At 38.5% G+C, this 230,686-nt stretch carries 192 protein-coding genes, 6 tRNA genes, 9 rRNA genes and 2 pseudogenes (1 of these 209 running past the window's edge); 104 read left to right on the top strand and 105 right to left on the bottom strand.

Going from position 1 to position 230,686, the window contains the following annotated elements; genetic code table 11:
• Positions 1–413 precede the first annotated feature (413 nt).
• The 6 genes from BV60_RS23930 to BV60_RS23925 all read right to left on the bottom strand — a co-directional run bounded on the left by BV60_RS23930 (position 414) and on the right by BV60_RS23925 (position 3,871).
• The gene (locus BV60_RS23930) at positions 414–551 is read right to left on the bottom strand and encodes a hypothetical protein (RefSeq protein ID WP_242841040.1); all 138 of its coding nucleotides are present in this window, start codon (positions 549–551) and stop codon (positions 414–416) included.
• 74 nt (positions 552–625) lie between these two features.
• The gene (locus tag BV60_RS0120250) at positions 626–1,144 is read right to left on the bottom strand and encodes a hypothetical protein (RefSeq protein ID WP_029324673.1); all 519 of its coding nucleotides are present in this window, start codon (positions 1,142–1,144) and stop codon (positions 626–628) included.
• Positions 1,134–1,340: a winged helix-turn-helix domain-containing protein gene (locus BV60_RS21435; protein ID WP_035778013.1), complete on the bottom strand. Its 207-nt coding sequence runs from the start codon at positions 1,338–1,340 to the stop codon at positions 1,134–1,136. Before BV60_RS21435 ends, BV60_RS0120250 begins: the two co-directional genes overlap by 11 nt.
• The gene (locus tag BV60_RS21430; RefSeq protein WP_051656939.1) at positions 1,333–1,830 is read right to left on the bottom strand and encodes a response regulator transcription factor; all 498 of its coding nucleotides are present in this window, start codon (positions 1,828–1,830) and stop codon (positions 1,333–1,335) included. Before BV60_RS21430 ends, BV60_RS21435 begins: the two co-directional genes overlap by 8 nt.
• A 442-nt stretch (positions 1,831–2,272) precedes the next feature.
• Complete coding sequence (locus BV60_RS21425) at positions 2,273–2,542, bottom strand: hypothetical protein (RefSeq protein WP_035778011.1); 270 nt, start codon at positions 2,540–2,542, stop codon at positions 2,273–2,275.
• Between the two features lie 102 nt (positions 2,543–2,644).
• The gene (locus tag BV60_RS23925) at positions 2,645–3,871 is read right to left on the bottom strand and encodes a transposase (RefSeq protein WP_051656938.1); all 1,227 of its coding nucleotides are present in this window, start codon (positions 3,869–3,871) and stop codon (positions 2,645–2,647) included.
• 191 nt (positions 3,872–4,062) lie between these two features.
• On the opposite strand from BV60_RS23925, the gene bglS reads away from it, so the two are divergent.
• Positions 4,063–5,322: a beta-glucanase gene (gene bglS / locus BV60_RS24290; protein ID WP_029324672.1), complete on the top strand. Its 1,260-nt coding sequence runs from the start codon at positions 4,063–4,065 to the stop codon at positions 5,320–5,322.
• 254 nt (positions 5,323–5,576) lie between these two features.
• Here bglS and BV60_RS0120230 read toward each other — a convergent pair whose 3' ends face one another.
• The 4 genes from BV60_RS0120230 to BV60_RS0120215 all read right to left on the bottom strand — a co-directional run bounded on the left by BV60_RS0120230 (position 5,577) and on the right by BV60_RS0120215 (position 8,229).
• The gene (locus tag BV60_RS0120230) at positions 5,577–6,236 is read right to left on the bottom strand and encodes an NUDIX hydrolase (protein WP_029324671.1); all 660 of its coding nucleotides are present in this window, start codon (positions 6,234–6,236) and stop codon (positions 5,577–5,579) included.
• Between the two features lie 116 nt (positions 6,237–6,352).
• On the bottom strand, positions 6,353–7,075 hold the full coding sequence (locus tag BV60_RS0120225; protein WP_029324670.1) for a class I SAM-dependent methyltransferase: 723 nt from the start codon (positions 7,073–7,075) through the stop codon (positions 6,353–6,355).
• Positions 7,076–7,316: 241 nt separating this feature from the next.
• Positions 7,317–7,670 (bottom strand): arsenate reductase family protein, encoded by a 354-nt coding sequence (locus BV60_RS0120220; protein ID WP_330376364.1) that lies wholly within the window; start codon positions 7,668–7,670, stop codon positions 7,317–7,319.
• Positions 7,671–7,743: 73 nt separating this feature from the next.
• Positions 7,744–8,229, bottom strand: a complete 486-nt coding sequence (locus BV60_RS0120215; protein ID WP_330376363.1) for an RpiB/LacA/LacB family sugar-phosphate isomerase — start codon at positions 8,227–8,229, stop codon at positions 7,744–7,746.
• 208 nt (positions 8,230–8,437) lie between these two features.
• Between BV60_RS0120215 and BV60_RS0120210 the strand changes: the two genes are divergently transcribed.
• From BV60_RS0120210 to BV60_RS0120195, 4 genes are all read left to right on the top strand, one after another.
• The gene (locus tag BV60_RS0120210; protein ID WP_051656937.1) at positions 8,438–9,292 is read left to right on the top strand and encodes a Cof-type HAD-IIB family hydrolase; all 855 of its coding nucleotides are present in this window, start codon (positions 8,438–8,440) and stop codon (positions 9,290–9,292) included.
• A gap of 327 nt (positions 9,293–9,619) precedes the next feature.
• A complete protein-coding gene (locus BV60_RS0120205) occupies positions 9,620–11,248 on the top strand; it encodes an IS1182 family transposase (protein ID WP_029324666.1) in 1,629 nt (542 codons plus the stop codon).
• A gap of 228 nt (positions 11,249–11,476) precedes the next feature.
• Positions 11,477–12,154: a helix-turn-helix domain-containing protein gene (locus BV60_RS0120200; protein WP_029324665.1), complete on the top strand. Its 678-nt coding sequence runs from the start codon at positions 11,477–11,479 to the stop codon at positions 12,152–12,154.
• Positions 12,145–13,053 (top strand): IS3 family transposase, encoded by a 909-nt coding sequence (locus BV60_RS0120195; protein ID WP_156036006.1) that lies wholly within the window; start codon positions 12,145–12,147, stop codon positions 13,051–13,053. Before BV60_RS0120200 ends, BV60_RS0120195 begins: the two co-directional genes overlap by 10 nt.
• A 160-nt stretch (positions 13,054–13,213) precedes the next feature.
• Here the strand turns inward: BV60_RS0120195 and BV60_RS0120190 are convergent.
• From BV60_RS0120190 to BV60_RS0120180, 3 genes are all read right to left on the bottom strand, one after another.
• Positions 13,214–16,071: ribosomal RNA gene (locus tag BV60_RS0120190) — 23S ribosomal RNA — on the bottom strand.
• 285 nt (positions 16,072–16,356) lie between these two features.
• Positions 16,357–16,474: ribosomal RNA gene (gene rrf / locus BV60_RS0120185) — 5S ribosomal RNA — on the bottom strand.
• A 63-nt stretch (positions 16,475–16,537) separates the two neighbouring features.
• Positions 16,538–18,082 (bottom strand): 16S ribosomal RNA (locus BV60_RS0120180).
• A gap of 665 nt (positions 18,083–18,747) precedes the next feature.
• On the opposite strand from BV60_RS0120180, the gene BV60_RS23325 reads away from it, so the two are divergent.
• Positions 18,748–18,915, top strand: coding sequence for a hypothetical protein (locus tag BV60_RS23325; RefSeq protein ID WP_156036261.1), 168 nt, complete (start codon positions 18,748–18,750; stop codon positions 18,913–18,915).
• A 38-nt stretch (positions 18,916–18,953) separates the two neighbouring features.
• Here the strand turns inward: BV60_RS23325 and BV60_RS0120175 are convergent, their stop codons facing one another.
• From BV60_RS0120175 to BV60_RS0120145, 7 genes are all read right to left on the bottom strand, one after another.
• Positions 18,954–19,928: a DMT family transporter gene (locus BV60_RS0120175; RefSeq protein WP_051656936.1), complete on the bottom strand. Its 975-nt coding sequence runs from the start codon at positions 19,926–19,928 to the stop codon at positions 18,954–18,956.
• A 79-nt stretch (positions 19,929–20,007) separates the two neighbouring features.
• Positions 20,008–21,687, bottom strand: coding sequence for a vWA domain-containing protein (locus BV60_RS0120170; protein ID WP_029324661.1), 1,680 nt, complete (start codon positions 21,685–21,687; stop codon positions 20,008–20,010).
• Complete coding sequence (locus BV60_RS0120165) at positions 21,684–22,457, bottom strand: hypothetical protein (RefSeq protein ID WP_029324659.1); 774 nt, start codon at positions 22,455–22,457, stop codon at positions 21,684–21,686. The genes BV60_RS0120170 and BV60_RS0120165 overlap by 4 nt, the downstream gene beginning before the upstream one ends.
• Positions 22,454–22,870 (bottom strand): hypothetical protein, encoded by a 417-nt coding sequence (locus BV60_RS0120160; protein ID WP_029324658.1) that lies wholly within the window; start codon positions 22,868–22,870, stop codon positions 22,454–22,456. The genes BV60_RS0120165 and BV60_RS0120160 overlap by 4 nt, the downstream gene beginning before the upstream one ends.
• Before the next feature lie 190 nt (positions 22,871–23,060).
• Positions 23,061–23,675: a hypothetical protein gene (locus tag BV60_RS0120155; RefSeq protein WP_051656935.1), complete on the bottom strand. Its 615-nt coding sequence runs from the start codon at positions 23,673–23,675 to the stop codon at positions 23,061–23,063.
• Between the two features lie 17 nt (positions 23,676–23,692).
• Positions 23,693–24,358, bottom strand: coding sequence for a leucyl/phenylalanyl-tRNA--protein transferase (aat, locus tag BV60_RS0120150; protein WP_029324656.1), 666 nt, complete (start codon positions 24,356–24,358; stop codon positions 23,693–23,695).
• 81 nt (positions 24,359–24,439) lie between these two features.
• A complete protein-coding gene (locus BV60_RS0120145; RefSeq protein WP_029324655.1) occupies positions 24,440–25,828 on the bottom strand; it encodes a TrpB-like pyridoxal phosphate-dependent enzyme in 1,389 nt (462 codons plus the stop codon).
• A 317-nt stretch (positions 25,829–26,145) separates the two neighbouring features.
• Here BV60_RS0120145 and nagA point away from each other — a divergent pair, with 317 nt between their 5' ends.
• Complete coding sequence (nagA, locus tag BV60_RS0120140; protein WP_029324654.1) at positions 26,146–27,276, top strand: N-acetylglucosamine-6-phosphate deacetylase; 1,131 nt, start codon at positions 26,146–26,148, stop codon at positions 27,274–27,276.
• A gap of 73 nt (positions 27,277–27,349) precedes the next feature.
• On the opposite strand, the gene BV60_RS0120135 is transcribed toward nagA, so the two are convergent.
• Positions 27,350–28,243 (bottom strand): hypothetical protein, encoded by an 894-nt coding sequence (locus tag BV60_RS0120135; protein WP_029324653.1) that lies wholly within the window; start codon positions 28,241–28,243, stop codon positions 27,350–27,352.
• Between the two features lie 440 nt (positions 28,244–28,683).
• Between BV60_RS0120135 and BV60_RS0120130 the strand changes: the two genes are divergently transcribed.
• Positions 28,684–29,523 (top strand): bifunctional hydroxymethylpyrimidine kinase/phosphomethylpyrimidine kinase, encoded by an 840-nt coding sequence (locus BV60_RS0120130; RefSeq protein ID WP_029324652.1) that lies wholly within the window; start codon positions 28,684–28,686, stop codon positions 29,521–29,523.
• Between the two features lie 91 nt (positions 29,524–29,614).
• Here BV60_RS0120130 and BV60_RS0120125 read toward each other — a convergent pair whose 3' ends face one another.
• Positions 29,615–30,874 carry an IS110 family transposase gene (locus BV60_RS0120125; RefSeq protein WP_029319159.1) on the bottom strand — a complete coding sequence of 420 codons (1,260 nt, stop codon included), beginning with the start codon at positions 30,872–30,874 and terminating at the stop codon, positions 29,615–29,617.
• A gap of 315 nt (positions 30,875–31,189) precedes the next feature.
• Between BV60_RS0120125 and BV60_RS0120120 the strand changes: the two genes are divergently transcribed.
• Both BV60_RS0120120 and BV60_RS0120115 read left to right on the top strand, forming a co-directional pair.
• Complete coding sequence (locus tag BV60_RS0120120; protein WP_029324651.1) at positions 31,190–31,717, top strand: TIGR04002 family protein; 528 nt, start codon at positions 31,190–31,192, stop codon at positions 31,715–31,717.
• Positions 31,718–31,733: 16 nt separating this feature from the next.
• The gene (locus BV60_RS0120115) at positions 31,734–32,330 is read left to right on the top strand and encodes a TIGR04100 family radical SAM protein (RefSeq protein ID WP_029324649.1); all 597 of its coding nucleotides are present in this window, start codon (positions 31,734–31,736) and stop codon (positions 32,328–32,330) included.
• A gap of 42 nt (positions 32,331–32,372) precedes the next feature.
• Here BV60_RS0120115 and BV60_RS0120110 read toward each other — a convergent pair whose 3' ends face one another.
• From BV60_RS0120110 to BV60_RS0119935, 35 genes are all read right to left on the bottom strand, one after another.
• On the bottom strand, positions 32,373–34,514 hold the full coding sequence (locus tag BV60_RS0120110) for an ATP-dependent helicase (protein ID WP_029324647.1): 2,142 nt from the start codon (positions 34,512–34,514) through the stop codon (positions 32,373–32,375).
• A gap of 162 nt (positions 34,515–34,676) precedes the next feature.
• Entirely contained in the window at positions 34,677–35,225 is a 549-nt protein-coding gene (locus tag BV60_RS0120105; RefSeq protein WP_029324645.1) for a DUF4340 domain-containing protein, read from the bottom strand.
• Positions 35,226–37,364 (bottom strand): Gldg family protein, encoded by a 2,139-nt coding sequence (locus BV60_RS0120100; protein ID WP_029324643.1) that lies wholly within the window; start codon positions 37,362–37,364, stop codon positions 35,226–35,228.
• Entirely contained in the window at positions 37,364–38,533 is a 1,170-nt protein-coding gene (locus BV60_RS0120095) for an ABC transporter ATP-binding protein (protein ID WP_051656934.1), read from the bottom strand. The genes BV60_RS0120100 and BV60_RS0120095 overlap by 1 nt, the downstream gene beginning before the upstream one ends.
• 345 nt (positions 38,534–38,878) lie before the next feature.
• Positions 38,879–41,736, bottom strand: a 23S ribosomal RNA gene (locus tag BV60_RS0120090).
• A gap of 285 nt (positions 41,737–42,021) precedes the next feature.
• Positions 42,022–42,139: ribosomal RNA gene (rrf, locus tag BV60_RS0120085) — 5S ribosomal RNA — on the bottom strand.
• 63 nt (positions 42,140–42,202) lie between these two features.
• A 16S ribosomal RNA gene (locus BV60_RS0120080) occupies positions 42,203–43,747 on the bottom strand.
• Between the two features lie 299 nt (positions 43,748–44,046).
• Positions 44,047–45,138 carry a metallophosphoesterase gene (locus BV60_RS0120075; protein ID WP_029324640.1) on the bottom strand — a complete coding sequence of 364 codons (1,092 nt, stop codon included), beginning with the start codon at positions 45,136–45,138 and terminating at the stop codon, positions 44,047–44,049.
• Between the two features lie 14 nt (positions 45,139–45,152).
• Positions 45,153–46,355: a bifunctional phosphopantothenoylcysteine decarboxylase/phosphopantothenate--cysteine ligase CoaBC gene (coaBC, locus tag BV60_RS0120070; protein WP_029324639.1), complete on the bottom strand. Its 1,203-nt coding sequence runs from the start codon at positions 46,353–46,355 to the stop codon at positions 45,153–45,155.
• The gene (locus BV60_RS0120065) at positions 46,291–47,187 is read right to left on the bottom strand and encodes a type III pantothenate kinase (RefSeq protein ID WP_029324637.1); all 897 of its coding nucleotides are present in this window, start codon (positions 47,185–47,187) and stop codon (positions 46,291–46,293) included. The genes coaBC and BV60_RS0120065 overlap by 65 nt, the downstream gene beginning before the upstream one ends.
• Before the next feature lie 112 nt (positions 47,188–47,299).
• On the bottom strand, positions 47,300–47,950 hold the full coding sequence (locus tag BV60_RS0120060) for an ECF transporter S component (RefSeq protein ID WP_051656932.1): 651 nt from the start codon (positions 47,948–47,950) through the stop codon (positions 47,300–47,302).
• Between the two features lie 97 nt (positions 47,951–48,047).
• Entirely contained in the window at positions 48,048–48,920 is an 873-nt protein-coding gene (locus BV60_RS0120055; RefSeq protein ID WP_029324634.1) for a helix-turn-helix transcriptional regulator, read from the bottom strand.
• A 446-nt stretch (positions 48,921–49,366) separates the two neighbouring features.
• Positions 49,367–50,784 (bottom strand): IS3 family transposase gene (locus tag BV60_RS22880; RefSeq protein WP_242841039.1). Its coding sequence is split into 2 segments (ribosomal slippage): positions 49,367–50,301 and positions 50,301–50,784, totalling 1,419 coding nucleotides; the frame shifts between segments, so codons are not numbered across the junction.
• A 153-nt stretch (positions 50,785–50,937) separates the two neighbouring features.
• Entirely contained in the window at positions 50,938–51,966 is a 1,029-nt protein-coding gene (locus BV60_RS0120040; RefSeq protein ID WP_029324628.1) for an SDR family oxidoreductase, read from the bottom strand.
• 66 nt (positions 51,967–52,032) lie between these two features.
• Complete coding sequence (locus BV60_RS0120035; RefSeq protein ID WP_029324627.1) at positions 52,033–53,586, bottom strand: sodium/proline symporter; 1,554 nt, start codon at positions 53,584–53,586, stop codon at positions 52,033–52,035.
• A 102-nt stretch (positions 53,587–53,688) separates the two neighbouring features.
• Positions 53,689–55,500 carry a carboxylesterase/lipase family protein gene (locus BV60_RS0120030; RefSeq protein WP_029324625.1) on the bottom strand — a complete coding sequence of 604 codons (1,812 nt, stop codon included), beginning with the start codon at positions 55,498–55,500 and terminating at the stop codon, positions 53,689–53,691.
• A 21-nt stretch (positions 55,501–55,521) separates the two neighbouring features.
• Entirely contained in the window at positions 55,522–56,403 is an 882-nt protein-coding gene (locus tag BV60_RS0120025) for a cation transporter (RefSeq protein WP_029324623.1), read from the bottom strand.
• A 158-nt stretch (positions 56,404–56,561) separates the two neighbouring features.
• Entirely contained in the window at positions 56,562–58,400 is a 1,839-nt protein-coding gene (locus tag BV60_RS0120020; RefSeq protein WP_029324621.1) for an alpha-amylase family protein, read from the bottom strand.
• A 56-nt stretch (positions 58,401–58,456) separates the two neighbouring features.
• Positions 58,457–60,415 (bottom strand): glycoside hydrolase family 31 protein, encoded by a 1,959-nt coding sequence (locus tag BV60_RS0120015; RefSeq protein WP_029324620.1) that lies wholly within the window; start codon positions 60,413–60,415, stop codon positions 58,457–58,459.
• A gap of 228 nt (positions 60,416–60,643) precedes the next feature.
• Positions 60,644–61,336 (bottom strand): L,D-transpeptidase, encoded by a 693-nt coding sequence (locus tag BV60_RS0120010; protein ID WP_029324618.1) that lies wholly within the window; start codon positions 61,334–61,336, stop codon positions 60,644–60,646.
• A 155-nt stretch (positions 61,337–61,491) separates the two neighbouring features.
• A complete protein-coding gene (locus tag BV60_RS0120005; protein WP_051656931.1) occupies positions 61,492–62,850 on the bottom strand; it encodes a glycoside hydrolase family 5 protein in 1,359 nt (452 codons plus the stop codon).
• A 161-nt stretch (positions 62,851–63,011) separates the two neighbouring features.
• Positions 63,012–65,195, bottom strand: a complete 2,184-nt coding sequence (locus tag BV60_RS0120000) for a glycoside hydrolase family 3 C-terminal domain-containing protein (protein ID WP_035778060.1) — start codon at positions 65,193–65,195, stop codon at positions 63,012–63,014.
• 20 nt (positions 65,196–65,215) lie between these two features.
• Entirely contained in the window at positions 65,216–67,222 is a 2,007-nt protein-coding gene (locus BV60_RS0119995) for an alpha-glucuronidase family glycosyl hydrolase (protein ID WP_029324613.1), read from the bottom strand.
• 66 nt (positions 67,223–67,288) lie between these two features.
• Positions 67,289–68,998 carry an SGNH/GDSL hydrolase family protein gene (locus BV60_RS0119990; RefSeq protein WP_029324611.1) on the bottom strand — a complete coding sequence of 570 codons (1,710 nt, stop codon included), beginning with the start codon at positions 68,996–68,998 and terminating at the stop codon, positions 67,289–67,291.
• A 12-nt stretch (positions 68,999–69,010) separates the two neighbouring features.
• On the bottom strand, positions 69,011–69,910 hold the full coding sequence (locus tag BV60_RS0119985) for a hypothetical protein (RefSeq protein ID WP_242841038.1): 900 nt from the start codon (positions 69,908–69,910) through the stop codon (positions 69,011–69,013).
• Between the two features lie 169 nt (positions 69,911–70,079).
• A complete protein-coding gene (locus BV60_RS0119980) occupies positions 70,080–71,618 on the bottom strand; it encodes an ABC transporter substrate-binding protein (RefSeq protein ID WP_029324608.1) in 1,539 nt (512 codons plus the stop codon).
• Between the two features lie 157 nt (positions 71,619–71,775).
• On the bottom strand, positions 71,776–72,822 hold the full coding sequence (locus tag BV60_RS0119975) for a carbohydrate ABC transporter permease (RefSeq protein ID WP_242841037.1): 1,047 nt from the start codon (positions 72,820–72,822) through the stop codon (positions 71,776–71,778).
• Complete coding sequence (locus BV60_RS0119970) at positions 72,815–73,747, bottom strand: carbohydrate ABC transporter permease (protein ID WP_242841036.1); 933 nt, start codon at positions 73,745–73,747, stop codon at positions 72,815–72,817. Before BV60_RS0119970 ends, BV60_RS0119975 begins: the two co-directional genes overlap by 8 nt.
• Entirely contained in the window at positions 73,744–76,320 is a 2,577-nt protein-coding gene (locus BV60_RS0119965; protein ID WP_156036257.1) for a DUF5696 domain-containing protein, read from the bottom strand. The genes BV60_RS0119970 and BV60_RS0119965 overlap by 4 nt, the downstream gene beginning before the upstream one ends.
• Before the next feature lie 21 nt (positions 76,321–76,341).
• Entirely contained in the window at positions 76,342–76,992 is a 651-nt protein-coding gene (locus BV60_RS0119960) for a YIP1 family protein (protein WP_029324601.1), read from the bottom strand.
• On the bottom strand, positions 76,992–78,506 hold the full coding sequence (locus BV60_RS0119955) for a hypothetical protein (protein WP_197029624.1): 1,515 nt from the start codon (positions 78,504–78,506) through the stop codon (positions 76,992–76,994). Before BV60_RS0119955 ends, BV60_RS0119960 begins: the two co-directional genes overlap by 1 nt.
• A gap of 47 nt (positions 78,507–78,553) precedes the next feature.
• Positions 78,554–79,471, bottom strand: a complete 918-nt coding sequence (locus BV60_RS0119950; RefSeq protein WP_081846825.1) for a carbohydrate ABC transporter permease — start codon at positions 79,469–79,471, stop codon at positions 78,554–78,556.
• 1 nt (position 79,472) lies between these two features.
• Positions 79,473–80,411 carry a carbohydrate ABC transporter permease gene (locus BV60_RS0119945; protein WP_029324595.1) on the bottom strand — a complete coding sequence of 313 codons (939 nt, stop codon included), beginning with the start codon at positions 80,409–80,411 and terminating at the stop codon, positions 79,473–79,475.
• Positions 80,412–80,456: 45 nt separating this feature from the next.
• A complete protein-coding gene (locus BV60_RS0119940; RefSeq protein WP_029324594.1) occupies positions 80,457–83,402 on the bottom strand; it encodes an extracellular solute-binding protein in 2,946 nt (981 codons plus the stop codon).
• Positions 83,403–83,420: 18 nt separating this feature from the next.
• Positions 83,421–84,929 carry an endo-1,4-beta-xylanase gene (locus BV60_RS0119935; protein ID WP_197029623.1) on the bottom strand — a complete coding sequence of 503 codons (1,509 nt, stop codon included), beginning with the start codon at positions 84,927–84,929 and terminating at the stop codon, positions 83,421–83,423.
• A 477-nt stretch (positions 84,930–85,406) separates the two neighbouring features.
• Between BV60_RS0119935 and BV60_RS0119930 the strand changes: the two genes are divergently transcribed.
• A complete protein-coding gene (locus BV60_RS0119930) occupies positions 85,407–86,387 on the top strand; it encodes a helix-turn-helix domain-containing protein (RefSeq protein WP_051656930.1) in 981 nt (326 codons plus the stop codon).
• Positions 86,388–86,543: 156 nt separating this feature from the next.
• On the opposite strand, the gene BV60_RS0119925 is transcribed toward BV60_RS0119930, so the two are convergent.
• Together BV60_RS0119925 and BV60_RS0119920 are read right to left on the bottom strand one after the other, a co-directional pair.
• Positions 86,544–88,115 carry a glycoside hydrolase family 43 protein gene (locus BV60_RS0119925; protein ID WP_242841035.1) on the bottom strand — a complete coding sequence of 524 codons (1,572 nt, stop codon included), beginning with the start codon at positions 88,113–88,115 and terminating at the stop codon, positions 86,544–86,546.
• Positions 88,112–89,584: a glycoside hydrolase family 43 protein gene (locus BV60_RS0119920; protein ID WP_081846824.1), complete on the bottom strand. Its 1,473-nt coding sequence runs from the start codon at positions 89,582–89,584 to the stop codon at positions 88,112–88,114. The genes BV60_RS0119925 and BV60_RS0119920 overlap by 4 nt, the downstream gene beginning before the upstream one ends.
• A 247-nt stretch (positions 89,585–89,831) precedes the next feature.
• On the opposite strand from BV60_RS0119920, the gene BV60_RS24285 reads away from it, so the two are divergent.
• Positions 89,832–92,600, top strand: a complete 2,769-nt coding sequence (locus BV60_RS24285; protein WP_330376362.1) for a carboxylesterase family protein — start codon at positions 89,832–89,834, stop codon at positions 92,598–92,600.
• 113 nt (positions 92,601–92,713) lie between these two features.
• Here the strand turns inward: BV60_RS24285 and BV60_RS0119910 are convergent, their stop codons facing one another.
• From BV60_RS0119910 to BV60_RS0119895, 4 genes are all read right to left on the bottom strand, one after another.
• Positions 92,714–93,589, bottom strand: a complete 876-nt coding sequence (locus BV60_RS0119910) for a carbohydrate ABC transporter permease (protein ID WP_029324583.1) — start codon at positions 93,587–93,589, stop codon at positions 92,714–92,716.
• 55 nt (positions 93,590–93,644) lie between these two features.
• The gene (locus tag BV60_RS0119905; RefSeq protein WP_029324582.1) at positions 93,645–94,553 is read right to left on the bottom strand and encodes a carbohydrate ABC transporter permease; all 909 of its coding nucleotides are present in this window, start codon (positions 94,551–94,553) and stop codon (positions 93,645–93,647) included.
• Positions 94,554–94,717: 164 nt separating this feature from the next.
• The gene (locus BV60_RS0119900; protein WP_029324580.1) at positions 94,718–96,172 is read right to left on the bottom strand and encodes an ABC transporter substrate-binding protein; all 1,455 of its coding nucleotides are present in this window, start codon (positions 96,170–96,172) and stop codon (positions 94,718–94,720) included.
• An 84-nt stretch (positions 96,173–96,256) separates the two neighbouring features.
• The gene (locus BV60_RS0119895) at positions 96,257–97,285 is read right to left on the bottom strand and encodes a LacI family DNA-binding transcriptional regulator (protein WP_029324578.1); all 1,029 of its coding nucleotides are present in this window, start codon (positions 97,283–97,285) and stop codon (positions 96,257–96,259) included.
• 316 nt (positions 97,286–97,601) lie between these two features.
• Between BV60_RS0119895 and BV60_RS0119885 the strand changes: the two genes are divergently transcribed.
• Positions 97,602–100,034, top strand: a complete 2,433-nt coding sequence (locus BV60_RS0119885) for a GH36-type glycosyl hydrolase domain-containing protein (RefSeq protein WP_029324575.1) — start codon at positions 97,602–97,604, stop codon at positions 100,032–100,034.
• A gap of 65 nt (positions 100,035–100,099) precedes the next feature.
• On the opposite strand, the gene BV60_RS0119880 is transcribed toward BV60_RS0119885, so the two are convergent.
• The 4 genes from BV60_RS0119880 to BV60_RS0119865 form a co-directional block, all read right to left on the bottom strand.
• The gene (locus BV60_RS0119880) at positions 100,100–100,768 is read right to left on the bottom strand and encodes a hypothetical protein (RefSeq protein WP_029324573.1); all 669 of its coding nucleotides are present in this window, start codon (positions 100,766–100,768) and stop codon (positions 100,100–100,102) included.
• A gap of 94 nt (positions 100,769–100,862) precedes the next feature.
• The gene (locus tag BV60_RS0119875) at positions 100,863–102,299 is read right to left on the bottom strand and encodes an MATE family efflux transporter (protein WP_029324571.1); all 1,437 of its coding nucleotides are present in this window, start codon (positions 102,297–102,299) and stop codon (positions 100,863–100,865) included.
• On the bottom strand, positions 102,299–102,808 hold the full coding sequence (locus BV60_RS0119870; RefSeq protein ID WP_029324569.1) for a hypothetical protein: 510 nt from the start codon (positions 102,806–102,808) through the stop codon (positions 102,299–102,301). The genes BV60_RS0119875 and BV60_RS0119870 overlap by 1 nt, the downstream gene beginning before the upstream one ends.
• 194 nt (positions 102,809–103,002) lie before the next feature.
• On the bottom strand, positions 103,003–103,281 hold the full coding sequence (locus tag BV60_RS0119865; RefSeq protein ID WP_029324568.1) for an HU family DNA-binding protein: 279 nt from the start codon (positions 103,279–103,281) through the stop codon (positions 103,003–103,005).
• Positions 103,282–103,683: 402 nt separating this feature from the next.
• Between BV60_RS0119865 and BV60_RS23320 the strand changes: the two genes are divergently transcribed.
• Entirely contained in the window at positions 103,684–103,836 is a 153-nt protein-coding gene (locus BV60_RS23320; RefSeq protein WP_156036255.1) for a hypothetical protein, read from the top strand.
• A 52-nt stretch (positions 103,837–103,888) separates the two neighbouring features.
• On the opposite strand, the gene BV60_RS0119855 is transcribed toward BV60_RS23320, so the two are convergent.
• The 3 genes from BV60_RS0119855 to BV60_RS0119845 form a co-directional block, all read right to left on the bottom strand.
• Entirely contained in the window at positions 103,889–104,863 is a 975-nt protein-coding gene (locus BV60_RS0119855) for a tRNA dihydrouridine synthase (RefSeq protein WP_029324567.1), read from the bottom strand.
• A gap of 2 nt (positions 104,864–104,865) precedes the next feature.
• A complete protein-coding gene (locus tag BV60_RS0119850; protein ID WP_029324565.1) occupies positions 104,866–105,423 on the bottom strand; it encodes a GNAT family N-acetyltransferase in 558 nt (185 codons plus the stop codon).
• Between the two features lie 187 nt (positions 105,424–105,610).
• Positions 105,611–106,264: a GDSL-type esterase/lipase family protein gene (locus tag BV60_RS0119845; protein ID WP_029324564.1), complete on the bottom strand. Its 654-nt coding sequence runs from the start codon at positions 106,262–106,264 to the stop codon at positions 105,611–105,613.
• Positions 106,265–106,564: 300 nt separating this feature from the next.
• Between BV60_RS0119845 and BV60_RS0119840 the strand changes: the two genes are divergently transcribed.
• Positions 106,565–106,810, top strand: a complete 246-nt coding sequence (locus BV60_RS0119840) for a hypothetical protein (RefSeq protein WP_029324561.1) — start codon at positions 106,565–106,567, stop codon at positions 106,808–106,810.
• 47 nt (positions 106,811–106,857) lie between these two features.
• Here the strand turns inward: BV60_RS0119840 and BV60_RS0119835 are convergent, their stop codons facing one another.
• From BV60_RS0119835 to BV60_RS0119825, 3 genes are all read right to left on the bottom strand, one after another.
• Positions 106,858–108,087 (bottom strand): replication initiation protein, encoded by a 1,230-nt coding sequence (locus BV60_RS0119835; protein WP_029324559.1) that lies wholly within the window; start codon positions 108,085–108,087, stop codon positions 106,858–106,860.
• Positions 108,088–109,005: 918 nt separating this feature from the next.
• Positions 109,006–109,785: a hypothetical protein gene (locus tag BV60_RS0119830; protein ID WP_029324557.1), complete on the bottom strand. Its 780-nt coding sequence runs from the start codon at positions 109,783–109,785 to the stop codon at positions 109,006–109,008.
• A complete protein-coding gene (locus BV60_RS0119825; protein ID WP_029324554.1) occupies positions 109,782–110,570 on the bottom strand; it encodes a ParA family protein in 789 nt (262 codons plus the stop codon). The genes BV60_RS0119830 and BV60_RS0119825 overlap by 4 nt, the downstream gene beginning before the upstream one ends.
• A gap of 1,934 nt (positions 110,571–112,504) precedes the next feature.
• Between BV60_RS0119825 and BV60_RS0119820 the strand changes: the two genes are divergently transcribed.
• From BV60_RS0119820 to BV60_RS0119810, 3 genes are all read left to right on the top strand, one after another.
• Positions 112,505–112,852 (top strand): hydrogenase maturation nickel metallochaperone HypA/HybF, encoded by a 348-nt coding sequence (locus BV60_RS0119820; RefSeq protein ID WP_029324553.1) that lies wholly within the window; start codon positions 112,505–112,507, stop codon positions 112,850–112,852.
• Between the two features lie 266 nt (positions 112,853–113,118).
• The gene (locus BV60_RS0119815; RefSeq protein ID WP_022761203.1) at positions 113,119–113,481 is read left to right on the top strand and encodes a response regulator; all 363 of its coding nucleotides are present in this window, start codon (positions 113,119–113,121) and stop codon (positions 113,479–113,481) included.
• A gap of 251 nt (positions 113,482–113,732) precedes the next feature.
• Positions 113,733–114,602 carry a methylenetetrahydrofolate reductase gene (locus tag BV60_RS0119810; protein WP_029324550.1) on the top strand — a complete coding sequence of 290 codons (870 nt, stop codon included), beginning with the start codon at positions 113,733–113,735 and terminating at the stop codon, positions 114,600–114,602.
• Positions 114,603–114,748: 146 nt separating this feature from the next.
• Here the strand turns inward: BV60_RS0119810 and BV60_RS0119805 are convergent, their stop codons facing one another.
• Both BV60_RS0119805 and BV60_RS0119800 read right to left on the bottom strand, forming a co-directional pair.
• The gene (locus BV60_RS0119805; protein WP_029324549.1) at positions 114,749–116,536 is read right to left on the bottom strand and encodes a methyl-accepting chemotaxis protein; all 1,788 of its coding nucleotides are present in this window, start codon (positions 116,534–116,536) and stop codon (positions 114,749–114,751) included.
• 13 nt (positions 116,537–116,549) lie between these two features.
• Entirely contained in the window at positions 116,550–117,848 is a 1,299-nt protein-coding gene (locus BV60_RS0119800) for an ABC transporter substrate-binding protein (protein WP_029324548.1), read from the bottom strand.
• 352 nt (positions 117,849–118,200) lie between these two features.
• Here BV60_RS0119800 and BV60_RS0119795 point away from each other — a divergent pair, with 352 nt between their 5' ends.
• Complete coding sequence (locus BV60_RS0119795; RefSeq protein WP_029324547.1) at positions 118,201–119,880, top strand: M3 family oligoendopeptidase; 1,680 nt, start codon at positions 118,201–118,203, stop codon at positions 119,878–119,880.
• 124 nt (positions 119,881–120,004) lie between these two features.
• Here the strand turns inward: BV60_RS0119795 and BV60_RS0119790 are convergent, their stop codons facing one another.
• The 3 genes from BV60_RS0119790 to BV60_RS0119780 form a co-directional block, all read right to left on the bottom strand.
• On the bottom strand, positions 120,005–120,520 hold the full coding sequence (locus tag BV60_RS0119790; RefSeq protein WP_035778008.1) for a helix-turn-helix domain-containing protein: 516 nt from the start codon (positions 120,518–120,520) through the stop codon (positions 120,005–120,007).
• A gap of 64 nt (positions 120,521–120,584) precedes the next feature.
• The gene (locus tag BV60_RS0119785) at positions 120,585–122,291 is read right to left on the bottom strand and encodes a substrate-binding and GGDEF domain-containing protein (RefSeq protein ID WP_197029622.1); all 1,707 of its coding nucleotides are present in this window, start codon (positions 122,289–122,291) and stop codon (positions 120,585–120,587) included.
• Positions 122,292–122,605: 314 nt separating this feature from the next.
• Positions 122,606–125,044, bottom strand: coding sequence for a ribonucleoside triphosphate reductase (locus BV60_RS0119780; RefSeq protein WP_029324543.1), 2,439 nt, complete (start codon positions 125,042–125,044; stop codon positions 122,606–122,608).
• A gap of 215 nt (positions 125,045–125,259) precedes the next feature.
• On the opposite strand from BV60_RS0119780, the gene BV60_RS0119775 reads away from it, so the two are divergent.
• From BV60_RS0119775 to BV60_RS0119765, 3 genes are read left to right on the top strand one after another with little or no spacing between them, the layout of a single operon-like run.
• Positions 125,260–128,163, top strand: coding sequence for a glycosyl hydrolase 115 family protein (locus BV60_RS0119775; RefSeq protein ID WP_029324542.1), 2,904 nt, complete (start codon positions 125,260–125,262; stop codon positions 128,161–128,163).
• Between the two features lie 43 nt (positions 128,164–128,206).
• Positions 128,207–129,976: a sensor domain-containing diguanylate cyclase gene (locus BV60_RS0119770; RefSeq protein ID WP_029324540.1), complete on the top strand. Its 1,770-nt coding sequence runs from the start codon at positions 128,207–128,209 to the stop codon at positions 129,974–129,976.
• Positions 129,977–130,002: 26 nt separating this feature from the next.
• The gene (locus BV60_RS0119765) at positions 130,003–130,647 is read left to right on the top strand and encodes a phosphatase PAP2 family protein (protein WP_029324538.1); all 645 of its coding nucleotides are present in this window, start codon (positions 130,003–130,005) and stop codon (positions 130,645–130,647) included.
• Positions 130,648–130,658: 11 nt separating this feature from the next.
• Here the strand turns inward: BV60_RS0119765 and BV60_RS0119760 are convergent, their stop codons facing one another.
• Positions 130,659–131,450 carry an alpha/beta hydrolase gene (locus tag BV60_RS0119760; protein WP_029324537.1) on the bottom strand — a complete coding sequence of 264 codons (792 nt, stop codon included), beginning with the start codon at positions 131,448–131,450 and terminating at the stop codon, positions 130,659–130,661.
• Positions 131,451–131,604: 154 nt separating this feature from the next.
• Between BV60_RS0119760 and BV60_RS0119755 the strand changes: the two genes are divergently transcribed.
• The gene (locus BV60_RS0119755) at positions 131,605–132,546 is read left to right on the top strand and encodes a type I phosphomannose isomerase catalytic subunit (protein ID WP_029324536.1); all 942 of its coding nucleotides are present in this window, start codon (positions 131,605–131,607) and stop codon (positions 132,544–132,546) included.
• 194 nt (positions 132,547–132,740) lie between these two features.
• On the opposite strand, the gene BV60_RS23575 is transcribed toward BV60_RS0119755, so the two are convergent.
• From BV60_RS23575 to BV60_RS0119740, 3 genes are all read right to left on the bottom strand, one after another.
• Positions 132,741–132,905 carry a hypothetical protein gene (locus BV60_RS23575; protein ID WP_170832732.1) on the bottom strand — a complete coding sequence of 55 codons (165 nt, stop codon included), beginning with the start codon at positions 132,903–132,905 and terminating at the stop codon, positions 132,741–132,743.
• A gap of 27 nt (positions 132,906–132,932) precedes the next feature.
• On the bottom strand, positions 132,933–134,150 hold the full coding sequence (locus tag BV60_RS21415) for an IS91 family transposase (protein ID WP_051656875.1): 1,218 nt from the start codon (positions 134,148–134,150) through the stop codon (positions 132,933–132,935).
• A gap of 91 nt (positions 134,151–134,241) precedes the next feature.
• A complete protein-coding gene (locus tag BV60_RS0119740) occupies positions 134,242–134,484 on the bottom strand; it encodes a hypothetical protein (protein WP_051656928.1) in 243 nt (80 codons plus the stop codon).
• Positions 134,485–134,596: 112 nt separating this feature from the next.
• Here BV60_RS0119740 and BV60_RS0119735 point away from each other — a divergent pair, with 112 nt between their 5' ends.
• Positions 134,597–135,931 (top strand): CapA family protein, encoded by a 1,335-nt coding sequence (locus tag BV60_RS0119735; protein ID WP_081846819.1) that lies wholly within the window; start codon positions 134,597–134,599, stop codon positions 135,929–135,931.
• A 67-nt stretch (positions 135,932–135,998) separates the two neighbouring features.
• Positions 135,999–136,244: a TIGR03905 family TSCPD domain-containing protein gene (locus BV60_RS0119725; RefSeq protein WP_029324533.1), complete on the top strand. Its 246-nt coding sequence runs from the start codon at positions 135,999–136,001 to the stop codon at positions 136,242–136,244.
• A gap of 48 nt (positions 136,245–136,292) precedes the next feature.
• On the opposite strand, the gene BV60_RS0119720 is transcribed toward BV60_RS0119725, so the two are convergent.
• Both BV60_RS0119720 and BV60_RS0119715 read right to left on the bottom strand, forming a co-directional pair.
• A complete protein-coding gene (locus tag BV60_RS0119720) occupies positions 136,293–138,038 on the bottom strand; it encodes a carbon starvation CstA family protein (protein ID WP_029324532.1) in 1,746 nt (581 codons plus the stop codon).
• A gap of 38 nt (positions 138,039–138,076) precedes the next feature.
• Complete coding sequence (locus BV60_RS0119715; RefSeq protein ID WP_051656926.1) at positions 138,077–138,667, bottom strand: hypothetical protein; 591 nt, start codon at positions 138,665–138,667, stop codon at positions 138,077–138,079.
• A gap of 283 nt (positions 138,668–138,950) precedes the next feature.
• Between BV60_RS0119715 and BV60_RS0119710 the strand changes: the two genes are divergently transcribed.
• Complete coding sequence (locus tag BV60_RS0119710; RefSeq protein WP_029324530.1) at positions 138,951–139,310, top strand: hypothetical protein; 360 nt, start codon at positions 138,951–138,953, stop codon at positions 139,308–139,310.
• A gap of 201 nt (positions 139,311–139,511) precedes the next feature.
• Here BV60_RS0119710 and pulA read toward each other — a convergent pair whose 3' ends face one another.
• The 3 genes from pulA to BV60_RS0119695 form a co-directional block, all read right to left on the bottom strand.
• On the bottom strand, positions 139,512–141,503 hold the full coding sequence (gene pulA / locus BV60_RS0119705; protein ID WP_242841034.1) for a type I pullulanase: 1,992 nt from the start codon (positions 141,501–141,503) through the stop codon (positions 139,512–139,514).
• A gap of 112 nt (positions 141,504–141,615) precedes the next feature.
• Positions 141,616–142,266 carry a 4'-phosphopantetheinyl transferase family protein gene (locus BV60_RS22445; RefSeq protein ID WP_197029621.1) on the bottom strand — a complete coding sequence of 217 codons (651 nt, stop codon included), beginning with the start codon at positions 142,264–142,266 and terminating at the stop codon, positions 141,616–141,618.
• Positions 142,267–142,292: 26 nt separating this feature from the next.
• Positions 142,293–143,783: an alanine/glycine:cation symporter family protein gene (locus tag BV60_RS0119695; protein ID WP_029324527.1), complete on the bottom strand. Its 1,491-nt coding sequence runs from the start codon at positions 143,781–143,783 to the stop codon at positions 142,293–142,295.
• Positions 143,784–144,147: 364 nt separating this feature from the next.
• On the opposite strand from BV60_RS0119695, the gene BV60_RS0119690 reads away from it, so the two are divergent.
• The 16 genes from BV60_RS0119690 to rsgA all read left to right on the top strand — a co-directional run bounded on the left by BV60_RS0119690 (position 144,148) and on the right by rsgA (position 158,079).
• Positions 144,148–145,227 (top strand): GGDEF domain-containing protein, encoded by a 1,080-nt coding sequence (locus BV60_RS0119690; protein ID WP_029324526.1) that lies wholly within the window; start codon positions 144,148–144,150, stop codon positions 145,225–145,227.
• A 12-nt stretch (positions 145,228–145,239) separates the two neighbouring features.
• Complete coding sequence (locus BV60_RS0119685; protein WP_029324525.1) at positions 145,240–145,512, top strand: hypothetical protein; 273 nt, start codon at positions 145,240–145,242, stop codon at positions 145,510–145,512.
• Positions 145,513–145,549: 37 nt separating this feature from the next.
• On the top strand, positions 145,550–146,596 hold the full coding sequence (rsmH, locus tag BV60_RS0119680) for a 16S rRNA (cytosine(1402)-N(4))-methyltransferase RsmH (protein WP_029324524.1): 1,047 nt from the start codon (positions 145,550–145,552) through the stop codon (positions 146,594–146,596).
• A gap of 83 nt (positions 146,597–146,679) precedes the next feature.
• Positions 146,680–147,765, top strand: coding sequence for an NAD(P)H-dependent flavin oxidoreductase (locus BV60_RS0119675; protein WP_029324523.1), 1,086 nt, complete (start codon positions 146,680–146,682; stop codon positions 147,763–147,765).
• 253 nt (positions 147,766–148,018) lie between these two features.
• Positions 148,019–149,563, top strand: a 16S ribosomal RNA gene (locus BV60_RS0119670).
• Positions 149,564–149,626: 63 nt separating this feature from the next.
• A 5S ribosomal RNA gene (gene rrf, locus BV60_RS0119665) occupies positions 149,627–149,744 on the top strand.
• Between the two features lie 285 nt (positions 149,745–150,029).
• Positions 150,030–152,887 (top strand): 23S ribosomal RNA (locus BV60_RS0119660).
• A 93-nt stretch (positions 152,888–152,980) separates the two neighbouring features.
• A tRNA-Asp gene (locus BV60_RS0119655) sits at positions 152,981–153,054 on the top strand.
• Positions 153,055–153,080: 26 nt separating this feature from the next.
• Positions 153,081–153,153, top strand: a tRNA-Val gene (locus tag BV60_RS0119650).
• Positions 153,154–153,183: 30 nt separating this feature from the next.
• Positions 153,184–153,256 (top strand) — tRNA-Thr (locus tag BV60_RS0119645).
• Between the two features lie 8 nt (positions 153,257–153,264).
• Positions 153,265–153,346: transfer RNA gene (locus BV60_RS0119640), tRNA-Tyr, on the top strand.
• A 13-nt stretch (positions 153,347–153,359) separates the two neighbouring features.
• Positions 153,360–153,433 (top strand) — tRNA-Met (locus tag BV60_RS0119635).
• Between the two features lie 9 nt (positions 153,434–153,442).
• A tRNA-Phe gene (locus tag BV60_RS0119630) sits at positions 153,443–153,515 on the top strand.
• 354 nt (positions 153,516–153,869) lie between these two features.
• Complete coding sequence (locus BV60_RS0119625; protein ID WP_029324521.1) at positions 153,870–154,340, top strand: methylglyoxal synthase; 471 nt, start codon at positions 153,870–153,872, stop codon at positions 154,338–154,340.
• A 38-nt stretch (positions 154,341–154,378) separates the two neighbouring features.
• Positions 154,379–156,172 (top strand): class B sortase, encoded by a 1,794-nt coding sequence (locus tag BV60_RS22440; RefSeq protein ID WP_051656924.1) that lies wholly within the window; start codon positions 154,379–154,381, stop codon positions 156,170–156,172.
• A gap of 332 nt (positions 156,173–156,504) precedes the next feature.
• The gene (gene rsgA / locus BV60_RS22435; RefSeq protein ID WP_197029620.1) at positions 156,505–158,079 is read left to right on the top strand and encodes a ribosome small subunit-dependent GTPase A; all 1,575 of its coding nucleotides are present in this window, start codon (positions 156,505–156,507) and stop codon (positions 158,077–158,079) included.
• 324 nt (positions 158,080–158,403) lie between these two features.
• On the opposite strand, the gene BV60_RS0119610 is transcribed toward rsgA, so the two are convergent.
• Positions 158,404–159,900, bottom strand: a complete 1,497-nt coding sequence (locus tag BV60_RS0119610) for a DHH family phosphoesterase (RefSeq protein WP_029324516.1) — start codon at positions 159,898–159,900, stop codon at positions 158,404–158,406.
• 274 nt (positions 159,901–160,174) lie between these two features.
• Here BV60_RS0119610 and BV60_RS22430 point away from each other — a divergent pair, with 274 nt between their 5' ends.
• Positions 160,175–162,688 carry an ATP-binding protein gene (locus BV60_RS22430; RefSeq protein WP_051656922.1) on the top strand — a complete coding sequence of 838 codons (2,514 nt, stop codon included), beginning with the start codon at positions 160,175–160,177 and terminating at the stop codon, positions 162,686–162,688.
• A gap of 315 nt (positions 162,689–163,003) precedes the next feature.
• Positions 163,004–164,443: a sensor domain-containing diguanylate cyclase gene (locus BV60_RS0119600; protein WP_029324512.1), complete on the top strand. Its 1,440-nt coding sequence runs from the start codon at positions 163,004–163,006 to the stop codon at positions 164,441–164,443.
• Here the strand turns inward: BV60_RS0119600 and BV60_RS0119595 are convergent, their stop codons facing one another.
• Both BV60_RS0119595 and BV60_RS23315 read right to left on the bottom strand, forming a co-directional pair.
• Positions 164,444–165,028, bottom strand: coding sequence for an SOS response-associated peptidase (locus BV60_RS0119595; protein WP_029324510.1), 585 nt, complete (start codon positions 165,026–165,028; stop codon positions 164,444–164,446).
• Between the two features lie 110 nt (positions 165,029–165,138).
• Positions 165,139–165,303, bottom strand: a complete 165-nt coding sequence (locus BV60_RS23315; RefSeq protein ID WP_156036253.1) for a hypothetical protein — start codon at positions 165,301–165,303, stop codon at positions 165,139–165,141.
• A gap of 345 nt (positions 165,304–165,648) precedes the next feature.
• Between BV60_RS23315 and sfsA the strand changes: the two genes are divergently transcribed.
• Together sfsA and BV60_RS0119580 are read left to right on the top strand one after the other, a co-directional pair.
• Entirely contained in the window at positions 165,649–166,326 is a 678-nt protein-coding gene (gene sfsA / locus BV60_RS0119585) for a DNA/RNA nuclease SfsA (protein WP_029324509.1), read from the top strand.
• 41 nt (positions 166,327–166,367) lie between these two features.
• Complete coding sequence (locus BV60_RS0119580; RefSeq protein WP_029324507.1) at positions 166,368–167,912, top strand: Y-family DNA polymerase; 1,545 nt, start codon at positions 166,368–166,370, stop codon at positions 167,910–167,912.
• A gap of 4 nt (positions 167,913–167,916) precedes the next feature.
• Here BV60_RS0119580 and BV60_RS0119575 read toward each other — a convergent pair whose 3' ends face one another.
• Positions 167,917–168,321, bottom strand: a complete 405-nt coding sequence (locus BV60_RS0119575; RefSeq protein WP_029324504.1) for a hypothetical protein — start codon at positions 168,319–168,321, stop codon at positions 167,917–167,919.
• A 175-nt stretch (positions 168,322–168,496) separates the two neighbouring features.
• On the opposite strand from BV60_RS0119575, the gene BV60_RS22425 reads away from it, so the two are divergent.
• The 5 genes from BV60_RS22425 (at position 168,497) to BV60_RS0119550 (ending at position 174,159) form a co-directional block, all read left to right on the top strand.
• Positions 168,497–169,807, top strand: a complete 1,311-nt coding sequence (locus BV60_RS22425; protein WP_051656921.1) for an HD-GYP domain-containing protein — start codon at positions 168,497–168,499, stop codon at positions 169,805–169,807.
• Positions 169,808–169,948: 141 nt separating this feature from the next.
• Positions 169,949–172,321, top strand: a complete 2,373-nt coding sequence (locus BV60_RS0119565) for an EAL domain-containing protein (RefSeq protein ID WP_029324499.1) — start codon at positions 169,949–169,951, stop codon at positions 172,319–172,321.
• A gap of 118 nt (positions 172,322–172,439) precedes the next feature.
• Positions 172,440–173,087: a PAQR family membrane homeostasis protein TrhA gene (gene trhA / locus BV60_RS0119560; RefSeq protein WP_029324497.1), complete on the top strand. Its 648-nt coding sequence runs from the start codon at positions 172,440–172,442 to the stop codon at positions 173,085–173,087.
• A gap of 72 nt (positions 173,088–173,159) precedes the next feature.
• Entirely contained in the window at positions 173,160–173,780 is a 621-nt protein-coding gene (locus BV60_RS0119555) for an SGNH/GDSL hydrolase family protein (protein WP_029324495.1), read from the top strand.
• A 1-nt stretch (position 173,781) separates the two neighbouring features.
• Positions 173,782–174,159 carry a hypothetical protein gene (locus tag BV60_RS0119550; RefSeq protein WP_029324492.1) on the top strand — a complete coding sequence of 126 codons (378 nt, stop codon included), beginning with the start codon at positions 173,782–173,784 and terminating at the stop codon, positions 174,157–174,159.
• Positions 174,160–174,223: 64 nt separating this feature from the next.
• Here the strand turns inward: BV60_RS0119550 and BV60_RS0119545 are convergent, their stop codons facing one another.
• Together BV60_RS0119545 and BV60_RS0119540 are read right to left on the bottom strand one after the other, a co-directional pair.
• Positions 174,224–175,519: an endo-1,4-beta-xylanase gene (locus BV60_RS0119545; protein ID WP_051656920.1), complete on the bottom strand. Its 1,296-nt coding sequence runs from the start codon at positions 175,517–175,519 to the stop codon at positions 174,224–174,226.
• A 103-nt stretch (positions 175,520–175,622) separates the two neighbouring features.
• A complete protein-coding gene (locus BV60_RS0119540; RefSeq protein WP_029324488.1) occupies positions 175,623–175,838 on the bottom strand; it encodes a hypothetical protein in 216 nt (71 codons plus the stop codon).
• 249 nt (positions 175,839–176,087) lie between these two features.
• On the opposite strand from BV60_RS0119540, the gene BV60_RS0119535 reads away from it, so the two are divergent.
• From BV60_RS0119535 to BV60_RS0119520, 4 genes are read left to right on the top strand one after another with little or no spacing between them, the layout of a single operon-like run.
• On the top strand, positions 176,088–176,588 hold the full coding sequence (locus BV60_RS0119535; protein ID WP_029324487.1) for a hypothetical protein: 501 nt from the start codon (positions 176,088–176,090) through the stop codon (positions 176,586–176,588).
• A 59-nt stretch (positions 176,589–176,647) separates the two neighbouring features.
• Entirely contained in the window at positions 176,648–176,824 is a 177-nt protein-coding gene (locus tag BV60_RS0119530) for a hypothetical protein (protein ID WP_029324485.1), read from the top strand.
• 4 nt (positions 176,825–176,828) lie between these two features.
• Complete coding sequence (locus tag BV60_RS0119525) at positions 176,829–177,281, top strand: PaaI family thioesterase (RefSeq protein WP_029324483.1); 453 nt, start codon at positions 176,829–176,831, stop codon at positions 177,279–177,281.
• 25 nt (positions 177,282–177,306) lie between these two features.
• Positions 177,307–177,840 carry a cysteine hydrolase family protein gene (locus BV60_RS0119520; protein ID WP_029324481.1) on the top strand — a complete coding sequence of 178 codons (534 nt, stop codon included), beginning with the start codon at positions 177,307–177,309 and terminating at the stop codon, positions 177,838–177,840.
• A gap of 111 nt (positions 177,841–177,951) precedes the next feature.
• On the opposite strand, the gene BV60_RS0119515 is transcribed toward BV60_RS0119520, so the two are convergent.
• Entirely contained in the window at positions 177,952–178,395 is a 444-nt protein-coding gene (locus BV60_RS0119515; RefSeq protein WP_029324479.1) for a hypothetical protein, read from the bottom strand.
• A gap of 260 nt (positions 178,396–178,655) precedes the next feature.
• Here BV60_RS0119515 and BV60_RS23310 point away from each other — a divergent pair, with 260 nt between their 5' ends.
• From BV60_RS23310 to BV60_RS0119440, 17 genes and pseudogenes are all read left to right on the top strand, one after another.
• The gene (locus BV60_RS23310; protein ID WP_156036249.1) at positions 178,656–178,802 is read left to right on the top strand and encodes a hypothetical protein; all 147 of its coding nucleotides are present in this window, start codon (positions 178,656–178,658) and stop codon (positions 178,800–178,802) included.
• A gap of 288 nt (positions 178,803–179,090) precedes the next feature.
• Positions 179,091–179,375, top strand: a complete 285-nt coding sequence (locus tag BV60_RS0119500; protein ID WP_029324477.1) for a GIY-YIG nuclease family protein — start codon at positions 179,091–179,093, stop codon at positions 179,373–179,375.
• 69 nt (positions 179,376–179,444) lie between these two features.
• Positions 179,445–179,909: a hypothetical protein gene (locus tag BV60_RS0119495; protein ID WP_029324475.1), complete on the top strand. Its 465-nt coding sequence runs from the start codon at positions 179,445–179,447 to the stop codon at positions 179,907–179,909.
• Between the two features lie 34 nt (positions 179,910–179,943).
• Complete coding sequence (locus BV60_RS0119490; RefSeq protein ID WP_029324469.1) at positions 179,944–180,249, top strand: hypothetical protein; 306 nt, start codon at positions 179,944–179,946, stop codon at positions 180,247–180,249.
• A gap of 74 nt (positions 180,250–180,323) precedes the next feature.
• Complete coding sequence (locus BV60_RS0119485) at positions 180,324–180,668, top strand: phenylpyruvate tautomerase MIF-related protein (RefSeq protein WP_029324466.1); 345 nt, start codon at positions 180,324–180,326, stop codon at positions 180,666–180,668.
• Between the two features lie 224 nt (positions 180,669–180,892).
• Positions 180,893–181,282 (top strand): DUF4342 domain-containing protein, encoded by a 390-nt coding sequence (locus BV60_RS0119480; RefSeq protein WP_029324464.1) that lies wholly within the window; start codon positions 180,893–180,895, stop codon positions 181,280–181,282.
• A 259-nt stretch (positions 181,283–181,541) separates the two neighbouring features.
• Positions 181,542–182,669: a hypothetical protein gene (locus BV60_RS0119475; RefSeq protein WP_029324462.1), complete on the top strand. Its 1,128-nt coding sequence runs from the start codon at positions 181,542–181,544 to the stop codon at positions 182,667–182,669.
• A gap of 259 nt (positions 182,670–182,928) precedes the next feature.
• Entirely contained in the window at positions 182,929–183,381 is a 453-nt protein-coding gene (locus BV60_RS23570; RefSeq protein ID WP_051656919.1) for a hypothetical protein, read from the top strand.
• A gap of 83 nt (positions 183,382–183,464) precedes the next feature.
• Positions 183,465–184,313 carry a serine hydrolase gene (locus BV60_RS22415; RefSeq protein WP_051656918.1) on the top strand — a complete coding sequence of 283 codons (849 nt, stop codon included), beginning with the start codon at positions 183,465–183,467 and terminating at the stop codon, positions 184,311–184,313.
• On the top strand, positions 184,276–184,926 hold the full coding sequence (locus BV60_RS22410) for a serine hydrolase (RefSeq protein WP_156036247.1): 651 nt from the start codon (positions 184,276–184,278) through the stop codon (positions 184,924–184,926). Before BV60_RS22415 ends, BV60_RS22410 begins: the two co-directional genes overlap by 38 nt.
• 55 nt (positions 184,927–184,981) lie before the next feature.
• Positions 184,982–185,596: a GNAT family N-acetyltransferase gene (locus BV60_RS22405; RefSeq protein WP_051656916.1), complete on the top strand. Its 615-nt coding sequence runs from the start codon at positions 184,982–184,984 to the stop codon at positions 185,594–185,596.
• A 19-nt stretch (positions 185,597–185,615) separates the two neighbouring features.
• A pseudogene (locus BV60_RS24405) lies at positions 185,616–185,672 on the top strand (hypothetical protein); the annotation flags it as partial.
• 348 nt (positions 185,673–186,020) lie between these two features.
• Positions 186,021–186,545, top strand: a complete 525-nt coding sequence (locus BV60_RS21400) for a MarR family winged helix-turn-helix transcriptional regulator (RefSeq protein WP_051656915.1) — start codon at positions 186,021–186,023, stop codon at positions 186,543–186,545.
• A 215-nt stretch (positions 186,546–186,760) separates the two neighbouring features.
• Positions 186,761–186,958, top strand: a complete 198-nt coding sequence (locus BV60_RS0119455; RefSeq protein WP_242841033.1) for a hypothetical protein — start codon at positions 186,761–186,763, stop codon at positions 186,956–186,958.
• A gap of 124 nt (positions 186,959–187,082) precedes the next feature.
• A complete protein-coding gene (locus BV60_RS23300; RefSeq protein WP_156036241.1) occupies positions 187,083–187,253 on the top strand; it encodes a hypothetical protein in 171 nt (56 codons plus the stop codon).
• Between the two features lie 217 nt (positions 187,254–187,470).
• A complete protein-coding gene (locus BV60_RS0119445) occupies positions 187,471–187,830 on the top strand; it encodes a CidA/LrgA family protein (RefSeq protein ID WP_029324454.1) in 360 nt (119 codons plus the stop codon).
• Positions 187,823–188,515 carry an LrgB family protein gene (locus tag BV60_RS0119440; protein WP_029324452.1) on the top strand — a complete coding sequence of 231 codons (693 nt, stop codon included), beginning with the start codon at positions 187,823–187,825 and terminating at the stop codon, positions 188,513–188,515. The genes BV60_RS0119445 and BV60_RS0119440 overlap by 8 nt, the downstream gene beginning before the upstream one ends.
• Positions 188,516–188,609: 94 nt before the next feature.
• On the opposite strand, the gene BV60_RS0119435 is transcribed toward BV60_RS0119440, so the two are convergent.
• Positions 188,610–189,056, bottom strand: coding sequence for a GNAT family N-acetyltransferase (locus BV60_RS0119435; RefSeq protein WP_156036239.1), 447 nt, complete (start codon positions 189,054–189,056; stop codon positions 188,610–188,612).
• Between the two features lie 153 nt (positions 189,057–189,209).
• On the opposite strand from BV60_RS0119435, the gene BV60_RS0119430 reads away from it, so the two are divergent.
• Entirely contained in the window at positions 189,210–189,431 is a 222-nt protein-coding gene (locus tag BV60_RS0119430) for a DUF6440 family protein (RefSeq protein ID WP_029324448.1), read from the top strand.
• A 157-nt stretch (positions 189,432–189,588) separates the two neighbouring features.
• Complete coding sequence (locus tag BV60_RS21395; protein ID WP_051656914.1) at positions 189,589–189,921, top strand: hypothetical protein; 333 nt, start codon at positions 189,589–189,591, stop codon at positions 189,919–189,921.
• On the opposite strand, the gene BV60_RS22400 is transcribed toward BV60_RS21395, so the two are convergent.
• Both BV60_RS22400 and BV60_RS0119415 read right to left on the bottom strand, forming a co-directional pair.
• Positions 189,871–190,779 carry a DMT family transporter gene (locus BV60_RS22400; RefSeq protein ID WP_029324444.1) on the bottom strand — a complete coding sequence of 303 codons (909 nt, stop codon included), beginning with the start codon at positions 190,777–190,779 and terminating at the stop codon, positions 189,871–189,873. The genes BV60_RS21395 and BV60_RS22400 overlap by 51 nt on opposite strands.
• Before the next feature lie 253 nt (positions 190,780–191,032).
• Positions 191,033–191,929 (bottom strand): LysR family transcriptional regulator, encoded by an 897-nt coding sequence (locus tag BV60_RS0119415; protein ID WP_029324442.1) that lies wholly within the window; start codon positions 191,927–191,929, stop codon positions 191,033–191,035.
• A gap of 154 nt (positions 191,930–192,083) precedes the next feature.
• Here BV60_RS0119415 and BV60_RS0119410 point away from each other — a divergent pair, with 154 nt between their 5' ends.
• Positions 192,084–193,199, top strand: a complete 1,116-nt coding sequence (locus BV60_RS0119410; RefSeq protein WP_029324440.1) for a 5-methyltetrahydropteroyltriglutamate--homocysteine S-methyltransferase — start codon at positions 192,084–192,086, stop codon at positions 193,197–193,199.
• Positions 193,200–193,659: 460 nt separating this feature from the next.
• Here BV60_RS0119410 and BV60_RS0119405 read toward each other — a convergent pair whose 3' ends face one another.
• The gene (locus tag BV60_RS0119405) at positions 193,660–194,919 is read right to left on the bottom strand and encodes an IS110 family transposase (RefSeq protein ID WP_029319159.1); all 1,260 of its coding nucleotides are present in this window, start codon (positions 194,917–194,919) and stop codon (positions 193,660–193,662) included.
• A gap of 315 nt (positions 194,920–195,234) precedes the next feature.
• Between BV60_RS0119405 and BV60_RS0119400 the strand changes: the two genes are divergently transcribed.
• The 5 genes from BV60_RS0119400 (at position 195,235) to BV60_RS0119380 (ending at position 198,201) form a co-directional block, all read left to right on the top strand.
• Positions 195,235–195,531 carry a DUF1963 domain-containing protein gene (locus BV60_RS0119400; RefSeq protein ID WP_029324438.1) on the top strand — a complete coding sequence of 99 codons (297 nt, stop codon included), beginning with the start codon at positions 195,235–195,237 and terminating at the stop codon, positions 195,529–195,531.
• Between the two features lie 26 nt (positions 195,532–195,557).
• Entirely contained in the window at positions 195,558–195,863 is a 306-nt protein-coding gene (locus BV60_RS0119395) for a diguanylate cyclase domain-containing protein (protein WP_051656913.1), read from the top strand.
• Between the two features lie 224 nt (positions 195,864–196,087).
• Entirely contained in the window at positions 196,088–196,549 is a 462-nt protein-coding gene (locus tag BV60_RS0119390; protein ID WP_029324434.1) for an HD domain-containing protein, read from the top strand.
• Positions 196,518–197,084, top strand: a complete 567-nt coding sequence (locus BV60_RS22395) for an NUDIX domain-containing protein (protein WP_081846816.1) — start codon at positions 196,518–196,520, stop codon at positions 197,082–197,084. The genes BV60_RS0119390 and BV60_RS22395 overlap by 32 nt, the downstream gene beginning before the upstream one ends.
• Before the next feature lie 154 nt (positions 197,085–197,238).
• Positions 197,239–198,201 carry a hypothetical protein gene (locus BV60_RS0119380; RefSeq protein WP_197029619.1) on the top strand — a complete coding sequence of 321 codons (963 nt, stop codon included), beginning with the start codon at positions 197,239–197,241 and terminating at the stop codon, positions 198,199–198,201.
• A 67-nt stretch (positions 198,202–198,268) separates the two neighbouring features.
• Here the strand turns inward: BV60_RS0119380 and BV60_RS0119375 are convergent, their stop codons facing one another.
• Positions 198,269–198,955, bottom strand: coding sequence for a LysR substrate-binding domain-containing protein (locus tag BV60_RS0119375; protein WP_330376356.1), 687 nt, complete (start codon positions 198,953–198,955; stop codon positions 198,269–198,271).
• Between the two features lie 27 nt (positions 198,956–198,982).
• Positions 198,983–199,156: pseudogene (locus BV60_RS24400) on the bottom strand (helix-turn-helix domain-containing protein); the annotation flags it as partial.
• Between the two features lie 127 nt (positions 199,157–199,283).
• Between BV60_RS24400 and BV60_RS0119370 the strand changes: the two are divergent.
• The 3 genes from BV60_RS0119370 (at position 199,284) to BV60_RS0119360 (ending at position 201,897) form a co-directional block, all read left to right on the top strand.
• The gene (locus BV60_RS0119370) at positions 199,284–200,321 is read left to right on the top strand and encodes a YeiH family protein (RefSeq protein ID WP_029324426.1); all 1,038 of its coding nucleotides are present in this window, start codon (positions 199,284–199,286) and stop codon (positions 200,319–200,321) included.
• A 21-nt stretch (positions 200,322–200,342) separates the two neighbouring features.
• Positions 200,343–201,002 carry a deoxyribose-phosphate aldolase gene (gene deoC, locus BV60_RS0119365; RefSeq protein ID WP_029324425.1) on the top strand — a complete coding sequence of 220 codons (660 nt, stop codon included), beginning with the start codon at positions 200,343–200,345 and terminating at the stop codon, positions 201,000–201,002.
• 112 nt (positions 201,003–201,114) lie between these two features.
• The gene (locus tag BV60_RS0119360) at positions 201,115–201,897 is read left to right on the top strand and encodes a MurR/RpiR family transcriptional regulator (protein ID WP_029324423.1); all 783 of its coding nucleotides are present in this window, start codon (positions 201,115–201,117) and stop codon (positions 201,895–201,897) included.
• Positions 201,898–201,948: 51 nt separating this feature from the next.
• Here the strand turns inward: BV60_RS0119360 and BV60_RS0119355 are convergent, their stop codons facing one another.
• Positions 201,949–205,155, bottom strand: a complete 3,207-nt coding sequence (locus BV60_RS0119355) for a glycoside hydrolase family 3 C-terminal domain-containing protein (protein ID WP_029324421.1) — start codon at positions 205,153–205,155, stop codon at positions 201,949–201,951.
• Between the two features lie 229 nt (positions 205,156–205,384).
• Here BV60_RS0119355 and BV60_RS0119350 point away from each other — a divergent pair, with 229 nt between their 5' ends.
• The 7 genes from BV60_RS0119350 (at position 205,385) to BV60_RS22390 (ending at position 215,522) form a co-directional block, all read left to right on the top strand.
• On the top strand, positions 205,385–207,811 hold the full coding sequence (locus BV60_RS0119350) for a glycoside hydrolase family 3 C-terminal domain-containing protein (protein WP_029324419.1): 2,427 nt from the start codon (positions 205,385–205,387) through the stop codon (positions 207,809–207,811).
• 3 nt (positions 207,812–207,814) lie between these two features.
• Positions 207,815–208,366 carry a GtrA family protein gene (locus BV60_RS0119345; RefSeq protein WP_029324416.1) on the top strand — a complete coding sequence of 184 codons (552 nt, stop codon included), beginning with the start codon at positions 207,815–207,817 and terminating at the stop codon, positions 208,364–208,366.
• Positions 208,367–208,389: 23 nt separating this feature from the next.
• On the top strand, positions 208,390–208,977 hold the full coding sequence (locus tag BV60_RS0119340) for a DJ-1 family glyoxalase III (protein WP_029324414.1): 588 nt from the start codon (positions 208,390–208,392) through the stop codon (positions 208,975–208,977).
• Between the two features lie 303 nt (positions 208,978–209,280).
• Positions 209,281–211,752, top strand: coding sequence for a GH39 family glycosyl hydrolase (locus tag BV60_RS0119335; protein ID WP_029324412.1), 2,472 nt, complete (start codon positions 209,281–209,283; stop codon positions 211,750–211,752).
• A gap of 181 nt (positions 211,753–211,933) precedes the next feature.
• Complete coding sequence (locus BV60_RS0119330; protein ID WP_242841032.1) at positions 211,934–213,295, top strand: MFS transporter; 1,362 nt, start codon at positions 211,934–211,936, stop codon at positions 213,293–213,295.
• 11 nt (positions 213,296–213,306) lie between these two features.
• Positions 213,307–214,128, top strand: coding sequence for an MBL fold metallo-hydrolase (locus BV60_RS0119325; protein ID WP_029324408.1), 822 nt, complete (start codon positions 213,307–213,309; stop codon positions 214,126–214,128).
• Between the two features lie 17 nt (positions 214,129–214,145).
• Positions 214,146–215,522 carry an SGNH/GDSL hydrolase family protein gene (locus tag BV60_RS22390; RefSeq protein WP_051656911.1) on the top strand — a complete coding sequence of 459 codons (1,377 nt, stop codon included), beginning with the start codon at positions 214,146–214,148 and terminating at the stop codon, positions 215,520–215,522.
• Between the two features lie 95 nt (positions 215,523–215,617).
• Here the strand turns inward: BV60_RS22390 and BV60_RS0119315 are convergent, their stop codons facing one another.
• Positions 215,618–216,625: a hypothetical protein gene (locus BV60_RS0119315; protein ID WP_029324405.1), complete on the bottom strand. Its 1,008-nt coding sequence runs from the start codon at positions 216,623–216,625 to the stop codon at positions 215,618–215,620.
• Positions 216,626–216,869: 244 nt separating this feature from the next.
• Here BV60_RS0119315 and BV60_RS0119310 point away from each other — a divergent pair, with 244 nt between their 5' ends.
• From BV60_RS0119310 to BV60_RS0119285, 6 genes are all read left to right on the top strand, one after another.
• Entirely contained in the window at positions 216,870–217,151 is a 282-nt protein-coding gene (locus BV60_RS0119310; RefSeq protein WP_029324403.1) for an alpha/beta fold hydrolase, read from the top strand.
• Between the two features lie 50 nt (positions 217,152–217,201).
• The gene (gene crcB / locus BV60_RS0119305; RefSeq protein WP_029324400.1) at positions 217,202–217,570 is read left to right on the top strand and encodes a fluoride efflux transporter CrcB; all 369 of its coding nucleotides are present in this window, start codon (positions 217,202–217,204) and stop codon (positions 217,568–217,570) included.
• A 36-nt stretch (positions 217,571–217,606) separates the two neighbouring features.
• Positions 217,607–218,131, top strand: coding sequence for a GNAT family N-acetyltransferase (locus BV60_RS0119300; RefSeq protein ID WP_029324399.1), 525 nt, complete (start codon positions 217,607–217,609; stop codon positions 218,129–218,131).
• A 96-nt stretch (positions 218,132–218,227) separates the two neighbouring features.
• Positions 218,228–219,520 (top strand): MATE family efflux transporter, encoded by a 1,293-nt coding sequence (locus BV60_RS0119295; protein ID WP_197029618.1) that lies wholly within the window; start codon positions 218,228–218,230, stop codon positions 219,518–219,520.
• Between the two features lie 272 nt (positions 219,521–219,792).
• The gene (locus BV60_RS0119290; RefSeq protein ID WP_029324395.1) at positions 219,793–220,350 is read left to right on the top strand and encodes a hypothetical protein; all 558 of its coding nucleotides are present in this window, start codon (positions 219,793–219,795) and stop codon (positions 220,348–220,350) included.
• Between the two features lie 92 nt (positions 220,351–220,442).
• Positions 220,443–220,853, top strand: coding sequence for a hypothetical protein (locus BV60_RS0119285; protein ID WP_156036235.1), 411 nt, complete (start codon positions 220,443–220,445; stop codon positions 220,851–220,853).
• Between the two features lie 114 nt (positions 220,854–220,967).
• Here the strand turns inward: BV60_RS0119285 and BV60_RS0119280 are convergent, their stop codons facing one another.
• Entirely contained in the window at positions 220,968–221,312 is a 345-nt protein-coding gene (locus BV60_RS0119280; RefSeq protein WP_029324392.1) for a winged helix-turn-helix transcriptional regulator, read from the bottom strand.
• Positions 221,313–221,457: 145 nt separating this feature from the next.
• On the opposite strand from BV60_RS0119280, the gene BV60_RS0119275 reads away from it, so the two are divergent.
• The 4 genes from BV60_RS0119275 (at position 221,458) to BV60_RS0119260 (ending at position 224,610) form a co-directional block, all read left to right on the top strand.
• Positions 221,458–222,438: a carbohydrate kinase family protein gene (locus BV60_RS0119275; protein ID WP_029324390.1), complete on the top strand. Its 981-nt coding sequence runs from the start codon at positions 221,458–221,460 to the stop codon at positions 222,436–222,438.
• Between the two features lie 3 nt (positions 222,439–222,441).
• Complete coding sequence (locus tag BV60_RS0119270; RefSeq protein ID WP_029324388.1) at positions 222,442–223,242, top strand: Cof-type HAD-IIB family hydrolase; 801 nt, start codon at positions 222,442–222,444, stop codon at positions 223,240–223,242.
• Between the two features lie 179 nt (positions 223,243–223,421).
• Complete coding sequence (locus BV60_RS0119265; RefSeq protein ID WP_029324386.1) at positions 223,422–223,910, top strand: hypothetical protein; 489 nt, start codon at positions 223,422–223,424, stop codon at positions 223,908–223,910.
• 253 nt (positions 223,911–224,163) lie between these two features.
• Positions 224,164–224,610 (top strand): Hsp20/alpha crystallin family protein, encoded by a 447-nt coding sequence (locus BV60_RS0119260; RefSeq protein WP_029324385.1) that lies wholly within the window; start codon positions 224,164–224,166, stop codon positions 224,608–224,610.
• A 385-nt stretch (positions 224,611–224,995) separates the two neighbouring features.
• On the opposite strand, the gene BV60_RS0119255 is transcribed toward BV60_RS0119260, so the two are convergent.
• The gene (locus tag BV60_RS0119255) at positions 224,996–226,477 is read right to left on the bottom strand and encodes a PucR family transcriptional regulator (protein ID WP_029324384.1); all 1,482 of its coding nucleotides are present in this window, start codon (positions 226,475–226,477) and stop codon (positions 224,996–224,998) included.
• Positions 226,478–226,672: 195 nt separating this feature from the next.
• Between BV60_RS0119255 and BV60_RS0119250 the strand changes: the two genes are divergently transcribed.
• Both BV60_RS0119250 and BV60_RS0119245 read left to right on the top strand, forming a co-directional pair.
• The gene (locus BV60_RS0119250) at positions 226,673–228,607 is read left to right on the top strand and encodes an oxidoreductase (RefSeq protein ID WP_029324382.1); all 1,935 of its coding nucleotides are present in this window, start codon (positions 226,673–226,675) and stop codon (positions 228,605–228,607) included.
• A gap of 15 nt (positions 228,608–228,622) precedes the next feature.
• Positions 228,623–229,483 (top strand): SDR family NAD(P)-dependent oxidoreductase, encoded by an 861-nt coding sequence (locus BV60_RS0119245; protein ID WP_026512190.1) that lies wholly within the window; start codon positions 228,623–228,625, stop codon positions 229,481–229,483.
• A gap of 115 nt (positions 229,484–229,598) precedes the next feature.
• Here BV60_RS0119245 and BV60_RS0119240 read toward each other — a convergent pair whose 3' ends face one another.
• On the bottom strand, positions 229,599–229,877 hold the full coding sequence (locus tag BV60_RS0119240; RefSeq protein WP_029324380.1) for an HU family DNA-binding protein: 279 nt from the start codon (positions 229,875–229,877) through the stop codon (positions 229,599–229,601).
• Positions 229,878–230,084: 207 nt separating this feature from the next.
• On the opposite strand from BV60_RS0119240, the gene BV60_RS0119235 reads away from it, so the two are divergent.
• Together BV60_RS0119235 and BV60_RS0119230 are read left to right on the top strand one after the other, a co-directional pair.
• Entirely contained in the window at positions 230,085–230,516 is a 432-nt protein-coding gene (locus tag BV60_RS0119235) for a DUF1284 domain-containing protein (RefSeq protein ID WP_029324377.1), read from the top strand.
• 31 nt (positions 230,517–230,547) lie between these two features.
• A protein-coding gene (locus tag BV60_RS0119230; protein WP_029324375.1) for a hypothetical protein crosses the window boundary here: on the top strand, positions 230,548–230,686 show its 5' end (the start). The gene runs 515 nt beyond the window's last position; only the first 139 of its 654 coding nucleotides appear in the window; its start codon is at positions 230,548–230,550; its stop codon lies beyond the right edge, outside the window.

Here is a 230,686-nt window from a genome sequence, read left to right as displayed (position 1 = left end):
ATACCCACTGCCTCTAATACTGTTTTTACCGTTGTTTTCCGTTTTTGTTTCCATAATTGTTACCTTTCCGATCATACCAATGGCAAATTCACTACAAAGCTTTTATAGCCATCGTCCGCGTTTCTATAGTATGCAAGACTTCCTTATGAAGTTCAGCAATTTTTTTGCAACTGATAATCCAAGTCCGCCTGCCACACTCTTCCCTTTCTTGGTTAGGTTCGAAGATATGATCCTTCCAGGTCCTCTTCCAGAAAAAGGGACCATGTATCTGAAAAAACTGATAGTTTACACCATTCTCTCAGCACTGATACCTATAATGTAGTATTTTCCGGGGGTTATGGCCTGATGGCATTATTGATCAAATTTGTAAAAACGCGCTCATCTGTTCAGTGTCATATTTGCATATCACTTTGTCAGGTATTGTCAGGCTCAAGAATAATTCTCCTGTCCTCAAATCTGTAAAACATATCTGCAAGAATGCCTCGAAGAAGACCTGCAATATGTACCTTCTTCGGGAAAAATCTTATAGTCTGTACTTCCGTATTTTGCATACTCCAGCATGTCCTCCAACTGGACATTGGCAGCTTTTATCTGTTGTTCGATTATAGTCAGATAGTGATTTCTCTCATCCTCTGAGATATCCTTTTCTTTGAGAAGCCTGGCATAGCCCATCACCATAGTCATATTGGAGTTTTTTAAATCGTGTTGCAATCCCGGCATATAGCTGTCTGTTTTGTTTCCTCGGTTTGCTCTCTGATACTCTGAGCTTCTTTAATTCAAAACCATGTGATGTTGAAGGCTTCTTTCCATTCTCCGCAAATTCGAAGCTATCCTTTACCTCCATCTGTACATCGAGATTTCCTGAACTTACCAGGTTCATATTATCCGCAATTTTTCTGGCAGGTTCTGATATGTTTTTTTCCAAAATATTGGACAATCCCCAAAAAAGAAGGTAAGTCACAATCATACTGGCCATTGTTATCTGAGTGCTCAGATCGTTGCTGATACCCTGACCACCATATATACCGTTTATCACTCCCATCAGGAAATCCCTGATTTTATCTATGAATAAAATGAGTAAAAAAACGTAGGCCAGAATAATTATCAGAAATGTTTGCAGTTTCCTTTTATATCTAAGTCTCATTTTCTTCCATCCGATATCCCAGTCCTCTGATGGTGTGAATATAATCATTTTCGCCATCGGAGATTTTCCCTCTAAGCTTACTTATGGCAACCATAATGCTATTATCATCAGGGAATTTATCACTTTCCCAAGCTGCCTCATATATCTGGTCTTTAGTTAATACCTGTCCGATATTCCGCATAAAAAATTCAATCATCCTGTTCCAGAGCCGTAAGCTCTACGGAAGCATCATTTTTATACATTCGCTTCAAAGAAGGGTTAAGTCTAAGCGATCCGCAAACAAGCTCCTTTCCCTCCTCCTGACGGTCATACCCATAACATCTGCGAAGTGTTGATAACACTCTTGCAGCAACCTCCATGGGGTCAAAAGGCTTTACTATATAATCATCCGCACCAAGATTAAGTCCCTTTATTCTGTCCAATACATCACCCTTGGCTGTTAGAAAGAGCACAGGCACATTGCTCTGCTTTCTGATTTTTTCAACCAGTTCATAACCATCCATTACAGGCATCATTATATCTGTAATGATCAGATCAAACTGTTCAGAGTTGAACAATTCATATGCCTTACTGCCATCATATTCTTCCTTTACCTTCATTCCGTGCATCTCGAGGCAAACCTTGAGAAGTCCTGCTATTTGAGGCTCGTCGTCAACAACCAGCACTCTGTACATTTTATCTGGCATATATACTCCCTTTTTCCCACTTTTCTCTTTTAAAAGATAATAATACCCCCCGACTATTTCTGCAAATTGAAGTGAATCTTAACATAACCTTAACTTTCTTGTCCTTGCTTTTTAAGGAACGGAGGCCTACGCTAACAACTGGTTTCTTGCGTGCATTTCCAATTTGCACACAAGAAGTCATACTTTTCCCTTTTTCCTGATTAAATATGCTCCGCTATGATACACTATGATTCTTTTGGGTATTATTGCACAAAAAAATCAACAATATTCCGTCATTCAAATATCAGCATTCTGATATTTTAAACATGAATATGATGTAGGTGCCAAAAGTCACATTTATACGTGACCTTGACATGTATTTTGAACATTGATAACTGAATAAAACTATGTTTGATGGACAGATTTTCCTTATTGAGGAGCATATTCATCCCCTTTATTACCGTCATTCCATAACCAATGCCCGGCATTTCGATTTACCTTTAATAAACCGCATCAGTTTGGCGAAATTTTGGGCACCAACTTTAAAGCCAAAGCGGTATTTTGTCTTTAGCTTTCCACGGACAGGCATTTTATCAACGCCATATTTATTTCTGAGGATTGACGGTGAAGTCTCTACACCGTTCCTGATTCTGCCGATTTTATTTCTGGTATCATCATCCAGAATCTCCAAAGATCCTAACAAACGTTTTCTGGAGTTTAAGGATATAACCATTGTGGCAGTCCGCTTCTTCAGCTTCGGATTGCATTCACATCGGTGGCGGACAGTTTTCACATGTTTCTCTTGTGAAAGATACTCGTGCGCTGTTTGTCTGTTTTATGTAAGAAGTGCTCTTTGGAACATTTCCAGCAGGACATTTTGATACCGTACCTTCAGTTGTGATCTCAAATTCAGCAAGTATAGGATTTGGTTGTTTACCAATAAGGCCTGTTGAGAAAACTGCAATGCCTTTTTAGCAGCCTGCATTTTTATCTCATGGCTGTCATAAGCTCCATCGGTTATAAGCGCTATAGCTTCAGGAGATTCTTCCTGGTTGTCGATGTATTCCTTGATGAATGATGCATCACTTCTGGTATTCACATCATACTGGTAGTCTGTGATAATGGATCCATTTTCACCAACAGTTTCTGTGAGATTGGCTACATATCCGCGGTGCTCTTTACCAGCCTTACTTCTGAAGGTTGCCTCCGGATCAGCTGGATTCTGAAGAATAGTGGCATTCATTTCACCTTTATCTTTCGGAATGATATGGCCATTGCCATCATCCTTGGTCTGTTCTGAGATTGCTCTTTCAAGCAGTTGATAGTCAGTGGTTTCTCCATGGGTATCCTTACATGTTGGAAGAAGTTTGACCGCATCATCGATTACTTTTTGAATCCGTTCTGACTGAGGGATATCCTTTTCGTAATATACGACACGATTCCTGTTGTTAGGATCCGCATAAGCTTCCAACCCTTTGATCTTGTCATTGTAACCGCCTCGTTTAAGCTTGCTACAAGATTTGACAAGCAGGTATACAACAGTTCCAGACGGTCCCATCTTCTTGATGTTAGACTCAATCATCATACTGTCCATACGTCTAATGTTAGGGTTTAAGTCCATGAACTTGCAGATATGATCAGAAAGCGAAACCATACACTCATGAACAAGGTCGATACCAGTCACAAGTTCATAAGCTGAGACTCTTTCACGGAAACGGCTGAAAGTCCTGTCACTGATTGGCTGCTTCTCAAAGCTGGTAGTATGAAGAGCATACTGATAACGGAAATCAAACTCCATGGTTTCGATCATCTCATCCTCAGAAATGCCATTGAACTCAGCAAGCATCATTGCGCCAACGATAACATTTATTGGAGCGTTTGGTCTTGAGTTGGTACTACTGCTGTATAATGGAGCAAACAGCATCTCATTGATGTTTACAAAGATCTCTTGCGAAAACTGATGAGCCCATGAACTTTCAAGCATCTTCTGTTTTCTTTCTGAGAGAAATGTAAGAGAATCAAAAAGAGACACTTGCTGATGATCATTTAAGATGAATGACATGGCTGAAACCTCGTTAAATACTGGATTTGATACTAATATTTTACCGCAGATCAGCACTAAAACATAGCTTTATTCAGTTATCAATGTGCATTTTTAGGGTGTTTCTATACTTTTGACACCCACATCATGAATATAATATCCTCCTTTTAAGATAACAGATATTATTATCCAAAAAAGGAGGTATATGTTTTATGGGAAGGAAATTTGTTTCACTTGTTTTGGGGACTGTGTTAACAATCGGAGGACTGCTGGCTTCGTCTATGCCGGTTACGGCTGCAAGTGCATGGGGAGGCACTCATGACGGAATGGCGTTTGATCGTCATGACAGCAGTCAGTTTGAGATGTCAAGCTGGAGTAATGGTGGAATGTTCGATTGCACCTGGTCTCCAAACAATGTATCTTTTGGAAACGGACAGTTAAAGCTAACTATTGACAGAAATTGGCAGGGTTACACAGGTGGAGAATACAGAACAAAGAAATATTACGGATACGGTTTGTTCCAGGTAAATATGAAGCCAATAAAGAACCCCGGTGTTGTTTCTTCTTTCTTTACATACACAGGGGAGAGCGATGGCACAAAGTGGGATGAAATTGACATTGAATTTCTTGGATATGACACCACAAAAGTTCAATTCAACTATTATACAAATGGACAGGGAAATCACGAATATCTATACAATCTTGGATTTGATGCATCACAAAGCTTCCATACCTATGGTTTCGACTGGAATTCAGGAAGCATCACATGGTATGTGGATGGTAAGGCTGTTTACACAGCAACAAGGGACATCCCTAATACTCCCGGAAAAATCATGATGAACGTATGGCCGGGTAAGGGTGTAGATGAGTGGCTACGGCACTATGATGGAAGAACCGGAATAAGTGCATATTACGACTGGGCTTCCTATGATGCACACACAGGAAACTCTAACAACAATAGCAACAATAGTAGCAGCCAGTATCAGCCTGCGCCTTCTCAGCAACCTAATAATGGTAGTAATGTAGGATCAGGAGCACTATTTGACAGCTCAAAAGCATATAAGCTTATAAATTTCGGAAGTAAACTTTCACTGGATGTTCAGGGAAACAGAAGGGATAATGGCACAAATATCCTTCAGTATCCTTTCAAAGGAAATGCCAATCAGAAGTGGTATTTTATTAAGGATGGAAATTATTACGTAATAAAATCTGCTTCTACAGGAAAAGTTCTCACAGTACAGGATTCGGCAACATGGGATGGCGGAAATATTTGCCAATGGGATTATTATGGCAGTAACAGCCAAAAATGGGAGATTTATCCTGCTGCAAATAACACATATAAAATTGTAAACCATAACAGCGGAAAATGTCTGAACATTGCATACGGTAGCAACAACGCTAATGCAAATGTTGAGCAGTATAAGGATGTATCCAGCAACTACGAGATGTGGTGGATTGATACTACAAATTGATAGCAAATAAATTGTTTCCTAAATAATTAGGGACGTTCATCAGTTTAGTTGAGAGTTTGAAATTTTTATGTAAATATGGGTATTCTAAGATAATTTAGATCTATTCGGAAGCAATCAGACTGGTTGCTTCCTTTTTCGACTATATTACTTAGATATGGCAGGCATATGGTAGAGTTAATATAAAACAGCCACAGTGATATATAATTCATTTAATACCAGGAATGAAAACTTTTAGTCATCCTATTATCATATGCTTATTTCCACATATCCGTGCAGAAGTACATTAGTGCAGCCCATGTATATACAGAATAGAAATGGCCTCTTTCATCCACGCCGTTTTTAAGAAGTTCCCCGGCTTTTTCTTTAGTCAAAAGAACAAAACCATCAAAACATTCCTGCCCTTCAGCCCCCTCCTGCGTGAGTGTGGAAAGATCCACATTTTTAAGCACAACCAATGCAAGAGCATTACTTTCATCTGTCATTCCCGGTGTACTGAAAACAAGTGGATTAATGACGGAAAGTCTATCTTTAGAATCATCGACTACTATTCCTGTTTCTTCATGAATTTCTCTCTTGGCAGTCTCCAGAATTGGATTATCTGATTTTTCATCCTCCTTATCAACCAGTCCCGCAGGGACTCCCAAAAGAAATCTCCCGGCAGGGTATCTGTACTCATAGGACAGTAGAAGTTTTTCCTGTTCGCCCTCATTATCTATGATAACTACGCAGCTTACTGCATCAGGCAACATCTTCTGAAATTCATCTTCTGTCTTAATTGCAACAATGCCATCAAGAGGTCTTCTGGTTGCATCAAAATAATGCCTTCCTTCCTGATATTGAAGGTCATAAAGCCTTATAAACTTCTTATCAGCGATTTCTTTTACCATATCTTTTGTAATACTATAACCTTGCATTAGTCTGTCTCTCCTAATTTAATCCATATCAGAAAGTTGATTTACAACATCATGTGCCCTAGATTTCTCATAATCATTCAAACTGATTTCTTCCCACGAATTGTCCGGAAAAATGCTCATTTCTTTTCAAAGATCAAATGATTATAAAAAGCAATCTTCCTGAACTCATCCATTGAATTAGCTTTTATCTCAAGTTCAAGCATTGGCCCATTCCATTTATCACTGAATTTAATATCATTATTTGAGGATAGTCCAAATAATGATCTGATTCCATAAATTCCCCTCAGTTCCATAGTGTTTGCCAATGACTTCACAAGATCATCATTATTATACAGATTTCTATTTCCAAAAATACTTCCTTCCGCATTATTATCATTCAATATATCAAGTGCCGCCTGAGGATTGTCATTTAATACTGCATAAGCAAGAACTTTTCCCAATTCATTGTGCTTTACAATCGACAGTCTTCCCCCGGGCTTTAAAACTCTGCCAAATTTATTTAATATGTCATCTACATTTTCCACGTATTCTAATACATTATGGCAAAGAACATAATCATACGTATTTTCTGATATTTCTTGTAAATACTCTATGCCTTGAGTCACCAACTTATAATCGTAGTCCTTAATCCGAAGACTATACATTTCCGAATTTGGTTCCAGGGCAGTCACATCATGATATTTTGCATAATAGTTTGATGTCAGGCAGAACCCCGCTCCGAAATCCAATATCTTAACTCTCTTATCATTTGAAATATTTAATTGCCTGAAAACCAAGTCGTAGAACATTCTTCCCCAAGGCTGCTCTACCATATTTCTGTAATCTTTAATTGTCCCCATATAATCCCCTTATCAAATGAAAATACATATTACTACTATAGCAAAAAAATCACCTCCGGGCAGTATTATTTCTACTGCTAAAAGGCAATTTTTTTGCTTTTTTTCGTATGTGTTCCCTCTTATATAGCTTTATTCACACCATTCTATGCCAGTATCTACAAAATCATGACATTCCGATCTAGAGCACGGAAAATCTTTCAGAGACTTATGCTTAGCATTCTTGGATGGTATCATTCTCAAATTATAAAAGTGCTTCTTTCCATGCGTCTTCCCTAAACCCGACAAGAACAACATTATCTGTTACAAGTAAAGGTCTCTTAACAAGCATTCCATCCGATGCCAGTAGATCCAAAATTTCATCGTCACTCATACTTGGTAACCTCTTGGATAATTCCATCTCCCTATACAGCTTTCCACTGGTATTAAAGAATTTTTTTAATGGAAGTCCACTTCTGTCATTCAAATCTCTTACCGTTTTCTTGTCCGGATGCTGCGCCTTTATATCTAAACTCTCATATTTTATTCCGTTGGAATCAAGCCATTTCAGAGCTTTATTGCAAGTAGAACATTTGGCATAACAATAAACCCTTATCATATTCATTTTCTCCTTCATAGCAACATTATTCCTATATCCGAAGTATTATGTACACTACTCTGTTCGATTTTTACTAATTAACCGGCACACAATGCTTGTCGTTAATATCACAAACTTTCTGAACACGTCTACGATATTTCTCTTCCATCAATGGCTCTGTTGTCAGCCATGTCTTTACTACTTCCATCGCCATAAGCCCACCAATAATCTTAGCTCCGAGACAGAGAATATTGGAATCTGTATGCTGCCTTGCCAAAGTAGCGCATAACGGATCCTGACATACTGCTGCATAGCAACCATTTATCTTATTTGCAATAAGCGCACTACCATAGCCAACACCGTCACAAAATATTCCTCTGTCGCATTCTCCCTTTGCCACAGCTAAAGCTGCGGGATAAACAAAATCAGATAAATCACAGGATTCCTCATCATATGTGCCAAAATCCTTAACCTCATATCCCTGTGAAATAAGATACTTTTTGATTTCTTCTTTCATCTGTGTTCCTGCGTGATCATTTGCCATTGCGATTGTCATATTTCTCACCCTCTCTTTGGTCATAAGGGGATACCTTGTGCAGTAGATCCCTTATTACGGTTCATAGTTTTAATATATACACTTTAACACTTACTCTTTTATAATCCAACACTACTAACCCATAAAAGGATGTTTATTTCATAATAGTTTATAGTAATCGTCTTGGCATTTCTAAAAAATCATGTATAATTGCAAAGATGAAAAATAAATATTTAAAAGGATAATTATAGTAATGTCTATTACAAACAACACAAAAAATATAAAAAAAGATCTGCCATATAGGCTTATAGCAATGGATATGGATGGCACCCTTCTCACTTCAGAAAAGAAGCTCCTACCTGAAACACTTAATACTCTTACAAGGGTCGCTGATAACGGCGTATGCCTTTCCTACGCAACCGGAAGAGCACTCGTGGAAATGAAGGAATATTTTGAGAGCACTCCAATGATTCGCTATGCAATCTGCTACAGTGGGGCAATAATATATGACTGCAAAGATAATAAAGTCATATACAGAAAAGAAATTTTGAATGATTATTTTGGAAAAATAATTGAAGTTGCAAATAAATTCAATGGAATGCTCACTTTCCTTACTGAAAATGAATCCATCGTGTCTTCAGATGACATTAATCACATGGATGACTTTCATATGGGTGTATATCAACCTATGTACCTCAAGGTAACCAGGCAGGTAAGCGACATGATTACTGAAAGCCAAAAGCACGAATCCATCACTAAGATAAATATATATTTCAGAAGTCAGGCAGATCGTCAGCGTGGATACCATGAATTACAAGATCTTCCCCTTACATTTGCACTGGCAGAAGAAACCAGCCTTGAAATGAATGCAAAAGGCGTCTCAAAAGGTGCCGCACTTAAAACACTGGCCTCTCTCCTTAATATCCCTATTGAAGAGACAATGGCTATCGGAGATGCCGACAATGATCGTGACATGCTTAACACAGCAGGAATTTCTATTGTCATGATGAATGCTTGCACCAATATAAAGAAATTCGCTAACTACATAACAAAAGACTGTGACAATGACGGTGTAGGCTATGCAATCAGAGAATATTTTGATTTTTAATTGAAAACAAACATGTAAAAAAGGGGCTGTCGCACTAATTTAGTGTGACAGCCTTTTTGACGCCCAGCGTCTCAGGCATCCGTACTGAAATGTTTGTTTTCGTCTGCGGTGTGATTTTCTAAAACTCATTAAGCATCAAATGCCTCATTTCGACCTTGCTCAGAGAAATCGGCATTTGATGCTTTCTTCGTTTTGAAAATCAACATCCTCGTCCGAGAACTGCACATTTCTGTACAGATACCTGAGGGGCTGGGCTGTCAATAAATACCTTCACTTAACACAAAAACCAGACTTCGAAAAGCCTGGTTTCTGCGGTAAAATATATTTATGCTACTAAATAAAATCTTACAAGGAGATTATACCGTTTCTTCCTTGTATCATCAAATCAAACTTCCGCTCGACATAGAAATTTCTATCCCATCCGATGATCCGGTGCGCCTGGTAAGTGCATTTGTGGAGGAGATGGATCTTTCTGATCTGTATAAGACTTATGACAGAATCAGAAAGAATCAGGCCTCACCGCATCAGATGCTGAAGATTGTCATCTATGCGGCAATGAACAAAATCTATTCTAGTCGTGATATTGAGTCTGTCTGTAAGAGAGATATCAACTTCATGTATCTTCTGGACGGAGCTCCTGCTCCAGATCACTCCACCATAGCAAGATTTATATCCATTCATCTCTCACAGTGTGCTAAGCGTCTTATGGCACAGGTAGGAACTATACTGCTCGAATTGGGAGAAATATCAGGCGAAAACATCTTTATTGATGGAACTAAAATAGAGTCGGTAGCTAACAAGTATACATTTGTATGGAAAAGAGCTGTATCTAAAAATATGATAAAGCTTACTGAAAAAGTATGCATGTTTTGCGCAGAGTGTGAAGAACTCTATGGCATAAAGGTAGTCTACAATGACCAGATTTCGCTGCACACCTTGAAACGGCTTAGAAAGAAGCTGTATAAACTAAAGGCTGATGAAGGAATTATATTTGTGCATGGTATAGGGAAGAGAAAAACACCTTTACAACGTTCGATTGAAACACTTGAGGAATATGTGGAAAAGCTTAAGGAATACACAAAAAAGATTTATTTGTGCGGAAAACGTAACAGCTATTCCAAGACTGATCCTGACGCCACGTTCATGAGAATGAAGGAAGATGCAATGCTAAACGGACAACTAAAACCTGCATACAATCTCCAACACGGAGTAGACTCAGAGTATGTTACATGGCTTGATGTATTCCAGAATCCGACTGATACAAACACGTTGATTCCATTCTTAAAGGATATGGAAGAACATCTTTCTTTCAAGTATAAGAATATCGTTGCGGATGCAGGCTATGAAAGCGAAGAGAATTATATCTTTATCGAATCCAATGAGCAGGCAGCATATATAAAGCCTCAGAATTATGAACTATCAAAAACAAGGAAGTTTAGAAATGACATAAGCAGACGCGAAAACATGGATTATGATCCTGAGTCAGACTGTTATATATGTAGAAATGGAAAACAGCTCCTTGCAGTATCCAAAAGGACACAAAAAACAGCAACAGGATATCAACGTGAAGTAACGATATATGAATGCAATAACTGTGATAGCTGTCCTTACAAGAAAGACTGCATTAAAGGAAATAACTGCAAGACCGCGTTTGAAGATAGAAACAAGAAGCTTTCCGTCTCAAGAAAAATGGAAGAAAAACGAGCAGAATGTCTTGAACGGATAACCAGCGATTACGGAACTCAGCTGAGAATGAACCGTAGTATTCAAGCGGAAGGATCCTTCGCAAATGTGAAAGAAGACATGAACTTCAGAAGATATCTGTATCGCGGAAAAGAAAATGTTCTTGCGCAGAGCATACTTCTGGCAATCGGCTATGACATAAATAAGCTGCATCACAAGATTGCTTCTGAGCGAACCGGAACGCATCTGTTTGAACTGAAAAAAGCCTCATAATTTTTGACACTTCAAAACGAAAAAAGCAACAATGCGCCGATTATCACATCGGCCTGTTAAAGTACTCAATTTTTAACAATAACGATAAAAACCATTTCTCATATCCACAATTTATGGTAAGAAAAAGGGGCCTCGTCCAAATGATTTAATCATCTAAAGTGATATGCTCCCTTCTAGGTAGACAAGAGAAATAATAAAATCTTGTACTGCTTGGGAGGGAGCATTTTTATGTCCAAATATAAGATAGATCCAGATGAAAAATTAATGACAGTAAAGGGGATTCTTGATGGAAAAGAAACACAGTGCCATGCAGCAGCAAGGCTTGGAGTTGCACTCACATCCGTACAACTATGGATTGCCATTTACCAAAGCGATGGCACTGAAGCATTTTATCAAAGAAAATACAAAAAATATTCCAAGGAACTGAAGGAGAAAGCAGTTCTGGAGTATATAAATGGAGAAGGCTCATTACTATCTATATGTCAGAAATATGGCATTAGAGCAAAAAGTAAGTTACAAAACTGGATAAAGAAATATAATGATCATGAGGAACTGAAAGCTTCCGAAACAGGAGGAGTAACCATCATGACCAAGGGGAGAAAAACAACATTTGATGAGCGTGTAGAAATTGTTCAGTATTGCATTTCTCATGATTGCAATTATGCAGAAACTGCTGAGAGGTTCAAGGTATCATATCAGCAAGCACGAAACTATACAGTTAAATATAAGGCCGATGGAATTGAGGCTCTTAAAGACAGGCGTGGAAGAACCAAGTCTAAAGAAGAAATGACAGAATTGGATAGGTTACGCGCTGAAAATAGGATACTTCGTGCAGAAAAGGAACGTGCTGAAATGGAGGCTGCTTTCTTAAAAAAACTCGATGCAATAGAGAGGGGGTGGGACTGAGCCTTATCCGTCATGAGCAGGTATATCTTGCTATTAAGGCAGAGAATGATGAACATGGCTATCCAATTTCTGCACTCTGCAAAGTGGGAAATGTTAGCCGAGCCGCATACTATAAATGGTTGCATAGGGGGATTCCAGCCTACGAAACTGAAAACAAACGTATAGCTGATGAAATAGAAAAAATACACACAGAGAGCCCTGATAAAGGATATCGACGTATTAGAGATGATCTAGAACGGTACCATGATATAAAGGTAAATGATAAACGTGTCCTTAGGATCTGCCGTAAAAAGGGAATTAAATCCACTATAAAATATGCCAACAATGGATGCACAAGACAGGCGGCTAATCCTCAATTCATTGCCGAGAACATCTTAAATAGAGAATTTTCGGCAGATGCCCCTAACCAAAAGTGGCTGACAGATGTAACGGAATTCAAATATTATGTGGATCAGGAAATTCATAAGATATATTTGAGTGCTATCCTCGATTTATATGATCGAAGAATCGTATCATATGTGATAAGTGATTCGAATAATAACCCATTGGTATTTGATACATTTGATGCTGCTATAGTTGCAAATCCTGGTGCAACACCATTGTGCCACAGTGATAGAGGATTCCAGTATACAAACAGACTGTTCCACGCGAAGTTAGAGGCTGCTGGAATGACTCAGAGCATGTCAAGAGTGGCAAAATGCATCGACAACGGTCCCATGGAAGGCTTTTGGGGAATAATCAAGCGAGAGCGGTATTATGGAAAAAGATTCAAGGATAAAGCTTCATTGGTTACGATGATTGAGGAATACATTGAATACTATAACAACAGACGTTTACAGAGAAATCTTGGTGTTCTTACGCCTATAGAGAAACATAATAATTATTTGCTGGTGGCATAAAAACTGCCATCAGGAGAAAAACTGATGGCAGAAAATTTATTTTTTTGACTGTCTACTTGACGGGGAGCGGTTCAAAGCGACAGCCCCTTCTGCATTTTGTACCTTCAAAACCGAACACTGAATACTTCATCTTCAATCCGTTATTGTTCTATATCCTTTTTTGGACAAGCCCTCGACCTATTAGTACACATCAGCTGAACACGTTACCGTGCTTACACCTTGTGCCTATCTACCTCATAGTCTCTAAGGGGTCTTACTGCAAAATGCAGGGATATCTCATCTTGAGGGGGGCTTCACGCTTAGATGCCTTCAGCGTTTATCCCTTCCGGACTTGGCTACCCAGCCTTATGCATCTGGCGATGCAGCTGATACACCAGCGGTCCGTCCATCCCGGTCCTCTCGTACTAAGGACAGCTCCTCTCAGATATCCTACGCCCGCGCCGGATAGGGACCGAACTGTCTCACGACGTTCTGAACCCAGCTCGCGTACCGCTTTAATGGGCGAACAGCCCAACCCTTGGGACCTGCTACAGCCCCAGGATGCGATGAGCCGACATCGAGGTGCCAAACCACTCCGTCGATGTGAACTCTTGGGAGTGATAAGCCTGTTATCCCCAGGGTAGCTTTTATCCGTTGAGCGATGGCAATCCCACTTTCATGCCACCGGATCACTAAGTCCTACTTTCGTATCTGTTCCACCCGTCGGTGTCACAGTCAGGCTCCCTTCTGCCTTTGCACTCTGCGAATGGTTTCCGTCCATTCTGAAGGAACCTTTGAGCGCCTCCGATACCCTTTCGGAGGCGACCGCCCCAGTCAAACTCCCCGGCAGACATTGTCCCCGGACCGGTTTCACGGTCCTTGGTTAGAAACCCAGTACTATAAGGGTGGTATCCCAACAGCGACTCCATGACAACTGACGTCATCACTTCACAGTCTCCCACCTATCCTGTACATACAGTACCGAATCCCAGTATCAACCTGGAGTAAAGCTCCATGGGGTCTTTCCGTCCTGGCGCGGGTAACCAGCATCTTCACTGGTACTTCAATTTCACCGGGTGCATTGCCGAGACAGTGCTCAAATCATTACGCCTTTCGTGCGGGTCGGAACTTACCCGACAAGGAATTTCGCTACCTTAGGACCGTTATAGTTACGGCCGCCGTTTACTGGGGCTTAAATTCAAAGCTTCGGTTGCCCTGACCTCTCCTCTTAACCTTCCAGCACCGGGCAGGCGTCAGCCCATATACCTCACCTTTCGGTTTCGCATAGACCTGTGTTTTTGCTAAACAGTTGCTTGAGCCTCTTCTCTGCGGCCTGCTCTCGCAGGCTCCCCTTATCCCGAAGTTACGGGGACATTTTGCCGAGTTCCTTAACAATGCTTCTCCCGCCGGCCTTAGGATCCTCTCCTCATCCACCTGTGTCGGTTTACGGTACGGGCTGATGATACGCAATAGTGGCTTTTCTTGGCAGTACGTCCATGTGCTTCACTACTCTTACTTCGTTCCCCCTTGCGGGACCGGTCTTTCCTTTCCCGGCTCACACTTTCGTCCTGCGTCCCCACAGTTCTGATATCATCAGGTGCAGGAATATCAACCTGCTGTCCATCGACTACGCCGTCTGGCCTCGCCTTAGGTCCCGACTTCCCCAGGGCAGATCAGCTTTACCCTGGAATCCTTGGATATTCGGCCTGGAGGATTCTCACCTCCATCTCGCTACTCATTCCGGCATTCTCTCTTCACAGCGCTCCATCGCTCCTTACGGTACGACTTCGACGCTGCTGTGAATGCTCCCCTACCGATCACAAGTACCCGTAGATACTTGCAATCCCCAGGCTTCGGTGTCGTGTTTCAGCCCCGGTAATTTTCGGCGCAGGACCTCTCGGCTAGTGAGCTATTACGCACTCTTTGAATGTGTGGCTGCTTCTGAGCCAACATCCTAGCTGTCTGTGAAATCCCACATCCTTTTCCACTTAACACGCACTTTGGGACCTTAGCCGTGGATCTGGGCTCTTTCCCTTTTGACTGTCCAACTTATCTCGTACAGTCTGACTCCTGCGCTCAGCCATACTGGCATTCGGAGTTTGATAATCTTTGGTAAGCGGTGAAGCCCCCGCGGATATTCAGTGCTCTACCTCCAAATGGCATGCTACAGGGCTAGCCCTAAAGCTATTTCGGGGAGAACCAGCTATCTCCGGGTTCGATTGGAATTTCTCCCCTATCCACACGTCATCTCCACCCTTTTCAACGGATGTGAGTTCGGACCTCCACAGCCTTTTACGGCCGCTTCATCCTGCACATGGATAGATCACCCGGTTTCGGGTCTATGTTATGTGACTCTCGCACTCTTCACACTCGGTTTCCCTCCGGCTCCGGACCTATGGCCCTTAACCTCGCCGCATAACATAACTCGCCGGACCGTTCTACAAAAAGTACGCGATCACTCTCATAAGGAGCTTTCGCAGTTTGCAGGCACAGGGTTTCAGGTTCTCTTTCACTCCCCTCCCGGGGTCCTTTTCACCTTTCCCTCACGGTACTATGCGCTATCGGTCACTAAGGAGTATTTAGCCTTACGGGGTGGTCCCCGCTCTTTCAGACAAGGTTCCACGTGTCTCGTCCTACTCTGGATACTGACTCGCTTCGGACAATTTCGCTTACGGGGCTCTCACCCTCTCTGGCAGGTCTTTCCAGGACCTTTCTGCTATCGTCCTCCATCGATCATTCAGTCCGAACCCCGGGTGCAAGCACCCGGTTTGGGCTCTTCCGCGTTCGCTCGCCGCTACTTACGGAATCACGGTTGTTTTCTCTTCCTCCGGCTACTTAGATGTTTCAGTTCACCGGGTTCCCTCCACATGCCTATGTATTCAGCATGCAGTGACAGGAGTTCTTCCTGCCGGGTTGCCCCATTCAGATATCTGCGGCTCTCAGTGTATTTGCCACTCCCCGCAGCTTTTCGCAGCTTATCACGTCTTTCTTCGGCTCTTAGTGCCAAGGCATCCGCCCTGCGCCCTACATAGCTTGACCAGCTATATAGAACTTTTGGTCCATTTAATAACCACGTTCCCGCATATATCTGATATAGCGTTATCGATATATGCTCGTTTATGTATTGCTACATTGTTTTTTCTGGATCTCGGATCCTGATCATATGATCGCAGATCCGTTCGATGTCTTTTAATCGGATTCTCTGATTAAAATGTTTTCTTCAGTATTCGGTTTTCAAGGTACAGACTTCTGACTGTTTTACCAGTCATCAGGAAACGGATCTTCCTCTGTTCCCTCATCACTGTTAAAACTTCTTCTTTTTATATCCGGCAGCCACCTATCCTCCCATGCCGTCTCCAGCATAGTACTTTCGGCCGATAAGGTCTTAACCGTCGTGTTCGGGATGGGTACGGGTGTTTCCCCTTTTCGCATCGCCACCGGAATTTTTCTGTTGCCACCGGCAACAAAACAGTAATGCAACTCCCTACTTCTTCCTCTTCCTTAGAAAGGAGGTGATCCAGCCGCAGGTTCTCCTACGGCTACCTTGTTACGACTTCACCCCAGTCATCCGACCTGCCTTCGACGGCTCCTTCCTTGCGGTTAGGTCACCGGCTTCGGGCATTTCCGACTCCCATGGTGTGACGGGCGGTGTGTACAAGACCCGGGAACGTATTCACCGCAGCATGCTGATCTGCGATTACTAGCGATTCCAGCTTCGTGCAGGCGGGTTGCAGCCTACAGTCCGAACTGGGTCGTTATTTTTGGGATTTGCTCCCCCTCGCGGGTTCGCTTCTCTTTGTTACGACATTGTAGCACGTGTGTCGCCCAGATCATAAGGGGCATGATGATTTGACGTCATCCCCACCTTCCTCCAGGTTATCCCTGGCAGTCTCCATAGAGTTCCCATCTTACTGCTGGCTACTATGGACAAGGGTTGCGCTCGTTGCGGGACTTAACCCAACATCTCACGACACGAGCTGACGACAACCATGCACCACCTGTCTCTACTGTCCCGAAGGCCTACAGACATTACTCTGTATTCAGCAGGATCTCAAGATCTGGTAAGGTTCTTCGCGTTGCTTCGAATTAAACCACATGCTCCACCGCTTGTGCGGGTCCCCGTCAATTCCTTTGAGTTTCATTCTTGCGAACGTACTCCCCAGGTGGAATACTTAATGCGTTTGCGTCGGCACTGAAGGACTTCGTCCCCCAACACCTAGTATTCATCGTTTACCGCGTGGACTACCAGGGTATCTAATCCTGTTTGCTCCCCACGCCTTCGAGCCTCAACGTCAGTTGCTGTCCAGTAAGCCGCCTTCGCCACCGATGTTCCTCCTAATATCTACGCATTTCACCGCTACACTAGGAATTCCGCTTACCTCTCCAGTACTCTAGTCATACAGTTTCCAAAGCAAGCCCACGGTTGAGCCGTGGGGTTTCACTTCAGACTTGCATCACCGTCTGCGCTCCCTTTACACCCAGTAAATCCGGATAACGCTTGCCCCCTACGTATTACCGCGGCTGCTGGCACGTAGTTAGCCGGGGCTTCTTAGTCAGGTACCGTCATCTCCCCGAAGGGTCTTTCTTCCCTGCTGATAGAGCTTTACATACCGAGATACTTCTTCACTCACGCGGCGTCGCTGCATCAGGCTTTCGCCCATTGTGCAATATCCCCCACTGCTGCCTCCCGTAGGAGTTTGGGCCGTGTCTCAGTCCCAATGTGGCCGTCCGACCTCTCAGTCCGGCTACAGATCGTTGCTTTGGTAGGCCGTTACCCCACCAACTGGCTAATCTGACGCGGGCCCATCTCGTACCACCGGAGTTTTTCACACTGTGTCATGCGACACCGTGCGCTTATGCGGTATTAACAGTCGTTTCCAACTGTTATCCCCCGGTACGAGGCAGGTTGCCCACGCGTTACTCACCCGTCCGCCACTAAGAATATACAATCTTTGACCGAAGTCTCGGAAGCGTATATTCTCCGTTCGACTTGCATGTGTTAGGCACGCCGCCAGCGTTCATCCTGAGCCAGGATCGAACTCTCACGTTTAAATGTTCTATCAGGATCTCTCCTGATCTCGTTCGTCTGACCAGAACTTAAGCTTGGCTTTTGTTCTGTCCGTTTTTACCTTGTTAGGTTTGTTTTGTTCTCTGAATATTCTTTTTGGAATTTTCAGGGTTGCATTACTATTTCATTGTCAATGTGCATGAGCCTACAATCCGCTCCATTACTGCGTTTGCGGCTCTGTCTGTCCGCAGCAGCAACGTATAAAAATATATCACTGGATTATTATGGTGTCAACAACTTTTTTTTCGTAAATTTTTCTTGTATTATTACATTTATAATTCATCTAAACATTACATAGTACTCTTCAAGCATTTCTTCTATTATTTTAAAAATGTCTTTCATCGTGAATTCCTCCTTAATATGCCAATTTTTTGAAATCTTTCGTCTGTTGATATATAGATAATAGCAAGAGGTATATCACACAATTTGCACACTTTTTCTCTTTCAAAAAAGGCAAAATACCAGCCTGTTATACAAAGTTTGTTTATAAAAATAATCTAAAACTCAGAAACAAGTAATAATGAGATCATTCACAAAATTTATAATGGTTTAATTATATTTCCCCATTTTGAACACAAATATGACTTATCATATGGAAAATAAGATTCATATATTATTTTGTTTTTATTTTTGTATGGGTATTTGTTGTGAATAAGAAGAATTTTTTTCATAAGAAAAATACAACAATCATAGATGCCATTGAATATAATGGTAAATATACAGATGTCTCCACACTTAGAAACAGATTTATCACTATCGGGATTGTAGTATTTACCGTAGCTCTGTTTTTATGTGTTCCAATATTTTTTTTGTGACAATTTGGCCCTGAAAAAATATCTGAGAAATGAATTTGTCAATTTTCAGAATGATTTATTTTTTTACGCGTAATACCATACTGTTTATCGTTATTAACAATAATAATTCCTATAACAACCATTATCAATGCTGCTAGTCCGGTTGCTGAAAATGCTTCCTTGTTTTCCCCAAGAAATAATGCTGAGAGAATAACCCCCATGACAGGATTCATAAATCCTAAAATCGAAACTCTGCTAACGGGATTGTGCTTAAGCAGTATTCCCCATAGCGTATAAGCTCCTGCTGAAATAAACCCCATATAGAACAGATTGAGCACACATGATACATTTGAAAAAATCAGGTGCCCTCCCCCTAAAAATCCTACAAGAAACAATACTGCACCGCCAAACATAAACTGATATCCACTTAAAGTAACGGGATTCTCATTACGGGCATATATTTTTATGCAACATGAAGATAGGGCATAAAAAACTGCGGCAAGCAGCATAGCACCTTCTCCATAAAGTGATATTCCACCTGAGTTTTCAAAAACGTCAGAACCACCAAATATAAGTATTATACCTAAAAAACCAACCACACAACCCATCAACTTGTTCAATGTAAATTTTTCAAAATGAAACAGATATGCAGCAAAAAGTATGGCAAAAAAATTCCCGGAAGCATTTATGATTGAACCTCGTACACCTGTTATATGCGCGAGTGCCATAAAAAAGAAGAAATATTGACCTACTGTCTGAAACATGGACAATATAACTATATATTTAAATGCCTCTTTTCCCGGTATAAGTAAACCTTTTCCTATAAACGACCCAAATGCAATTGTCATTATTCCGGCAAGAAAAAAACGTGCCCCCGCAAGCATCAATCTGGAAGCAGTATCGTCTGCGCCAATGCTAAAAATATCATATGCAATTTTAATAGCAGGTGAAGCACTTCCCCATAACACACAGCAGAAAAAGGCTACCATACAGGTTACAGGGAACCACTCCCAGATTGATTTTTTGTTTATCATAATTATATGTAATATAGGTCTTCCGATCTTTCCATATAGAAATATTTTGCGATATCGCTATCTACTGTTCTGATCGTCCTTATAAATTAACATTAAACAGATTTCTTAACTGGTTTACAACATCATCGCTGTTGGCTTTGATTTGTGCAGCTTCATTTATATTAGAAAGAGTTTCCAAATCTTTTACATCATTATAATTATACGCAATAGTGTAGACCGGAATCTTAAGTCCTCCTACCACATCAGTAATTCGCGATAATGAATATCCGGCGTTTTGTTCTCCATCTGTAAGTACAAATAGCATGAGCTTGGCATCCGGAATATCCTTTGCATAATCCTCAAGCATCTGCATACCTGTAAGTACAGCATCATAAGTAGCAGTTCCACCACCAGCCTGTAGTTTCTTTACCTCCCCGGAAAAATATGCTCTCTGGGTTGCATCAAACTGAGCAATCGGCAGATTTATTGTTACATCATTCTCGTAGCTAACAAGTCCAATATGATGATCCGAACTAATATATGTCGATGAACTGATAAGTGACTGCTTCAAGGAATTAAGAGGTTCTCCGTCCATGGATCCAGATACATCTGCTACAAAAACAGCAACAATCGGTCTTCCACCATTCTTGTTCTGTTTCCAAACTTTCTGCGCAGCTATATAATCTGCGCCGGTCATACCTATATCCTGAGATACATAATCGTTATGAAGATTAAAACCTTTAGTTGTCGCAAGTTTCTGCATATCAGGCAGAAGGCAAAAATCAACAAACTGCTTTGCAGCATCTTTCTTATCCGAATCCCCATCCCAATCAAAGAAATAAACAGGATGATCATGTCTTATACCAACAGGTGTATAAACATAATTCTTAAGCTCCGGTGTGTTGATATAGGCCTGTTCCTCCATAACCATGGCATTAATAATTCCCTTTGCTGCCTGATTTCTGAGAACCCCTGTAGTATATGCTACGGGTGGTGAAGTCTTTTGATATTCAAGCAACGCTTCCGTAGCTGTACTTGATAGCGGATCATTTGCATCAAATGCCGATAACATTGCAGTAAGAATATTTAATCCGGTCGCACTCGTATAAGGATTTGTATAGGCAAATTTCAGCTCATTGGCATTTGCTGCCTCAAGAACACCCTTTACGGTAACATCCCCATGAGTTTCAGTATATTTTTCATAAACATCTTTCTTCATGAGAATTCCTGCAGTATTACCTGCAAGTCTGTCAGTCAGCATTTCTGATTTATAACCTGAAGCATCCAGCATTTTTCCAAGAGCTTCGTTGCTGGGTATATAAATATCAGGCTTATAGGCATTATTTGATACATAGGTCACAGCTTCTCCTGATGAGATTTTTCTCACCGTTACGGACACATCTTTTCCTCCGGATGTAAATCCCGACTTGTTAAATTTATCAGCCACCTCATTTAGCCAATCATCAGGTGCCGATCCCGAAAATTCAGAAGGTGCTGCAACTTCAAGATTTATCGTTCCATGACCCTGTACTGTAACAGGAAAAGTATCAATATCGGCAAGTGTATCAGCTTCAGCCACATCCTCCGAATATATGTCCAATACAGGATTTTTGTTTTCTGTAACATCAACCTTTGTCATAAGGGATGTCAGCTCTTTTTTTGCCTCATCCTCAGTAAGCTTGCTGACAGTGCCTTCGGTATAGACACTGTTGCCACAGCCTGCAATCATTACAGTAGACATCGTAACTGCGACTATGCGTAAAAGTAATCTTTTCTTCATCTATAGATTCCTCCCTCTTGTATCTGGTCTGTAAGTATTTTTTTATAGCTCTCAACCTCTTCTATCGTACCGCCATCTTCTCCCTGGGAATTAAGGAACTGACTGACAGCCATCATAAAATTCCTTGTTGTATCAAGAAGCTTTTTGTTATCTTCCGTACATTTTTTGGTTGTAGCAAGCATGAGTGATTTGTCATTTTCGCTTCTACTGTCAAGAACTATCATAATATTGATAAGTTTTCTTACATTACGACATATATGCTGTTCTACTTTATCCAATACTTCCTCAGTATCTCTTAAAGCATCTGCACCATTGCTATCAAGAAGCTCCTTGAGCTTAGCCTGATATCCATCCATGTCATCCATATTTACATAAATTGCATTAAGTGCCTCTGAAATATGAGCATCACCATTCCAATCCGACGATTTTTCCTTAAGGTTTTCTCTTATTCTGACCGGATCAAGTTCTCCTTTCATCTTAAGGTCAGGCCCTTTATCATTTTGAACTTCCCTGATTATTTCTTCTTTTCTGCCTTTTGCGTAAGATGATGCAAGAATTATCAGGATTGCAGCAAATACAACTCCGCTGACCAAAAGTATAATACCGGTTATTGAATTAAGAACTCCATACATTCTTATCCCTGAATACACTATGATAGTATCCTTGAAAAGTAATACCACAGCCTTTAATAAGCAGGCTGTCACAAGTATCACTCCTGATATTTTCATCATTCCGCTGTATTTATTATTTCCCATCCCCTGTCCGCTCATTTCATTTTCCTCATTGAAATCTCCAACTCTCTACACCTTTCAAGAATTTCTCCTGCAAGCACTTCCTTTTCTGAGCTTTCTATAACTTTCGTTGATAATGATACATCATCCAAAAGCTTTTGGATAATTTGCTTTTCCTGTACAATCAATAGTTTTTGTTGTTCCAATGTAACAACCGTTAAATTAGCATCAGAATCTGTCTTAACTGCTTCCATATAGCCATCAACTTCCTCCTCAAGCTTATCAATTCTTGATAACAACTGTATAAGCCTTGGTATAAGAAGTCTCAGTTGTACATAATCCTCATCCTTTGTCCACTTGGAAATGCCGGTCAGAATATCCTGTACGGATTTCTGCAAAGTCTGAATTTCGTACGGTATATCGGCTATTTTTTTCCCTAATAAGGTATTCATAACTGTTTTATTTTTCCTTTAATACTCTATGTGATTTTAATTATACAGCAATTATTGTTTTTATTGTTTATCCAATAGAGTGTATTACTACTTTCTAAACCGCGCTTTAAAAAAAATAGAATTTAGCTTTATCCAAAATCAGCACCACACGCTCTGCGGATGGTGCCGATTGGTTATATTTATCTGTTCTTTAATAATTTGATAAAGTTACAAGAATTCCGTCATGAGAAACCGGTACCCTATTACAATTCGTGGGGATAGCGCCATTCATAACATCTGGTATTATTGCAAATGGCTCCACTGCCAACGGTGCTCCATTTTTTATTTTTCCCTTTGTTTCAATATCATCAGATAATTCAAGGCTGGTCTGAATAATATCAACAAAAGGTAATTCCCATAACTTTACTGAAAGATCTTTTAAAGGATTGATCTTCTTTTGATCATAAATTATCCGTCCGTCACTTATTGTAAGAAGGTCATCTTCAGGTATTATGATATGAATTGTAAATATTCCTTCATCGGGATGGTTCATGATAAACAGTCTAACTTCAGAAAAGCTACAAAAGTCATACATAACCTGAATATAGTCATTATCTGCATTTTCATCAAATCCAAGTTCATAATTGTCTTCCAGCTTTTTTTGATTTATTGCTATTATCTCTTCCATTGGCATATCCATAAACTGCCAATATCCACTCAGAATTTGCATTCCCGCTGATGAAAGCTTTTTATAAAAATCCTGTAGTATATCAGCGTAGATATGATCCCTGCTACATTCTGATACTATAGAAAAATATGCCGCCACTCTTCCACCTCTTATCCCTATTCCCTATTCTTTGTATATAGCCCTTCTTCAAGGAGTTTCCTATACTCATCAAAGCTTATTTTTTCTCCACCCATGCTCTTTAAATGCTCGGTTTCAAACTGACAGTCAATCATTACATATTCATTTTCTTCAAGCACCTTTGAAAATAGTATCAGAGCAATTTTTGATCCATTTTCCAAATCAGAAAACATGCTCTCTCCAAAAAAACATCTTCCAAGGCTTACTCCATATAATCCACCCGCCAAATCACCGTCTATATAAGATTCCACGCTAAGAGCTAAACCATTGTCACAAAGCCTTTTGTATGCGACTTCCATATCGTCAGTTATCCATGTTCCTTCTTCATGTTCACGCTTTACTCTGCACCGATGCATAGTTTCTGAAAAATCCCGATTTATCCTTATGGATATCTCGTGTTTCCGCATAAATTTCCTCATTGAGTGAGATACATGTATTTTGGGCGGACGAATAATAAACCGCTCTCTTGGTGCCCACCAAAGAATAGGATCCCCCTCCGAATACCATGGAAAAATCCCGTTACTGTAAGCAAGCATCAGCCTGTCCACAGACAGATCTCCACCTATTGCCAAAAGACCATCCGCTTCTGCAAGACTTGGATCGGGAAACATTATTTTTTTATTGCTAAGCCTGTAAATTGGCATAATAATCCCTTATACACTCCTTTTTGTCCGGAATCTCATTATCTTGCATTAAGTAAAAATACATAACTGTTGGCGTTTAAATTATTCCTGTGTAAAGTCCACTTTTGGTAATTTGGCAAAGCTCTCTTCCAGCTCTTTATCTGTTGGAATATAATCTGTCATTTCTCCATCATTATATTTCTGGTATGCCACCATATCAAAATATCCTGTTCCGGTAAGACCAAATAAAATAGTTTTTTCCTCGCCTGTCTCTTTACACTTAAGTGCTTCATCAATAGCTGCTCTGATTGCATGACTACTCTCGGGTGCGGGCAAAATACCCTCTACTCGAGCAAACTGCTCAGCTGCTTCAAAAACAGATGTCTGCTCAACTGATATCGCTTCCATGTAACCATCATGATACAACTGCGATAAAACAGGACTCATTCCGTGATAACGAAGGCCACCGGCATGATTTGCAGACGGTATAAAGTTACTACCAAGTGTGTACATTTTTGCGAGTGGACAAACCATTCCCGTATCGCAGAAATCATATGCAAATTTTCCTCTGGTAAAGCTTGGACAGCTTGCAGGTTCAACAGCCACAATCCTATAATCCTGCTCACCTCTAAGTTTTTCTCCCATAAACGGAGAAATAAGTCCACCAAGGTTAGAACCTCCTCCGGCGCAACCTATAACGATATCCGGCTTAATTCCATATTTATCAAGCGCAGCTTTTGCTTCAAGCCCTATAACTGACTGATGAAGCAGAACCTGATTTAAAACACTTCCAAGAACATATCTGTAGCCTTCCGTTTTTGTCGCAACTTCCACTGCCTCTGAAATAGCACATCCAAGGCTTCCGGTTGTTCCGGGATGCTCCGCATTTATCTTTCTTCCAATTTCCGTATCCATTGAAGGGGATGGAGTAACGCTTGCCCCATAAGTGCGCATAACTTCACGCCTGAAAGGCTTTTGTTCATATGATACTTTTACCATATAAACCTTACAATCAATATCAAGATAAGCCGATGCCATGGATAAAGCTGTTCCCCACTGTCCTGCACCGGTTTCTGTCGTTACACCCTTAAGTCCCTGTTTCTTAGCATAATATGCCTGAACTATAGCTGAATTTAGCTTATGGCTTCCACTAGTGTTATTTCCCTCAAATTTATAGTAAATCTTTGCAGGTGTTCCAAGCACCTTTTCAAGACAATATGCTCTTACAAGCGGTGATGGCCTGTACATCTTATAAAAATCCTGAATTTCCTGCGGTATATCAATATAAGCAGTAGTATCGTCAAGTTCCTGCTTTATTAGCTCATCACAAAAAACCGGTTGAAGATCTTCAAATCCCATAGGTTTTCCTGTAGCAGGATTAAGAAGCGGCGCAGGTTTATTTTTCATATCTGCTCTCACGTTATACCACTGCTTCGGAAGTTCATCTTCTTCCAGATAGATTTTGTAAGGTATTTTTTCTTTGCTACTCATGTCTGCATCCTTTCTATTTCATATTATCTGTCGTTTTATTTATTACATTATAGTCAATATTAAAGGACAAATCTCCCTATTTTCTAAATAATAACGTCACTTATCTTATTTTTTTATTTAATATGTGATTTCATTATTGTTTTACGACCTTTCAAACCTTGTAAAATAGGAAAAACAGAACTAAACTTTATACAAATAGAACCATAAATCCTATCCCCCGATATCGTCTAAGTACGCAATATATCACCGGTAAACAAAGCCGACATTAAAACGGGGATTATGTCATATAAAACCTTTTTGGGATGAGGCTAATTATTATGAAAATCACAGGTGCGAAAATATATACAGATAATCATGTTTTTGAGGAAGGTACTATCTATACTGATGAAGACCGTATTTCTCCATTTTCGAATGACGATATGGTATTAGATGCTGATGGATTACTGGCCATACCCGGACTTGTAGACATTCATTTTCATGGCGCTGTCGCCAATGATTTTTGTGACAGCGATATTGAAGGAATTTCTACCATAGCAAAATATGAGGCGCAACATGGTATTCTTGCTATTTGTCCCGCCACTATGACTTATGGTGAAAATAAGCTGTCAGAAATAATGAAAACAGCAAAAAAATACTATCAAACCAGAAACTCTGATCCCTCAGCAGCTACTTTCGTAGGTGTCAACATGGAAGGTCCTTTTATCAGTCCCTATAAAGTTGGCGCTCAAAATCCTGATTTTTTACAACTACCAAATGGATATTTTTATGAAAAATTGCAAAAGGACAGCGGTAATCTCATTAAACTTCTGGATATGGCTCCTGAGCTTACCGGGAGCATGGATTTTATAAAAGAATACTCCAAAGAAGTAAATATTTCCCTGGCCCATTCAAATACAGATTATGATACGGCAATACTGGCTTTTCATAACGGTGCAAGGCATATGACGCATCTATTTAATGCCATGCCCGGAATTAATCACAGAAATCCGGGTCCTATAGTAGCTGCAAAAGAATGTAATGCTGAAATTGAAATCATAGCAGATGGTATTCATATTCATCCTGCAATTGTTCGATTGGTTTTTGATATGTTTGATGAAGACAAAGTATGTCTTATTTCAGACAGTATGGAAGCTACGGGTCTTCCTGACGGGGAATACCATCTCGGAGGTCAGAGTGTAACCGTTTGTGGTAACAAAGCCACCTTAACAAATAATGAAAGCACCATTGCCGGTTCTGTGACAAATCTTTTCGATTGCATGAAAAATGCAGTTCAAAACATGGATATTCCAATTGAAGCCGCGGTAAGGGCAGCATCTGAAACCCCTGCCAAAGCTATAGGAATCGATAAAGATTTTGGCAGTCTCTCTATCGGAAAATACGCAAATGTCCTTTTAATTGACACCGACATGAATATTAAATGCATCATCAATAAAGGAATAATATTGTAATATTGTAATTTAATTATTTTATATTCTTAATAACGTATTTTATAGCTAAATAATATTGAAATTTCAGAATTTTTTAGAATAAATCCAGCGTACTATCTAAATATATTTCTTCTCTCACATTAAGTATATACTCGGTTTTTGTCATATAATACAGCAGAAATTCAAGGATTATGGCACTTCCTAAACTACGGCCTTCTATCTTGAAGTTTGAAAATCCTTGCGGCACATATAACTTTTGAATATCATCTAATGAAATAAAACCCGGATTTTTCATTGCATCTGAAAACCGATACCCTTTTCCGGAATCAGGTGAAACACAGATATGGTCTTCACAAATATCACCAAGACTTTTTCTGCTTACGTTTTCATAACATCTTTTTCTATCATAACAATCAAACCAACAACATTCATTACACAAAAATTCCACTTTCTGCTTTTGTGCATCATTCAAGGCATTGAGTTTTTCATATTTTTTATTTAGACGAAAATCCGGAACAACATATCGAAACTCATCCCTGTTTAATTCATCACAAAAATACCTAAACTCCGTTATTACCTTCGTTGTTGATGATACAAAATAAAATCCCGGATATGCATCCTTCAGATACTCAAGAAGCAGGTCCGAGTGTATTATGATTCCGTTTTCTACATCATTATGTTTTTGAAATAACTCACACAAGCTGTTGCATCTTCTATCTGAAAGATGCTCCTTTCGAAGCAGAGAATTACTAAATGTGAGCCTTGCTGATATGCCATATTCTCTCATTAAAGATATTATATTCTCCGGATCCTCATCTCCATATCCAACACGTCCGCCTCCCCAAATGCAATCACCCGGTGCCCCATAAATTGAACCTATCTCACACCAATCATAAAAATATTCTCTGTGTCTTCGAAAAAGGGAAAGAAAAATTTTGTAAAAATCATAAAACTCAAATAAACCCGGTAAATGATAATAAACCATCATGTGATGCCCTCCGGCTAAATAGAAATTTCATCAGAACATTATATCAGATTAATTGGCGAGACCAGACAACACCGGGAAGGAATCCACTGCCCAACGCCGTCTGGCCTCTATGTTTTTTCCAATGAAGGTAGAGATTGTTTCATCTCTTTTATGTTTATATTTTATAAGTTTCATTCTCAACTGCATAGTAGCTAAAACATAAAAAACAATCGTTTCTGAAAGATATATCCAATATCACTTTCAAATTGCATGACTATTCACTATATATAGTTAATATTATATTTTTTATTCGAAAGACAATAATTCAACCCGTGAATCTGGTCATATACAAAATATCATTTTTGGATATTTATATATATCCAAAAATACAATATATTTGCACGTAAATAGCAAAAAACATGGTTAATAGATGCGTTTGGGGATTGGAGAAATAATTGATTATGAGAGTTGCAGCAATAAATGATTTATCGGGATTTGGAAAATGTTCACTTTTGGCAGATATTTCTATAATGTCGGCATTGGGAATAGAAGTTTGTCCTGTTCCAACAGCTATATATTCCGGACAGACAGGTTTTTCTTCGTATTACATGCATGATACCGGTGACCTGGTTAAGCGTTTTAAAGAAGAATGGGAAAAAATGGATGCCTGCTTTGATGGCATTTTAACAGGCTATTTGCCGCATAAACAATCAGCAGACTATGTTATTGATTTTGTAAAATCATTCAAAAGAAAAGATACTCTTTTACTGGTCGATCCTGTTATGGGCGATGGCGGCAAATACTATTCAAATTTTTCAAACGGAATGCTTTCCAGAATTAAAAAGCTAACATACGATGCAGACATAATAACTCCTAATCTCACAGAATTGTGCATTCTTGCAGGCATAAATCCAAATCAGCTTATTAACGATGCAGATAAAAAAGACAAGCTCCGAAATATCCTAGATATTGTTGAAAAAATAAGGATATCCTCTCATCAATCTATTATTGTTACGGGCATTCAAACTAACAAAAACGAGCTAAGTAATCTTGTCATTTCACAAAGCAATACAGAAATCATTCCTTGTAAATATAACGGCTTAAGTTATTCCGGAACAGGCGACACTTTTGCTGCTTTGCTTTTAGGATATTTGTTTAACGGAAATACAATATACGAAGCCGTATCTAATGCTACTGAATTTATCAGTAATGCCACTAGTGTTACCAAATCTGTAGACCGAAATTACGGCATAGATTTTGAAAAAATATTAGTCAAAAACCAAGGAGGAACAAAAGTTTGAAACAGAGAGGTAGCGGATAGGAATAAAGTTTAGGGCATGACAAATAAACCACCTGGAGGTGGTCGAAAAATTAAATATTTAGGCTAAAGATCTACGATGTCACTTCTGCAAGATCATCTTTGATGATAAAACCTCTGGACTTCAATAGATTGAGAGCCTGAGTTGTTGTAAGAGTTTTCTTCTCTTCAGCAGGCTTCTGAATAAGATAACCATCATGGGTATAGGACTTAAGATCTGTGAGTATGTGCCAGATAGCGGTCAGGAGCATACGGCAGATGGCAATGATGGCTTTCTTGTGACCACGATGTGATTTAATACGGCGATAACGTTCTGTGATTTCAGGATGCTTCTTGGATTTGATCAAAGCATTTGCAACTTGCACCAATACTGGTTTAAGATAACTACCAGCACGGGAAATCCTAGTGGATTTGATTTTGAAATTGCTTTGGTCATTGCGTGGACAGCAGCCAGCCCAGGAAACAAGGTGCTTGTCTGTGGGGAAGACGGACATATCGCCACCTATTTCTGAAAGTATCTGTATTGCCGTGAATGGATTTTTATCCAAACCCGGAACTGTACGAATCAGGGCAAGAGCATCGTTGTATGGATCAGAAACACGAAAGATTTCCCGCTCTATTTCATTCTTGTGTTTCTCTAACTCATCTATGTGATCCAGACATTGGCGAAGCTTGATTGCTTGTTCTTCACAGATTGCACCATCAACGGCAGCCTGGATTTCTTCAATTGGATGCTTACATCGTCTGTCAACAAATGGAGAAACATCGAAACATTCTCCGGGATGCTTAAGAATATATTCAGTTATGGATCTGGAAGATTTTCCAAATACATCAGTGAACACTTCATCAAGTTTAAGATTTGATACTGTGAGACAATTAAGAGCGCGATTCTTCTCACCTGTGATCATACAGGAAATCTTGAATCGGTATCTCACCAGATCTCTAAGATGACGGATGTCAGCTGGTGGAATGAAGGAAGGCTTGATCATGTCGCACATGAATAAGTCACATATCCATTTTGCGTCCTTACGGTCGGTCTTATTACCTTTTTGTGGTTTTGTATATTTGGGATGAGCAAGTACGACATTGCAAGTCTTTTCAAGGATATTAAAAACAGGTATCCAGTACTTGCCGGTAGATTCCATGCAGACATCAATGCAATGATGCTTGGTAAGCCACTCAGCAAGTTCACGCAATCCTCTTGAGAAGGATGAGAACCTTTTCTCAAAATACTCAGTGCGGCCATTTGCATCGGTAATGCCAATGCATGCAAAGATCCAGGTTTTGTGGACATCAAGTCCACAGCAGTTCTTTCGAAAGATTTTAAATGCCAATAGATAACCTCCTGTCAAATTTTATCGTTGTAATGCTGACAGTGACTGGTCATCCGGCGAAATCGAGACAACTTCGGAAGAGATAAGTTTACGGGCTACGTTATGCGCCATTCGTTGATGCCTTTACAGATGACCGACAACATATAAGTATGCGAGGTAGCCGCTATACCGCCCCGCCACTCACCTCCACGTGTTCTGTAGTGTGTCAGCCTTACAAACAAAGAATAAAACAGGAAACTTTAAAATAGAAGATGGTGAAAGACGCAGGGTTTCATAACCCCGTTGGTGTCTTTCACAGAAAGACGGTTAATAAGTATGAAAAAGAAAAACACAAACTCTAAAACGCGACTACTGTCGCTCACTGCTGTACTTATCGCATTGACAACTATTTTTACAGCATATATTTTCCATATCCCCGTGGGGATTAATGGAGGCTATGTACATTTCGGAGATGCCATCATTTATCTGGCAGCGGCCATGCTTCCTACTCCCTATGCTATGGCTGTAGGTGCTTTAGGCGGTGGTCTTGCTGATCTACTTACAGCACCTATGTGGATGTTGCCCACTATTATAATAAAAATGCTCATAGTATTGCCCTTTTCCAGCCATAGTAACAAGCTTTTGTCAAAGCGCAACATGGTTGCTCCCCTCTTATCATTCTTTATTTCAGCAACAGGTTATTATATTGCCGAAATGATTTTATTTGGAACTAAAACTGCTTTGATATCAGCTTTTTCAGGCAGCTTTGTTCAGTCCGGTGGAAGCGCACTATTTTTCTATCTTGCAGCAACAGCTCTAGACAGTACCGGCATAAAAAGAACAATATTCGAATTCAACAATTAAGGAGACAATACAACGAATGGCAGACATACTATATACATACAAAAATTCAGTGTACGCTAACATTACAAATAAATGCAACTGCAGCTGTACATTCTGCATACGCTCGCTTAAAGATGGAATAGGCAGTGCAGATACCCTATGGCATCAAAAAAATCCCACTGAAAAAGATGTCATAGATGCCATAAAAAATTATGACTTTACCGGTTTTGATGAATTGGTATTTTGCGGATATGGGGAGCCTACCTGTGCACTGGACATACTTCTTTCAGCAGCAAAAATCGCCAAAGAAGAAAAAGGACTAAAAACCCGATTAAACACAAATGGTCTCGGAAATGAAGAAAATGGCAGAAATATCGTTCCGGAACTATCGAAAGTAATAGACAGCATTTCTATAAGCTTAAATGCCCCTGACAGCGAAAAATATGAAGAGGTATCAAGACCAAAATATAGTAATGCATTTGATAAAATGGTAGATTTTGCATCAAAATGCCACAAGGAAATAAAAGATGTGAAATGGTCCATTGTCGATGTTCTTCCGGCAGAAGATATCGAAAAATGCAAACAGTTATCCAAAAAAACCGGAATAGCCCTAAGAATACGGCATTTTTCCTAACATAACATGAATAATATTTCTCAAAAATATAAAAGGGAATGACTATTTTAGAGTCATTCCCATAACAAAAGCAAACGGATATGCAAAAAGTCTCTCATTTCCATCATCAAACACCACAGAAAACTTCGATGGCACATTATCTTCGTCATACATAACATCTGTTATTATTCCGTCTCCATATTTAGGTTGCCTTATTTGTTGACCAATAATCAAATCAGTAGGATATTGCTGAGAATCATTTTGTTTCTTTGCACCTGATTTCAACTGCTTTTTTATAGAAGCTTTCGCTTTCTTAACAGTTTCTTTTATATCTTTTTTTTCGCTCTCAGAAACCTTAGTAATTTCCTTAACAAAGGTAGCTTCTTCATCGTTATATGTAAATATATTAAGTTTACTTCTGGCTCTTGTCATCCCTACGTAAAATATTCTGCGTTCTTCTTCATAATCACGCTTCTCCTGAAGTGATACTCTACCCGGATTCTCTAAAACTTTATCCGGAAATACACCATCGCAGACATCCATCAAATAAACCTCGTCATATTCAAGTCCTTTACTTGAATGAATTGTTGATAGGATGAATTTTGCCTTGTAATCCGGTACCTTGTCCCTCAGTATCTCCTGTAGTTCAAATAATCTTCGCAAAAACCCGTCAATCGTTTCTTCATAACCTGCCAGCATCTTCAGAATAAATACTTTGTTAGTATCAAGGTGATTATCCTCCATGTATTCACCATAACCCATGTATTGCTCAATCCTCGTAAGAGCTTTATATGGTGCTTCATGCCTCATATTCATCAAATGAGTTCTCAACGATCTGCACTTGCCCTTAACTCTTGCATTTATCATATCAGTATCTTCTACCATATCAAGAATCTGTGCATTTTCAGCATGTGCCATTCTGCATAGTCTTTCAGCTTGCGGTTTTTTCAGATATGTTTGAAACTTAAAATATACCTTCATAAAAAGCTCACTATTATACGGATCCATAGAAAAACTCAGAATATTTACGATATCCATTACAACACGATGAGTAAAAAAGGCCATATCCACACTTTTTATTCTGTAGTGAACACCTTCTCGCTCAAAAATATCTACAAGTGGTAGAATACTTTCATTGTCTCGGTAAAGTACAGCTGTCTGAACCTCAATGTCTTTAGCCGCCTTATAAAGATAATTATACTGATTTCGTCTACTGTTAAGCCTGATATAATTAATTTCTGAAGCCTTTTCTTTTGTAGGTTGCATATGCTTATCATGGCGCATTGTATTGTGCTGTATAAATCGATCAGCAGCTGTAACAATATTAGCATTAGAACGGTAGTTTCTGTCCATCACAAGGACCTTTGCTCCCGGATGTTCTTTTTCAAAATTAAGCAACGCTTCCGGATAAGCAGCCCTGAATCCATAGATACTCTGGTCTTCATCACCTACCATGAAAAGATTACCGCTTGAACCTGCCAAAAGTGATATTATCATATGCTGTATCTTCGACGTATCCTGCGCCTCATCCACGCATATATATCTGTACTTATTTCTGTAAAAAGCTAATAGCTCAGATGATGACTTAAGCATCCTGTATGCATAGATCATCTGATCATCATAATCCATGCATTTCCGTTTTTTCAGTTCATTATTATATGCTTCATAAATTGCGTAAATATCTGTCTCTGCCTTTTCCTCAAGCTGTAAAATTTCCTCCTTTGAAAGCATCATATTTTTGCAATAAGTAATCAATGTCCGAACATTTTTTATATCACTTTCTGTAGGATATGCCTCGTATATTCTCACATAGTTTTCTGTAAGAATTTTGCCAATAATCTTTTCGTCTGTTATAAGATCAAAAGCATTTTTTCCAATAATTCTACCGTAATGTGCTATGATTTTGGCACATATCCCATTAATTGTCCTAAACTCCAAACGTCCAGAATAATCATCTCCAAACAAATTCTCAAATCTATGTGCCATATCCCTTGTAGCTGCCACTGTATAAGTAAGTGTCAACACGTTTTCAGGAGCTATTGACTTGCAGTAAAGCATGTAACCAAGCCGGTTTACAAGCACCGTTGTCTTGCCACTGCCCGGTACTGCAAGTAATAGCACAGGTCCATCCACAGTTTTAACCGCAACAAGTTGCTGATCGCTAAGATGATTTATATATCTGCTTAAAAAATCATTTTCTGTCATTAATAATGTCTACCCTTTGTAAATACTAACGTTAAAAACTACTGTTAATTAGTCCAGAATTCTTAATATCTGTTCTACAAACTGATGAAACAGCTACATTAGGATAGCACATCATTAAAAAAACTTCAGCATACAAACATATTTCCGTTAATTATTAATTATTTAATCGTTTTTATTATCTGCTTTAGTCTTTATCTCATCAAGAGTAAATTGATAGTTTGTATGTATACTGCTATCAACAGTATATACGACACTGTCATCATCAACGCTGAGATAATACTTATTTGCGGCTGAATTGTAGCTTCCAACCTTGATTTTGTGTGAACTTCCGTCCGAAAGCGAAGCGGTTATAATAATAGAAGGATTATCAAGTCCATAATCAGCTAAGTTGTCAGCCTTTTCGATTATCTGATCTGAAGTAATACCTTTAATGCAATTTATTTTTTTTGCCAGTTTATCTTCATCTATATCTTCATCGGAATCTTTAAATTTCCATTCTTCACCATCTTTCACCACTTCAAACTCACCATTGGAATTTACTACTTTAAGTGATGTAACATCTGTATTCTCTGAAATGGAAAGTGCCGTATATCTAGGTTCGCTTTCTTTAGCCTCCGCTCTTTTGTTATATGCTTTCAATCCAAAATAACCTGAAGCAAAAACTATCAGACATATCAATAAAATAAATAATTGTATTTTTTGACTCTTCATTTATCTCTTTCTCCTTGAGATCCATACTCCAAGACCGCTTGCAAAAATAAGAACAACCGTCAAAAGCATAATCAGCATAAAGAATATCGCAGTCTGCCCTGCCATAGTTATCGGTGAATCAGCCGCTTTAGAAGGAATTGTAACCAGTTCAACATCAAAACTTACAAGTGATTTCAAGGTATTTCCAAATAATATAAGGTTGTTTCCATGAACCATCTGATCAGCCTGATCTGTAAACATATCAGCAGAAGAATAAATAACTGCTGTAGAAGATCCTGAATCAAGTGTTTTTACAGCCTTTAATCCTATGTCCCATTTCCCCGCATTACTCATTTGAAGATTATCTTCAGCATTTGCTGATAAATACTGAATATAAGCAGAATCAGATGTAGTCAAAAGCTCGGTTACTGTCACCCCATCTTTCTCCGTATATGAAAGTGGCTGTGAAAGAGGAGTGAATACCGCACCTGTTGTTTCGGAATTCACACCATTTGTGATATCATCATTTCCTACAACCGGCAGAAGATAATAAGGTGTCTGTGATGCAATATATCTGTTACTGTCATTTTCCATAAGCACTCCGGGTTCCACTTTCACCCCATAGTAATCCAGAATTTTCCCGAAATTATCAAGCGATCCGTTTGTCTGGTAATAAGTTGTAATCAGTACATTGCCGCCATTATCCAGATATTTTATTACCGCATCTGCCTCCTGCTCGTTATAATCAACAGCAGGTGAATTCAGTATCAGGAGATCGCAATCTGAAGGAATTTCCGTTGTTGTCAGTAAAGATATCTCTGTGATATCCATGTTATCTTTTGAAATAACATCATTAAAAGAATCTGAAAAATTTCCTTCCTTATGTCCGGTTACAACATAAGCTTTCATTAATTTATCCTCAGGCAAGCACACATACTGAAGAGCGTATGTAATTTCACCTTCTGTGTCATAGCCTGTTACAGTCTGTTGATACGTCTGATAATTTACACTTGTTTCATACATATCATTATAGTTAACCACCCTGCTTCTGCCTGTATTTTCATTTACAACTATAACGCTGGAATAATTAATATCACTATCGGTATATTTTTTTGCAAGTTGCGGATTGATTACAGGATCTATGTACTCAAGTTTGATATGATCATTAAGAGCAGTATAATGCTTTAGAACTTTTTCAATCCCCTGATCCTTTGTGCTGTTATTATTATCATCTTCTTTTGCGAAAAAATACAAAGTCACATCATCATTTATGCCTGTAACCACGTTTTTTGTAGCGTCCGATAATGAATATATATTCTGGGCTGTAACATCTATCTCTCTAAAAGTATCCGGAATCTGCAAAGCTGCCATATTTGCAGCAATCACAACACTTATCATTACAATTATTGATACGGTACTATAGGCACTGATACTAAAGTTTTTCTTTGAGACAGAGTATCTGCGCTTTTGAATTATCTGCACAGTTAAGAAGAGAAACAGAATTGTCACAGTAATAAAATAAACAACAGATGTAATATCGCAATTACCTGTCATCATATTTGCCATTCTTGTAGAAAAATCAATGGTTGATGCAAGAATGGTTTTTAAAACTTGTGAATTTGACTTATCATAAAAATTTACACTAAGATTACAAATTACAATTGTTATTATTGAAATAACCGCGCAGATAAGTGGGTTATCGGACAAATTTGATATAAATAAACAAATAGCTATCAGCATTATTCCATAAAGAAAAAATCCAAGTAAACTTGTATAATTCCATATAAACGGAATGGTACCAAATTTCGTAAGTACAACAGGAACTATGCAGAATAATGCTGTCGGAATTGCAAAAACTGTTGATATAGCAAGAAATTTCCCAATAACGATACTGTACACCGAAACAGGTGCAGTAAGAATCATCTGATCCGTTTTGCTACGTCTCTCTTCAGAAAATGCCCTCATACACAAAATCGGTATGGTAAACATCAACCCCCAATATCCCAAATTATATAAAGCACCATTTATATTGTTTGACAGTCCAAGCAAATTGAACATTATAAAAAACAGTGAAAAAAGTGCAACAACTACACCAATAAAAAGCGGCCCGATAAACGAGTGCATATATGATTTGAAATCTCTTTTAAAAATTGCGAGCATTATTCGTTAACCTCCCCTTCTTCTAAAGATGCTCTATTTATATTTACTTCGTTTCCTTTCTCGTCTCTTATCAAATGCCTATCTTTTTCCTCATTTGCTTCTGATATTAGACTCTTTTCTTTTCGGTCTGTTCTCATTTCATCTGGTACAGTGCTCTTTTCTGTATCTGAAAGCATGGTGTTTTTTTCGGCAAAATGTTTCTTTTGCTTTTTCTCTTTTTGATCATATGCAGGTGTCTGACTTGTAACTTCAAGGAAAACATCTTCCAATGTTTTTTTCTCTACTTCCATTGAAAGAACCGGAAGACCTGCCAGTGCGAGAGCTTTGGCTACATCTGTACGAATATCTCCTGCTTCGCCATTAGTTACAGATACCTCATAGCTTCCTTGTGTATCCGGTTCCTCTGAGATTGAAATATCAGAAATACTATCAATAGCCTCCAAAGTACTTTTGATAAGTTCAGGATTGCCAAGAATAGCCATATTGATACGTTCTTTTCCCTGAAACTTGGCTTCAAGTTCCTCAGGAGTTCCTTGCTCCACAAGCTTACCGTGAGATATTATCATTACATCGTCACAGACTTCATTTATCTCTGATAGAATATGTGAACTCAAAATAACGATATGATCTTCTTTCAATGATCGTATAAGACTTCTTATCTCAATTATCTGCTGTGGATCCAGCCCTACAGTGGGCTCATCAAGAATTATGACCTCAGGGAAACCAACAAGTGCCTGCGCAAGACCTACACGCTGTTTGTATCCCTTGGAAAGATTACGTATCACTCTGTCTTCATATTCACCAAGCATTGTCATTTTTAAAATCTTTGAAATCTGATCTCTGCGTTCTTTTTTAGGTACTTTTTTTAATTCCATCGCAAAGTCAAGATATTCACGTATAGTCATATCCGTATATAATGGTGGCATCTCCGGAAGATACCCTATATGTTTTTTAGCGGATTCTGCATCCTTCAAAATATCATGTCCATTAATTGTAACTGAACCTTCATTTGGAGCTATATATCCTGTCATAATATTCATTGTCGTGGATTTACCGGCTCCGTTTGGACCTAAAAAGCCGTAGATTTTCCCTTTTTCAAGAGAAAAAGACAGGTGATCCACTGCTTTATGATCACCATACGTTTTAACAATATTTTTTACTTGTATCACAACATTTTCCTCCCAGTAAAAATTCGCACAAAAATATGTCCACTCATCAAGTAGACATGCATAACTCACACCAAGCTTGCTAATACATTGCCCAATGATCTACTTAGATTAAAATATCTTTGCACGAATTTTAGTGTACTACTGTGATAAATTTTTATTGTGATACAATTTAGAATTATGTGTGAAAAAAATGTGTCCACTCTATTAGCGCCTGCTACATCATTCTCAAAAACAAATTGGCATTAAAAAAGAGATAGTCAATTGACTATCTCTTCTGCATTTTGTACCTTCAAAACCGAACACTGAATACTTCATCTTCAATCCGTTATTGTTCTATATCCTTTTTTGGACAAGCCCTCGACCTATTAGTACACATCAGCTGAACACGTTACCGTGCTTACACCTTGTGCCTATCTACCTCATAGTCTCTAAGGGGTCTTACTGCAATAAGCAGGGATATCTCATCTTGAGGGGGGCTTCACGCTTAGATGCCTTCAGCGTTTATCCCTTCCGGACTTGGCTACCCAGCCTTATGCATCTGGCGATGCAGCTGATACACCAGCGGTCCGTCCATCCCGGTCCTCTCGTACTAAGGACAGCTCCTCTCAGATATCCTACGCCCGCGCCGGATAGGGACCGAACTGTCTCACGACGTTCTGAACCCAGCTCGCGTACCGCTTTAATGGGCGAACAGCCCAACCCTTGGGACCTGCTACAGCCCCAGGATGCGATGAGCCGACATCGAGGTGCCAAACCACTCCGTCGATGTGAACTCTTGGGAGTGATAAGCCTGTTATCCCCAGGGTAGCTTTTATCCGTTGAGCGATGGCAATCCCACTTTCATGCCACCGGATCACTAAGTCCTACTTTCGTATCTGTTCCACCCGTCGGTGTCACAGTCAGGCTCCCTTCTGCCTTTGCACTCTGCGAATGGTTTCCGTCCATTCTGAAGGAACCTTTGAGCGCCTCCGATACCCTTTCGGAGGCGACCGCCCCAGTCAAACTCCCCGGCAGACATTGTCCCCGGACCGGTTTCACGGTCCTTGGTTAGAAACCCAGTACTATAAGGGTGGTATCCCAACAGCGACTCCATGACAACTGACGTCATCACTTCACAGTCTCCCACCTATCCTGTACATACAGTACCGAATCCCAGTATCAACCTGGAGTAAAGCTCCATGGGGTCTTTCCGTCCTGGCGCGGGTAACCAGCATCTTCACTGGTACTTCAATTTCACCGGGTGCATTGCCGAGACAGTGCTCAAATCATTACGCCTTTCGTGCGGGTCGGAACTTACCCGACAAGGAATTTCGCTACCTTAGGACCGTTATAGTTACGGCCGCCGTTTACTGGGGCTTAAATTCAAAGCTTCGGTTGCCCTGACCTCTCCTCTTAACCTTCCAGCACCGGGCAGGCGTCAGCCCATATACCTCACCTTTCGGTTTCGCATAGACCTGTGTTTTTGCTAAACAGTTGCTTGAGCCTCTTCTCTGCGGCCTGCTCTCGCAGGCTCCCCTTATCCCGAAGTTACGGGGACATTTTGCCGAGTTCCTTAACAATGCTTCTCCCGCCGGCCTTAGGATCCTCTCCTCATCCACCTGTGTCGGTTTACGGTACGGGCTGATGATACGCAATAGTGGCTTTTCTTGGCAGTACGTCCATGTGCTTCACTACTCTTACTTCGTTCCCCCTTGCGGGACCGGTCTTTCCTTTCCCGGCTCACACTTTCGTCCTGCGTCCCCACAGTTCTGATATCATCAGGTGCAGGAATATCAACCTGCTGTCCATCGACTACGCCGTCTGGCCTCGCCTTAGGTCCCGACTTCCCCAGGGCAGATCAGCTTTACCCTGGAATCCTTGGATATTCGGCCTGGAGGATTCTCACCTCCATCTCGCTACTCATTCCGGCATTCTCTCTTCACAGCGCTCCATCGCTCCTTACGGTACGACTTCGACGCTGCTGTGAATGCTCCCCTACCGATTACAAGTACCCGTAGATACTTGCAATCCCCAGACTTCGGTGTCGTGTTTCAGCCCCGGTAATTTTCGGCGCAGGACCTCTCGGCTAGTGAGCTATTACGCACTCTTTGAATGTGTGGCTGCTTCTGAGCCAACATCCTAGCTGTCTGTGAAATCCCACATCCTTTTCCACTTAACACGCACTTTGGGACCTTAGCCGTGGATCTGGGCTCTTTCCCTTTTGACTGTCCAACTTATCTCGTACAGTCTGACTCCTGCGCTCAGCCATACTGGCATTCGGAGTTTGATAATCTTTGGTAAGCGGTGAAGCCCCCGCGGATATTCAGTGCTCTACCTCCAAATGGCATGCTACAGGGCTAGCCCTAAAGCTATTTCGGGGAGAACCAGCTATCTCCGGGTTCGATTGGAATTTCTCCCCTATCCACACGTCATCTCCACCCTTTTCAACGGATGTGAGTTCGGACCTCCACAGCCTTTTACGGCCGCTTCATCCTGCACATGGATAGATCACCCGGTTTCGGGTCTATGTTATGTGACTCTCGCACTCTTCACACTCGGTTTCCCTCCGGCTCCGGACCTATGGCCCTTAACCTCGCCGCATAACATAACTCGCCGGACCGTTCTACAAAAAGTACGCGATCACTCTCATAAGGAGCTTTCGCAGTTTGCAGGCACAGGGTTTCAGGTTCTCTTTCACTCCCCTCCCGGGGTCCTTTTCACCTTTCCCTCACGGTACTATGCGCTATCGGTCACTAAGGAGTATTTAGCCTTACGGGGTGGTCCCCGCTCTTTCAGACAAGGTTCCACGTGTCTCGTCCTACTCTGGATACTGACTCGCTTCGGACAATTTCGCTTACGGGGCTCTCACCCTCTCTGGCAGGTCTTTCCAGGACCTTTCTGCTATCGTCCTCCATCGATCATTCAGTCCGAACCCCGGGTGCAAGCACCCGGTTTGGGCTCTTCCGCGTTCGCTCGCCGCTACTTACGGAATCACGGTTGTTTTCTCTTCCTCCGGCTACTTAGATGTTTCAGTTCACCGGGTTCCCTCCACATGCCTATGTATTCAGCATGCAGTGACAGGAGTTCTTCCTGCCGGGTTGCCCCATTCAGATATCTGCGGCTCTCAGTGTATTTGCCACTCCCCGCAGCTTTTCGCAGCTTATCACGTCTTTCTTCGGCTCTTAGTGCCAAGGCATCCGCCCTGCGCCCTACATAGCTTGACCAGCTATATAGAACTTTTGGTCCATTTAATAACCACGTTCCCGCATATATCTGATATAGCGTTATCGATATATGCTCGTTTATGTATTGCTACATTGTTTTTTCTGGATCTCGGATCCTGATCATATGATCGCAGATCCGTTCGATGTCTTTTAATCGGATTCTCTGATTAAAATGTTTTCTTCAGTATTCGGTTTTCAAGGTACAGACTTCTGACTGTTTTACCAGTCATCAGGAAACGGATCTTCCTCTGTTCCCTCATCACTGTTAAAACTTCTTCTTTTTATATCCGGCAGCCACCTATCCTCCCATGCCGTCTCCAGCATAGTACTTTCGGCCGATAAGGTCTTAACCGTCGTGTTCGGGATGGGTACGGGTGTTTCCCCTTTTCGCATCGCCACCGGAATTTTTCTGTTGCCACCGGCAACAAAACAGTAATGCAACTCCCTACTTCTTCCTCTTCCTTAGAAAGGAGGTGATCCAGCCGCAGGTTCTCCTACGGCTACCTTGTTACGACTTCACCCCAGTCATCCGACCTGCCTTCGACGGCTCCTTCCTTGCGGTTAGGTCACCGGCTTCGGGCATTTCCGACTCCCATGGTGTGACGGGCGGTGTGTACAAGACCCGGGAACGTATTCACCGCAGCATGCTGATCTGCGATTACTAGCGATTCCAGCTTCGTGCAGGCGGGTTGCAGCCTACAGTCCGAACTGGGTCGTTATTTTTGGGATTTGCTCCCCCTCGCGGGTTCGCTTCTCTTTGTTACGACATTGTAGCACGTGTGTCGCCCAGATCATAAGGGGCATGATGATTTGACGTCATCCCCACCTTCCTCCAGGTTATCCCTGGCAGTCTCCATAGAGTTCCCATCTTACTGCTGGCTACTATGGACAAGGGTTGCGCTCGTTGCGGGACTTAACCCAACATCTCACGACACGAGCTGACGACAACCATGCACCACCTGTCTCTACTGTCCCGAAGGCCTACAGACATTACTCTGTATTCAGCAGGATCTCAAGATCTGGTAAGGTTCTTCGCGTTGCTTCGAATTAAACCACATGCTCCACCGCTTGTGCGGGTCCCCGTCAATTCCTTTGAGTTTCATTCTTGCGAACGTACTCCCCAGGTGGAATACTTAATGCGTTTGCGCCGGCACTGAAGGACTTCGTCCCCCAACACCTAGTATTCATCGTTTACCGCGTGGACTACCAGGGTATCTAATCCTGTTTGCTCCCCACGCCTTCGAGCCTCAACGTCAGTTGCTGTCCAGTAAGCCGCCTTCGCCACCGATGTTCCTCCTAATATCTACGCATTTCACCGCTACACTAGGAATTCCGCTTACCTCTCCAGTACTCTAGTCATACAGTTTCCAAAGCAAGCCCACGGTTGAGCCGTGGGGTTTCACTTCAGACTTGCATCACCGTCTGCGCTCCCTTTACACCCAGTAAATCCGGATAACGCTTGCCCCCTACGTATTACCGCGGCTGCTGGCACGTAGTTAGCCGGGGCTTCTTAGTCAGGTACCGTCATCTCCCCGAAGGGTCTTTCTTCCCTGCTGATAGAGCTTTACATACCGAGATACTTCTTCACTCACGCGGCGTCGCTGCATCAGGCTTTCGCCCATTGTGCAATATCCCCCACTGCTGCCTCCCGTAGGAGTTTGGGCCGTGTCTCAGTCCCAATGTGGCCGTCCGACCTCTCAGTCCGGCTACAGATCGTTGCTTTGGTAGGCCGTTACCCCACCAACTGGCTAATCTGACGCGGGCCCATCTCGTACCACCGGAGTTTTTCACACTGTGTCATGCGACACCGTGCGCTTATGCGGTATTAACAGTCGTTTCCAACTGTTATCCCCCGGTACGAGGCAGGTTGCCCACGCGTTACTCACCCGTCCGCCACTAAGGATATACAATCTTTGACCGAAGTCTCGGAAGCGTATATTCTCCGTTCGACTTGCATGTGTTAGGCACGCCGCCAGCGTTCATCCTGAGCCAGGATCGAACTCTCACGTTTAAATGTTCTATCAGGATCTCTCCTGATCTCGTTCGTCTGACCAGAACTTAAGCTTGGCTTTTGTTCTGTCCGTTTTTACCTTGTTAGGTTTGTTTTGTTCTCTGAATATTCTTTTTGGAATTTTCAGGGTTGCATTACTATTTCATTGTCAATGTGCTGTTTGTTTCGCTTGGCTTGTCGCTCAAAGCTCAGTTAGAATATCATGCTAAATAAGCTGTGTCAATAAAAAATTTAAAGTAAAATTCTTAATAAATTCTTAAGACGAATTTGAACCATCAAAAAAGCCTTGAAAATACTGCTTATTCCTCAACATTTATAATGACATATTCAGATTTAGTTCCGGACTTGAATCTGATTGCCCAATCAGATATGCCTGATGTAACGATAAAATTGGTTTCATTCAGTTTCTTATATCCGTATGTCATATCATTCACCCCAAACCACTCTCCCAGGTAGGTAATGGGTATGAGCTGTCCACCATGTGTATGTCCTGATACTACAAGATCTGCAGCTGTCGCTGCCTCATTTGCATAATCATTTGGCTGATGATCAATAACAATTATGTACTTATCTGTATCCAGTCCTGTAATGAGCTCATCTATGCTTTTACGAGAATCATATCCTTTATCAAGTCTTCCTACAATGTAAAATCTGTCATCTATAAGACTACACTCATCCTCAAGAACATGAACCCCATTGCTTTTAAGTATCTCTCTTAATTCCTGTCCCGTGAAATCTCTGCCATTATAATAGCCTTCATCATGGTTACCGAATGAAAACCAGACACCATATTTAATCTTCAGTTTTCCCAACGCATTGCAGGCCTTTTGTATATCTACTTTTTTTGTAGAATCATCAACCATATCACCCGCTATCAATAAAACATCCGGTGCCTGTTCCTCTATAGTTTTCATCTTCTCCGCAAAACCGTCACCATCAAAGGTCGTACCTAAATGAGAGTCCGCAAACATAGCAATTTTCAGTTTCCCGATAGCCTTATCCGTATGAATATTATAGGTTGTTTCCCACACGTTATTACACAGATAAAAAGATACTCCCAGATATATAACAGATGTAATAACAGCCAATAATCCCCATAAATTACCTTTATAGTCTTTACCGGTGTATTTTTTTACCACTTTGCCTATTATTCCAAATAGTAAGAAAAACATCAGCGTGCTTAAAAACACTACTATTCCATCAACTACTGACATGGTATAGCATATTATCAAAAATACTGAAGCAATTATAACAGAGGATAGAATTGAACCCGCGAGCTTGTTTTTTTCCACAATTCTATTAATCGCACTGAATCTGGAAATCTGTCCAATCATATATACCGCGCCTACCACAACCAGCGCAATTGCAACAATAAAGACGATAAGCCACATAGATTTCCTCTTTCTTATTTTTCTCGTATCTTTTTTAGTGCATCAAGAATGCGGTTTGCTGCATTGTCTTTGCTCATAAGCTCAAGTTCAGCTTCACTATCTCTGGAAATAATCGTAATAACATTTGTATCTACACCAAATCCAGCTCCTGCCACCTTAAGATTATTAGCACAAATCATATCAAGATTCTTCTTATGAAGTTTTTTTCTGGAATTCTCCATCATGTTCTCTGTTTCCATTGAGAACCCGCATAAAATCTGATTTTCTTTCTTATGTTCGCCAAGCCACTTCAGAATATCCTGCGTACGCTTTAGTGAAATTGAAAGATCTTTATCATCCTCAGACTTTTTTATCTTATTGTCTGAAATCGATTCGGGAGTATAGTCAGCAACTGCAGCTGCTTTAATAATAATATCCTGTTCACCTGCTCTTTTCGTAACTTCATCAAACATATCCTGAGCAGATGTCACAGGTACAGTAGTAACATACGATGGTGTCGGAACATCTGTTGGCCCGATAACCAGCGTAACATCTGCACCTCTGTTCGCAGCAGCCCTTGCGAGTGCAATTCCCATTTTCCCCGTAGAATGATTTGTTATGTATCTTACCGGATCAATGGCTTCCCTTGTCGGACCAGCCGTTACAAGAACTCGCATACCCTCCATATCTTTTGGAGCTGCAATCTCATGAATTATTGCTTCCACAATTCCAGCCGGTTCTTCCATCCGTCCTTTTCCGACAGTTCCGCAGGCAAGGTATCCTTCATCCGGCTCAATTATAATATGTCCAAAATCCTTAAGGGTTTGAAGGTTGCGCTGTGTAATCGGATTTTCATACATATGTGTATTCATCGCAGGTGCTATTATTTTTTTACATGTGCATGCCAATGCTGTTGTAGTCAGCATGTCATCTGCTATTCCTGCAGCCAGTTTAGCTATACAGTTAGCAGTAGCAGGTGCGATTACAAGGATATCTGCTTTATCGGCTAGTGCTATATGCTCCACTTCCCATGGATGTTTTCTGTCAAAAGTATCCGTAACACATTTATTATGCGTCAACGCCTCAAATGTTAGAGGCGTTATAAACTCCATAGCATTTGCAGTCATTATAACATCGACATTTGCGTGTTGCTTTATGAGCTTAGAAGCAAGATCAGCCGACTTGTAAGCTGCGATCCCTCCTGTAACTCCTAATAGTATATTTTTCCCTTGTAGCATATTTTACTCCCATTTCATCACAGTTTGAATTGAGCCAATATATAGCATTCAAGCCTTTAAGAAGTAGTTGTTTCTCATAGTATACATCCATTTCCATCCAGGGAATTACATATTCTCCCAATCCGCCTGTTATCACAAGTTCCATTTCATCAAAGTGATATTTGCTTGCTACACGTTTTGCGACCCCTTGTATCATCATTGCGGTTCCTGCAACAGCTCCACTCATCATATTTGAGACCGTATCAGTACCTAGAATTTCTGTTACTTCTCCTGCTGACAATTGAGGAAGCTGTGCTGTTCTCTGCGCCTCTGCATCAAGGCATAGCTGTATCCCCGGAGATATCATCCCACCTGCGAGTTGTCCATTTTCATCTGCCACGGTAATCGTAGTACAGGTGCCAAGATCACAGACCATAACAGGTCTATCGGGGAAAAGAGCCTTAGCAGCAGAAAGGTCTACAATTCGATCTGCCCCTATCCTTCCTTCGTCATATTTAGAAACATCTATTTGTGTATGAAGTAAGGAGCTCATCATAAGAGGCTTTTTCCCGGTAATCTCTTCCATCGCCCTAAGAGTAACTACATTAATCTCCGGAACTACAGATGAAAGGATTGAGCCTTCAAAAGGATAATCCACAAAAGTATTATGACATTTTTCGAAGCTTTTTTCATGTATGTAATTCTTTAAAAGACCGGAAAGAGCCTTGATCAGCTCTTTTTCGGTATAATCACGCATTGTCCCGATTTTTCCTGTAAATTCCAGTTCAGTGCCATTAAAAATACCAACCGCTATGCTTGAATTACCTATATCAACAGCCATTATTCTGCTCATAATGCACCTCATCTATAAACGCACGTTTTATCTGACTTATACCTGTCTATTGTCAGCAGTGTTACCGGGTCATGCTTCACATTTTTGTATTGTACCCGGCTATCATATATGGTTATGCCCTGCGAAGAACTTTTGCAAGCACAACGCCTACTGTACCGCCAAGTATGCAGCCGATTACTGCTTCGACTACTGCCTGAACACCAACCATTGCTATGACAAACGCAAACGGATTTGTTGCATTATAATTGCTGACAAGGCTCTGAACATAGTCTGTATTGTAAAAAAACAGGCAGAGTGATGTCATAAAAAATACTGTGTTAAAAAGTGGCATAAGCGCACCCGTTATATAATATGATGCTGTTTTAAGCTTTCCTCTGTGAATGAGTTTATAGATACCACCAACAAAGGCAGCATCAAGTAATCTTGCAATTACTGCTGTGAAAAAAACGCCGACAGGGCTGATTGTAAATAGAGTTGAAAGTAATCCACTTGCACCTGTAAGAGCTGAAACAAAGCTGTTAATCCCAAATACAATACCACAGATTATACCTGCAGCAGGGCCTATAAGCATTGTAGAAAGTGCAACGGGAACAGTGACAATAGAGATTTTCAAAAATGGTGTAGGGATTGTACCAAGAATAGTATTTCCCATGATAAGTGTAACTGCTATCATAAGAGCAGTTTCTACCATATAACGTGTTTCGCGGCTAAGTCCAACTGACTTCTCATTAGTCTTGCGGCCAACCATAGATGTTTTTCCCATATTAATTTCTCCTATTTTGAAAAAAAAGCTACCGTTTCAGGTTATTCCGAATACAGTGCAACTGTAATATATCAGCTTAATTAAGATAATGCAACAACTATATATTTCCATGGATTGATGCAAACTGCTCATCACTGTTTTTCTCCATTTCAAGCTTTATTGATTTTCTGTATTCTCTCGGAGACATATGGATTTTTTCAACAAAAACCCTGTTAAAAGTTCTCTGGCTCTCAAATCCTGCATTTTCATATACCTCAGTTATGGTTTGATTTGAATATCTCAGAAGACTTAATGCATAATTTAATCTTGTCTCGTTAAGATACTTATTGAAATTAGTATGAAAAGTACCGGAAAAAACTCTCGATATAGCAAACGGACTGACATACAGGTCTTTTGCCATACTTGAAAGGGAAATAGGTCCTGTAAAATTTCTGGCTATATATGACACTGTTCTATATATAAGGTCAACATTTTCTTTTTCATTTCGTTCAACAAGTTTAAGAAATGGAAGAGTTCTTATCAGAATCAGACTTATAAATGATTGATATAATATCTTGTTTGATACGTCACCCCCTACCGATTTTTCTTTGCTATCGGAAATCTCTTCATATAATGCATCCAATGCATATTTAATATCTTTATGAAGATTATTACTTTCAATCACAGGATAAACAGGAACTTTTGTCATTAGTGTATCAGCAAAGGAGCCTGCGTAAGCGGGCGATGCAATAAGGTGCATGGCTGTTCCCTTGTCAGCATCAAAAACCTGAACATGCTGTATCTGCCCAGGGAATATTACTGACAGATCTCCTTTTTCCATATGATATAACTCTTGTCCAACACCTATTTCCATGGATCCTTCAGATATGTAAATTAACTCAATAAATCCGTGAAGATGTGGTGGAGTGTGTTCAATGTTTTTCTTATATATTTCAATATCATCTTCAAAAGGCTCAAATACCGGCTTCATTATTGTTCTCCGATTATAAAACTATATTTTTTGTAGATTTTTAGATTTAGTATATCTAAAAAAATCATTTTTGCAAGATTTGGCTACTTTAATCCATGTTATGGCACGTATTTTATTATACTTCGGTTTATTATACTCGCATAACAAGTAAGATAAAGAGCAATTGGCATATGAATAATGCCCGAAAGGAAGTAAAACATTATGAAGATTTCTGCATTATGCAAAAAAGTATGGAAAGATTACGTTAACTATTTTGGCAAGTATTACATGTATATGTATCGCTTATAATAAATCTCTCGCTATAATCAATTCTTTAATAAACTCAACTAAGCTCGAAAGCACATCAATAAGTGCTCTGTACAAAATAAAAAAGGCATCCACTATTTGAGGTGACCCCAAAAAGTCAGACTTTTTAAGCGTAGCAGTTTTTGGCTGCTACGCTTTTTTTATGCAGCCAAGAGGGTGAGTCTATACTGAACTGGACTCATCCAGCCTAGTCTCTCTTTGATTCGTTGTTCGTTGTAATACTTTATATATCGTTCTATTTCAGATTTCAGTTCTTCATAACTATAATAAACTACTCCATAGTAGATTTTTTGTTTTAGCAAACCAAAGAAATTTTCCATTACTGAGTTATCAAGACAACACCCCTTTCTTGACATACTCTGAAAGATTCGTGCTTCTTTAAGACGATTTGTGTAAGCTTTCATCTGATAAGCCCATCCTTGATCTGAGTGAAATGTTCTGCGATAAGGACAATCTGATGTGATTTCTATCGCCTGTTCGAGTGCATCCATTACATTCTTGGCAGATGGATGCTTATCTATCCCAAAACTAAGTATTTCGCCATTACACATATCCATAAAGGGATCAAGATAAAGTTTATGCATTGTCATATGACCTTTTGGATCAATTTCATAATACTTAAACTCAGTAGTATCTGTTGTGATTTTTTGGTGAGGTATATGTGTTTTAAATCGCCTGCGGATTCTGTTGGGCGCTACAGTTCCAACTCTTCCTTTGTAGGAGCTATACTTTCGGCTCTTACGGGTAAATGAAGTAACCTGAAGGCCCAATTTCTGCATAATACGTTGAACCTTTTTCTTGTTTACCATATACCCCTGATTACGAAGCGCTCCAAGCATTCTGCGATATCCATAATCCTTGTTGTCTTCACGAATGGTAAGAATCATTTCCTCAAGTTTTTTGTCTGGATTCTCTCTATCAAATCTCTTTTGCCAATACATAAAGGTTGCTTTAGGCATACCGGTATACGAGAGAAGGTCTTTTAATTTGAACTGTCTTCGGAGGCTGTTGATGACTCGCGCCGTTCTCTCATTTTTGCTTCGTCCTCTAAACGCAATCTCCTCAGTTCTTTTAAAAATGCATTTTCTAATCGAAGTCTTAATAATTCATCTTCTAACTCTTTGACGTGTTCAACCGATGTATCCATATTTACCGGATCTTCGGCAGGGGTATGTGATCTGCTTTGTTTGCCCAAAGTTGTTTTACAACCTCGCTTTCGTGGTCTAAGTGCATCAGGCCCCGCTATTCGAAACTCATTAACCCATCTGCCAATCAATGCATTGTTGTTGATTCCGAGTGATAGAGCCAGTTCCTGATATGATAATTCACTTGATAAATATGACTCTACCACACTTAGCTTAAACTCAAAAGTATACTGATCAGTCTTACGAGAACGCCTTAACCCAGCATCTCCTAATTCCTTATAGTAATGCACCCAGTTTAACACTTGGCGCCTGTTCTTAACCCCATACTTTTCAGCCAGATAGGTATAACCACCTTCGCCATGCAAATATGCATCTACAACTTTTTTCTTAAACTCAAAACTGTATTTAGACATAAAAATACCGACCTCCAATCGTTAGATTATTGGTCTAACTTTTGGGGGTCGGTACAATTTGTCCAACTGTGGATGTCTTTTATGTATTTTAGGAGTTTTGTTGTCATGTATATTGTGCTCTGCAATATAAAAAACGGTCATCCGGCCCCCTGATCAAATATTGGCCTTTGCATTCTCCAGTGAAGAAATCACTTTATCGCAAAAAATGTCAAATTCCGGATCTTCTTTCTGACATTCAGAATGAGAAAGAATATAATCAACAGCAATACGCACGCCTTGATCAAATCTTACTGTCGTAGTCATCTCAGGAACCAGTCTCTTTAATTTGCTATTATCAAAAACAACAGAAACTGCTTTATCTCCCATTAGGCTTCCAATAAAGTCATAATCATATTTTTCCCCTACAGCACCTAAAAATTCTGAAGAGACATGATATGCCTTAAGTTCTACCCCAAGTGCATCCGCAGCTGTCTGATATATCTGGTCCCAGGTAAGGACCTCATCACCGGTAATCTGGAATGCCTCTCCGTAGGCATGTCTGTTTCCCATGAGTCCGGTATATCCTATGGCAAAATCCCTATTAAACGTAAGATGCCAAAGTGAAGAACCATCACCATGAATAATAACCGGTTTTCCTTCCATCATTCGCTTAAGAACCTGGTAGGAACCATTTTTACCATGCACACCTACCGGAACATTTCTCTCATCATAAGTATGACTGGGGCGCACTATTGTTACCGGAAAACCTTCTGTACGGTATTTTTCCATAAGATATTCTTCACATGCTATCTTATTTCTGGAATACTCCCAATAGGGATTTGCCAGTGATGTACCTTCTGTTATAACATAATTGGCTGCGGGTTTATTATATGCAGATGCTGAGCTTGTAAAAATATACTGCTTCGTTCTACCCTTAAAAAGACGTACATCGCGCTCAACCTGCGATACACAAAAGCCAATAAACTCGCACACGCAGTCAAAAGTGATATCTCCAAGTTTTTCAAAAACCTCTTCTTCATTATTTATATCCGCAATAATCTGTTTTACACTCTTCGGAAGTACATCAGTCCGATTACCGCGATTGAGAACAAAAACCTCCCAATCAAGCTCATTAACAAGTCTTTTTACTATTGAAGCACTTATAGTTCCTGTTCCACCTATAAATAATGCCCGTTTCTTCATTCAGAAATCCCTCCATGCTATAAGCTGACTCAACACTAGAATGTGCGCAATATTATTTTACACTTTTTATGACATTTTTGAAACATGTTCAAACTCATCAATTATTTCCTGATCCGGAGCTTTAGTTAAAAGGCTTACAATAACAATAACTATTATTGCTACAAGAAATGCAGGTGCAAGTTCATATAGATTCCATACACCACCTATCGGTCGTACCAGGTATTTCCATATAAATACCATCAATCCGCCTGAAATCATTCCAGCCATTATTCCATACTTATTTGTGCGATTCCAGTAAAGAGACATTATCATTGCCGGTCCGAATACTGCACCAAATCCTGCCCATGCAAAGGATACGATTCCGAAAACCGAGCTGTTTGGATTCCATGCAATCACAACACCAAATATCGCAACTACTATAAGTGTAATTCGGGCTGTGAGCATTGCAGCTCTCTCATTAAGGTTAATACCAAAGGTTTCCTGGATTATATTCTCAGAAACCGCTGATGAAGCTGCAATCAACTGAGAATCTGCGGTTGACATTGTTGATGCCAGAATACCGGCTATTACAACACCTGCAATAAGTGCAAAAATGAAATTGTGCTCACTAATCTGCTGTGCCAATACTACAATAAGTGTCTCTGCCTTGGATGAACTACCGATATTTTCAGGATCAAGTAAAGATTCCAGCGCAGACGCTTCTGTCATTGCTCTTCCGACTACTCCAAGAAAAACAGCTATGCAGAGGGAGAAAACAACCCATATAGATGCAATTCTTCTAGAAAGTTTAAGGTCTGAAGCTTTTCGCGCAGCCATAAATCTTAACAGAATATGTGGCATTCCGAAATATCCGAGTCCCCAGCAAAACATTGTTATCTTATTGAAAAATCCGTAAGAATCTCCTGCTCCTGTCGCATTATTGTGAGTCGCACTAAGTGCAAGAAATCCCGAAAGACTTTTAGCATTGTCAATCACAGCTGTCATTCCTCCAGCTGATACGATTCCGTAGCCTACTACAAAAAAGAGTGCAACTGTCATTACTATAGACTGGATAAAGTCCGTTTTTGAAGCCGCCAGAAATCCTCCGGTTGTTGTGTATCCGATTATAATAACCGCGGAAACAATCATCGCAAGCTGGTAGTTAACACCAAAAAGTGATGAAAACAGTTTTCCACAGGCAGAAAATCCCGATGCCGTATAAGGTATAAAGAATACTAGAATAAATATTGCTCCGAGGCAAAGAATAACATTGCTGTTATCACGGAATCTTTTTTTGAAATAATCCGGAATGGTGATAGCATTAAGTCTCTCCGTGTAATTTCTTAATCTTCTGGCAGTTAATAACCAGTTCAGGTATGTTCCCACAATCAAACCTATAGCGGTCCAGCCTGCATCTGCAATACCTGAAAAATATGCAAGTCCCGGCAATCCCATGAGCAAATATGAGCTCATATCCGATGCCTCTGCACTCATAGCTGTCACAAATGGACCAAGTTTTCTACCTCCAAGGTAAAAATCACTGACATCATTGGTGTCTTTGGAACTTACAAATCCCACCAGCAACATCATTGCCAGATAAACAAGAATTGAAATAATAATACCTATCTGCGAAGTTGTCATTTTTCCTCCCCTTTTTTCATACAAATTAGATTTTCACTTTATGATTTTACCACATTAAAGGGATAAAGGGAACAAACTTCACATAGATAGAAAAACCTAAATTTACCTAAAATCCTCCTGATATTTATCAATCAGTTTATTAAGTTCATGATATGGATTATCAATAAGCTTTATTTCTTCGTTAAGTTCAAGAAGCTTATCCTCATTGGAATTCCACATCGGCCACTCCGGAAGGTCAACTTCTATGCCATTCGGATCACCATACTTTGCAAAATTAGTCCAATATTTCTGCATTAACTCTGAAAGTGCATAATCTTTTTCATCATAGAGGCCGGGAAAATAATCCAAATTACCGTATGCATAGATCATTTCACCTGCATGATGATTGCTTAGATGGTTATTTGTTTTGGTAAAGAAATACTGATAAACAGGTTTGTCCTGAGCCTCTATGTATCTGCTCCAGACATTATGACTGTAAGAAAACCACGCATCGCTGTATACAAAAGCCATACTGCCCTTTGCATCTCCACCAGCGTCAACAATAAATGTCTGATCTCTTATAATACTTCCGGGCGCTATAAGATTAACTGCTTCTTCAGCATATGGTCCAAGAACCTCTTCAAGTTCTTCTTCATAATTGTCGCTATTAACCTTTCTGCTCATGATAAATGCATCAGCTTCTTTTAAATTAGAACCATTTAGCAGCGCCTGCTCATGATTTTCACCTTTTTCATATGTCAAAAAAGGCTGTTCCTTGATTGCGTAGCCATCTATGCACATACTGTCATTTGCTGAATTGGTCTTTATGAGCTTCTCTGCATCGATTTTACGCAAATCTTCTACTGATTTTGCAGAGAACTCATTCATGATCTCTTTACCCACATCAAGGGCCTCCTCCATTTCTCTGAAGGTATGATATGGTTTAACGGCATTTATACTGCTACTTTCAGCTATTGCTCTCACAAAAAGTCCCTCTGAAAGAGGTGACACACAAATTGCATTAACAGATGAAGAACCTGCTGATTCACCTGCAATCGTTATATTTCCGGGATCTCCGCCAAAAACTTCAATATTGTTATGAACCCATTTAAGAGCTGCTATCTGATCAAGAAGTCCATAATCTCCCGTTGTATTATTCGGTGATTCAGCCGCAAGCTCATCATTTGCCATGTAGCCAAAAATCCCCAAACGATAACCGAAATTTACAAATATGACACCTTTTCTCGCAAAGCTTTCTCCACGATATTTTGTATAAAATGAACTACCGGTTGTCAGTGATCCACCATGGATAAAAAAAACTACCGGCAGTGGTTCTCCATTGTAATCTGCAGGACGATATATATTCAGATACAAACAATCCTCGCTCATAGCTTCTTTAAATTGGTCATTCCATGAAAAACTGTAATCATGCGTACCAAGAATATCTGACAGTGAAGAATACAAAACGGAAGATGTCGGTTGCATAGCTTTGGGAGCATAAGTATCACAATTTCTGATTCCATCCCATTTATCCGGTTCGGATGGTTCTCTCCATCTCAAATCACCTACAGGGGCTTTTGCATATGGTATTCCCGCATATATCTCAACTGTATGTTCTTTATCATAAACACCGGTGATATCCCCTTGCTCTACATGAACAATTGAAGTCACTTCAGGATTTCTATGGGAAACTGCAGGTATCTGTCTGTAAGGTGGTTCAGTGAGTTTATAATTTATAGCAAGTCCTGCAAGCAGAATAACAAACATTATAAATGTTTTAATTCCACTCCATTTCTCCTGTTTTTTTAAAATATGCCTTACCAAATAAGCTCCAACGAATAAAGCAATCCCAACAGCCCAGCCTATAAGCTGATTTTTTGAAAGCTCAAGCAGAACAATATAAATTGCTGCTATCACTATAAAAAGTATTCCCATAATTCAATACCCTTCAATACATCATTTATTTATTATAATATTTACTTTGCAATTTCCAATTTCACGTTCTATTCCATTCGCTATATTGTTAGCCGATGCTCTTATTTCCTTATAACTCTTATCTTCATCAAACAACAATTCCAGATCAACATTCATAAACCTGCCATTTTGTCTGCTTCTGACTGCAATAAGCTGTTCATAATCTTCATAATACATTGAAAGTACTTTCAATAGTTTAAGCTGTGTTTCTTCATCCAGAGTCATGTCAATCAGTTCATAAATAGCATCCTTAAGATGATGAAAGCATTCCACAAAGATGGGCACTACAAAAACCAGACATAGTATTGGGGAAAAATATTTTATCCAACTACTTTCTCTGAAAACATAGCTAAAAATCAGTGCCAGCGATGCAACTACATCAAAAACAAACTCCTTTTTTGCACCAACATAGGCTGAATGAAACATTCTGCTATGGACACTTTCTACCAAATTCTTCTGCTTTGTAAGCAAGAAGCTGTCAATAATAAGGCCAATCACTTTGAATGCCAGAGCTGCAAGAATGAAATGTTCCCCATTTCCCTGCCTGATCAGTTCTCTTACAGAAAAAATCACAATACAAAAAAGTCCTGCAATATCGAAGGTTTCACAGCACAAAGCAGCTATTGCCTCAATTTTCCCGGTACCATAGTTAAATTGGTATTTCAGGTTTTTTTCCAGCTTACCGGAAAGGATGAGCAGAACTATACCGGGAATAATAATGCTGGCGCTTTCCACAAATTCCATCCAGATTATCATATAACCACTTGCAAGTGCAGCAAGAAATGAAGTAATAAAGTCCGGCATACGCCATAGCACAAACAATAAAGCCAGTTTTCGCTCCTCTGTATATCCTTTTTTATCCATGCTGATACCTTTCTCAAAATATCACTCGAAATCGTATTCCGCTCCGTTATGTTTTATCTCACATCAGCACACGTTTAAATTGGTTGCAATTTAGTAGCATCAAAAAAAATGAACCATATATCTGTCTCTGCGTCAACATATTTCGAATTACCAAAATATCAATAGCAAAGCCAGATAAAATCATGAGCAGGAACCAAAATATCCTTAGCCTCGCATTTTTTTCCTGTAATTAGGTTTTTATAATTCCCCTCTTCATTAATCCATGCCATTTCTTCATAGTCGCCAAAGTTAAACAGCGCAATAAGTTTTTCTCCATTGTAATATCTGCCAATTCCAAGTACATGGTCATTCCAGGTTTCTACAATCCAGGTATCTGCCGCACTGTCAAATACACGATGTTTAGCCCTGATAGAAGCCAGTTTCCTGATGCCATCAAATATCTGTTTCTGCCTTGTTCCCTTTTTTCTGCGTTGCTTTGCGCTATCCCAATCGAAATTGCCTCTGTGTAAGTATCTGCTATCTGACCATTTGATAGGATTCTCATGGTATGTATAGTCATTTAGCTGACCGATTTCATCACCACTGTAAAGAACCGGGATACCACTTTGCGTGAATAAAAAGGCATGCAGCATAATATCCAGCTTAATTGCCCAGGAAAGCTTCCTCTCATCCATCTCATACTCCGCAGCCTCGATTCCGCAGAGTGATGCTGTAGTCCCGCAAAGTCTCGCATCTCCAAGCTTTGGATCATCATTGTACAGTTCTCCTCTGTGGGACGATCCCGGCAGAGCACCTCTCAACGTATCATTCAGAAAACGCTTGTGAGATACCTGTTCCACACTAAATCTTCTTAAAAATTCATAATCAAGTCCCCAGCCTATATCATCATGACATCTGAGGTAATTAAGGAATATATATTGCTTGGGAAGAGAGAAAAGTATTCCCAATTGATGTTTTAAAAGTCTTACATCCTTCGTAGCAACAGTATGCCATGTACTCGCCATAGTTGTAACGTTATAAAGCATGTGACATTCCGGTTTTTCGACAGTCCCAAAATACGGAACCACCTTGGAGGGTTCCATAACTACCTCGCCTAATAAGAGAGTTCCCGGACATACTATTTGAGCTGCAATTCTCATTATTCTGACAAGTGTATGAACTTGTGGCAGATTTCTGCAACTCGTACCAAGAGTTTTCCAAATATAGGGAACTGCATCAAGACGAATGATGTCAACGCCCTGATTACACAAAAACAGCATATTTGCAGTCATATCATTGAAAACTGTTGGATTTCTGTAATTCAAATCCCACTGATATGGATAAAAAGTAGTCATAACTACTTTTCCCGCTTCGTTGCACCAAATGAAATTTCCCGGTGCGGTCTGTGGAAATACCTGAGGCACTGTCTCCTCATAATCATTTGGTTCATTCCAATCATCATAGAAGAAATATCTATCCTGAAATTCCTTCTCTCCTCTTCTGGCACGTCTGGCCCACTCGTGATCTTCACTTGTATGATTCATGACAAAGTCAAGGCAAAGACTCATATCCCTGCTATGAAGATCCTGTGCCAGTTCATAGAGGTCATCCATTGTACCTAATTCCGGTTGAACCTTTCTGAAATCCGCTACGGCATAGCCACCGTCACTCCTATCCTTCGGACTCTCCAGAAGCGGCATAAGGTGAATGTAATTTACGCCTACGGATTGCACATAATCCAGATGGCTCCTTACACCCTGAAGAGTTCCTCCGAAACAGCCTGTATACATGAGCATTCCGAGCATATTACAGCCTGTAAACCATCCCGGATTCTCTTCCTTTTTCTTATCCCATTCTTTCAGACTGTCATCTCTTGTATCATAAAAGTGCCTTAGCATTGATACAAAATATCCAAAGGCCTGTTCATCACCATGATACAACTCTCCATACAACCATTTAAGCTCGTCATAGTAATTTGAAAGTCTTTTATCAAATATTGATTCCTTTTTCTTAGCCATATTTCCCTCATCCGTCAGTTTTGCTGACTTTTTTCATTAAAAGAACGTTTCGTCTGTTACCTTGAAACACCATCGTCTTTGTATAACCTGTAAGTATCAGGTGTAGTGTCAAAGGTAATATAATTTAGATTTGTATCATCTACCTTCATAGCTCTTACCGCAGGTTCTGCCATAGGAAGTACATGTCCTTTTCTGACAAATACCAACACTTCTTCCAATGATGTTTTGATGTAATGATGTCCTACTGTCATGTTGTCTTCATCGTAATCATTATAAGCTCTGAATCTCAGCATTTTCATGTCTTCCGGAAGGTAAACATATCTTCCTCTCGCATTCTGCTTATATATCGGGGCAATCATTATGCTCTCACCTACAAGAAGCTGATCTTCCACTTCAAAGGCGTCCTTATCAGTAGGATATTCAAATGACAACGGTTTAAACAGCATGTCATTTTCCTGAGCAGCCTTCATAAATTCCGAATACAGATAAGGAATAAGCGCATATCTTAACTCGATCATTTTTTTAAAAGCCGGAATATTTTTAAATCTGTATAACTCCTGTCTTCTAGTACCCAGCGCAGAATGATTTCTGAATAACGGTGTAAATATTCCAAACTCTGTCCAGCGCATCATCAGGTCCTCTGTAGTATCTGCTCCAAAGCCACCTATATCTGCTCCGCAATATAAGAATCCGCACATATTCAGAGCCGGCATCTGCTGAATGTTTAACAACAAATGACTCCACCAGGACATATTATCTCCACACCATACACCTCCGTATCTGTGCATTCCGATATATGATGATCTTGAGAACATAAGTATTCTTCTGTCCGGGCATAATCTGTCAAAAGCCTCTCCCGCAGCACGTGTCATGTTGTAGCCAAATATGTTATGTACTTTATCATGTCGTATTTTTTTACCGTGATAGTTATGATAAAAGCGCTTGTAATCTTCAGCATTGTTACTGATGCTGCCTGTTAAATCCTTAAAGTCAAAGAAATCATGTATATCCAGATTTTTTCCTTTATAGTCATCTATCTTTTCAAATACTTCGGATAAATGATCTTCTGTATAAAAGATAGCAGGCTCATTCATATCATTCCAAAAGCCATCTATTCCTTTATCAATCAGAATCTTATACTTTTCTCCGAACCATTTTCTTGCATTTTCATCCAGAAAATCAGGAAAATGTACTCTACCCGGCCATACAGCCGCAACGAGTCTTTCACCGTCTTCTTTTTTACAAAAATAATCTTTTTCGACGCCTTCCTCGTAAACATCATATCCGTCTTCAATCTTTACGCCGGCATCGATTATAGGTACCAAATGAATATCTCTGTTTTTCATCTCAGAAACGAATTCCTCAAAGTTTGGAAATGCCTCTGCATTTATTGTAAAATCCTTGAATCTTTCCATGTAATCGATATCAAGATATATGCTATCGATAGGAATCCCTGCCTCTTCATATTTGTCAGCAACTTCTCTAACCTCGTCCGCAGTCATATAGCTCCATCTGCTTTGGCCAAATCCGAATGCCCACTTAGGAGGAATATAGCTTTTCCCGATTATTTTGCGAAATTCCTTCACTATATCCACCATCCCGGGTGCCTGAATAATATAGATATCTGCATCAAAATCCTCAAATCTTATAGCAAACCTGTCCATCTCAGTATACCCAATATCAAAACGGACTTTTCCGGGAGTATCTATATATGTTCCAAATGTTTGTTCACTTGAACTAATTATAAAAAAGTTCTGTGCTGCATATAAAGAATGTTTATCCTCTGAATGTACAGGATCATCTGTGCAGTTTGAATCATAAACCCATCCTCTTTTGTTAATTCCTCTAATCGTCTCTCCAAGCCCAAATACTCTTGCATCTTCCGCAAGTGATATGCTAAGACTCTTTTCGTCGTCTTTTCGCGTCCAAAATGGAATATCCCCTTTATCCAAAGGAATATCAGTAATTACTGATTCTGTTTCAATAGGATTTCCGATAGTATAACGAGTTATCATCTCTTTCTCCTTGTAAGTTAAAAATCTTCTAGCCGGAACATTTAATGTATACACATAATTATAGTTTATTTAAACAAACTTCACTATACTCAAAAAAACTTCGTCAAGTGAACTTGTATGGTCCGTACTAAGCTCGTAAAAAACCTCGCTAAGTACTCTACTCAAATTAAAAAGCGAACAAAATGCACATAATACATTTTGTCCGCTACTACACATTTTCAGTAATGCTCAGTGTACTACTACAGGAGTACCTATTCCAACCATATTAAAAAGAGCTACTGCTGTATCATGTGGAAGATTTACGCATCCGTGTGATCCGTTTGACTGATAAATATCTCCACCAAATGAGCTTCTCCAATTGGCATCATGCAGACCGATATGACATGGATTAGGTGTAAACTGCATCCATGTATCCACCCAGACATTCCAGGTTGGTCCTACAAGGCGTTTCCCAGGTACATGGGAATTGATAGCAAATGTACCTGTAGGTGTCCCATTTCCCCTGTTAGGATTGCCGGTAACAACAGCTGATTGAAGCTTTACCTGTCCGTTTTCATAATATGTCATGGACTGCGATGTAATATCTATATCCACATATGTGTTGTAAGGTAATCCGCTTACCGGTTGATTTGCAGCCGGAGCTGCGGTCTGCTGCGTGGGAGGAGCTGTCTGCCCATCAAGCATTGCCTGATATTTTGCTGAATCTTCCTGCTGATTCTGAGATCTTCCTTCTTTTATCCCGAAATTTACATAATGATTGTAAAGAGCTTCTGCATCGCTTCCGACAGCTGCCACTACATCAGGATATTTTTTTGCATAAAAATTTGCATCAAACCCATCTGCTTTAGCATTTACACGAGCCGTCGCAAAAATCATGATCGCCAATAACGCAACAGATAAACCATTCTTCAATCCTCGCATACTTTCTTCCCCCTCATTTAGAAAGACGATATTGTGTGAATAAATGTATTTTATCACATTGTTTTGCACAAAAACCGTTTTAATTCTTTTTTAATAGAATGCTGATATTTACTTAATATTTTTACATATTATTATATTATCAACGCTTATTTTCTTTATTTAAATTCCTGCATAGCCTTTATGAGCTCAGGATAGGGCAGTTCCAAAGTTCTTCTGTCAATGATGCCGAAGTTTTCACCATCACCGTTAAACTGTCCATTGTCCCACCAGACACAGGGAATCTCCATCTCCCTTGCTTTTTTCAAATAATATTGTACCCATTCAACACGTTCGGATTCATTATCTTTATTTAACGCTCCGTATTCACCTATAATTACAGGAACATTTTTAAAGAAGAAGAATCTTTTGATATCGCTTAACAGTCTGTCAAGGTCACCATGATCATTATCATATGTGGATCTTCCTTTTATGTTTAATGCAAATTCATATGGTGTATACGCATGTACAGAAACAGCCACGCAATCATCATCCTCGGGAAGCTGTATAGCAAGAAGACAGTTTGACTGTGAGCTTGCTGCATACCCCGGGAACATTATGAGTCTATCCTTGTTATTTCCATCAGCTGCTCTTATTGCCTCATAACCCGCCATATTTACGGCATTTACAACATCTCTTCCTTCCTTATCTCCACCGTTCCATTCAAGATCTGTTCCGACTTTTCTTGGTTCATTCTGCAATTCGAAAATAAGATGGGTATCATAATCCTTAAATCTATCGGCAACCTGAGTCCAGATTGCAGAAAGCTTTTCAGATGCTTTGTCCTGGTTATCATAATAAGGATAGTTCCAATCCTCATGATGTACGTTTATTATTACATACGCACCTCTTCCATAAGCATAATCCACAACCTCCTGAACGCGAGCCATCCAGGCTTCATCTATTTTGTTGTTTTCATCGATATGTGCTTTCCAGGTAATCGGTATTCTGATTGTGTTAAATCCCATATCCAATACTGCATCAATTATTTCCTGAGTTGTCTCAGGATTCCCCCAGCAGGTTTCCTGCTTTGATGGCGGATCTGATATTTTGATGCCATCGTCATGCGCATCCAAAGTATTTCCCAGATTCCAACCAATCGTCATCTGGCTGACTATCTGCCATGCCCTGGTGTTATGTCCCTCTTCTGCCATTTTACCCTCCTCTGATTCATCAGTGGTTTCTTCAGCCTCTGCCTCTGCATCTTCAGAACTATCTGATGATTCGATTTCGTCTGTTTCTGCTGAATTTTCCACATTATTTTCTGTTTTATCATCCTGCAAATTCTCATCAGTACTTTTGGCTTTATTCTCCTCAGCGCTTTCAGAAGCTTCTTCTATTATATCCTCTTCTGTATTCTCTGTAGCCTCCTTAACTGTCGCATCAGCGGTGTTTTGCGTTTCTGTCTGTGCATTTCCACAACCGGCAGCCACCACAAATGTAACTGCCATTATTATAGATATAAGCTTTTTCTTCATAATAGTTGTTCCTCCTACATCATAAAGTATCAATATTTCAGTATTTATGCAATAAAAAACTACTTTGTCACAGCATCACTGCTTAAATATACAAACGAAGGGACCCTGCACTTGCAGAGCCCCTGTAATTACTATCCAATTATGTTTTTATCACACAAGTTTTAAAGTGTAATTTTCTGTAATATGCATTTGTGGCCGGTAAGTTTCTCTGAACCTTTATCAGGCTGGGATGTGCCTGCATATAATTCAAATGTATCTGAGAAAATTTTTCTGTTTCCATCCTCATCTACGGACGTGAACGCTCTTGATGCAACGTGTATTGTGATTTCCTTCTGCTCTCCTGCTTCAAGATGTATACGTTTGAAACCACACAGGCATGGATTTGTAATAGCACCCTCAAATCCGGTATCTTTGATATAAAGCTGTACCACATCATCTGTAGCTGCTTTACCGTCATTTGCAACCGTCATCTTCACATCAATTCCACCAAACGCATTTCCGTTAGCCTTTTCAAATGAATCCACGATCTTTTCGGCTTCATTTCTTCCCTTATAGCCATACTCAGGGCCTGATACTTCCTGAATGCTCATATCCTTTACAAAACAGTCGCCATAAGTAAGCCCGTAACCGAAGGGGTAAAGTACTTCTCCTTCAAAATATCTGTATGTACGGTTTTTCATGGAATAATCCTTGAAATCCGGCAGGTCTTTTGAAGACTTATAGAAAGTTACCGGTAGCTTTCCAGAAGGAGATATTTCACCAAATAGAACCTTTGCCACCTCTTCTCCGCCTCTCGCACCGGGATACCATGTCTGCAGAACCGCACCTGCTTTTGAATCAGCCTCAGCAAGATCTATAGCACTTCCTGACATGTTAATTACAACCACCGGCTTGCCGGTTTCAAGAACCTGATGCATAAGCTGTCTCTGAGGAAGAGGAAGCTGAAGGTCAATTTTGTCACCTGAAGCAAACTGATTGCCTGTATCACCCTCTTCTCCTTCAAGAGTTTCATCAAGTCCGACTACTAATATAACAACATCAGAATACTCCGCAACGGTCAGCGCTTCTGACATTCTGTCCGGTTTGTTTGGATCAGCAAGCCCACTGATATTGTCCTTCCAGAGGTCACATCCCTCAGAATACATCACTCTTACATCATCTCCCAGGTAATCCTGAATAGCCTCAAGTACTGTTATATATCTTGATGATGTTCCATGGTAATTACCTACAAGTGCAGATCTTGAATCCGCATTTGGTCCTATTACACCAATGGTCTTTATAGTTTCTTTCTTTAAGGGTAACATGCCGTCATTTTTCAAAAGGACAATACTTTCAGCAGCCGCTTTGTGTGCAACAGCAAGGTGTTCCTTGCATTCAACAACCGTATACGGTATCTTGTCATATTCAGTCCTATCAAACATTCCAAGAAGGAATCGTGTTGTAAAGAGTCTAACGCATGAAGTTGTAAGTACGCTTTCATCTATCATTCCTGCACGATATGCATTCATTATCTTCTGATATGTACATCCACAGTTTACGTCGCAGCCCATTTCAAGTGCAAGTTTTACTGATTCCTCCGGTGCTCCCGTGACATGATGATTTTCATGGAAATCTTTTACTGCCCAGCAATCTGATACATAATGTCCCTTAAAGCCCCATTTTCCTCTGAGATAACCATTCATAAGCGGCTCATTTGCACAGCATGGTTCATCATTCGTTCTGTTATACGCACCCATTACAGCTTCTACGTCAGCTTCCTTTACACATGCTTCGAATGCAGGAAGATACGTCTCTTCGAGGTCTTTTTTGGATGCTTTTGCATTGAAGAAATGTCTTTCTCCCTCGGGACCGGAATGTACCGCAAAATGCTTTGCACAAGCTGCAGCTTTCATATACTCACCATTCCCCTGAATTCCTTTTATAAAAGGAACTGCCATACGACTTGTGAGATATGGATCTTCGCCATATGTTTCATGCCCCCTGCCCCATCTTGGGTCACGAAAAATATTAACATTAGGAGCCCAGAAAGTAATCCCTTTATAAATATCTCTGTCTTCTCGTTTACTTTGTTCGTTATACTTTGCCCGTCCCTCAACAGCAATTATTTCTCCGATGCACTCCATAAGCTCATCATCGAAAGCAGCCGCAAGACCTATGGCCTGTGGAAACATTGTCGCAGTACCTGCACGTGCAACACCATGCAAGGCCTCATTCCACCAGTTGTATGCGGGTATTCCGAGCCTATCAATAGCAGGGGCATCAAATTTAAGCTGTGAAGCCTTCTCCTCCACAGTCATCTTGCCAACAAGTTCTTTTGCCCTTTTTCTGGCTTCTTCTCTGTTCATGTTTATACCTTTCATCAAACTTAAAAAATTTCTCTACCCTTCTCGTCAGGGATTCCACTCTTTCTAAAGAAATATGAATTAACCTGGTCACGCCATTCTTTTGCATTAGCAATCTGCATCTCAAATCTATGGCAAACTAAAGCATATATCTCCGGTGATACCTGTGATTCAAGACTTTTCCAGATATCAAAAAGCTCCTCTGCTTCTGTTTCACCTTCAAAATGGCTATCATAAATGTACTGTATAAGTGTTCTTCCATCCTTAAGTTTCCTGTCATATGCAATATGATGGAAAAATAGTAGCAATTCCTCAGGACACGTATCAGGATCATTGTATAAATCAGCATTTTCAGGATAATACTGCTGTGCATATCCCGTTCCTTTATCAGTACGATCTACTCCAAGGCCCAAATGATCAGCTCTATGATAAGTTCCCCATCTTGAATATTCATAACCGTCTACACTCGGCCCGTAATGATCATGAGGAGTAACCATCCATCCAATGCCTAGTGGACTGGTATACTTTTCATATATTTCTCTTGATCTTAAGAGCATTGAAACAAGTTTGTCTTGGCCATCCTTATTCATATTGAAAGATATCTGTACCCATTCTCTCGCAATCTCATCAGATGTAAGCTCTGTATTATATGCAAGCCGTCCAAAACCATAGAGATTTGCTGCAGCAAGATAATTGCCTGTCCAGTTTGTATCATCACCTGTATTAATTACAGCTGCCATACCTGCATTTTTATTTCCAAAAGCCCTGCCGCTCACAATATCAGCAATTGTGTCGCTATCTTTTTTACAATGAGTATGGAAATCCAAAACTTCCTTAAACATTGGCATAAGGTAGCACAAATCTATCTGATGTCCTGTGTATTCCTGCGCTATCTGAACCTCAAGCATCTGATTTGTCTTGGTAAGTCCACCAAGAAGTGGAGAAACAGGTTCTCTTATCTGAAAATCCATGGGGCCGTTTTTAATCTGAAGAATAACATTATCAAGGAATTCTCCGTCCAGCCCTTTGAAATAATCATATCCTGCTCTTGCTCTATCAGTTTTATAGTCTCTCCAATCCTGGGTACAATTATATACAAAACATCTCCAGATAATGATTCCACCATAAGGAGCTATTGACTTTGCAAGCATATTTGCGCCGTCTGCCTGATTTCTACCATAGGTGAATGGACCGGGTCTCCCCTCCGAATCAGCTTTTACAAGAAAACCACCAAGAAGAGGAACATTCTCATATACCTCGGCAAACTTCTTATCCCACCATTTTATTACTTCATCATCGATTGGATCGCAGACTTTAAGCCCTCCAAGCTCAATCGGTGATGCAAAGTTCAGTGATAAAAACAGCTTTATTCCATAATCGGCAAACAGTTCCGATAATTCCCTGACCTTATCAAAATATCTTTCAGTAATAAGATCTGTCGCAGCATTTTTTACATTAACATTATTTATTACAATTCCATTTATTCCGATACTTGCCATCATTCTGGCATAATCATGGGTTCTGTCTCCGATATAGAAACTGTCATTTTCAAAAAAGAATGATCTGCCTGAATATCCACGCTCAATGCTTCCATCCATGTTGTCCCAATGATTCATCATTCTTAAAGGATTTGAAGGAGCTTCATCAGCTTCTATAGCATTAAACGCTATTCCTCTCATAATGCTTCTGACTATATGAAAAACACCGTATAATGCACCATTTTCATCGGAAGCTTCCAAAGTCATTTTGTTATTTTCAGCTTTTATACGATAACCTTCGAACGGTATGCCGTCTTTTTTTGTTATAATAATATTTTTTTCATCATTATTTTCTGTTGTGTCAGTATCAAATAAGCACTCACATCCGTAAAGCTTTGTAATAGCTTCAGAGAGCTCTTTTTTCAAACTCTTTATTACTCTGTTCTCTGCTAAAAAGCCATCTATTCTAATTACAAATCCTTTTTCTGCTTCTTTACAGCATTTTTTATTTTCATAATCGAGCCACAATTTGCTCCATGTTTTGTTATTCATCGTGTTCTCCAAAGTAACTCTTTTGCTAATCTCATCGATTGTTTAGGTTAAACGTTTCTTTTGTTTTTAGACAACACCAAAGCCAAGAATAGTAAACTTCTTGTTCTCATGACCTTTTGCCATACGAATTTCAACTTCATGCAGAGCAACCTCTGCACCATTTAGGATTATCAACGGATTGCAATGTGTCCAACCATTTACAAGCGGATCTGCATCAAGCACTTTTCTTCCATCCACATAAACTTCAGCAGTTCCGAAGATGTTGTCTCCTGAATCTTTCATTACAAGAAGAAGCTTTGTACAACTTATTTTCATCTTGAATGGTGCAGGGTTTTCATCACTACCATCATAATGCCAGTTATTTGGAAATTCAGGAACAGGAACAACTTCACTGTCCATTTCAACCATTTGAAGCATTTTGTCAGTATCTGTAAATGCCCCCTCTTCAATTGTTGCACTGCTTAAATCCTTACGGTCAAGCAGATATACCTTTTCAAAATCAGCACCGATAGCAGGTTCCTTACTAAGCAGATCTTCCTCATTTTCAAACTCAGTCTGTTTTTCAGCCTCTGAAGTCATCTCCATCAGGCAATCAGACATAACCTGATGTCCTAAATTGCTCGGATGATATATGTCATAAAAGAACTGCTTCTTGGAAATAACTCTTCCTTCGGCGGGTTTAAGCGCAAACTGTGGTGATACAGCATCCAATACACTTACCATGGGAATATCATATCTTTCACCTACAGGTCCTAATCTGTCCTGCAGATTCCAGTCAAACGAGAAGACTGCAAACAGCAATACCACTGCCGGCTTCCAGGGAAGCGCAAGGCATTTTCTCACAAGACTTTCGTAGCAAACTCCCTTTGTTTCGTCACCTTCATCATTCACAGCAAATTCAATTACGATCAGATCCGGCTTCTCACTACCATCACGAAGGATGTCACGTTCAAAACGTATCATTCCAAGCTCGGAAGGAGTACCACCGACACCTGCTTTAATAAGCTTTACCGCACCACCATTAGCGTATTTTTTCTCAAAAGAGTTGGCATATACTCTTGCATAGCTCTTTTCATGAATCGGAATTGCACCGGCACCCTGAGTTATTGAGCCGCCAATAAAGGAAAGAGTAACATCCTCACCTCTTTTAGCTTTCTCTGTTACTTCATGAAGTCTCTTCAGATTGCCCTTTTTCATAAGGCATTTGCTTATCATCTTCTTATAATCGTCAGACTCAAAATCTACAGCATTGTCTGTAAGCTGCTCCGGAGCTTCAAATCCATCATGCAGATAAAAGCAAACATCTGCCATTGCCTGTATTCCTGACTTTTCAAATTCAAAGCGTATTTGTCCGGGTACTCTGTCTGTATCAAACCATGTAATCTCTGTGAGATCTATAATCTGCTCTGATCCATCGGCTACAAATTCTCTGCTTACGATAGTCGCAGGGTCACCCTGATTCTGTCCGTACATCTGGAAAACAAAATTAACCTTTTCTTTTCTTGATTCCTCTGATACGGATACACCTATACTATGAACAAGCTTCTTAAAGCCTTCTGCTGTCCCAAGCATTTCAAGTATTTTTTCATCTGTTACATTTCCTGTGAGCTTAGCAGAATCAGGCAATCTACCATTATCCTCATAGATGAACTGAATACCTCTGCCATCCGATTGGGGGGCAGCAAATATTCCTTTGTCCTGCATTATGTAAAAATATGGTCTCTTTTTTGTTGGATCCTTAGGGGCTACCGGCCCTCTTCTTTCTTCGTTACTCATTGTGTCCTCTTTTCACGGCCATCTTCCTGGTCTTGGTTTATTTACACTTATTATTCCTGAACTTTCCAGATTTCTTAGGAGTAATAATCTGGCTTCTCCGATTTTTTCAGGTTTAAGCATATAAAAACTATATGTTTCTATGAGGGAAAACAGGTTACCTGTTCTACCTTCTATTTTGAAATTATTTATACCCATAGGCACATATTTTTCCCAGATCATCTCCGGAGAAACAAATGTTGAATATTCCTGTATTGTGTAGATGCAATTTTTATCTCCGTATTCACAGGTCCAGGGTTTTATGGGTTTTTGTTTATCCTTGGGAAGTTTTCTGTTCTCAAGGGTTGTTCTCTGATTTATTGCTATGTTTTTATAGTGATCGCCCCTGCGCTTACAATCAGGCACGCAGCAAGCATTTATCAGAACTTCAAGCTTTTCTTTATGTTCAACCTTTTCCAATAAATCCCACTTGTTATTTAAATTGTAATCAAGAACTACATATTTATAGTCCTTTTCCATTTCCTTATTTAATGACTCTACATCACGAATTTCTTTGCACGTTGTACTATTAAAATGATATGAAGGATATTTTTCCCTAAGATACTTCTCAAGAATCTCAGAATAGACAAGAACTTCATTCATTCCATTATCCCCTACCTCCATGCAAAAGTTACAGAAAGGATCATCCAGGTCAGCTTCGATAAGAAGTGGATTGGTGAAAGTATATCTAATAGGAATGCCTTTTGCATTTATGGTCTTTACGACATTTTTCACGAATCCTGCATCGCACTGGTCATTCCCCAGAAAACGTCCCCCATTCCATAATGCAAGCGGAAATGCTCCAAAAAAAGAAGCAATCTCAACACCTTCCCTAAAATACTCCGGGTGCTGCTCCATAAGACTTATCCAAAACATGTTTAGGGGATAATTATATCGGAGTCCCGGTAAATGAAATTTCACCTTGCCCATAATAACTAAAACCTTTCTAAATAAAACTATGTCCGGTTCTTCTTCCGGATAAATAAGGGGCGGCCAAATAACTTAGCCGCCCCTCTGATTCTCTACTTATCGAGTTAAGCAGAAATTATTTATTTGCATCCTCAATGTATGCTTTCCATGTATCAGCAATAGCTTCAACCTGCTCAGAAACTACACAATCAGGTGTAATATTCCAGATGAAGTCTGAACCAATGCTCATGTTAGGAATCATGCCGTGATAAGCAATTGTGCCGTGCTCAGGCTGTGTCATCATTGTGATTGTCTCATCAACTGCTCTTGTATCAAAGATACCGTTACGAGCTGTTGAAATGTTACCATTGAAGTCCTCATAGCCTTCAGGCTGATTTGTCCAAAGATCCCAAGCAAATGCAAGCTTCCATGCCTTGTCTTCATCATAGCAAGCAGGGATTGCAATCGGGTTGTTTGTCCATACGTTGATATAGTCCTTACCCTTAGGTCCCTTAGGGAACATTACGAAGCCGAGCTCATCTGTCATATCCTCAAGGAAGTTACCAGGGCATCCTGCATACTCATCCTCTACAAGGAATGCTGCCTGACCGTTGATGAACTGCTCTTTGTAGTAATCCCACTCAGCGCCTTCCGGATTAGCCTTTTCTGCATCATAGTTTGAGAATATCTTAACTGTCCACTCAAGAGCTTCAAGAGTTTCAGGATTCTCAAGGTCATATGTGTACTTGCCACTTGCATCTTTACCTACGATGTCACCACCGTTAGAGAAGATAGCCTGTGTTGTCATAACACCTTCGTTAAGTGTCATACCATAAATATCGATAACACCATCGTTGTCTGTATCACGCTGAACCTTGGAAAGGAGATCTTCGAAAGCATCCCATGTCCATGTTCCGTCAGCCTGCATATCATAGATTGATTCAGGATCGATACCAGCATCTGTAAGAATTCTCTTGTTAAAGTATACACCTGTTCTAGGCTCTGAGAATCCAGCATACATAGCGTAAATGTGTCCGTCTTTACCATACTGCTCGTGAAGAAGGTTTCTCTGGAACTTATCCTTTGAGAAATCAAGGCAATCAAGAGTTGAAAGGTCATACATAAGACCACTTGAAATAGCTGATGTGATAGCCGGATCATCACGAAGTGTCCAAATGTAGTTCTCATCGCCACCTGTTGTAGCATAATCTACGAAATCTGCAGGTGTTGAACCCCAGTCAGAGATAGCCTGCTGCTTGATTGTGAAGTTGTATGTTTCCTGAGCCCAATCTCTGTACTCCTGCTGAGCTTCTTCATAATCGTTAGCGGGTTCTGTCGGGTCGCCTGACCACCAGTCACGGATGATAATTTCCATACCGCCGAGATCGATAGGATTACCATCAGCATCTGTCTTAACTTCATAGAGATCTCCACTTTCAGAAGCTTCTGCTTCTTCAGCCTCGCCTGCATCCTCAGTAGTCTCTTCTGTGTCAGACCCTGCAGTATCCTCTGTCTCTGTGCTCTCAGCAGTCTCTGTTGTATCTGCTGCAGCCTCTGTTGAAGTAGCTGTATCTGTACTTGTACTATTTGTACTTGCTCCACATCCAACAGCACTCATTGTCATAGCTGCAAGTGTAATAGCAGCTGTAACTTTTTTGGTTAATGCCCTTTTCATCTTTGTCCTCCTTTTTTGAGATTTTTCCATCTCTAAGTTAATGTTATATAGAAGCCATCTGCCCCGGCGCATTCCCGGGTGCTGCCAGAGCAAATGGGCATTCCCTGATAAGAAAAATATTTAACTCCTTCGCTATTATACAGCGCAAAGAGATTTTTTACATCTTTATACCTGTATTTGCAATACTTTCAACGAAAGCACGCTGTGCGAAGAGATACAGAATTATCAAAGGCATGATAATCATCAGTGTACCTGTCGCAAGAATACAGTTTGAATAAGCAACGGAAATAGTTGTCTTAACACCGTTAATACGCTGAATATATGCACCAAGACTATCGATAATTCTTGAAAGACTGGTACTTACAAGCTTTGTGTTTCCAAGGAATAATCTTGAATAAAATCCATCTGTCCACTGCCATACAAAGGCAAACAGGAAACATGATGTAATAGGTGGCTTAGCCTGGGGAAGCATAATTCTTACAAAAGTCTTAAGCATTCCACATCCGTCAACATAAGCAGCCTCTTCAAGATCTACAGGAAGTCCTCTGAAAAACTGTCTTATGATGAAGATATAAAGACCATTCTTAAGTCCCATACAACCGGCACTCATCAGATAATACGGAAGTGCTGATCCTCTTAGGTTTAATGTTGATCCTGTTGTCAGTTTAAACAATCCCAGTATATCAAAAAATCTGAAGTGCAAATGCAAGGATGATGCAATTGTCTGTGGCGGAATGAGAATTACCAAAATAACTGCCGCAAACCAGAATTTCTTAAAAGGAAACTCAAATCTTGCAAATCCATAACCAACAAGTGTACATACGGTTATCTGTAAAACAGCAATGGTCAATGATATAAGAATTGAATTAATAAGAGCCTGACCATAACTCATAAGTTCAGCTGCAAGTCTATAGTTAGCAGTTGTGAAGTGTTCAGGAATAGCAATAACAATTGGGTTGTACAAGTCCTGCTCTGTCATGAAACTTACGGATATTTTGTTTAAAATAGGCTGTAATATCATGAAACACATTCCGAAAAGAAGTATGAATCTGAATATACTCAAACCTATATCCATAATTTTCTTTTGTAAAAGATATCCACCGGATAATCTGTTTCTTTCCCAGAAATCCTTGTCCTGATGAACCAATGTCTTTTTTTTGTTTTCTTTGGCACTCATTTTCTGTGCTAATGCCATATCAGTCATAGTAATAAACTCCCTTCGAGATAACAAGAGATGTAATTCCGACAAATGCAAGTACAACTAAGAAATATATCCAGGACATTGCTGAAGCATTACCATACTGCATCTGCTCAACCATTACCTTTTGAATTTTCTCAATAACACCGTTATCAGAACGCATACAGAAATCAACTACTGTATAAAGCCAATTAACAAGGAAAAGTGAACTGATCATCGGGAATGTTATTTTCCACAAACTCTCCCATTTTGTACATCCTTCAATATCAGCTGCTTCATACATACTTGATGATATGCTCTGAAGACCTGACAGGAAGATAATAATCTGAATACCTGAAGCAATAGCGACATCATAAATATTATCAATTACTTCAAATACCTTTTCATAAGCTCTAACACCTACACCGGCTGTACGAAGTATACTCTCGAGAGCAGCTGTAACACTTACACCCTGTGTTGTTTGTTCAATTGTCTGAGCAAGTGATGCCATGAGCTGGTTGTTTGATTCAAGTCCTACGATTACACCTGATGAAAGAATAACCGGAAGGAAGAAGATTGCTCTTACCAGTGCACGTCCCTTGAACTTCTGATTTAATATCAGTGCAACAAAGAAACTGAATACTATGATAGCCAATGAGTAAACAATCATTCTTGAAAGCTCTTCAACCAGTAATCTGTTGAATTCAGGATCTACTCTGAAAGCATATATGTAATTGGTAAGTCCTACCCAAGTCTGCTTAAAGTCTCCTGCTCCAAGTTCTACATTGCAAAAACTCATATTAAGTGACTGCCATAAGGGCTTAATCATAAATACCAGAAAACCAATTACAAAAGGAGCAATAAATGCATATCCTGCCTTGGCTTTTCTTTTTTGCAGTCCTACAACCTTTTTCTTTTGCTTCTGCTTTTCCATAAAACCATTTCCTCTCATCTGACAACCAGATAATCTCTGGCGGGAACTGTCTTTCCGTCCGGTGTCTGTGCATCACTGTAGCCATAATTTACATAGACATTAGTTCCATCCGCATACTGTGTGCGGGAAAGATCTTCACTGATGTTTTCATGATCAACCATTTCCTGATTGAAGATATGGCCGAGTTCTTCGTTGTATCTTGTGCAGATATCAAGCATCTTGTCTTTCCATGCTGAATATGTTGCACCGTAATAATCTGTATAAAGTGTTTTCTGTGTTGCAAATGATGTTTCATTCATGAAAGCGAAGTATAATCCTGCGCCATACTCTGCGCTGTAAAGTACTTCATTCTCCTGATTACCACCAATGTTTACAGGCTCTCCTGTATAGTTTACTCTGCCATGTACAGCAATCTGGTAGAAAGGAATGCATTGATCAAGTATTGTATATTCACTTCCTCTTAAATCCATTCCTGTAACCATGCTAGCATAAGGAACCGCATAGTCATTACCCATGTTTATCATTATGGGTGTGCCTTCACTCTGAATCTTCTTAAGTTCTTCTTCCTGAAGGCTCTTTACGCTCTGTCTGCTGTGCATATTCTTTCTATAGAAATCAGATGATAAGTCTTTTCCAATATCCTGGAAAGAAACACCTGCACCATAAGATGCTGCTGTATCAGCAAACTTGTCTGCAATATTCATTGCAAGATCTGTATGTAACAGATAATACAAATGATCAGAATTCTCTCTCTGCGCATATGTTATATGGCTATAATCATATAACTTAGCCTGCTCTTTGCTGATGAGCTTTGCTGCATCTCTGTATGAGAAGAAACCATCAAGCAGGTTTGAATCATTTGCATACTGTGTTATACCATCAAGGTAAACCTTTGAACCTGTTTCATCACCTGTCTTAACCAGATTCTTCAGATCATTTTTACTTCCTAGTGCTCCAATCGTCTTTGCGGATTTCAATAATCTCTGATCCACACCACCGTTGCACCATCCGGTAAGTTTAACGGACATGTTATCGATTCCGTTATCATTTAAATCCTTAACGATATTGCTTGCTTCTTTATAAGTCGTAAGCTTAAGAGGTCTCTTTACAGGAACACCGAGAATCTGTTTAACCTTATCAATTGCTCCGATCATCTCAACAGCAACCGGTGCACTTGAATCCTGATTCATAGAAAGAGAATCGCCATATTTATCCTGTAAATAAGATCCATATTCCTTTGCCATGTCTACATAGCTTCCGGAATTGATAAATGTATATCTACGAGTAAGTGTTTCATCCGGCAATGAAGGTACATATTCATATACATCACTGTTAGCGATATCACCTACATCATACTGCTCTCTCTGGCAAATGCTGTATACGGCATTTACATAATTGTAGCTGTTGTTCTTTCCGCTTATATCTGCCTGAATTGAAGCATAAGGGCTTCCATCTTCAAGTATACATAAGAAAGAGTCATTACCTTCTGAAACTCCGAATACACCATAGTATGCTCTGGTGTTATGTACTACCGCATCTCTGCTAAGGCACATATCCCAACCATATACATTTGTATAATAGCTGCTCTGTGAAACCTTGCCATTGTTGAAGTTAATAGTAGCACCGCCGCCTTCCGGAACAAACATGTAACCATCCTGCTCGCTGTCACCAGCTCCAAAATATGGAAGAGGGGTAATTGTATAAATCGGTGAATCCTTTTTATACTTAAGGTCCTTCATAGGAACCTCTACAACAAGATCGTCTCCATCAAGCTTGTAAACAACACTTACATTAAATACAGGCTTATCTGAGCTTTTTACAGAAAGATCAAGTTCCTTATCTGCTTGGAAATCATCATATGTATATCCTGCTTCTTCAAAGGATTTTTCAATCTTCTTTCTTACATTTTCTTTTGTCTTATCACGAAGTACGTATATGACATGGTCTTCAAGAGCCGGATAACTTGCAAGAAGCTCATCCTTATTGTCTTTTTTACCAAGCTTGTTAATGTCATACTTTTTGTAATACTGCTGGATAAAATTAACGTCATCCTTATCCATTTTTGAAAGCCATTCATCAAGACTTTCCTTAGTAATTACAGGAGGAATAACATACTCTTTTATAACATCACCAAGTGAGTAATCTACTCTTACGGAGTCGCCATCCTTTGTAATGTTATAAATCTGGTTGGCTGTACTGTAGGTATGAGTGTTATATGTTGTCTCAAGACCTGTAACAACTGAATATGACATAATGAGCGGTGACTGTAGGTTGGCCTTCTCTTCAGGAAGAGCTATTGCATCATTTGCTGCATTCTCCGGATTTGAACGCCATACCTTACCGGTTTCCTTAACAGTAACAGTAAACTGTGTAGTTAAAGGATCCATTTCCAGTTTCAGCTTGTCATTCTCAATAACAACCGTATCCTCTCCGCCTTCATATGAGTACGGAACTACAGCTTCATCTGTATCATTTACATTTTTATGATTTATTATGAAAAGTACGGCAGCTAATATTAGAATACATATGATCACAGGAGCCGCCAGGCTCTTAACTATCTGTCGTATTTTTCCCTTTTTATTTTCGTTCATTTCTGCTCCCATCCGTAATTTCTATAGTCGGAACAATAATTCCTTACCCAGAGATATAAAGTAAGAAACTCCCTGAGATATCATACTGAAGAAAATCATCAGAATGAAAATCATTACCAGCATTGAAAAAAGTGTTGCTATTGTGAAAAGCAGATTCTTTCCGGCTGTATATTCGTGAATCTGCCCCATGGCTGCTATAACAAGCAGTGCTGCCCAAACCAGGGATATTGCACTCACCATGGCATAAAATTCTTTTTCATCTACTGTTACGAAATTACTGAATATCATTAGTGGAAACTGTAAAAGCGGATAAGGCGTAAGTGCATAACATGTTGCCATATATACCTGGCCCAATCGACCTTTACCATCAAACAATGTGGTAAGTCCCCAGTTTCCGACTACCCATAAGGAAAGAGGGAAAAGAATACTTGCTATATATAAGAAGATATTCAAATCTTCCCAGTAAACTGTTACAAATATGAAGCTTGTGTATCTTAGCTTCAGGATTCTTATCAATACCGTAGCAATCAGTATTGTGTTGGCTGCTGCATAAGTTCCTCTTTTTTCGTGTGTCAGATCCCAAAATCCGTCAAGCGGATGGGATATACAGTAAAGAGCAAACTTCAGCGAGTCAATATAATGATCATATTTCTCTTTTGTGATAGCTGCCATTATTTTTCTCCGTCCTGTGTATTCATGAAAATATCTGCAGTGTCAATCTCATGTTTTATCCTTCTGGTTTTACCTATTCCAAGCGGAACGATAAAGAGTAAAACAATAACCAGAACAATCCAAACAATATGATCTTCAACCCATTCCTTACGATATTGTTTATAAGCTTTGGAATAGTTGTCATCATCATACTTAAGCTCAAAATACTTCATTGCTTCTTTGTATCGCTTCTGACGAAGTAATGATCTTCCTATTCCGATGTATGCCAGGTCATAGTTTCCGTTTTGTTTCATAACGTTTTCCCATGACTCACCTGACTCTGTATATTTACCCTGATCAAACTCTTCGATAGCGTTGTATACAAGCTGACCAAATTCTGTCGGAACAAATACTGTGATAGAGTTATCAAGCGCATCTACAACATATAAGTCATGACCTATATGGTCAATTGCTGTAGGTTTACGGAAATATCCGTTCATGTTACCATTTCCACCGTAACAGAATACTATATTTCCCTGATCATCATATCCAAAGCATCTTCCTCTGTTTCTGTCAAGGCATACATAAATGTCATTATCCATGACTGTGACATCAGTGAAAATTGACGGTCCTTCATATCCACCGCCGGATCCCCAGTAAAGATCACCCAGAACACCCCATTCACCGTTATGTACAAGAATGTCACTTCCCATCAGATTAAGCTTTCTAACAGCATTGTCCTTTTTAGATGCTTTATCCTCATTTGTTGCTATTGTTGCATATATGAATCCTTCATAATCCATGAAGATATTCTCATACTCTGTAGGAACGAAGGACTCCATCTTAGCTCTCTGTTCCTGAGAAGCAAACTTTTTCCAAATATAATCTGTCCAATCAAATGTTACCGGTGTAGCACCTACAAATCCTGAAAAAGTTCCATCCGCTTCGTATTTTATAAGTCCTTTATTTATACCTGTCGCAATACAATAAACACGACCTGCGGAATCAACTGACAGTTTTGTCGGCTGGAAAACCAATTTGGGATCAAGTGTATTATCTTCAGGCTTTACGAATGACTGCACATACTGAAGATCTTTATCCAGTTTTAAAACTCTCGCATTTCCCTGATCTGCTATATAGAAGTCACCCTCATCTGAAACAGCTACATCTGTAGGATTTGCCAATGTTTTAACATCGCAATCACCTTCAAAGGAATCTATTATCCTTACTACCTCAAGCTTTTCAGCTGAATCTCTCTGCAGCTCGATAATGCGATTATTTCCACTGTCACAGAGGTATATTTTATTGTCTTTCGTGAATATTCCGTCAGGATTGCTCAGATTCTTATCAAGTCCCAGGTCTGCTCCTGTAAATACCTTACATACATTGTAGAAATCGGGACTTTCCTGAACATCTCCCCAGTAATCATAATTATAGGTATACCCATATTCACCTGCATATGCCGTTAAAGGAGTGGCGGTAAGAACCATCATGCCAGCAAATACTGCTGCTGCTCCTTTTACGATTTTTTTCATAGTCTGCATAACTTACACCTTTCCAAATGGTTTGGTAATGTATTTTATCAATCCTTCAAACCGGAACTAGCCATTGTCTCGAGGATCTGGCTCTGGGAGAATACGAAGATGATAATCGGAACGATCATTACAACAACCAGTACGGCTGCACCCTGACCTGTTCTTGCGATACCACCACTCTGAATCTGCTGAAGCGCAAATACCAGTGTCTTTTTCTCCTCTGAATAAATGAAGGTTGAAGCTCTGTTATTCCAAAGTGCCTGAACTGAGAAGATGATAAGTGTCATCCATGCAGGCTTAACATTAGGCATTACGATGCCTGAAAATACTTTCCACTCATTTGCTCCGTCTATCTTAGCCGCTTCAATAAGTGAAGTCGGAAGACCTTCCATGAACTGCTTCATAAGGAAAAGTCCTAAAGGTGAAGCAAAAGCAGGAATAATTATTGCCCAATATGTATCAATCCATCCAAGTTTATTTAATATGATGTAGTTAGGAATAGCTGTTACATATCCGGTAAACATCATAGCTACGGTTACAAGCTTGAAAAATGCCTGATTTCCGGGGAATTCGTACTTAGCAAGTACAAAAGCTGCCATAGATGCTATGATCAAATGTCCAAATGTTCCCACAAAAGTGATAAATACTGTATTAAACAGGTATCTTGAGAAGGTTACCCAGGATTTACCCATTGTAACAAACAGATCCGAGAAGTTATCAATAGTCGGCCGTTTCGGGAAAATCGTGGGCGGGAACTTAAACAGTTCGTCCAGAGGCTTTAATGCACTGCTTACCGCATAGATAAGAGGGAAAGCCATAATAAAAGCTATAAGAAGCAATATGAGATATAATAAAATATCACCTATTATTGATCTGTTTGGCTTTCTTTTCTTGATCAGCTTCTTGCGGTAAACCTGCTCTTTAGTTTCTTTTTCAGTTTTCTTCTTGTTACTATCTTTACTCATGTCAGGTTCCCACTCTCCTTAAGAAGCTTTGAATTGCTTTATTGCATAAAATCATCATCAGGAACAGTATGGTTGCAATTGCACATGCATATCCCATTTCAAATCTCATTGAACCGTAGTCAATAAGGTGTGCTACGATTGTTCTTGCTGCGTAGTCTGTACTCGGAAATCCACAAAGCTGCATTGTAACATCTGCTACGTTGAAAGCCTGTGTGATTGCCATTACCGCACCAAACATCAGCATAGGCTTCATGTTCGGAAGTGTTATGAACCAAAGTTCCTGCCAACGGTTTTTGATACCATCCATGTAACCGGCTTCGAACTGTGACTTATCTACACCCTGAAGGCCTGCTACAAATGAAAGGAATCCACTACCAAGACTCATCCAGAGTATAACCAGCATACAAATCGGTAACATGTACTGAGGGTTAACCAACCATAATATTGGCTTATCAATAATTCCAAGGTTAATCAAAAATGCATTTACATAACCATAAGCATCTCCTCTAAAGAACACGGAGAAGATAACGAAACAGTTTCCCGCGATTGACGGTGCGTAAAACACCATAACTGCTATACTACGTACCCATCTTGGCAATTCGTTAATCAGCCAGGCAAAAAGGAAGGACATTATATAACCAAGGGGTCCGGTAATCACTGCAATCAGTAATGTGTTTTTCACACCGATTAGGAAGATGTCGTCCTGCAGAATCAGGCTGATGTAATTCTGCAGACCGATGAATCGCGGTGCTTCCAATACGTTATAATATGTAAAACTAAAATATATGGATGCCAAAACCGGAAAAACATAAAACATGGTGAACAAAATCGCATATGGTGCAAGAAAGAGATAGCACATTTTTCGATTTTTCGCCTTTTTATACGCCACCTTTGCGTTATGCTTACGCAAGGTGAAATACTTTTGAAGATACTCTTTCATTCTTTCTCTCCTAAAACTGTCGGATTATTGTGCTCATGCCAGATATTACTCAATTGGCATTCCGAACTCTTTCCTCTTCTTCTCAATCTCTTCATCAATCATGATTGAGTAGTCAATGATGGTCTCTCGTGAATCAACTTTTTCGTTAATAACTTTACGTATTGCGTTGGAAATATGACGTCCGGTAAAGTATCCGCCGGGAACCTCTCTTATTCCAACTGTCTGATCCCACTGATCATCAAGTACTTCAATATCCTCTGCACTCCAAGATAAATTTTTGAATGCATCTCTGTTAGCTGTAGCATATCTTGCGGATGAACCGAGAAGTGCTTCAATTTCTCTACCAAATCTAACCTGTGTATCCGCATTTGCCCACCACTTCATGAATTCCCATGAATCCTTTCGAAGTGATTCATCTTCAGTTCTGATCATCATAGTAGCGTTACCTGTGATGAAATCCGAACGATCAATTGTTCCATCAGCCTGCTTTGTTCCGGGTATGAGAGTGAAATCCCATAGACCTCTGATTTCAGGCGCTGATACCATCAATGTGTTATAAGTTGAATAAGGTGCTACACCAATTGGCATTTCTCCTGAACGGAATCTGCTTACGAAATCATATATTGTAGGTATTCCGTAGTCATTGAAATATCTTACATATTCATCAAATGCCTTAACACCGGCTTCTGTATTAACGGTTGTCTTTGTTCCTGCTTCGTTGTACATATCCCCGCCATACTGATAAAGCAGTGAGAAATACATTGAAAGATCAGGCATATTTGACATGATTGCTGTTGAAGCTGTTGCAGCTCCGCTACTTCCTGCTGCAGTAGGTATACCAACAGAAAGGTTGTTACCCTGAATTGTAGGAAGCATTTCTATAAGTTCCTTCCACGTCTGCGGAGGCTCAAGTCCAAGTTCTTCAAGAACGTCTTTTCTATAGAACATTACATTGAAGGTCTGTGTCTCAGGAATTCCGTATACATGTCCATCAAGTCCATACTGTTCATAGGAACTCTTTGAATAATGTGAAAGAACTTCTTCCCAATCATCAAACTGTGTTATGTCTTCAGCTGCACCACGTAGTGCATAGTTTACAGGCTGATCTGCGCCCACGGAAAGAACTACATTAGGTCCTCTTCCTGCAAGTACTGCATTAAGAAGTGCATCCGGAGCAACGATTTCAACGTTAACCTTTACTCCACTCTCAGGTGTAAATGTATCATCAACCATTGATTTAAGGATTGTACCCTGATCACGTCCTGTAAGTACCCATACCTTAACTACATTACCTGAACCGTTTGCATCGTATACATCACCGACTGCATTGTAGTCTACAAAGAATGATGCAATGAATGATTTGATTTCATGCCAGCTCTTTGTAGCAAAGTTTGCTTTATCTTTCTTAGGCTGTACACCGGTTCCTGATACAACAAGATAATCAATATCAAGTTTTGTATCACTCATATTAAGAGATGCTGTACCAAGAGCAGTAATATTATCCTTAAAGGTTGTAAACTCTGTTGTGATTTTCTGAGGTTTTGCACAGAATCTTTCAAGCTGCTGCGCAACTGTCTGTGCTGAAGCAATCTGGTCCGCTTTCTGACCACTATATGCAACCATATCGTCAACTATCTTATAAAGTCTCTTAGACTCAAGATCCATAGCTTCCATTATTTCAGGATATGTTTTTTCAATATGATAGTCTCTGTACTGGTCAGGAGTAGCGCCTGTATAAACAAGGATTCTTCTATATATCTGATTAAGTCTGTAGGTTGAATCCTCAAGCTCTTCAAGAATTTCACCGATTCCTCCGAGCGTTGCTTCCAATCTTATTGTGTGGCTTCCTTTAGTAAGATAAATGTTATAAGGAGTTCCATTATCGTCTGCCAGTTCAAGACAATCCCAATCATTTCCAAACGGGAATGATACTTCTTCAAGCTCCTTAAAAGGTACTTCGCCATCAATCAATACTTTTCTGTTAGAAACAGAACCTCTGGAATAGTTCTGGCGACCTTTGATCATAATATTGTAAAGGCCATCCTCAGGTACTTCTATATCCCATTCAATCCACTGACCTGAACTTCTCCAGCTGTCACCACCTACATAGTTCAGAACTGTTGTCGTAACACTATTTGGAACCGTGGTCGGTGATGATCTGTCATATTTTGCATATAACGAAGATTCTGATCTGATTGTTGAATCCTCACCCTGTATTGTCTGTATGAAAGACTTTGCTGCGTCACCGCCATCTTTTCCTGAAAACTCAGCAGCATATTCCTTATATATCTTTTCGTTTTCAATCGCTTTTATTTCTAATGAAGAAATAAGCATCGGTTCATTTTCAGCTTCAAGAGTAAGTTCATTCTCGCCCTGTTCGAAGTAGAATTGATAAGGTTCTGTTATAAATCCCATATCATCTCTGAAATAAGCACTTTGCCAATCAAAAACTTCTACCTGCGAAGGTCTTATTTCATTTCCCTGATTATCAACCTTTACCTCTCCGCCGTTTGTCCAGATTCTTGTAAATGTAATATTTCTTGCATCCTCAAAAGGGGCTTGTCCGTTTATCAGAACTGATCTCTCAGCAGGAACGCCTCTTGACTCCGGAAGAAAATAATTTACGTAAAGATTATATAACCCAGCTTTCGGAACATTGACTTTCCAAGTCACTTTTGAACTTGTTCCTGTATAGAGCGCCTTGTCCACATCGCCTTCAGGATTGTTCTCTTCATGAACATCTCCTTCGCTCTGGTTATCATACAAGTCAACCTCTATTGACTGACTCGGTTTTTCATCTGCTGCATGCTCGTTCAGGTAATTTGTATAGGTTCCGGTTCGTTCCATACCCTGAACATCTGCTGTCAGATCTGTTCCTTCATATTTATAATGGAAATCATCAACATCTCGTAGTGATAATAGCACGCACAACAGTGCAACAACTGCTACAACTCCGGCTACTATTAATATTGTCTTGGAAGTCTTTTTCATCTCATCCCCCAAATTATTTTATTCCGCATCTTTTTCTGCAAAAACCCAGAAACACGGTTTGGGCTCATATTTACTATCAAAGAGCAATGGGCATTGCGCCAGCCCTGATTTGTTACCGCCTCCAACATTGGAGCGGAACTGAAGCCATGAATATTTATCTATCGTTCCCCAGAACGTCATTCCGGTAACCTTTGCCGTTCCGGAGCTCTGTGCTGATTTAAGTGCATAATACAAAAGGTTATATTGTTTTCTTTCCCTTTCATACTCTGCCTCAACAGATTCAGGATCAGAGCTGTCATATTGATCACTTGCTGCCAAATCCCATTCTGTTATTTGAATGTTTCCAACAACCTCGCCGTAAGCCTTGATTGCATTTTCAAACTCTGTTGTTGAAGGGCCGCTCACACTATAATGCCCCTGCATACCCATCGCGGTAAGTCTTGTCCCCTCTCCGGGAGCCCCTTCCGCAGCTTTAACCGCTTTGAGAAGTTCTATGATTCCGCCCCTCTTTTTGGCATCGCATTCATTGTAGTCATTGTAATAAAGCTCCAAGCTCTCAGGCGCATATTTATTTGCGTATTTGAAGGCATTTATAATGAAGCTTTCATCCTGATACACATGCCACCAACTTGAGTTCCCTCCGTGGGTATCTTGCAGAAGATCTTCATCCGGTCGTTCCGTATCCGTTCTGTATGTACCTGTTGAATCAGATATTGCTTCATTCACAACATCCCAGCCATAAAAAAGATCCTTGTACTTACTATCTTCTCCTACAAAATGCTCAAGAACCGATTTGATGTACCATTCCTGCCTCTTATCCATTTCCTCAGCCGTTACATACGACTTGGTTTTGTCATAATCCTTATGGAAAAACCATTCCGGCGTTTGTGAATGCCACAAAAGCACATGCCCTCTTACCTGAAGAGTTTGATCCGGATGTGTTTCATTCCACTTTAGGATTTTATCAAGAATTTTTTCAGGGTTTTTAAAATTCAAAACCGGAACAGTCAGAAGCTCACCATTCAGCTCAACCTCTTCCGTTCCCGGACACTTTCCATTGCTATATCCAAAAAGCGAATCCGGTTTTAACTCATTCCCAAGCGTGACACAATTAAAGTGCTTTGTAACTATATCCCAAACGCCAAGGTCCCACGGCTCTTGTCCTGTAATTGCGCACCCAAACCTGCAACCCATTGTCTTTTCTACGCTATCCTTTAGTGCAGGTACCTCTTGTTCCTCATTCTCAACGGTATCTTCAGTTGTTTGCGTTACATCACTTGCTTCTTCTGAATCAGTTTCTTCTATATTATTAGAAGTATCTTCTTCATTGCTTTCAGCATTACTATCTGAGTCATCAGATGTTGCGTTTATTTCCTCTTCAATCTTTGTCTCAGCATTTTTTCCGGAAGTAGCTTGTCCGCAACCTGTGCCAATCAAAGCCGTTGTAGCCAATATAATTGCCGTTCTTAACCTTCGGCGTTTGACCAGATCATATTTCTTCATGAAATATTCCTTTCTACTTCTCAAAACTTGCGAAAGCACTCTAAAGCTTTGCTGCTACTAAATCATAGACTTTTATGACTATTTGCGCTTATCACATTTTGCTTTTCCATGTGCGCTTATTGCTCTATACTATCCAAATTGAGCTGGTCATATTTGTGCATTTTAGACAAACGAGTAATTATAGCAAAAACTTTTATTTATAATTATTTAATAGAAGATACACATTTCATTTATAATCGCAAAATATGAGAGTGAGCTCTATTCAAAATTATCTTCTTTTTTATTGCTAATTGCTTATCAATTATTGCGTTTATAGAAACAAATTTATTGCACTTTTATTGTATCAATTTCACAAACTTGCTTATTTACTGGATTTTCTGTTTGCTACTGCAAGCAATATATGATAAATTCATAAATCATAAGGTTGCTTTTAGCAATTATTGCAAATAAAATGCAAATATTTGTTTAACAAATATTGTTTAAGGAACTGTTGAGGATAGTATGAAGAATAAAAAAGATAATCTTAATCTTGATTTTTATCAACAAAATACCGACTTTAGAAACAGAGTAATGGTAGCAGAAAAGGAAAACAGCATTTTCCCGAAAGATGCATCCGTTAGAATCTGGTACAATGTGCAAACAAGCGATTACCTTCCTCATTGGCATGATGCAATGGAAGTTATTATTCCCATAGAGAACTATTATGATGTAGAAATCGATAACGAACCGCATCACATCATGCCAGGTGAAATACTGATGATTTCACCCAGAAAAATGCACCAGTTACACGCTCCCGAAAGCGGAGCCAGATTTATATGTCTTTTCAACGTAGATTTCTTCTCACAAGTTAAGGATTATACAGGTATGCTTTTTGTCAAGAACAGCTGTATTCACATAACTCCAGAAACCTACGCTCCGGTATACAGTGAAATCTACGATTTATTTACACAGATTTGGAATGAATATTTCCAAAATACAGAATTTTACGAATTTGCTATTTACGCAAATCTTTTGCAGGCCTTTACGCTTCTGACAAGATGTCAACTTAATCAGATACATCTGTTTACAGAAAGTAGTCCAAACAAGCGAAGAGATTACTTCACAAGACTTAATGGTGTCCTGGAGTACATCGACGATCATTACACAGAAGATTTAACACTTGATGAAGTTGCGGATTTTAGTGGTTTTTCAAAATTCCATTTCACAAGATTGTTTAAAGAATATATGAACAGCACATTCTACGATTACCTTATAGGGCGACGTATTAAGGCATCTGAAATACTCCTTTCGCAGAACGATCTGTCAATAACTGACGTTGCTTTACAAGCCGGCTTTTCAAGCATTTCAACTTTTAATCGTACATTCAAAGCAAAAAAAGGATGTACTCCCGGCGAATACCGCTCTTTATTCAGAAAAAGCAAGGATGGATCAAGCGATACTTCATCTTCTATAGAAGATGAAGTTGCTACAAGAATTATATAAAAACAGCTTTTAGCAGTATAACAACCCTCTAAAGCTCTGCTAAAATAAAAAACTCTCAAAGTCTGCAAATTCTTTGAGAGTTTTTTCGCATAACTTCTTAAACACAAAAATGAAAATACTTTTAATAAGCCAAATAATTAATAAACGAGGTGTACATCAGTACACCTCGTATTTAAATTCGGAAAAAGCAGCAGTTCCACCCGCTTTTTTTGTGCTAAACATGAATAGTGCAAATCTACACCCCATAAAGTGAGCCAATGTAAACTGTAAGCTTTTAGAAAAAGGCAATGGTTTATACTCTTTTTCAGAGATTTTTTTCCAAAACACCGTTGCATTTCCAACAGGCGCAAATGTATTAGCATCTATTCTAAAGGAAAATGCCTTGTCTTTTCCCAATGATTGCCTGCATTTTTCAACTTCTTCACCATTTTCTTTCGAGATAAGTAATAGTATACTCTCTTCCCCAGCCTTTTCTATAGCCAGATAACAGTATTCCTCGCATAGAATGCCAAGTCCGGCTCTGTCACCATCCTTTAGCCCCTCAACATTTAAAATAACACTTGCTCTGCTACGTGGCAACGTCATCCTCTGTGTTAATGTATTGATAGCCTTATCAAATTTTTCGCAAATTCTATCTGTCGAAAGAAGCAATTCCCGCTTTTTCGTGTCTTGTTTAACAAGCGAAATTTCAGGCTGATGATTCCACTGCCAAAAGCTTTTCATACCAAAGCTGTCAAACTCTTCATTTTCGGTCACTCTATTGTCCGCGTTGTTTGATTTTTTTCCTTTTTCGCTAAAATCATCATCTCCCGATAATGCCATATATCCATGATCAGGTCTTGTATTACATATTTCTATTTCAGAAGGAAGTTTACCGTTTTCCTCTATGTATGGTGTAGAGCCTTTCCACCTAAGAGGTAGTAAAAATGGTGTCCTTCCTACACCACCACGATCCTGAAACAGCATTGTAAACCAGTGCCCGTCCGGTGTATCAACGATTCCGCCCTGTGCAACACCTTGTCCGAAATATCCCATATCATCGCAAAACAACTCGCCGCCGCGAAATTCTCCTTCTATAGATGACGCCACAAAATAATTCTGTGTTCTCATCCATCTGGTCGGAAGAGAATGAATCAGAAAGATATAATATTTATCATTTATCTTATAGAAATGGCATCCTTCGTAAGAAAGATAATTGTTATTTTCTTCCCTAACCAGTACTCTCTGGAGCCCACCTTTTTTTGGTCCTTTTAGGTCTTTGTCAAGTTCAACTAATTTTATCTCTCTATTACCAAAAGCAATAAAAACCCGATCACCATCAAAAAGTAAGCTTGCATCGTGATAAAAGCCTTCGATATATTGTTTCTTCCATGGTCCTTTAATATTTTCAGCCTTATACAGATATGTTTTTTTTGTATCATTTGCGCAAAAGCACAGATAATAGCATCCGTTATGGTGTCTCAGGCAAGGTGCCCACATACCTTTTCCATAGATATTCTCACCATTCTTCAAGCATTGGCCATCAGTATCATCCAATCTGTCATATACATATGACGCATGCTCCCAATGAAGAAGATCATAAGAACGGAGTATTTCGCATCCCGGAAAAAAATGCATAGTGGTTGTTGCAAGATAGTATGTATCTCCCACCCGGATAATATCCGGATCCGGATAATCCATAGGAATTACCGGATTAATTGTCCCCAAAGAAACTTTTTCCTTCATCATTTTAAAAATCTCCATGAAATCACTTCATAATCTGAACCAGCAAAAGTGAAATACAAATCATGTACGCCTTCAGGTACATATTCCAGCGCAATAAATATATCCTCATCTTCGTTTCCGCTAGCTTCAACCGGAACATATGCTATGGCCTGCCCATCATATCCGTCAATGCTTACTCTTATAGCACCTTCGCCGGAACTTTTAATTTTCATGCAGATTTCGAAAGGCTTTTCATCCCCAAAATCAACACCCTCTACGCTGAGCCAGCTGCCATCCTTTATAACACTGACTATCATATCTCCCGATCCGCTTAATACAGCATCATCCCCATACTGTACAGTATTAATACCGGCTGAATTAGACATTGTAACAGCTTTTACTTCATCATATGGATTCAAATATGAAAGCTGCTTAACACCCTCTCTGGTTCCCTTTGAAACGGAAGGTCCTCCATCTTTAATATCCAGAATATCAATATTTGTACTTCTATAGCCGCCATTCATACCCATTGCTTCTTCAAGAATTCTTGAATGATATGTGATATACCATTGGTTCTTGAACTCAAACATACAATGATGATTGTTTCCTCCAAGGCCAAAGAAAAATTCAGGATTTTTGAGCACCGGTCTATATGGTTTAAAAGGTCCCATTGGAGAATCAGAAACAAGTGTTACAATCTCTCCTTGCTCAAAACCATGCTTTTCTTCATCCTCCCTTGTCATACTGAAATTCGAGCAGTATGAATAATAATACTTATCATTTATTTTATTTATTCCTGAATCTTCGAATAAAAATGCCACATTCTCAATCGGCTGTGGATCGCCATCAAGACTTATCATATCATTCGCAAGCTTTACCACTCTGGCTGTTCCAGGATTAGATGCTTTATCCGGACTAGGAACACCACCTCCTACATATAAATATGCGCTACCGTCATCATCCATAAGAACGGCCGGATCAAAGAGCCATGTAACTTCGGCACAATTCGGTGTTTTTCTTGAAATAAGTGGTCCATTTATAGGATCTATGAAGGGCCCAACAGGGCTATCTGCTGAAAGAACAGCTATACCGTTCCCATTATTAGCAAAGTAGAGGAAGAATCTGTCTTTCCCATCAATTTTTTTATAAGTTGCTGCTGGAGCCCAGGAATTAGCTCCCCATTTTGCAGCACCGCTTTCTGATGCAGCATATACGGTACCATGATCAGTCCAGTTAACAAGATCCTGAGATGAAACGACATTTATTTTATTTATATTCCCATATGTGTTTTCCTTAAGCTTCCCGTTTTCATCGTACATAGGATCATCACCTGTCATATACAGATATACTCTGCCATCATATACAAGCGCATATGGATCTGCCCCAAATCTCTGGGTCATTACAGGATTGTGATTACCCTGCATTTTGAATGCCTCACAAGGCTTAATTCTCTCAAATATCTCTTCCATTGTATGTGTTTCTATAACTTGCATTATTACCTCCCGAATCTTGCGAAAATATGCTAAACCCAATAATCATCCCAATCTAATGTAATTCTATTGTTCATACCAGTGCTTTTCCACAAACTAATTGCTCACTTTTTCGCACAAATTGCGCTGTACATAGCAATCTTTAGAAGCGAAATAGCAAGATTCGCATAGACCGCAGAAAAGATTACTCGTTAAAATCAGAATATGATTATACTTTTTAGAAACTATTTTTCATGGAGGAAAAGAAGATATGCTTAGACAAACGAAAGTTGAAAACGGAGCTCTAAGAGGGCTTCCGGGTTCAGATCCAAGGATTACTGTTTTCAAAGGCATTCCCTTTGCTGCCCCACCTATAGGTGAAAACAGATGGCGTGCCCCCAAGCCATGCCAAAATTGGGATGGCATTTTGGATGCTTTTGAATATGCTCCTATTTCCATGCAAGATACTCCCGGTCTTGGTACCGATATATACTGCAGAGAATGGCACGTTGATCCAGAAATCGCAATGAATGAAGATTGTCTTTATTTAAATGTATGGACTCCCGCAAAAAGTACAGACGAAAAACTACCTGTACTCGTTTGGTATTTTGGTGGAGGATTTCAATGGGGTTATACTGCAGAAATGGAGTTTGATGGTGAAAAACTTGCAAGACGTGGGGTTATAGTTGTAAGTGTAAACTATCGCCTTAATCTATTCGGTTTCCTTGCTCATCCTGAAATCACAAAAGAGGCTCCCGATGCCCCCGGTAATTTTGGTCTGCTTGATCAAAAAGCAGGACTTGAATGGGTATACAGAAATATAGCCTCATTTGGTGGAAATCCGGAAAGAATTACAATAGCCGGACAATCTGCCGGTGGTGGCAGTACAATGCACCAGCTTGCTTGTGCGGATAATTTTGACAAAATAAAAGGCGCCGTTGTATTTAGCGGAATGATGCACAACCCAAAGATAACTGATGATATTTTTAAACCGCTTGACCTTAAATCTGCAGAAGAGAAAGGCGAAGAATTCTTTAGTTTCATCGGTGTCAAAACACTTGATGAAGCAAGAAAAATAGATGCAGAAGTTTTAAAAGCAAAATATGGGGAATATGCAGCATCGCATCCCAGAATGTTTCCCATTAAGGATGGTGTCTTCTGTAAAGAAGAGCCTGCTATTTTGTTTATGGAAGGAAAAAATGCTCCTGTTCCTGTCATTTCCGGTAACACAACTGATGAATTTCAAATTAATGGTGAAAGTAGCGTAGAAATGTCAGTAAAAACTGTTTTTCTTGATGCCGAAAAAAATGGAAGAAATCAGAATCACTTCTATTATAGATTTGATCCTGACATTCCCGGTGAAGATACCCCCGGAACATTCCATTCTGTAGATCTTTGGTTCTTCTTCGAATCACTCGGAAAATGCTGGAGACCTATGAAAGGTCGACATTTCGAGCTTGCCAGACAGATGTGTGACATGTTTGCGAACTTTATTAAAACCGGTGATCCTAACGGAAAAGGCTGGGATGGTGAAAATCTGCCTGTTTGGGAGCCTTATACTAATACAAATCGTGCAGAAATGGTATTTGATGGCCGAGGCGCTATTCCGCAAAAAGAAGGCGGCGTAAGACTTGGTATTACCGGTAAAAAGCAGGCATTAAACCCCTATTTGCCTTCATGGGAATATATTCCCGATGGTGAACCTTACGTATTCGGTGACAGAGTTTATGTTTATGGATCACATGATCTGTATAATAGTGAAACTTTCTGCCTCGGAGATTATGTATGCTGGTCCGCACCTATTGATAATCTTGGCGACTGGCATTATGAAGGTGTTATATATCCAAAAACTTCAGATCCACTCAACAAAGATGGCAACATGTGCCTATATGCACCGGATGTTACAGTTGGCCCTGATGGAAGATATTACTTATATTATGTATTGGATAAAGTATCGGTGGTTTCAGTCGCAGTATGTGATTCACCTGCCGGAAAATTCGAATTTCTTGGGTATGTTCAATATCCGGACGGAACAAAACTGGGCGAAAAAGAAGGTGATGAACCTCAGTTTGATCCAGGAGTCCTCACTGAAAATGGAAAGACCTATCTGTTTACAGGTTTTTGTGGACAAGGCGACAAAAGCAGACATGGTGCAATGTTAACTGTAATCGGTTCAGATATGCTAACTATAGAAAAAGCACCTGTATTCATTGCTCCCGGAAGCTGCTACAGCAAGGGATCTGAATATGAAGGACACGCTTTTTTTGAAGCTCCTTCAATAAGAAAGAAAGATGATATATATTACTTTATCTACTCATCAGAAGTAATGCATGAACTTTGTTATGCAACCTCTAATTCACCGGAGGGTCCCTTTAAATATGGCGGTGTAGTCGTAAGTAATTGCGATTTACACATTGATTCCTATAAAAAAGCTGATATGGCAATGGCATCAGGCGCAAATAACCACGGAAGTATAGTACAAATATGTGATTCCTGGTATGTTTTTTATCATAGACATACAAATAACACTTGGTATTGCAGACAGGGCTGTGCAGAAAAAATCAACTTTAAATCTGATGGAAGCATTATTCAACCTGAAATAACCTCATGTGGATTAAATAACGGCCCTCTTTCTGATAAAGGCGAATATCCTTCATATATTGTATGTAATCTGTTCACTGATGAGCACTCAGTATATGTCGGTTCTGAGGGGCCAAGAGTCGTGCAGGATGGAGGCGACGGTGATCCGAATATCGGATATATCAGACAATTATGCAATAACTCCTCTGCAGGGTTTAAATATTTTGATATGCAGAACGTATCAGGAATCAAAATACTTACCAGAGGTTATTTCAATGGCAAGGTTCAGGTAAAAACAGCATGGGATGGTGAAATACTAGGAGAAATAAGCATTAGCAATCAGAATATTTGGACTGCCGGAATATGTAATTTTTCTCCCATATCGGGTGTAAATGCTCTTTATCTGACATTTAAAGGAAGCGGTAGCTGCTCACTTAAGAGCTTTGAATTACTGCATTAAACCTGCATAAAAATATTAAATAATTAAAAAAAGCCATAGCATTGGGGAATGCCATGGCTTTTTTCATTACTACGCTTATTAAAAAAGAGTAAGTATTTGTTTTTAGTTATACATCAACCCTTTACACCGCCGAGTGTAACACCGCCAACGATGTATCTTGAAAGAAGCAGATATACAATAATAACTGGGAAAATTGAAAAAGCTATCATTACATAAACCTGTCCCATATCAAACTTCAGCCAGTCTGCTGCACGAAGCTGTGCTATAAGAATAGGCAAAGTTTTTTTGGTATCTGTATGAAGCACCAATGCAGGTGTGAAGTAATTATTCCAGCTACCTACAAAACTAAAAATTGCCTGTACAGCAATAGCAGGTTTCATAAGCGGAACAACAATCTGATTAAATGTTCTAAATTCACCTGAACCATCAATTCTGGCAGCTTCAATAAGTGAAAGCGGAAGTGTTGAATCCATGTACTGCTTCATGTAGAAGAAAACAGCAGGTGATGCTATAGCAGGAATTGTAAGAGGCGTAAAGGAATCATCCAATCCCATCTTATCAATTAACTGCAAAAATCCAAGTGCAGTAACCTGTGCAGGAATCATCATTATCATAAGGATAAAAGTGAACATAACTTTCTTCAGCTTAAAATCATATGCATGAATAGCATAAGCTGTCATAGTTGAAAAGTATGTTGCAAGTGCTGCAGTAACAACTGCTACGAAAAGAGAGTTAAAAATACCATTAAAAAGTGGTAAGGTACCATTTTTAAGGTTAATCCAGTTCTCAAAAAAGTGTGAGCTTGGAATTGCTGTAAAACCTGCACTAAGTTCCTGATGTGATCTCGTTGAATTAATAAAGAGGACATAGAACCAGAACAAGCAAAGGAAAGATACCAGAATCAGTATCACATATGCAATTATTCTTCTGGCTGTAATAGAAACTCCATTCTCTTTCTGTCCAGCCATTAAGCTTGTATTTGCTGCCATAAAATTATCCTTTCTATACTACTGTGTAACAGACTTTTAAATTATTTAGTCAATCTTATTTCTTTTCCGGAGATGCGGTAAATTTGAATACGATAAGACTGAGTATACCTGTTATGATAAACATAAATACTGAAAGTGCACCGGCAAGACCATAGTTCTTACTAAACAGATGCTTGTTCAGATACATAATAAGTGTCATGGATGAACGAACCGGATCTCCTGTTCCGTTTGTCAAAATCTGAGGAACATCGAACATCTGTAAGCCACCAATGAGTGATGTAATCATAACAAAGATAAGAATAGGCTTAAGCAGCGGTAAAGTTATTTTATAGAAAATCTGAGTAGCCGTAGCTCCATCAACCTGAGCAGCCTCAAAAAGCGAAGGATCAATTCCCATCATTCCGGCCATCAGAAGAATAGTCGTATTACCAAACCACATAACACAGTTCATGAACGCTACGAGTGAACGAACAGACCATACATGTGACATAAACTGATATGCTTCTTTAAAAATTCCTAACTGGATAAGAAGCGAATTTATCGGTCCACTGTTAGCAAACAATGTAAAGAACAACATTGAAAATGCAGAAGCCATTATAAGATTTGGCATATAAATTACTGTCTTGAAGAATCCCTGAGCTTTAAGCTTAAGTGAAGGATCCGTGAACCATGCGCCAAGAAGCAGAGATAAAACTATCTGCGGAACAAAGCCCATAACCCACATAATCATTGTATTCTTAAAATATGTTGGCAAATCGCCATTAGTAATGATTGTTATGTAATTCTTTAGTCCTACAAAATTAGGTCCAATCTGTGTAAGACCTGAACGATAATTTTCAAAAAATGAATTATAAACTGTAGACACCAACGGTATCATCTGGAAAACAAGATAAACAACAACAAAAGGAATAAGGAATATATATCCCCACTTGTTGTAGCTTACTACTTTACTCTTTTTTTTCATAAGCATCCCCTTTTCATTCTCATCCCAAATATTTAAATGGGAACTATCGGATATGTCTGGTTAAAAATATTCAATATGTAGGGCGCAATGGAAAAATCCATGCGCCCTTATAATCCCCTCGTAATCTATCAAATAGACTTGTGTCTATTTTTAATTACAATAAATTACTCTGCTGTAACTTCAGGATACTTCTCAACTACAGCCTTCTTGAACATATCCATTGCTTCGTCAAGAGTAGCATTACCTTCGAAGTAGTTCTTAGCTGCCTTCTGGAATTCTTCGTTGCAGCCCTGATCGTATGCAGAAAGATTTGAAAGGTCAACCTTCTCAGCACCTTCAGCAAGCTGTGCGTAAGGGTTCTGTCCGCCAAGAAGAGTAAGGTTACCTGAGTCATCAGAAGCAAGCTCTGCAAGAACTGCCTTGCTGTTTACACAATCAGCATCCTTCTGTGCGATTTCCTTAAGAACGTCCTTATCTGTTGTCATTGTAAGAATGATATCCTTAACAAGACCTGCATTATCTGTACCTGTAGCAGCGCAGATCCATGTGCCGCCCCAGAAATAAGACTGAGGTCCTACACAGTAGCCCCAACCACCCTGGTTAGCAATTGTGCCATCCTGGTCAGCATCAAGGCAGAAATTAAAGAACCAAGCGGGTCCAAAGTAGCAGAAGATCTTTCCATCGGGTGTCTTACCCTTTGCCCAGTCATCGCCCCAAAGGTCGTATGTGTTCTCAGCCTTAGCATCAACAAGTTCCTTAGAATCATTTACCCAGTTCATAAGGTTGTCATCGATAACAAGCTTGCCATCCTGAACCCACTTACCGGATACGTTGTTTGAATATGTACGATATGTGTCGTTTACAGAACACATTGTGTAGCCAGCTTCCTCAGCCTTCTTAGCTGTCTCAACATACTTATCCCAATCAGCTACTGCAGCCTGAACTTCATCAGGATCATCTGTTCCAAGAACTTCCTTAGCAGCTTCACGGTTATAAATAAGACCAGCTGAGCATGCCTGCCATGAAGATCCCTTAAGCTTTCCGTTGCTATCTGTTACGATTGACTGTGTGTATGTATACTGATCTGATAAGTCAGCATCTGTGATACCAAGATCTGCCATAGGCATTGTGTAATCTGTATCTACATATTTAAGAGCATAGTCAGCCTCAACAAGGAAAAGATCGATCTTGTCATCATCAGCTGCATCAGCCTGCTTAAGCAATGTCTCGTCAAGGTTGTTCTGATATGCATTGTCTGTTGAAGGAGTAATGTTCCATACTACATCAACATCACCAATCTTACCGTGAGTAGCATCAACCTCTTCATATCCCTTATAGTGATCTGTAAGTCTTGACTTAAACTCTTCGTTCCAAGCATAGATATTAAGGACTTTACCCTCATCTGCTGCAACTTCAGTAGTTTCCTCTGTTGCATCTTCAGCAGCCTCTTCTGTAGAAGCTTCCTCTGTTGTCTCTTCAGCAGCAGCCTCTTCTGTAGAAGCTGATTCCTCTGCTGCAGGAGCCTCTGTAGCAGGAGCTGAGCTATTGCTACCGCAACCAGCGATCATACCTGCAACCATTGTTGTAGAAAGTAATACACCAAGTAACTTTCTTTTCATGAAATTATACCTCCCTTTTTCATTACAAATGAAATGTTTTGTTATCTATTTAAAACAGCTGATGCTGTCTTAAACCATATTCTCTCAGTTAAGATTTTTAACTGTTTCTCCTTCATTAAGATGACCCGGAACGATCACCTGCTCACTGAAGGTAGTTCTTGGATTCTCTATTGAATCTATGAGCTTTTCAGCAGCTTTTCTTCCTAATAAATCTGTATCCTGAATTATTGTGGTAAGCTGCGGACTATATTTCATTGCTATATCAATGCCATCATATCCTGCTATCGAAATATCATCCGGTACTTTTAGGCCATTCTGCTTTATCGCATTTATTCCTCCAAAAGTAGCAAAATCATCCGGATATAATATGCAGGTAGGTCTGTCTTTTAACATCAAAAGCTTCTCTGTCGCTCTCTGTGCACCTTCAGTATCGCGGTACTCAACTTCCATTATGTATTCATCAGGGATCTCTAAATTCAGATCCATAGCTGTTTTATAGAAGCTTTTAAGACGACTTTGTGTAACTGCTGAATCTGTACCATGTATATAGGCAATTTTTCTATGCCCCATACTATATATATATGTAAGAAGATCTTTCATACCCATAACATTGTCCGAAATAATTGCGGATCTGTCATTGAATACGTGGTCAATCGTAACAACTGGTATGTTACCTCTGACGAGCTCTTCAACCTCTGGCTTATAGAAATCGACACAAGCTATTGCCACTCCGTCAAAATTTCTGTATCTTGCATGAGCCAGATATGACATATATCCTGCAGAACTTCTGTTATTACTTATAAAGGTAAGATCATAACCTTTTTCCTCTATTGTTTTTTTAAAACTCTCGATAACCCTTGCAAAGTAATTATGTGTCAAACCACTCTGGGAATCATCCATAAACAGAAGCCCTATATTATATGTACGATTCGTTTTTAAAGCTTTGGCTGCAGCATTCGGAAAATATCCCATTGCCTCAGCAGTTTCACGGACATAATCCTTTGTCTCCTGTCCTATATCTGCCTGATCATTCAAAGCTTTTGATACTGTTGCGACAGACACTTTGCACGCAGCTGCAATATCCTTTAATGAAACTCTTTTACGTGCTGCCATCTATCCCCCTTAAATCTCTCAAACGTTTTCGTAACTTGAATATACATCACATTTTCCACCAAATCAATACGCTTTTGTAAATTTGTTGTGCACTTTGTATCTTTTTGTGATTTTTTGACAAATTTTGACATCCAAAATGTATTATTTTTCCTAATAAACTTTACAAATCCGCGTAATCTCTTAATTTTTTCGAAAAAAAATCTCGCAAGGCGCATTATCACTATATTTTAATTTCTCTTGAAATATGGGAACTTACGCTATATAATCAAAAACAGCAACATGCTTAATCGTTTAAGAATATTTAGGAGGAATATCGATGAAATACGGATTTTTCGACGATCAAAACCGCGAATACGTAATCACCACACCAAAGACTCCTCTGCCTTGGATAAACTACCTTGGCAATAAGGATTTCTTTTCACTAATATCAAACACCTGCGGAGGCTATTCTTTTTATAAGGATGCAAAGCTTCTTAGACTTACAAGGTATCGTTATAATAACGTTCCTTATGATAATAACGGTAAATATTTCTATATTAAAGATGGTGAAATCGTTTGGAATCCCGGTTGGCAGCCTGTAAAGACTGAACTGGATTCTTATGAATGCCGCCATGGTATCGGATACAGTAAGTTTTCATCTGAGAAAAATTCAGTTAAAGCTTCTGTACTTACATTTGTACCAATGAGCGATACATGCGAAATTTCCCATGTTGAAATTACAAATAACAGCACGGAAGAAAAAAAGATTCAGCTCTTTTCTTATGTAGAATGGTGTCTTTGGAATGCCGATGATGATATGAAGAATTTCCAGCGTAACCTCAGCACCGGTGAAGTTGAAATCGTAGATTCCACGATTTTCCATAAAACAGAGTATCGTGAAAGAAGAAATCACTACGCTGTATATTCGGTTAATACTAAGGTTGATGCAATTGATACAAGCCGTGATGCATTCCTCGGCTTATACAACGGTCCTGACCATCCGGATTCTGTATTTGCCGGACAGCTCACAAATTCTGTAGCAAGTGGCTGGTCACCCATTGCAGCTCATCAGATTAACATAACACTTGCTCCGGGTGAGACAAAAACATTTAACTTTGTTCTCGGTTATGTTGAGAACCCTGAAGAAGAAAAGTGGGAATCTCACGGTATTATTAATAAGAAGCGTGCAAATGAACTGCTTGCAAAATATCAGTCAGATGCAGATGTTGAGAAGGCTCTTGCAGAACTTAACAGCTATTGGGATAATCTCCTTTCAATCTATCATATAAAGTCCGGAAATGAGAAAGTTGACCGTATGGTTAACATTTGGAACCAGTATCAGTGCATGGTTACATTTAATATGTCACGATCCGCTTCATATTACGAATCCGGCATCGGCCGTGGTATGGGCTTTAGAGATTCCTGCCAGGATCTTCTTGGTTTTGTACATCTCATTCCCGATAGAGCAAGAGAGCGTATCATTGATATTGCTTCCACTCAGTTCCAGGATGGTAGCGCATATCACCAGTACCAGCCTCTTACAAAGAAAGGTAATTCCGACATTGGTTCCGGATTTAATGATGATCCGTTGTGGCTGATTGCAGGTACAAGCGCATATATCAGAGAAACAGGAGATATGTCCATTCTTGATGAGTCTGTTCCTTTTGATAATGACATGAGCGTAGCTACTCCTCTTATGAATCACTTAAAGAGAAGTTTTGACTACATAGTAAACCATAAAGGTCCTCATGATCTGCCTCTAATCGGACGTGCAGACTGGAATGACTGCCTTAACCTTAACTGTTTCTCAGCTCATCCCGGTGAATCCTTCCAGACCTTTGGTCCCAGTGAAGGTCCCGTTGCTGAATCAGTATTCATTGCCGGTATGTTCGTAAAATATGGCGAAGAATATGCTCAGTTATGCGAACTTAAGGGTGATAACAAAGAAGCTGAAAGAGCACGCGCTGAGGTTAAAAAGATGTATGACGCTGTATGCACTGCTGGATGGGACGGAGAATGGTTCGTTCGTGCATACGATGCATATTCCAATAAAGTTGGATCTCATGAATGTAAAGAAGGTCAGATTTATATTGAACCTCAAGGCTTCTGTGTACTTGCAGGTATTGGTGTTAAGGAAGGACTTGCTGAAAAAGCCCTTAAAAGTGTCAAAGAGCGTCTTGATACAAAATACGGTGTAATGATTCTTCAGCCCGCATATACAGAATATCACCTTGAACTTGGCGAAGTAAGCTCCTATCCTCCGGGATATAAGGAGAATGCAGGTATCTTCTGCCATAATAATCCTTGGGTATCTATCGCAGAAACTGTTCTTGGACATGGTGACAGAGCATTCGAGATATATAAAAAGACATGTCCTGCTTATGTAGAAGATATCAGCGATATCCACTGCACAGAGCCTTATGTTTACTCACAGATGGTTGCAGGAAAAGATGCCAAGTTCCATGGACAGGGCAAAAACAGCTGGTTGACAGGTACAGCTGCATGGACATTTGTAAACATTTCACAGTATATTCTCGGAATTTATCCGACACATAAGGGATTATCAGTTGATCCTTGCGTTCCTGCTGACTTTGGTGATTTTGAACTTACAAGAAAGTACAGAGGCGCTACATACAATATTAGTGTTAAGACAAATGGTGCTGAAAAGGGTATTAAGAAGCTTATCGTAAATGGTACTGAGATAGAAGGAACAGTAATACCTCATGATCCTTCAGTAAAAGAGTACAATGTAGAAGCTATTATGGGCTAATTTCTAACTTTTTCATTCCTATAAAAGCCCCCGTAGATCAATATCTGCGGGGGCTTTGTTATATATCATACGTTATTTCTTGCTTTCAAAATGAATGCCTTTATTGTCTCCATCATACTTCTGAGCTGATATTTGATTAAAAATGCAGCATCGTTATACTCCACATACTCATATTTCAGCTTTTCCAAAATAGGATAGACATATTCCTGTGTTTCTTCAACATATTCAATCATTTTATCAGTAGAAAATGCTAATGCCATAAGACTGACATTATTGCATCTGTCCAAAGCTTTCACAAGCGCAGCCGTGCTATTTGATGCAATTCCCTGATAATATTTATCTTTTTCTTCTTTGGAGTTACTAAAGCCAACTGGCTTAGTCAATAGCTTAACCGCTTCATTTACATTCACCGAAAATGGAAGATCTTCAGGTTTTACATCACAGTCCTCACATACATCATGCAAAAGTATGGTTGCAAGGACTTCGTCTTTCTTTATTCCCATGGCATGTGCATGACATGCCATCATTAAAGGGTGAATTATATATGGAATATGCTCCTGCGTAAAAGGACTTTTTTTTCGCGTCTGTCCGGAGTGCTTTTCTCTGGCATAATACAATGCATGATATGTTTCAGACAGATTCTCTTCAATAGCATATCCAAGCATCCTTGTAAACATATGATCCTCAGAGAATATCTTATCTTTCAATAGCCATGTAGGTTTCTCTGTATCCATATCGCTCTCCCTGATTAGATATTATGTACAATTATACTGTGCATAAAAATCGTATCACACAAAAAGCATTTTGTTTATATATCTTCATGGTATTTTATGTTTTCTTAACAATATTCCTTACCCACACACCTTTTTTTACAAGAACAAAACCAATAATACATTTGATCATCTCAAGAGAACATACACATAAATACACTGTCTGAACCGGTATTGCATTATGCCCTGTAAGTAATCTTGATGCAGGAACGCTTACCAGCCAGGAAAAACAACTGTCAAATAAAAATGTAACCATTGTCTTTCCACCGGATCTTAATATGAAGTAAGCCACATTTGCAAAGGCATTCAATGGCATCACAAAAGAAACAACTCTGATAAACTCGGATGCAAGGGTTCTGATTTCAGGCTCAGTATTATAGAACTGAGGAATAATAGGCGCTACACAATACAATAATGTACCCATAACCAAACAACTGGATACACTTAGAGAAGCCATTCTCCATGCATATTTCCTTGCGTTAATATAATGCTCTGCTCCTAACTCCTGCCCTACAACAATTGATGATGAATTCCCAAGGGATAGAAATACTTCATTAAAAATCTGAGCTATTGTATTAGCAATATTCATTGCAGCAATAACCTGAATTCCTCTTATGGAATAACTCTGCAATAAAGCAGCCTGTCCCATACTCCAAAAAAACTCATTTGCCAGCAATGGCAAAGATTTTGACAATATCGGCCAAATAAGTCTGACAGGTACATGAAAATTTTTATACAAACCTGATATAAATGCATAACTCGAATGATTGCTATGCGCTATTGTTATAACTATTCCAAACTCAACAAATCTGGAAATAACAGTAGCTATTGCAGCACCTGCAACACCAAGTTTGGGAAATCCCATATATCCAAAAATAAGAAGTATATTAAATATAAAATTAATAAGCATAGCACACATGCTTGCAATCATTGGTAATGTTGTTTTCCCTGATTCTCTGATCGTACCTGCATAGGTCTGAACTATGCTGAACGGAATAATTCCAATGAGCATTATATGCAAATATTTATTTGCTAATTTCAGCGTTTCCTGTGCCTCTGCAAAGGGAGTATCTGCAGAAATATAAAGATTTATAAGACTATCACCTGCAATCAAAAATATTATTATTGCTAATGTAGTGATAACAAGTGCTACTATAAGTTTGAATCGCATTGTATATCTAACACCTTCAAAGTCTTTTTTTCCAAAAAACTGTGTGCCAAATATACCTGCTCCCGCCAATGCCCCCCACACACAAAGCATGTAAACAAACATCAGTTGATTGACAATCGCTACAGATGACATTGCGAGTGTGCCTACTTGGCCAACCATTACATTATCAAGTAAACCTACTATGTTTGATAATGTATTCTGAATAATCATTGGCAAAACAACAATAGCGACTTTTCTATAAAATTTCGCTTCGCCTATCAGACATTCTTTAAGCGGAAGTTTGACCTTTATAGCCTCCGCCACAGTAATCTCTGCTTTTTTCATTAATTATTTTTTACTCCATTGATCTGTTCTATAGCTTTGTCTGAATATTTTTCCAAAATTCCTGTAAGCTCAGAGTAATCCTCTTCTGTCAGTTTTTCTTTTGCATAATCCTTAAGCCCATCAACATCTTTATTTGAAATATAAGCCTCTACGTCAGGTATATCCTCAATAGTAATATTATCCACAATAATATCTGTAATCCTATCCTTATCTTCTTCTGCCACAGAATCAATCATCTCTCTCACTTCAGAGCTGGACTCACCCGCATATTGTTCAACCGCCTTATCAACCACCTTTTTAGCAACGCTCTTTATTACTTCTTTCTTCGCCTCTTCAATAGCGCTTGTTATTCCATTCTTCTGGGCTTTATCATCGCTTTTTCCGGCTGCAGCGACGCTAATTTCATCCGTATCATTCTTAAACCAGGTATCTTTGCTATAAAGAAAAATACCACCAATAGCTAAAACTACCACAAAAGTAATGATAAATGTTGTAAAAATTCTTTTCATAATAATTCCTCTTTTTTAGAATCAAGTTTGTCTTATACTCGATTTCCCACATAAACATTCTGCATTTCTTTCGAAACGCTATACAACCTGCAGATAAAAATATTTTATAATATAATACATTCTCTTACCCGTTTTCTACTACAAAAAGCCCCGGAATACTTTTTGTACTCCGGGGCTTAAATGCATGTTCTAAATCACTTCTTGTTTACAAGATCCTTCAGAGCCTTACCAGGCTTGAATTTCGGAGCAATAGAAGCAGGAATCTTGATTTCCTCACCTGTCTGAGGATTCTTACCTGTTCTTGCGGCTCTCTTTGATGTTTCGAAAGTACCGAAACCTACAAGTTGAACCTTATCCTTTTTCTTAAGAGTCTTGGAAACAACATCAATAAATGCCTTTACAGCCTTCTCGGAGTCTTTCTTTGAAAGACCTGTTTCCTTAGCAATGGCTTCTACAAGTTCTGTTTTATTCATTTTTATTCCCCCTTTAGATTTTTTTAGAAACTAAGGCAATTCTACCACTACCTATCACCCAAATCAACTTTTTTATACGTTTTTTCGCATTTTATAACCACGTATAGACAACAAGCGCACAGTATATGTGAATACAGCACTGTCAACAAACATTCTACATTTGATAAAACATCCATTTACAAATGAGTATATCGAAATCAGTTCATACGTGCTATTATAAAAATAAGATAATCACTCCACATAAAATATTCGTATAATAGTTTTAATCCCCAAAATTCCTTATATTATTTCTTTTGGGTACTAAGTAATGATTCACAAAATTATTTGTATTCTCAAGTATGCAAACTGTACCTTTTTGGTATTTAATAAACTAATACCAAAATCTATTTTGGAGGGCGTAATATGGCTAATAAAGATCAAAAACAGGAGACTTTACAAGATATACCCACCAGTTCTGAGGAATCAACTAAACAAAAAAAATTGAAAGCTGCTCCTGACGAAGTTTTAGCAAAAGCAATCCATGAGATGCTATTAAAAGATCAAGGCGGAGAATAAATACTTAAGCGCATACCACATCAGCACATCATGATGTGCTGATGCCTTGATGTTATAAATTTCTTATTCTGCATTCATTATATATAACCCTTACAGCATTTCTGTAATCAGCAATATTTTTTGCAGTTCTTATTTTATGAATATACGGATCTGAATCCGTTCCGTCTTCCTTTTCCAGAAGGTTCCCTACATAAAACCATATTTCTTTCATCTTATGCATTATAGATTCATCTGCAAATATCTCATCTTTATAACAATTTTGTAATTCAGTCATAAATTCTTTTAGCTCTTCAAACGTAATATGTTCCCCTGTCTTTATCTCTCTTGCCAATGCTGGATTAGCGACCAATCCTCTTCCTATCATTATTTCGGACAAATTCGGAAATTTTCCTGCTATATCAGCATAATCACCGGCAGAAAATATATTACCATTATATCCTACAGGATTAGTACTATTCTCATATGCCCATTCAAATACTTCCATATCCGGAGTTCCCTGGTACATCTGCTTTCTAACTCTCGGATGAATTATAACCTGTCCGAATGGAAACTTATTTAGCACTGGCAAAATATCTTCAAATTCATGCGAATTTTCAAGCCCCAATCTGGTTTTTACAGTAAACTTTATCTTTTCTGTAATTTCTTCATCAAAAACCCTGGAAAAAATCTCATGCAGCTTATCCGGATTAAGTAGCATCCCTGAACCCTTATTTTTACTTACAACTGTTCCTACAGGACATCCCATATTAAGATTTACTTCCTCATATCCCCTTTCATACAAATCATTTAATGCCCATATTATTTCATCTGCTTCATTTGCCATAATCTGTGGAATAATCCGAATTCCCTTATCTTTATTATTTTCAGGGAGAATTTCTCGCATATCTCTTTTTTTTATAGCATGATGCTTATAAATCGATAAAAATGGTGTGTAATAATAATCAATACCCTCTTTAAAAACTTTATGATGAGCATTCCTATAGCAATATATAGTTATACCTTCCATTGGCGCAAATGTTGTTCTCATTATCAATGTCTCCATAAATTCTTGGACATCATAATTTCATCATGATATGTCCCATCCATCATTTTAAAAGCTTGGGGAATCTGTCCGCACTCAATAAATCCTTTCTTCTTATAAAGTCTTAATGCCCTTGCATTATCCGCAAAAACACTAAGTTCAAGCCTTTCATATCCACAATTGCCTGCCATTTCTATAACCTGATCCAACAGATATGAACCAAGACCCAGATTCCAATATTTTTTTCTTACAACAAGTTCTGCGGATGCTCTGTGTCTTGTTTTAAAAGTAATTCCTACCGGACTGATTGAAGTAATTCCCACTATCATATCTTCATCAAAAATCGCAAGCATTCCTAAATGCTCTGCTCTAAGATAGTTTCCTATTATATCACGCTCTTTATCTACAGAATTATCAATTTCATAAGGATATCTCGTTAAATAAATTGTTTCTCCTGCAACATCTCTTCTAAATGCCAGTATTTTTTCCGCATCTTCTCTTAATACGGTTCTTAGCTTTAGTTCTTTTCCTCCCTTAATCGTGACTTTTTTTTCTTCAATTCTCATGAAAAAACAACCCCCAAAACTACTAAGTATAAGCATATCTTGTGTTATTTAGTGTGCGTTAAGTTGACTCTGTCAGTCATTAAATAAAAGAACACCTCATATTATATTATGCAATAAAAAATCCACAAAGTCGATAACTTCATGGATTTTCTGTATGTTATATTTAGATATAATTATCCTAAAACTCTTATGCAAGATATGCACACACGTAATCATCTGCTTCCTGTCTTTCAGCTGTCAGATCAATACTTCCTAGTATTCCCATAATTTTTTCTGCAAATAACTCGTGTCCCTCTGAAGACATATGCAAACCATCAAAGGACATTTCCAAATCCCATTCGCTCGCATCAGCAAAAAATATTCCGAATTCCTGAGCTATAATATCCAGTTCAGATGAAAGCCTCTTCCTTTGTGCCTCAGCTTCTTCCAGATTCTCATCCATATGAGGAAGAATTTTAGGTGGAGCTATCAACAAAAAACCTGTCTTATTATCAATAAATTCCGTGCGATTTAACTGTCTTTCTATAAAATCTCTCATTTTTGCAGCTACAGTCTCAGCATCAGGAACCGACATATTTACAAGATCATTTGTACCAAGCATTACTGCGAATAAATCCAAAGGACTATATTCTAAAACTGATTTATCTAAGGAAAGAAGAGAATACGGATTATCCGGAATAACTCTACCATTCATTCCATCAGCAAAAACACGCCATTCACCATGCATTTTTTTAGCAATAATATCTGTCCATCTCTCTGATTCCGGAAGGCGACCACCCATCATGCCTCTCGGATCAAATCCGTAGGTGTTTGAATCACCATAAAATAAAACCTTTTTCATTCGTGTCACCTGGCCCTTTCTTTAATTATCATTTTTATACATTCAATATAACACAGAGAGTATGAATAATCTGTGTCTTTATATTTTTTTTATGGAATTAACTCTTTTTTTCGCAATAATTCGCAATTTACACACATTTTGACGCAATAATGATTATTCCTTGCTCGATATATAGTATTTATAAAAATATTATATACTACATATAGGTATTGTATTTTCTGCGCTAATGTGCTAAAGTTTTGACTGTATTTTTTTTACAAATAATTATAGGGGGAAGCGTGACAATCACGCAGAAAGAAAATGACAAAAGATATTAAAATTAGTCTAGACGACGAAAACCAAATCATCAAATTTGTACAAATGAACGCAAAATCATCTTGCCAGGTCGATGTAAGAAGCGGTCACAGTTATATTGATGGCAAATCTATTATCGGTCTGCTTTCACTTAATCTTTTAAAACCATTATATGTATCTGTTATTGGCGACTCTAAAAAAATAACAGCTTTAATTGATGGATATCAGGAATATAATTTAGTTGCAGGTTGATAAAAAAGCGAGTTCATTTGAACTCGCTTTTTTCATAAACAAATAATTTAAAAGTTATCCAATAATTCAGATTCCAGTTCATCATATGAAAAACTACTCTGAACATATTCCCCTATAATCGGTTTAGATGATGCACCTGAAAGTGAATAATTATTTTTTATTGCTGCTATCATCCAGCCAACAAAATTATCCACATGATTGCTCTGTCTTGTATACAGATCATACGCATTCTTTACCTTATCAATATTATAATCAGCAGCTTTAAGAATAGATCTTATTTCCGAAGGTTTTACTCTTTCATCAATAATATCTTGAACTTGATCCATATATTCAAGTTCTTCTGCAGGAGAAACAGTTTTTTCTTTTTGCAAATAAACATTACTGATGTTATTATTATTTTTCACCCTTGGATTAACATCTATCTTAAATCGAATACTTACTACTTTTCCACCACGTCCGGCTTTAACAGGTTCGTAATCAAACCAAATACTGGTCGTTTCATTCAGTTCCTTCTGAGCTTTATCCAACGCAAATTTCTTAAAATTACCGAAAGTCTTCAATTTTCCGGCTCCATCAAGTTTATCAGCCTGACGCTCTATTGCATCATAATCAGGATTTCCCTTTTTAAGTGCACTGATAATCGCCGGATCCGCCTGAGAATCTATTATTCCTAATCGTAATTTTAAGTCCGTTAAATGATACTGAATATAATATGGACCTTCCTTCTTTGTAACTGCGCGTTGCTTATCCATTTCAGCCTTTAATATCTCATATAACCTAAATGAATAAACACTATTGAGCTGAACAGCTTCAGCAAGGCTAAGTACTGTATAATTATTCTGCAAATTTGCCAGAAATGGTGTGATTTTACTATTGTATCTGACATTTAGAACACCATTTTTAAATGAAGCATCCGTTATTACATTTATTGCTTCTATTTCCTTAGTGTCATCATTTGAATAGATAATACGCCAATCCAGTATAGATGGCTTGGATTTAGCCGGTTCTATAGCTGCCTTAATATGTTCATAAAAAGAACCACCTTTTACTCCAAAGATCTTCTTTAAATCTGTACCATATATATTTGCTTCAAGTGTATTATCATCATGATTAAGCTCCGCTTTGGCAATACTTACTGCAAAGAGCTTCTGAACAAGAAGTGTAGATCTACCCTTAGAATTAATTAGTGTATTAGCTTTCTTATAATGCTGATTAGACAAAAAACTTTCAATAGCAGTTGTTTCTTCTTCAATCTGCTTTTTGGATTTACGCCCCAAAACTACCTCCTAAAACCCTTAAGGTCTTTTTTCATACCTTTTTAATACTAACTTATTATAGTTCTATTTTCTCTTACTGTAAACAAATTTCCTCTATTTTATTAATCTTATACCTATTTTGCTATAATAAGTCCCCCAAACATACTAACTTACGATATATAGCTCCTGTTTGATTGTTTTATAGATTGAAACTATGACTGTATGAGTCAACTCTTATATTGACTATCTCAGTATTTTATAAAATTAATCCCTTTTTACTACTTTCTTTACTTCATAATTCCCCAAAAACTACTAAATAAGTCCAAAAATAACCCTATTTTCTACTAACTACCCTTTTTATATCCCTTTTTACTACTAACTAATCAATTATTAATCTACACTTGGTCAATAGAACACTATTTGTTTTTAATCTTTCTGAATATTTTTAATCTTTTTTTATCAAAATATACCTAAATTCTACTAAGTTAAGCTATTATTCTTCCCAAATTCTACTAAGTTATTCTTTTTATGTACCTATTTACTACTAATAAAAAAATATATATCCCCTTTTTCTATCATTTCTTTCATATTTAGTGATATTCCGGTTGGTTCCCAAAAACTACTAATGTTTAGGTCCTAAAAACTACTCAATAAAACCCTTTTTCTATAATACATACCTTATAACTACTAAATAAAATTGTTATATATTCCCTTTTACTACCATCTTTTCCTTTTATTCAACATTTACAGCCCATTTTAATACCCATTTTTCTATCATCTTTATCCTATACCAAAAAGATTCTCTCCCCTTTTACTATTTTTTTTGTCCCTAAAAACTAATAAAAAAAGCTCTGAAACGTGCTATTTTATGCACATTCCAGAGCTTCTAATTAATAAGAAATATGTTGTTAATTAATATAATGTTAACAACAATTGTTGTCATATATTTAATTGTTCCATAAAAGATTTATATTTAAGGTATAGATCTTTGTTTTTCTCAAAATCTTGCTCTATAAGATTACTAATATATTGTTGGTAAGACATTTTGGTAGATTGAGTCATAAAATCAACATAAGAACGTAATTCCCCTAATCTAATATGTAAAACTCCACTACTTTTTTCTTCCGGCATTAAAGGTATGGATTTTTTGTTTCCTGCTTTTGGGGTACGTCTAACTTCATTTGTAGTATTTTCAGCTTGATTTAACATAGTATTGTTATAAGAGGATTGCATAACAGGTGATGCCATTTGATCAGTCATATATATCGGTGTTTGAGCTACTTGCTGTATCGGAATATTGGGAGTTTGTAATTGTGGTGGTACTTGAGTTTGAATCATAGGCATAGGAATATGATCCGGTAAAGGGGAATTAATATAATTTACGCCTGATTGAGTTTGTATTGGCTGTGTAAAATTCTGCATGTCGGGAATATTGTTAACAGGGGAATTTGTAGTACCAATGACAGGCGATGGTGCTACTTGAGCTACTGAAGGCTGTTGCGTTGAGTGTATAAGTTCTTCTGTATGCTGTTCTTCATTTGTCTCTTCGATAATATTTGTAATCGAAGGTGATGATACTGGATTTTCCTCGATTTCTACTATTTTTGTCTCAACATCTTCCCTATTTTCTTCTTCCTTTTTAGAAGTGTCTTCTGCAGGCTGTTCATTAACCATTTTCTGGAAATTTTTAGCCATTGCATTTTTTAAATCTTTTTTCATTTTGACTCTCCTTTCAGGAATTCTTTTACAAAAGCAGCATAATCTTTTGTTGCTCGTGCATTAGGGGCATAATCAAATAATGATTGATTTAGTGTTTGAGATTCTTCTACAGCTACATTCTGGTGTATTTTGGTATCATATACTTTAATTTCGTATTCTTTAGCTAACATTTCAATACCTTCGAGCCATATACTTGCATTATTTGTATTTCTACAATTTGTTACCAAAATTCCAGCTACATCAAGATCAGGATTGTTAAGACGCTCTGACATGACAGAAATCCAAGAAAATAACATATTAGCACCATTTGTTGCAAATGCTTCAGGCATCATAGGAACAACTATTTTATCTGTTATAGCAAGCACATTTTGAGTTATTAGTGCTAATGTAGGGCTACAATCGATAATACAATAATCATACGTCTTTTTTAGCTTTTTTAATGCTCTTTTTAGCATAAATTCTCTTGAAGTAACGCCAGAATAATCTAAATCAGCGGAAGTAAATTCAATTCCTCCTATTATAAGGTCTACATTATCATTTATTGGAATTAAAGTCTCATTTATATCTGCACCGGCTTCACCTTTTTCTGTTTTAAAAACATCAGAAAGTGTTGCTGCAGGAATGTTATATAAATCGATTCCGGCTGCTTGGCTTAAATTTTCCTGCGGATCAGAATCTATCATAAGTACTTTATAGCCCTTTTTAGCAAGGCCAGTAGCTAATGCATATGTTGAAGTGGTTTTTGCTACACCACCTTTTTGATTACAAAATGATATAGTTTTCATGTATTCCTCCCATAATATATAAACAAATGCCATCCTTATTTTATCATTGCTGAAAAGATGTGTAAAGAAAAATATAAATTGATATATAAGTTAAACGATATATATACATAAAAATACGTTATGATAAATATACTAAGTAATAAATGGAGCAATATATAATGAAACAAATAATATAATATACATAAATATAAATATATACATATAATAATATAAATAGATATATAAATGAAAATATAATAAATGTAAAAAATAAAAATATAAAATATTATAAATATAGCAAAATATAAAGATATATAAATCAAAATATAAAGATAATACAAAATATCAATACTTCATTATGTATGACTATAATTGTATATAAATAGAAATATATAACAATATAAAATCACATCAGTTTACAAGCTGAAAATATATAAGCACAACATGATGTGCTTTTGAACATGACACATCAATACATCAATGTTGAATATTAGAACGAAAAATAATACTCTAATGTGACGATGAGTATATAAAATAACATAAATACAACATGATGTATCTTGAGATGAAAAATATTAAAAAATCTTGTTGTATTAGATAGGAAAAAATATATCTCATAACAACATGATGTAATGATATATACTACATGTAGATTTAAATGATGGTTTAAAACTATATATAGAGTTTTAAAAGTAATTCAAAATACCTGAATAATTAACCGGAACAAAGACTATAAAAATTAAAAATTGATGATATGATGACAAATTATCAATAAGTTATAGATGATATAACATATTGATATCATGATGTAATGAAGTCAAAATATGCAAATGATTATTTGGTGTAATGATGTAAGTATAAAAATAAAAAAATATATAATGAAGGGTATATAAAAAGTAAAAATATATATGACATAATTATCCGATGATATCAATATATGATGATATCGATATATAATGATGTATATACTTCATAAGAACAATAAAAAAGATGAAAATGTTATATTAAATTAAATATATCAGATAAACATTATGATAATGTAAAAAAATATATGTTGAGCAATATTGATGATTATATTTATATCAATATCCAAATGAATCATTATCAAAATATATAAAAGATAGATAATACATATATATCATGATAAATATGATACAAATATAATGATACAAGTTGATAATGATAAATTGATAGATTGATAAAAATAAATATAGATGATATAATATGAATAAATATATTTGTAGATTTATAAAGATGTGAAAACATCTAGATGTCTATATATATTTATATATAGATGTGTACATAGTAGATTTTTTGAATGTAGGAGAATAGAAAAAAGCACGGAAAAATCCCAGGAAAAATCCCAGGAAAAATCTTTAGAAATAATCCTGATTTTTTTAGAATTTAAACGAATTTTTTTACTGGTAGTAGATCCTAGACAATAGATCTGTTTATATACAAACTGGAAAAATCAAGAAATATATTCAGATATTTTTGATGTATACAGTATTGACTTCGAAGGTTTAGGAATTAGAACAAGAATATTGAGTTATAAATAATCAAAAAGGTATTGCGCATCATAAAGAGTTAAAGAAAAAGGAATTTAAAAATAATCAGACAAATATAAAAAAATAATAGTATTTTTGTAAAATAAAAAGAACTAATGATAAATTAAGTAGACACCACATGTTATGAATTGATAAAGGCACATAAATTAAGAATATAACTAATATATATAATATAAAATGTATAATATATTAAAATAATGACTAAAATGGTAAATGTGATTATTAAATAACATTAGATACGGTTGATTATATGAAAAAAAGCGCATGCATATAATAATGCTTGAAATCATATAAGGAAGGCATCGAAAAATAATAAAAAATATTGACTAAAATAGTCATTTGTAAATTTATAATATTGTATAATTAACAAATGGAGATTATTCTAAATTGCATGAAATAAGTTATATTATAGATATTGTCAATACAATTACAACGAAAATGGAACAGGATGGAATAAAAAAAGTCAACAAAATTGTAGTGGATGTTGGCGAGATGAGTGGAGTTATACCATATTACCTTCACAAATACTATCCAGATGTAGTAAAAAACACACAATTAGAGCATGCTCAATTAATAACTAATGATATTAAAGTGGAAATTGAGTGCGAAGAATGCAAAACGATATATCATCCGGAAAAGATCTATAGTTATAAGTGTCCAAAGTGTGGAGAAAGAAAAGGAAATTTAATAAGAGGTAAGGGAATACAGATAAAGAACATAGAAATAGAAGAGTAAGGGCATGTTCATAAAAAATGATGACGTGATGATATGATGATAGTATAAAAGAGGATATAGATGTAATAATAATTTGATGTGATGAACCAGGATATATTATAATTTTAGAATTTATTTCGAAACGGAACGAAATTTTATCATTTTTTAATTGTTTGAGCGACGATTTAGGGTTTTTTTTGATGATTTTATGATAAAATAGTAAATGAATTCGAAAGATATACCGGAGCACATTATATAATCCGGAATAGAAAATATGGAGGTTCATAATGGCTAAGAGAGTACTTATTACAGATGATGCCGCTTTTATGCGTATGATGTTGAAAGACATTTTGACAAAGGGTGGTTATGAGATTGCCGGCGAGGCCGAAAATGGTAAGATTGCAATCGACAAGTATAACGAACTTAAGCCTGATCTTGTAACTCTTGATATTACCATGCCGGAGCTTGATGGTATTGGTGCTCTAAAGGGTATAAAGGCTGCAGATCCTAATGCTTGTTGCATTATGTGCTCTGCCATGGGGCAACAGGCAATGGTTATCGAATCTATACAAGCTGGTGCAAAAGACTTTATTGTTAAGCCTTTCCAGGCAGATCGTGTTTTAGAAGCGGTAAAAAAGGCAATAGGATAAAATTAAAATAAATCAATAAAAAAGCACTAATATTTTTTGAGGATGCACCGATATAATTATTAGCAACGGAAAGCAACCTGTTTCCATGGAAGGGAAACGACATGGAAACAGGTTTTTTGTGCCCTTTTTTAGGGCCGTTGCGGTGATCAAAGGATGGATCGCAAGCTTGATAACCATATAGAAAGCTGCCAGGCTGCCCCCTGGCAGCTTTCACGTGTTATAATAATAAAAATAAAAAGGAGGAGTAATGAATGGGAAGCGTTAGAAGTTTATATAAAAAAGGTACTACAGTATTGTCTTGTGAAATCTATCCGCCAAAAAAGGAAGATGAATTTAAGAATATTTATGCGAAACTGGACAAGCTAGCTGCAATAAATGTTGATTTTGTAAGTGTTACGTATGGTGCTGGGGGATCAAATGCAGGTAAAGCCATTGAGATAGCAGATTATGCTAAAAATAAAGCTGGTCTTGAGGTTGTATCACATATTACAAGTGTTGGTTTTACAAAAGAAAAACTGGAAGATGGTCTAAATAGGTTTAAGGATATAGGGATTGATAATATTCTTGTTTTAAGGGGTGATCGGCCTAAGATGATGACAGATGAAGAATTTAATGCAAGAGACTTTTCTCATGCTAGTGATATGGCTGAATTTATTAGGGAAAAAGGTATGGAGTTTACCCTTCTGGGAGCTTGTTATCCTCATAAGCACCCTGAAGCACCATCAGATGAAGCTGATATATATAACACAAAGAAAAAGGTTGATAGCGGTTGTGATGTACTTATTTCGCAATTATTCTTCGAAAATGAGTACTTTTATAGGTTACAGGATAAATTATATGATCTGGGTATAAATGCGCCTATTTCGGCGGGAATAATGCCTGTTACAAGTGCAAAACAATTAGGAACAACTGTAACGTTATCAGGTACAACAGTACCTGAAGAATTATCATCCATTATAGCGAAATATGGAGATAAACCGGAGGAGATGAGAAAATACGGTATTGATTATGCTATCAGGCAGGCTCTCGAATTAAAAGAAAGGGGCGCTGATGGAATTCATTTTTATATAATGAATAAGCCTGATCTTGCGGAAATACTGTTGAAGGAAATGCGCTCATAGAAGAGTAAAAGGTATTTTTTTAAGAATAAGAATTAAATCTTATTTGAAAAAGTACTGAAAAAGACAAAGTCTTAAATAAAAATAATCAAGAATTCGGCTGGTAAGCATATTAAAATGCATACCAGCCGTTATTGAATAAAATGATATTATAGTGAAGAAAACTTTTCTGTTGTTTCGCTTAGCTGTTCTGTAACATCAGTATTTTTAGTAATGGCACTGGATATTTTTTTAATGCCACCAACAATTTCAGTTGAGCTTTCAGCCGACATGGAAATAGCTTTAGAACTTTCCTGAATTGAAGTGGTGATCATTTGTATTGATTCGACCATTTCCTGCATTATATCATTAAGATTATCTGCTTTCTCAGTAAAAGAATTTAGCATATCGTCCATAATATCTGCTGTATGTTCATATTTTTCTCCGGTATCAACGAATTCATCATAATCGCCTAGCACAGTTCCGTTTATAAAATCCAGTGCTTCTTGTGCATTTCTGGCAAGAGAATTTACAGCTTCAGTAACTTCATTACTAATTTCCTGTATAGTACCTGCGGTTTTGCGGCTATTTTCAGCAAGAGCACTTATTTCTGTTGCAACAACAGCAAAGCCTTTCCCGGCCTCTCCGGCACGTGCGGCTTCTATGGAAGCATTCAAAGAAAGTAGATTGGTTTGAGATGCAATATCTAAAATAACACTTGTTAGCTCACTAATCTGTCCAACTTTTTCTGAATCTTTAACAGATTGACTCAGAGTATTGGATAAGCTTGACATTTGATGGCCTGCATCAGCTTTTTTGATGTTTACACGCATCTTTAGTGTATTAGCTTCTTCTTTTATTTTTAGTGCTGTCTCAGTACCGCTTGTTGCTTCATCAGTAATGGCTTGTGCTGCTGACTTAACATCGTCTACTTTTCCGTTAATAGATGAAACAGTCTCTGCTAAAGTTTCCATGTTCGCAGACAGTTCTTCAAGTGCTGCAGAAGTATTAGTAACGTTGTCATCAGCGATACGAAGTTGCGAAGCTACTTCTTCTGAGGAAGCGGTAAGAACCATTGAACCGTTTTTTACGTCTCGCATTATTCCTTGAAGAGTTTCGATAAAGTGATTGATACCCGTTGTTATGTATAATAATTCTGATTTGGTTTTAGTCTTTATTCTGGCAGTTAAATCACCATTTCCCTGTTCAATGTTGGCAATCATGATGTTGACTTCGTCGCTTATAGAACGTATTTTTTTAACAATAGTTTTGTAGCTTACAAGGAAATTTATAGCGATTAGTACGAGAATGATAAGCATTCCTATTATTGCAACAATACGTCCTGATGCAAGGAGTTCATTCATGGTATTGGTTGTTTCGTTAGCTTCGTTGGAAATAGCACGGTCAAGAGCTTTTGTTGAATGAAAAATTGCTATTTTCTGGATTTCTGCTTTATCAAATAGAATAGCATATGCTGAATCCTGGTCACCTGCATCGCAACGTGTAATAGCATTGTCTATTAGATTTGATAACCTGCTATATTGAGATGATATTTCCTGCAGCTGTGATTTTGCTTCTTCATCATTAGAAGCAGTAAAATCCTGGTTTAATTGATTTATATCTGACAAAATAGCAGCTTTGGCTACTTCAATCTGTGGAAGAAGCGCTTCTTTAGTTTCAGCAGCTCCTGCTGAGATATAGCCTGTTGTCTGATCATATAAAGACATAACATCTGATTTTAATATTGCTTCGTGTTGAGTCAGTGTCATCATTGAGTCAAACATATCAATACTGCTTGTTGTCGATTTCTTCATAGATGACATCACAAGATTCATTACTATTACAAAAGAAATAAGCATTAAGAGGTTTAGAAGCATTAATTGAAATAAAATTGAATTAACTTTACTTACGTTGATATTTACAGCCTTGGTAGGTGTTTCTTGTCTGTTATTTCCCATTTTCTTCACCTCCTTACAGTTTTGAATACCAATCGGATGTGATCGTCTTAACTTCGTTAATAAAACTGTCTTTATCTAATTCACCGTTTGCAAATTTAAAAAATGCGAAAGATAAACCATTTTGACCTAGTCCCGCGGGCATTTCCTGCCAATGCCAACTGGATGTTTTGCCTGCTGAAATATAAGAAGAAATAACAGGAGCAAACGGATCTGAAGCAATGTATTTACAATCTGTGAAAGGACTAATGAAACCTGCTTCTTCAACTAGTATTTTTTGGGCAGAATCTTCTGAACACCATTGTAAAAAGGCTTTGGCTTCCTCAACATTTCCTTCTTTAGGAATTGCCCACCAGGATGGTGCACTTGTAAGAATTGTGTCTTGTCCATTCATAAAACAGTAAGGCAGCATTCCGACTTCAAAATTTCCTGCAGTTGCATAATCATCAGCAGCGTCACCGGTCATGGTAGCACCAATCCACGACCCCTGTGTTATAAATGCATATTTACCGCTTGCAAACCCATTTACCTGATCGTCATAGGCGCTTTCTGTTAGAATTGCAGGATCTGAATATTCATTGAACATACTTATCATATCTGCGAAGGCTGAAAATCTTTCATCATCTAATTGACCGCCTTTGTTGAGCAAATCAATAAAGGTAGTATCATTTCGTTGTAATCCGGAATCAAGATATGTACCGAAAATATGATTACCGCTTGACCATCCTACATCATTTGGTTCTGCACAATATGCTATTACTGCAGTTAGACCTAGTTCACTTTTTTTGGAATTAATAGTTTCAAATGCGGTTTTTAAAGAATCAGGATTATTAATATCAGATGGGGTTATTCCGCATTTGGAAAGTATATCTGAATTATATGCGAGTCCAATAGCTTCAGTAGTATAAGGGAATCCAAGTACACCATAAGTTGGATCTATATATGAGGCGTCCGTGCGTTTTGTCCATTCCTGATCGCTAAGATCTGTTAATAAACCTTCCCAATTTGCAAAACCTGATGCTTCGCAGGCTATAATATCAGGCATTTGGTCGGACAGATAATATCCTTTTAAGGTGGCTTGCGCATCAACTCCTGCAGCCACATTGAGTACGTTTACAGGGATACCGGTTTCGCTGGTATATTGTTTTGCTAAGGATTCAATCTGACTACTTACTTCACTTTTTACATTTAATAATGTTAGGGAAGACTGAGGAGTAGCCTCTTCATCAACTGTTTTAGTAGCTGAATTACAACTGACTACAAAAATGGAAAGTGTCAACGCTGAAATTATAGGTAAGAATCGTTTATTTGGCATATTTTCCTATCCTTTCCTGAAATAGATATTGCAAAACATGATGTGTTGATTTTTTAGAACTCCTTTATTGTTATTGTAATCCGGTTCAAAAAAGATGTACCGGATACAAACAGTTATAATTTATTATATGATATGAAGAATATTAAGATATAAAAAAATAATTAAATATAGATAAATTACAATCTATATTTTGTTGACATATAGTTGTTCTGGCTAGTATATCAAGATGACTGGATGTAAATGTATTGCTATTACATAACATCAATACATCAATAATATTTCTTGTTTTAAAATAGTAATAATACTATAATTAATGATGATTAAAAATCTAAGAAAGAAGAGGAATATGTGGATGAAATTTTCAGAAATGCCTTACAAACACATTGACATTGAAGTGGTAAAAGCTTTTTTTGAAAAGTTGATTACAGATAGTAAGAATTCGAAAAGCGGGGAAGAGCAATTCAATTTACATAAAGATTACTACAAGTATATTAGTGAACTATACACAATGATAAGAATTGCCGGTTTTAGACATGATGTAGATACTACACAGGAATTCTATGCGAAAGAAAAGGATTATATTGATGAGATCAATCCAATAATTTCTCAATATAATAATGAGTATCAGAAAGTGCTGTATAATTCGCCTTACAGAAATTATCTAGAGGAGAAAATAGGGAAGGTTGCATTCAAAAATATGGAGCTTAACTTTGCCTCTATAGATGAAAAAATTCTGCCTCTTATGCAGGAAGAAAATGCTTTGATCAGTAAATATGACAAAATAATAGCATCTGCGAAAATTCCGTTTAGAGGTGAGGAATTTAACATTTCACTTCTTAGAAAATATTTGACCGATAATGATAGAGAGACCAGAAAACAGGCCTGGAAAGCTTTATCGGATTATTTCATGTCAGTTACTGAAGATATTGATGATATCTATGACAAACTGGTTAAAAATAGGACAAAACAGGCAATAGAACTTGGCTATGAAAATTATATTGAACTTGGCTACAATCGTATGATGAGAAATTCATACAGAAGAGAGCAGGTTGAGAATTTCAGATCTCAGGTTAAGAAGTCATTTGTTCCGCTCGTAGAAAAAATACAAAGAAAACGCCAGCAGGATCTTGGACTTTGTGATCTGAAATATTATGATAACGAGGTATATTTTAAAAATGGTAACCCTGCGCCTATCGGAACTCCTGAGGAAATTATGAAAGCCGGACAGGAAATGTATAGAGAGCTTTCGCCGGAAACAGCAGAATTTATTGACGTAATGATTGAGAATGAACTGTTTGATGTTCTTGGTAGAAAAAACAAAAAACAGGGTGGATATATGGATTTTCTCCCTATGTATAAAGTCCCTTTTATATTTGCTAATTTCAATGGAACAAGCGGAGATGTAGATGTTGTTACACATGAATGCGGACATGCATTTCAGGGTTATGTTACACGTAATGATGAGATTTTGGAACATAATGACATTACTATGGAAACTGCTGAAATTCATTCAATGTCGATGGAATACTTTACATATGGGTGGATGGATAAGTTTTTCGGTGATAGAGCAGATGATTATTTCAAGATGCATTTAGAAGATGCGATAACCTTTATTCCTTATGGATGTATGGTAGATGAATTTCAGCATATCGTGTATGAAAAACCGGAGATGACACCTGCTGAACGTAAGCTGGTATGGAAAGAATTGGAAAAAAACTACAGACCCTGGCTTGATTTTGATGGAGATGTTTTCTTTGATAACGGTGGATTTTGGCAAAAGCAGGGGCATATTTTCTGGAGCCCGTTCTACTATATAGATTATGTATTGGCAAGTGTTATAGCTATGCAGTTCAAAGTCCGCATGGATAATGATTTTTCAGAAGCCTGGAAGCAATATTTAAAACTTTGCAAAATTTCAGCGAGCAAATTCTATGAGGAAATGCTTGATGAAGTAGGATTAAAGAGTCCTTTTAAGGAAGGAACTATTGAAGAACTTGCTGATAATATGGCAAAGAAAGTATTCACGGAGTAAGAGTGTGAATTACATCCTTAAACAGAACATTTTTGGGTATAAATATTCTTTTTAAGTAAAAAATACTGCAGCATGTGTGAAAACAAATGCTGCAGTATTTAATTTATTAGTCAATTTACAAGGGTTATTTTTTTTCAGATAATAGAGATTCAAGCTTATCTTTGTTTATTTGCCCATTAGCAACAGTGTTTGCAACCCAAATTTTTAGAGATTCTACTGTCTGGTCAATCATTGCAAGCTGTTTTTGAATACTAACAAAATCCGGGAGTTCATCATCAGAAATGATACCATCAGCAGTAATATCTATAAGGCGGTTTCTCTGCGTATCCAGTGAATTAAGAGATGACAACATAGCTAGTACAATCTCGGACAATGTTGATTCCTTTGCTACAGGAACGGAATCCTTACCTATTCTACATTCATGGGTGCAGTAGTAATTGCATAAATCAGGTCTCTTATAAGCATCTGCCATTGCTACAACATCTTCAGGCTGAATCGCTGTTTTTTCAGATTCAATTTTTTCAAGACGGCTTTCACTAATAAAACCTATTTTTTCGCTAGCCTGTGCCCTGGTTAACCCTGCAATTTCCCTACTTTCAAAATAGATGTTTTTGTTTTCCTTTATGGATTTTTTCCCCATTAGTCTTCCTCCAAAACTTTTCTCATATCATAATAACCTACATCTTAACAGGTGTAAAATAATATCAGAAGATATTTTTACTGTTTTTTTTCATTCTGTACATTTGCTGGTCTGCCAGTACAATAATCTGATCAAGATTTAAATCTTTAGTCAAGACAGTCGTATAAGCACCAATACTAACAGAAACGTTATAGCCAAGTTTTTGACTTTCGGTTTTTAGTGTTTCTTGAACAGTTCGAATAATCTCGGCATTGTTAGATAATCCTGATATTAAGGCAAGCATTTCATCGCCACCGTACCGAACAAATAAAGTGCCTTCAGGGCAGGATTGCTTTAAGGCAAATGCGGCAGTAGCGATTGCTCGATCGCCTTCTGAATGACCAAGAGAGTCATTTATAGTTTTAAGTCGGTCTAAATCCTGCATTATTATAGTCAGTGGCTTGCCTATTACTCCGGGCATAGTTCTTAGGTTGTCGTAAGCAGATTGAAAAGCAAGTCTGTTGTAAAAACCAGTAAGACTATCATTTTGGTACATTTCTTGAACTTTATTTATCAGGAAATGCTGATATTGCATGTTTACATAGCCACCGATGCCCATACTTATTGCATCCGTAATGCTGGGAGTTTTAGAATAATCAACAATATCGTATTTTTGAAACGAGTAACATATAAAACCAATAGCTTTACTCATGTAATCAAGGGCATTAAAAATGAGAGGGTATCCATTGTCCAAAATCATATCGATGTTTGGGATTATTTCATCTGCATTATATGGTATTATCTCATCTTTATCGGAATATGAGTTATATACAATGCTGTAAGCTGATTCATTTACTGTATCCAAAAAGAAGTTTTTGTCATGATGAAAACAGGCGTTATTTATTACACAGCACATATTCTGAGTCAAATTGCTACGAAGAGAGGAAACACTGAACTCTTCGGCTTTGGTAGAAAACATCCTGGCAGTTATATCATGAAGAATACGAATGTCGTCCTGATATCTGTAAAATCTATTATTAAATCTGCTAATAGTACTGCCACTAAGACCTGTATGTCTTGGACAACCACAGGAATCATTTTGAATAAATTTAGGAGTTACATAGTAGCTATGAGGGCTACCATCATACTCGAAATGCCTTATTGCTTTGCAAACTATTTCAGCAAGCTCTGTACTGTCACAAGATGCTGTTGTTATCCCCGGGGTGCACATAAATGCTTCGTCAACACCGTCAAAACCGGAAACTATAACATCTCCGGGAACACTGAGTCCTGATGAGATAAGGACATCACTAACATTTATAGCCATTATGTCATTTGCACAAATAACGGCTTCAGGGATATTTCCGCTTTTTAATAGTTCCTGTGTGGCCTGTCTGCTGGGATCTGCCCAAAAATCTCCATAACTAACCATATTATCGTTAAAAGGGATGTTGTTTTCAGATAAAACCTTTTTAAATACATCAAGACGTTCATCTGAAAATTTGTTATCTCTATTGCCGGCCATAAAATGGGGTTTTTTTACATGATGAAATTCAATAATATGTCGAACAACACTTTCAAATCCGGCTGCATAATCAAAATGAATCTGTGAGGTCCCTTCATAATCTCCGTCTATTATAAGAGTAGGAACAGAGTGCTTTTTGGCGTTTAATATAATCTTTTCGGAAACATCGATACTTTTAATCTTTTCATCCATAATGATGATTGCATCGATTTTATCATAGGGAATAATATCAAACACAAAAGTTTCATCATAATTATTTTGATCCATCCAATATAAATCTGTATTTAGAGTATAAATAAAAAGTCTATAATTTATATTTTTTAGCGATTTGCCAAGTGCCTCAAGGAAACTGAAATTTTGATTGTCATATATTCTTGAAGTACATAATGCAATGATTTTTTTGCCGTTAATCATGAGCTATCCCTTCATTATTATCTTTTAAAATATTATCCGAGAATACACAGATGTTCCTTTAATCATAACACCATTTTGTTTACTTTGTTCAGAAAAAAGATATCAAAAATATAAAAACAGACTCCGGGAGTGTTTTGCCCGGAGTCTATAATAATCAAAGGAATAAACTATGCCTTAACTTTTTCTACAGATGAGTTCAACCACCCTTTTATATCAGAAATGCCTGCATATGCCTTGAATTCGTTGTTGTTGGCAACAATTAGTGTAGGAGCTTGCATTATACCGAATTTTTCTACCAGTTTGGCATTTGTATCAGCATCCACTACTGTGTAATTGATTCCTGCTTTATCCAAGAGAGAACTGGCAATTTTGCAGTTCGGACATGTTTTTGTCTTGAAGAGAAAAGCGGCTTCATTGGTTGTAATTTTTAGATTAATCAGAGTATTTTCAAGTTCAGCTGCTGTTTTTACAGAGGTTTCCATGAAAGGAGATTGTACAGTAGTACTGTATGAGCCCTGCTTTTTGTGAGTAAAAGAGGAATGCGCAACATTATAAACTTGACGATCCCGATATTCTTGAGTCTTTCCATCATTCCAATTTGCAACGGGACGATAATATCCGGTGATTCGGCTATAAACTTCGGTTTTCTTCCCACAATGCGGGCATATAGTCTGCTCGCCTGAGAGATATCCGTGTTCCTTACATACAGAGTACGTAGGTGACATTGTATAATATGGAAGTTTATAATTTTCAGCTATTTTTCTGACAAGATTAGCAGCTGATTTCCAATCAGGCAGCTTTTCACCAAGGAATGCATGGAAAACGGTTCCTGAAGTGTAAAGTGTCTGCAATTCATCCTGAATGTCCAGAGCAGTGAAAATATCTTCTGTATAACCAACAGGCAGATGAGAAGAATTTGTATAATAAGGCGTTCCACTCATATTTGCCGTAATTATGTCAGGATAAAGCTCTTTATCGTGTTTTGCAAAGCGATAAGTTGTTGATTCTGCAGGTGTTGCTTCAAGATTGTACAAATCCCCATACTTTTCCTGGTAGTCAGAAAGTCTGTCTCGCATATGGGTCAGAACATCTTTTGTAAAAGCCTGGACTTTGGAATCCGTCATGTCACATCTGAGCCATTTGGAATTAAGACCGACTTCGTTCATACCAATTAGCCCGATCGTTGAGAAGTGATTGGAAAAAGATCCCAAATATCTCTTTGTATAAGGATATAAACCCTGATCAAGGAGTTTGCTTATAACCTGACGTTTGGTATTAAGACTTCTGGCTGCTATGTCCATTAAGTGATCAAGGCGATTATAAAAATCTTTTTCGTTGTCTGCAAGATATGCTATTCTGGGCATGTTTATAGTGACAACACCAATAGAACCTGTTGATTCTCCGGAGCCAAAATAACCTCCTGATTTCTTTCTGAGTTCACGCAGATCCAAACGCAAACGACAGCACATAGAACGTACATCACTGGGTTCCATGTCTGAATTTATATAGTTTGAAAAATAGGGAGTACCATATTTTGCGGTCATTTCAAAAAGTAATTTGTTATTTTCGGTTTCACTCCAATCAAAATCGCTAGTTATTGAATACGTGGGGATAGGATATTGAAATCCGCGTCCATTAGCGTCTCCTTCTATCATAATTTCTATAAATGCTTTGTTGACCATGTCCATTTCGTGTTGGCAGTCACCATAAGTAAAATCGAGTTCTTTTCCGCCAACAATAGCATTGATATTTTTAAGATCCGCAGGTACAGTCCAATCCAGTGTGATATTTGAAAAAGGAGCCTGTGTTCCCCACCTGCTGGGTGTGTTAACACCATAAACAAATGATTGGATGCATTGCTTAACTTCGTCCTGTGAAAGATTATCAACTTTAACAAAAGGAGCAAGGTATGTATCAAAAGATGAAAATGCCTGTGCGCCGGCCCATTCATTCTGCATTATTCCAAGGAAGTTAACCATCTGATTGCATAGAGTTGAAAGATGGTTGGCAGGTGCGGAAGTGATTTTTCCGGGAATGCCTCCCAAACCTTCCTGAATAAGCTGCTTGAGACTCCAACCTGCACAGTAGCCTGAAAGCATTGCCAGATCATGTATATGAATAGCCGCACTTCTATGAGCTTTAGCAATCTCTTCATCGTATACTTCTGAAAGCCAGTAATTTGCAGTGATAGCACCGGAATTAGACAGAATGAGACCGCCAATTGAGTATGTAACAGTAGAATTTTCTTTTACACGCCAATCATTAATTTTAAGGTAATCGTTAACGAGATCTTTGTAATTAAGGAGTGCAGAGTTTACATTACGAACTTTTTCCCGCTGTTTTCTGTATAATATGTAGGTCTTTGCAACATCTGAATATCCTGATTCAGATAATACTTTTTCAACACTGTCCTGAATTTGTTCAACTGTTATTTTATTGGCTGTGATTTTTGTCTCAAAATCTGAAGCAACTCTAAGAGATACCAAATCAATTACACTTGAATGATATGGCTTTTCAAGTGCTTCAAAGGCTTTGATGATTGCTGAAGAAATTTTGGAAATGTCAAATTTGGCGATGCTGCCATCACGCTTTACGACTTCATACATAGAAATACCCCCCATTAAACTTTATACACCCATAAATATAAATTAACATATATACAATATATGGTCAATATTTAGATACTCGAGCGTGAAAAACACTATATATAGTATTTGCGGTTTCTTTATAAGTGATGAGTATAAGAGCAATATGTAGAGAGAAACTCAAAAAACCATATATTAAAATAAAGTATCAATAACGAAATACAGGAGATTAAACAGTGAAAAAATTTAATTTAGTAAGCAACAATAAAGCTGTAAATATTCTGATAGAAGATAGTAGTTTTGAGGGAGTTAAACTTATTGGTAATACCCTTGCCGAAGATATAAAAGCTGTAACAGACACAGATTCTTTGTTTTTTACAAATGCCAAAGAATGTGTTGCAAAAGAGCTTATTATTATCGCAACTCTCGGAAAAAGTGATATTGTGCCTTGCTTTGAGAGAAATGGAAAACTAAGAACGCAAGATATTGCAGGCAAAAAAGAAGTGTTTATGATGCAGATAGTGGATGAGCCATTTGCAGGCGAAGACTTTTTTGTAGAAAAAGCACTTGTTATTGTTGGTAGCGATAAAAGAGGTACTATCTATGGTATGTTTCATTTATCCGAAATGTTGGGAGTTTCACCACTAATATATTTTGGTGATGTAATACCGCATAAGAATCCTAATCCGGAAATAATTCTTGATGATATAGTTGTTTCAAAAGAGCCATCAGTTGAATACAGGGGATTCTTTATAAATGATGAGTGGCCTGCTTTTGGCAATTGGACATTGGAGAAATTTGGCGGGGTTAATGCAAAAGCATACAGGAAGATATTTGAATTGCTTTTGAGACTTAAAGGCAATTATTTATGGCCTGCTATGTGGAATTCATCTTTTTCTGAGGATGGACCGGGACTTAGTAACGCAATTTTAGCAGATAAGCTTGGAATAATAATGGGAACATCCCATCATGAACCATTATGTCGTGCAGGAATAGAATGGCAGAATAAGTATAAGGAATATGGAAATGATTCTACCTGGAGTTTCCTTTCCAACGAAGAGGCAATAACAAAGTTTTGGGAAGATGGACTTCGCAGGAATAAAGATTACGAAAATATAATCACAATAGGCATGAGGGGAGAGGCAGATTCAAAGCTTCTTCCTGAAGATTCAACGCTTAAGGACAACATAGATGTTATTAAAAAAGTAGTAAAGGTTCAAAATTCTTTAATAAAACAATATGTTTGTGAAGAACTGGAAAATGTTCCGAGAATGCTTGCTATATATAAGGAAGTTGAGGACTATTATTATGGGGACGATTCTTGCGAAGGATTGAAGGATTGGGATGAACTATCAGACGTTATTTTTCTTTTGAGTGATGATAATCATGGAAATCTTCGAAATCTGCCCACATATGATGAAAGGAAACATCCCGGTGGATATGGAATGTATTATCATTTTGATTATCATGGTGCTCCTATCAGCTATGAGTGGACCAACTGTAACAGATTAACTAAGATCTGGGAACAGATGACCTTTGCTTATGAAGCCGGTGTAAGAAAAATGTGGATAGTTAACGTTGGTGATCTTAAAGAGATGGAGTACCCGCTTAGCTATTTTATGGAACTTGCCTATGATTTCGAAAAATGGGGAACATCTGCGCCTAATATGACAGAAACATATGCAAAATTATGGATTGAAAAGCAGTTTGGAAGCTATATAACCGAGCTTCAAAAGGAAAAGATTTTTAAAGTGCTTGAAGGTTATACAAGGTGGAATGCCGCAAGAACACCGGAAACGATGAATGAGAATATATATCATCCCGTAAATTATAGAGAATGTGACAGAGTAATGAGGTCTGTCAATGAAATTTTGAGCATTGCGGAAGGATTAAACGAAGAATTAAGGAATGAAGCGCGGCTTGCATATCAGAGTATGATTTATTATGGTGCTGCAGCATCTTTGAACCTGGTTCTTGCATGGTGTGAGACGGCTTTAAATCATGAATATGCAAGAAGAGGATATATATATGCAAATATTCTTGCAAAAAGTGTAGAAAAAAGGATTGCTAAGGACAGGGAATATATTGAAGAGTTTCATAAATTTAATGGTGGAAAGTGGAATCATTGCTTAAGCTCTGCTCATACAGGATTCAAATCATGGGATGACAGGGATTGGACATATCCTGTTGTACATATCGTTTCTCCGATTTCTGTTGCCAAGGCTTCAGTAAGTTTTAGAGGTAGTGAGAAATTTCATCTTGGAGCATACTGGCAGGATATGGCTCCACTATTCAATGATGAATTAACAAGAATCGATTGTGAAGAAATAATGCTGGATCTGGACAGTAAAGGATTTGTTGATTTTGATTATAAAATAGCATGTGATGCCGAATATATAACTTTTGATAAATATAACGGTCATGTATGTGTAGGAGAAACGGGCAGAGAAACGGTAATAATTAAAGCAAAAAAAGATGAATTAAGCGGAATTAAAACAGCTAAAGTAAGGGTTGATATAGAGTTTAAAAATGGGCAAAAAACCTATGTTAATCTTGAGATTATAGTGGAAGGAACAGCAAAAGATATCTCTGCTACGGGCAGTAAAATTTTTGCAGAAAAACAAGGATATATTAGCATTAACGCTAATGATTTTACAGAGAAAAAAGATACTAAAGATGGTAGCTTTGAGGTGGTAGATTATCTCGGAAGGGAAGGCTCTGCAATAAAAGTTCTGCCTCCTGCAATACATTTTAAGGACTGGGAGACCGCTCCTTTCATAAAATATAATGTATTTGTTAACAATTCAGATGAATATACATTATCGCTGTATCTGCTTACAAGAAATCCTTCAGAAAGAGGTGGAAGGATACGGTTTTATATGGGTACGGGTGAGGTAAAACCTTTTGAACTGTGTGCAGTATCGGATCATTACTATACGGAATGGCAGGATGATGAATGGGCACAGGGTGTACTGACAGGAGGAAGGGTTGTTAAACACAATATATTATTACATGAAGGTGAAAATAGTATTTATATTTATGCATCAGATCCGGAATTTATATTGGAAAAACTTGTTATTTGCGAAAAGGGCAAAGAACTGAAAAAGACCTATTTCGGACCGGCTTCTTTTGTCTTATAATATAGATTATTAAAGTTGATTCAGAAATAGAGGTTATAGGATATTGAAACAGTTTAATTATGAGCTAACCGATATATCGGACGTTCATGAAGCGTTATATGAGGTATACACATATACACAGAGAAATCAGTATAAATCTATATTATTTCATTTGTATACCATAAGATTTAACGATACAGACATATCAAAAGTCCAAAATGAAATTTTGGAAATGTATCCTGATGCAAAAATAGGAGGAACCAGTTCCAACGGAGACATTTGCGATGGGCATTTAGCAGAATACGGACTTGTTATGTCTGTTTCTGTTTTTGAAAGTACTGATATTGAGGTTTATCTTTATGAATGCGCTTTCGGTGAGGAATATTCTATAGGCACCACAATTTGTGAGACGATTAATAATATTGACAAGATTAAGGCTGCAGAAATACTAATTACATTAAAGACTATAAATAGCACTAAAGTCCTGAGCGAAGCGGAAAAGTGCAAAAAAAATGTAAAGATTTTTGGCGGTGGAAGTGCAGCTTTTGCAATTGAAGATACAAAAACATGTGTTATTAGTAAGGACACAATATGTCGCGCAGGGGTGATTCTGATTACCTACGCAGGAGATGATTTCCATATAAGTATTAACCATGCTATTGGATGGAAGCCTCTTGGAAAAGAGCTTACAGTTACCAAAATTGTAGATAAGAGATTATATGAACTTGACAATGTGCCTGCAGGCAAGATTTACAGTAAATATCTTGATATAAGACCGGACGATAATTTTTTTGCAAATATGTTGGAATTTCCAATTATGTCAAAACAGCATGGTTATGAGGTTCTTAGATTGCCATTTTCCTGTGATATAGAGGATAATTCAATCTTATTGGCAGCTGATGTTAAACAGGGAACAACTGTTAATTTATCCTATGGCGATCCTGATGTTATAAAGTCTGATGTTGAGGATATGATCTGGAATGTCAGAAGTTTTGCACCACAGGCAATATTCCTCTATTCATGTGGAGTAAGACGATTATATTGGAAATATTTAATAAATAAAGAAACAGGTCCGTTTAGCCTTATTGCCCCTGTAAGTGGCTTTTATTCCAGCGGTGAGATAATGCGAATGGGTGAGTACATAATTGAGCATCATGTAACACTTATTGCCATTGGAATGCGGGAGGGTGGAAAGGCTCTGGCACAACCGACAGGAATAGGCGATAAGGAAATAGAAGTTCCGGAAGAACAAAAGATGCATGGTCAACTTTCCATGGTTCGCAGACTTGCAAACTTTATCAATGTAACGGCTGCTGAACTTCAGAAAGCCAATGATGAATTACGGGAGATGGCAGATACTGATGTACTTACAGGTCTTTATAACAGAAGAATGATCCAGGGGCTTGTGAAAACAGGGCTGGAACATGCCACAAAGTACAAAATCGGAGTTGTCATGGGTATAATAGATGTTGATGATTTTAAAATGGTCAATGATACTTATGGTCATGTCGTCGGCGATGATGTATTAATAAGAGTTTCATCAATTATTCGTGAAGAGATTGAGAGTATAAAAGGAGGAATCTGCGGCCGCTGGGGAGGAGAAGAGTTCCTGTTTATGCTTTCAAACATTACGATTGATGAATCAAAAAAATATGTTGACAGAATAAGAGCCAAAATTGCAGTCATAAATTTTGAAGAAATAGGGAAAGTGACAATAAGTATTGGACTTACAGAGTTTAAAAGGACGGATAATGCAGAAACGTTATTTAAACGGGCGGATTCAGCGTTATATGAAGCTAAGAATAATGGAAAAAATAGGACTATAGTTCATTAATTTGATAGGAGATGAGATTTACTGGTATGAATAGAAAAAAAAGTTTTGTTGTTTCAGGTATTTTTGCAATACTGTTTATAGCGCATATTGTATTATTAAAAATTTATGATGTTGACAATATTGGGCCTATGGAGACAGCTGTTGGTTTCTCACATATTAATGGTAGGATACACGATATATTCGGGATAAATATCATATGGTATAAAATAACAGAGATATTTGGTATTTTGGCTCTTTTGGTATGTGCCGGGTTTGCATTTGTTGGACTGATGCAGCTAATTAGACGTAAAAGTCTGAAAGAAGTTGATTCCATAATTTTGAAGCTTGGTGGTTTATATGCCGTTGTAATATTCCTATATGCTTTATTTGAGAAAGTAATAATTAATTACAGACCAATTATTATGCCGGATGCAACTGAACCGGAAGCGTCATTCCCTTCTTCACACACGATGCTTATTTGTGTTGTTATGGGGAGTACGATTCTTGTTATACACAATTACGTAAAGAATAAGAAACTTGTAGCTGTTTTACAGGGACTATGTGTTTTGATTATGGTTATAACTGTCGTAGGCAGATTAATCTGCGGAGTGCATTGGTTTACTGACATTTTGGGTGGAATTTTTATAAGCGTTGCTTTGCTAGCTGCTTTTTTTGGAGTAATGGAATCATAAAACATAAAGGTTTATTTATTAATCCAGTCAGCAATTATATCTGCTGTCTGGATTATTTGTTGGTAATTTGTAATTGTTGGAATTCCATCCTTGTCTTGTATACCGTAACTTCCGAAATAGGAGTGAATACCACCTTCAATTATGTGTTCTTCTGAATCATGTGGCCAGTTTTTCTTATTATCATTGTATTGATGTATGTCCAAAACATTGTCATTTGAGCCGTAAATGGAAAGAAATCGTAAATCAGTATCGGACAAATCGACGGTGGGGTACGAAGCACATAAAATAATGCCATTATAGTCGGTTTTGCTTTCTGTAGTTCCTGAATCTGACAGAGTTTTCTTTACATGGGCGCAGGCAGCGACTCCCCCTAGAGAATGTCCTGCTATATACCAATCTAAATCTGATGCATATGATGTGAAGCGGTCATAATCAGCAGTAAGAGCATCTACAGCATTGATTTTTAAAAGGGCCAGATTTTCAGGCATTCTGGGAAGAAGACAGATATATCCTCTGGACGCCAACTCATACATTAGGCCGTTATAGGATGAATATTCTACTTTCCCGCCCGGATAAAACACTATTACAGCTTTCATGTTTTGTTTTTCCGGAATAAAGACCGTACCATTTTTGTTGGAATATGAGTGTACTTTTCCTGAGAGAAGTTCTTCAATATTCTGTATAATACTTATGTCCGCTCTGTAGTAATTTGTAGTATATATTTTAAATGCAATTGCCAGGACAATCAGTAAAGATATGATTCCTATTAAAATCCATTTAATATAATTCTTTATTTTTTTCAATTTTTTGTGCCTTCTTTATGCTTATTCCAACGTCAGTATATCATAAATCTGAAGAAGAGTAATTTAAATTTGACTTGGCATATTTGGATATATTGATGTAATATTGATGAATATCAGAATCCTTCACAAATTTAGAACAGAAAGGAATATGCGAATGGCTTTATTAAAGTTACAGGCACCCACTAAAGATTATCTTTGGGGTGGAAGCAGACTGGTTGATGAATTCGGGAAAAAGGCTGCCGGTGAAGTAACTGCTGAAAGTTGGGAATTGTCTTGCTTTCCCGGAAGCGAATCAATAATTGAAAACGGAGAGTATGCCGGCAGAACTATAACAGAATATATAAAGGATAATAATGGATCCTTAGGTTATAATTGTGATAAGTTTAAGGATTTTCCTGTGCTGATTAAACTTATTGATGCAAAAAATGATTTATCACTTCAGGTACATCCATCTGATGAATTTGCTAGAGAACATGAGAATCAGTATGGAAAAACAGAAATGTGGTATATTCTCGATGCAGAGGAAGATGCTTTCTTATACTATGGCTTTAATAAGGAAGTGACAAAAGACGAGTTTGCAAGAAGAATTGAGGATGAGACTCTGACAGAAGTATTGAATGCCTGTCCTGTGCAGAAGGGTGATATTTTCTTTATTGAGTCAGGTACTTTACATGCGATCGGTAAAGGTATACTTTTGGCAGAAATACAGCAGAACTCAAATGTGACCTACAGGGTATATGACTATGGAAGGCGAGATAAGGATGGCAATTTACGAGAGCTGCATGTTGAGAAGGCGTTGGAGGTAACACATTTATCCCCAATACAGAAAGTTAAAAAGCCTGAACCGCATATAGGTGTATGCAAGTACTTTACAGTTGATAAAGTAAATCTTACAGGTGATACAACTAAAAAAATTATGGGAACTGTCGGAGAAGAATCTTTCTTACATATACTATTTCTGGATGGAAAAGGGGTCATAAGAAATGGCAATGAGGAAATGCCTTTTTCTAAGGGAGACAGTTTTTTCTTGCCGGCAAAAAGCGGCAATTATGAAATCTTAGGGTTTTGTGAGGCTTTGACCACATACGAAAAATAAACAGGATATCTGAGATTTTCGCAATTTCACCCCTGTATAGGATTGTTTTGCTTGCAACAAGCCCTGAATTCACATATGTGTGTTTCAGGGCTTGATTTTTTATTTAATAGGAAATTTCGCCTTGGCGGCGAAACCTTGAATTAAAAGGCCCGGCAAGACCGGGCCACGCAAAGCGGAGGTATGTTGGTTATGAATTACCAATCTACCTCATCAAAGAATTCATCATCTTCATGCATAAAGTAATCCATATCGAGAAGGTCTTCATCGTCCATCTCGCGGATTTCATTCGCCGACATGCCTTCCGGCGGATTCTGGATGTATTTCTCTCTAAGCTTTGCTATTAGTTCTTTACTAGCCATGGCTGTTCCTCCTGTAGCATGATTTTATCATGCGCAGGAATACGAGGGAACAATGCCGATTTTTGTAGACGGAGCTCTGCTCTTGGGACGGCATTTTCCCATTGTCTTTTCGTATAAGTCTTCGAGAGAAACACGTTTGTGGTTGAAGCGCAACTCAAGAAATTTCATGGTGCTGTTGCATTTGGGACAACTTAATGGATCATATCCGAATGCTGACAGGATACCTGAACGCCATTGAAGGAATGATTTAAAGAATGGCTTTTTGGAAGGATGAATCAGACGGTAAAGTTTTTTGTCTGACTCCCTATGACGACCATACACGCCATAATAACGTATCATCTTAAAGTCTTTTTCTGGTATGTGCTGTATAAGACGTTTGATGAATTCCATTGAAGGTATGGTCTCGGTGACAAGGACTTCGTCCTCATGTCTGTTGTAGTGGAAAGTAACAGTATCATGCTCTTTATCATAAGAGTCAATTCTTGAGAGCCCGATTACAGGACGACCAAGATATCTGCCTATATATTTAGCAACAGTACGTCTGTCAGCGAGAGTGGGTTTGCCATAGACATAGAAGCCTTCTTTCTGATTTTTGTAGGAGAGAGCTTTTTCTTTTTTAAACAATGCTTTCTTATTGGGATCAGTAATACGATCTTCCATTAGATTCAGAAGAGCAGTCTGAAAAGCATGGCGCATATAGGGGTAACTGAAGAACTTTACTTTGCGCCAGAAGCCGGTGTCTCCAACACCACCTTCAGATATGAGGCAGTGGATATGAGGATTCCATTCCAAAGGACGACCAAATGTGTGAAGAACAAGGATGTAACCAGGTGTAAAGTTCTGACTCTTGTTGATTTTGTAGAACATCCGGTTAATAACACTGCTGGTAGCTTCAAAAAGACAATTAAGAAGGTCACGATCTTCGAGAAAGTAATGGCGTAATTCTTTTGATATGGTGAATACGCAGTGACGGTGCTGACAGTTTATGAGCTTAAATGACATAGCCTGAGCACGCTTTTGTGAATACATGGCACCACATGTAGGGCAGAATCTAGAATGACAACGAAAGGGAACAAATTTGAGAGTACCACAATCAGGGCAGCCGTACATGGCGCCGCCATAGGCAGGATCCCCGCAATTGATCATCTTATCGATGTTTTCCATTTCGGTCTTGCGGGGGTGAAGAGTATATTGAATTTCTTCATAATGATCGCGGAATAAATCTTGTAGAGTATTTCGTTTCATAAATTCATTATGAATGAGTTGAGGCAAAAAACAACCCCACCCCTCATGAGTGAGGGGCAGGGGAGTTGAGGTGCCGTAGGCACTTTTTTTATTATTGTGGCATTCCATTCATCGACATCAAGGTCTTGAACGTATCAATATCATTCTGCGTAATTTTAATATTACACTGCTTTTCAACACCATCAGGAGTTGTTACTTTCATGTCGATGATAGTACCTACTTCCATGGAAGAATCTTTTACAGCTTGGAAAAAGGGTTGTACACGGGGATGATCTTGTCTGAATGTATTAAATTTCTTCTGAAGCTCCATAAGTGCCATAGGATTAAAATTCATTTTTTATAAATCTCCTTTTATAATTCTGTTTTTTTATTTTACCCTAATATTACATATTTACAAGCAAAAACAATTACTGAAATTATAAAATAACAAAGGATATCCATATAATATGATAATAATTAGAAAGAATAAACATACAATAATCTTCTTATTTTTAGCTACCACTATTATAGGGTGTGGTACTTTGCAGGTTACGGAAACTGAAAAGATAAAAGATAGATCAGATGATAAGAATACCATAATAAAAGAAACTCCTGAAAATAAAATAGAATATTATAATAATGAAGATGAAAATGTCGGAGAAGTTTCAGAAGTCAGTAAAATAGAAGAAAATCATACAGACAGTATTGTAAGTGATTTCACTGAGGAAATTAGTGAAGAAAATAAAAAACATGTTGAACTTCTTATGGTAGGAGATATTCTTTTGCATATGCCAATAGAAGAGGCAGCAATAGATGAGAGTGGTAACTATGATTTTGATTTTATATTTGAAAATATGAAAGAAGAAATAAGTAAAGCTGACATTGCAATGGTAAATCAGGAGGTTATTATTGGTGGGAAAGATCTGGGAGTATCAGGGTATCCGTCTTTTAATGCACCTTATGAAATAGGGGATGCACTTGTCAATGCAGGTTTTGACACAATATGTCACGCAACAAATCATTCTCTTGATAAAGGTAAAAAGGCATTACTTAATACCTGTGAATATTGGGAAACTAATCATCCGGAGATTAATGTTGTGGGAATTAATAAAGACCGGAGCCATTATGAGAACATAAAAATTATAGAGAAAAACGGAATAAAAATAGCTGTTCTGAATTACACATATGGGACAAATGGGATAGCTATGCCTGAAGATATGCCCTATGCGGTTAATCTGATGGATGAAAAAAAAGTAACAGAAGATCTGAAATATGCTGAGGATAATGCAGATTTTACTATTGTTTGTCCACATTGGGGTACAGAATACAATCTTGGGGTGGATTCTTACCAGAAAAAATGGACTGAAATTTTCAGAGAAAACGGAGCAGATTTAATCTTTGGAACACATCCACATGTTATCGAACCAATTGAACTGTTGAATGATGGGGATGAAATAATTACCAATAATCATGGAAATGGGGACATGCTCGTATATTATTCGCTTGGTAACTTTGTAAATTGGACTTCTGGGAAGGGCGAAGGCATAGCCAACCGAATGGTAGGAGGAATGGCTAAAGTAAAAATCCGCAAAACAGATAAAGAAGTAGCAATAGATGAATATGAAGTAAGAGCTTTGGTATGTCATGTGAAAAAAGGGCATGAGGGAATAACAGTATATCCTTTGAATGATTATTCACCTGAACTCGCAAGTGAAAATGAGATAGTAAAGCAGGATTCCTCTTTTTCAAAGGAGTATTGTGTTGAATTATGCAATAATGTGTGGGGAAATGAATGGAAATAAAAAATATTGAAAGCAATTCAATTAATATGTATCATAAAACAAAATACTTGAAAGGAATAGATAAAGAATGATTTATAAAACAAAAGGTACATGTTCTACACAGATAGATATTGATGTCGAAGAGGGAATTATTAAACATGTTTCATTTACTAATGGATGTAATGGTAACTTGCAAGGGGTATCGAGGCTTGTTGAGGGAATGAAGGCAGAAGATGCTATAGCCAAATTGCGAGGTATCAAATGTGGGTTTAAGAATACATCTTGTCCGGATCAGCTTTCATATGCAATTGAGGCAGCAATGCAAAACGACTAATATAAAAAAATCCGATACTGCGGTTGCAGTACCGGATTTTTATTTATTTTATGCGGCGTTACTACTTTTATTCTGTTTTGCCTTGTGCTGGTCTAATAGAACCTTAGCAGCGATACCGGCAAGGATAAGTGATAGCGCAACCAGGAAAACAGCTATAGCGGACTGGATAAGAGCCCAAAAATCAGCTGCACCGGAAAGATAAGCTGTCATCTTGGCTATAATAGTCTGAATAAGTGAGCAAATAGTTACTGCAAGCATAAATACCATAGGAATATAGAACATTTTGTTGTTTTTTCCTACAGCACCAAGCCATGTACATACGGCAATAAGACCTACTGCAGCAAGAAGCTGGTTTGCAGCACCGAACAAAGGCCATATCTTTGTATAACCGGTCATACCAAGGCTGACACCAAGAACAACGGTGATAGCTGTTGCTACATAAGGATTTGCCAGTACTTTTTTGTAGCCTGTAGCATCTTTTACTGTCTGACCCTGCTCAAGGAAAAACTCCTGGAACATGTATCTCGCAAGACGAGTAGCTGTATCAAGTGAAGTAAGACAGAAAACAGAAACAGCAAGGATAAGCATCTGATACATAATATTCTGAACACCAGGTGCGAAACTACCAATCATAGCTGAAAGACCACCGGCAAATACCTGAGTAGGACTTGCATAAGTTCCATCAGTAGCAGCTGACCAAACAAAGCCGATTGCGCAAAGTGAAATAACAGCAACCATACATTCAATAAGCATTGATCCATAAGCAACGGGGCGTGCGCTTTTTTCATTATCAAGCTGCTTTGCAGTAGTACCAGAAGAAACTAGGGAATGGAATCCTGAGATAGCACCACAAGCGATTGTTACAAACAATGCAGGGAAAGCAGTTCCTGTTGTAAATACACCTGTACCTTTAAGTGAAGCATCACCCATAGCAGGAACAGAAAACTGGCCATGACCTGTTATGACTGCACCTAATACAGCGATTACGCCTGCTGCAATCATGAAGTAAAGCAGGAATGAACTAAGATAATCTCTGGGCTGAAGCAGAATCCATACAGGTGTAACAGATGCGACAAGAATATAACCTCCAAGTATCCACATCCATGTATTGTATGTAAATGCGATAGGATGGAATTTAAGACCGATTGCAACAATAGCAGCAATACCAAAACATCCTGCAATTGAAGCAATTCCAATAGGTGCATTCTTTCTATATACAAAATAGCCAAAAACAATTGCAAGTACAATGAAAAGTAAAGAGATCATTGCAGTTGACTGGTTGGCAGCAAGTGTTGCTCCTTCAACAGCAACGCCGGCAGATGTAGTTACACCAAAAGTGCTGGCAACTATTGAACTAAATGCAGCTACTACCAAAAGAAGAGTAAGGTAGCCGAAAGTAAGGAATAATTTCTTTGCTGCTTTTCCCATGGAATCGTCTATGATTTCGCCGATGGACTGACCGTTGTGACGAAGAGATGCGAATAAAGCGCCAAAATCATGCACGCCTCCAAAGAAAATGCCACCGATAAGTACCCAAAGTAATACAGGTACCCATCCAAATACTGCAGCTTGGATAGGACCATTTATAGGACCCGCACCGGCAATTGATGAAAAATGATGTCCCATAAGGACAGGTGTTTTAGCAGGAACATAATCCATGCCATCTTCAAGTTCGTGAGCAGGGGTTTTGCGACTAGGATCGATTCCCCACTGTTTTGCAAGCCAGCCACCGTATAAAACATATCCGGCAACAAGGATTGCAACGCTAACAATAAGTAAAACTGCTGCGTTCATAACTTTTCTCCTCCTTTTTTATCCCCTTAGGGTATATATCAACTGACAGATTCATATAAATTGTCAGTTGTAGACATATTAAAATGTTTTTCAATAGCATTTGTTTTGCTAAAAACATCATTTAATAGGGGTACTAAATCTTTTCCTGAACGATTTGTCCAGATATTTCCACTAGCCATAGAAATAACGGCTATGCGGGTTTCGCTGTGACCTCTGAAATTGAATAAGTAGCCTTTATCGAAATGAAATTTTGAAATAGCTTTTTGAGTCTGTTTGTCTGGATCTTCGGAAGCAAGAATAATAAATGTTATGTAAGTACACATATGATCCTTTTCTGGATATTTTTCGTGTTTTCTTACAAGTACTGGTTCAGCCTCTTCTTTGATGGTATGCATAAACTGATCAAGAGTTTGTTCATTAATGGAATCTTCCTTTACGAAAAGAACATGCTCAAAAGCCTTGATGGCCCACAATTGAGCCTCCTTTTTTAATACATATTTTTCGCTAAGTGAACAAAACCATGCATATGCAGGATATATTTGTTCACCCAATCTGTAATTTTCAAAAATATCGAAATTTGCCTGATAACGGCGAAGAAGCTCCTGCAAATACGCATTTTTTGAAGCCATAAATGTCCCTCTTTTGTTTACATAATATAATTAACTTAGTGAACACTTTACCACTTTGACGCGCTATTGCAAGATGACAAATTTAATGAATTTTTTATAAATAGATTAATTTTGTAATGTATTTGTCGTAGAAAAGTGGTTAAAAGCACAAAATATGGTTTAATACTTAAATGATGATATTACTAATTAGTGATAACAATGAATAAAGAAAGTATTATTAAATGCTTAGACGATAGTTTAAATTGATGATACAATAGAGGAAAAGTGAAAGGCATTCTTTATTATGAGGGATAGAAGAGACTATATTCGAATAGAGATAGATAATAATGTTCTAATTTTCTTAGATGGATGTAATGCTGAGATAAAAGGAACTGTTACAGATATGAGTGAAGAGAGTATAGGTTTGAATTTTCCTTTAACAGAAGACATTAAAGGACTTGTTAATGACCTGAAAACAATACAGTTCCAATTTGTAGACAGCTATACTGAGAATGGAAAAAATAAAACAGACATAATACAAGCTTGCGCCCTGATTACAAGAGTTGAGATCAAGGATGGAAGGTGTATTATCGGCGGAGTAGTAAGAGATGAGAGTTATAAACGATATGTAATACATAGAAAAATAGCAATGTATTATCGGTGAAAGCAAAAAGTACTGTAACTTTAGACTATGAGTTGCTATTAAAATGACATGATCAAAGGATTGATTGTATACTCGGGCAGCACAGCTCCATAAAAGCTTCGACGTACTTTTGCTACGCCTTTGCTTTAGGAACTGCGTGTTCGGGTATTTTTTTATGGAACAATTCTATTACGAACGATGCGTAAGGCATGAATAAACAAGTTATCGTACCAAAAAAACTGAGGAATAGGGGGAAATGGCCACTTTTTCTGATACATTATCAAGAACGACTGTGCCTGCTCTGTTTTCTCTTACGCAGATATTCCAGGTTCCGGTAGGGAGTGTAACAACACATTTACGTGCAGTTGGATTAAATGCTATAAATATTTGTTCGGACGGCTCGTTCTCAAGAGCTTTGTCTTCATTATCGAATAGAAATGCAAGTGTGTTTTTCGGAGTATCCTTATAAAGAAAAACTCTGTTTTTTACTTCATTAGTGTTGGTAAGTCTAAGTAGACCATGCATTTTTCTAAATGCAATTAATCCTTTATAATATTCCAGAGTACTCTGATATTTTTGATCATCCAATACTCCCCATTTAATACTGTTTATCTTATCTCCGGAATTGAAACTGTTGGATTCATATGTGCCATCTTCTTTAATCTTTGTCCTCAATAATTCCTCACCGGCCTGCATAAATGCAATACCTTCAGATGCGAGATAGAAGGAGGCGGCAAGATTACACATTTTTATCCTGATATCTTCACTAATTCCGGGGGTTGAAAGTGCAATTCTGTCAAAAAGTGTGTTGTTGTCATGACATGATACATACTGAACTATTTGGCTCGGATTTTTGCACCAAGTCTCACATGCAGTAAAGGATGAATGTATTGAAGCGGTAAGATTCTTGTTTCCGGCAACCCATCCCTTATCCGTACTAAATATGTTACCTTTTAGCCCGTCACGCATATTATCATTAAAATATGCAAAATCAGGTGTTATGTCTGCAGCAGATTGGGTAGCTAATATGATGTTTTCTTTGGTTACAACAGTTTCAAGATGCCAGCCTTCTCCATAAAAAATGACATCCGGATGAGCTTTATGTACTTCAGAAACAATCATATTTATAGTGTTTATATCCAGAAGGCCTACGAGATCAAAGCGGAATCCATCAATATGGTATTCATCAGCCCAATAACATACAGAATCTACTATATATTTTCTTACCATAGAGCGCTCAGATGCAGTATCATTTCCACAGCCAGAACCATTTGAATAAACACCTTCCGAATTAATTCTTGAGAAATATCCGGGTACAAGTTTATTCATACAAAAGCTTTCGCCATCATGGACATGATTGTATACAACATCCATTATTACTGAAATACCATTGTCATGAAGAGCCTTAATCATCTCTTTTGTCTCTGAAACTCTGACAAAACCATCGTGCGGATTAGTAGAATAAGAACCTTCAGGTACATTAAAATTAACCGGATCATATCCCCAGTTAAACTGCTGCGAGAGAGGATCATTTTCATCTACGGAACCAAAATCATAGAATGGGAGTAAGTGGACATGCGTAATGCCAAGATGTTTTAAGTAATCAATTCCGGTAGAGTTGCCACCGCTTGTTCGTGTCCCTGTTTCTGTGAATGCTTTATATTTCCCTAAAAAAGTCATTCCACTGTTCTCATCAGAGGAAAAATCACGAATGTGGAGCTCATAAATAATAGCATCTGTAATTTTATCGTTCTTATGAGGATTAGTATCATTGTTCCACCCATCAGGATTTGTATTGGAAAGATCTAACACCATAGCTCTCTGACCGCTAACACCTGTAGATTTTGCGTAAGGGTCACATGCTTCTACTTTTTTTCCATTATTAGTAACTGTGAAAGTGTAGTATGTTCCTGCAAGATCACCATTAAGTACCGATGTCCATGTACCGTATTCGGCTTTAGACATCTTTACTGAAGTTTTAAGATCATTTTTCCAATAATCTCCAGATTCATAGAAGTTCACATAAGCTTCTTCAGCAGTGGGCGCCCAAAGTCTGAAGGATGTCTGGTTCTTTGAATAAGTAAAACCCAGGTCTGACCCATTATAAGTGTACATTTCTTCAAATTCATTTCCTGAATAATACATATTTATTGTGTGTCCTTCTCTTTTGGATTGATTTGTATTAAATAATGTTTCTGATAAATGATCGTTCACGATTAAATCTCCCAGATTTACTGTAGCTGGCAATTGCCATTTATTAGTTACGGAAAACGTTTTCTAAACCATATTACAATAATCCTATATGCAAGTAAATAGGAAAATGGCATTATTCGTGAAGTGAATTTATAACAATTTTGGAATTAATAGAAAAAGGTAGCTTAGAAGCACAGCTTATTACAAATCTGTTTTCAAAGATAAAGCTTTCTAAGGACCAATTATTCATAAAATCAGGATTTTTTCTTGGATCAAAATGAAAACCGGATCCTTGTGCTTTAAGAATTGCTTCGACAGATGTCCAGTATTTTGCCCATACCAGTTTTTCATCTTTTTCAAAACCGGAGTCAGCAATATAATCTCTTTTTTGAAGTTTTTCAAAGTGAGATGGTGGAAGGACACGTTTTAATATAGGAAGCGATAGCCTTTCTGCGCATTCAATATCAATACCAATAGGGATATTTGAAACTGCCAATACTACATAGTCGTCACTGTGAGAAAGATTGAATTCTATATGATGTCCAGGCTGCTGATTTTTTATAGATGGCTTGCCATAACGATTGAAATATAATTGATCATCCTTTGTTATGCCAAGATATTTTGATAGAAGAAATCCTGCACCAAGTTCCTGCTTTTTTACATTCGTAACCTTGGCTTTTTCATATTTTTGCACGTAAAGGGGAGCAATGATGGATAAAATTCCATCATTCTCCCCTTCCATAGTTTTTGTATTAAGAATAAAAATATTTACTTTATTATTCAATAAACTCATAAGTCTTTCTTTTACAGTTAAGCGATTTCATTCTCATGCAGCTTCTGAATATCATCAATTGCAGACAGTTCGGGCTTAATATCTTTCCCTAATATTTTTCTATCGACATAATTTTGGGTTATTTTGATGACAGTTCCACTGAGTGATAAGACACCAATAAGGTTTGGAATAGCCATCATGCCATTAAATGTGTCAGATAAATCCCATGCAAGTGATAAGTTCATAGTAGCACCGATTACGATGAAAAGAACAAAAATTACCTGATAAAATTTCATATTTTTTCTACCAAACAAATACTCAAATCCTTTACTTCCATATTGGCTCCATCCAAGTACTGTTGAAAATGCGAAGAAAAGTATTGCTATCGCGATGAAAGCGGTACCAAGTTTTCCAAATACGGTAGAAAAAGCTTCTGCTACAAGTGCGGTAGATACCTGTTCTGAAAGAACTTTTCCGGTATCAAGATCTACCAGACCACTTGAGAGAACAGCAAAAGCAGTAATGGTACATACAATAATTGTATCCGCAAATACTTCAAAAATTCCCCACATTCCCTGTACAACCGGTTCACGTACATTTGAACTTGAATGAACCATTACAGAAGAACCAAGACCTGCTTCATTTGAAAAAACACCTCTTTTCATGCCCCATTGAACAGCCATTGCGATACCGCTTCCGACAATGCCGCCACCTACGGCTTTCATTCCAAAGGCACCTTTAATAATAGAAACAAAAACGATTCCTATTTTATCAAAATTTGTTATACAAACCACAAGTGCTCCGATAACATAGAGAACAGCCATAAACGGAACCAGCTTTTCAGCAACAAGAGCTATTCTTTTTAATCCGCCGATTATTACCAAACCTGCGAGGAGCATAAGGATAATGCCGGTCACAAGATGCGGGATACCAAAGGCTGTCTGCATATTTACCGCGATAGAGTTTATCTGACTCATGTTACCGATACCAAAGGACGCAAGAGTACAGAAAATACTGAAAAGAACAGCAAGTACAGCACCAAGCTGTTTGCAGCCTTTTTTGCTGCCAAGGCCATCACTTAAGTAATACATTGCACCACCGCACCATTCATTGCGCTCATTCCGTCTGCGATAGTAAATGCCAAGTACATTTTCAGAAAAGTTGGTCATCATGCCAAAAAAAGCAACAATCCACATCCAAAATATTGCACCGGGGCCGCCTGCGGCTATAGCAGCGGCAACACCTGCGATATTACCTGTTCCTATTGTGGCAGCAAGCGCAGTGCACAGGCTTTGGAATTGTGATATTTGTGTATCTTCCTTTTCTGTATGAGCAGTAATCTTCTTATCAATAAAAATCCCGCCAATAGTGTTTTTAATCCAGTGTTTAAAGTGACTTACCTGAAAAAATTTGGTGATTATTGTCATCAGAATTCCGGTTCCGACCAGTAGAATAAGCATGGGAAGCCCCCATACAAAACTATTTACGGTGTTATTAATTTTTTCTACTGTTGATAATAATTCGTTCATTTATACCCCCCATATTCATATAAAGTGCATATTTATAACAAAAGGGTGCTTCATGAATATCATGAAACGCCCTTGTTTCTATAGTAAGGATAATATCATAAGAGACGTCTTTTGACTATATATATTTTTCTTTAACTAAACTTGTGATGTACTAGTGTTCTGTCTTGTTCATAATTAGTCAAATTGTTTGTATATGATATATATAACAATATACACCCCAATTAGACTAAAGATGAACAAGACAAAATACTAGTAAAAGAGAGAACTCTGAATTAAAATAGAAATAACCGAAATATAAAGGAAGTATTACTGGTTTAGATTGTTCTTTTTCAGTCGTTTGCACAAAAATAATGGTGGAAACAGTATGGGACTCATTGAATTTTCCGATGTTTTAGGGATAACAATTGTTATATATGTTGCGGTGCTTGCAACAAATAATACAAACCTTGAGAAGAATTTGAAGAAAGGTGTCCTGATAACAGGAGGCACACTTTCTGTTGTATATCTTCTTGATATGCTCTGGTATTTTGTCTTATACACTTCAGAGGTATCAGAACGTTCGGATTTTGTTTTGAATTTTATTGCAAGTATGGACTATTTGATGATTCCAATTATATTGAGTAGTCTTTTTATTGTTTATGGACCGAAAAGAGGTAGTTTTAAATATGTATTTAGCATAATAGGAATTATTATTCTTGCAGTAGCTGACATAATTAACATTTTCGTTCCGGTGGTCTTCTATCATAAAAATCTGCAGATGTATTATGCACCATCAGGACTGGCGATGTATGTACTGTGCATGGTTGTTTTTATTATTCTACTGGCGGACATGGTACTTATTAAATCTTTTGATTATGAGGATATTTTTCTTGTTGCGTTTGTTGGAATAACGATGGCTATAGGTGTAATTGCAGCTTGGTTTAATTATGATCTACGCACGTTGTGGGAAGGATTGGGAATAGCATACCTTCTTATGTATTTGGCGGTGTCGGAATTATATAACAAAACAGATGTTATCACTGGGTTGCCAAACAGAAATGCATATGAAAAAGCGATGGCGCATATAAGAGATAATTTTAAAACGATTCTTATGGTCGATATGAATGGATTGAAGAATTACAATGATACCAAAGGCCATAAGATAGGAGATAAGTATATTTATGCAACAGCAAAAACTCTGGCCGATGCATTTGAAAATAAAGGGAAACTATATCGAGTAGGAGGTGACGAATTCTGTTTTGTATCAAAATATTCAGGTGAAGAGGTTGAACGAATAGTAAGAGAGGTCTTGGAAAAAGGAAAATGTGCCGATGAATATGGCGATTTCAAGATAGATTTTGCATATGGAATTGCTGAACGAAGAGAAGGAGATACTACTGAGAGTATTTACGAAAGAGCAGATAAGCTTATGTATGAAAATAAACATAATTCTAAAAAACGATGAGAGGGATTTTGCATGGATATTCTTAGAATAAATAATTACATCAATATTGCGAAACTGGAACTGATGGAAGATGCAGAATTCCAACATCTTCATAATGAACTCCAAAAGGAGAGGGATGCGCTGAATGAGATGGGATATGATCCGGAAAAAATAATAAACATATTGTATGGTATTTGGTGTCAGAGATTGGGATACATCCTTGATCATGAAAGGGAAATAGACAAAAAAATAGTTTACACCACTGATATAGAGGATTTTACTCTCGATGATGAGGATGAAGAATAATATTATCATATGTGAATTTTAGGAGGATGAAAGTAATTTGGAAGAAAAAAAACATAAACGAAGAATTCATTATTCCGGAAAATACCCAAAAAAATTCGAAGAGAAGTATAAAGAACAAAATCCTGAAAAATATGCAGATGTTGTGCAACATGTTATTGAAAAAGGTTCAACACCAGCCGGTATGCATATTTCAATTATGGTAAAAGAGATTCTTGATGTTTTAAGAATACGTCCCGGCGAACAGGGGCTTGACTGTACGCTCGGATACGGTGGGCACACCAGAAAAATGCTAGAAGCATTGGATAAAAAGGGATGCATATACGGACTTGATGTCGATCCTATAGAATCTGAGAAGACAGTTAAAAGACTTAGAGAAGCTGGATTTGATGAGAATGCTTTTAAATTCAGACTAACAAATTTCGCAAATATAGACCGGGTAGCAGAAGAAGTAGGGAAGTTCGATTTTGTTTTAGCTGACCTTGGAGTATCTTCCATGCAGATAGATGACCCTAAAAGAGGATTTTCTTACAAAATAGATGGCCCACTTGATCTTAGACTTGATCCTGAGCACGGAGAATCAGCAGCTGAGCGACTTCACAACATAACAAAAGAAGAGTTTATTGGCATGATGATTGAAAATTCAGATGAGCCATACGCAAAGGAAATTGCAGATAAAGTCTTTTCTCTAATGAAAAACGGAGAGCCTATGGACACAACAACGGCTCTTCGCAACGCAATAGAATCAGCGCTATGGAAGGTTCCCCAAAATGAAAGGGAGCAAGCTGTTAAGAAAAGCTGTGCAAGGGTTTTTCAGGCACTGAGAATAGATGTAAACAGTGAGTTTGAAGTGCTGTATACATTTCTAGAAAAACTTCCCGGAATTCTTAAACCCGGAGGGCGTGTTGCAATACTGACTTTTCATTCAGGGGAGGACAGACTGGTTAAGAAATCCTTAAAAGAAAACAAGAAAGCCGGAATATACAGTGAAATATCCGAAGACGTTACAAGACCTTCGGCTGAGGAATGCAGGATAAATCCAAGAAGTAAATCAACAAAGATGAGATGGGCGGTTCGTAGTAATTGACAGCCGCCTTTTTTTATTATATTATCTCAAAAGAATTTAACTATATTTAATTTAAGTATTAAAAATTTTTGTGGGGTAAATAAATGAATATAAATGGAAAAGAGCTGGTACATGGGATTATTCAGGGAGGAATGGGAGTAGGGGTTTCCCTATCAGAACTGGCAGGAAGTGTTGCTAAAGAAGGCTGTATGGGTGTTATTAGTTCAGTTAATATTGGGTTTAAAGAACCTGACTTTCAGACAAATCCATTTGAGGCAAATATACGTGCATTAAAAGCACATATCAGAAGGGCAAAAGAAATATCCCATGGAAACGGACTTATTGGAGTAAACATAATGGTTGCTGTCAGTCATTATGAAGAGACAGTAAAAGCTGCAATAGCAGCAGGTGCCGATGCTATAATCTCAGGTGCAGGGTTGCCGTTAAATCTGGCAGATCTTGTAAAGGATAGTCAGACTCTATTTGCTCCTATTGTATCAAGCAAAAGGGCAGCAAATCTTCTTTGCAAAACTTTTGTTAAAAGAGCAGGTATAATTCCTGATTTTATAGTAATAGAGGGACATAAGGCAGGTGGTCACCTGGGTTTTTCAGCTGATGACATAAATAGAAATGACTGTCAATCAAATCTTCAGATTCTCAAAGAAGTTAAAGAAGTAATAAAGCCATTTGAGGATGAATTTAAGAAAAATATAAGAATATTTTTAGGTGGTGGTATCTTTGATGGAAAAGACATTGCTGAAGCAATAGCAGCCGGGGCTGATGGTGTACAGATTGGTACACGATTTATTGCAACCAATGAATGTGATGCTGACGATGCTTTTAAAAGGGTTATAGTTGATGCAACAGAGGATGATATTCGAATTATAAAAAGTCCTGTAGGAATGCCTGCTCGTGCTATTTATACGCAACTTCTGCAAAGTCTTGATAATGGAAAGACTTTCTTTGCAAAAACGTGCAACAACTGCCTAACAGCGTGCCCTAAAGGTGATAAAATTCCTTACTGTATAAGTAGAGCTCTTATTGCTGCCGCACAAGGGAACAAAGATGAAGGATTATTTTTTTGCGGTGAAAATGCATCAAGGGTTAGCAATATTGTAAGTGTAAAGGAATTAATAGATGAGCTTATAACCGGATGTAATGCTTATTTAAGCGATTCTTATTCATTCTAATGTCGTTTGTAAAAAAAAATAAAAAAAGTGTTGACACATTATTTTTTGCATGATATTCTAACTGAGCTTTGAGCGACAAGCCAAGCGAAACAAACAGCACATTGACAATGAAATAGTAATGCAACCCTGAAAATTCCAAAAAGAATATTCAGAGAACAAAACAAACCTAACAAGGTAAAAACGGACAGAACAAAAGCCAAGCTTAAGTTCTGGTCAGACGAACGAGATCAGGAGAGATCCTGATAGAACATTTAAACGTGAGAGTTCGATCCTGGCTCAGGATGAACGCTGGCGGCGTGCCTAACACATGCAAGTCGAACGGAGAATATACGCTTCCGAGACTTCGGTCAAAGATTGTATATCCTTAGTGGCGGACGGGTGAGTAACGCGTGGGCAACCTGCCTCGTACCGGGGGATAACAGTTGGAAACGACTGTTAATACCGCATAAGCGCACGGTGTCGCATGACACAGTGTGAAAAACTCCGGTGGTACGAGATGGGCCCGCGTCAGATTAGCCAGTTGGTGGGGTAACGGCCTACCAAAGCAACGATCTGTAGCCGGACTGAGAGGTCGGACGGCCACATTGGGACTGAGACACGGCCCAAACTCCTACGGGAGGCAGCAGTGGGGGATATTGCACAATGGGCGAAAGCCTGATGCAGCGACGCCGCGTGAGTGAAGAAGTATCTCGGTATGTAAAGCTCTATCAGCAGGGAAGAAAGACCCTTCGGGGAGATGACGGTACCTGACTAAGAAGCCCCGGCTAACTACGTGCCAGCAGCCGCGGTAATACGTAGGGGGCAAGCGTTATCCGGATTTACTGGGTGTAAAGGGAGCGCAGACGGTGATGCAAGTCTGAAGTGAAACCCCACGGCTCAACCGTGGGCTTGCTTTGGAAACTGTATGACTAGAGTACTGGAGAGGTAAGCGGAATTCCTAGTGTAGCGGTGAAATGCGTAGATATTAGGAGGAACATCGGTGGCGAAGGCGGCTTACTGGACAGCAACTGACGTTGAGGCTCGAAGGCGTGGGGAGCAAACAGGATTAGATACCCTGGTAGTCCACGCGGTAAACGATGAATACTAGGTGTTGGGGGACGAAGTCCTTCAGTGCCGGCGCAAACGCATTAAGTATTCCACCTGGGGAGTACGTTCGCAAGAATGAAACTCAAAGGAATTGACGGGGACCCGCACAAGCGGTGGAGCATGTGGTTTAATTCGAAGCAACGCGAAGAACCTTACCAGATCTTGAGATCCTGCTGAATACAGAGTAATGTCTGTAGGCCTTCGGGACAGTAGAGACAGGTGGTGCATGGTTGTCGTCAGCTCGTGTCGTGAGATGTTGGGTTAAGTCCCGCAACGAGCGCAACCCTTGTCCATAGTAGCCAGCAGTAAGATGGGAACTCTATGGAGACTGCCAGGGATAACCTGGAGGAAGGTGGGGATGACGTCAAATCATCATGCCCCTTATGATCTGGGCGACACACGTGCTACAATGTCGTAACAAAGAGAAGCGAACCCGCGAGGGGGAGCAAATCCCAAAAATAACGACCCAGTTCGGACTGTAGGCTGCAACCCGCCTGCACGAAGCTGGAATCGCTAGTAATCGCAGATCAGCATGCTGCGGTGAATACGTTCCCGGGTCTTGTACACACCGCCCGTCACACCATGGGAGTCGGAAATGCCCGAAGCCGGTGACCTAACCGCAAGGAAGGAGCCGTCGAAGGCAGGTCGGATGACTGGGGTGAAGTCGTAACAAGGTAGCCGTAGGAGAACCTGCGGCTGGATCACCTCCTTTCTAAGGAAGAGGAAGAAGTAGGGAGTTGCATTACTGTTTTGTTGCCGGTGGCAACAGAAAAATTCCGGTGGCGATGCGAAAAGGGGAAACACCCGTACCCATCCCGAACACGACGGTTAAGACCTTATCGGCCGAAAGTACTATGCTGGAGACGGCATGGGAGGATAGGTGGCTGCCGGATATAAAAAGAAGAAGTTTTAACAGTGATGAGGGAACAGAGGAAGATCCGTTTCCTGATGACTGGTAAAACAGTCAGAAGTCTGTACCTTGAAAACCGAATACTGAAGAAAACATTTTAATCAGAGAATCCGATTAAAAGACATCGAACGGATCTGCGATCATATGATCAGGATCCGAGATCCAGAAAAAACAATGTAGCAATACATAAACGAGCATATATCGATAACGCTATATCAGATATATGCGGGAACGTGGTTATTAAATGGACCAAAAGTTCTATATAGCTGGTCAAGCTATGTAGGGCGCAGGGCGGATGCCTTGGCACTAAGAGCCGAAGAAAGACGTGATAAGCTGCGAAAAGCTGCGGGGAGTGGCAAATACACTGAGAGCCGCAGATATCTGAATGGGGCAACCCGGCAGGAAGAACTCCTGTCACTGCATGCTGAATACATAGGCATGTGGAGGGAACCCGGTGAACTGAAACATCTAAGTAGCCGGAGGAAGAGAAAACAACCGTGATTCCGTAAGTAGCGGCGAGCGAACGCGGAAGAGCCCAAACCGGGTGCTTGCACCCGGGGTTCGGACTGAATGATCGATGGAGGACGATAGCAGAAAGGTCCTGGAAAGACCTGCCAGAGAGGGTGAGAGCCCCGTAAGCGAAATTGTCCGAAGCGAGTCAGTATCCAGAGTAGGACGAGACACGTGGAACCTTGTCTGAAAGAGCGGGGACCACCCCGTAAGGCTAAATACTCCTTAGTGACCGATAGCGCATAGTACCGTGAGGGAAAGGTGAAAAGGACCCCGGGAGGGGAGTGAAAGAGAACCTGAAACCCTGTGCCTGCAAACTGCGAAAGCTCCTTATGAGAGTGATCGCGTACTTTTTGTAGAACGGTCCGGCGAGTTATGTTATGCGGCGAGGTTAAGGGCCATAGGTCCGGAGCCGGAGGGAAACCGAGTGTGAAGAGTGCGAGAGTCACATAACATAGACCCGAAACCGGGTGATCTATCCATGTGCAGGATGAAGCGGCCGTAAAAGGCTGTGGAGGTCCGAACTCACATCCGTTGAAAAGGGTGGAGATGACGTGTGGATAGGGGAGAAATTCCAATCGAACCCGGAGATAGCTGGTTCTCCCCGAAATAGCTTTAGGGCTAGCCCTGTAGCATGCCATTTGGAGGTAGAGCACTGAATATCCGCGGGGGCTTCACCGCTTACCAAAGATTATCAAACTCCGAATGCCAGTATGGCTGAGCGCAGGAGTCAGACTGTACGAGATAAGTTGGACAGTCAAAAGGGAAAGAGCCCAGATCCACGGCTAAGGTCCCAAAGTGCGTGTTAAGTGGAAAAGGATGTGGGATTTCACAGACAGCTAGGATGTTGGCTCAGAAGCAGCCACACATTCAAAGAGTGCGTAATAGCTCACTAGCCGAGAGGTCCTGCGCCGAAAATTACCGGGGCTGAAACACGACACCGAAGTCTGGGGATTGCAAGTATCTACGGGTACTTGTAATCGGTAGGGGAGCATTCACAGCAGCGTCGAAGTCGTACCGTAAGGAGCGATGGAGCGCTGTGAAGAGAGAATGCCGGAATGAGTAGCGAGATGGAGGTGAGAATCCTCCAGGCCGAATATCCAAGGATTCCAGGGTAAAGCTGATCTGCCCTGGGGAAGTCGGGACCTAAGGCGAGGCCAGACGGCGTAGTCGATGGACAGCAGGTTGATATTCCTGCACCTGATGATATCAGAACTGTGGGGACGCAGGACGAAAGTGTGAGCCGGGAAAGGAAAGACCGGTCCCGCAAGGGGGAACGAAGTAAGAGTAGTGAAGCACATGGACGTACTGCCAAGAAAAGCCACTATTGCGTATCATCAGCCCGTACCGTAAACCGACACAGGTGGATGAGGAGAGGATCCTAAGGCCGGCGGGAGAAGCATTGTTAAGGAACTCGGCAAAATGTCCCCGTAACTTCGGGATAAGGGGAGCCTGCGAGAGCAGGCCGCAGAGAAGAGGCTCAAGCAACTGTTTAGCAAAAACACAGGTCTATGCGAAACCGAAAGGTGAGGTATATGGGCTGACGCCTGCCCGGTGCTGGAAGGTTAAGAGGAGAGGTCAGGGCAACCGAAGCTTTGAATTTAAGCCCCAGTAAACGGCGGCCGTAACTATAACGGTCCTAAGGTAGCGAAATTCCTTGTCGGGTAAGTTCCGACCCGCACGAAAGGCGTAATGATTTGAGCACTGTCTCGGCAATGCACCCGGTGAAATTGAAGTACCAGTGAAGATGCTGGTTACCCGCGCCAGGACGGAAAGACCCCATGGAGCTTTACTCCAGGTTGATACTGGGATTCGGTACTGTATGTACAGGATAGGTGGGAGACTGTGAAGTGATGACGTCAGTTGTCATGGAGTCGCTGTTGGGATACCACCCTTATAGTACTGGGTTTCTAACCAAGGACCGTGAAACCGGTCCGGGGACAATGTCTGCCGGGGAGTTTGACTGGGGCGGTCGCCTCCGAAAGGGTATCGGAGGCGCTCAAAGGTTCCTTCAGAATGGACGGAAACCATTCGCAGAGTGCAAAGGCAGAAGGGAGCCTGACTGTGACACCGACGGGTGGAACAGATACGAAAGTAGGACTTAGTGATCCGGTGGCATGAAAGTGGGATTGCCATCGCTCAACGGATAAAAGCTACCCTGGGGATAACAGGCTTATCACTCCCAAGAGTTCACATCGACGGAGTGGTTTGGCACCTCGATGTCGGCTCATCGCATCCTGGGGCTGTAGCAGGTCCCAAGGGTTGGGCTGTTCGCCCATTAAAGCGGTACGCGAGCTGGGTTCAGAACGTCGTGAGACAGTTCGGTCCCTATCCGGCGCGGGCGTAGGATATCTGAGAGGAGCTGTCCTTAGTACGAGAGGACCGGGATGGACGGACCGCTGGTGTATCAGCTGCATCGCCAGATGCATAAGGCTGGGTAGCCAAGTCCGGAAGGGATAAACGCTGAAGGCATCTAAGCGTGAAGCCCCCCTCAAGATGAGATATCCCTGCTTATTGCAGTAAGACCCCTTAGAGACTATGAGGTAGATAGGCACAAGGTGTAAGCACGGTAACGTGTTCAGCTGATGTGTACTAATAGGTCGAGGGCTTGTCCAAAAAAAGAATATATAGAACAAAAAAAGTAGTTGACATGTCTGATTAAATGTAGTAATATATCAGTGTTCGGTTTTGAAGGAACAGACGATATCTGGCCCGGTGGCTCAGCTGGTTAGAGCGCCGCCCTGTCACGGCGGAGGTCAGGGGTTCGAACCCCCTTCGGGTCGTTCAACAATCTAATATTTGTTAATATGGGGTCTTAGCTCAGCTGGGAGAGCATCTGCCTTACAAGCAGAGGGTCATAGGTTCGAGCCCTATAGGCCCCATTATTTCTGAAAAGATCTTTTCGGAAATAAGCCGATGTGGCTCAATTGGCAGAGCAGCTGATTTGTAATCAGCAGGTTAACGGTTCGAGTCCGCTCATCGGCTCTTTATATGGATGGCTTCCCGAGTGGCCAAAGGGGACAGACTGTAAATCTGCTGCAAATTGCTTCGGTGGTTCGAATCCACCGCCATCCATTCAATTAAATATCGCGGGGTGGAGCAGTCTGGAAGCTCGTCGGGCTCATAACCCGAAGGTCATAGGTTCAAATCCTGTCCCCGCTACTCAAGTTTGCCTAGATAGCTCAGTTGGTAGAGCAGAGGACTGAAAATCCTCGTGTCCTTGGTTCGATTCCGAGTCTAGGCATCTTTTTTATTAATTCTGCTATAAAAGTATTATATATGGTTTTGAAATTATTAGATGATCGCCCACTGCAAATTGCTTCGGGCGTTTTTTCATATATAGTTTCATCTTTTAGGCAAGAAATCATAACAATTTGTTTAAAAGTTAAGAAAACATTTCTTAAATTTGAATAACACATGCATAGTATATTGTATAATAGAGAATAGCATTTCATTTTTTATTGCAATACATTTTTTCTTGCTAAAATATATCTACCGGAGTGCTTTAAATCTTTAATATCTGATTAGATTATGATAAACAAAATCATATTTAAATGCTGTGATTTTTGAATAACCAAAGGAATAAAAGGGAGGAAATATGTCAGAAACAGTCACACTTACAATTGGGAAACAGAAAAAAATCGCTTTGATTGCTCATGATGGGAAAAAGGCTGAACTTATTAATTGGTGCAAAGAAAATATAGAGGTATTGAAGAAACATTTTCTATGTGGGACAGGAACCACCGCTAGAATGATAACGGATGCTACTGAATTGCCGGTAAGAGGATATAACTCCGGCCCGCTTGGAGGAGATCAGCAGATAGGTGCAAAAATAGTAGAAGGGAAAGTAGACTTTGTTATCTTTTTTTCTGATCCACTCACGGCAGCACCACATGATCCTGATGTAAAGGCACTTATGAGAATTGCACAAGTTTATGATATTCCTTTTGCAAATAATAAGGCTACTGCTGACTTTTTACTTCATTCAACGCTGATGGATGAAGAATATGACCATGATGTAATAAATTTCCAACAGAACATTGAGCATAGAGCTGAGACATTGCTTTAATATGTTAATTGTCATTATATAGGGAGCTCGAGAACTACGTGAACAATCTAAAAAAGAAAATTATTCTTCGATTGGTACTTGCTGCTAAGAGTGCTAACGAAAAAAATAAGAAATATGCTAAACAGAGAACATATTTTGTTCTAGGAATTATTGTTTTTCTTAATGTACTCTTTTATATTCCTGAAAAAGTATGCTTAATCATTAAGTATATTTTTGAAATGTTTAGAAATAAAAAGATAATATTAGCTATTTGTGGCATTTTGCTTTTGGGTTTTATTGTACTAGGCACATATACTTTTATAAAAAATAAGGATATCCTGGTTAGAAATGAAACTAAAAATGATAGTTCTGTTGAAGAAAGTCTGAACGATGTAGCAGAGAATAATAAAGAAATTATTGAGAAGAAGGAAGAAGCTGAAAAAGTAGATAGCCTTATGGCTGATAATGGTGACAATTTTGATATAGAGAGTTCAGACCTTAAGAATGATACTGAGCTTGAAAGCCTGCAAGATACCAAAACAGATGATCAAAATATTATAGAAACGGGTAATAAAGATACCCAGACAATTGTTAACGTAGATAAAAATACTAGTCAAGAGGGTACTAAGGAAGATGCAGAAAAAGATGCGTCAACAAAAGTACCTAAAAATGACGCATTAACGCTAGGTACTGCAGAAGATACATCAGAAAAGGGAGTTGCAGCAAGTGTATCAGCAAACGCTGATGGAGAAGATACTTTGGTCCAGAAATATGGAGAAAGTGCATCAATTGAAGCAGATGAAAAAGATACCATAAATGAGAAAGATGTATTAGATGCATCGGCAAAATCTGATATAGAGGATACTGCAGAAAATGTAAGTATACAAGACTCTGAAGAGAGTTCATTAGGGGAAAATGCTGAAGTAGACGATTCGATAAAAGAAACGGAAATCACTAATTGGAATGAAAAGCATCAGGAAATAGAGGAATCTAATAAAGAAACAACTACTGAGTATAAAAACGATAGTACGGTTACTAGCAAGCAAGGTGCTGGTAAGGAAGATTCCACTCAACAAAATGCCGATAAGCAAGTTTATAAAAATAGTATCGGTAAACAAGACAATAATGATGCCGGAAAACAAGATAATGATAATAAGGATATCGGAAAACAAGATATTGATAATAAAGATGCCGGTAAACAAGACAAAAATAGTATAAATGTCAGTAAACAAGAGATTAATTCCGAAGTTGATTTTTCAAAGGAAGATTTAGCACTTTTAAAGAAAGAGTATCCTGAGACGGTTGGATGGATATATATAGAAGGGACGGATATCAGCTATCCTATAATGCAAAGCTCTGATAATGCAAAGTATTTGAAAATAGGGCAGACCGGAGAGCCTGCAGATACAGGGGCAATTTTTCTTGATTGTAGGTCTGCTGATGACTTTTCGGATGCTAATTCGATTGTCTATGGACATAATATGAAGGATCATTCTATGTTTGGTAAGCTCAGAGCATATAGAGAGGATCCTAAGTATTACAATGATCATCAGTATTTTCAAATTATAACTGAAGATAAAATATACAGATATCAAATTTTTGCATATATGGATGTTCCAAATGACTATGAAATATTTGATTATGTTGGAGATGCTTCAGAAGCGTTTATCAGTGATGCTGAACCTGTCAGACGTAAATCATATATGGATTCAGAAATACCTGTGACAAAAATTGATAAAGTGGTTACTCTATCGACTTGTACGTCACAGGATGATCTCAGATTTGTTGTGTTAGGGGTTCTTGAGGAAACAACAGAACTGAGTAATAAAAAGAGAAGTGAGAAAGGCAATTGACATTTTGACGTAATTTTGATAATATTTCTGTGTAATAAAATTTTCAAGAAAGCGAGGTAATCATAATAATGAGTGTAATGAAAATTGAGTATGAAACTGCATATTGTATGAAGACCTCGGTTTATGCCGTTTGACATAAGATAGATATATAGATATGACTTAAAGCCGTGGCTTGTTTGCCATGGCTTTTTTATACTATTCAATTAATCGAGGAAGGATAAAAAACTAATACAGTTGTTTTATATTAATGTGACCATATGATTGCTCTCTAATGACAGCTGAATGAATTGAGGTCTCCATACATTAAAATATATGAAATGGAGAATAAAGAATTGAATAATATTATAATCAGAAAAGAAACTAAGGAAGATTATTACAATACTGAACATATGATACTGCGTTCTTTTTGGAACCTTCATGGGCCGGGATGTAATGAACATTACCTTGTTCATGCGCTACGTGAGGCAAGGGAATATTTGCCGGAATTAAGCAGAGTTGCAGAGATGAACGGAAAAATCGTAGGAGCTATTTTTTATTCAATATCAAAAGTTATTGATGGCGATATGAAGCATGATGTTCTTACTTTTGGGCCACTGGCTGTAGAACCGACCTGCTTTAGCATGGGAATAGGAAAACGATTGCTTGAAGAAACAATAATTATTGCTAAAGAAGCAGGATATAAAGGAATTGTTATTTGTGGTGAGCCTAATTATTATCCCAAATATGGGTTTAAAACCTGCGATAACTTTGGAATAATTCATCCTGTGTTGGGGAATTTTGATGCTTTTATGGCATATCCGTTAAACGAAAGCTTTGGGGAAATTCATGGTTCTTTTTTCGAGGCACCTGTTTTTGAAGAATGCGAAGATGAAACGAAGGTGAAGGAATATACAAAGAAATTTCCTTATTACAAACCTCTCAGACTCTCATGTCAGTGGCTTCATGAAGAGCGATTAGGTCGAATATCTGCAGTAATGAAAAATGGCTATCAGATTCGATTTTGGGAAAATGATTTAAAGGCTAAATTAAAGGGCGATTTTTATGAACAAGATTCAGAAAAACTTCCTGTTGTAGGCGATTACGTGACTTTTAGACATAATCCTAATGGGGATTCGGTGATTTTGTCTGTATGTGAAAGGTCAAGCTTCCTACAACGGCCGGATCAAGCCAAAACAGGTGTCATGCAATACATGGTAGCTAATGTGGATTTCACATTTATTGTTACGTCTTTAAACGAGGATTACAGTTATAATCGTATAGCACGATATGTAAGTCTTGTAATTCAGGGCGGATCGGTTCCGGTGGTAATTCTGACAAAAGCTGATCTATGCAGTAACTGTTCCCATTATGTTAGGGAAGTAGAAGCTATATCACATAATGTTAAAGTTCATGCCATTTCTGCGCTATACAATATTGGACTTGAGGAGCTTAGTGAATATTTTTTTCCCGGAACCACTATATGTCTTATTGGTTCATCCGGTGTGGGAAAATCTACACTCATAAACGCTATTGTAGGAAAGAATATTTTGAAGACTGCTGAGGTCAGAGAGTACGATTCAACGGGAAGACATACAACTACACAAAGACAGCTTGTACAGATAGATAATGGGGTATGCATTATTGATACACCAGGTATGCGTGAAGTTGGTATGGCCAATATGGAGGAAGGAATAGATAGTACTTTTTCTGATATCATCGAACTTGAAAGTCGCTGTAAATTCAGAGATTGCAGGCATGAAACGGAACCGGGATGTGCCATAAAAGCAGCTATTGACTCAGGGGAGTTGTCTATTGAGAGATATGAGCTTTACAGAAATCTTGGAGAAGAAAATAAACTAAATTATGCTAAGAAAAAAGAAATATCTAAATGGAGGAAAGCGCATAAACGGTTTGACAAACGGGAATAGTACTTTGTTACTTAAATGTTGAAAAAGGGAAGCTGGCGCTTTGTCACGTAGGCGCCAGCTTTTTTGAAGAAAAGTTTAAAGTGTTTATATGTTCTTATGAATGAGGGGGTTATGAATCAAGGGAAATGTGTTATCTCTCTTGATGTATATATAATATAAATCAAATCGTAAAACTAAGTGACAGAAGTATGTTTTTTCTGTGAATTAAATCAAAGTATATTGTATTTGATAAGAGTACATTTTAGATAGTATCACTTTATTATAATGTAATGATTAAATCAGGGCCTGTATTTGAAGTGTTTTTCTTATTTTGCCTACAAGAAGTTATACTTCTTCATATAATTTGTCGAAGAGGTTACTTTTTATAATATAGATGTCGTTTAAATTATCTTCGCGGGCTGCCAGGTAATCGCCTTTAACACCGACAACATAGTTATTTATATCCCATTCGGTAAACAGTTTTACGGTCTTATCGAGTCGTTTAGCATAGATTCTGGCATCAGGACGTGCTGAGGCTATCTTTGCATAGGGTAAAATAGGCTTCTTTTCTCCTGTTTTTAGGTTTTTTACGTTCGGTTCATATTCAAGGCTGCATATATATGGATCTTCAGATAATGTGTAGGTTTTTGTGAGTGTTTCACCTTTTGTAGGATACACTTCACCCATAATACTGATAAGGAAAAATTCGTCTTTTTTTATAGTTTCTTCAATATCTCCGCCATAAGCACGGGCTGAAACATTTGTTCCAAGAGGAAATAAATCTGTCATCTTTACATAACCAATATGATATGATTTTTTGGAGTATAGTTTCATATCATCTGTTTTTATTCCGTCTTTTGAATTAATGACTTCATAATCGCAAAAATAGGTATGCATCCTTTCTCTAATCAGAGTATCTATAGAAACATTTTGAAATGCCATGGGATTATAAGATCCACCGGCTTTATAGAGATGTCCACCTCCGCCTGCACCCGGAATATCATCGACAAGGTACTTTGCTAATTCATCTGCATGAACCTCTTTTATGCAGCTTCTTACGGAAAATTTAATTTGTTCGCTTGTTTCGAAGTATGCTACGCAAGTATCTATACCTGCAGTTTCAAGCAGCAGGTCACTCATGGCACCTAGAATATTAGGATCACATGGGGCGGATTTCATTACTGCGTATTTGGCATCAGAGTTATAGTTGTGCTTTTGTAATGCATCAATGATTATCATGAGCTCTTCATATGAAAGATTCGAATTGCTCATTTTGATTATCTTAATTTTGTTTATCTTCAGTTCTTCAATCATATCTCTGTCGAGAGGATGAAAAACTTCAGATAGCTTATTTGTATCTGTGAAAAGTCCGTAATATAGTGCAGTAGTGAGTTTTATGTCTTCCATGAGGAATTCGGCTGTTTCTGCGTCTTCATTCATTATCATATTCCAGACAACCGTGCTTGCGCTTCCTACATTACTTTTTACTTCTGAGAGCGGCGGCAGATCACCGGATATCTGATGATGATCGATTACTGCTATGTTAGAGGCTGTTGTGGTGGTGACATTACGCTGACCGTATTGGCAATCCACGGTTATAAGAAGCTCAGGTATGTTGCCATAATCCGGCTTATACTTTACGGGGATATCAAGATCTTCAAGCATCATCAGGAGATTGCTTTTCTGTATTTTATTTTGGCCGCGATAAATGAATTCGACCCTTTTTCCCTTAAATGAAAAGAATTTATATAATGCATAACCGGATGCAAGAGCATCTGCATCCGGATTATCGTGGCACTGAATAACAATATTACTAAAGGATAGAAGATTACTTAATTTCATAGTTTATTACCTGTTTTCAAAAAAAGCGTTGCGATTATTATAGCATTAAACAAAAAAATAGTATTAGAAAACAGATATTTAATGTTTTTTATATGAAAATGTTTGTATAAAATGTCAGATAAATCAAGATATTTGATTTATTATATATGAAATATGATTTAATTTTTCACTAAAATTTTATACTTAGCAAATATTTGAAAATAGTATTAGTGATAAGATGATTTTATGGATAACTGTAGTTGTTTTTCTTGTTTACAGTTAATAGGTATAGCGTATGAGAAATAATCGTATTCTTAAAGCATGTTTTAGCATAGTTTTAACATTGATTTGTATTATTGGTATAGCTAGGCCTGTTTTTGCCGGAAATAATAAGGAAAAACTAACAGTAGGCGTTCCTGTTGACAGATGTCCGATTTTCTATTTGGATTCCAATACAGGGGAAATTGTTGGCATAGGTGTTGATTTGATGCGCGCGGTAGCCAAGGAAGCCGGTTATGATGCAAGATTTGTTGTTATTAAGGAAGCGACACTCAAAGAAGCGCTTGATAACTATGAATATGATGTACTAATGCCTTTTGGAAGTGCTATTACAAGTGCTGAGGGAAAGGCTTCAATTGTGTCAGATAATCTGTTACAAACGCCATTTACTCTTGTTACTATGAATAACCATGAGGTTCCTCCGATAAATGAGCTTAAAGTAGGAATGTTAAGCTCCCTTGGAGGCGCTGCCGATACTGTAAGACAGATGTATCCCGGAATAGAGATCTCTTTTTATGGAAGTATGGCGGAATGCGTACAGGCCCTTATGCGAGGTAAAGTAGATGCCCTGTTACATAATTCATACGTTTGGAGTTATGTATTGCAAAAGCCCACATATTCTAAACTGATTGTGCAACCTTCATCGATGTTTTCGATGGATTTTAGAATAGGCGCAGTAGATACAGAAAAAAAAGAGGCTGTTATTGAAAAGCTGAATGAGGGTATTAGAAAAGTACCGGATACACGTAGACAGGCGATAATACTGGATTATACTAACAGAAAACTATATAGAAAAGATTTCTTTGATTATATATATGAATATGGACTTATTCTGGCGGTATTCGTAGCTATTCTGCTTTTTAAGATTCGAGAAAATTATGAATTAAAAAAGGCACAGAAGGTTGCGGAAGATGCATCGAATGCCAAGTCACTCTTTCTGGCAAATATGTCACATGAAATAAGGACACCTATAAATACGATAATGGGTATGGGAGAAATGATATCCAGAGAATCCAGAGACAGTAGGGTCCAGCAATATGCGTATAGTATAAACCGTTCTGCAAATTCTCTGTTATGTCTTATAGATGATATTCTTGATTTTGCCAGAATGGAGGCAGGCAAGTTAAAGCTTAGAAACGATCCTTATCATCTTTCAAGCCTTATAACAGATGTAAATGTGATGATAAAGGATAGAGCGGAAAATAAAAATCTTGAATATAATGTTAATGTTAATCAAGATATTCCGGATGAGCTTGTTGGAGATGAAACAAGACTTAAGCAGGTTATTATAAATCTGCTTACGAATGCTGTGAAGTATACAGCTACAGGCTCTGTTGATTTTACAATTGATTATGAAAAAATCGATGAAGAGAATATTGATCTGAAAATAACTGTTAAAGATACCGGTATTGGAATGAAAAAGTCAGATTTAGACAGACTTTTCAATGCCTTTGAAAGACTGGACCAGGAAAAAAATAAGACTATAGAGGGTGCCGGTCTGGGAATGAGTATTGTTAAGCAGATTCTTGATGCTATGGGTAGTACGTTGGATGTACAGAGTGTATATGATGTAGGAAGCGTATTTTCATTTTCTGTCAGACAGAAAGTATCAAGATGGGAGAAGATTGCAGATTTTAATGAGACAGCAAAGACAGTGGTGGCGAGAAAATCTCGTTATCGTTCCAGCTTTATTGCTCCTGAGGCAAAGATTCTTATTGTTGATGATACTGATATCAATTTGAAGGTTGTAACAGGACTACTCGAACCTACAAGAATGAAAATAGATACAGCAAGCAGCGGAAAGCAGGCGTTAAAGCTTCTTGAAAAGAAAAAATACGATATTTTGATGATTGATTATCGAATGCCTGAGATGGATGGCTTAGAACTTCTAAAGCATATTAAAAAGGATCTGGATAGCATCAATTACTATAGTGTTTGCATAGTTTTGACAGCCAATGCCATTGAAGGAGCCAGGGAAATGTTTATCAAGGCGGGCTTTGATGAATATCTTGAAAAACCTATTAATGGTAGGCAGCTTGAGGATATGTTATTAAGGTTCCTTCCAAAGGATTTGGTGCTTGATGTAAGCCATCCCAAAGCTACGGAAGCTAAAAACAATAATAATGAAAATAAACAGGAAGAACAGCAAGAAGAAAAGAGTTCTCTGACGATTGCATCTGACGAATTGGTGAAGCTTCAAGAGGAGGGACTTCTAAACGTAGAGGATGGAATAGGTTATTCCGGGGCTGAAGAATTATATCTTGAGACTTTGGAAATATTCAGAGATTCTGTTGAAGAAAAAGCAGATGAAATTGAAGAGTTGTGTTTAAGCGAAAATATTGAGGATTATACTATCAAGATTCATGCTTTAAAATGTACAGCAAGAATAATTGGAGCGCGTGGCTTGTTTGATAAGGCAAAACTTCTTGAGGATGCAGGAAAAAGACAGGATTTTGATTTTATCAGGAATAATAATGATGATATGCTTGAATTGTATCGTAAGTATAAGGATGCTCTTGATAAAATATGAAACAGTAAACAAATAACGATACCCATGGGGAGTATAATCCGCCAGTGGGTATCGTTTTTGAAAAAACTATTGTTTCCGGTGGGGATAGAGTGTCGCTACCTTGCCGGATTACAAGCAGTTACTGCTTTTTCTGTAAATCTCCCCCTCATAAGAGGTTCACATTGTAAAATGCGAACTGCTGTATTAGTTTTTCTAAATGTAATTATAGATAGTGTTGTCCAACAGATGTCCAACAAACTAAGCGAAAATTTTGTTTTATGATTATTTTTTTGATTTGGTGACAGCATCACTAGTCATGAAAGGCGGGTTGTGAAGATGGATTTTCAGGTGGTTGCAGATAGTATAAAAGCGATGACTTGCATTGTTTCAGTCGAGAAGCTGGAAAATGGCGGGTATGGAAAAATATGCATAGTAACAGGAAATAAGAGTTATATTGAGTCTATTGAAAAGCCTGTGAACGGTGTTTCTATGCTAACTACAGAGTTTGTGCCGGGGAAAGAGTATACCTGCTATCTTCCCAAAGATCTGAATTTTGAGGATTATTGTTATAGATCGGCAGTAGAAAAGAAGTGTCTGCATTCCTACGCAAAACCTGATCGTTATGATGCATGGTTTAACATGACTTTTTTACCGCTCTGGCCAGACGATGGCAATATTTGCTATTGTGCATATACTATGGAAATTAGTTACGATCCGGATTCATCGCAAATTGCCGATGCTTCAGTAAATACTGCGGCTGGAGTTCTTAATGCATGTATTATGCTACGGGGAACAAATGATTTTAAAAAATCCGTCGGAGAGGTAGTAAAAGCCATAAGGAAGCTCTGTAAAGCCCAAAGATGCTGTATTATGCTCATGGATCATGTGGAAAGAACATGTACTGTGTTTGGAGAGGATGTATCTTCGTCCTCTAATCTTAAGTCATTTGATGAGCTGATTGATGATGAATTTTATGACATTGCTGAGAAATGGGATAGTGTTATTTCCGGAAGCAACTGTATTATTGCGAAAAATGAAAGAGATATGGAAGTTGTAAAGGAGAGAAATCCTGAATGGTATAATTCCCTAATGGATGGCGGAGTAAAAACAATAGTTTTGTTTCCACTAAAGCAAGGGAAGGAGCTTCTTGGATATATTTGGGCTATGAATTTTGACGCCGAAAATGCACAGAAAATAAAGGAGGCGTTAGAAAGCACAGCCTTTATACTGAGCTCTGAGATAAGCAATTATCTACTTTTGGACAGATTAAAGATTTTAAGTTCGAAAGATATGCTAACAGGCGTTATGAATAGAAATGAGATGAATAATGTTGTAGAAACACTTTCCGGTGTGAGGGATAACAATGACGGACCATTAGGTGTAGCCTTTGCTGACTTAAATGGGTTGAAAGTAATTAACGATAAAGAGGGACATAGTGCCGGAGATATGCTCTTAAAGAGAGCAGCGATGGTGCTTAGGGAAGTTTTTGATGATAATTATATATATCGTGCAGGTGGAGACGAATTTACAATAATTATGTGTGGAGTAACACGGGAAGAGTTCGAAAAGAAGATTCTGGATGTGAGAAAAGTTTCCGAACAGTATGAAAATGTTTCATTTGCCATAGGGACTTATATGGTAGATAAAGTATCAGATATAAGGCTTGCACTGAGACATGCTGATGAAAACATGTATGAGGATAAGAAAAAATACTATGAGGCACATCCGGAAAAAAAGAGAAGGACCTCGAAAGATATATTTCATCTTTCAAGTTGATTAAAACAGACTTAACTGTTCGTAATCACTTTTTCTTGTAAGCTCAGGCATGGTTTCGTTTATCATGCCCTTTGCAGCTGAATAGTCGTTGAGGAAATCCATAACATTTTTCCTGTCTATCATGACAGGCATTCTATCGTGAACAGGGAGCATAGATTCATTGGCTGATGTAGTCAATATTACAAAAGAGTCTCTTTCCATACTTATATCATGAACGCCGGCAAGATATATAGGTCTGCCATCTGCTCTGCTGAAGGTAAATTTTGTTTTTTCCTTATTCCATTCATAAAAACCATCTGCAGGAAGTATGCAGCGTCTTAGCCGGAAACTATCTGAAAACATGGGCTTTTGCGCTGCAGATTCCGCTCTGGCATTGATAATAAGTTTTTTGTCCCTGGAATATATCCCCCAAAATAATTCAGATATCGCATAATGATGAGGATTAGCTTTACCACAGATAATGCTGGTAGCAGACATACCGGGAGTAATATCCCCTTTATCTGAGAAAAAAGATTCTAAGGGTATCCCCAGATCTTCTTCAACTCTTCGTGCAATTTTATCGGCATAATAATATCTTCCACACATTTAGGAACAACTCCTGTCTAAATAAAACAATTTTTATAAAATTATACCAAAAAAGAAGGAAAAAGGACCCTTTCGGGTCCTTGCATCATCTTCAATATTTTTTTGTAGTATTACCAAACAAAAGTAACGGCATTTGCTACATCTGCGGAAATAGTATTATCCTTAACCAGCTTTTTGAGCCATCTGTTAAGATTACCTACCTTGTGGTTTGTCTGGATAAAGTGAATTTTTTTGCCTTCTACATCTGTTGAAAGAAAGAGTTCATACATATACATTAGGGAAATCCTCCGTAAATTCTAAATTTGTTCTTTCATTCATTCTGGCCATCTGAATGTTCTTTTTTGCTTACAGATGATATATCGATAGCAGGGGAAATTTTCTTTAGAGCTTTTTAAAATGTTTTTTTTATTTTTTTTTCTGAGAAAAAAATGAAATTTTATTTCATAATAACAATTTAGGCAGCACGCAATCAGTATTATCATCGGATATATACATTTAAGCCTTAAAGAAATGATATAATCCAATAAATGCAGTATAGTTCCCCAAATAGGTACGGATCATGATGTAATGAATCTACCGTAAGTGTTACAATGCAGGCTGAAGGTTAAAGGGTAAGATAGATGAACTATGATAATATTCAAAAAGCAGTGTTTGTAAGTCGACCAAACAGATTTATAGCAAATGTTGAAATCGATGGGAAAATAGAAACAGTTCATGTGAAAAATACGGGACGTTGCAGAGAACTTCTGCTACCGGGCAGCGAAATCTGGCTTACAGAGCCGAATTCTCAAGGAAGAAAAACAAAATATGACCTTATAAGTGTAAGGAAAAACAACGGTGTTCTTTTTAATATAGACAGTCAGGCTCCGAATAAGGTTGTCAAAGAATGGTTGGAGAAGAAAAAAGAATATGATGTAGTAATACCGGAGTATACTTATGGTAATTCCAGAATTGATTTTTATATGGAAAAGCATACTCCGGAGGGATGTGAGAAGTACTTGATGGAAGTAAAGGGATGTACGCTTGAAAAAAATGCAATAGGGTATTTCCCTGATGCACCGACTGAACGGGGGATAAAGCACATAAAAGAACTTATAAAAGCGAGTAAAGAGGGTTATAAAGCGACTCTTGCTTTTGTAATTCAGATGGATGGAGTAAAAGAAGTAAGACCAAATACAGATACACATCCTGAGTTTGGGATAGCATTTGAAAGAGCCAGGAAAGAAGGTGTCAGCATAGTTTTCTATCAATGCCATGTAACCCCGGATGAATTGATAATATTTAAGGAGAGTAAATAAGGTTTTTAACATATGAAACGGACATGGGAGTTAAATAATAGGTGAAATTAAAAGGATTAAATGAAAAAATATATATTGCGATAGATCTTAAATCCTTCTATGCGTCCGTGGAATGTCAGGATTTGGGACGAGATCCGCTTACAACAAATCTTGTGGTAGCGGACAGGAGCAGGACATCCAAAACTATTTGTCTTGCTGTATCGCCATCCCTGAAAAAATATGGGATTCCCGGGAGAGCCAGACTTTTTGAAGTCGAGCAGAAAGTAAAAGAGATTAATAGCAGGAGGCTTCATTTTGCTCCCGGTGGTGTTTTTACAGGAGAATCGGATGATGAGGAAGAATTAAATAAGAAACCTTTCCTTAAGCTGAGTTTTATTGCAGCTGTTCCCAGGATGGCAAGGTATATGGAGATAAGTACTGCAATTTATAAGACTTATCTAAAATATATTTCACCGGAAGATATACACGTATATTCTATTGATGAAGTGTTTATAGATGCTACAGGCTACCTTGGTATTCATAATATGACACCGAAACAGCTTGCTATAAGTATGATAAGAGATGTCCAGTTGTCTACAGGTATTACTGCAACAGCAGGAATAGGGACAAATCTGTACCTTGCGAAAATAGCAATGGATATTGGGGCTAAGCATGTGGAACCTGATGATAATGGAGTGAGAATTGCTGAACTGGATGAGATGAGCTATCGTGAGAAGCTTTGGAATCATACTCCGCTGACAGACTTTTGGAGAGTTGGAAAGGGCTATGTGAAAAAGTTATCTTCCATGGGGATTTATACGATGGGGGACATTGCAAGATGCAGCCTGGGCGGGGATATGGATTTTCATAATGAAGAGCTTTTATATAAGACGTTTGGTGTAAATGCCGAACTGCTTATTGATCATGCTTGGGGATATGAACCCTGTACTATGGAAATGATAAAAAACTACAAGCCGGAAAATAACAGCATAAGCCAGGGGCAGGTGCTTCACTGTCCATATACATATGATAAAGCAAGAATTATTGTAAGAGAAATGGCAGATGCGCTAGCCATGCAACTTATGGATGCAGGAAAAGTAACAGATCAGGTAGTTTTGACTATAGGCTATGACATGGAGAGTCTGAAAAATCCGGAAATATCAAAGAAATATAAAGGAAAGATAAAAGCGGATTATTATGGACGACAGGTTCCGGAGCATGCGCATGGAAGCTTCAGACTAGAGAAATATACCGCCCTTTCGGGACATATCATTGATGCTGCACTTGCAATATATGATGAACAGGTTAATCCGATTCTTTTAATCAGACGGGTAACAATAGCTGCGGCACATGTGATTGATGAAGGAGACAATGCTAAAAGAGAGGAGAATTGCTATAAGCAGCTAACTCTTTTTGATAATAGTGATCAAGATCAGGCAGAGCAACAGGAGAGAAAGAAAGCCGAAGAAAAAGAGCTGGCGCTTCAAAAGGCCGCTCTCGAGATTCAAAAGCGTTTTGGGAAAAATGCTATCATGAAAGGCACATCTCTTCAGGAAGGTTCAACCGGACTTGAGAGAGGAAAGCAGATAGGTGGCCACAAGGCATAGTGGATTATTTTTCAATCGCCAAAATATCGTCAATCAGGATTACAGATTTGTCCTCAAGCACAAGATTCTTATTGAAAGTGTCTATTTTTATGATGTGAACCGGTATTGTTATATAATGTCCTCCATCTTTAAGGGCATCTGGGACAAAATATGTGATAACAACATAGCTATCAGAGCCTGACTCGATAAGGGCCAGGATTTCCATTAGCTTTTCATTTATTTCAGACTTTTGTTCTTCTGTCAGTTCGATTTTTGAGGTGGTAAAACGGCCTGCTTCAGACACTTCTTCGTCATATCCTGTTAAAGCAGCAAAAGGCATAAACTGTGCAGCCCTGTTTTCCAAAGGCATAGGACTGTGCTTTTTTGAAATTGGTCTTGTTTTGTTTATTATATCATCATAGTTTCCCATAGAAATTAGTATAAGCTAAAGCAAAGGCTTTGACCACATTTAGCGCTCATGATGTCAGGACATATGCTTGGGTTTTTCTTTATAAAAAATTAATGTGCATTACTTTTAGGCCATATCTATAATTAATTGTGTATGAGATGATACGGAGTACGTTTGTTGTGTTCAGGAAGTGGATATGCATATTCTTATGTCGTATTGGCCAAGACTTGTTTATGGCTTGATATTTGCTCTTTTTAATACTATGATCATCTACCAAAGATTAGGGAAGAAAAATCTTTGGATAAAAGGATTGATTTTATTTGTGATTTCCGGGCCGGTAGTATCGGTCTTTACCGAAATTATTTCTAAACATTTCTTTTCTTCATTTATTAGCGCAGGCCTATCAGAGTTTCCTACCGATATTGCAAATGCTATTTTTGTAATATATGCGATGACTCTGGATATGTTATCTTTCATTATACCTATTTATGTATACATATGGCTTGCAAAAGACAATTATATCATATGTGCTACAACATATTTTCAGTATGCTTGTATTGACAGACTGTGTCAGATTCTGTCGATTTCCAACGTGTCTTATATAGTATTATTGGTCCTGTGTCTTGTACTAGTTGCTATATCTTTCTCCAAAGTAGGAAAAATGATAGTAGGCTTGGAAAACCCTAAAGCATGGAGACCGGTTCTTCACTATGTATTAGGACTTTTTTTTGTTCTTGATGCTTTATATGGTGCATATACTATTTTTCCCGGGATTGAAAAAGGTGTATTGAGCGTTGTAAATGCATGGATTGATATCATAGCTATTATTTTTACCGTTTATCTGGGGTCATTTTTACGGCTTAATCTGATGGCGTATGAAGAGCAGTCTCAGCGGCTCCTTTACATGAGTGAACTGAAGGAAAATCATAATGACATTATTCAGAAATTTGCGCAGATTTCAGAAGCGAAAAGTGGTGAGACAGGACAACATGTAAAGCGCGTTTCAGAATATTCTGCCATCATTGCTAAAAGCTATGGCTTGTCTGACGATGAGGTTGACTTGATAAGGACAGCTTCAATGATGCATGATTTTGGTAAACTTCTTATTCCAAATGAGATTGTGGAAAAACCCGGAGGGTTGACTGATGAAGAAAAAGAAATAATGAAAAAGCATACCGTTTACGGGTATGAAATTCTGACATCCTCTGTCGGGGAAGTGATGAATATGGCAAGAACTATAGCTTATGAACACCATGAAAGGTACGATGGCAGCGGTTATCCAAGAGGATTGTCCGGAGATGAGATTTCAATATATGCGCAGATTGTAGCTTTAGCAGATGTTTATGATGCACTTACAAGTAAGCGTTCATATAAGGAAGCATGGACACCCCGGGATAGTTATGAGGAAATTTTAAGACAGAAGGGAAAACACTTTGCCCCTGAAGTTGTGGATGCTTTCTGCGATTGCTACGATCAGATTGAAGCTATTCGAATAAAATTCCAGTAATAAATTTTTTATTAAACATTTTTGAAATCGCTCACAAAGAAATCAAAAAATGATAATCTCGTATGTAGGGAATGTATTTTATTGTTCAAGAGGCAATAGGTAATAAATCTTAACTTAATATATTCTTGCAGGGGATTATCTATGGTGCTTTATTTAACGAGCAGTTTCATACAGAACAAGAATGCGGAGGCTTATGATAAATCTAAGCCTGTGGTTTCTTATGGCTTTTTTGAAGATCTGAAAAGAGAATGGCGAAAAAAGGCAAATGTTCTTTATGTTCCCTGTGATCCTGAAGCATCCGAAGAGAATGAACATCAGCTTCAAATGGTGCTTGAGGAATGTAAGGCTGCGAAGCTGCCGGTAAATGAGGCTAAAATTCTTGATGGTTCTAGTACGGCTCCTGATATGGTGGCATGGGCTAATGTGATATATCTTGCCGGAGGGCATGCGCCGACACAGCTTGCTTTTATGAAGCGAATGAGGCTTAAGAGTGCTCTTTTGGGCTATGAGGGGATAGTTATAAGTTTTGGGGCAGGAGCTGTGAACTCTGCCTTTTATGTATATCATATGCCAGAGACCATTGATGAAGCCAATAATCCTAATTATATTAGATTTTCTGATGGCCTTGATCTGACAAATATCCAGATGATTCCAAAAAGAGAATATATAAGAGAAAAAAAGGAGGAAGGCATTAGTTTTTTTGATGATGTCCTGATTCCTGATAGCTTTGGATGCAGATTTTATCTTGTGTCGGATGGAAGTTATTTTAAGGTAAAGGGTGGAAAAACTACATTTAAGGGAAAGGGTGAGATAATTGAAGATGGAATTATCACACCACTTAAACAGGGGCCGATCGTTCCTTTTATGAGCTATATCGAGCAGCCTGTCATAAGAGCTCTGATATCAGAGGGATATGACATGGTTGTGACTGTTTATAAGAAAGATGAACACTGTGAGATATATTATCTTAAAGAAACGCTCAGTCAAACCTTTGAGAGTAGTCGCTTACAATATAAAGACATATGCTTTAAGATTTCTCAGGATATCATAGAAGAAGAAAGAGAAAACTATCTTAAGGAAATAAGATTGCCGGTAATACTAAAGGAAATGTCTGCAAGAGGGGACTATGTCAGAACTTTCCATGTAGATACTGTGGACGGAAGACGAGCCAAAAATATCAGGGCAAAGGAAATACCGGGATATCCCGACTGGATTATGATTGTCTATATAGACAATACAACTACAATTGACCATGATTGGCTTACAGATGAATATGCAAGGACAGGTTTTTTGGAAAGAGCTAAGGTGTTTTTATCAGAGCTTTCAGCTAATGACCATTATTCCCTCGTTTTTACTAATATTAAGGGATTTAAGGCAGTTAATGAATTATTTGGGACTCATAAAGGTGATCAGATTATTTTCCAGACGAGGGATATTCTTAGGAAATATTTGAAGCCGGTTATAGTGGGCAGACTTGAGGGTGACCACTTTGTGCTTATTACAGCAGATGAAAATCTTAAAGAAAAAAATCTGCGAACTATGTGCAGGCAGGTATTCAGGATTGAATCCATGGAATACAGTTTTGAAATACATTGCGGTATATATCCTATAAACAATCCAAGGATCAGTATTTCGCAGATACTGGCAGGCGCTAAGCTTGCGGAGAAAAGCCTACGTAACAATAGCAACAGAAATATCCTCTATGCATATTATGATGATTCGATGAAGGAAGACTACGTTAAGCAGCGTTTTCTCCTTTCGGATTTTGAAAGAGCGCTTTCCGAGAACGAGTTTGAGCCATATTATCAACCTGTAGTAGATACAAAAACAGGCGATATTGTAAGCGCTGAAATGCTTATCAGGTGGAAGCATCGCGATTTGGGGATGGTTTCTCCATCGGATTTTATTCCAATCATCGAATCAGAGGGAAAAACCTCTGCTTTGGACAGATATATGGTAGAACGTGGTATAAGCTTTATTGAAGAACGGACAAGATTGGAAAAGAATGTCGTTCCTTGTGCCATAAATCTTTCTCGTGTCGATTTTTACGATACTGTATTTATTGAGCATATATTTGAATATATAAAGGAAAAGAAGATAGACCCTAAGATGGTGCGATTTGAAGTAACAGAGTCAGCTTATGCAGATCTTGAGTCCAAGTCGCTGGAGTACCTTAGCGAGATGAAAAAACAGGGAATCCAGATACTTCTTGATGATTATGGAAGCGGTATGAGTTCATTATCAATGCTTGAAACGTTTGATTTCGATATCATTAAGCTGGATATTGGATTTGTCAGAAAAATAGGTATAAATAAAAAATCTGAATCTATTATTGTTTCTACAATAAATCTTGCGCATTCAATTGGTGCAAAAGTGACTGCGGAAGGGGTAGAGACCGAAAAACAGTTAAAATTTCTTCTGGATGCAGACTGCGATTATATACAGGGCTATTTCTTTTATAAACCCTTATCGGAAGATACATTTGCAAATATGCTGGATTTGTATAGTTTGTAACCGATTAGTTCATTTACAAAAACTTTATAACTGCATATATTGACACCTTTTGCACATGGATGTAGTATTGGTATTGCATGATGTAGTAATCAAAACTACGTGTAGAAAGGAGTCACATATGCAGATATCTATCAGAGAACCCGGCAGTGCTCTTACACATTTGGCAGCTATGTTCCTTTCAGTCGGAGCCAGTTTGCCATTAATATTAAAGGCATCTGATTTTGGCAGTATATATGTTATTGCCATGCTTGTTTTTGCCGTAAGTATGATAATGCTGTATGGTGCCAGTGCTTTTTATCATGCTGTAAATTCTACTCCTGCGGTCATTTGCGTTTTACGTAAGCTTGATCATTCAATGATATTTGTTCTAATTGCAGGCTCATATACGCCTGTCTGTGTTCTGGCATTGAGCTCAGAGATAGGAATTCCCTTGCTCATAGCAGTTTGGAGTTTTGCAATAATTGGTATTGTTCTTAAGGTTTTCTGGATTAACTGCCCACGCTGGTTCTCTTCGCTTATATACATAGCTTTGGGATGGAGTGTGGTTCTTGTAATGCGTCCAATATACAATAATCTGAGTCATTTAGGCTTTATGTGGCTACTTATCGGTGGAATTATTTATACTGTCGGCGGCGTGGTCTACGCTCTAAAGTTATCAAGATTTAATGAAAAACATCCCTATTTCGGGTCTCATGAAGTATTTCATCTATTTGTGATGGGTGGAAGTTTTTGCCATTTTATATTTATGTATCAGTTTTTGCTCTGAAAAAACTGTCCTGAAAGGCGAAATTCTTTTATAATATTCATGTTGCAATTATTATTATTTGAGGAGCATGGGATGTATAAAAGGATTGTATTTTTACTATGTCTGATAAGCGTGTTGCTGTCAGGCTGTGCTAAAACTGAGGCAGCAACTACAGAACCATATAAAAATGAGTATGGCAGGATATTTTTCATCGGTGATTCAAGATCGGTTGATATGTTTGATGGTGATGCCGAGGAAATTTATGATTATCATACTGAGGGAATACGTGTTTTTGCAAAGGATGGTTGTCATTGTGCATATATGACGGATGTAATTGGGAAATACGGCACAGATGAATTTGATACATTAGTGTCATGGCTTGGGTGCAACGATAATAATGATGCAAAACTGTATGAATCGGTTTACGAAAATCTTATTTCTCAAGGGAAGACAATTGTTATTTGTACAGTCGGACCTACCGTTGACGAGAATTTAAGCGGAGATTTCAATGTTGGTAATTATCCTAACCAAAAAATGATGGATTTTAACAGCGAGATTACGAAATGGGCAGCTTCGCATAATGTAAAAGTAATTGACCTGTATACTTATGTAAAAAACAATATAGAGGTATCACCTGACGGAATCCATTATAATCCAAAACCTACTACAGCTATATGGAACTACATTTTAAGCGCTTTAGCCGGGGAGGAATAATATGTTTAACATGGATAGTATAATTACAGTTGCAATAATAATTTTATTTGTTCTAAAACTGGTTAAACCAGTTATAAAGGCGGGGCAGAGTAGCAGTTCTAAGAAAAACGTTAATATGAAGACGCTTTCAAAACGATTTTCCGAAACAAAATATGCAGGTGCAATGACGCACCCCGAATCATCTGCAATGCCTCATAAGCACTGGGAATCCGGCTCTTATGATACTGCAAACAGACATAGGGCGAATAACTCTGATGGAACGATTCCTCATAGCCACAATGAGGTTAAATTGAAGCATATTGATGTGGCAACGCTACCTAAGGGATATATTTTGCTTAATGGGGAACCCGTTAGAACCAAAGATCTTGAGAATTATTAAAAAAGTCGGCAACACTTGATCATGAGATATGATTCAGAATTGTTGCCGACTTATTATTTTTTATTTAACTGAAATTTTCAAGTGCTTCTTTTATTTTCACAAATGCCGGTTTGGGCAGATAGTGTTTGTCAAATAATCTTGAATTAGTGGTATCACCCTCACGGTAATGGTCTACCAGACCAAAGACAGTAACGTTTGTTATGTTTGCCGGACCACCATTATCGCTATCCAGTCTGCAAAGCATTTTGAAAATGCGACCGTATTTGTCGCCCTGCCTGTTAAATTGGGCATCAGTTTCTTCGTCTACTCCTACAGAAAGCTCAGTAACCTGTATTTCAAGACCAAGTTCAGAGAACTTCCTGATTGCGGATTCTATAACTGCATCGGAAGGATAATCAATTCCCCAATATCCTTGCATTCCAATGCCATCTATCAGACCTTTCTCTTTGAGTGACTCACACAAAGTGTAGATTCCATCGGTTTTAGGCGCCTGATATGTGTTGTAATCGTTATAGAAAAGCTTTACGTCATCTGCGGCATATTTTCTTGCATATGTGAAAGCCATTTCTACATAATCAGCGCCGATTGTCGCATACCATGGATTATCAGCTTCTTCCAGTTTGGTCCTGCACATAAAACCACTCTCGGGATCGGCACTTTCAGGATCAACAGCTTCATTAACTACATCCCAGCAATAAACAACTCCCGGATATTCTTCTTGAACATGAGTCATAAGCTGACGAATGTAGCTTTCCATTCTGAGAAGCATGGTATCTTTTGAAACATAATCACCGTCTTCGGAATACCCCTCTCTGAAAAACCATTCAGGAGCCTGAGTATGCCACACAAGTGTGTGACCACGCATTTTCATGCCGTTTTCTTTGCACCATTCCAGGGTGGGATCGATTGAAAAAAAGGAAAGAGCAGGCTCTTCATTGCCGTTTTTGAGATTTTCCTGTGAGCCCATCTGATCAAGGATGTAACAGCTCTTCATAAGATTGGTCATAGTGCAGCTGTTGAAATGTTTTTTACAAAGCTCCATGTATTCAGGGATGTTTAAGGTTTGATTCTCCAACGTACTGCCATTTATTCCGACACCGAAAGTAAAGAACTTTTCTGACAAATCTTTAAGTATGGCATCATCCGCAGCAGAAACCGGTTCATCAGTGACTGTTTCATCAGAAGATTGTTCTTCGGCTCCATCAGCGGTATCAGTGGCTTTTGAACTGTCGGCTGATAACTCGGCAGAAGCAGAATCGTTCGATTCATTGTTAGTTACTGTTGTTTTGCCACATCCGCTTAATCCTGAGATCATCAAGGTACTAAGTAGTATGACACATAGCATTTGTTTTCTTTTCATTCCCGTATTCTCCTCTATATTCTATAATATAGAGGAGAATACGGGAATGACTAACCATTTTTTGCTTGGATATCTGTTCTTATTGCTTTTTTGAAAAATATACTTATATATCAGATCTTGCTTTAATCTTTAGCATTTTTTTGTATTTTCTGAAATGACTGAATGCTATGCAGCCATATATTACTCCCAATGTAATGGTAGTAATAGTACTACTGCTCTGTAATCCGTCTTCTACCCAATACATAATACCCATAAATACAAGCGCGAGGGCACTTATAGTATTAAGCGTGAAATAAACTTTGTTACTTTCTTTTGACATAGTTTTAATCCCCCTCTTCTAAAAACGTTTGTTTTTATACCTGACTAAAACCGGTTTGATGTTAGCCACGCATTATTATTTTATGAACTATTTATTATGCTTATATTTAATATTATATTTTTCGATGTCCAACAAATGTCCATCAAGAGAGAAGCCTCTATTTTACCTATTGTGGCATTTGAATAATTGACATACAATATACTGTAGCAGATTGGAACAATACTGTATGGCATGAGGAGAAAATTGGTAATGACATTAAAAGAATATGCTGAGAGTCGCTCTATAAGCTACGAAACGGTAAGGGCACAGACAAACCGATATAAGGATGAACTGAAAGGACACATAACGACTGAAGATCGCAGAAAGGTACTTGATGAATTTGCGTGTGAATTTCTCGATAAGCATAGACTTAAGCGGAATATAGTTGTCAGCAATGATAATGAAGATCTTAAGGAAGAGCTTTTTCAGGCACAAAAAGAAAGGGAAAGACTTAAGGATGCAATAATATTGCTTCAAAAGGAGCTGCAGGATATGACCAAACAGAATGCGGCTTTACTGGAAGATCGTGCACGTACGGAAACTTTATTACTTCTTGCGGACAAAGAGCATGACAATCTCGAGCATGCAAAGGAAGAAATAAAGCAATCAAGAAATGAGCTTCTGGAATCTCAAAAAGAGCTGATGGAAGCTACAAAAGAGCTCGGAAAATATCACAAAACAATTTTTGGATTATATAAAAAAGATGAATAACTATGTTATAAATATGAATTCGTTTGATATAAAAAGCTACCAATGAAAGGAACATTAATATGGAAACATGGTTTTATATAGTTGATAGTATAGATGGCGACTACGCCAACTTGCGAAGAACCGATATTGATTCAGATGATCTTAAGCTTGTTGCGAGAGCACTTCTGCCGGATGGTATAGCTGAAGGAACAAAGCTTAAATATGAGTTAATGCAATATTCAATAATTGAAGGATAAGATAATGAGAAAGGCACGTACCGAAAAGGAAAACGCAATCAGAGAGAAGATGATCTCTGAATTGTATGCAAATGAGTATAACAAATTTATAGGTTTTGAGATATTAGAGCTAAGCTCGACCTATAGTAAATCAAGAATTAAGTGTGATACAAGGCTTCATAATACGTACGGGAGTATACACGGTGGGGCGCTGCTTTCTTTTGTGGATGTTATGGCAGGTGCCACAGGCAGTATGAGCGGATACTATGTTACGACAGTTTCTGCCAATTTGAATTTCCTGTTGCCGGCAGTTAACACTGAATATATTTATTGTGAATGCATGAAACTAAAGACCGGAAAGCATATATTGGTATTTGATATCAGAGTAACGGATGATGAAGGAAATCTTTTGGATAGTGGAGAATTCTCATTTTTTGCCAGTAAGGTTCCGGTGCTTGGAGACAGCTTGAAATTTTGAAGAAGGGTAAAAGGGGCAATACGAAATGAATAAAAAAGTACTTGTAGTAGTGGATATGCAGAATGACTTTATTACCGGAGCACTCAGAAATGAGGAGGGAATTGCAATTGTTCCGTATGTAAAGAAAAAGATTGAAACTGCCAGGGAGGCCGGTGAAACAATTATTTTTACAAGAGATACACATGGTGATGATTACATGCAGACAGAGGAAGGGCAGAATCTGCCTGTGCCGCATTGCATCAAGGGAACCGATGGGTGGCAGATCATAGATGAACTGAATGCAGATGAAACCGCTTCTCTTATCATAGACAAGGAGACCTTCGGTTCTGAAAAACTTGCTAAATATATGGCTGAAAATGCTGATAACATTGATGAAGTTGAATTTATAGGTGTTTGTACTGATATTTGTGTTATCTCGAATGTTCTGCTTACAAAGGCCATGATTCCCAATAAAAAGATTTATGTTGATGCAGCAGGCTGCGCAGGTGTTACCACAGAAGCTCACAACACAGCACTTTCTGCAATGAAGGCATGCCATATAAAAGTATTGAATGATTAAAATTGTCATGCCTTTACATTATTATAAAAAAGGTCAGAAGATTATACCTGCTTTGACAGGTAAATTCTCTGACCTTTTGGTAATGTGGGTAATAAGCCGTTGTTTGATTTATTATTCGCTTAGATACTTGTCAAATACGAGCTTTCCGTTTTTAAATTCCCATAATTTGACACCATTTGCTTTTACAACGTATATCACGTTACATTTCTTGATTCCGCCTTTTTTTATGATTTTCTTAATGTTTTTGTATGCTTTTCCTACAGAATCTCTTGATTCTTTGTATTTATCAGGAACCATCTTTGCTGTCATTCCGAATAAAGAAGCATCCTGATGGCAATCAAGACTTACAGTAAAATCGTATGTTTTACCCTGTTTTTCGTATTTTACGTCTAGTTTTCCTACTATAGAACCTGCCTTTTTGCCCTTTTTAAGAGTCTTGCAGATATTCTTTGCTTTTTTATCAAGATTTGCTGCATTTGCAGTTACTCCGAATGCCCCAAATGCTATTATAAAGGCAAGCATAAAGGATAATACTTTTATAACTACTTTTTTCATTTCCATTCCCTCCTGTTATTGTCCCCTCTGATAATGTGTCTCATAAATTACCCACTTGTATAAGATATCAGAAAAATCCCTATTTTTGTAGTTTTTTTCAATTTTTATTTCCTTTGCTATGCATTTTTGCTACTATCCAAAGACTGATTTAAAACTTTGTTGGACATTTGTTGGACCGACTATAATATACTGTTACCAGAGAAGCAAATAAAGCAGTTAACATTATTGACACGTGCACTCTTATGAGGGGGAGAGTTACGATGAATAAAAGTAAAATGCTTACAGTTGTTTCAATTCTGGCTATGCTGGTGATGTTTACAGGTTGCAGTACTATGTCAGCTTCAAATGTCACAGAATCAATAACCAGCCAGCTATATGTCGGTGTTTGGGCCGATATTTATGGATAAGGAACCAGCACAAGTTTTAGCTTATGGCAGAAATGCCGGTTGAAGCTGAGACGAAGGTGATGAAAAAGGTTTTCAGTCATGGTAGCGATGCTTTACCTAAACGAGGAAACCGATCCTGCGGTTCGATTGAGGGGGAAAAGGTATCAAGGGCGGCGTGTGCTTCACCCAACGGTATCAGAGTTACATAAAAGAAGCTGTATCCGGTTTAAGTCTGGCTGCAGCTTCTTTTTTACGATGCTTAAGGGAATTTGACTTTAAAAATATAGAAATATGATATAGAGTAATGCTATGAATTATACATATATAGTAGAGTGTTCGGATGGTTCTTTTTATTGCGGATGGACCAATGATCTTGAAAAAAGGCTTCGTGCTCACAATGAAGGAAAAGGAGCAAAATATACCAAAAACAGACTTCCGGTAAAGCTTGTTTATTACGAAACTTATGAAACGAAAGAGGAAGCCATGAGCAGGGAGTGGCATATTAAACACATGAAAAGAGCTGCAAAAATTGAGCTGATAAATAGCAAGACAGGAAACTTCCGCCATAACAGGAATAAGTTTCATGCTTTTTAGTTAAATAACATGGAAAATACGGATGTTTTGTGGCATGGGGTTGATGATGTATCAAGGAGAGTTTAGTTTATGAAAAAGAAAAACGTTTTTTTACCATTAATCTTATGCGTGGGTATACTTTTGGCTGCATGTGGAAGGGATAATCCGCAAGAAACAGAGCCATTATTTGAACAGATAGATAATACTATAGGGCAGGAAGAATCTGAACAGCCACAAGAGCAGGATGGGGCTGTTGAAGAAGAAAATGCAGTTATTACAGAAGATCAGGCATATAATGCAGTAATTAACTATTGTAAGGCTACTGATCCGGACTTTAGTGAAGAGGTGAATTCTGAAGGATACACAGAGTATTGGGAGATTTCGACTAATGAAGATGGAGAAATTGTTGTGTTGTACCGTTCCTATACTGCAGCTCAGATACGCTACTATGTGAATCCAAAGTCCGGTGAAACATATGTTACAGAGCTTGTTCCGGGTATAATAGATGAGGAGCAGAAGACAGGAGAGACTTTTAATGTAAGGGATTATATATAAAGATTTAAAACAATATATAAAGGCAAGGGGAGAAATGAAAAAAGTACTTGAATTGTTTAAGGAACTCTTACAGTTCCTTAAAAGCTACGGTGATAGCAGAATAACACCGCAATATAGGGCTCTTCAGGGAGCTATAGAATATCTGGAGTCAGAAGCATTGGAGGAAGATAAAATCGACTGCATCGAGGCTTGTTATAGGACTTTGTATCCACCCAGAGAAGGATTGTCTGAATTTTATGTTTATAATAAGGATGATGACAAGATGAAAGAGATCAACAATGAGCTGGATCGGATAAAGCGTAAGCTTGGAAGAGCAGTTGCTGAGGTATTGGATCAATAAAAAATTAAGCAGCTTCTAAATGCTTAGATAACAACTATATTTCATGCGTGTAAGGTACAGGAGGATAATGAGGTATGCCATTTATTTCAACAAAGACAAATGTAACAGTATCAAAAGAAAAAGAAATACAGCTCAAGGAGCGTCTCGGACAAGCAATTACGATAATCCCGGGAAAGAGTGAAAGCTGGCTCATGCTTGCAATTGAGGGGGATGTACCAATGTATTTCAGAGGAGACGATTCTCAGCCCACAGCATTTATCGAGGTTAAGATTTATGGAGGTGCTTCATCAGAGATATATGGAAGGATGACAAAGGAATTGACAGGCATTTACAGGGATATTCTTGGAGTAGCACCTGATCATATGTATATCCGATATTTCGGATCCGACGATTGGGGATGGAATGGAAACAATTTCTAAGATCACCGTGTTTTCTATTTATCGATCTTTGCTATAGTTTTGGCTAATTTTCAGTATAGGTGGCGGTATTTCCTATAAGTCACAAAGAATGAAAAATATGGATATATTTTTTGCTCTACTTGATATGTAACAGATACATGTTTTTACTTATAATGTGACTATAGACAGGAAACAGTTGTTGAGTAACACATTGTAATATGTTTTTTATCAGGAGGAAGAATATTATGAAAATAACACTTGAAGCAATTGAAAAGGTAATGAATCAGGCAGGAGTTGACTATGCGGCTGCAAAAGAGGCCCTTTTAAAGGCAAGCGGCGATGCGGAGAAGGCTATAAAGGATCTCCAGCCAAAGGTTTGCGAGCTTGAAGAGGATGTACAGAAGCTCATCGATAAAGTTAAGGCGGTTGTTGAAGAAGGTAATGCAGACAGAGTCCAGATTCTTAAGGATGAGGAGATTGTGTTAAGTGTACCTGTTAATGTAGGTATCATTGGCGGTATTCTTGGTCTTGCAGCAGCTCCCTGGGCACTTATTGCAGGCGCTGTCACCGCATTTGGGTTTGGATGCAAGCTTGTTGTAGTAAAAAAGGACGGAACTAAGGACGAGATTAAGTAAGTCGGAAAAAAGAGGAAAACGAGGAAACTTATATATCATTTGGGAAGAGCAGGTCGTTATCTATGTGAGAGGACCTGCTTCTTTTATTGGAATCACCTGGATGAAAGCGGGCGCTTATCAGAGGCTAACTTGAAATATGACAGCCCTATATGTTACATTTAAAATTAGCATATTAAACTAAAAGATATCATCTGCTATATGGGGAAATGATGATATTGAAATATGTTTAATAGATTATTTAACACAATGGGAGGATTGTATGAGGGAATTAAAGCGTTTTACAAAATTAAGTACCATTTTATATGGATTAGCGGCATCTGCGGTGATTACTGCGTCAGCGCTATTTGGAACTATAGTTGCTCCGAATGGGTCTATAACAGCAAAAGCTGCTAATGTTGATTACTCCGCTGAAAGCTATACTTTGGGAACTCAAGTCAATTACAAATTAAATGCGAGAGAAGATAAGTGGTATAAGCTGACATTGGATAAATCATATATTGTTAATGTTAAACATACTACGGAACAGATTTTTATATATGATTCAACAGGTAATCAGGTAGGTGCGGTATATAAGGAAAACATTTCTGAAAATGAAGCTCTTCTAAAGGGAGACTATTATGTTTTGCTTCATAATACCAAGTATGATGCGGTTGATACATCTTTTAGTATTATGGCGGTAGACCCTGATTCGAACTACCAATCTTTTGTTGAAGAATATTACAATGGTTCAACCAGAAATGACTCCAAGAATCTGGCATCAGCTATTTCCGGTGGTAATACCTACCATGGATTGATTGGTATAAATAATGCAGTAGACTGGTACAAATTTACTGTTGATGGAAAAACTACAGTTACATTTTTCCAGACAGAGTATAGAGGTTATGGAACGACTATGTTCCTACTGGATGAGAATGATAAAAGACTTATTGATAAGTTTTGCGGCAATGGTGGTCCCACAGCAAGTACAACGGTTTCTGCCGGCACATATTATGTTTATGTAGAAAGATATAACAGTGCCTATAATAAAGACGGTATTTGTTCTTATCAGATTGTTTTGGGACAGTCAGAAGATATTAATAAAAGTGCAAAAGATCTGATTAACACTAAGCCAGGACTAAAGGTAAAGAAAAAGGGCAAAGTTATTGTTAGTTTCAAGAAGGCCGCAAATGTAGACGGATATGAAATTCAGGTTTCAAACAAAAAGAATTTCAAAGGAACTACTAAGAACTATAGTGTGGGTAAGGATTCAAATAAGACAACCATAACATTACCCAAAAAGCTCCGTGGAAAGAAAATATATGTACGCGTAAGAGCTTATTCACAGAATGGAAATGAAAAGACATATTCCAATTGGAGCCTTGTTGCATCAAAAAAATCAAAGCGGTAAATAATTATAATATACGGAAGAATAAAGAATCGTCACTTTAATGATCTGAGATCATTGGAGTGGCGATTTTTATATTCTGTGATCATGACAACTATTTTATGCGGTTGTAGTACAACTAATGCAAATGGTGAGGAATTCATACAACTGTTGTAGAAAAAGAAACAACATGATTTATAGGACATTTGTTGGACATGTTTTGCTAATATAAAAATATAATAGCATCTCAGAAAAAGAGCCAAAAATAGGGGGATAGCAAAGCATGTCAAAGTTTATATTATCAAAGCTAAATGTAAGGGTTACAGTTGCGTCAATATCTCTTTTAGCAGTGATTGGTATAATAGCATATACTATGAATCGGCAGGACGAAAAGTCTACTGAAAACATAGAAGAAACACCTGTTGCTTTATCAGCTGTAACAGGCGAAAAGTTTAAACTTGCGGGAATAGAGAGTATTCCTGAAGGAGAGTGGCAGGCTGAAAAGTCTTTTCCGGATCAGGCCGGGTATGTTGATAACACATTGGCCATGAACAGTATGTATAGTTTCACAGGATTTTCCGGTCAGGCAGTTTGTATTTTGAGGTTGACGAGGGAATTGAGTCTTTCGATCTTTTTATTAATAATCACGTTATCAATACTGAAGGGATTACTCCGGGCATCTATGAACTCGATATTACGGGGCTATCACTTAATGGAACTAATACCATTCAGATAAGTAATGTCAGCTCCAAAGATCCAGAAGATAAAATAGCAGTTAAAATCCCATACCCGATTGTTATAGAAGGTGCATTATATGATGTGGGTATTGATAAAAAACCGCTCGAGCTAATAGACAGAATTATTCAGTCTGATATAGACAACGGCTTTACCAGTGCTCAACTTGCAATTATCAAAGACGGGAGATTGGTTTATCAGAACGCATGGGGCTTAGAGAATTCCTATGATCAAAATGGGAATAGGCTAAGAAAAGGCACCGCTGTAACAAATGAGACATTGTATGACCTTGCATCAAATACCAAGATGTATTCGATAGCATATGCTATTCAATATCTTATTGATAAGGACGAAATTACGCTGGATACAAAGGTTGTAGATATTTTGGGTGATGAATTTGCTGATGAAACTCTTGAGGTTGATTTTGCAAGCTTTGAAGGTAATTATCCGGGGCTTGATACCATAAAAGAGTGGAAGAGAAGCATTACTGTAAAGGATCTTCTGATGCATCAGGCAGGTTTCCCCGATAGCGGACATTATCATAACGATAAATACGACACCATAAATCAGAAGCTTACTTTTGATGTGGACAATGAGCTATATGTGAAAAATGCGAACAAGGAAAAGGTCTACAGTGAGGGAATATGCCGCACACCGCTTATGAATGAGCCTCGCACGGCGACAAGATATTCCGATATAGATTATATGCTCCTTGGACTGATGGTAGAGAAGGTAACAGGCAAAGATTTAAACACATTTCTTAAAGAGACTTTCTGGAATCCTATGGGACTCGACCATATAACCTACAATCCGCTTGATAACGGTTTTACGAAAGACGACTGCGCAGCAACTGAATTGCGCGGAAATACCAGGGACGGAATCGTAGACTTCCCCGGTGTCAGGACCAAAAACTATTCAGGGGGAAGTTCATGATGAAGAATGCTATTACACCATGGAAGGTATATCAGGGCACGCCGGTCTTTTTGCTAATGCTACAGATCTTGCAAAGCTTGCATCTGTCATGATTAGTGGCGGATATGGCAATAACGCATATTTTACGAAAAATACAAGAGACTTGTCCATAGCTCCTCAGGTTGGAGGTCAGCCAAATTATGGAATTGGCTGGTGGAGAGAGGCTGATGATAAGAGAGTATGGTATTTCGGAACACAGTCTCCGGAGAGTACCATAGGACATCAGGGCTGGACAGGCACTCTCAGCATGATAGATTTTGAAAACAATATGGTTGTGGTATTCCTTACAAATTCAATAAACACACCAATCTTTGAACCTACCTGTATAGAGAACGCCAATCAGTTTACAGGGCAATATTACACATCATCAACCCTGGGCTTTGTTATGCAGATCCTTTATACAGGAATCAATAATTCTGAAAGTCCTGATAAAGCTCTTGAATCGCTTATAAAGGATATGGTAAATGAGAAGTGCAAGATCATAGACAAGGCGGAGGAGGATTTCGGAAAAACGCTTAGTGAGGATCATCCTTTGAAATTAGCCCTTAAGGCTCTTTGTGAGGCTTCAGAATAAGAGGAACCGGTATGGGAAGCATTTATTTTCTGCTTGAAGGAGAGGATACAATCAGATGAAGATAAAGCAGCTTCGAAGCGCTGAGATAACAACTATATATCAGGAACGGATGGTTCACGATTTTATCAAGGATGAGCTTAAAAAGCTTTCGGTCATCCTCAAAGCGGTTGATGATGGAATATATGAGTGTCTGGGACTTTTTATAGAGTCTGAGATAATAGGATATGCATTTCTTGTGAAGCAGGGAATGAACTTTCTTGTAGATTACCTTGCTGTTTATCCTAAGTATAGGAATAAAGGTCTTGGCAGTGAAATCATTAGACTGCTTCGTGAATATATGTCTGGAGCCGGGCTAATTATCCTAGAGGTAGAAGATCCTGCTTATACTAAAGAACGTGATCTTAAAGAGCTTCAGGCAAGGCGCATCGGGTTTTATGAAAGGAACGGATGCATTGATTACGGGCTTCGGGTGAGGTGTTTTGGAGTTCCATTTATCATACTTGTGCTTGAGAATAACAGTATCAGATCCAAAGAAAAGTTGTGGGAGATGTACAAGGCTTTTTACGGTGCGGTTTTTTCAAGGGATATAGTGGAGAAAAATATAGAGTGTTTGGGGGATGAAGAGCATATTGAGGAGAGTGTAAAACCTCAACCAAGATGTATTAGCTGAAAAGCTTTATGTTTTAAGACAGACAATTTCAAATTGGGAAAATGATAAGAACTATCCTGATATTCAGAGAGTATAGCTACTAAGTGAAATATTTGATGTCTCAGTAGACCAACTTTTAAAAGGAGATGTTGAAAAGTCAGTTGGATTTTGTTTGTTTTTGGGCATTATCATAATTACAATAGTTTCGAACGTCAAGCGTATGAATGAAGAAAAAGGCAGATCTGACTGAGGAATAATTATATACTTGAGTTAAAGACACTTAATCCCATGTTCTCTTTGTGAAGTCAGGGGATTTCTTTATAATTTTTTTAAATATATCGGCACCGATGCATATTGACATAGGGTGCATGTGGATGTATATTAGATGTATCGGTACCGTTGTAATATAAATATGTTTCATTTTTTTATAGGAGGAGCACATATTATGGAAAGCAATATAAATATGGAACTCATGAAAAAGATGATGATATTTACAAGAAAATCGCATGGACACAGACCTCCGGAACCGCCATTTGGTGATCACGGACATCGCCCTCCGGAGCCTCATTTTGGAGGACTGGGACCTCACGAATTCGGGCATCCAGAGCCTCCTTTTGGAGAATGCGGCCCTCATGGACACAGACCACCACTTTCAAGAGAACGTCTTTTGGTTGTAATGGCTGAGAGCTCTGAAGGTATCAGACAGAAAGACCTTTCGGAGAAACTTAAAATAGGGCAGTCTTCAACATCGGAGCTTATAAATAAGCTGGAAGATGACGGTTACATTGAGAGAAGGATAGATGAATCCGATAAGAGGGCAACTCTTCTCTTTCTTACGGAAAAGGGGCAGGCAAGAGCCACAGAAGTAGCTGATGAAAGGGCAGCAATGTTTGAAGATGCCTTTTCCAAGCTTACAGATGATGAAAAGAAAACACTATCAGATCTACTGGATAAGCTGCTGAGCGAATAAATAAAACTAAATAGAATGCTATAGTATGGCAGGCCATCAGCTTTGGTGGTCTGCTTTTCTTTTAAGTCACGAAGAATGGAGAATATAGATATATTTTTTGCTCTACTTGATATGTAACGCATGTATGTTTTTGAATAAAATATGAGCATAGACAGAAAAAAGTCGTTGGTACATATAGAAGGATGGTGATGATCATGTTACTGACAATACTTTTTATGATTTGCTTATTAGGTTTTATCGGAAAACTCATAGGATTTGCTTTTAAGTTTTCCTGGAGTATGATCAAGGTAGCATTTTTCCTTGTGTTCCTTCCGTTCATTTTAATAGCAATGGTATTTGGAGGACTGCTTTACATAGCATTCCCGATACTTGTTGTTGCTATGATAATTGGACTTTTGACTAAGGAAGCATAAGGATTAAGCAATATAAAAGATGAGTATCCGGATATCCTTTTGGATATGCAGGGCTGTTCTACAAAGCAGGATAATCTCTTTCTACTGATACAGTTTGACTTGAAGAAAAAGGAGATTAAAGATTATGAAATTGACATCAAGATCAGAAGTAATTATGGGAATAGTTTTCGGAATGAGCGGAATCATTTATCTCATAACGGGCAAAGCAATGCTGGCAGGCATATGGCTTTTCTGCTCAGCTATTCATTTTATTGAAGCATACAGGCTTCATTGTAAGGAAAAGGAAGAAATCTGATTGGGGTGATGAACGTTATCGAAATAAAACACTACAAATAATCGCAATAATGATTATTGTCACATGCAAATAATGAATCAGATAGTGATATAGATACGAATGGAAAATGTTAGAGTTACAAAGATTTGTATAAATTTCAAATTGACTTTCATATAATGTGTCCTATAATAAACAATGTTTATTATTTTAGAAATGAAATGTTTGAAAGGCTCTTTATATGAAATATCTTAAGCAATTTCTGATTATTCTCGGCTTCTCATTTTTGGGCGAATTATTAAAGATAATACTTCCGTTGCCCATTCCTGCAAGCATATACGGAATGGTTTTGTTATTCTTAGCCTTGGTTATAGGAATTGTAAAATATGAGAATGTAAAAGATACCGGTTTATTCTTAATAGAGATCATGCCTGTCATGTTTATTCCGGCAGGGGTCGGACTTATGTCGAGTTGGATAAACCTGAAACCAATTCTGCTACCGGTAAGCATTATTACTGTCGTTACTATAATTACGGTTATGATGTCTACTGGTTGGGTATCACAGATTATCATCAGAAAGTCAGGACAAAAAGATGAATGAATTTTTTCAAAATTCTATGTTCGCAGGCGTTACATTAAGCCTTATTTCATATATGGTTGGAATGGCTTTAAAAAAGAAGTTTAAGCTGGGAATTTTCAATCCTTTACTTATTTCAATTGTTATATCCTGCATAGTTCTCATTGCTGGAAATGTTGATTATGAAACATACAATGAAGGTGCTAAATACTTAAGTTATCTGTTAACACCTGCTACTGTTTGTCTTGCCATTCCCTTATATGAGCAATTGGAGCTACTAAAAAAGAACTATAAAGCTGTTTTGCTTGGATTATTGGCAGGAACTATAACAAGCCTTTCAACAGTATTTATTCTTGCCAAGATATGTGGGCTATCACATGAAGAGTATGTAACTCTTTTACCCAAATCGATTACTACTGCAATTGGAATGGGTGTATCTGAAGAACTAGGCGGATATGTGACTATAACAGTAGCGGTAATTATAATTACCGGAGTGCTTGGAAACATGTTTGGTGAATTCATATGCAAAATAGCACATATAGAAGAACCGATAGCTAAGGGGTTAGCATTTGGTGCCAGTTCACACGCAATCGGAACAGCAAAAGCGATTGAAATTGGTGATGTAGAAGGAGCCATGAGCGGCCTTGCAATAGCAGTTTCAGGTATTTTCACAGTTCTTTTAGCATCGTTATTTGCAAACCTGTGTTAAGGATAATGAAATTACCACAGCAAAGGATTTGAGCAAGATCGACTTTCATATAACACCCACGGATCAACATAGTCCGTGGGTATTTCTATGGCTATTAAGTCTTCTCCAGAAATTTTCCCATCATTACGAAATTTTTGGTTTCATAATAGGATAGTTTTGAATAGAAATGCTTGTGCATCTCATCATTAACACTGTTTAGTTCTATGATGGAAGCGCCATTCTTACTAACTTCCTGTTCCAGTATCTTTAAAAAGTCAGTACCATAGCCTCTTCCTTGAAAGCCCTTAAAGATAACAATCTCATCAAGAAAGTAGCCTCTTATATCATCGAATTCCTTGAAGTAACCCATTAAATATCCGGTTATGATGTTATTATCATCAATCTGAACCATGCACATAGAGTCTTCCATAGTAAGTACCTGGTGGATTCTTTTATATGCCTTTTCATATGTCCAACAGCAATCTTCCACAGTGTTATAGTATTCAATGTTCTTTTCTGCTACATACGCTAAATCTTGTTCTGTCATTAGTCTGTAATTCATTATTTACCTGCCTGATATATTTTTAATCAACAAGGAAAATCTTATCACAGTACTGTAGATAAGGCATAATAAAAAAATTCATGATATAATCAATGTATATGGCAAATTAGCATTATCATAACTACACCATTTTCAATTAAGGAGGCGCTTATTATGTTTGGCTCAAATAGTTCCGAAAAAAGATTCGAGCACCATTCTATATCTTTTGACTCACGTGAGAGTGGTGCATTTTCAAACACGATTAGTGGTGAAATTATCATCGATAGAACTACAGGTGTAAATTATTTATTTATTATGGGCGGAACCGATAAAGCTGGCTTGACGGTGCTCGTAGATGAAAATGGAAAACCTCTGGTTACCAAATTTGATGATTAGTGCGGGAACAGTGCGACGATAATTTAGATTTATTAGGGAGCAATCAGACTGGTTGCTTCCTTTTTTAGACTATACATTTCTTATATATTGTATATGGAATAATCAGCACCACTTGAAAGAAAGGGAAACCCTGTAACCTGGGTAGAATAAGATTATAATGAGAACACTTTTCATAGGTAACAGCTACACATATTTTAATGATATGCCAAAGATTTTTAAGGATATATGCAAAGAAAACGGGATAGACATGCAGGTCACCATGCTAACAAAAGGCGGAATGGGGCTTGATTATCACGTTGAAAACGAGCAGACAAGATTCAATATATTATTTGGAGAATATGATTTCATAATCCTTCAGCACGTAGCCCATCCTATGGGAGAGTTCTCCGTCATGGAAGATGCTGCTGACAAACTGATGGAGTGGATAGGAAAGACACCTTCAATGCCCTGTTTTTACATGACCTGGACAGAGGAGGGTAACGAAGAATAGCATCATAAAGATAAGCCCAAAACCTATGGCATCGTAGATGGTGAATCTACTTTTCAAAACAAATGTTGAGATTAACGCTGCTGTTATCGGTTCAGCAAAGCTGTATAGAATTGCTTTTTGTGGACCGATCTTTGATACCCCGCTTATGTATAGTGTGAACGCGCAAATATTACCGATAACGACAACAAAGAGTATTCCTAAAATTCCCATAAGGTTTGGAATGTAGTGTATTTTCCAGGTTCTAAAAGCTATCCCCAAGAGTGCACCGCCAAGTAAAAATGACCATCCCTGAGCTACGATGACAGGAATGTTATTTGTAATCTTCGGTGCAAGTACGTTATAGATCATTACGCAGAACGCACTTCCGATACCAGCAATAAGTGCAGAAAGTGGAAGCGAAATGTGAGTTAAATTGCCATGTGTTGTTAGCAGGAAAACACCGGTTATTGCCAAAAGTATGGATATGATTTCAAAAGGTCTGGGCAACCTCTTTGAGGTCATACATGTAAAGATAAGAATAAATATTGGTGATAGATCCTGAAGTATTGTTCCCATGGCTGCATTTGAAAGTTCAATTGTAAGAAAATATAGGAACTGACAGATGCTTACACCAGCAACCCCATATATGATCATCCATTTTGCCATTTCTACGGATTTCCATGGCTTGAACACGGTATCTTTATGCCTGATCATGCAATACAAAAGGATAAGTATTCCTGAAAGACCAAGTCTTATAGGCACGAGCCACCGGCTATCCATCTGCTGTACGGTAAACAAGTACTGGCCCATTGATCCGGATAATCCCCAGCAGGATGCTCCAAGCAGTGTATATATTATTCCTTTTAGATTTCTTTTCATTGTGTTATAGCTCCTTAACAGAAAACATATATAACACAATCAGAATGTCTTTTCAATTTTTCTCAGAATAAAAAGCCACTAAATTAAAAAAAACCAAGAAAAGTTGGTATTTCCTATCTGCTGTTTTCACTTAGCGGATTTACGGATTGGCTTCAAGATACAGGCAAGATAAATCTTGTTATTATTTCTGCTGAGGATATGTATAAGTGATACTTTGCAAAGGTGAGTATTTATAGAAATTTTTGATTAAGCTTCAAATTAGCTTTTTTAGGATATCAATATAAGTCAGTGTAAGCTGTGAAGGATGAATTGCTACAGGGAGTATATAACCAATCTCCATATGATCCTTTACATTAAGGGGCCTGGCTACTATGTTTGGACCATTAAGTTCCTCACTGATTACGCCGCTGCATATGGTATATCCATTCAAACCAATCAACATATTAAATAGCGAAGCGCGGTCGCATACAATAAGTTCTTTATCGCAGTCTACCGTGCTCAAAATTTCCTCTGAGAAGTAAAAAGAGTTATGGCTTCCCTGCTCATACGAAAGTCGGGGATAAGGAATTAAATCCTCAAGGGTAAGCTTCTTTTTTCTTGCAAGAGGATTATTTTTTCCAATGAAAACATGTGGCTTTGCTGTAAAAAGAGTTGTAAATGCAAGGCCATTGTCACGAAGCGTCTTACGGATGATGTTCTCATTAAACTCATTAAGGTAAAGTATGCCTATTTCGCTTCTGAGGTGGGCAACGTCATCTATGATATCGAAAGTCTGAGTCTCTCGCATATGAAATTCGTATTTATCTCCACCATATTCTTTCAACAACTGAACAAAGGCCTCAACTGCAAAAGAGTAGTGCTGCGCTGACACACTAAAACGCTGCTTCCCCTTTGACTGACCGGTGTATCTTTCCTCTATCAGATTGGCCTGTTCTAAAACCTGTCTGGCATAACCCAAAAACTCATCTCCCTCGGAGGTCATTTCTATTCCCTTATTAGAGCGTGAAAAAATAGTTATCCCATATTCTTTTTCCAGTTCGTGTATTGCAGAGGTAAGAGAGGGCTGTGCGATAAATAGTTTTCTTGCTGCTTCTGTAATATTGCCTGTTTCTGCTACAGTTATGGCGTATTGGAGTTGCTTTAGTGTCATATCCGACTCCTTGGATAGATAGAATTTGTTATCAATCTAATATATACCATAGATAAAATCTATGGTAAACAATTATTATATATATTATACCAACAAAGTCAGTAGGCATATAATCCAACTCATTAGAACAATTTATGAGAGGAGCATATGAAGTATGGGAAAATTGCATACACCGTTTCGCTATGATTTTGTTGGGAGTTTTTTAAGGCCACAGGCTCTTAAAGATGCAAAAACCGCATATCATGAAGAAAAAATCAGCAAAGAAGAATTTGACAATATTGTAAATGACGAAATCACAAAAGTCGTTGCCAAACAGAAAGAGCTCGGCTTCCATGTGATAACAGACGGAGAATTCAGAAGGAGTTTTTGGCATCTTGATTTCATGTGGGGATTTGAAGGCGTAGAGCACAAAGCTACAGGTAATGGGGTAAAGTTTAATGATGAGCTGGCTGTTCTTGATGATACATATCTGATCGGTAAGATAAAAGCGACAGCCCATCCATTCGTTGAATATTTCAAGTTTCTTAAGCAGTTCGAGGATGAGAATACTGTTGCAAAATATACTATTCCGGCTCCGGCACAGACATTTCAGCAGTTTATCGTTCCGACTAATTTCGATACAACAAGAAAGGTCTATCCTACAAACGAGGAACTGATTGAGGATATAGCAAAGGCATATCGTGATGTTATAAAACAATTTTACGATGCAGGATGCCATAATCTCCAGCTGGATGATTGCACATGGGGCGCAATTGTCGGTGATGCTGCTAAGCAGCGCTACAAATCTCTCGGAATAGATCTGGAGGAAGTAAAAGAACAGCTTTTGAAGGTAAACAATCTTTCGCTTGAAGGAAAACCTGCAGATATGGTGATTAATTCACATATTTGCAGAGGTAATTACCATTCAACATATTTTACCAGCGGCCCCTATGATACGGTTGCTGATTATGTATTCGCAAAGGAAAATGTAAATGCACTTTTTCTTGAGTATGATGATGAGCGTTCAGGCGGATTTGCGCCACTATCAAAAGTATCAGATGATAAGAAGATTGTATTGGGACTTATCACAACTAAAACACCTGCACTTGAAGATAAGCAGACAGTTATAGATAGGATATATGAGGCAGCAAAATATGTTCCGTTGGAGCGCCTATGCTTAAGTCCGCAGTGCGGTTTTGCCTCTTGTGAGATAGGTAATAAGCTCACGGAAGAAGAGCAGTGGGCAAAACTTAAGCTTGTAAAGGAAATTGCTGAAGAAGTATGGGGATAAAGTGTGCTTCAAGCGCCATAAGAAAACAACAGAGGTCAGGTGGTGCCGAGACGTTCCAGAGCTCAGCATTGTCTGGCTTCGCTTATTAATGAATTGATGACAATGAGAAATGTGCTAATTGCGAAAGTCGTAAATACTGCATGTGAGGAGCATTTCACGCATGGGATTTGACCAATAAAAAGCTGCGTCTTTGCCTGATTGATAACCTATAACTTAGTACTTAACCAACTGTATTTTGCGTACATAGTCATATGACCATAGCTTTTCGCCGTTTAAAATTATGTCATAAGGAATGTTTGCTTCAATTCTTTTCTTATTTACCCTATAATGAAAAATCGGGGAACTTTTTAAATGGAGGAAAAAGTTTGAAACAGAGAGGTAGCGGATAGGAATAAAGTTTAGGGCATGACAAATAAACCACCTGGAGGTGGTCGAAAAATTAAATATTTAGGCTAAAGATCTACGATGTCACTTCTGCAAGATCATCTTTGATGATAAAACCTCTGGACTTCAATAGATTGAGAGCCTGAGTTGTTGTAAGAGTTTTCTTCTCTTCAGCAGGCTTCTGAATAAGATAACCATCATGGGTATAGGACTTAAGATCTGTGAGTATGTGCCAGATAGCGGTCAGGAGCATACGGCAGATGGCAATGATGGCTTTCTTGTGACCACGATGTGATTTAATACGGCGATAACGTTCTGTGATTTCAGGATGCTTCTTGGATTTGATCAAAGCATTTGCAACTTGCACCAATACTGGTTTAAGATAACTACCAGCACGGGAAATCCTAGTGGATTTGATTTTGAAATTGCTTTGGTCATTGCGTGGACAGCAGCCAGCCCAGGAAACAAGGTGCTTGTCTGTGGGGAAGACGGACATATCGCCACCTATTTCTGAAAGTATCTGTATTGCCGTGAATGGATTTTTATCCAAACCCGGAACTGTACGAATCAGGGCAAGAGCATCGTTGTATGGATCAGAAACACGAAAGATTTCCCGCTCTATTTCATTCTTGTGTTTCTCTAACTCATCTATGTGATCCAGACATTGGCGAAGCTTGATTGCTTGTTCTTCACAGATTGCACCATCAACGGCAGCCTGGATTTCTTCAATTGGATGCTTACATCGTCTGTCAACAAATGGAGAAACATCGAAACATTCTCCGGGATGCTTAAGAATATATTCAGTTATGGATCTGGAAGATTTTCCAAATACATCAGTGAACACTTCATCAAGTTTAAGATTTGATACTGTGAGACAATTAAGAGCGCGATTCTTCTCACCTGTGATCATACAGGAAATCTTGAATCGGTATCTCACCAGATCTCTAAGATGACGGATGTCAGCTGGTGGAATGAAGGAAGGCTTGATCATGTCGCACATGAATAAGTCACATATCCATTTTGCGTCCTTACGGTCGGTCTTATTACCTTTTTGTGGTTTTGTATATTTGGGATGAGCAAGTACGACATTGCAAGTCTTTTCAAGGATATTAAAAACAGGTATCCAGTACTTGCCGGTAGATTCCATGCAGACATCAATGCAATGATGCTTGGTAAGCCACTCAGCAAGTTCACGCAATCCTCTTGAGAAGGATGAGAACCTTTTCTCAAAATACTCAGTGCGGCCATTTGCATCGGTAATGCCAATGCATGCAAAGATCCAGGTTTTGTGGACATCAAGTCCACAGCAGTTCTTTCGAAAGATTTTAAATGCCAATAGATAACCTCCTGTCAAATTTTATCGTTGTAATGCTGACAGTGACTGGTCATCCGGCGAAATCGAGACAACTTCGGAAGAGATAAGTTTACGGGCTACGTTATGCGCCATTCGTTGATGCCTTTACAGATGACCGACAACATATAAGTATGCGAGGTAGCCGCTATACCGCCCCGCCACTCACCTCCACGTGTTCTGTAGTGTGTCAGCCTTACAAACAAAGAATAAAACAGGAAACTTTAAAATAGAAGATGGTGAAAGACGCAGGGTTTCATAACCCCGTTGGTGTCTTTCACAGAAAGACGGTTAATAAGTATGGAAAAAATCAAAAACAAAGAAGAATTAACAAAGGTAATACTTGAAAAAGGCAGAAACCAGATTGTCCTTGATATCAAAGACGATAATCAGGATGTTTCTGTAACATCCTGTAAAATAGGAGGAAAACCTTCTGTTCCGGAAGGATTTGAATGGCCTGTATTCCGCTATCATGAAGAAGATGAAGAGGATGAAGGCATACCTCTTACTTTCCTTTGCCAGTACAATCTGGAAGAGTTATCTCCATATGATAAGGACGAAATTCTGCCAAAGAAAGGAATGGCCTTATTCCAATAAATGAGATTTCTCTAAAGGCGGGAGATTTGGCAATTATAACTGCTATGAAGCGGATGGAGCAGGCTGCAGGAAAAGAAGATATTGTCTTTCGCATTGGTGGAGATGAATTCGTGATCCTTACAAATTCAACGGATGAAAATTATGCAAGAAGTATATACGAAGAAATAATAAGCCATAATGAAGAATTCATATCCTGGGAGGAGCAAAAAATCCCGCTTTCACTGTATGCTAAAGTAGTGCGCTATGATGGCGGAACAACCCTGAGATACTCAGAATTCTTTACTATGCTTCAGAATGAGCTAAGGACAGAATTCAAAAGACAAAATAACTGAATTACGTTAAGTATTGCCCAATAAAATTGTTTAAGTGGCATAAAAATGAACGAAGTGAATTCTCTCCTATGGGTTTCGGATGTATTATAGCGTATGGATTAGGAGTTATCTTTTAATGGAGGTTGGTTCCGGGGAGTTTATCATAGACCGCTCCTGTGAAACAGAAGATGGCATTTAACAATATATATTTATTAGTAAAGTGATCATAGTATCCGGAGGTACACATGAGTAGATTAAAAGATTTGAGGACATATATCGATAAGGAGCTTGCTAACATTACTGACTCAGACAAAAGGACCAGCGCAACCGCTCACCTTTACGGCGTATCCCTTGCGGCGACAATTCTTGCTAAGAAGCGCGGACTTAATGAGGAATTAGCTGCTATGTCAGGAATGCTTCACGATCTTCATGCATATAAGAGTGGTTCCTATGATGACCATGCCCATCTCGGAGCAGATCTGGCAAGAAAGATTCTTGAAGAGCTTGGTATTACTTCAAAAGAAGAAACAGATATCATTTGTTCTGCGATATACCATCACGATGATAAACTCGTGACTGATTCTCCGATGGATGAACTTCTAAAGGATGCAGATGTTATCGACCACTGCTTTAAAGATTCATCGAAGCCGGTAAAAGAAAAAGAGCAGAAGAGATATGACGCTCTCTGCAAAGAAATGGGGCTGTGATCATTTCATGGAATATATAGATATCTACACAAGGGATGGAATCCCTACCGGAAAAATTAAGGAAAAACATGAAGCCAAGCTCCCCGGCGAGTATTACAGACATGTACTTATCATAATGAAAACTGTGGATTCTCCTATGCCCGGAGAAGGTGAAGGCATGTATATAGTACAACAGCGTTCACTTAAAACCAGATATTATGCAGGGAAATGGGACATGACAGGTGGCGGGGTACGTTCCGGGGAAGCACCGGATCAAGCTGCCATAAGGGAACTTTCTGAAGAACTGGGTATTGTTGTCAACCCGCAGGATATGAAACTTGCCTTTGACTACATAAAGGACTGGGATGATGGAACCGGCCTACTGGCATCAGTATTTATGATACGTGTAGAAATCCCTAAAGGTGGCTTCTCATTTAATCATTATGAAGTAAATGATGTTAAAATAATGCCTTTTCACGAATTCTATACTCATGTGATGGATCATAATGATGAAGAGATGGGAAGAGGACTTAAAGAAATCGAACAAACATTATGACTTTTGGCGGTAGATGATTAGCAGGTGATGTTCATCTTTCTAGCAATGGTAAGAACATGTTGAAGGATTAATTGGAAAGATTGTCAGTAAATGTGCTATTTTAAAGCAGGGAGGAATCGCAATCATCACATTGATTGCATGCTTTTTTAAGAATATGTATAGAGTTAAGAGAGTAATACCGTACGCATGTACAGTTCTGTTGGTAGCGTTGATGACACTATTTGCAGAAACTTTAAATGAGAAGGAGATTATATTTCCTGAGATAACAGCATTAGCAGTTGGATATATGGTGGCAAAAAAGAGAAGCTGGAAGGTAAACGGAAAGAGAATGCTATCACTGATAACAGGCTGTGCGATAATGGGAGTTTGCATTGTAAGATTTGTTCCGTTTGATACTTATATCGAAGTTATTTTAGCATTTGCAATCGCACAGGTTATTTTTATGTTTTCAGGAACCACATTTGCACCATTTGTCTCAGCAATAGTGCTCCCAGTGATGATGCAGACTACAAGCATAGTGTACCCAATAGCCGCATTTATACTGACATTACTTGTAATATTGTTTCATAAACTTTTTCTATTTCAGGGAATCCGAGCAGATGAGGAATATGTTCCTGTGATGCTGAATTCCAGAGACGATATGGTAGATACTGCCATTAGAATCCTTTGTGTGACAGTAATAGCCGGTGTTGCATTCAGAACGGGTTATAGATTTGTTGTGGCACCTCCGTTACTTGTGGCATTTACTGAGTTTTCCAGGCCAAGGAACAAAACAAGAAATATGCCAGTCAAAACGGTGGCAGTGATAACTGTTTGTGCCATAATTGGTGTGTTATCAAGATATATCATCAATATTAGGATCGGGCTTCCTCTTACTATTGCAGCTATTGTTGCTACGTGTGGTATGTTTATCGTTATTCATTTTACTAAAATGTATATGCCACCGGTAGGTGCTATTACCATGCTGAGCATGATAATATCTGAAAGCGTACTAGTCACTTATCCGATTCAGATTTTTGTAGGGAGTAGCTTGATTCTTATTTTGTCCCGGATTCTTTTCATGAGACGGCAGGATAACAAGTTTTATGAAAAAGAACATGAGCTTCATGCAGAATAAGGAATAATTCGACTGATAGTGTGCGATAAAATTGGGCTTTTTAAAGTAGTAGTACAACAGAATAGCACTATCTGGCATTCGGGTGTATTTCCTCACATATTGCACGGATCTCTTCACTGAAAACAGTATCTTTTGGCCAGATGAAGGTAAAATCATGTTCTACTCTAAAGTCGTCAAGGGGGATTATTTTCAGAGATCCGGATTGTAGCCCTGATGACACCGCTGCTTTATATAAAAAGGTGATACCACAGTCTTTTTCAATAAGGCTTATTATGGCATGCATGTTCTCGACCTGTATAAAATGTCTAAAGTCGTTTGTTGAGTAATTGTTCAGGGCAAGGGCTCTTTCTAAGATATTGCGTGTTCCTGACCCAGGCTCTCTTATCAGAATGCGCTCAGAAAAGAGGTCTTTTATCATTTTGGGTTTTTTCTTAAACGCGTGCTTTGCCGAGCAGACAGGAACAAACTCTTCTTTGCTAAAAAGCAAGGTTTCATAATCATCTTTAGGGAAATATCCTTCTACAAGTGCAAAATCTATAACTCCCTCCGAGAGTTTTTTCAGAAGCTCCGATGTGTTTCCAAAGGTAATCTTAAGATTAATATCCGGGTGTTTGTTTATGTAATCGCTGATTGGATCAGCAATTATGTATTCGCCTATGGTCATGGTGACACCAAAAGAGATGTCTTTTAATCCATGGCTATTCTGTGAAAGTTTTTCTTTGAGGCTTTCATCATCATTTTTTATCTGATTCATTTTTTTATACAGTAGTTTTCCACTGTCGGTTAAATAAAGCTTTTTTCCGTCTTGAGAAAACAGCTTTGTTTTGTATTCATTTTCAAGGTGGTGGATGTGCTGGGAAACAGCTGGCTGAGAAATATTAAGTTCTCTAGCTGCTTTGGTGAAATTTAGGTGCTTGCAAACACATAGAAAGGTATCTATCCTGAAATCCAGCATAATCAGTTCTCCCTAACGATAAGAAATATTTATGGATATATAATAATATATAATTTTATCTTTTTCAAAAGACAGAATAGAATAAGACCTGCGAAAGAACAGATAAGAAAGTAAGAGAGGTCTTGAGATGGTTTTTTTGAAAAAGAATTATTTTGGAATTTTAGTATGTTTTGCTATTGCGCTTCCTTCATGGCTTATGGGAAAGAGATTTCCGGTTATCGGAGGAGCTGTGATAGCAATCATTTTGGGTATGATAATAGCTTTGTTCTGGAATGATAAGGGCAAGGCTGCGGATGGAATAAAGTTTACATCTAAGATGATCCTGCAGGCTGCAGTTGTACTTCTTGGATTTGGCATGAATCTGTCAGTTGTTCTCCAGACCGGAAAACAGTCACTGCCAATTATAGTCTGTACAATTTCTACATCACTTATTCTTGCCTTTGTACTCCATAAAGCCATGGATATAAAAGGAAACACAGCAACCCTTATCGGAGTTGGTTCCTCAATATGCGGAGGTTCAGCGATAGCCGCTACTGCTCCGGTCATTGATGCGGATGATGATGAAGTGGCACAGGCAATCTCAGTAATTTTCTTCTTTAACGTGCTTGCGGCACTTCTTTTCCCATCACTTGGTAAACTTATAGGATTTGATATCACAACCGGAGAAGCTTTCGGTATATTTGCAGGAACTGCGGTTAACGACACATCTTCGGTTACTGCAGCTGCATCAACATGGGATAGCATGTGGAACCTGGGCAGCCAGACTCTGGATAAAGCCGTCACAGTTAAGCTTACAAGAACATTAGCAATCATTCCTATTACATTGGTGCTTGCGTATTTGAGGGCAAAGGAAGCCAAAAAGGATGGCAGTGCCACCAATGGGTTTAGCTTCAGGAGAGCTTTCCCGATGTTCATAGTGTTCTTTGTTCTTGCTTCAATCGTCACAACGCTCTGCTTAGGAATGGGTGTCACTTCTGATGTCTTTAAGCCACTTAAGGAACTTAGCAAGTTCTTTATCATAATGGCAATGGCTGCAATAGGGCTGAACAGCAACGTGATAAAGCTTATTAGATCAGGCGGAAAGCCGATACTGCTTGGAGGCTGTTGCTGGATAGGAATAACAGTAGTCAGTCTTGTGATGCAGCATGTAATGGGAATATGGTAAAAATGAATGGAGGTTATTCGAATGAAACTTGAAGAAATATTAAAAATGGTTGACCATACACTGCTCGCCCAGGGAAGCACTTGGGATGAGATAAAAGAGATATGCGATGACGGTATGAAGTTCCACACTGCTTCTATATGCATTCCTCCATATTATGTGAAGAAGGCCCGTGAGTATATGGGGCCTGATATGCCTATTACAACAGTAATCGGATTCCCAAACGGAAATACAACAACTGCATCGAAGGTTTTTGAGACAAAGGATGCTCTTGCGAACGGAGCAACAGAGATTGATATTGTTATCAACATAGGAGAGCTTAAGGCTAAGAATTATAAGTTTGTTCTTGATGAGATCAACGAACTAAAAGAGGCTTGCGGTGATCATGTCATGAAGGTTATCATCGAATGCTGCCTTCTGACAGAAGAAGAGAAGATTAAGATGTGCGAGATAGTAACACAGTCAAAGGCAGACTATATCAAGACTTCATCCGGCTTTTCGACGGGTGGTGCAACTTTTGAGGATATAGAGATCTTCGCAAAGCACTGCGGACCCAATATCAAGATAAAAGCATCAGGAGGAATCGCATCCATTGAAGATGCTGAGAAGTTCATTGAGCTTGGGGCTCACAGACTTGGCACAAGCAGACTTGTGAAGATTGCAAAAAAACAGTACGAAAGTTGATGAAATAATAGGAAATATCTGTAAGAATACCATATTTATCCGGTTATTTGATTGAGCAAAATGATTATCGTATAATCATGGAGAATCTATATAACTACAGTATGGAGGTCCCATGTTTTACAGTAAATTACCAATAGTACTGCTATCAGAAATGGTCAGTGCAAAGGATGATTCTACAAATGGTCATATTGCAGCATATATTCTTGGTCATATTGAAGAGATTTCTGGTTTATCTATAAGAGAAATAGCAGCTAAAACAAATGTATCACCAGCATCGATTAGCAGATTTTGTCGTGATATAGGACTTGAAGATTTTAATGAATTAAAGGAACTTGCCGAGAAAACGGAATTGAATTTTGAGGTATGCTCAAAGGGTGATAAGCCTCAAGATTGGAAGGATAAGTATATTACAGATGTTGTAGACAGCATTAATTATGTTGGAAACAGCATATCAATGGAGAAGGTTGAGAAGCTGTGTAAGGATATCAGGGATTATGATAAAGTGGCGGTTTTCGGAGTTCTCAAGGCAGAAGGCGTTGCTATGAATCTCCAGGCAGATCTTGCTATGCAGGGGAAATTTGTTGTTACTAAGCTGCCATTTTCCGAGCAGATGGATTATTTTGAACAGGCAGATGAAAACAATCTTATCGTAATTTTCAGTTATACAGGGATTTACTTTGATTATGGCCTGCCGCAGGCGCTTAAAAAGCCCAAAAAAGACAGACCTAAAATATATCTGATTACCGGAGCATCTAAAGCACCGGACGCAGATATCTATAATACAATTATACGATTTAAATCTAAGCAGAATCAGCATTCACATCCATATCAGCTTCAGATGGTTGAGAGTCTGATAGCTCAAAACTATGCGTATTTGAACCTACAAGAACAGTAAAAGAATAAAAGCTTTCAGATGATTATACAAACCATCTGAAAGCCTTTTTATTTATGCGACATCTTTATATAATTCAGGTCTCTTCTTTTTATCATTTATCTTATAGATAGTTATTCCGATAGCAAGAGCGAACAGAATATAAGAGATAATACGTCCGATAAGAAGACCGAGCTGCCATGGAGCAAGACTGTATTCAATCATGGTTCCGGGAGCTATTCCATTCATGGCATTGGAATTTACTACCATGTAGCACATATCATGTGTCGCCTTCTGGAGATATTTTACTGTTGTTGCACTAGGATCATCCTGGTCTTTAAAGTCTTTTCTATTTGACTGAAGACAAGCAGTACCACCATTTCTTATCATCTGATCAGGATACATGAAATCATGAAGCGCATAGTCTGTTAGTGCAGTACCATGGAAACCCCACTCTTCGCGGAGAAGAGTATTAAGAAGTGCATTGTTTCCACCTGCCCAGGTATTTCCAACACATGAAAATGCGGTCATTACACCGGATGCAGCAGGGAAATCACTGATAATATTTATCTGACCATTTCCATCAACATGCTTAAGATTGGTTTTTGCTTCTTTTATGGCAATCTCAAACGCTTTAAGGTAGATTTCACGGACAGTCTGTTCTGTTGCCCATGTCATAAGGATCCATTCGGGATTCTTATAACGGTCAAGAGATTCATCCATATGCATACCGCAGCACCAGCTTCTTGCAAAAGCTTCCTGGTCATTCATTGCAAAGTGCTTGATATAGCAGAATACGCCGTAATCAGCGGCTCCGGATACTTCATTTGCACAGAGTTTTCCGGCAAGGAAAGGATCCTCAGAGAAATACTCGAAGTTTCTTCCGCCAAAAGGACTTCTGTGAGTATTAAGCCCGGGAGCATACCATCCGGACATATCGTTTACAGAGCCTTCCATACCTACCATCTGACCGATCTCTTTCAGCAAGTCTGTGTTCCATGTGCAGGCAAGAAGTGCTTCACAGGGGAATGCGGTCATGTAGTAAGTATCTATTTTTTCGTTTTCTTCTCCGAGCGCCTGATGACGGAATGCCTGGGGACCATCATTATCTAATGTTGAAGGCTTTCCGTAATCTGTGAATGCTTCAGTCTGGAAACCTGCCTTTCCAAGAAGAAGAGCCATCTCAGCAGGAGTCCACTGTTCAACATAGCTGTCCCATGCAGGATCATCAAAGCTCTTTCCGCGAAGATCTATCAGCATCAATCCACTTTTCTTTCCGGTAACAGGCATTTCTACATCTTCATTGTGTTTTGCAATGTCGTCTTTAGTTGAATAGTTGTTTTCATCAAGGATAGTCTTTAAGTCTTCCGACATTTTACAATCATCCGGAGTAGGAGAGGTAGGCCAGCTTTCTTCAAAACCGGCGGATCTGTTCATTGTACGATCACCATTTTCTACTTTAAGATTTGCGCCTGTCATTTCACGTTCAAAAGCATTGGTTGCAGTTACAAAATCGCTTTTTCTCTTTCCGTCAGCAGAATCACTATAAACAATAGTTTTCTTTATTGCATCTGAAGCTGCAAATGTATAGGAACTTTCTTCGTTTGCATATGCCCATCCGTGGCTGCCGTAAACTATTTCATCTACAGTACCAAGATAGAATGAATAGTCACCGGCATCAAGTACATATGATTTATTTACTGTATCATCATAAGATGCGATATCTTCCTGATTTACTGTGATTGTGACGGTTTCTGTTTTTCCGGGTTCAATAAGCTCTGTTTTATCAAAGCCACAAAGTGTTACCTTACTTTTTTCAATTCCGCCTGCAGTATAGGGTGCTTCAACATAGAGTTCAACTACGTCTTTTCCTGCGACGCTTCCAGTGTTTGTTACATCGATTGTGAATTCAAAGCTGTCATTTTTGTATTCGGCATTTTTTATTACCTGATTAAAGGTTGTATAAGAAAGACCGTATCCGAAAGGATAAACCACTCCGTTTGTTCTGTTATAGTAAGGATCGCTACCTCCCTGATCATTAAAATATCCATCAGCTGCAGCTGTCTCAAAATATCGGTAGCCCATGTAGATACCCTCTTCATAGCCTACGAACATGATGGGACGTTCTTTGGGAGTTCCGTCGATTGCATTATAAGCAATCTTTGTATCATACATGTTATCAAAGTTACCGTTTGCATCGTAATAAACACGGCTTCCAAAATTTTGTAAAACAGGCAGAGTCATAAAATCAGCAGCATAGGTATCTGCTGTACGTCCTGAAGGGTTAGCCTCACCTGTCACAACGTCTGCAATTCCGTAAAAGCCTGCTTTACCGGGACCTCCTACATAAAGGATCGCATCAACCATAGGGTCATCCTCAAGTTTTGTCAGTTCCATCGGGTTGTTTGAGTTAACAATAACTATGATTTTTCCATCACTTCCGCGAAGCTCCTTGGCTTTTTCGAGAACAGCTTCTTCTTCATCGGTAAGCTCAAGGTAATGTTTGTCAGCGTTTATACCATATTTATTTACGCTTCCGCCTTCCTTTGTCATTACTGTAGGAAGATCGTGGTATTCACCGCCACCGCGACCAATCCACATGATCTGTACGTTATTGTTTTCAGCACCGTTTCCGGTTACAGCTTCTTCAATCTCAGATGCATTAAGTTCAGGAACATCCCAGGCTGCATCGTAAGTCTTACCAACAGTTGGACGTTGAGGTGCTTCATTTGAATCGTCATCAGTATAGTAACCGTTTGCTTTGCTTATCTGCCAGTCACTATAGTGTTCCTCTGACCAGTTGTAATAGTAGTCAGCAATTCCCTTGTTGACGTCGATGCCTGCAGCAGCAAATGCATCTGTAGGAGAAACAAGATCATCACTTCCTACAGCACCTGATCCCGAGCCACCAAGGCTTGGATAGTAGAAGGACCAGCCAAGTGCATTAACTGTCAAACCTCTATCTGTGGATAAGGGAAGAGCATTGTCCAAATTCTTTAAAAGGACAATACCTTCTGCTTCAGCTCTCCTTGCGAGATCTTTTCCTTTGGCGGCGGTATCTTCCTTTGTCATACCTTCTGCATTTAAGCTGTAATAATCGGTATCCCAGTTTTCAGTACCGGTCGCCGGTGTAACCTTTATCTTTGATGAACCGAACACCGCATCCATAACCGTGCTCCAGTAATTCATAATACTGGTCGCAACCAAAAAGAATACCAATAAAATAGCAGTTATCGGAATGGATATAAATCCGAATTTTTTAGGACTCATCTTCTTTTTCATAAAACTATTCCTCTCATAATATATTTCATTTGACTTCAATGTGCGGATCCGTTCACATTTGCTGTTCACGCAGAAAAAGATATCAGAGCAAAAAAATCAAAACAATAGATTTTCAAATTATGAAACAAAGAACTGTTTCATAATTTGAAAATCGATTGAATGAAGATGTTATGTTCTATAAACTTCAATGCATCAGAAATAAACAGTGAATTAGAAAAGAGGTTTAAATGTGAAGTATCAGGAAATCATTGACAAGATGACAATAGAAGAAAAGGCTGCTTTCCTAAGTGGTAAAGGAGAATGGCAGACAAGGGAAATTAACAGGTTGGGGATTCCATCAATATTCTGCTCGGATGGACCACATGGTATAAGGAAGCAGGCAGGAGCGGGAGATCACCTTGGACTTAATGAGTCACTTCCTGCAACATGTTTTCCGACAGCGGCAACGGTTGCTAACAGCTGGGACACGGAACTGGGTGAAATGCTGGGAGAAGTCCTCGGTGAAGAAGCCATGTCACTTGGTGTTAATGTGCTACTTGGACCAGGACTGAATATTAAGAGAAGTCCTTTATGTGGTCGTAATTTTGAATACTTCTCTGAAGATCCTTATCTTTCCGGGAAAATGGCAGCTTCGTATATAAGAGGCATTCAGTCTAAGGGCGTCTATGCATGTCCCAAACACTTCGCTGTCAACTCTCAGGAACTTCGGAGAATGGCAATGAATGCGGTGGTTGATGAAAGGACGCTTCGTGAGATTTATCTTACAGGTTTTGAGATAGCCGTCAGGGAAGGCAAGGCCAGGACAATAATGTCAGCCTACAATGAAGTTAACGGTACATATGCAAACGAAAACAAACATCTCCTGAAGGAAATCCTTCGCGATGAATGGGGATTTGATGGAATAGTGATCACTGACTGGGGTGCTTCTAATGACCATGCCCTCGGAGTTGCAGCCGGTTCAAACCTTGAGATGCCAAATCCCGGGCTTGGCTCGGCGAGGGAACTAATTGTAGCAGTGAATTCAGGAAAAATCTCTGAAGAAGATGTCGATGAGAGAGTAGATGAACTACTTGATGTTGTTATGACTTTGTATGTGAATGCGCAGAATAAAAAGGAAACTTTTGATAAGGAAAAGCATCATGATATAGCGAAAAGGGTGGCTACAGAGAGTGCGGTTCTTCTTAAAAATGAAAACGGAATTCTTCCTCTGAAAAAAGGATCAAAGGTAGCTATTATAGGTGACTTCGCTTTTTCTCCAAGATATCAGGGAGCAGGGTCCTCGCTTGTTAATGTAACTAGGCTTGAAACAGTCACTGATATTGTAAGTAATTATGATCTTCAGGTTGTGGGAAAAAGCCCTGGTTACAACAGAAACGGCATGGAAGATGCTGCCATGAAAAAGGATGCACTTGATCTTGCCGGTAAAGCAGATATTGTCTTGTTTTTCTTTGGACTTAATGAAGACAGTGAGTCTGAAGGACTGGACAGAACACATATGAGAATTCCACAGAATCAAATAACACTCATTCAGGAGCTTGGTCAGGTTAATCCGAATTTGGTTGGCGTTATTAGTGCTGGTTCTGCTATTGAGATGCCCTGGCATCATTATTTTAAGGCACTTCTTCACTGCTATTTAAACGGACAGGCGGGAGCAGGCGCTTCGCTTGATATTATTACAGGAAAAGTAAACCCTTCAGGGAAACTAAATGAAACTATTCCGAGAAGATTGGAGGATACTTCGTGCTATAGATATTACCCGAGCAGGGAGAGGACTACTGAGTATCGAGAATGTATTTATGTTGGTTACAGATATTATGAGAAGGCTGCGATACCGGTCCTTTATCCATTTGGATTTGGTCTCTCGTATACAAGTTTTTCATATAGTGATTTAGAGATTACTAATGAAGGAATTCGCGTAACTATCAAAAATGAAGGGGAACTTGACGGAGCTGAAATTGTTCAAATGTATATTGGCCTTCCAAATGCAAAGGTATTCAGACCCGAGAAAGAGCTAAAGGGATTTATAAAAGTATTCCTAAAAGCAGGGGAGAGCAAGGTAGTTGAAATACCTTTTGATGATAAGTCTTTCCGCTATTTCAATATTAATACAAATCAATGGGAAGTTGAAGAAGGGGATTATGTGATAAAGGTAGGAGCAAGCAGTGCAGATATACGAATATCCGACATGATTCATGTTGAAGGAACTACAGACATTTTTCCTTATTGCGAAGATAATCTTAAATCCTATTATTCAGGAAAGATTGAAAATGTGCCCGATGCAGAATTTGAAGAACTGCTCGGAAGGGTTATCCCTGATGGGAAATGGAACGGACTTCTATCTGAAAATGACGCATTTTGTCAGATGTATTACGCAAAGAGCGGTCTTGCCAGACTTGTATATAAAAAGTTAACAGCGATGAAAAAGAAAGCTGAGGAGAGTGGAAAACCAGATCTTAATACGCTATTCATCTATAACATGCCTTTTAGGGCAATGGCTAAGATGACAGGCGGAGCTGTTGATATGGAAATGGTTCATGGAATAGTGAAAATTGTTAATGGACATTTTTTCAGGGGACTAGGGCAAGTGATAAGTGGATATTTTAGGAATAATAGTAAAAATAAGGCATATGAAAAGTTACTTGCCAGAGAGAGGTGACAAATGACAGGAGTAATAAATATTTGGGATGGTTTTTCATCAAGGCATCCTTCAGCATCGAAATGGATAAGGGAAGGTGGATTGTTTATTATTGTATCCAATCTCATTACAGTATTTAAGTATCTGATGCTTCAATTTTTACCTGATGTATTTGCAGGACTTCCTCTTGTAGACTTCGGATGGCCGGGTAAAGAGGTTACAATTATGGGAGAGACTTTTAAATGGAATATACTTGGATATGATATTGTACACGGTGGACTACCATATTTTTGTGCGTATATGGTTGCCATGTTTGTTGGTGAGTGTATAAACTTTCCCATTCAGCGGAATCTGGTTTTTAGGAGTGGTGGGAATATATGGAAGCAGATTACAGAGTATTTCCTGGCATTCTGCTTTATAACATGTATTGTTAATTCAATAAATTGCATCTATATTGCGGTCGCAGGAAAATTTGTGCCCGATTATGTTTATAACATAGGGACGACCGTATTAAATGGCGGGATTAGCATGGTGGTTTTTTTCTTTGCTAACAAGATGATTTTTCCAAGTAAATAAGAATGTTTTAAGGAGGGTTTTTTATGTCTGATAAGAGAGCAGCAGTATTACTTGCAGATGGATTTGAGGAGGGAGAGTCACTCTTTGTAGTTGATATTCTTAGGAGGTGCGGAGTGTGCGCAGATACTGTATCCGTAGAAGGTGAAATGGTAAGAGGAAGTCATGATATCTATGTAAAAGTGGATTGCCTTATAGGAGAAAACAAATTTGATGATTATGACATGGTGGTCATACCCGGAGGAATGCCCGGAGCAGAGAATCTTAGGAATAACCCACTGGTTGTGAAATGGGTAAAGAAATTTGATTCAGAGGGCAAGTATATAGCTGCTATCTGCGCAGGGCCAATGGTTCTTAAAGAGGCAGGGATAACGGCCGGAAGAACACTTACCTCATATCCTGCGGATAAATACAGGGAGCTGTTTAAAGATAGCAATTACGTTGATGATAATAAAGAAATGGAGAAAATGGTCGTTGTCGATGACAATATTATTACAAGCAGAGGTCCTGCGACCACACTTCCGTTTGCATTCAAGTTAGCAGAAGTACTTGGTGGTGATGTAGAAAAGGTTAAGGAGGGTATTCTATACAATGCAATGCAGAAAGCAATATAAAAAATCATAATACTTATGTACGGTATAGTTGCTATACACTTTTTCATGTATCAATATATTGGTGGAGTGTGGATGGCAGGTGTTATACAACGAGGACGAATTGAATTATATGGGATCTGAAGCAGTGATGCTTTGGGGCTCAATTTTTTTATGTATAATAGAGATTGATAATTTAAAATTATCTTCCAGTCTGCAAATGTTCAATGACTTCCATGACAAATTGGGAGGTAAATCGAACTGCTTGCATATGAAATGCCTAATAATAACACTTTAGTATGCCTATGTCATTAGGCAGAGGGGAATATGAGCGGAATAACTATCGATACAGTAAAATACAAATACGATCATTATGAAGAAGGAGTTCAGATTCATGAGGATATGGAGATACTCTATATTCTTTCCGGAAGGATGGCGGTTTTTAATGATGAACGGAACTTTGTCCTGGGGACAGAAGATTTTATAGTGATAAATCCTTTTGAACGCCATGAGATGTATAGGGACAAGGGATGTCATGCCTTTTCCTTATTTATACCGCTGGATATACTCATTAGCTACAATGTGGGACAGATAGGCTGCTGTAGTACCATTTCCGGGAAGAATGTCAGTTATTATCCTGCGATAAGAAAGCATCTGGCTCAGGTTGTAAGGTATCTTCTTCAACACTCACATGAGCAAAATGATATGTTTGCCGAGAGTAACCTATTGCAGTTCCTTGCCATACTAAAAACGTATTTTCCGGGTGAATCTGAGGTCTTAAAAAACAGAAAAGACCTTGCGCCTATTCTGTTATTTATACATGAGAGATACAGGAATCAGATATCAGCGCAAAGGGTTGCGGATCATTTTCATTTTTCTCAGGGATATTTCTCGAAGTATTTTGAAAAAAGTATTGGAAAGCCTTTTTCTGTTTATATCAGGGATTTAAGACTTCTGCATGCCAGAAATCTTCTAATGACTTCTGATAAGCAGATTATTGATATTGCCGCAGACAGTGGCTTTGATAATGTAAATACATTTATTTCTAATTTCAGGGATAAATATGGGATGACTCCGGCAAAATATAGGAAAAGCGGAGTACAGGTTGTCTTTGATGTAGATGAAAGAAATCTTCTTGATGAGAAAAACAGCAGGACACAGTTGTATTCCCTGCTTAGACACGCATCTGATTCAGAAACGGGAAATACAGTAAATAATCAGAGAAATATGGAAATAGTATGTGATGTTAATAAGGATAGGATAGATACTATATCTGAATCTGCGTTTATCATGCTCAATATGGGTTACGCCATAGGCCTAATGGACAAAGAAAATCAGATAGCTGCGTCTGAAGCAATAAGAAAATTTGGGTATAAATATATCTATGTCCAGGGCATTTTTGACGAGGAAATGAATGTTTACAATGAATCTCCCCAAGGAGAGCTTTCGCCACGTTTCCGTCTTTTGGATCAGGTAATTGATTTTATACTCGAAGTAGGAACAATGCCCTGGATAGAGCTGTCCAGAACTCCCAGAGAACTGATAGACAGTCCGGAAAATGAATTTTACGGTGGATATGTCCAGCTCCCTACTGATCTTGAAAAGTGGTCAGTTTTTATTGAATCGGTTCTCCTGCATTTTATCAAGAGATATGGATTTGAATGCGTAAATAAATGGAGAATGAGTATATTTCCCGGGTTATATATTTCCTATGGCGTGTTTACCTTATCAGAATATCTTGATTATTATGAGGCAACATATAATGAGATTAGGAAAAATCTGCCAGATATTATGATTTGCGGAGGCACATTTGATGTCCGGCTGCTCCTTAGTTCAACGAGCGAAAAGGACAGGAATTTACTTACAAGCTTCCTTAAAATCACAAAAAATAAGGGAATCCTGCCAGATATTTTGGGAATACAGTGTTTTCATTCTGATTTTGCAACCACTGAAATATCTGATGCGGAAAGGCTCATAGTTGACGAAAAACGCACTAAAAACCCTGTTTTACTGACTACGGATGCGGACAGTCTTTCAAATGATATAGAAAGTCTTAAAAGGATACAGGAAGAAGCTGATACAGAAATACCAATGGCTTTTGTTTACTGGAACAGTACCATGTGGAACAAGGATCTTGGAAATGACACTTGCTACAAAAGTGCATTTTTAATAAAAAATGTTACAGAGAACTGCAACAAACTTGATACTTTATCATATTCAACCTATTATGACGGGGAAACGGAGCAGCCTTTGTTTGGAGGGAATTTCTGTATTATGGCGGCCGGAAGAATACCTAAGCCGGTATATCATGCTCTTACATTTCTTAAGAAGATAGAGGGAGAAGATATTATTTCCAGTGGATATGGCTATATGGTTACAAAGAACCATATTACAGATGATTTTCACATTCTTCTCTATAATTATTGCCATTATGATCCTGATCTTAGCCTTAATGAGATTATTGCCAGAGAAGAACAGCTTACAATTGACCGGTATTATGCTTTTGAGGATAAAGGCCCGCTAAATGTCAGTGTCACTTTAGAAGGTATGCGGCCAGGTAAGTGGCTCAGGGAAAATTATATAGTGAGCAGGAGCTGCGGATCTTCATTTGATGTCTGGAAAGAAATGGGGGCTCCTGAATTTCTTACAGAGGCCCAGCGGGAATATATAGTTGGGACATCGGTTCCGGGATATAGTATGTTACATCAACATGTGCTGGCTGATATACCTGCCACATTCTATGAAATCCTCACTCCGCATGAGGTAAGGCTTATATCGTTTACATTTGAAGCGGAATAATCACGATTTGATATACTTAAGATATTGTTTTTATTCCTATAAAGATATTTTAGGCATTTGAATATTTTAAAAAGAAAAATAAATGGATTCTCAAAAGGTAAATAACCTAAGAGAATCCATTTTTCATTTTGAATATCATTATTTCATCACTAATAACAATGTTTTATGTGGAGGAAATGAAATGAATACTACGGCAACACTGGAAAAGCCTAAAGCGATATCTGAAAAACCATCGCTAATGGAAAAGATCATCTATGGTTCAGGAGATGTGGGACTCAATGCAATTTATACGTTGTTTTCGTCCTATGTAATGTTTTTTTATACTGATGTCATTGGAATGAATGCAGCAATCATCGGTATGACCATTATGTTCTGCAAGATATTTGATGGGGTATCGGATATCATAGCAGGAAATCTTATAGATAAAAATAAGGGTAAAGGCGGTCACTGCATACCGGTTCTTACCAAGTGGACAATTCCCATGATTCTTACTGTAATTCTGGTATTTCTTGTACCAAATGCAAGCCTTGTGATAAGAGTTGCATATATCTTTATTACCTATAATCTGTTCAATACTATCATGTATACATATGTGGGACTTGCCCATCAGACACTCCCTACCTATGTTACAAAGGATAATGTTGAAAGTGGCCAGATGTTTGTTTTCAAGATGCTCTTTGCGGCAATTACACAGACCATAATGGCTATGGCAATCCTTCCAATGGTTAATTTCTTTGGTGGTCAGACAGACCAGTGGGCATGGGTAAAGGCAATCATGGTTTTTGGACTTGCTGGATGCTTCTTCCTTTATCTTAATGTTGCTTTTGTAAAGGAAAGAGTTGAAAACGAGAATCCTTCCGGAAATATTCTTGAGGGTCTTAAGGCTGCTTTTAAGAATAAATACTGGATACTTGGAACACTTGCTTCCCTTTTTACAAACTTCATATTGACATTCAATCTTGCAATCTCTGTATATTATCTCAATCAGGTAGTAGGTGATATGAACCTCATGGGAACATTTGTAATGATGTGCAATCTTCCCGGAATAGTAGTAATGCTTATAATGCCTTCTGTGATGCACAAACTTAGTAAGAGAAAGATGGTAATTATTGGAACAGCGATAATGCTTATTGCACAGATTGTGTTTATTATTGCACCTTCTGATAATGTAACAATTCTTATGGCTACAGCACTTATAAGAGGAATAGGCTTTTCGTTCCCTATGGGATTGGTTTCTGCACTTATTGGTGAAAGCATAGAGTATGGCGAACTTAAGTCCGGTGTTCGCGCGCAGGGAATATTGTTCTCGGCAAGCACGCTTACAGGAAAGATTTCAGGAGGTCTTCTTACATCAATCTTTGGAGTGTTCCTTACAGCAGTGCACTATGATGGCTTAGCTACTGTACAGGCTCCGGAGGCTATAACGGGCATAAACTGGTTCTTCAAGCTTCTACCGCTTCTGTTCATGATAGGAATACTTATAATCATGGCATTCTGGAATGTTGAGAAGGATACTGAAAAGCTCAGAGCAGCAAAGGCATAATAGGTGGAATAATGGATCAATTTACAAAGAAAAATATAACAGAAAAAATAATATGCATTACAGATGTGACAAAGGTGCATATGTACCTGGTACTGGGGACAGACAGGGCAGCACTGATAGATACAGGAACAGGAGCAGGAGACCTTTGGGGATATGTACGGGCAATAACAAGTCTTCCGTTAACAGTTATTCTTACACATGGGCATTGTGACCATGCAGGAGGGGCAGCTCTTTTTGAAGAAGTATACCTGCCAGATGAGGATATGGAATTAGTGAAGATTCATGCCTCTATGAACAGAAAAATAGAATATATCGGATTTTCCGGCGGAGCAGATTTTCCTATAAATATGATCTGTGGAGAGCGGGATAAGCCTTACCTTTCTCTTACAGATGGCATGGAATTTGACCTTGGCGGTATTACATTAAAGGCATTAAGGCTTGCGGGGCATACAAAAGGTATGACATGCATACTATTTAAAGAGGATCGAATAATGCTTATGGGAGATGCATGTAACCCCGCAACCTTCCTCTGGGACGAGGAATCCCTTACAACAACTGAATATCTTAGAAACCTTGAAGGGTTCAGGAGATGGGATCATATGTATGACCGCGTACTCCTGTCTCACGGAGATGAGTTGTTCTGTAAAAAAGAAATCATTGAAGGGGCGATAGAGGTATGCAATGAGATAATAGCAGGTAAGGATGACAAGATACCATTTAGGTTCATGGATTACCAGGGACTTCGTATGGCGAAGGCCATTGATCCTTTGACAATGCAGCGTATAGATAACGGGCTTGGGAATATAGTTTATAACATTAAGAAAATCAGCTAAAATGGGGGAAATGACCAATGAATTATAAAAGATTGACGGCAATTTTGTGTGCAGGTGCATTTATTACGCTGTCAGGATGCGGAGCAGCAGAAACAAAGAAAGAAGAGATCTCGATTGAACAGGAAGCTGTCCCAAAAACAGATAGTGTGGACGTAATGGAAAAACAGGAGGATGAAGGAGTGGAACAAGAGATGGTAATTGTTTCAGCAAAGGATGCGGTACTTGATGGCTGTATTTTCAAGGATACTGAAGCTGAGAAAGCTATCTGTTATAGTGAAGATGATGGCTGTATTATCGGGCTTGGTGAATTCTCATCCGCATCATACAATTTAAAGGACATAGTTCCAGGGAATTATGATATATATCTGAATGTTTCAAAAGCCTCTGGAATGGTATGCGGATCAACTCCGGTTACGGTTTCAGTAAATGGAGGCTCTGTATATATTCCTACTGTTGCTGTTCAGCCTCCCAGTGCAGAGCAGATGAGCGCTGATGGCGAACCTATTTATCAGCAGGACATGGGATTATTTCTTGTGGAAGCGAATGTAACCTTAGGGGCTGATGATACGATCATTATTGGCGGAGTGCCGGGTAATGAATTTAAGAATAATGATGTATATACATCTGCCATGCCTGCGATTGGGGATTTGGCTCTATATCCTGCAGGAACTGAAGTAGAGCAGGGATATAAAGGAAGTACATTTACTTTATCAAGCAAGGAAAAAGATCCCTCCGACCCGCTAAGCGGACTCAATATAGCATGGCTTGGATCATCAGTTACTTATGGGCTTGGGGCAAATGGATATTCGATGGCGGATGAAATTGCTGCAAATCATGATGCAACAGTATCTAATAAGTATGCAATTTCCGGGACAACGCTTGCTGACTATGCTTCGCCAAGATCGCTACCGACGGATGGAGAAGGCTCTCATGGTTCTTACGTCCATCGATTGGAGATGCTTGATACAAACCAGGATTATGACCTGTTTATTGTTCAGCTGTCTACTAACGATGCAACAGGCGGAATTCCGATGGGAGAGATTTCAGCAGATACTGACATAAATAACCAGGATACGAAGACTGTTATCGGAGCAATGGAATACATTATCGCATATGTCCGGAAAAACTGGGGATGTCCTGTAATGTTCTACACTGGGACAAAGTATGAATCTGAGCAGTATGGTGATATGGTTGAAGCTTTGCTCCTGCTAAAGGAGAAGTGGGGAATTGGTGTCATAGATTTATGGAACAATGAAGAAATGAACACCATTGACGAGGATACACGCAGTGCATATATATATGAAGATGGCATCCATCCACTAAAGGATGGATATGTTAAATGGTGGACACCTGTATTTGAGAAAGAAATCACAGAATATCTTACTTCTAAATGATTTTTCAACAACAGTATAGAGTTGCTGTTATTTGTAAATATTTTACTCAATTAATGTGGATTGAGCCTTGGTTTTCCAAGGCTCTTTTTGTGCATTTATTTCACCATTCTAATCAGCTGTGGCACCAGAAACATCAAAACAGTAAGCAGCACCCCTGCCAGCAAGTATTTATACCTGCTTTTATCGATTTTACTGGGGTTTTGCAGTTGGGTAACATTAACCATAAAACCAGGATAATTGGAGGGGATTGCTTCTGCGACAAAACCTTCGTGGAGTGCACGTCCGTACCAGGTTGTACCGGCGTTTTGCAGTACATAATTTTTGCAGGACCCGGCATATTCAAAATCGCTTGAAGCGATAGCAGCGAGGTACAGATAGTAGGACCTTTTAACCTCATCAAGAGGCCTTTCACAAGGGGTGCCAAGAATCTGGTACGCCTTCCGGTAATCACGACTTCTATAGCAGCTCGCAAAAGCAGCTGTAGTTTGCAGGTCACTGCAAACCTTTGACATCCATTCTGACTTTGAAGCCTTGGAATAGAGCATGCTTGCGGCATCGGCGCAGGACATCACTACATCAAGATCCATATAATACAGGGCAATCAATTGCTTTAGCTGGAGCGCCAAAAGCATGTCATTTGCCGTTGTACAGGACGCCTCCATAAGTCTTAGCATTTCAGAAGCCTTGTTGATCCATCCCAGGTAGTACAAGCCCATTCCCAGGTTGTAGTGGACCTTACTCCACAAAACCTGTTTTTTCAGCATCATTGGGATAAAATTGGCATATCTCGATAATCCTTTATCAGGGTAACATTCTCTGAAAAGATACGTATTTAGCTCCCGGTGAAGGATTTTTCTCTGCTTCATATAGGCAAGAATTGTCACGAAAACCGATAGTGTTATGACCATCATAATAAGGTCATTTTTCGGAAAAAGTGCCCCAGCCCACATCATGTAAAATAAAGAAACAATCAATACCACATAAAAAGCATTCCTGACATTTCTGAATTTCTTGCCACAGCTGTCAGCAAATGCTTTTTCGTCGGAAAATTGATTTATGTCAATCACTTCCAATATTCTGTTGTATTCCTCTTTGTTACTCATAGTTCCCCAACCTTTTCATTTTTAGTAATAGCTTATCATTTTCCCAAGGAAAAGCAATAATGCATTTTGATTGTTTGCTATAGTGTCACATCGCAAACGCAGTAATTCCAAAGAGTTAGACGTTCCTATTTTGTCGGACTGATAGTACAATTGAAGAGATGCCGGGAATGGAAATAAAGACAAAAACATGGATAAAGTCACAACAAAAGAAGAATTGATGAAATAATAAATTTTGGAGACACAAATGATCGAAAAGGTACTTCATTCGGAATCAGGAAATGTGTATTATTGGATTTCAGATATAATTAAAAAAGAAACATTATCATTATTTTTTATGCATGGTTTAACAGCGAGTCATGAGTTGTTTATAAGGCAGATAGGATATTTTGAAAAAGATTATAACGTAATTGCGTGGGATGCTCCGGCACATGGAATGCCGAGACCATACTACGATTTTTCATATGAGAAAGCTGCTAATGATGCGGTTAAGGTTATTACAAAGAAATATTACACAGAAGAGATCTGATGGATAGACGAAATGGAATTAATTTCCCCAAAACAATAAGAGAGGTTGATATGAATTTTCTGTTTGTAGCACTTGGAGGTGCTTTAGGTGCAGTAGCACGATATGCTATAAGTCTGATACCTGTTAAGACTTATTTTCCGGTATTAACTCTTATAACAAATATCCTCGGAGCCATACTAATTGGATTTGTTGTTGGAATTACAAGTAATCGAGAAGGGGTATCAGAAAATGTTATTCTCTTTTGGAAGACAGGAGTATGCGGAGGCTTCACTACATTCTCCACATTTTCTCTTGAAGCATTCAATTTGTTTGAGAAGAAACAATATATGATTGGTGGATTATATGTGGCACTTAGTTGTTGTTGCTGTATATTTGGAATCCTATGTGGAAAGAAACTTGCGACTATAATAAGACCTTGAATTTCAGGCTACAAATGGTCTATGAGGTGGTTGAAGATGGTTACATATTATGATGACGGAATTATAAGAATTAGGAGTATGATTCCTGAAGATGCTCAAGTCCTTTATGATACATATTTTTTGTATGGTTGGCATCCTTCTATAGCTACATATGAAAATTATTATAAAGAACAGGAGGATGGTAAAAGATTTGTTTTTATTGCAGAGTATGATGGCAGAGTCTCAGGACAATGTACGCTAGTTATGAATCCTACAGAGGGCCCTTTGGGAAATCAAGGCTATCCTGAAATCGAAGATCTGACAGTTTTCTTTGATGTTCATAATAAGGGTATCGGAAATAGGCTTTTGGATGCTGTTGAGAAAGAAGCTTCTAAAGTTTCCAATAGAGTATACTTGGCAGTTGGGGTTCATTCAGGATATGGGCCAGCCCAGAGAATGTATGTAAAAAGAGGTTACAATTTCGATGGCAGCGGAGTTTGGTATAAAGGAAAGCAATTAGAACAGTATGCACCATGTATCAATGACGATGACCTTTTACTTTATATGATTAAAGATGTTTAAATTCCAGCAATATGTGGAGAGAAAAGAATATTTCAGGAGTACGTTTTTATGTTAAGTGTAGAGCAAAACACACAGAATATGACATACGGAAACAGTATGAAACAGATTATACTGTTTTTTTTGCCTTTATTATGGGGTAATCTTTTTCAACAATTATATAGTCTGGTGGATAGTATCATAGTTGGCAAAGGAATTTCAGATCAGGCGCTGGCAGCTGTCGGTGCGACCGGGACACTAAATTTCCTTATACTTGGTTTCGTTGTTGGAATGACAAGGGGATTTGGTATTTCTTTTGCCCAAAGTTTTGGAAAAGATGATATGACGCTTTTGAATGCATATATTAGAGCAGCCAAGAAACTGAGCATTACATTTGGAATAATATTTACAATTGTCTGTGTTTCTCTTTTAAATATGATGCTTTCGTTCATGAAAACACCGGATGATATCTTCGAAGATGCGTATAAATATTTTATTGTTATCTTGCTGGGAATTGTAGTAACAGTAATGAATAACCTTGAGATTACCATTCTTCAGTCTTTGGGAGATTCAAAAACACCGCTTACAGCGATGATTAGTTCATCACTTGTAAACATAATGCTGGATATCATTTTGATAATGGCATTTAATACAGGGGTAGCCGGAGCTGCCGTGGCAACAGTCGTTTCGCAATTTATCTCCTACCTTTTATGTTTAAAGAAGATAAAGAATATCGGCTTTTTAAATTTGGGGAAAGAAGCAAAAGAGCCTTTGGCATTATCTTTTGAACTTATGAGAATTGGTATCCCTGTGGCTTTAATGAATTCTGTAACTGCAGTCGGAGCTATGATATTACAGTATTTTGTTAATCTTATGGGTAGTGCATATGTTGCTGCGTATTCAGCGTGCATGAAATTCGCATCACTATTTGAGCAGTTCGGCATGTCAGTAGGTCTCTCAATGATGACCTTTGTGGGACAAAACAAGGGAGCTGGGAAAATTGATAGGATACGTTTGGGGGTCAGACAAGGAATTTTAATATCTACGGTAGTAAACTTGCCCATATCTATGCTTATGATTTTTTTTCCTGGTACTCTCGCCAGAATGTTATTAACAGATAATACGATAATTGATTACTGCACGGATTTTATGCCGATCATGGGAATAAGCTTTTTGGCTTTGGGGTGGCTGTTTGTATACAGATACTCTGTTCAGGGACTGGGAAATACTTTTATTCCAATGCTTTCAGGTGGATTGGAAGTGATTATGAGGCTGGCATTTGGTTTTTCTGTAGGTAGAAAAGGTTTTAGAGGGATAGCGGTTTCTGAGGTGTCTGCATGGATAGCAGCGTTCATAATGCTCATGGTAACTTATTATGTTTTAATAAATCAAAAATCCAAAGGCAGAAGTTGAAATTAAATGTTATAAAATATCACATGCAGAAATCCCCGCAGATAGATTGTGTACGATTAGATTATCAATTATAATAGCTTAAACTAAACCATTTATCGCAGTAATTCTAAGAAGGAGATTTCGTATGGCAAAAGAATAGTTGTTGAAAATGCGGGATCACTAAACAAAACTGTGTTGAATAATTGATTGCAAAGGATGTTTTTGGTGAGATATCAGTTATCCTTATCATGCCGGCTTTTGTTTTAATGAGGTCTTAAAAGGGGAGAGAAGACATGAGCAAAGTATTAGCAGGGAACTGGATGCTTGTTATATGCAGCATATTTTATCTTGCATGGTGGCTTGTCACATTTAAGCCGCCGCAGATGAAGAGCAGTCTTATGGGAAACATATTTCTTGTAATAGCCTTTATTTCAGGGCTTTCTGGTTTGTTATTTTCCGTAAGGGAAATTGCGATCCCGGCATCAGAAATCATGATCAAAGGTATAAGCGGCCTGTGGCTCATTTTGGGAGGCATGGCATCGTATATACTATTACTTCTCCTTACAAGAGCTATTTTTCACAGGCAGGTAACATCAGAGCTTTTTATCATAACCGGGTGGGCGCTGCTTGAGATATCCATATGTAATTACATGTACGGAGTAGGTCTTTTCCGAACAAAAGAAGCTCTGATACTTGCGCTTATAGTACTGATAGCAGCTCTGATAAGCCTTGTCTGCTATATCCTTTACTATAAACTGTCTTATGAAAAAGGATATATAGATGGATGCATTCCACTTGTACTGTGCATGGTGGTCATGGTATTTATAAATTTGCGAATAATGATGGGATAATGAAAGACCTCAGAACCTGACACTTAAGGGAAAGTAACGGACAGGAGAAAGATACATTGAGACGTTAGAAGAACTAAAAAAATACATTAAGGATGAGTGTTAGGCAGGGCTCAATAGATGTTGGGAAACTAAATCATGACCAATCGTATATGGTATGGGAGGAAAACGGCAGATATTATTACGGATATAGTGAAAGAGGAAACATAGATACATACCGCGAATTTGATACAGAGAAGGAAGCCGTAAATTATGTTTATGACAGTATAAAGGACAATAAGTCTTTAAAGGTGCAGATAGCGGCCTGGCTGTGGGATGAAGAATCACTACTTGCAGCACAAAAAGAATTGGAAGCCATGAATATAGAGTATGAGCGGAATGATATACCATACTACAGTGATGAGCATAAACATATATACCGCTTGTTTGTATTCGGAAAAGATATCCTAAAGATGGATGATTTCAAAAATAGGTATTTTTATCCATGCTGGCGAAAGACACGATAAGCTAAACAAATCTATAGTAAATTGAAAGCGTGTTGTACAGATATTTTTTTGTAATGTGGTACAAGTTTTGATTATGAAAAAGATTTGAGATAAAAACAAAACTTTTGCAATGGTTTACAGATTGTCCTCACCCCATTTTTTCAGTTCAAGAAGAATGGGGATGAGGCTTTTTGTTTTTTCTGTAAGATTATACTCAACTCTTACAGGCATCTCGTCGTACTGCTTCCTTTCAACAAGACCGTCTGATTCAAGTTCTTTTAGGGAATTGGCAAGCATTGTGTTGGTAATCCCATGAATTGAACGGTTTAATTCTCCATATCTGACAACCTCGTTCTTATCTATAACGCACAGGATCATGATCTTCCATTTGCCGCCAATGGTATCGATAACCCTTTTTAATCCACAATCTTTTCCAGCGATATCTTCACATAATGGTTCTTTTGTCGCTTTTTTTCTCATAGTATACTTTTCCTTACCAGATAAATAAAAACTGCGTACTTGATATAAAATCTATACCACATATAATAAAGGCATCAGCTGAGAAAAACAAGTAGTTATTCACGAAATGTATGAAAGGCGCTTATTTGCAGGCGTATAGTATGTTATGGAAAATAAAATCGATGTTGTTGCTCTCGGAGAGCTGCTTATTGATATGACGAATAACGGGGTTTCAGATAACAATAATATGTTGTTTGAGGCAAATCCCGGCGGAGCTCCGTGTAATGTTCTTGCAATGCTTAAAAAATTCGGACATTCAGTTGGTTTTATTGGCAAGGTTGGAGACGATATGTTTGGTCTTACCTTGAAAAAAGTACTGGAAGAGATCGGGATTGATACTACCGGACTTGCTATGGATAAAGCGGTTCATACTACCCTGGCATTTGTCCGGACCTTTGAAGATGGCGACAGGGATTTTTCTTTTTACAGAAATCCCGGCGCGGACATGATGCTTGATAAAGACGAAGTAAATATGGAGCTTATAAAGAAAGCTAAGATATTCCATTTCGGTACTCTGTCCATGACACATGAGAAATGTCGTGAGGCTACAATCTGTGCACTTGAAGAAGCCAAAAAGAACGGAGCACTTATAACCTTCGATCCTAATTTGAGAGAACCTCTTTGGAATAGTCTTGATGAGGCAAAAGAACAGATACTTACCGGCTTTAAGTATTGTGATTATCTTAAGATTTCTGATAATGAGATCAGATGGCTGACAGGAGAAGAGGACTTTACAGCAGGCGTTCACAAGATAAGGAAGGAGTACAATATTTCGCTCATCACCGTTTCAATGGGAAAAGAAGGAAGCAGGGCATATTATTTGGACAAAAACGGCAGTGAAATAATAGCAGAAGAAAAGCCTTTTCTTTCGGATAAGACCATCGAGACTACAGGTGCAGGCGATACCTTCTGCGGCACAGTATTACACTTCCTTCTTACATATGGAATTGATGGTCTTGATGAGGACAGGCTCCATGAAATGTTAACAGTAGCAAATGCTGCAGCTTCATTGATAACAAGGGTGAAGGGGGCACTCAGAGTAATGCCTGAGATCTCTGAGGTAGAAGAACTTATTAAGTCAAGGTGAGAAATGGACTTTCAGATAGTATTTTCAGATATAGACGGTACACTCTTAAACAGTAAACACAGGATACCTGACAGCACTTTGAAGGTTTTAAATGCACTAAGAAGAGCCGGGATACCGTTTGTAATAGTGACTGCGCGTGGACCTCAGGGTGTTCGTCCGATTTTTAACAGATATGGTTTTGTTTATCCAATGATTTGCTATAGCGGTGCGCTGATAATTGATGACAAAAATACGATAATTCGTTCAGATGGAGTTTCAGCGGAGGATGCAAAAGAAATTATTTCATATCTCGAAGGTAATCATTTTAATTGTACCTGGAACGTATACTCTGAGGAACTGTGGATTGTTAATGACAGGTCAGACAAGCGCATACAGAGAGAGGAAGAGATTGTAGAAGTTAATGCAACGGAGGGCAGCATAGAGCTTCTCCCTGAGGATGCGGTTGTTGGAAAAGTGCTTTGTATGTGTGAGCCTGATGACATATGCGCGATTGAAAATGATTTGAAAAACAGATTTCCTTATCTTTCTATTGTTAAATCTTCTGATACTCTTTTGGAGGTTATGGGTAAGGGAATAACAAAAGCCAGCGGTGTGGAGTATATATGTCAAAAAATGAATATCGCTACGGATAGAGCGGTTGCCTTCGGGGATCATTTTAACGATGCAGATATGCTGCGTGCAGTTGGTATACCGTTCCTGATGGGCAATGCGCCGGATGAGATGAAGAAGGAATTCAAATGTGTAATCGGAACCAATGATGAGGATTCCATTCTAAGAGCATTTGAGAGAATCGGCTTTCAATAGGGGTAATTCTAATGGTTTTAGATAAAAGAAGCTACAGCAAGTACTTCATCATCAGCAGGTGCATCTAATTAAATCTTATGAGGTCGGATTTGCGAGTGATATCGGAGTCCGGCCTTTTTGTATGTTATAGTAGTGATTGGATAAAAAAAGAATGTGAATAAAGGATTTAAGAAATGCATATGAAAAAGGTGCTAAAGAGAATCGGGCTTGTTGTAATTATGGCCTTTAACCTTTTGCTCATATTTATAATATTAAGATTTTTATGGTATTTTCCCTCTTATTACCTTCATCTGGATTTTTCTCAGAACTACAGAAAAGTGGAGGGTTATGAAGACATAGTATTTACTTGCAATGATAGCGCATACAGTCGGACATTCTGGGGGCTTTCAAAAAATGCCATCGATGTAACTGGACTGGAGAAAGAACAACACGAGTCAGATGAAATATATGAAAAGCTTAGGAGCCTAGTAGGCAATGATTACTATATCGACCAGTACGTTCTGTCTCCTGATGAAGATCGTATTCTTTATGAGGAGATGCATCCCTGGGGAGCAGGTGCTCCGACAGATGATGAGGATATCTATTTTAAGGTTGTAGACCTTAATGATGGGAGCATAGTTACTCTATTTAAAGGACCTCAGCAGTTTTTTGATATTTATTGGAAATGATATAAAAATTCTATAAGAAAATTAGCACTCTACTTGACAGAGTGCTAATTTGGTGTTATACCATATATAGAACAAAGGAACAGAGAAGACCATAAGGACTTAGGTTCCCTAGATCTAAAGAGTGGAATCGCCCCCTCCCGGTGGTCGGCGGCATATCGGTCGCCACATTGGAATCAGCTTCGCTGATGGTGGCTCCCTCCCTCCGTCCCAATGCTCAAAAATAAATGTTTTTGATGCAAAGGAGGAAAAAACTATGTTAGCACCTAGTATTTTTGAAGAAAATCTTTTTGACAATCTGTTCAATTTTCCGGATTTCAGAGAACTGAACAACATGGAGCGGAAGCTCTACGGACGTCACGCCGACAGGCTGATGAAGACTGATGTTAAGGAAGAGGATAACCAGTATGAAGTTAGTGTTGATCTTCCTGGTTTTGCCAAAGAGGATATTAACCTTGAACTGAATGACGGGTATCTTACAATCAGTGCTTCAAAGAACATGAACAATGACAAGAATGATAAGAAAGGACGTCTGATCAGGCAGGAGCGATACAGTGGCTCGATGCAGAGAAGCTTCTATGTAGGCAACCAGATCACAGAAGAGGACGTAAAGGCAGCCTTCCATCACGGAGTTCTGACACTTACCATTCCTAAGAAAGAACAGGAAAAGCTTCCTGAAAAGAAACATATCATGATAGCTTAAGAGCCAATAGGCTCCACATAATAAGAAAACTCCTAAAAGGCATCCCGAGAACCACTCGGGATGTTTTTTGTATTATGATTTTCACGACAAATCAGAGCAAGAAATGTCGGGTAATACTAACACCATCGAATTAAACTGATACTATAAATATCAGGAAGAGGTAAGGATATATGAATATATGAATAGACCAAGGGAATCAAAAAGAGACATTTGCTGATGATCATTTAAGACGAACGACATGGCTTAAACCTAGTAAAATACTGGATTTGATACTAATATTTTACCTCAGATCAGCACTAAAACATAGCTTTATTCAGTTATCAATGTGCAGTTTTAGGGTGTTTCTATACTTTTGACACCCACATCATAAGATGAAAAATTACTATCAGAATAAATGAAGAATCCCATTGATCTGATATGAGCATTGAAGTCTGAACACAGTTGCTGCGTCGTTAAGATCAATGTCTGTAATTTCTGTAATCTTGGTCATCCTGTAATTCATGGTGTTTCTATGTAGGAATAGTGCATCTGCTGTACCCTTTATGGAGCAGGACAAGCTCAGAAAGACCTTTAAGGTTTCAACAAGATCTGAGTCGTGCTCTAGGTCATAACGGTGAAGCTTATATAGAGCGGGATGTATATAGGACTGCAAAAGGCTTATATCCGATACATGGTTAAGAAGATGGTAAAATCTGTAGTCTTCATATCTGTGTACTTTAGACGGATTTCCAATTTGTTTCCCTATACGATATGCCTCTTGAGCATATTGGAAACTCTGAGGGAAAAGAGAAGCCGAATTAAACTCCGGGCTTATTCCTACATCCGATACATTTTTTAGAAGTTCATCGTTATTTTCTATGTCACCTATTATGCCGACATATGAAGAGATAACAACAACAAGTTCTCTGAAGATGAATATTGTGTTCCCGGGTATCATGGAGTCAAGAGTTCTTTTGATAAAAAAGAGCTCATGTCTTGAGTGATGGATTGGCTTTAATACCACACAAAACGTATGCTCAGGTAGTTTGGGCAGCATTTTCTCAGTACTCTTTAAATCTTCCTCACTTCCATCAAGAAGCTTAATATACATATCCGTATCGTCCTTTGACAGATCAGGATATGTATTATGTATATTGATAAAAGCTGACAGAAATTCACTTATCTTTGGCAGATATGTCTTGTGAAATGATGTAAGACCACGGTTGTTATCGAGCAAAACAAGATATGCTACCGGTCTGTTTTCTATGAAAAGCTGTGAAGCCAGCTTCTCTTCTGTAGAGCTGGTGCATGTGACCTGAAAGCAGGCAGAAGTCTTGGGAAGGCTCTGGGCAGGCATAAGTTCATTCATCGCATTAATAAACTCAAAAGTGCAGGATCCTTTTTCTATATATCGCTGCCACAAAGGGTCAGTGATGGATACGGAAGTGGAGTGCGCAAGGATCTTAAATCCTAAATCTGCAAGAACAATGGATCTGTCCAGGAAAAGGGCAGATTTGTTTATGAGCTCCGTTATGGAGATATTTTCCTTGGACAGCTCTTTCAGATGTCTGAATCTGCTCTCGTGGTCAGTGGCTCTGAAAAATGCAGAAGTAAGAGCGTTCATACAGTTCATCATCTCTTTATCTGTTGTATATATAAATGAGATATTTTCAGGAAGTCCTTTTGTTGTTGTAAGAATACAGGGGGATTTTTCAAGGTCACGGATAGTATCAGTATCAACCTTTCCAATATAGAGGCATGAAGGATCATCTAATGGCATGCCATCAGATAAAAATGAAAAGTGCGTAAGTTCCGGATTTGAATTCCCTACGTTTATGCTGCAGTTGCAGCTTTTCTTCATTATTTCAGCTATTTCTTCAAAGTTCATAAAATCCATCTCCATTTGAGTTGTGCATCAAGCACAATATATGCTCATCTGTTTATGCAGGCAAAATCTAGACCATTATTTTATGGCCCAGTAAAATTATTGTATTCATTGATGTTCATGGATGCAACTCCAAATCGAAATATTGTTGTAGTCTATGCACAATAAGTAGCATTTATATGTTTAAAGGAGGTACTTATGGCTTACGAAAAATTGTTTAAAAGTGGGCGTATAGGGGGCGTGCGAATCAAGAACCGCACAGTAATGCCTGCGATGGGAGTTTCGCTGGCAGATCCAACAGGAGAAGCTAACGAGCACATTATCAGATACTACGAAGACCGTGCAAAAGGCGGTGTGGGTCTCATTATCACTGAAATCACAAGAGTAGATGAGGTAGAAGGTATTGGTACACCTAATCAGCTGGGAGCTACAGATTCCAGACATGTTCCTCATCTCGAGAGGCTTGCTGAGCGTGTACACAAATATGGAACAAAAATCCTTGTTCAGCTTCAGCATCCAGGAAGGGAAAATAAATCATCCATGATAGGCGGCAGACAGATTGTTGCTCCTTCACCTGTTATGTGTAAGGTTACTAAGGAAATGCCAAGGGAGATGACAACAGAAGAGTGTTCAGCACTTGTAAAGAATTTCATCAAGGGTGCTGTCATCTGCCAGAAGGCCGGTATGGACGGAATCGAGCTTCACGCAGCTCATGGCTACCTTTTAAATGAATTCCTTTCTCCATATACAAATAAGAGAACGGACAGATATGGCGGATCTTTTGACAACAGAATAAGAATTCTTGAGGAGATAATCACAGGTATAAGATACATGTGTGGTCCCAGATTCCTTATTTCAGTGAGAATTTCAGCTGATGAATTTGTAGAAGGCGGATTAAAGCTTGAGGATACAATCAAGATTGCAAGAACACTTGAGAGCTTCGGCATCGACTGTATCAACGTTTCAAGCGGTATCTATGAATCTGCTACAACAATTATTGAGCCTTCTTCATATCCTCAGGGATGGAAGAAACATCTCGCATCCGCTATCAAGAAAAATGTAAAGATTCCGGTAATTGCAACAAATAACATCAAGGATCCTGAAGTTGCAGAAGCACTTCTTGAGGAGGGCGTTTGTGATTATATCGCTCTTGGCCGTGCTCATCTTGCTGATCCCGAATGGGCAAACAAGGCTAAGGAAGGCAGAGGCGATGAGATCAACAAGTGTATCGGATGTCTATACTGCTTCACTGCACTTTCAGACGGAGGACATATCAAATGTGCCGTTAACCCCAAGTGCGGAAGAGAAGTTGACTATAGCTGCATAGAAAAGACTGGCAATGGCAGAAAGGTTGCTATCATAGGTGGAGGCCCTGCTGGAATGGTTTCAGCACTCACACTTAAGGAGAGAGGTTTTGATCCTGTAATTTTCGAAAAGGCAGACTCTCTTGGCGGACAGCTTAATATTGCAACAAAGCCCATCATGAAGGAAAAGCTTCAGGCTTATCTTGATTCTCTTGTTTGCAGAATCAAGAAAAACAACATCGAAGTCAGACTTAATACAGAAGGCACTGTAGATGCTGTAAAGGCACTTGATCCCACAGCTGTTTTTGTTGCGACAGGTGGAACACCTATCGTTCCAGGGCTTCCCGGAGTTGATGGAGCCAATGTTATCACTGCTGAAGAATATCTGATGGGCAAAAAGGAAGTAAAGGGCGACGTTGTAGTAATTGGCGGCGGTGTAACAGGTATGGAAACTGCTGAGACCATTGCAACAAGAGGCGGAAATAAAGTTACTCTTGTAGAGATGACAAAAGACATCGGAAGAGGTCTTTACCGCTCTGTGATCGCTGATTTCACCATCAGATTCGGAAAACTTGGTGTAAATGTCATGACAAGACAGCAGTTCATGTCTGCAGATGAAGAATCAGTTGTTGTAATGAATACAGTAACAAGACAGATGACAAAAATTCCTGCTGGTACAGTAGTTCTTGCACTTGGAGTACGCTCAAATGATGTATCAGCACAGTTTGAAGAGAACTTTGACAATGTAATAGTACTCGGCGATGCAAACTTCCCCGGAAGAATTGCGGAAGCTACAACAGATGCACTTGGCAGAGCATCAACACTGTAAAGGGGAGGTTTTCAGATGAAAGAATTCAAGAATAAAGTTGCACTGATAACCGGTGCAGCAAATGGTTTTGGTAAAGAATTTTTAAAAGAAGCATCAAGGAGAGGCATGCGCATCGCTGCTCTTGATATCGAAAAGGACGAAGTAGAAGCAGCTGCAAAAGAAGCAAAAGAGCTTGGAGCTGCAGAGATCTTCACTATCCAGGCAGATGTAACAAAGGTAGAAGACTGTGAGAGAGCGGTTGATGAAGTTATTGAAAAATTCGGCGCAATTGACCTTCTTATGAACAACGCAGGTGTTGTGGTTCCTGGTGATATCTGGGACACACCGGTTCGAGACTGGGAGTGGATCACACACGCTAACTTCCTTAGCCATGTTTACTTCATGCACAAGGTTATTCCGATCATGATGAAGCAGGGTACACACTGCAATATCGTGAACACATGCTCAGTAGCAGGACTTATCACTTCAAATGGAATGCCCGCTTATCACGCTACAAAGCATGCTGCAGTTGCACTTTCTGAAAGTGTTAGCTATGACCTTCAGGCAAAAGGCGCAGATATTTCCGTTAGCATATATTGTCCGGGATTTGTTCAGACAGACCTTCACCATGCTGAAAGACACCGCCCTGAGCAGTACAAGGATGCATCTGATCCTTACTACACAAGCAAGGAATTCGCTATGGGTCAGAAAATAGCAGAGCAGGTTATTGTAACAGGTATGCCTATAGATTCTGTGGGAATGAGAGTATTTAATGCTATAGAAGAGGATCAGTTCTATATCCTTACTCACCCTATCTATACGACCCTTATCGGTAAACGTGTGACAGACATGCTTGCAGGAAAAGGACCAAACCTCATGGAACTTCGCGGAAAATAAAAGTAATATACTTTCTTCAAAATTGTAAAACAGGCTCTGTTCCAACAAAAAGATGGTACAGAGCCTGAAGTTTGTAATGAATTTTGCTATTTAACGCAGTTACAAAGTGTCAAAATCACTTCTTGTTCACAAGGTCCTTAAGAGCCTTGCCTGCCTTGAACTTAGGAGCTACTGAAGCAGGGATCTTGATGCTCTCACCTGTCTGAGGGTTCTTACCAGTTCTAGCTGCTCTCTTAGATGTCTCAAATGTACCAAAGCCAACGAGCTGAACCTTGTCCTTCTTCTTAAGCTGCTTTGAAACAACATCGATGAAAGCCTTAAGTGCTGCTTCTGTGTCCTTCTTTGAAAGACCTGTCTCTTTTGCCATAGCTTCTACGAGTTCTGTCTTATTCATACCGTTTTCCTCCTTCATAAGTTAGGGTTTTGGGCTTACGTGCCCTGTTAGTAGTGATTTTATCGCTATTTCTTTCCTTTGTTAAGTGTTTTGCAGAATTTATGCGGATTTTCTATTGGTTTTTCCTATTACTTGTAAAAGGAAATGCCAGACCTTAAAATAAATATTGTTTTTTCAGAACAAGACAGAAAGGACTACTAAAAAGATATGACCGAAGAAAAAATAATAAACCTTCGCCCGCATCACCTTCTGTGTACGCAGGGATATAGCGGAAAGGGTTATAACGAGGCATTTGTCCTGAATATGACAATGATAACCAAAAGGATGCGGACAGAACCGGATCTTAAGGTGCGTATCGTTTTTTCCACAGATGACCTTTGCACATATTGTCCAAGAAAACGCGGTGAAGGTATATGTGCAGATGATGCAAAAGTCCTTGTTTTTGATAAAGGAGTAAAAGACCTTCTTGATCTTGAAGAGAATGAATACAGCTATCAGGAGCTTATACATGAGATTCATGATAAGATGGATTCGTCAAAGATGAAGCAGATATGCGGAATTTGCGAGTGGTATCACATGAGTGCATGTAAGAAAAATATTTTGTCCGGCAAGTACCTGCTTGAAAATAGAAGCAATTAAGATAAGAACAAAGTAGTAAGGAATGGAATAAATGTTAGCACTATACGATGTCCTCACAGGAAATGAGGAAGTAGATAAAATAATAGAGAGATTCATAAGTGAAAGACTCCTTGGTCTGATGCAGTTTGACCTTGATATGTACTATTGCGGTATGCTTGATGGACTGAAAA

The sequence above is a fragment of the Butyrivibrio sp. AE3004 genome, from assembly GCF_000703165.1.
Lineage (GTDB): Bacteria > Bacillota > Clostridia > Lachnospirales > Lachnospiraceae > Butyrivibrio.
Note: the sequence above shows the minus strand (reverse complement) of the source record. Positions and strands in the feature narration are given on the sequence as shown.

Bases quoted from the DNA above. Each gene is read 5' to 3' on its own strand.
- BV60_RS23930 (WP_242841040.1), bottom strand. From the start codon at position 551: ATGCAAAATACGGAAGTACAGACTATAAGATTTTTCCCGAAGAAGGTA.
- BV60_RS0120250 (WP_029324673.1), bottom strand. From the start codon at position 1,144: ATGAGACTTAGATATAAAAGGAAACTGCAAACATTTCTGATAATTATT.
- BV60_RS21435 (WP_035778013.1), bottom strand. From the start codon at position 1,340: ATGATTGAATTTTTTATGCGGAATATCGGACAGGTATTAACTAAAGAC.
- BV60_RS21430 (WP_051656939.1), bottom strand. From the start codon at position 1,830: ATGCCAGATAAAATGTACAGAGTGCTGGTTGTTGACGACGAGCCTCAA.
- BV60_RS21425 (WP_035778011.1), bottom strand. From the start codon at position 2,542: ATGGTTATATCCTTAAACTCCAGAAAACGTTTGTTAGGATCTTTGGAG.
- BV60_RS23925 (WP_051656938.1), bottom strand. From the start codon at position 3,871: ATGTCATTCATCTTAAATGATCATCAGCAAGTGTCTCTTTTTGATTCT.
- bglS (WP_029324672.1), top strand. From the start codon at position 4,063: ATGGGAAGGAAATTTGTTTCACTTGTTTTGGGGACTGTGTTAACAATC.
- BV60_RS0120230 (WP_029324671.1), bottom strand. From the start codon at position 6,236: ATGCAAGGTTATAGTATTACAAAAGATATGGTAAAAGAAATCGCTGAT.
- BV60_RS0120225 (WP_029324670.1), bottom strand. From the start codon at position 7,075: ATGGGGACAATTAAAGATTACAGAAATATGGTAGAGCAGCCTTGGGGA.
- BV60_RS0120220 (WP_330376364.1), bottom strand. From the start codon at position 7,670: ATGATAAGGGTTTATTGTTATGCCAAATGTTCTACTTGCAATAAAGCT.
- BV60_RS0120215 (WP_330376363.1), bottom strand. From the start codon at position 8,229: ATGACCAAAGAGAGGGTGAGAAATATGACAATCGCAATGGCAAATGAT.
- BV60_RS0120210 (WP_051656937.1), top strand. From the start codon at position 8,438: ATGTCTATTACAAACAACACAAAAAATATAAAAAAAGATCTGCCATAT.
- BV60_RS0120205 (WP_029324666.1), top strand. From the start codon at position 9,620: ATGCTACTAAATAAAATCTTACAAGGAGATTATACCGTTTCTTCCTTG.
- BV60_RS0120200 (WP_029324665.1), top strand. From the start codon at position 11,477: ATGTCCAAATATAAGATAGATCCAGATGAAAAATTAATGACAGTAAAG.
- BV60_RS0120175 (WP_051656936.1), bottom strand. From the start codon at position 19,928: ATGATAAACAAAAAATCAATCTGGGAGTGGTTCCCTGTAACCTGTATG.
- BV60_RS0120170 (WP_029324661.1), bottom strand. From the start codon at position 21,687: ATGAAGAAAAGATTACTTTTACGCATAGTCGCAGTTACGATGTCTACT.
- BV60_RS0120165 (WP_029324659.1), bottom strand. From the start codon at position 22,457: ATGAGCGGACAGGGGATGGGAAATAATAAATACAGCGGAATGATGAAA.
- BV60_RS0120160 (WP_029324658.1), bottom strand. From the start codon at position 22,870: ATGAATACCTTATTAGGGAAAAAAATAGCCGATATACCGTACGAAATT.
- aat (WP_029324656.1), bottom strand. From the start codon at position 24,358: ATGCCAATTTACAGGCTTAGCAATAAAAAAATAATGTTTCCCGATCCA.
- BV60_RS0120145 (WP_029324655.1), bottom strand. From the start codon at position 25,828: ATGAGTAGCAAAGAAAAAATACCTTACAAAATCTATCTGGAAGAAGAT.
- nagA (WP_029324654.1), top strand. From the start codon at position 26,146: ATGAAAATCACAGGTGCGAAAATATATACAGATAATCATGTTTTTGAG.
- BV60_RS0120135 (WP_029324653.1), bottom strand. From the start codon at position 28,243: ATGATGGTTTATTATCATTTACCGGGTTTATTTGAGTTTTATGATTTT.
- BV60_RS0120130 (WP_029324652.1), top strand. From the start codon at position 28,684: ATGAGAGTTGCAGCAATAAATGATTTATCGGGATTTGGAAAATGTTCA.
- BV60_RS0120120 (WP_029324651.1), top strand. From the start codon at position 31,190: ATGAAAAAGAAAAACACAAACTCTAAAACGCGACTACTGTCGCTCACT.
- BV60_RS0120115 (WP_029324649.1), top strand. From the start codon at position 31,734: ATGGCAGACATACTATATACATACAAAAATTCAGTGTACGCTAACATT.
- BV60_RS0120110 (WP_029324647.1), bottom strand. From the start codon at position 34,514: ATGACAGAAAATGATTTTTTAAGCAGATATATAAATCATCTTAGCGAT.
- BV60_RS0120105 (WP_029324645.1), bottom strand. From the start codon at position 35,225: ATGAAGAGTCAAAAAATACAATTATTTATTTTATTGATATGTCTGATA.
- BV60_RS0120100 (WP_029324643.1), bottom strand. From the start codon at position 37,364: ATGCTCGCAATTTTTAAAAGAGATTTCAAATCATATATGCACTCGTTT.
- BV60_RS0120075 (WP_029324640.1), bottom strand. From the start codon at position 45,138: ATGTGGCTTATCGTCTTTATTGTTGCAATTGCGCTGGTTGTGGTAGGC.
- coaBC (WP_029324639.1), bottom strand. From the start codon at position 46,355: ATGCTACAAGGGAAAAATATACTATTAGGAGTTACAGGAGGGATCGCA.
- BV60_RS0120065 (WP_029324637.1), bottom strand. From the start codon at position 47,187: ATGAGCAGAATAATGGCTGTTGATATAGGTAATTCAAGCATAGCGGTT.
- BV60_RS0120060 (WP_051656932.1), bottom strand. From the start codon at position 47,950: ATGGGAAAAACATCTATGGTTGGCCGCAAGACTAATGAGAAGTCAGTT.
- BV60_RS0120055 (WP_029324634.1), bottom strand. From the start codon at position 48,920: ATGAAGCCGGTATTTGAGCCTTTTGAAGATGATATTGAAATATATAAG.
- BV60_RS0120040 (WP_029324628.1), bottom strand. From the start codon at position 51,966: ATGAAGAAACGGGCATTATTTATAGGTGGAACAGGAACTATAAGTGCT.
- BV60_RS0120035 (WP_029324627.1), bottom strand. From the start codon at position 53,586: ATGACAACTTCGCAGATAGGTATTATTATTTCAATTCTTGTTTATCTG.
- BV60_RS0120030 (WP_029324625.1), bottom strand. From the start codon at position 55,500: ATGGGAATACTTTTTATAGTGATAGCAGCAATTTATATTGTTCTGCTT.
- BV60_RS0120025 (WP_029324623.1), bottom strand. From the start codon at position 56,403: ATGGATAAAAAAGGATATACAGAGGAGCGAAAACTGGCTTTATTGTTT.
- BV60_RS0120020 (WP_029324621.1), bottom strand. From the start codon at position 58,400: ATGGCTAAGAAAAAGGAATCAATATTTGATAAAAGACTTTCAAATTAC.
- BV60_RS0120015 (WP_029324620.1), bottom strand. From the start codon at position 60,415: ATGATAACTCGTTATACTATCGGAAATCCTATTGAAACAGAATCAGTA.
- BV60_RS0120010 (WP_029324618.1), bottom strand. From the start codon at position 61,336: ATGCGAGGATTGAAGAATGGTTTATCTGTTGCGTTATTGGCGATCATG.
- BV60_RS0120005 (WP_051656931.1), bottom strand. From the start codon at position 62,850: ATGAAGAAAAAGCTTATATCTATAATAATGGCAGTTACATTTGTGGTG.
- BV60_RS0120000 (WP_035778060.1), bottom strand. From the start codon at position 65,195: ATGAACAGAGAAGAAGCCAGAAAAAGGGCAAAAGAACTTGTTGGCAAG.
- BV60_RS0119995 (WP_029324613.1), bottom strand. From the start codon at position 67,222: ATGAATAACAAAACATGGAGCAAATTGTGGCTCGATTATGAAAATAAA.
- BV60_RS0119990 (WP_029324611.1), bottom strand. From the start codon at position 68,998: ATGAGTAACGAAGAAAGAAGAGGGCCGGTAGCCCCTAAGGATCCAACA.
- BV60_RS0119985 (WP_242841038.1), bottom strand. From the start codon at position 69,910: ATGTTTTGGATAAGTCTTATGGAGCAGCACCCGGAGTATTTTAGGGAA.
- BV60_RS0119980 (WP_029324608.1), bottom strand. From the start codon at position 71,618: ATGAAAAGGGCATTAACCAAAAAAGTTACAGCTGCTATTACACTTGCA.
- BV60_RS0119975 (WP_242841037.1), bottom strand. From the start codon at position 72,822: ATGACTGATATGGCATTAGCACAGAAAATGAGTGCCAAAGAAAACAAA.
- BV60_RS0119970 (WP_242841036.1), bottom strand. From the start codon at position 73,747: ATGAGAGGAAATGGTTTTATGGAAAAGCAGAAGCAAAAGAAAAAGGTT.
- BV60_RS0119965 (WP_156036257.1), bottom strand. From the start codon at position 76,320: ATGAACGAAAATAAAAAGGGAAAAATACGACAGATAGTTAAGAGCCTG.
- BV60_RS0119960 (WP_029324601.1), bottom strand. From the start codon at position 76,992: ATGGCAGCTATCACAAAAGAGAAATATGATCATTATATTGACTCGCTG.
- BV60_RS0119955 (WP_197029624.1), bottom strand. From the start codon at position 78,506: ATGAAAAAAATCGTAAAAGGAGCAGCAGCAGTATTTGCTGGCATGATG.
- BV60_RS0119950 (WP_081846825.1), bottom strand. From the start codon at position 79,471: ATGAGTAAAGATAGTAACAAGAAGAAAACTGAAAAAGAAACTAAAGAG.
- BV60_RS0119945 (WP_029324595.1), bottom strand. From the start codon at position 80,411: ATGAAAGAGTATCTTCAAAAGTATTTCACCTTGCGTAAGCATAACGCA.
- BV60_RS0119940 (WP_029324594.1), bottom strand. From the start codon at position 83,402: ATGAAAAAGACTTCCAAGACAATATTAATAGTAGCCGGAGTTGTAGCA.
- BV60_RS0119930 (WP_051656930.1), top strand. From the start codon at position 85,407: ATGAAGAATAAAAAAGATAATCTTAATCTTGATTTTTATCAACAAAAT.
- BV60_RS0119925 (WP_242841035.1), bottom strand. From the start codon at position 88,115: ATGATGAAGGAAAAAGTTTCTTTGGGGACAATTAATCCGGTAATTCCT.
- BV60_RS0119920 (WP_081846824.1), bottom strand. From the start codon at position 89,584: ATGCAAGTTATAGAAACACATACAATGGAAGAGATATTTGAGAGAATT.
- BV60_RS24285 (WP_330376362.1), top strand. From the start codon at position 89,832: ATGCTTAGACAAACGAAAGTTGAAAACGGAGCTCTAAGAGGGCTTCCG.
- BV60_RS0119910 (WP_029324583.1), bottom strand. From the start codon at position 93,589: ATGGCAGCAAATACAAGCTTAATGGCTGGACAGAAAGAGAATGGAGTT.
- BV60_RS0119905 (WP_029324582.1), bottom strand. From the start codon at position 94,553: ATGAAAAAAAAGAGTAAAGTAGTAAGCTACAACAAGTGGGGATATATA.
- BV60_RS0119900 (WP_029324580.1), bottom strand. From the start codon at position 96,172: ATGAAAAGAAAGTTACTTGGTGTATTACTTTCTACAACAATGGTTGCA.
- BV60_RS0119895 (WP_029324578.1), bottom strand. From the start codon at position 97,285: ATGGCAGCACGTAAAAGAGTTTCATTAAAGGATATTGCAGCTGCGTGC.
- BV60_RS0119885 (WP_029324575.1), top strand. From the start codon at position 97,602: ATGAAATACGGATTTTTCGACGATCAAAACCGCGAATACGTAATCACC.
- BV60_RS0119880 (WP_029324573.1), bottom strand. From the start codon at position 100,768: ATGGATACAGAGAAACCTACATGGCTATTGAAAGATAAGATATTCTCT.
- BV60_RS0119875 (WP_029324571.1), bottom strand. From the start codon at position 102,299: ATGAAAAAAGCAGAGATTACTGTGGCGGAGGCTATAAAGGTCAAACTT.
- BV60_RS0119870 (WP_029324569.1), bottom strand. From the start codon at position 102,808: ATGAAAAGAATTTTTACAACATTTATCATTACTTTTGTGGTAGTTTTA.
- BV60_RS0119865 (WP_029324568.1), bottom strand. From the start codon at position 103,281: ATGAATAAAACAGAACTTGTAGAAGCCATTGCTAAGGAAACAGGTCTT.
- BV60_RS23320 (WP_156036255.1), top strand. From the start codon at position 103,684: ATGGCTAATAAAGATCAAAAACAGGAGACTTTACAAGATATACCCACC.
- BV60_RS0119855 (WP_029324567.1), bottom strand. From the start codon at position 104,863: ATGAGAACAACATTTGCGCCAATGGAAGGTATAACTATATATTGCTAT.
- BV60_RS0119850 (WP_029324565.1), bottom strand. From the start codon at position 105,423: ATGAGAATTGAAGAAAAAAAAGTCACGATTAAGGGAGGAAAAGAACTA.
- BV60_RS0119845 (WP_029324564.1), bottom strand. From the start codon at position 106,264: ATGAAAAAGGTTTTATTTTATGGTGATTCAAACACCTACGGATTTGAT.
- BV60_RS0119840 (WP_029324561.1), top strand. From the start codon at position 106,565: ATGACAAAAGATATTAAAATTAGTCTAGACGACGAAAACCAAATCATC.
- BV60_RS0119830 (WP_029324557.1), bottom strand. From the start codon at position 109,785: ATGAAAAAAGATTTAAAAAATGCAATGGCTAAAAATTTCCAGAAAATG.
- BV60_RS0119825 (WP_029324554.1), bottom strand. From the start codon at position 110,570: ATGAAAACTATATCATTTTGTAATCAAAAAGGTGGTGTAGCAAAAACC.
- BV60_RS0119815 (WP_022761203.1), top strand. From the start codon at position 113,119: ATGGCTAAGAGAGTACTTATTACAGATGATGCCGCTTTTATGCGTATG.
- BV60_RS0119810 (WP_029324550.1), top strand. From the start codon at position 113,733: ATGGGAAGCGTTAGAAGTTTATATAAAAAAGGTACTACAGTATTGTCT.
- BV60_RS0119805 (WP_029324549.1), bottom strand. From the start codon at position 116,536: ATGGGAAATAACAGACAAGAAACACCTACCAAGGCTGTAAATATCAAC.
- BV60_RS0119800 (WP_029324548.1), bottom strand. From the start codon at position 117,848: ATGCCAAATAAACGATTCTTACCTATAATTTCAGCGTTGACACTTTCC.
- BV60_RS0119795 (WP_029324547.1), top strand. From the start codon at position 118,201: ATGAAATTTTCAGAAATGCCTTACAAACACATTGACATTGAAGTGGTA.
- BV60_RS0119790 (WP_035778008.1), bottom strand. From the start codon at position 120,520: ATGGGGAAAAAATCCATAAAGGAAAACAAAAACATCTATTTTGAAAGT.
- BV60_RS0119785 (WP_197029622.1), bottom strand. From the start codon at position 122,291: ATGGATCAAAATAATTATGATGAAACTTTTGTGTTTGATATTATTCCC.
- BV60_RS0119780 (WP_029324543.1), bottom strand. From the start codon at position 125,044: ATGTATGAAGTCGTAAAGCGTGATGGCAGCATCGCCAAATTTGACATT.
- BV60_RS0119765 (WP_029324538.1), top strand. From the start codon at position 130,003: ATGAATAGAAAAAAAAGTTTTGTTGTTTCAGGTATTTTTGCAATACTG.
- BV60_RS0119755 (WP_029324536.1), top strand. From the start codon at position 131,605: ATGGCTTTATTAAAGTTACAGGCACCCACTAAAGATTATCTTTGGGGT.
- BV60_RS23575 (WP_170832732.1), bottom strand. From the start codon at position 132,905: ATGGCTAGTAAAGAACTAATAGCAAAGCTTAGAGAGAAATACATCCAG.
- BV60_RS21415 (WP_051656875.1), bottom strand. From the start codon at position 134,150: ATGAAACGAAATACTCTACAAGATTTATTCCGCGATCATTATGAAGAA.
- BV60_RS0119740 (WP_051656928.1), bottom strand. From the start codon at position 134,484: ATGAATTTTAATCCTATGGCACTTATGGAGCTTCAGAAGAAATTTAAT.
- BV60_RS0119735 (WP_081846819.1), top strand. From the start codon at position 134,597: ATGATAATAATTAGAAAGAATAAACATACAATAATCTTCTTATTTTTA.
- BV60_RS0119725 (WP_029324533.1), top strand. From the start codon at position 135,999: ATGATTTATAAAACAAAAGGTACATGTTCTACACAGATAGATATTGAT.
- BV60_RS0119720 (WP_029324532.1), bottom strand. From the start codon at position 138,038: ATGAACGCAGCAGTTTTACTTATTGTTAGCGTTGCAATCCTTGTTGCC.
- BV60_RS0119715 (WP_051656926.1), bottom strand. From the start codon at position 138,667: ATGGCTTCAAAAAATGCGTATTTGCAGGAGCTTCTTCGCCGTTATCAG.
- BV60_RS0119710 (WP_029324530.1), top strand. From the start codon at position 138,951: ATGAGGGATAGAAGAGACTATATTCGAATAGAGATAGATAATAATGTT.
- BV60_RS0119695 (WP_029324527.1), bottom strand. From the start codon at position 143,783: ATGAACGAATTATTATCAACAGTAGAAAAAATTAATAACACCGTAAAT.
- BV60_RS0119690 (WP_029324526.1), top strand. From the start codon at position 144,148: ATGGGACTCATTGAATTTTCCGATGTTTTAGGGATAACAATTGTTATA.
- BV60_RS0119685 (WP_029324525.1), top strand. From the start codon at position 145,240: ATGGATATTCTTAGAATAAATAATTACATCAATATTGCGAAACTGGAA.
- BV60_RS0119675 (WP_029324523.1), top strand. From the start codon at position 146,680: ATGAATATAAATGGAAAAGAGCTGGTACATGGGATTATTCAGGGAGGA.
- BV60_RS0119625 (WP_029324521.1), top strand. From the start codon at position 153,870: ATGTCAGAAACAGTCACACTTACAATTGGGAAACAGAAAAAAATCGCT.
- BV60_RS0119610 (WP_029324516.1), bottom strand. From the start codon at position 159,900: ATGAAATTAAGTAATCTTCTATCCTTTAGTAATATTGTTATTCAGTGC.
- BV60_RS22430 (WP_051656922.1), top strand. From the start codon at position 160,175: ATGAGAAATAATCGTATTCTTAAAGCATGTTTTAGCATAGTTTTAACA.
- BV60_RS0119600 (WP_029324512.1), top strand. From the start codon at position 163,004: ATGGATTTTCAGGTGGTTGCAGATAGTATAAAAGCGATGACTTGCATT.
- BV60_RS0119595 (WP_029324510.1), bottom strand. From the start codon at position 165,028: ATGTGTGGAAGATATTATTATGCCGATAAAATTGCACGAAGAGTTGAA.
- BV60_RS23315 (WP_156036253.1), bottom strand. From the start codon at position 165,303: ATGTATATGTATGAACTCTTTCTTTCAACAGATGTAGAAGGCAAAAAA.
- sfsA (WP_029324509.1), top strand. From the start codon at position 165,649: ATGAACTATGATAATATTCAAAAAGCAGTGTTTGTAAGTCGACCAAAC.
- BV60_RS0119575 (WP_029324504.1), bottom strand. From the start codon at position 168,321: ATGGGAAACTATGATGATATAATAAACAAAACAAGACCAATTTCAAAA.
- BV60_RS22425 (WP_051656921.1), top strand. From the start codon at position 168,497: ATGCATATTCTTATGTCGTATTGGCCAAGACTTGTTTATGGCTTGATA.
- BV60_RS0119565 (WP_029324499.1), top strand. From the start codon at position 169,949: ATGGTGCTTTATTTAACGAGCAGTTTCATACAGAACAAGAATGCGGAG.
- trhA (WP_029324497.1), top strand. From the start codon at position 172,440: ATGCAGATATCTATCAGAGAACCCGGCAGTGCTCTTACACATTTGGCA.
- BV60_RS0119555 (WP_029324495.1), top strand. From the start codon at position 173,160: ATGTATAAAAGGATTGTATTTTTACTATGTCTGATAAGCGTGTTGCTG.
- BV60_RS0119550 (WP_029324492.1), top strand. From the start codon at position 173,782: ATGTTTAACATGGATAGTATAATTACAGTTGCAATAATAATTTTATTT.
- BV60_RS0119545 (WP_051656920.1), bottom strand. From the start codon at position 175,519: ATGAAAAGAAAACAAATGCTATGTGTCATACTACTTAGTACCTTGATG.
- BV60_RS0119540 (WP_029324488.1), bottom strand. From the start codon at position 175,838: ATGTCAAAAGAAAGTAACAAAGTTTATTTCACGCTTAATACTATAAGT.
- BV60_RS0119535 (WP_029324487.1), top strand. From the start codon at position 176,088: ATGACATTAAAAGAATATGCTGAGAGTCGCTCTATAAGCTACGAAACG.
- BV60_RS0119530 (WP_029324485.1), top strand. From the start codon at position 176,648: ATGGAAACATGGTTTTATATAGTTGATAGTATAGATGGCGACTACGCC.
- BV60_RS0119525 (WP_029324483.1), top strand. From the start codon at position 176,829: ATGAGAAAGGCACGTACCGAAAAGGAAAACGCAATCAGAGAGAAGATG.
- BV60_RS0119520 (WP_029324481.1), top strand. From the start codon at position 177,307: ATGAATAAAAAAGTACTTGTAGTAGTGGATATGCAGAATGACTTTATT.
- BV60_RS0119515 (WP_029324479.1), bottom strand. From the start codon at position 178,395: ATGAAAAAAGTAGTTATAAAAGTATTATCCTTTATGCTTGCCTTTATA.
- BV60_RS23310 (WP_156036249.1), top strand. From the start codon at position 178,656: ATGAATAAAAGTAAAATGCTTACAGTTGTTTCAATTCTGGCTATGCTG.
- BV60_RS0119500 (WP_029324477.1), top strand. From the start codon at position 179,091: ATGAATTATACATATATAGTAGAGTGTTCGGATGGTTCTTTTTATTGC.
- BV60_RS0119495 (WP_029324475.1), top strand. From the start codon at position 179,445: ATGAAAAAGAAAAACGTTTTTTTACCATTAATCTTATGCGTGGGTATA.
- BV60_RS0119490 (WP_029324469.1), top strand. From the start codon at position 179,944: ATGAAAAAAGTACTTGAATTGTTTAAGGAACTCTTACAGTTCCTTAAA.
- BV60_RS0119485 (WP_029324466.1), top strand. From the start codon at position 180,324: ATGCCATTTATTTCAACAAAGACAAATGTAACAGTATCAAAAGAAAAA.
- BV60_RS0119480 (WP_029324464.1), top strand. From the start codon at position 180,893: ATGAAAATAACACTTGAAGCAATTGAAAAGGTAATGAATCAGGCAGGA.
- BV60_RS0119475 (WP_029324462.1), top strand. From the start codon at position 181,542: ATGAGGGAATTAAAGCGTTTTACAAAATTAAGTACCATTTTATATGGA.
- BV60_RS23570 (WP_051656919.1), top strand. From the start codon at position 182,929: ATGTCAAAGTTTATATTATCAAAGCTAAATGTAAGGGTTACAGTTGCG.
- BV60_RS22405 (WP_051656916.1), top strand. From the start codon at position 184,982: ATGAAGATAAAGCAGCTTCGAAGCGCTGAGATAACAACTATATATCAG.
- BV60_RS21400 (WP_051656915.1), top strand. From the start codon at position 186,021: ATGGAAAGCAATATAAATATGGAACTCATGAAAAAGATGATGATATTT.
- BV60_RS0119455 (WP_242841033.1), top strand. From the start codon at position 186,761: ATGATTTGCTTATTAGGTTTTATCGGAAAACTCATAGGATTTGCTTTT.
- BV60_RS23300 (WP_156036241.1), top strand. From the start codon at position 187,083: ATGAAATTGACATCAAGATCAGAAGTAATTATGGGAATAGTTTTCGGA.
- BV60_RS0119445 (WP_029324454.1), top strand. From the start codon at position 187,471: ATGAAATATCTTAAGCAATTTCTGATTATTCTCGGCTTCTCATTTTTG.
- BV60_RS0119440 (WP_029324452.1), top strand. From the start codon at position 187,823: ATGAATGAATTTTTTCAAAATTCTATGTTCGCAGGCGTTACATTAAGC.
- BV60_RS0119435 (WP_156036239.1), bottom strand. From the start codon at position 189,056: ATGAATTACAGACTAATGACAGAACAAGATTTAGCGTATGTAGCAGAA.
- BV60_RS0119430 (WP_029324448.1), top strand. From the start codon at position 189,210: ATGTTTGGCTCAAATAGTTCCGAAAAAAGATTCGAGCACCATTCTATA.
- BV60_RS21395 (WP_051656914.1), top strand. From the start codon at position 189,589: ATGAGAACACTTTTCATAGGTAACAGCTACACATATTTTAATGATATG.
- BV60_RS22400 (WP_029324444.1), bottom strand. From the start codon at position 190,779: ATGAAAAGAAATCTAAAAGGAATAATATATACACTGCTTGGAGCATCC.
- BV60_RS0119415 (WP_029324442.1), bottom strand. From the start codon at position 191,929: ATGACACTAAAGCAACTCCAATACGCCATAACTGTAGCAGAAACAGGC.
- BV60_RS0119410 (WP_029324440.1), top strand. From the start codon at position 192,084: ATGGGAAAATTGCATACACCGTTTCGCTATGATTTTGTTGGGAGTTTT.
- BV60_RS0119400 (WP_029324438.1), top strand. From the start codon at position 195,235: ATGGAAAAAATCAAAAACAAAGAAGAATTAACAAAGGTAATACTTGAA.
- BV60_RS0119390 (WP_029324434.1), top strand. From the start codon at position 196,088: ATGAGTAGATTAAAAGATTTGAGGACATATATCGATAAGGAGCTTGCT.
- BV60_RS22395 (WP_081846816.1), top strand. From the start codon at position 196,518: ATGACGCTCTCTGCAAAGAAATGGGGCTGTGATCATTTCATGGAATAT.
- BV60_RS0119380 (WP_197029619.1), top strand. From the start codon at position 197,239: ATGTATAGAGTTAAGAGAGTAATACCGTACGCATGTACAGTTCTGTTG.
- BV60_RS0119375 (WP_330376356.1), bottom strand. From the start codon at position 198,955: ATGAATCAGATAAAAAATGATGATGAAAGCCTCAAAGAAAAACTTTCA.
- BV60_RS0119370 (WP_029324426.1), top strand. From the start codon at position 199,284: ATGGTTTTTTTGAAAAAGAATTATTTTGGAATTTTAGTATGTTTTGCT.
- deoC (WP_029324425.1), top strand. From the start codon at position 200,343: ATGAAACTTGAAGAAATATTAAAAATGGTTGACCATACACTGCTCGCC.
- BV60_RS0119360 (WP_029324423.1), top strand. From the start codon at position 201,115: ATGTTTTACAGTAAATTACCAATAGTACTGCTATCAGAAATGGTCAGT.
- BV60_RS0119355 (WP_029324421.1), bottom strand. From the start codon at position 205,155: ATGAAAAAGAAGATGAGTCCTAAAAAATTCGGATTTATATCCATTCCG.
- BV60_RS0119345 (WP_029324416.1), top strand. From the start codon at position 207,815: ATGACAGGAGTAATAAATATTTGGGATGGTTTTTCATCAAGGCATCCT.
- BV60_RS0119340 (WP_029324414.1), top strand. From the start codon at position 208,390: ATGTCTGATAAGAGAGCAGCAGTATTACTTGCAGATGGATTTGAGGAG.
- BV60_RS0119335 (WP_029324412.1), top strand. From the start codon at position 209,281: ATGAGCGGAATAACTATCGATACAGTAAAATACAAATACGATCATTAT.
- BV60_RS0119330 (WP_242841032.1), top strand. From the start codon at position 211,934: ATGAATACTACGGCAACACTGGAAAAGCCTAAAGCGATATCTGAAAAA.
- BV60_RS0119325 (WP_029324408.1), top strand. From the start codon at position 213,307: ATGGATCAATTTACAAAGAAAAATATAACAGAAAAAATAATATGCATT.
- BV60_RS22390 (WP_051656911.1), top strand. From the start codon at position 214,146: ATGAATTATAAAAGATTGACGGCAATTTTGTGTGCAGGTGCATTTATT.
- BV60_RS0119315 (WP_029324405.1), bottom strand. From the start codon at position 216,625: ATGAGTAACAAAGAGGAATACAACAGAATATTGGAAGTGATTGACATA.
- BV60_RS0119310 (WP_029324403.1), top strand. From the start codon at position 216,870: ATGATCGAAAAGGTACTTCATTCGGAATCAGGAAATGTGTATTATTGG.
- crcB (WP_029324400.1), top strand. From the start codon at position 217,202: ATGAATTTTCTGTTTGTAGCACTTGGAGGTGCTTTAGGTGCAGTAGCA.
- BV60_RS0119300 (WP_029324399.1), top strand. From the start codon at position 217,607: ATGGTTACATATTATGATGACGGAATTATAAGAATTAGGAGTATGATT.
- BV60_RS0119295 (WP_197029618.1), top strand. From the start codon at position 218,228: ATGAAACAGATTATACTGTTTTTTTTGCCTTTATTATGGGGTAATCTT.
- BV60_RS0119290 (WP_029324395.1), top strand. From the start codon at position 219,793: ATGAGCAAAGTATTAGCAGGGAACTGGATGCTTGTTATATGCAGCATA.
- BV60_RS0119285 (WP_156036235.1), top strand. From the start codon at position 220,443: ATGAGTGTTAGGCAGGGCTCAATAGATGTTGGGAAACTAAATCATGAC.
- BV60_RS0119280 (WP_029324392.1), bottom strand. From the start codon at position 221,312: ATGAGAAAAAAAGCGACAAAAGAACCATTATGTGAAGATATCGCTGGA.
- BV60_RS0119275 (WP_029324390.1), top strand. From the start codon at position 221,458: ATGGAAAATAAAATCGATGTTGTTGCTCTCGGAGAGCTGCTTATTGAT.
- BV60_RS0119270 (WP_029324388.1), top strand. From the start codon at position 222,442: ATGGACTTTCAGATAGTATTTTCAGATATAGACGGTACACTCTTAAAC.
- BV60_RS0119265 (WP_029324386.1), top strand. From the start codon at position 223,422: ATGAAAAAGGTGCTAAAGAGAATCGGGCTTGTTGTAATTATGGCCTTT.
- BV60_RS0119260 (WP_029324385.1), top strand. From the start codon at position 224,164: ATGTTAGCACCTAGTATTTTTGAAGAAAATCTTTTTGACAATCTGTTC.
- BV60_RS0119255 (WP_029324384.1), bottom strand. From the start codon at position 226,477: ATGAACTTTGAAGAAATAGCTGAAATAATGAAGAAAAGCTGCAACTGC.
- BV60_RS0119250 (WP_029324382.1), top strand. From the start codon at position 226,673: ATGGCTTACGAAAAATTGTTTAAAAGTGGGCGTATAGGGGGCGTGCGA.
- BV60_RS0119245 (WP_026512190.1), top strand. From the start codon at position 228,623: ATGAAAGAATTCAAGAATAAAGTTGCACTGATAACCGGTGCAGCAAAT.
- BV60_RS0119240 (WP_029324380.1), bottom strand. From the start codon at position 229,877: ATGAATAAGACAGAACTCGTAGAAGCTATGGCAAAAGAGACAGGTCTT.
- BV60_RS0119235 (WP_029324377.1), top strand. From the start codon at position 230,085: ATGACCGAAGAAAAAATAATAAACCTTCGCCCGCATCACCTTCTGTGT.